General features: G+C 70.4%; 215 protein-coding genes, 1 tRNA gene, 3 pseudogenes and 1 riboswitch (1 of these 220 only partly in view). Of the genes and pseudogenes, 138 read left to right on the forward strand and 81 right to left on the reverse strand.

The annotated features are described in order from the left end of the window. Positions 1–174: 174 nt before the first annotated feature. Positions 175–423, reverse strand: a complete 249-nt coding sequence (locus ACFVSU_RS18190) for a WhiB family transcriptional regulator (RefSeq protein WP_018171995.1) — start codon at positions 421–423, stop codon at positions 175–177. Positions 424–670: 247 nt separating this feature from the next. On the opposite strand from ACFVSU_RS18190, the gene ACFVSU_RS18195 reads away from it, so the two are divergent. Then, positions 671–1096, forward strand: a complete 426-nt coding sequence (locus ACFVSU_RS18195) for a histidine kinase (protein WP_387146192.1) — start codon at positions 671–673, stop codon at positions 1094–1096. On the opposite strand, the gene bcp is transcribed toward ACFVSU_RS18195, so the two are convergent. The 3 genes from bcp to aroA are packed head-to-tail and all read right to left on the reverse strand — an operon-like array spanning position 1093 to position 4067. Then, positions 1093–1563: a thioredoxin-dependent thiol peroxidase gene (gene bcp / locus ACFVSU_RS18200; RefSeq protein WP_310289439.1), complete on the reverse strand. Its 471-nt coding sequence runs from the start codon at positions 1561–1563 to the stop codon at positions 1093–1095. The two genes, ACFVSU_RS18195 and bcp, sit on opposite strands and share 4 nt — an antisense overlap. A 9-nt stretch (positions 1564–1572) precedes the next feature. Continuing rightward, on the reverse strand, positions 1573–2634 hold the full coding sequence (gene rsgA, locus ACFVSU_RS18205) for a ribosome small subunit-dependent GTPase A (RefSeq protein ID WP_387146196.1): 1062 nt from the start codon (positions 2632–2634) through the stop codon (positions 1573–1575). Between the two features lie 59 nt (positions 2635–2693). Then, on the reverse strand, positions 2694–4067 hold the full coding sequence (aroA, locus tag ACFVSU_RS18210) for a 3-phosphoshikimate 1-carboxyvinyltransferase (protein ID WP_387146199.1): 1374 nt from the start codon (positions 4065–4067) through the stop codon (positions 2694–2696). A gap of 167 nt (positions 4068–4234) precedes the next feature. Here aroA and ACFVSU_RS18215 point away from each other — a divergent pair, with 167 nt between their 5' ends. Further along, on the forward strand, positions 4235–4852 hold the full coding sequence (locus ACFVSU_RS18215) for a sigma-70 family RNA polymerase sigma factor (protein WP_387146202.1): 618 nt from the start codon (positions 4235–4237) through the stop codon (positions 4850–4852). Further along, positions 4849–5091 carry a zf-HC2 domain-containing protein gene (locus ACFVSU_RS18220; RefSeq protein ID WP_045297433.1) on the forward strand — a complete coding sequence of 81 codons (243 nt, stop codon included), beginning with the start codon at positions 4849–4851 and terminating at the stop codon, positions 5089–5091. The genes ACFVSU_RS18215 and ACFVSU_RS18220 overlap by 4 nt, the downstream gene beginning before the upstream one ends. Before the next feature lie 17 nt (positions 5092–5108). Here ACFVSU_RS18220 and ACFVSU_RS18225 read toward each other — a convergent pair whose 3' ends face one another. Together ACFVSU_RS18225 and ACFVSU_RS18230 are read right to left on the reverse strand one after the other, a co-directional pair. Continuing rightward, positions 5109–6014, reverse strand: coding sequence for a diacylglycerol kinase (locus ACFVSU_RS18225; RefSeq protein WP_387146206.1), 906 nt, complete (start codon positions 6012–6014; stop codon positions 5109–5111). Further along, positions 6011–7675 (reverse strand): FAD-binding oxidoreductase, encoded by a 1665-nt coding sequence (locus ACFVSU_RS18230; protein ID WP_387146209.1) that lies wholly within the window; start codon positions 7673–7675, stop codon positions 6011–6013. Before ACFVSU_RS18230 ends, ACFVSU_RS18225 begins: the two co-directional genes overlap by 4 nt. 34 nt (positions 7676–7709) lie before the next feature. On the opposite strand from ACFVSU_RS18230, the gene ACFVSU_RS18235 reads away from it, so the two are divergent. The 3 genes from ACFVSU_RS18235 (at position 7710) to ACFVSU_RS18245 (ending at position 11432) form a co-directional block, all read left to right on the forward strand. Further along, positions 7710–8297 carry a TetR/AcrR family transcriptional regulator gene (locus ACFVSU_RS18235; RefSeq protein WP_387146212.1) on the forward strand — a complete coding sequence of 196 codons (588 nt, stop codon included), beginning with the start codon at positions 7710–7712 and terminating at the stop codon, positions 8295–8297. After that, positions 8294–9853, forward strand: coding sequence for a glycerol-3-phosphate dehydrogenase/oxidase (locus ACFVSU_RS18240; RefSeq protein WP_387146215.1), 1560 nt, complete (start codon positions 8294–8296; stop codon positions 9851–9853). The genes ACFVSU_RS18235 and ACFVSU_RS18240 overlap by 4 nt, the downstream gene beginning before the upstream one ends. A gap of 187 nt (positions 9854–10040) precedes the next feature. After that, positions 10041–11432 carry an APC family permease gene (locus tag ACFVSU_RS18245; RefSeq protein WP_387146219.1) on the forward strand — a complete coding sequence of 464 codons (1392 nt, stop codon included), beginning with the start codon at positions 10041–10043 and terminating at the stop codon, positions 11430–11432. 33 nt (positions 11433–11465) lie between these two features. On the opposite strand, the gene ACFVSU_RS18250 is transcribed toward ACFVSU_RS18245, so the two are convergent. Further along, positions 11466–15203: a multifunctional oxoglutarate decarboxylase/oxoglutarate dehydrogenase thiamine pyrophosphate-binding subunit/dihydrolipoyllysine-residue succinyltransferase subunit gene (locus ACFVSU_RS18250; RefSeq protein ID WP_387146222.1), complete on the reverse strand. Its 3738-nt coding sequence runs from the start codon at positions 15201–15203 to the stop codon at positions 11466–11468. A gap of 178 nt (positions 15204–15381) precedes the next feature. On the opposite strand from ACFVSU_RS18250, the gene ACFVSU_RS18255 reads away from it, so the two are divergent. Next, positions 15382–16839 (forward strand): GuaB1 family IMP dehydrogenase-related protein, encoded by a 1458-nt coding sequence (locus tag ACFVSU_RS18255; RefSeq protein WP_387146225.1) that lies wholly within the window; start codon positions 15382–15384, stop codon positions 16837–16839. Between the two features lie 50 nt (positions 16840–16889). Here the strand turns inward: ACFVSU_RS18255 and ACFVSU_RS18260 are convergent, their stop codons facing one another. After that, positions 16890–17765 (reverse strand): LLM class flavin-dependent oxidoreductase, encoded by an 876-nt coding sequence (locus ACFVSU_RS18260; protein ID WP_387146228.1) that lies wholly within the window; start codon positions 17763–17765, stop codon positions 16890–16892. Positions 17766–17900: 135 nt separating this feature from the next. Here ACFVSU_RS18260 and ACFVSU_RS18265 point away from each other — a divergent pair, with 135 nt between their 5' ends. Beyond that, positions 17901–19229, forward strand: a complete 1329-nt coding sequence (locus ACFVSU_RS18265; RefSeq protein ID WP_387146229.1) for a hemolysin family protein — start codon at positions 17901–17903, stop codon at positions 19227–19229. Beyond that, on the forward strand, positions 19226–20284 hold the full coding sequence (locus ACFVSU_RS18270; RefSeq protein WP_387146232.1) for a hemolysin family protein: 1059 nt from the start codon (positions 19226–19228) through the stop codon (positions 20282–20284). Before ACFVSU_RS18265 ends, ACFVSU_RS18270 begins: the two co-directional genes overlap by 4 nt. 60 nt (positions 20285–20344) lie before the next feature. Here ACFVSU_RS18270 and ACFVSU_RS18275 read toward each other — a convergent pair whose 3' ends face one another. Beyond that, complete coding sequence (locus ACFVSU_RS18275; protein WP_387146235.1) at positions 20345–21409, reverse strand: NADH:flavin oxidoreductase/NADH oxidase; 1065 nt, start codon at positions 21407–21409, stop codon at positions 20345–20347. A 41-nt stretch (positions 21410–21450) separates the two neighbouring features. Here ACFVSU_RS18275 and ACFVSU_RS18280 point away from each other — a divergent pair, with 41 nt between their 5' ends. From ACFVSU_RS18280 to ACFVSU_RS18300, 5 genes are all read left to right on the forward strand, one after another. After that, positions 21451–22314, forward strand: coding sequence for an NAD(P)H-hydrate dehydratase (locus ACFVSU_RS18280; RefSeq protein WP_387146238.1), 864 nt, complete (start codon positions 21451–21453; stop codon positions 22312–22314). 35 nt (positions 22315–22349) lie between these two features. Further along, positions 22350–23561, forward strand: a complete 1212-nt coding sequence (locus ACFVSU_RS18285; RefSeq protein WP_387146241.1) for a glycosyltransferase 87 family protein — start codon at positions 22350–22352, stop codon at positions 23559–23561. 31 nt (positions 23562–23592) lie between these two features. Next, complete coding sequence (locus ACFVSU_RS18290) at positions 23593–23919, forward strand: MTH1187 family thiamine-binding protein (RefSeq protein ID WP_387146244.1); 327 nt, start codon at positions 23593–23595, stop codon at positions 23917–23919. Between the two features lie 124 nt (positions 23920–24043). Next, positions 24044–25228 carry an MFS transporter gene (locus ACFVSU_RS18295; protein ID WP_387146966.1) on the forward strand — a complete coding sequence of 395 codons (1185 nt, stop codon included), beginning with the start codon at positions 24044–24046 and terminating at the stop codon, positions 25226–25228. A 40-nt stretch (positions 25229–25268) separates the two neighbouring features. Continuing rightward, positions 25269–26027: an NUDIX domain-containing protein gene (locus ACFVSU_RS18300; protein WP_387146247.1), complete on the forward strand. Its 759-nt coding sequence runs from the start codon at positions 25269–25271 to the stop codon at positions 26025–26027. Between the two features lie 11 nt (positions 26028–26038). Here the strand turns inward: ACFVSU_RS18300 and ACFVSU_RS18305 are convergent, their stop codons facing one another. Further along, a complete protein-coding gene (locus ACFVSU_RS18305; protein WP_387146250.1) occupies positions 26039–27244 on the reverse strand; it encodes a homoserine O-acetyltransferase in 1206 nt (401 codons plus the stop codon). A gap of 101 nt (positions 27245–27345) precedes the next feature. On the opposite strand from ACFVSU_RS18305, the gene ACFVSU_RS18310 reads away from it, so the two are divergent. Beyond that, positions 27346–27591 carry a hypothetical protein gene (locus ACFVSU_RS18310; RefSeq protein ID WP_387146253.1) on the forward strand — a complete coding sequence of 82 codons (246 nt, stop codon included), beginning with the start codon at positions 27346–27348 and terminating at the stop codon, positions 27589–27591. A 60-nt stretch (positions 27592–27651) separates the two neighbouring features. Here the strand turns inward: ACFVSU_RS18310 and ACFVSU_RS18315 are convergent, their stop codons facing one another. After that, the gene (locus tag ACFVSU_RS18315) at positions 27652–28974 is read right to left on the reverse strand and encodes a bifunctional o-acetylhomoserine/o-acetylserine sulfhydrylase (RefSeq protein WP_387146256.1); all 1323 of its coding nucleotides are present in this window, start codon (positions 28972–28974) and stop codon (positions 27652–27654) included. Positions 28975–29143: 169 nt separating this feature from the next. On the opposite strand from ACFVSU_RS18315, the gene ACFVSU_RS18320 reads away from it, so the two are divergent. From ACFVSU_RS18320 to ACFVSU_RS18335, 4 genes are read left to right on the forward strand one after another with little or no spacing between them, the layout of a single operon-like run. Further along, entirely contained in the window at positions 29144–29932 is a 789-nt protein-coding gene (locus ACFVSU_RS18320; protein WP_387146259.1) for an SDR family oxidoreductase, read from the forward strand. Next, the gene (locus ACFVSU_RS18325) at positions 29929–30798 is read left to right on the forward strand and encodes a metal-dependent hydrolase (RefSeq protein WP_387146262.1); all 870 of its coding nucleotides are present in this window, start codon (positions 29929–29931) and stop codon (positions 30796–30798) included. The genes ACFVSU_RS18320 and ACFVSU_RS18325 overlap by 4 nt, the downstream gene beginning before the upstream one ends. 1 nt (position 30799) lies before the next feature. Then, entirely contained in the window at positions 30800–31492 is a 693-nt protein-coding gene (locus ACFVSU_RS18330) for a uracil-DNA glycosylase (RefSeq protein ID WP_387146265.1), read from the forward strand. 34 nt (positions 31493–31526) lie between these two features. Further along, complete coding sequence (locus ACFVSU_RS18335; RefSeq protein ID WP_387146268.1) at positions 31527–32138, forward strand: GNAT family N-acetyltransferase; 612 nt, start codon at positions 31527–31529, stop codon at positions 32136–32138. 3 nt (positions 32139–32141) lie between these two features. Here ACFVSU_RS18335 and ACFVSU_RS18340 read toward each other — a convergent pair whose 3' ends face one another. The 8 genes from ACFVSU_RS18340 to ACFVSU_RS18375 form a co-directional block, all read right to left on the reverse strand. Then, positions 32142–32564 carry a hypothetical protein gene (locus tag ACFVSU_RS18340; protein ID WP_387146271.1) on the reverse strand — a complete coding sequence of 141 codons (423 nt, stop codon included), beginning with the start codon at positions 32562–32564 and terminating at the stop codon, positions 32142–32144. Continuing rightward, complete coding sequence (locus ACFVSU_RS18345; protein ID WP_387146275.1) at positions 32542–33618, reverse strand: M4 family metallopeptidase; 1077 nt, start codon at positions 33616–33618, stop codon at positions 32542–32544. Before ACFVSU_RS18345 ends, ACFVSU_RS18340 begins: the two co-directional genes overlap by 23 nt. 602 nt (positions 33619–34220) lie before the next feature. Continuing rightward, positions 34221–35015 (reverse strand): ABC transporter ATP-binding protein, encoded by a 795-nt coding sequence (locus tag ACFVSU_RS18350; RefSeq protein WP_387146278.1) that lies wholly within the window; start codon positions 35013–35015, stop codon positions 34221–34223. Next, the gene (locus ACFVSU_RS18355; RefSeq protein ID WP_387146280.1) at positions 35012–35800 is read right to left on the reverse strand and encodes an ATP-binding cassette domain-containing protein; all 789 of its coding nucleotides are present in this window, start codon (positions 35798–35800) and stop codon (positions 35012–35014) included. Before ACFVSU_RS18355 ends, ACFVSU_RS18350 begins: the two co-directional genes overlap by 4 nt. Then, positions 35797–36657, reverse strand: coding sequence for an ABC transporter permease (locus ACFVSU_RS18360; RefSeq protein WP_387146969.1), 861 nt, complete (start codon positions 36655–36657; stop codon positions 35797–35799). The genes ACFVSU_RS18355 and ACFVSU_RS18360 overlap by 4 nt, the downstream gene beginning before the upstream one ends. A 116-nt stretch (positions 36658–36773) precedes the next feature. Then, entirely contained in the window at positions 36774–37724 is a 951-nt protein-coding gene (locus ACFVSU_RS18365) for an ABC transporter permease (RefSeq protein WP_387146283.1), read from the reverse strand. Then, positions 37721–39235, reverse strand: coding sequence for an ABC transporter substrate-binding protein (locus tag ACFVSU_RS18370; RefSeq protein ID WP_387146285.1), 1515 nt, complete (start codon positions 39233–39235; stop codon positions 37721–37723). Before ACFVSU_RS18370 ends, ACFVSU_RS18365 begins: the two co-directional genes overlap by 4 nt. A gap of 169 nt (positions 39236–39404) precedes the next feature. Further along, positions 39405–40355 carry an alpha/beta fold hydrolase gene (locus ACFVSU_RS18375; protein ID WP_387146288.1) on the reverse strand — a complete coding sequence of 317 codons (951 nt, stop codon included), beginning with the start codon at positions 40353–40355 and terminating at the stop codon, positions 39405–39407. A gap of 67 nt (positions 40356–40422) precedes the next feature. On the opposite strand from ACFVSU_RS18375, the gene ACFVSU_RS18380 reads away from it, so the two are divergent. From ACFVSU_RS18380 to ACFVSU_RS18395, 4 genes are all read left to right on the forward strand, one after another. Next, a complete protein-coding gene (locus ACFVSU_RS18380; RefSeq protein WP_045297469.1) occupies positions 40423–40932 on the forward strand; it encodes a carboxymuconolactone decarboxylase family protein in 510 nt (169 codons plus the stop codon). After that, positions 40929–41720, forward strand: a complete 792-nt coding sequence (locus ACFVSU_RS18385; protein WP_387146293.1) for a tyrosine-protein phosphatase — start codon at positions 40929–40931, stop codon at positions 41718–41720. Before ACFVSU_RS18380 ends, ACFVSU_RS18385 begins: the two co-directional genes overlap by 4 nt. Before the next feature lie 74 nt (positions 41721–41794). After that, a complete protein-coding gene (locus tag ACFVSU_RS18390; RefSeq protein WP_387146296.1) occupies positions 41795–42271 on the forward strand; it encodes an SIP domain-containing protein in 477 nt (158 codons plus the stop codon). A 142-nt stretch (positions 42272–42413) separates the two neighbouring features. After that, positions 42414–42737 carry a hypothetical protein gene (locus ACFVSU_RS18395; RefSeq protein ID WP_387146299.1) on the forward strand — a complete coding sequence of 108 codons (324 nt, stop codon included), beginning with the start codon at positions 42414–42416 and terminating at the stop codon, positions 42735–42737. A gap of 60 nt (positions 42738–42797) precedes the next feature. On the opposite strand, the gene ACFVSU_RS18400 is transcribed toward ACFVSU_RS18395, so the two are convergent. From ACFVSU_RS18400 to ACFVSU_RS18415, 4 genes are all read right to left on the reverse strand, one after another. Beyond that, positions 42798–43256: a Fe-S oxidoreductase gene (locus ACFVSU_RS18400; RefSeq protein WP_387146302.1), complete on the reverse strand. Its 459-nt coding sequence runs from the start codon at positions 43254–43256 to the stop codon at positions 42798–42800. Then, positions 43253–44089, reverse strand: a complete 837-nt coding sequence (locus ACFVSU_RS18405) for an arginase family protein (RefSeq protein WP_387146304.1) — start codon at positions 44087–44089, stop codon at positions 43253–43255. Before ACFVSU_RS18405 ends, ACFVSU_RS18400 begins: the two co-directional genes overlap by 4 nt. A gap of 121 nt (positions 44090–44210) precedes the next feature. Next, positions 44211–44948 carry a PspA/IM30 family protein gene (locus tag ACFVSU_RS18410; RefSeq protein ID WP_056370369.1) on the reverse strand — a complete coding sequence of 246 codons (738 nt, stop codon included), beginning with the start codon at positions 44946–44948 and terminating at the stop codon, positions 44211–44213. 99 nt (positions 44949–45047) lie between these two features. Next, positions 45048–47087: a TPM domain-containing protein gene (locus ACFVSU_RS18415; RefSeq protein ID WP_387146307.1), complete on the reverse strand. Its 2040-nt coding sequence runs from the start codon at positions 47085–47087 to the stop codon at positions 45048–45050. A gap of 186 nt (positions 47088–47273) precedes the next feature. On the opposite strand from ACFVSU_RS18415, the gene ACFVSU_RS18420 reads away from it, so the two are divergent. The 11 genes from ACFVSU_RS18420 to ACFVSU_RS18470 all read left to right on the forward strand — a co-directional run bounded on the left by ACFVSU_RS18420 (position 47274) and on the right by ACFVSU_RS18470 (position 59730). After that, entirely contained in the window at positions 47274–48116 is an 843-nt protein-coding gene (locus tag ACFVSU_RS18420) for a DUF3097 family protein (protein ID WP_387146310.1), read from the forward strand. A 117-nt stretch (positions 48117–48233) separates the two neighbouring features. Continuing rightward, entirely contained in the window at positions 48234–48899 is a 666-nt protein-coding gene (gene trmB / locus ACFVSU_RS18425) for a tRNA (guanosine(46)-N7)-methyltransferase TrmB (RefSeq protein WP_387146971.1), read from the forward strand. Then, complete coding sequence (locus ACFVSU_RS18430; protein WP_387146313.1) at positions 48896–50269, forward strand: MFS transporter; 1374 nt, start codon at positions 48896–48898, stop codon at positions 50267–50269. Before trmB ends, ACFVSU_RS18430 begins: the two co-directional genes overlap by 4 nt. Before the next feature lie 35 nt (positions 50270–50304). Beyond that, entirely contained in the window at positions 50305–51186 is an 882-nt protein-coding gene (locus ACFVSU_RS18435; protein WP_387146316.1) for a type II CAAX prenyl endopeptidase Rce1 family protein, read from the forward strand. A 57-nt stretch (positions 51187–51243) separates the two neighbouring features. Then, positions 51244–51308, forward strand: a riboswitch (guanidine-III (ykkC-III) riboswitch). Positions 51309–51317: 9 nt separating this feature from the next. Then, the gene (locus ACFVSU_RS18440) at positions 51318–51638 is read left to right on the forward strand and encodes a multidrug efflux SMR transporter (protein WP_056370360.1); all 321 of its coding nucleotides are present in this window, start codon (positions 51318–51320) and stop codon (positions 51636–51638) included. Positions 51639–51926: 288 nt separating this feature from the next. Beyond that, positions 51927–53363, forward strand: coding sequence for a M20/M25/M40 family metallo-hydrolase (locus tag ACFVSU_RS18445; RefSeq protein ID WP_387146320.1), 1437 nt, complete (start codon positions 51927–51929; stop codon positions 53361–53363). 320 nt (positions 53364–53683) lie between these two features. Continuing rightward, positions 53684–54517, forward strand: a complete 834-nt coding sequence (locus ACFVSU_RS18450) for a mechanosensitive ion channel domain-containing protein (RefSeq protein WP_387146323.1) — start codon at positions 53684–53686, stop codon at positions 54515–54517. 58 nt (positions 54518–54575) lie between these two features. Then, entirely contained in the window at positions 54576–56228 is a 1653-nt protein-coding gene (locus tag ACFVSU_RS18455; RefSeq protein WP_387146326.1) for a SulP family inorganic anion transporter, read from the forward strand. A 39-nt stretch (positions 56229–56267) separates the two neighbouring features. Beyond that, the gene (locus tag ACFVSU_RS18460; RefSeq protein WP_387146329.1) at positions 56268–58139 is read left to right on the forward strand and encodes an alkyl/aryl-sulfatase; all 1872 of its coding nucleotides are present in this window, start codon (positions 56268–56270) and stop codon (positions 58137–58139) included. Positions 58140–58273: 134 nt separating this feature from the next. Further along, on the forward strand, positions 58274–58744 hold the full coding sequence (locus tag ACFVSU_RS18465; RefSeq protein ID WP_387146332.1) for a hypothetical protein: 471 nt from the start codon (positions 58274–58276) through the stop codon (positions 58742–58744). Next, positions 58741–59730, forward strand: coding sequence for a cation diffusion facilitator family transporter (locus tag ACFVSU_RS18470; RefSeq protein ID WP_387146335.1), 990 nt, complete (start codon positions 58741–58743; stop codon positions 59728–59730). Before ACFVSU_RS18465 ends, ACFVSU_RS18470 begins: the two co-directional genes overlap by 4 nt. Before the next feature lie 21 nt (positions 59731–59751). On the opposite strand, the gene ACFVSU_RS18475 is transcribed toward ACFVSU_RS18470, so the two are convergent. Together ACFVSU_RS18475 and ACFVSU_RS18480 are read right to left on the reverse strand one after the other, a co-directional pair. Further along, the gene (locus tag ACFVSU_RS18475) at positions 59752–60012 is read right to left on the reverse strand and encodes a hypothetical protein (RefSeq protein ID WP_387146338.1); all 261 of its coding nucleotides are present in this window, start codon (positions 60010–60012) and stop codon (positions 59752–59754) included. Between the two features lie 123 nt (positions 60013–60135). Next, positions 60136–60474 carry an ATP-dependent DNA ligase gene (locus ACFVSU_RS18480; RefSeq protein ID WP_387146974.1) on the reverse strand — a complete coding sequence of 113 codons (339 nt, stop codon included), beginning with the start codon at positions 60472–60474 and terminating at the stop codon, positions 60136–60138. Between the two features lie 372 nt (positions 60475–60846). Here ACFVSU_RS18480 and ACFVSU_RS18485 point away from each other — a divergent pair, with 372 nt between their 5' ends. Beyond that, the gene (locus ACFVSU_RS18485) at positions 60847–61152 is read left to right on the forward strand and encodes an NIPSNAP family protein (protein ID WP_387146341.1); all 306 of its coding nucleotides are present in this window, start codon (positions 60847–60849) and stop codon (positions 61150–61152) included. 118 nt (positions 61153–61270) lie between these two features. Beyond that, positions 61271–62188, forward strand: a complete 918-nt coding sequence (locus ACFVSU_RS18490; protein WP_387146344.1) for an NADP-dependent oxidoreductase — start codon at positions 61271–61273, stop codon at positions 62186–62188. Positions 62189–62244: 56 nt separating this feature from the next. Here the strand turns inward: ACFVSU_RS18490 and ACFVSU_RS18495 are convergent, their stop codons facing one another. Together ACFVSU_RS18495 and ACFVSU_RS18500 are read right to left on the reverse strand one after the other, a co-directional pair. Then, on the reverse strand, positions 62245–62826 hold the full coding sequence (locus ACFVSU_RS18495; RefSeq protein WP_387146347.1) for a VanZ family protein: 582 nt from the start codon (positions 62824–62826) through the stop codon (positions 62245–62247). A 371-nt stretch (positions 62827–63197) separates the two neighbouring features. Next, positions 63198–63404 carry a hypothetical protein gene (locus ACFVSU_RS18500; protein ID WP_387146350.1) on the reverse strand — a complete coding sequence of 69 codons (207 nt, stop codon included), beginning with the start codon at positions 63402–63404 and terminating at the stop codon, positions 63198–63200. Positions 63405–63552: 148 nt separating this feature from the next. On the opposite strand from ACFVSU_RS18500, the gene ACFVSU_RS18505 reads away from it, so the two are divergent. Continuing rightward, complete coding sequence (locus ACFVSU_RS18505) at positions 63553–63741, forward strand: hypothetical protein (RefSeq protein WP_387146353.1); 189 nt, start codon at positions 63553–63555, stop codon at positions 63739–63741. 46 nt (positions 63742–63787) lie between these two features. Here ACFVSU_RS18505 and ACFVSU_RS18510 read toward each other — a convergent pair whose 3' ends face one another. Together ACFVSU_RS18510 and ACFVSU_RS18515 are read right to left on the reverse strand one after the other, a co-directional pair. Then, the gene (locus ACFVSU_RS18510; RefSeq protein WP_310289544.1) at positions 63788–64243 is read right to left on the reverse strand and encodes an SRPBCC family protein; all 456 of its coding nucleotides are present in this window, start codon (positions 64241–64243) and stop codon (positions 63788–63790) included. 37 nt (positions 64244–64280) lie between these two features. Beyond that, complete coding sequence (locus ACFVSU_RS18515; protein WP_387146977.1) at positions 64281–64661, reverse strand: DUF6766 family protein; 381 nt, start codon at positions 64659–64661, stop codon at positions 64281–64283. A gap of 71 nt (positions 64662–64732) precedes the next feature. Here ACFVSU_RS18515 and ACFVSU_RS18520 point away from each other — a divergent pair, with 71 nt between their 5' ends. The 5 genes from ACFVSU_RS18520 to ACFVSU_RS18540 all read left to right on the forward strand — a co-directional run bounded on the left by ACFVSU_RS18520 (position 64733) and on the right by ACFVSU_RS18540 (position 68712). After that, a complete protein-coding gene (locus tag ACFVSU_RS18520; protein WP_387146356.1) occupies positions 64733–65512 on the forward strand; it encodes a hypothetical protein in 780 nt (259 codons plus the stop codon). Continuing rightward, positions 65509–65925 carry a phage holin family protein gene (locus ACFVSU_RS18525; protein WP_387146359.1) on the forward strand — a complete coding sequence of 139 codons (417 nt, stop codon included), beginning with the start codon at positions 65509–65511 and terminating at the stop codon, positions 65923–65925. The genes ACFVSU_RS18520 and ACFVSU_RS18525 overlap by 4 nt, the downstream gene beginning before the upstream one ends. Then, the gene (locus ACFVSU_RS18530) at positions 65925–66572 is read left to right on the forward strand and encodes a DUF3618 domain-containing protein (protein WP_387146362.1); all 648 of its coding nucleotides are present in this window, start codon (positions 65925–65927) and stop codon (positions 66570–66572) included. The genes ACFVSU_RS18525 and ACFVSU_RS18530 overlap by 1 nt, the downstream gene beginning before the upstream one ends. A 227-nt stretch (positions 66573–66799) precedes the next feature. Then, the gene (locus ACFVSU_RS18535) at positions 66800–67747 is read left to right on the forward strand and encodes a manganese catalase family protein (protein ID WP_387146365.1); all 948 of its coding nucleotides are present in this window, start codon (positions 66800–66802) and stop codon (positions 67745–67747) included. Positions 67748–67764: 17 nt separating this feature from the next. Then, positions 67765–68712, forward strand: coding sequence for a glycosyltransferase family A protein (locus ACFVSU_RS18540; RefSeq protein ID WP_387146368.1), 948 nt, complete (start codon positions 67765–67767; stop codon positions 68710–68712). 7 nt (positions 68713–68719) lie between these two features. On the opposite strand, the gene ACFVSU_RS18545 is transcribed toward ACFVSU_RS18540, so the two are convergent. Next, entirely contained in the window at positions 68720–69895 is a 1176-nt protein-coding gene (locus tag ACFVSU_RS18545; RefSeq protein WP_387146371.1) for a zinc-dependent alcohol dehydrogenase, read from the reverse strand. Positions 69896–70161: 266 nt separating this feature from the next. Here ACFVSU_RS18545 and ACFVSU_RS18550 point away from each other — a divergent pair, with 266 nt between their 5' ends. Both ACFVSU_RS18550 and ACFVSU_RS18555 read left to right on the forward strand, forming a co-directional pair. After that, entirely contained in the window at positions 70162–72507 is a 2346-nt protein-coding gene (locus tag ACFVSU_RS18550; RefSeq protein WP_387146374.1) for a molybdopterin oxidoreductase family protein, read from the forward strand. Beyond that, on the forward strand, positions 72504–72965 hold the full coding sequence (locus tag ACFVSU_RS18555) for a hypothetical protein (protein ID WP_387146377.1): 462 nt from the start codon (positions 72504–72506) through the stop codon (positions 72963–72965). Before ACFVSU_RS18550 ends, ACFVSU_RS18555 begins: the two co-directional genes overlap by 4 nt. A 4-nt stretch (positions 72966–72969) precedes the next feature. Here the strand turns inward: ACFVSU_RS18555 and ACFVSU_RS18560 are convergent, their stop codons facing one another. Then, positions 72970–73452: a GNAT family N-acetyltransferase gene (locus ACFVSU_RS18560; protein ID WP_387146380.1), complete on the reverse strand. Its 483-nt coding sequence runs from the start codon at positions 73450–73452 to the stop codon at positions 72970–72972. A gap of 199 nt (positions 73453–73651) precedes the next feature. Here ACFVSU_RS18560 and ACFVSU_RS18565 point away from each other — a divergent pair, with 199 nt between their 5' ends. Next, entirely contained in the window at positions 73652–75013 is a 1362-nt protein-coding gene (locus ACFVSU_RS18565) for a cytochrome P450 (protein WP_387146383.1), read from the forward strand. A 64-nt stretch (positions 75014–75077) separates the two neighbouring features. Here ACFVSU_RS18565 and ACFVSU_RS18570 read toward each other — a convergent pair. The 3 genes and pseudogenes from ACFVSU_RS18570 to ACFVSU_RS18580 form a co-directional block, all read right to left on the reverse strand. Then, positions 75078–75230 (reverse strand): annotated as a pseudogene (locus ACFVSU_RS18570) (SDR family oxidoreductase); the annotation flags it as partial. A gap of 178 nt (positions 75231–75408) precedes the next feature. Then, positions 75409–76131, reverse strand: coding sequence for a nucleotidyl transferase AbiEii/AbiGii toxin family protein (locus tag ACFVSU_RS18575; RefSeq protein WP_387146385.1), 723 nt, complete (start codon positions 76129–76131; stop codon positions 75409–75411). A 40-nt stretch (positions 76132–76171) separates the two neighbouring features. Then, positions 76172–76822, reverse strand: a complete 651-nt coding sequence (locus ACFVSU_RS18580; RefSeq protein WP_387146388.1) for a type IV toxin-antitoxin system AbiEi family antitoxin domain-containing protein — start codon at positions 76820–76822, stop codon at positions 76172–76174. Positions 76823–77332: 510 nt separating this feature from the next. On the opposite strand from ACFVSU_RS18580, the gene ACFVSU_RS18585 reads away from it, so the two are divergent. Genes ACFVSU_RS18585 through ACFVSU_RS18595 form a run of 3 tightly spaced genes read left to right on the forward strand, consistent with a single transcriptional unit; the run spans position 77333 to position 80657 of the window. Then, positions 77333–78712 carry an ABC transporter substrate-binding protein gene (locus ACFVSU_RS18585; RefSeq protein ID WP_387146391.1) on the forward strand — a complete coding sequence of 460 codons (1380 nt, stop codon included), beginning with the start codon at positions 77333–77335 and terminating at the stop codon, positions 78710–78712. Further along, positions 78712–79677, forward strand: a complete 966-nt coding sequence (locus ACFVSU_RS18590) for a carbohydrate ABC transporter permease (protein WP_387146394.1) — start codon at positions 78712–78714, stop codon at positions 79675–79677. Before ACFVSU_RS18585 ends, ACFVSU_RS18590 begins: the two co-directional genes overlap by 1 nt. Beyond that, positions 79674–80657, forward strand: coding sequence for a carbohydrate ABC transporter permease (locus ACFVSU_RS18595; RefSeq protein WP_387146398.1), 984 nt, complete (start codon positions 79674–79676; stop codon positions 80655–80657). The genes ACFVSU_RS18590 and ACFVSU_RS18595 overlap by 4 nt, the downstream gene beginning before the upstream one ends. Positions 80658–80663: 6 nt before the next feature. Here the strand turns inward: ACFVSU_RS18595 and ACFVSU_RS18600 are convergent, their stop codons facing one another. From ACFVSU_RS18600 to ACFVSU_RS18620, 5 genes and pseudogenes are all read right to left on the reverse strand, one after another. Beyond that, a complete protein-coding gene (locus tag ACFVSU_RS18600) occupies positions 80664–81341 on the reverse strand; it encodes a DUF6766 family protein (RefSeq protein WP_387146402.1) in 678 nt (225 codons plus the stop codon). A 274-nt stretch (positions 81342–81615) separates the two neighbouring features. Further along, positions 81616–82978 (reverse strand): annotated as a pseudogene (locus ACFVSU_RS18605) (ATP-dependent RecD-like DNA helicase); the annotation flags it as partial. A 494-nt stretch (positions 82979–83472) separates the two neighbouring features. Next, positions 83473–84357, reverse strand: a pseudogene (locus ACFVSU_RS18610) (relaxase domain-containing protein); the annotation flags it as partial. Between the two features lie 33 nt (positions 84358–84390). Next, positions 84391–84645, reverse strand: a complete 255-nt coding sequence (locus ACFVSU_RS18615) for a hypothetical protein (protein WP_387146405.1) — start codon at positions 84643–84645, stop codon at positions 84391–84393. A gap of 150 nt (positions 84646–84795) precedes the next feature. Further along, on the reverse strand, positions 84796–85056 hold the full coding sequence (locus ACFVSU_RS18620) for a hypothetical protein (protein ID WP_387146408.1): 261 nt from the start codon (positions 85054–85056) through the stop codon (positions 84796–84798). Between the two features lie 620 nt (positions 85057–85676). Between ACFVSU_RS18620 and ACFVSU_RS18625 the strand changes: the two genes are divergently transcribed. Further along, positions 85677–86222, forward strand: coding sequence for an LURP-one-related/scramblase family protein (locus ACFVSU_RS18625; RefSeq protein WP_387146411.1), 546 nt, complete (start codon positions 85677–85679; stop codon positions 86220–86222). Positions 86223–86784: 562 nt separating this feature from the next. On the opposite strand, the gene ACFVSU_RS18630 is transcribed toward ACFVSU_RS18625, so the two are convergent. Both ACFVSU_RS18630 and ACFVSU_RS18635 read right to left on the reverse strand, forming a co-directional pair. After that, positions 86785–87687, reverse strand: a complete 903-nt coding sequence (locus ACFVSU_RS18630) for a helix-turn-helix domain-containing protein (protein ID WP_387146415.1) — start codon at positions 87685–87687, stop codon at positions 86785–86787. A gap of 69 nt (positions 87688–87756) precedes the next feature. Continuing rightward, positions 87757–88101, reverse strand: coding sequence for an ATP-dependent DNA ligase (locus tag ACFVSU_RS18635; RefSeq protein WP_387146418.1), 345 nt, complete (start codon positions 88099–88101; stop codon positions 87757–87759). Positions 88102–88267: 166 nt separating this feature from the next. Here ACFVSU_RS18635 and ACFVSU_RS18640 point away from each other — a divergent pair, with 166 nt between their 5' ends. From ACFVSU_RS18640 to ACFVSU_RS18655, 4 genes are all read left to right on the forward strand, one after another. Then, a complete protein-coding gene (locus tag ACFVSU_RS18640) occupies positions 88268–88474 on the forward strand; it encodes a hypothetical protein (protein ID WP_387146421.1) in 207 nt (68 codons plus the stop codon). A 295-nt stretch (positions 88475–88769) separates the two neighbouring features. After that, on the forward strand, positions 88770–89747 hold the full coding sequence (locus tag ACFVSU_RS18645; RefSeq protein WP_387146980.1) for a glycosyltransferase family 4 protein: 978 nt from the start codon (positions 88770–88772) through the stop codon (positions 89745–89747). A gap of 14 nt (positions 89748–89761) precedes the next feature. Then, the gene (locus tag ACFVSU_RS18650; RefSeq protein ID WP_387146983.1) at positions 89762–90880 is read left to right on the forward strand and encodes a glycosyltransferase; all 1119 of its coding nucleotides are present in this window, start codon (positions 89762–89764) and stop codon (positions 90878–90880) included. After that, positions 90877–91917, forward strand: a complete 1041-nt coding sequence (locus tag ACFVSU_RS18655) for a glycosyltransferase (RefSeq protein WP_387146424.1) — start codon at positions 90877–90879, stop codon at positions 91915–91917. Before ACFVSU_RS18650 ends, ACFVSU_RS18655 begins: the two co-directional genes overlap by 4 nt. Before the next feature lie 311 nt (positions 91918–92228). Here the strand turns inward: ACFVSU_RS18655 and ACFVSU_RS18660 are convergent, their stop codons facing one another. The 3 genes from ACFVSU_RS18660 to ACFVSU_RS18670 form a co-directional block, all read right to left on the reverse strand. Beyond that, on the reverse strand, positions 92229–92627 hold the full coding sequence (locus tag ACFVSU_RS18660) for a hypothetical protein (protein ID WP_387146427.1): 399 nt from the start codon (positions 92625–92627) through the stop codon (positions 92229–92231). A 35-nt stretch (positions 92628–92662) separates the two neighbouring features. Beyond that, the gene (locus ACFVSU_RS18665; RefSeq protein WP_387146430.1) at positions 92663–92956 is read right to left on the reverse strand and encodes a hypothetical protein; all 294 of its coding nucleotides are present in this window, start codon (positions 92954–92956) and stop codon (positions 92663–92665) included. 332 nt (positions 92957–93288) lie between these two features. Then, entirely contained in the window at positions 93289–93711 is a 423-nt protein-coding gene (locus ACFVSU_RS18670) for an Hsp20/alpha crystallin family protein (RefSeq protein ID WP_387146433.1), read from the reverse strand. Positions 93712–93806: 95 nt separating this feature from the next. Here ACFVSU_RS18670 and ACFVSU_RS18675 point away from each other — a divergent pair, with 95 nt between their 5' ends. Both ACFVSU_RS18675 and ACFVSU_RS18680 read left to right on the forward strand, forming a co-directional pair. Next, positions 93807–94163: a MerR family transcriptional regulator gene (locus ACFVSU_RS18675; RefSeq protein WP_387146436.1), complete on the forward strand. Its 357-nt coding sequence runs from the start codon at positions 93807–93809 to the stop codon at positions 94161–94163. Positions 94164–94455: 292 nt separating this feature from the next. Next, entirely contained in the window at positions 94456–95799 is a 1344-nt protein-coding gene (locus tag ACFVSU_RS18680) for a serine/threonine-protein kinase (RefSeq protein WP_387146439.1), read from the forward strand. Between the two features lie 403 nt (positions 95800–96202). On the opposite strand, the gene ACFVSU_RS18685 is transcribed toward ACFVSU_RS18680, so the two are convergent. Beyond that, the gene (locus ACFVSU_RS18685) at positions 96203–96661 is read right to left on the reverse strand and encodes a MarR family winged helix-turn-helix transcriptional regulator (protein WP_376010362.1); all 459 of its coding nucleotides are present in this window, start codon (positions 96659–96661) and stop codon (positions 96203–96205) included. Positions 96662–96822: 161 nt separating this feature from the next. Between ACFVSU_RS18685 and ACFVSU_RS18690 the strand changes: the two genes are divergently transcribed. Continuing rightward, positions 96823–97260, forward strand: a complete 438-nt coding sequence (locus ACFVSU_RS18690; protein WP_376010365.1) for a hypothetical protein — start codon at positions 96823–96825, stop codon at positions 97258–97260. A gap of 611 nt (positions 97261–97871) precedes the next feature. Here ACFVSU_RS18690 and ACFVSU_RS18695 read toward each other — a convergent pair. Next, complete coding sequence (locus ACFVSU_RS18695) at positions 97872–98096, reverse strand: helix-turn-helix transcriptional regulator (protein ID WP_376010367.1); 225 nt, start codon at positions 98094–98096, stop codon at positions 97872–97874. 148 nt (positions 98097–98244) lie between these two features. Here ACFVSU_RS18695 and ACFVSU_RS18700 point away from each other — a divergent pair, with 148 nt between their 5' ends. Next, positions 98245–98793: a hypothetical protein gene (locus ACFVSU_RS18700; protein WP_376010370.1), complete on the forward strand. Its 549-nt coding sequence runs from the start codon at positions 98245–98247 to the stop codon at positions 98791–98793. Between the two features lie 231 nt (positions 98794–99024). Next, positions 99025–100149, forward strand: a complete 1125-nt coding sequence (locus tag ACFVSU_RS18705) for a tyrosine-type recombinase/integrase (RefSeq protein ID WP_376010373.1) — start codon at positions 99025–99027, stop codon at positions 100147–100149. Positions 100150–100175: 26 nt separating this feature from the next. Here the strand turns inward: ACFVSU_RS18705 and ACFVSU_RS18710 are convergent. Beyond that, a tRNA-Arg gene (locus ACFVSU_RS18710) sits at positions 100176–100248 on the reverse strand. A 44-nt stretch (positions 100249–100292) separates the two neighbouring features. Next, positions 100293–101117, reverse strand: coding sequence for an SGNH/GDSL hydrolase family protein (locus tag ACFVSU_RS18715; RefSeq protein WP_387146445.1), 825 nt, complete (start codon positions 101115–101117; stop codon positions 100293–100295). A gap of 161 nt (positions 101118–101278) precedes the next feature. Here ACFVSU_RS18715 and ACFVSU_RS18720 point away from each other — a divergent pair, with 161 nt between their 5' ends. The 11 genes from ACFVSU_RS18720 to ACFVSU_RS18770 all read left to right on the forward strand — a co-directional run bounded on the left by ACFVSU_RS18720 (position 101279) and on the right by ACFVSU_RS18770 (position 116533). Beyond that, positions 101279–102133, forward strand: coding sequence for a transglutaminase family protein (locus tag ACFVSU_RS18720; protein WP_387146448.1), 855 nt, complete (start codon positions 101279–101281; stop codon positions 102131–102133). 46 nt (positions 102134–102179) lie between these two features. Beyond that, on the forward strand, positions 102180–103847 hold the full coding sequence (locus tag ACFVSU_RS18725) for an arginine--tRNA ligase (protein ID WP_387146451.1): 1668 nt from the start codon (positions 102180–102182) through the stop codon (positions 103845–103847). A gap of 2 nt (positions 103848–103849) precedes the next feature. Continuing rightward, positions 103850–104668, forward strand: a complete 819-nt coding sequence (locus tag ACFVSU_RS18730) for a DUF2993 domain-containing protein (RefSeq protein ID WP_387146454.1) — start codon at positions 103850–103852, stop codon at positions 104666–104668. A gap of 149 nt (positions 104669–104817) precedes the next feature. Next, positions 104818–106302 carry a diaminopimelate decarboxylase gene (lysA, locus tag ACFVSU_RS18735; protein WP_387146986.1) on the forward strand — a complete coding sequence of 495 codons (1485 nt, stop codon included), beginning with the start codon at positions 104818–104820 and terminating at the stop codon, positions 106300–106302. Beyond that, positions 106299–107612, forward strand: a complete 1314-nt coding sequence (locus ACFVSU_RS18740; protein ID WP_375872893.1) for a homoserine dehydrogenase — start codon at positions 106299–106301, stop codon at positions 107610–107612. Before lysA ends, ACFVSU_RS18740 begins: the two co-directional genes overlap by 4 nt. Positions 107613–107636: 24 nt before the next feature. Further along, positions 107637–108725: a threonine synthase gene (gene thrC, locus ACFVSU_RS18745; RefSeq protein ID WP_310289618.1), complete on the forward strand. Its 1089-nt coding sequence runs from the start codon at positions 107637–107639 to the stop codon at positions 108723–108725. Then, the gene (gene thrB, locus ACFVSU_RS18750) at positions 108722–109669 is read left to right on the forward strand and encodes a homoserine kinase (protein WP_310289620.1); all 948 of its coding nucleotides are present in this window, start codon (positions 108722–108724) and stop codon (positions 109667–109669) included. Before thrC ends, thrB begins: the two co-directional genes overlap by 4 nt. A 203-nt stretch (positions 109670–109872) precedes the next feature. Continuing rightward, positions 109873–112101: a transcription termination factor Rho gene (gene rho, locus ACFVSU_RS18755; RefSeq protein WP_387146459.1), complete on the forward strand. Its 2229-nt coding sequence runs from the start codon at positions 109873–109875 to the stop codon at positions 112099–112101. 6 nt (positions 112102–112107) lie between these two features. Continuing rightward, on the forward strand, positions 112108–113187 hold the full coding sequence (gene prfA, locus ACFVSU_RS18760; protein ID WP_387146462.1) for a peptide chain release factor 1: 1080 nt from the start codon (positions 112108–112110) through the stop codon (positions 113185–113187). A gap of 85 nt (positions 113188–113272) precedes the next feature. Then, positions 113273–113671: a phage holin family protein gene (locus ACFVSU_RS18765; protein WP_310289626.1), complete on the forward strand. Its 399-nt coding sequence runs from the start codon at positions 113273–113275 to the stop codon at positions 113669–113671. Between the two features lie 72 nt (positions 113672–113743). Beyond that, positions 113744–116533, forward strand: coding sequence for an AAA family ATPase (locus tag ACFVSU_RS18770; RefSeq protein ID WP_387146465.1), 2790 nt, complete (start codon positions 113744–113746; stop codon positions 116531–116533). Positions 116534–116595: 62 nt separating this feature from the next. Here ACFVSU_RS18770 and epsC read toward each other — a convergent pair whose 3' ends face one another. From epsC to cysK (ACFVSU_RS18785), 3 genes are all read right to left on the reverse strand, one after another. Continuing rightward, positions 116596–117180 carry a serine O-acetyltransferase EpsC gene (epsC, locus tag ACFVSU_RS18775; protein ID WP_387146468.1) on the reverse strand — a complete coding sequence of 195 codons (585 nt, stop codon included), beginning with the start codon at positions 117178–117180 and terminating at the stop codon, positions 116596–116598. After that, positions 117177–118130, reverse strand: coding sequence for a cysteine synthase A (gene cysK, locus ACFVSU_RS18780; RefSeq protein WP_387146471.1), 954 nt, complete (start codon positions 118128–118130; stop codon positions 117177–117179). Before cysK (ACFVSU_RS18780) ends, epsC begins: the two co-directional genes overlap by 4 nt. A 91-nt stretch (positions 118131–118221) precedes the next feature. Further along, positions 118222–119160: a cysteine synthase A gene (gene cysK, locus ACFVSU_RS18785; protein WP_387146474.1), complete on the reverse strand. Its 939-nt coding sequence runs from the start codon at positions 119158–119160 to the stop codon at positions 118222–118224. Positions 119161–119299: 139 nt separating this feature from the next. On the opposite strand from cysK (ACFVSU_RS18785), the gene prmC reads away from it, so the two are divergent. From prmC to ACFVSU_RS18850, 13 genes are all read left to right on the forward strand, one after another. Next, on the forward strand, positions 119300–120178 hold the full coding sequence (gene prmC / locus ACFVSU_RS18790) for a peptide chain release factor N(5)-glutamine methyltransferase (RefSeq protein ID WP_387146477.1): 879 nt from the start codon (positions 119300–119302) through the stop codon (positions 120176–120178). Positions 120179–120235: 57 nt separating this feature from the next. Continuing rightward, positions 120236–120991 (forward strand): L-threonylcarbamoyladenylate synthase, encoded by a 756-nt coding sequence (locus ACFVSU_RS18795; RefSeq protein WP_387146480.1) that lies wholly within the window; start codon positions 120236–120238, stop codon positions 120989–120991. Beyond that, a complete protein-coding gene (locus ACFVSU_RS18800) occupies positions 120988–122196 on the forward strand; it encodes an MraY family glycosyltransferase (RefSeq protein ID WP_387146483.1) in 1209 nt (402 codons plus the stop codon). The genes ACFVSU_RS18795 and ACFVSU_RS18800 overlap by 4 nt, the downstream gene beginning before the upstream one ends. After that, positions 122193–122696, forward strand: coding sequence for a hypothetical protein (locus tag ACFVSU_RS18805; protein WP_387146486.1), 504 nt, complete (start codon positions 122193–122195; stop codon positions 122694–122696). The genes ACFVSU_RS18800 and ACFVSU_RS18805 overlap by 4 nt, the downstream gene beginning before the upstream one ends. Positions 122697–122863: 167 nt before the next feature. After that, entirely contained in the window at positions 122864–123655 is a 792-nt protein-coding gene (atpB, locus tag ACFVSU_RS18810) for a F0F1 ATP synthase subunit A (protein ID WP_235560275.1), read from the forward strand. 62 nt (positions 123656–123717) lie between these two features. Then, positions 123718–123954: an ATP synthase F0 subunit C gene (atpE, locus tag ACFVSU_RS18815; protein WP_159845304.1), complete on the forward strand. Its 237-nt coding sequence runs from the start codon at positions 123718–123720 to the stop codon at positions 123952–123954. A 29-nt stretch (positions 123955–123983) separates the two neighbouring features. After that, positions 123984–124541 (forward strand): F0F1 ATP synthase subunit B, encoded by a 558-nt coding sequence (locus ACFVSU_RS18820; RefSeq protein ID WP_375872884.1) that lies wholly within the window; start codon positions 123984–123986, stop codon positions 124539–124541. Continuing rightward, a complete protein-coding gene (locus ACFVSU_RS18825) occupies positions 124541–125332 on the forward strand; it encodes a F0F1 ATP synthase subunit delta (protein ID WP_387146490.1) in 792 nt (263 codons plus the stop codon). Before ACFVSU_RS18820 ends, ACFVSU_RS18825 begins: the two co-directional genes overlap by 1 nt. A gap of 60 nt (positions 125333–125392) precedes the next feature. Continuing rightward, positions 125393–127030, forward strand: a complete 1638-nt coding sequence (gene atpA, locus ACFVSU_RS18830) for a F0F1 ATP synthase subunit alpha (protein ID WP_387146493.1) — start codon at positions 125393–125395, stop codon at positions 127028–127030. Positions 127031–127051: 21 nt separating this feature from the next. After that, positions 127052–127948 (forward strand): F0F1 ATP synthase subunit gamma, encoded by an 897-nt coding sequence (locus ACFVSU_RS18835; RefSeq protein ID WP_375872882.1) that lies wholly within the window; start codon positions 127052–127054, stop codon positions 127946–127948. A gap of 39 nt (positions 127949–127987) precedes the next feature. Continuing rightward, on the forward strand, positions 127988–129436 hold the full coding sequence (gene atpD, locus ACFVSU_RS18840; RefSeq protein WP_376010439.1) for a F0F1 ATP synthase subunit beta: 1449 nt from the start codon (positions 127988–127990) through the stop codon (positions 129434–129436). 2 nt (positions 129437–129438) lie between these two features. Further along, complete coding sequence (locus tag ACFVSU_RS18845; protein WP_045297537.1) at positions 129439–129699, forward strand: F0F1 ATP synthase subunit epsilon; 261 nt, start codon at positions 129439–129441, stop codon at positions 129697–129699. Positions 129700–129790: 91 nt separating this feature from the next. Further along, positions 129791–130540 (forward strand): YaaA family protein, encoded by a 750-nt coding sequence (locus ACFVSU_RS18850; protein WP_387146498.1) that lies wholly within the window; start codon positions 129791–129793, stop codon positions 130538–130540. A 4-nt stretch (positions 130541–130544) separates the two neighbouring features. On the opposite strand, the gene ACFVSU_RS18855 is transcribed toward ACFVSU_RS18850, so the two are convergent. Both ACFVSU_RS18855 and ACFVSU_RS18860 read right to left on the reverse strand, forming a co-directional pair. Then, the gene (locus ACFVSU_RS18855; protein ID WP_387146501.1) at positions 130545–131273 is read right to left on the reverse strand and encodes a GNAT family N-acetyltransferase; all 729 of its coding nucleotides are present in this window, start codon (positions 131271–131273) and stop codon (positions 130545–130547) included. An 80-nt stretch (positions 131274–131353) separates the two neighbouring features. Next, positions 131354–131806: a DUF4282 domain-containing protein gene (locus ACFVSU_RS18860; protein WP_387146504.1), complete on the reverse strand. Its 453-nt coding sequence runs from the start codon at positions 131804–131806 to the stop codon at positions 131354–131356. A 185-nt stretch (positions 131807–131991) separates the two neighbouring features. Between ACFVSU_RS18860 and ACFVSU_RS18865 the strand changes: the two genes are divergently transcribed. From ACFVSU_RS18865 to ACFVSU_RS18895, 7 genes are all read left to right on the forward strand, one after another. Continuing rightward, complete coding sequence (locus ACFVSU_RS18865) at positions 131992–132840, forward strand: large exoprotein (protein WP_387146507.1); 849 nt, start codon at positions 131992–131994, stop codon at positions 132838–132840. A gap of 88 nt (positions 132841–132928) precedes the next feature. After that, positions 132929–133912 (forward strand): aldo/keto reductase, encoded by a 984-nt coding sequence (locus ACFVSU_RS18870; RefSeq protein ID WP_387146510.1) that lies wholly within the window; start codon positions 132929–132931, stop codon positions 133910–133912. A gap of 137 nt (positions 133913–134049) precedes the next feature. Next, on the forward strand, positions 134050–135783 hold the full coding sequence (locus ACFVSU_RS18875) for an ABC transporter ATP-binding protein (protein ID WP_387146513.1): 1734 nt from the start codon (positions 134050–134052) through the stop codon (positions 135781–135783). Beyond that, positions 135780–137828 (forward strand): ABC transporter ATP-binding protein, encoded by a 2049-nt coding sequence (locus tag ACFVSU_RS18880; protein WP_387146516.1) that lies wholly within the window; start codon positions 135780–135782, stop codon positions 137826–137828. The genes ACFVSU_RS18875 and ACFVSU_RS18880 overlap by 4 nt, the downstream gene beginning before the upstream one ends. 64 nt (positions 137829–137892) lie before the next feature. Continuing rightward, positions 137893–138690: a PP2C family protein-serine/threonine phosphatase gene (locus tag ACFVSU_RS18885; protein WP_387146519.1), complete on the forward strand. Its 798-nt coding sequence runs from the start codon at positions 137893–137895 to the stop codon at positions 138688–138690. A gap of 66 nt (positions 138691–138756) precedes the next feature. Beyond that, positions 138757–141573 carry an FtsK/SpoIIIE domain-containing protein gene (locus ACFVSU_RS18890; protein WP_387146522.1) on the forward strand — a complete coding sequence of 939 codons (2817 nt, stop codon included), beginning with the start codon at positions 138757–138759 and terminating at the stop codon, positions 141571–141573. Positions 141574–141639: 66 nt separating this feature from the next. Beyond that, entirely contained in the window at positions 141640–143205 is a 1566-nt protein-coding gene (locus ACFVSU_RS18895) for an APC family permease (RefSeq protein ID WP_310242120.1), read from the forward strand. Between the two features lie 31 nt (positions 143206–143236). On the opposite strand, the gene ACFVSU_RS18900 is transcribed toward ACFVSU_RS18895, so the two are convergent. From ACFVSU_RS18900 to ACFVSU_RS18910, 3 genes are all read right to left on the reverse strand, one after another. Further along, the gene (locus ACFVSU_RS18900; RefSeq protein ID WP_387146526.1) at positions 143237–143617 is read right to left on the reverse strand and encodes a DUF5655 domain-containing protein; all 381 of its coding nucleotides are present in this window, start codon (positions 143615–143617) and stop codon (positions 143237–143239) included. Between the two features lie 100 nt (positions 143618–143717). Beyond that, positions 143718–144833, reverse strand: coding sequence for an alanine dehydrogenase (gene ald, locus ACFVSU_RS18905; protein WP_387146529.1), 1116 nt, complete (start codon positions 144831–144833; stop codon positions 143718–143720). A gap of 56 nt (positions 144834–144889) precedes the next feature. Continuing rightward, positions 144890–145879, reverse strand: a complete 990-nt coding sequence (locus tag ACFVSU_RS18910; protein ID WP_387146532.1) for an asparaginase — start codon at positions 145877–145879, stop codon at positions 144890–144892. 52 nt (positions 145880–145931) lie between these two features. On the opposite strand from ACFVSU_RS18910, the gene ACFVSU_RS18915 reads away from it, so the two are divergent. Beyond that, a complete protein-coding gene (locus ACFVSU_RS18915; protein ID WP_387146534.1) occupies positions 145932–146414 on the forward strand; it encodes an OsmC family protein in 483 nt (160 codons plus the stop codon). A gap of 25 nt (positions 146415–146439) precedes the next feature. Here ACFVSU_RS18915 and ACFVSU_RS18920 read toward each other — a convergent pair whose 3' ends face one another. Beyond that, complete coding sequence (locus ACFVSU_RS18920; protein WP_387146990.1) at positions 146440–147141, reverse strand: lysophospholipid acyltransferase family protein; 702 nt, start codon at positions 147139–147141, stop codon at positions 146440–146442. Positions 147142–147341: 200 nt separating this feature from the next. Between ACFVSU_RS18920 and ACFVSU_RS18925 the strand changes: the two genes are divergently transcribed. After that, positions 147342–148307 (forward strand): FKBP-type peptidyl-prolyl cis-trans isomerase, encoded by a 966-nt coding sequence (locus tag ACFVSU_RS18925; protein ID WP_387146537.1) that lies wholly within the window; start codon positions 147342–147344, stop codon positions 148305–148307. Positions 148308–148347: 40 nt separating this feature from the next. Continuing rightward, positions 148348–149433: a 1-deoxy-D-xylulose-5-phosphate reductoisomerase gene (gene dxr, locus ACFVSU_RS18930; protein WP_387146540.1), complete on the forward strand. Its 1086-nt coding sequence runs from the start codon at positions 148348–148350 to the stop codon at positions 149431–149433. A 235-nt stretch (positions 149434–149668) separates the two neighbouring features. Here the strand turns inward: dxr and ACFVSU_RS18935 are convergent, their stop codons facing one another. From ACFVSU_RS18935 to ACFVSU_RS18945, 3 genes are all read right to left on the reverse strand, one after another. After that, the gene (locus ACFVSU_RS18935) at positions 149669–151333 is read right to left on the reverse strand and encodes a Mur ligase family protein (protein WP_387146543.1); all 1665 of its coding nucleotides are present in this window, start codon (positions 151331–151333) and stop codon (positions 149669–149671) included. Positions 151334–151409: 76 nt separating this feature from the next. Continuing rightward, on the reverse strand, positions 151410–152126 hold the full coding sequence (locus tag ACFVSU_RS18940) for a YcnI family protein (protein ID WP_387146546.1): 717 nt from the start codon (positions 152124–152126) through the stop codon (positions 151410–151412). A gap of 134 nt (positions 152127–152260) precedes the next feature. Next, positions 152261–152824: a hypothetical protein gene (locus ACFVSU_RS18945; protein ID WP_387146549.1), complete on the reverse strand. Its 564-nt coding sequence runs from the start codon at positions 152822–152824 to the stop codon at positions 152261–152263. Positions 152825–152931: 107 nt separating this feature from the next. Between ACFVSU_RS18945 and ACFVSU_RS18950 the strand changes: the two genes are divergently transcribed. The 3 genes from ACFVSU_RS18950 (at position 152932) to ACFVSU_RS18960 (ending at position 155962) form a co-directional block, all read left to right on the forward strand. Beyond that, positions 152932–154227 (forward strand): M50 family metallopeptidase, encoded by a 1296-nt coding sequence (locus ACFVSU_RS18950; RefSeq protein ID WP_387146552.1) that lies wholly within the window; start codon positions 152932–152934, stop codon positions 154225–154227. Between the two features lie 104 nt (positions 154228–154331). Then, positions 154332–154697, forward strand: coding sequence for a YciI family protein (locus tag ACFVSU_RS18955; RefSeq protein WP_310289688.1), 366 nt, complete (start codon positions 154332–154334; stop codon positions 154695–154697). Beyond that, complete coding sequence (locus ACFVSU_RS18960; protein WP_387146993.1) at positions 154697–155962, forward strand: RNA polymerase sigma factor; 1266 nt, start codon at positions 154697–154699, stop codon at positions 155960–155962. The genes ACFVSU_RS18955 and ACFVSU_RS18960 overlap by 1 nt, the downstream gene beginning before the upstream one ends. A gap of 103 nt (positions 155963–156065) precedes the next feature. Here the strand turns inward: ACFVSU_RS18960 and ACFVSU_RS18965 are convergent, their stop codons facing one another. Beyond that, on the reverse strand, positions 156066–158000 hold the full coding sequence (locus ACFVSU_RS18965) for an anthranilate synthase family protein (protein WP_387146556.1): 1935 nt from the start codon (positions 157998–158000) through the stop codon (positions 156066–156068). A gap of 234 nt (positions 158001–158234) precedes the next feature. Between ACFVSU_RS18965 and nhaA the strand changes: the two genes are divergently transcribed. Further along, on the forward strand, positions 158235–160136 hold the full coding sequence (gene nhaA, locus ACFVSU_RS18970) for a Na+/H+ antiporter NhaA (RefSeq protein WP_387146559.1): 1902 nt from the start codon (positions 158235–158237) through the stop codon (positions 160134–160136). A 10-nt stretch (positions 160137–160146) separates the two neighbouring features. Further along, entirely contained in the window at positions 160147–161298 is a 1152-nt protein-coding gene (gene ispG, locus ACFVSU_RS18975; RefSeq protein WP_375872863.1) for a flavodoxin-dependent (E)-4-hydroxy-3-methylbut-2-enyl-diphosphate synthase, read from the forward strand. 12 nt (positions 161299–161310) lie between these two features. On the opposite strand, the gene ACFVSU_RS18980 is transcribed toward ispG, so the two are convergent. Next, positions 161311–161913, reverse strand: a complete 603-nt coding sequence (locus ACFVSU_RS18980; RefSeq protein ID WP_387146563.1) for a YdcF family protein — start codon at positions 161911–161913, stop codon at positions 161311–161313. A 48-nt stretch (positions 161914–161961) separates the two neighbouring features. On the opposite strand from ACFVSU_RS18980, the gene ACFVSU_RS18985 reads away from it, so the two are divergent. Genes ACFVSU_RS18985 through ACFVSU_RS18995 form a run of 3 tightly spaced genes read left to right on the forward strand, consistent with a single transcriptional unit; the run spans position 161962 to position 164834 of the window. Beyond that, positions 161962–162903 carry a phosphotransferase gene (locus ACFVSU_RS18985; RefSeq protein WP_387146566.1) on the forward strand — a complete coding sequence of 314 codons (942 nt, stop codon included), beginning with the start codon at positions 161962–161964 and terminating at the stop codon, positions 162901–162903. A 46-nt stretch (positions 162904–162949) separates the two neighbouring features. Continuing rightward, a complete protein-coding gene (locus tag ACFVSU_RS18990) occupies positions 162950–163573 on the forward strand; it encodes a hypothetical protein (RefSeq protein WP_387146570.1) in 624 nt (207 codons plus the stop codon). 31 nt (positions 163574–163604) lie between these two features. Next, positions 163605–164834, forward strand: coding sequence for a benzoate/H(+) symporter BenE family transporter (locus tag ACFVSU_RS18995; protein WP_387146573.1), 1230 nt, complete (start codon positions 163605–163607; stop codon positions 164832–164834). 25 nt (positions 164835–164859) lie between these two features. Here ACFVSU_RS18995 and ACFVSU_RS19000 read toward each other — a convergent pair whose 3' ends face one another. Continuing rightward, positions 164860–165135 carry a hypothetical protein gene (locus tag ACFVSU_RS19000; RefSeq protein ID WP_387146576.1) on the reverse strand — a complete coding sequence of 92 codons (276 nt, stop codon included), beginning with the start codon at positions 165133–165135 and terminating at the stop codon, positions 164860–164862. 115 nt (positions 165136–165250) lie between these two features. On the opposite strand from ACFVSU_RS19000, the gene ACFVSU_RS19005 reads away from it, so the two are divergent. Then, positions 165251–165868, forward strand: coding sequence for a TetR/AcrR family transcriptional regulator (locus ACFVSU_RS19005; RefSeq protein WP_387146579.1), 618 nt, complete (start codon positions 165251–165253; stop codon positions 165866–165868). 13 nt (positions 165869–165881) lie between these two features. Here ACFVSU_RS19005 and pcp read toward each other — a convergent pair whose 3' ends face one another. Both pcp and ACFVSU_RS19015 read right to left on the reverse strand, forming a co-directional pair. Beyond that, complete coding sequence (gene pcp, locus ACFVSU_RS19010) at positions 165882–166517, reverse strand: pyroglutamyl-peptidase I (protein WP_387146582.1); 636 nt, start codon at positions 166515–166517, stop codon at positions 165882–165884. 9 nt (positions 166518–166526) lie between these two features. Continuing rightward, a complete protein-coding gene (locus ACFVSU_RS19015) occupies positions 166527–167969 on the reverse strand; it encodes an RNB domain-containing ribonuclease (RefSeq protein WP_387146585.1) in 1443 nt (480 codons plus the stop codon). A gap of 90 nt (positions 167970–168059) precedes the next feature. Here ACFVSU_RS19015 and ACFVSU_RS19020 point away from each other — a divergent pair, with 90 nt between their 5' ends. After that, the gene (locus ACFVSU_RS19020) at positions 168060–169859 is read left to right on the forward strand and encodes a proline--tRNA ligase (RefSeq protein WP_387146588.1); all 1800 of its coding nucleotides are present in this window, start codon (positions 168060–168062) and stop codon (positions 169857–169859) included. Here the strand turns inward: ACFVSU_RS19020 and ACFVSU_RS19025 are convergent. Both ACFVSU_RS19025 and ACFVSU_RS19030 read right to left on the reverse strand, forming a co-directional pair. Continuing rightward, entirely contained in the window at positions 169846–170475 is a 630-nt protein-coding gene (locus ACFVSU_RS19025; RefSeq protein WP_387146591.1) for a hypothetical protein, read from the reverse strand. The two genes, ACFVSU_RS19020 and ACFVSU_RS19025, sit on opposite strands and share 14 nt — an antisense overlap. Continuing rightward, positions 170475–171479: a hypothetical protein gene (locus ACFVSU_RS19030; protein WP_387146594.1), complete on the reverse strand. Its 1005-nt coding sequence runs from the start codon at positions 171477–171479 to the stop codon at positions 170475–170477. The genes ACFVSU_RS19025 and ACFVSU_RS19030 overlap by 1 nt, the downstream gene beginning before the upstream one ends. 184 nt (positions 171480–171663) lie before the next feature. On the opposite strand from ACFVSU_RS19030, the gene ACFVSU_RS19035 reads away from it, so the two are divergent. After that, the gene (locus ACFVSU_RS19035) at positions 171664–172713 is read left to right on the forward strand and encodes a TIGR00730 family Rossman fold protein (protein ID WP_387146597.1); all 1050 of its coding nucleotides are present in this window, start codon (positions 171664–171666) and stop codon (positions 172711–172713) included. 205 nt (positions 172714–172918) lie between these two features. Continuing rightward, the gene (locus tag ACFVSU_RS19040) at positions 172919–174946 is read left to right on the forward strand and encodes a PhoX family protein (RefSeq protein WP_387146996.1); all 2028 of its coding nucleotides are present in this window, start codon (positions 172919–172921) and stop codon (positions 174944–174946) included. Between the two features lie 65 nt (positions 174947–175011). Here the strand turns inward: ACFVSU_RS19040 and ACFVSU_RS19045 are convergent, their stop codons facing one another. The 3 genes from ACFVSU_RS19045 to ACFVSU_RS19055 all read right to left on the reverse strand — a co-directional run bounded on the left by ACFVSU_RS19045 (position 175012) and on the right by ACFVSU_RS19055 (position 177218). Continuing rightward, the gene (locus ACFVSU_RS19045) at positions 175012–175653 is read right to left on the reverse strand and encodes an acetate uptake transporter family protein (protein WP_387146600.1); all 642 of its coding nucleotides are present in this window, start codon (positions 175651–175653) and stop codon (positions 175012–175014) included. 122 nt (positions 175654–175775) lie between these two features. Next, positions 175776–176297: a pyridoxamine 5'-phosphate oxidase family protein gene (locus ACFVSU_RS19050; protein ID WP_387146603.1), complete on the reverse strand. Its 522-nt coding sequence runs from the start codon at positions 176295–176297 to the stop codon at positions 175776–175778. An 84-nt stretch (positions 176298–176381) separates the two neighbouring features. Beyond that, positions 176382–177218, reverse strand: a complete 837-nt coding sequence (locus ACFVSU_RS19055) for a DUF1206 domain-containing protein (protein WP_387146606.1) — start codon at positions 177216–177218, stop codon at positions 176382–176384. Between the two features lie 116 nt (positions 177219–177334). Between ACFVSU_RS19055 and ACFVSU_RS19060 the strand changes: the two genes are divergently transcribed. The 5 genes from ACFVSU_RS19060 to rbfA all read left to right on the forward strand — a co-directional run bounded on the left by ACFVSU_RS19060 (position 177335) and on the right by rbfA (position 184034). Then, a complete protein-coding gene (locus ACFVSU_RS19060; protein ID WP_387146609.1) occupies positions 177335–179194 on the forward strand; it encodes a lipase family protein in 1860 nt (619 codons plus the stop codon). A 131-nt stretch (positions 179195–179325) separates the two neighbouring features. Then, positions 179326–180315, forward strand: a complete 990-nt coding sequence (gene nusA, locus ACFVSU_RS19065) for a transcription termination factor NusA (protein ID WP_116193892.1) — start codon at positions 179326–179328, stop codon at positions 180313–180315. A 34-nt stretch (positions 180316–180349) separates the two neighbouring features. Next, entirely contained in the window at positions 180350–180601 is a 252-nt protein-coding gene (locus ACFVSU_RS19070) for a YlxR family protein (RefSeq protein WP_310289727.1), read from the forward strand. A 91-nt stretch (positions 180602–180692) separates the two neighbouring features. Then, on the forward strand, positions 180693–183533 hold the full coding sequence (gene infB, locus ACFVSU_RS19075) for a translation initiation factor IF-2 (protein ID WP_387146613.1): 2841 nt from the start codon (positions 180693–180695) through the stop codon (positions 183531–183533). A gap of 66 nt (positions 183534–183599) precedes the next feature. Next, positions 183600–184034, forward strand: coding sequence for a 30S ribosome-binding factor RbfA (gene rbfA, locus ACFVSU_RS19080; RefSeq protein WP_056370212.1), 435 nt, complete (start codon positions 183600–183602; stop codon positions 184032–184034). Positions 184035–184109: 75 nt separating this feature from the next. Here the strand turns inward: rbfA and ACFVSU_RS19085 are convergent, their stop codons facing one another. Next, entirely contained in the window at positions 184110–184976 is an 867-nt protein-coding gene (locus ACFVSU_RS19085) for an A/G-specific adenine glycosylase (RefSeq protein WP_387146616.1), read from the reverse strand. Positions 184977–185034: 58 nt separating this feature from the next. On the opposite strand from ACFVSU_RS19085, the gene ACFVSU_RS19090 reads away from it, so the two are divergent. From ACFVSU_RS19090 to ACFVSU_RS19135, 10 genes are all read left to right on the forward strand, one after another. Then, positions 185035–185715 carry a uridine kinase gene (locus tag ACFVSU_RS19090; RefSeq protein ID WP_387146619.1) on the forward strand — a complete coding sequence of 227 codons (681 nt, stop codon included), beginning with the start codon at positions 185035–185037 and terminating at the stop codon, positions 185713–185715. Then, positions 185715–186602, forward strand: coding sequence for a tRNA pseudouridine(55) synthase TruB (gene truB, locus ACFVSU_RS19095; protein ID WP_387146622.1), 888 nt, complete (start codon positions 185715–185717; stop codon positions 186600–186602). The genes ACFVSU_RS19090 and truB overlap by 1 nt, the downstream gene beginning before the upstream one ends. Then, a complete protein-coding gene (locus ACFVSU_RS19100; protein ID WP_045296346.1) occupies positions 186599–186967 on the forward strand; it encodes a hypothetical protein in 369 nt (122 codons plus the stop codon). Before truB ends, ACFVSU_RS19100 begins: the two co-directional genes overlap by 4 nt. 41 nt (positions 186968–187008) lie before the next feature. Beyond that, positions 187009–187455, forward strand: a complete 447-nt coding sequence (locus ACFVSU_RS19105) for a hypothetical protein (RefSeq protein ID WP_387146625.1) — start codon at positions 187009–187011, stop codon at positions 187453–187455. Next, positions 187452–188423: a bifunctional riboflavin kinase/FAD synthetase gene (locus ACFVSU_RS19110; protein WP_387146628.1), complete on the forward strand. Its 972-nt coding sequence runs from the start codon at positions 187452–187454 to the stop codon at positions 188421–188423. The genes ACFVSU_RS19105 and ACFVSU_RS19110 overlap by 4 nt, the downstream gene beginning before the upstream one ends. A gap of 85 nt (positions 188424–188508) precedes the next feature. Beyond that, on the forward strand, positions 188509–188901 hold the full coding sequence (locus ACFVSU_RS19115) for a hypothetical protein (protein WP_310289739.1): 393 nt from the start codon (positions 188509–188511) through the stop codon (positions 188899–188901). A 95-nt stretch (positions 188902–188996) separates the two neighbouring features. Next, positions 188997–189941, forward strand: a complete 945-nt coding sequence (locus ACFVSU_RS19120; RefSeq protein WP_387146631.1) for a sugar-binding transcriptional regulator — start codon at positions 188997–188999, stop codon at positions 189939–189941. A gap of 53 nt (positions 189942–189994) precedes the next feature. Next, the gene (gene deoC / locus ACFVSU_RS19125; RefSeq protein ID WP_387146634.1) at positions 189995–191002 is read left to right on the forward strand and encodes a deoxyribose-phosphate aldolase; all 1008 of its coding nucleotides are present in this window, start codon (positions 189995–189997) and stop codon (positions 191000–191002) included. 32 nt (positions 191003–191034) lie between these two features. Further along, positions 191035–192534: an aldehyde dehydrogenase family protein gene (locus tag ACFVSU_RS19130; protein WP_387146637.1), complete on the forward strand. Its 1500-nt coding sequence runs from the start codon at positions 191035–191037 to the stop codon at positions 192532–192534. Beyond that, positions 192531–193394: an aldehyde dehydrogenase family protein gene (locus tag ACFVSU_RS19135; protein ID WP_387146640.1), complete on the forward strand. Its 864-nt coding sequence runs from the start codon at positions 192531–192533 to the stop codon at positions 193392–193394. Before ACFVSU_RS19130 ends, ACFVSU_RS19135 begins: the two co-directional genes overlap by 4 nt. 73 nt (positions 193395–193467) lie before the next feature. On the opposite strand, the gene ACFVSU_RS19140 is transcribed toward ACFVSU_RS19135, so the two are convergent. Beyond that, on the reverse strand, positions 193468–194229 hold the full coding sequence (locus ACFVSU_RS19140) for a hypothetical protein (protein WP_387146643.1): 762 nt from the start codon (positions 194227–194229) through the stop codon (positions 193468–193470). 50 nt (positions 194230–194279) lie between these two features. After that, entirely contained in the window at positions 194280–194996 is a 717-nt protein-coding gene (locus tag ACFVSU_RS19145; RefSeq protein ID WP_387146646.1) for an NRDE family protein, read from the reverse strand. Between the two features lie 70 nt (positions 194997–195066). On the opposite strand from ACFVSU_RS19145, the gene coaBC reads away from it, so the two are divergent. The 7 genes from coaBC (at position 195067) to ACFVSU_RS19180 (ending at position 205740) form a co-directional block, all read left to right on the forward strand. After that, positions 195067–196302 carry a bifunctional phosphopantothenoylcysteine decarboxylase/phosphopantothenate--cysteine ligase CoaBC gene (coaBC, locus tag ACFVSU_RS19150; RefSeq protein WP_387146649.1) on the forward strand — a complete coding sequence of 412 codons (1236 nt, stop codon included), beginning with the start codon at positions 195067–195069 and terminating at the stop codon, positions 196300–196302. Positions 196303–196381: 79 nt separating this feature from the next. After that, positions 196382–197278 (forward strand): glycerophosphodiester phosphodiesterase, encoded by an 897-nt coding sequence (locus ACFVSU_RS19155; protein WP_387146652.1) that lies wholly within the window; start codon positions 196382–196384, stop codon positions 197276–197278. Positions 197279–197389: 111 nt separating this feature from the next. Continuing rightward, positions 197390–198028 carry a hypothetical protein gene (locus ACFVSU_RS19160; protein WP_387146655.1) on the forward strand — a complete coding sequence of 213 codons (639 nt, stop codon included), beginning with the start codon at positions 197390–197392 and terminating at the stop codon, positions 198026–198028. 237 nt (positions 198029–198265) lie between these two features. After that, a complete protein-coding gene (locus tag ACFVSU_RS19165) occupies positions 198266–200419 on the forward strand; it encodes a DEAD/DEAH box helicase (RefSeq protein WP_387146658.1) in 2154 nt (717 codons plus the stop codon). An 85-nt stretch (positions 200420–200504) separates the two neighbouring features. Next, entirely contained in the window at positions 200505–201590 is a 1086-nt protein-coding gene (locus ACFVSU_RS19170; protein ID WP_387146661.1) for a hypothetical protein, read from the forward strand. Between the two features lie 111 nt (positions 201591–201701). Next, positions 201702–202730 (forward strand): ATP-dependent 6-phosphofructokinase, encoded by a 1029-nt coding sequence (locus tag ACFVSU_RS19175; protein ID WP_387146664.1) that lies wholly within the window; start codon positions 201702–201704, stop codon positions 202728–202730. A gap of 88 nt (positions 202731–202818) precedes the next feature. Beyond that, a complete protein-coding gene (locus tag ACFVSU_RS19180) occupies positions 202819–205740 on the forward strand; it encodes a LuxR C-terminal-related transcriptional regulator (protein WP_387146667.1) in 2922 nt (973 codons plus the stop codon). A 107-nt stretch (positions 205741–205847) separates the two neighbouring features. Here ACFVSU_RS19180 and ACFVSU_RS19185 read toward each other — a convergent pair whose 3' ends face one another. Then, positions 205848–207971: a S9 family peptidase gene (locus ACFVSU_RS19185; RefSeq protein ID WP_387146670.1), complete on the reverse strand. Its 2124-nt coding sequence runs from the start codon at positions 207969–207971 to the stop codon at positions 205848–205850. Positions 207972–208128: 157 nt separating this feature from the next. Here ACFVSU_RS19185 and ACFVSU_RS19190 point away from each other — a divergent pair, with 157 nt between their 5' ends. The 5 genes from ACFVSU_RS19190 to ACFVSU_RS19210 all read left to right on the forward strand — a co-directional run bounded on the left by ACFVSU_RS19190 (position 208129) and on the right by ACFVSU_RS19210 (position 213011). Next, positions 208129–209424, forward strand: a complete 1296-nt coding sequence (locus ACFVSU_RS19190; protein WP_387146673.1) for an anion permease — start codon at positions 208129–208131, stop codon at positions 209422–209424. Next, positions 209421–209750 carry a peptidase gene (locus ACFVSU_RS19195; RefSeq protein ID WP_310289762.1) on the forward strand — a complete coding sequence of 110 codons (330 nt, stop codon included), beginning with the start codon at positions 209421–209423 and terminating at the stop codon, positions 209748–209750. Before ACFVSU_RS19190 ends, ACFVSU_RS19195 begins: the two co-directional genes overlap by 4 nt. 57 nt (positions 209751–209807) lie before the next feature. Beyond that, on the forward strand, positions 209808–210719 hold the full coding sequence (locus ACFVSU_RS19200) for a phosphodiesterase (RefSeq protein ID WP_387146676.1): 912 nt from the start codon (positions 209808–209810) through the stop codon (positions 210717–210719). Positions 210720–210867: 148 nt separating this feature from the next. Continuing rightward, positions 210868–212349 (forward strand): aspartate ammonia-lyase, encoded by a 1482-nt coding sequence (locus tag ACFVSU_RS19205; protein ID WP_387146679.1) that lies wholly within the window; start codon positions 210868–210870, stop codon positions 212347–212349. 62 nt (positions 212350–212411) lie between these two features. Beyond that, positions 212412–213011, forward strand: coding sequence for a hypothetical protein (locus tag ACFVSU_RS19210; protein WP_387146682.1), 600 nt, complete (start codon positions 212412–212414; stop codon positions 213009–213011). Positions 213012–213078: 67 nt separating this feature from the next. Here the strand turns inward: ACFVSU_RS19210 and ACFVSU_RS19215 are convergent, their stop codons facing one another. After that, positions 213079–213942, reverse strand: a complete 864-nt coding sequence (locus ACFVSU_RS19215) for a fumarylacetoacetate hydrolase family protein (RefSeq protein ID WP_387146685.1) — start codon at positions 213940–213942, stop codon at positions 213079–213081. Between the two features lie 86 nt (positions 213943–214028). Here ACFVSU_RS19215 and ACFVSU_RS19220 point away from each other — a divergent pair, with 86 nt between their 5' ends. The 3 genes from ACFVSU_RS19220 to ACFVSU_RS19230 all read left to right on the forward strand — a co-directional run bounded on the left by ACFVSU_RS19220 (position 214029) and on the right by ACFVSU_RS19230 (position 216560). Next, the gene (locus ACFVSU_RS19220) at positions 214029–215255 is read left to right on the forward strand and encodes a PrsW family intramembrane metalloprotease (RefSeq protein ID WP_387146688.1); all 1227 of its coding nucleotides are present in this window, start codon (positions 214029–214031) and stop codon (positions 215253–215255) included. Positions 215256–215454: 199 nt separating this feature from the next. Further along, a complete protein-coding gene (locus ACFVSU_RS19225; RefSeq protein ID WP_056370156.1) occupies positions 215455–215823 on the forward strand; it encodes an FKBP-type peptidyl-prolyl cis-trans isomerase in 369 nt (122 codons plus the stop codon). A gap of 173 nt (positions 215824–215996) precedes the next feature. Further along, the gene (locus tag ACFVSU_RS19230; RefSeq protein WP_387146693.1) at positions 215997–216560 is read left to right on the forward strand and encodes a YceI family protein; all 564 of its coding nucleotides are present in this window, start codon (positions 215997–215999) and stop codon (positions 216558–216560) included. A 71-nt stretch (positions 216561–216631) separates the two neighbouring features. Here ACFVSU_RS19230 and ACFVSU_RS19235 read toward each other — a convergent pair whose 3' ends face one another. After that, positions 216632–217279, reverse strand: a complete 648-nt coding sequence (locus ACFVSU_RS19235) for an NAD(P)-dependent oxidoreductase (protein WP_387146696.1) — start codon at positions 217277–217279, stop codon at positions 216632–216634. A 98-nt stretch (positions 217280–217377) separates the two neighbouring features. Between ACFVSU_RS19235 and ACFVSU_RS19240 the strand changes: the two genes are divergently transcribed. Further along, positions 217378–218325 (forward strand): AraC family transcriptional regulator, encoded by a 948-nt coding sequence (locus tag ACFVSU_RS19240; RefSeq protein WP_387146699.1) that lies wholly within the window; start codon positions 217378–217380, stop codon positions 218323–218325. A 21-nt stretch (positions 218326–218346) separates the two neighbouring features. On the opposite strand, the gene ACFVSU_RS19245 is transcribed toward ACFVSU_RS19240, so the two are convergent. Both ACFVSU_RS19245 and ACFVSU_RS19250 read right to left on the reverse strand, forming a co-directional pair. After that, positions 218347–219288 carry a DMT family transporter gene (locus tag ACFVSU_RS19245; RefSeq protein ID WP_387146702.1) on the reverse strand — a complete coding sequence of 314 codons (942 nt, stop codon included), beginning with the start codon at positions 219286–219288 and terminating at the stop codon, positions 218347–218349. Positions 219289–219384: 96 nt separating this feature from the next. Next, entirely contained in the window at positions 219385–220695 is a 1311-nt protein-coding gene (locus ACFVSU_RS19250; protein ID WP_387146705.1) for an MFS transporter, read from the reverse strand. A gap of 195 nt (positions 220696–220890) precedes the next feature. On the opposite strand from ACFVSU_RS19250, the gene rpsO reads away from it, so the two are divergent. Next, entirely contained in the window at positions 220891–221160 is a 270-nt protein-coding gene (gene rpsO, locus ACFVSU_RS19255; protein WP_005048780.1) for a 30S ribosomal protein S15, read from the forward strand. 84 nt (positions 221161–221244) lie between these two features. Here rpsO and surE read toward each other — a convergent pair whose 3' ends face one another. The 3 genes from surE to ACFVSU_RS19270 form a co-directional block, all read right to left on the reverse strand. Further along, positions 221245–222015: a 5'/3'-nucleotidase SurE gene (gene surE, locus ACFVSU_RS19260; protein WP_387146708.1), complete on the reverse strand. Its 771-nt coding sequence runs from the start codon at positions 222013–222015 to the stop codon at positions 221245–221247. Beyond that, positions 222012–223034, reverse strand: coding sequence for a 1-phosphofructokinase family hexose kinase (locus ACFVSU_RS19265; protein ID WP_387146711.1), 1023 nt, complete (start codon positions 223032–223034; stop codon positions 222012–222014). Before ACFVSU_RS19265 ends, surE begins: the two co-directional genes overlap by 4 nt. A gap of 71 nt (positions 223035–223105) precedes the next feature. Then, positions 223106–224128, reverse strand: coding sequence for an isopenicillin N synthase family dioxygenase (locus ACFVSU_RS19270; protein ID WP_387146714.1), 1023 nt, complete (start codon positions 224126–224128; stop codon positions 223106–223108). 211 nt (positions 224129–224339) lie between these two features. Here ACFVSU_RS19270 and efeU point away from each other — a divergent pair, with 211 nt between their 5' ends. Then, a complete protein-coding gene (efeU, locus tag ACFVSU_RS19275) occupies positions 224340–225314 on the forward strand; it encodes an iron uptake transporter permease EfeU (protein WP_387146717.1) in 975 nt (324 codons plus the stop codon). Then, on the forward strand, positions 225311–225585 hold the 5' end (the start) of the coding sequence (efeO, locus tag ACFVSU_RS19280) for an iron uptake system protein EfeO (RefSeq protein ID WP_387146720.1). 955 nt of this gene lie beyond the right edge of the window; 275 of the gene's 1230 nt are visible here — the first part of the coding sequence; its start codon is at positions 225311–225313; its stop codon lies off the right edge, out of view. The genes efeU and efeO overlap by 4 nt, the downstream gene beginning before the upstream one ends.

Genomic DNA, 225585 nt, shown 5'->3' on the forward strand with positions numbered 1-225585 from the left:
TGTCGGCATCCCAAGGCCACTCCTCGGGATGATCCACGAATCTGCACCGTGAGGCCCTGGGCCTACAAGAGCACCAGCACCCCACCCTCATAGGGGCTGAGCCCGAGGCGTTCGGCCCGCGAACGTGCAGAACGGATGCCGCGGGATGCGGCATCCGTTCTCTGCAGGTCTTCGCTAAGAGGCGCGGCGCGCGCGGGCGGCGCGGCGCTTGAGCGCGCGGCGCTCGTCCTCGGAGAGGCCGCCCCACACGCCCGAGTCCTGGCCGGTCTCGAGGGCGTACTGCAGGCAGATCTCGGTGACGGTGCAGCGTGCGCACACCGACTTGGCCTTCTCGATCTGATCGACGGCCGGACCGGTGTTCCCGACGGGGAAGAACAGTTCGGGGTCGACGGTCAGGCAGGCGGCCTTGTCGCGCCAGTCCATGGTGGTGCTCCTTGTGACAGAGGGGTGGGGAAAAAGGGCCCGGTTCGGGTCCGGTACCCTGTGGGATGTGCGAGAAGAATCTCGCCCCACGTCGCTGTGGGAGCACACGGCTTCACCAATCGTCCCATAGCGGTTTACCTGAATCAAGGGTTCATCGGCGGGTTTGTGTAGGACTTGCTGAGTGTTCCCCACGGCGTATGGAGGGTTCGCACAAACCGCTGTCGGTGGAAGAAGGAGTCGACGGAGAATGCGGACAAACCTGTCCGGAAGGATCGCCGCCGTGCTGGTGGGGCTCGAGGGGCTCGGCCTCGCCGCGCTCACGGTGCGCGAGATCGTCGCGATCGCCTCGGGCGACACCGGCTCGATCGAGAGCGCGATCGCGCTCGCGGTGCTGACGCTCGTCGGCGCGGCCGCGGTCATCGCCTTCGCGTTCGCGATCTGGCGCGGCCAGTCGTGGGGGCGTTCGGGCGGCATCGTCACGCAGCTGCTGATCCTCGCGGTCGCCCTCGGCGCGGCGACGGGCGCGTTCGCCGATCCGGCGGCGGCCCTGGCACTCGCCGCCCCGGCGGTGGTCGTCCTCGTGCTCCTCGTGCTCGCCGTACGCGACGCCGGACGGGCGGCGCGCCGGCAGCGCGACGAGGAGGCCGACGGACAGGCTCCGGGCGGGGCTTAGACGCCCAGGAGCGTCCGTACGCGCGCGACGTGGCCGGTGGCGCGCACGTTGTACAGCGCGTGCGTGAGGCGGCCCTTCTCGTCGATGACGAACGTGGAGCGGATGACGCCCATGAAGGTCTTGCCGTAGTTCATCTTCTCGCCCCACGCGGCGTACTTCTCGAGCACCTTGTGGCCGGGGTCGCTCAGCAGGTCGTACGTGAGGCCGTCGCGCTCCCGGAACCGGCGGAGCTTCTCGGGCTCGTCGGGGGAGATGCCGAGCACCGTGTAGCCGGCTGCCTGCAGCGGAGCGAGGCTGTCGCGGAAGTCGCACGCCTCCTTGGTGCAGCCGGGCGTCATCGCCGCCGGATAGAAGAACAGGATCACGCGTCCGCCCCGCAGGTCCTTCAGCGTCACCGCCTGCTCGTCCTGGTCGACGAGCGTGAAGGCGGGGGCGAGGGAGCCGGGTTCGAGGCGTGTCGTGGTCACCGTCCCACTCTAGGCGCCGGGCTCCTGGCTCTTCTTGGCGAACGTCTCCAGCAGTCGCTGCAGCGAGTCGAGTCGGGCGGCGCCGCCGGGGCCCAGCCGGCCGTCCTCGACCGCCTCGACGATGGCGCAATCGGGCGCGTCGGGGAGGTGGGTGCACCCGCGGGGGCACTCCTCGGCGATCGCGTCGAGGTCGGTGAAGGCCCGCAGGATGTTCGCGGGGTCGACATGGCCGAGGCCGAACGAGCGCACACCGGGGGTGTCGATGACCCAGCCGTTGCCTCCTTCGCCGCGGTAGCGCAGCGACACGGTCGAACTCGAGGTGTGTCGCCCGCGCCCGGTCACGACGTTGACGTGCCCGGTCGCGCGCTTCGCATCGGGCACGAGCGCGTTGACGAGCGTCGACTTGCCGACGCCCGAGTGCCCGACGAACACCGTCGAGTGGCCGACGAGCGCCGCGCCGATGCGCTCGAGCGGCATCTCCTCCCGCCCGCTCGTGAACACCTCGAGGTCGAGGCCGTCGAAATGGGCGAGGAACTCCGCCGGGTCGGCGAGGTCGGTCTTGGTCACGACGAGGAGAGGACGGACGCCGGCATCCAGCGCCGCCACGAGATACCGGTCGACGAGCCGCGGGCGCGGCTCGGGGTCCGCGGCGGCGACCACAACGAGCATCTGGTCGGCGTTGGCGACGATGACGCGCTCGACCTGGTCGGTGTCGTCGGCGCTGCGCCTGAGCAGCGAGGTGCGGTCCTCGATGCCGACGATGCGCGCGAGCGTGCCGTCGTCTCCGGACGCGTCGCCGACGACGCGAGCGCGGTCGCCGGTCACGATCGGCGTCTTGCGGAGCTCGCGCGCGCGGGCGGCGAGCACGGTGCGCTCGGTCGGCGTGTCTTCGTCGACGAGCACCGTGTACCGGCCGCGGTCGACGCCGAGCACGCGTGCGATCTCGGCGTCGCTGTGCGCCGGACGGCGTTTCGTCCGGGGGCGGTTGGCCTTCGGATTCGGCCGCACGCGCACGTCGGCCTCGTCGAACTCCGGTTCGTCGTCGTCGTCGACGTCGTCGAGCCAGCTCACGGTGTCGTCCCGGTCATCGAGTCATGCCGATCGCTCCGCGAGCGTGTCCACGCGCCCTCTCACGAGGCGCGCATCGTCTCCTCGGGGAGCCCGCCGTCGGCGTGCTCGCCGTCGAGCATCCGCTGCCAGATCTGCGGGAACTCGGGCATCGTCTTGGCGGTCGTGCCGATGTCGTCGACCTCGACGCCGGGCACGACGAGACCGATGAGAGCGCCCGTGGTCGCCATGCGGTGGTCGTGGTACGCGTGCCAGGTCCCGCCATGCAGCGGGCGGGGGACGATGCGGATGCCGTCGGGCAGCTCTTCGGCCTCGCCGCCGAGGCCGCGCAGCTCCGCGACGAGCGCCGCGATGCGGTCGGTCTCGTGGCCGCGGATGTGACCGATGCCGTGCAGCGTCGAGGGCGAGTCCGCGAAGGCGGCGAGCGCGAAGATCGTGGGGGTCAGCTCACCGGCGGCCGACAGGTCGAGATCGACGCCCTGGATGCCGGCTCCGGCGGTCACGGTGAGCGCGCCGCCGCGGCGCACCACGCGGGCGCCCATGAGCGACAGGATCTCGGTGAGCATCGCACCGGGCTGGGTGGAGTGCGCGGGCCAGCCGGTGACCGACACCGCACCGCCGGCCACCATGGCCGCAGCCAGGAACGGCGCGGCGTTCGACAGGTCGGGCTCGATCGCCACGTCCTTGCCGCGGATCGGGCCTGCCGGCACGATCCACTCGCCGACGCCCGGGCGCTCGACGTGCACGCCGCGGTGGCCGAGGGCTTCGACGGTCATGTCGATGTGCGGGATGCTCGGCAGTCGCTCGCCGGAGTGGCGCAGCTGCAGCCCGACGTCGAAGCGCGGCGCCGCGAGCAGGAGACCGGAGACGAACTGGCTCGACGCGCTGGCGTCGATCGTCACCTCCCCGCCGCGCACGTGGCCGTGGCCGCGGATGGCGAAGGGGAGCGCCCAGTGGCCGCCGTCGTCGATGTCGACGCCGACGTCGCGCAGCGCTGTGATCATGGCGCCCATGGGGCGGTGCAGCGCGCTCTCGTGCGCCGTGAGTGTGACGTCGCCGCGGGCGAAGCCGCCGAGACCGGCCACGAACCGCATGACGGTGCCCGCCTGCCCGCAGTCCACGACGGTGTCGCCGTGAAGCGGCCACACCGGGGTCACCTCGATGTCGTCGCCGTACAGTCCGCTGCCTTCGACGAACTCGATGCCGACGCCGAGCGAGCGCAGCGCGTCGATCATGCGGGCGGAGTCGTCGGAGTGCAGCGGCGCGATCAGGCGGCTCGGGGCGTCCGCGAGGGCGGCCAGGATCAGCTCCCGGTTCGTCAGCGATTTCGACCCGGGGACGGTCACCGTGGCGTGCAGAACGCCGTCCGCGACGGGCGCGGGCCAGTGGCCGCGCTCGATCGGCGCGGAGGACGGGGAATACGCGTCGGCTGTCATCGGGTTCTACCCTACTGAACCCGGTGGGCACGAGCCGGGAGCAACCTACTGAGCGGAGCCGGATGTTCGCCACTCTCGAGCGCCTCGATCGCGAGGCGCCCCTCCTCGCCGAGCGTGACGCGCGCGTCCCAGGCAGCCTGGAACAGGCCGCCGTAGACTGGCGCGTGATGAGCGACTCGACCGACCATGCTGCCGAGGTGGACCACGATCAGGATCCCCGCGCGCAGTTCGAAGAGCAGGCGCTGCCCTTCATGGACCAGCTGTACGCCGCGGCCATGCGCATGACCCGCAACCCCGCAGATGCGGCGGATCTCGTGCAGGAGACCTTCGTCAAGGCGTTCGCCTCGTGGAAGACCTTCACGCAGGGCACCAACCTCAAGGCGTGGCTGTACCGCATCCTGACCAACACGTATATCAACACCTACCGCAAGAAGCAGCGCGAGCCGTACCAGGGCACGATCGACGACCTCGAGGACTGGCAGCTCGGCGGAGCCGAGTCGACCACCGCGACGAGCACCCGCTCAGCGGAGGCCGAGGCGATCGACCACATGCCCGCGTCGGTCGTGAAGGACGCGCTGCAGTCCATCCCGGAGGACTTCCGGCTGGCGGTGTACCTCGCCGACGTCGAGGGCTTCGCCTACCAGGAGATCGCCGACATCATGAAGACCCCCATCGGCACGGTCATGAGCCGTCTGCATCGTGGCAGGCGGATGCTGCGTGAACTGCTGGCCGACTACGCGAAAGAGCGCGGCATCACCCCCGCCGCCACAAGGAGCACGAAATGACCGACTGCGGCTGTGAGAAGGCGCGGCGCGACCTGGAGGAGTACCTGCGCCACGAGGTCTGCAAGACCGAGCAGAGCGACATCGCCGAGCACCTGGCGAACTGCGAGGGCTGCCGCGACGAGGCGCTCGTCGCGACCACGCTGACCGAGGTGCTCGCCCGGGCATGCAAGGAGAGCGCACCCGAAGAGCTGCGCGATCAGGTGCTGGCCAAGCTCCGGGCGGTCCAGGCGGCGCACTGACGCCGCCGCCCGCGGGGTCAGCCGGCGGGCGTGAAGATCGTGAGCGCGCCGGGCGCCACGTCGACGGTCAAGGGCAGCGCGCCGATCGGGTCTCCGTCGGCGTACGCCGTGACCCCCGGTGACGACAGCCGCACCGAGCGCACACGTCGCATCGCGACCTCCGACACGCCGCGGTGCGTGCCCTTGTACACCCGGGGGAGGAGCCGCAGCAGGCGCAGCCTCCCGGCGGGACGCACGAGCACGACATCGAGCAGGCCGTCGGCCGGGTCGGCATCGGGACAGATCGGGATGCCGCCGCCATACGTGCGCCCGTTGCCGACGGTCGCCATCACGAGGTCGCCGCCCACGTGTTCGCGCGAGCCGTCGGCGAGCTCCAGCTCGACCTCGTACGGGATGCCGGCGAGCGTCAGGAACTCCACCAGGATCGCGATGTTGTACCGCGAGCCGCCGCGCGGCCAGCGCATCGCGTTCGCGCGGTCGTTGACCTTCGAGTCGAACCCGCTCGCGAGCACCGACCCGAAGTACCGGGTCGATCCGTCCTCGCGGGTGACGCGGGCGAGGTCGATCGCCCGGGTGACGCCCGCGGCGATGGCGTCGGCCGCCGCGGTGACATCGAGCTCGCGCAGCCCCAGCGTCGCCGCGAAGTCGTTGCCGGTGCCCGAGGGCACGATCCCGAGCGGGATGCCGGTGCCCGCGACCTCCTGGAGCGCGAGGTTCACCGTGCCGTCGCCGCCGGCGACGACGACCGCGTCCACGCCGACCTCGATCGCGGTCCGCAGCAGCGTGGACGACTCCGCCGCGCTGCCACCGCTCAGGATCGACGTCTGCACTCCGTGTGCGCGCAGGCGCTCGGCGGCGTTGGGCGCGGCGCCGGTGTGGGCGCCGGCGCGCGCCGCGGGGTTGACGAGCAGCGCGACCTTCATGCCCGCTCCGGCGCCTCGGCGGCCGGCTCGACCAGAGCACCGGGGTTCATGATCCCGTGCGGGTCGAGCACGCTCTTCACCGCGCGCAGCACCTCTACGCCGAGCGGTCCGATCTCGGCCTCGAGATACGGCCGATGATCGCGCCCCACGGCGTGATGGTGGGTGATCGTGCCGTGTGCGCCGCCGATCGCGCGGGACGCGGCATCCTTCGCCCTCGTCCACTGGGCCTCGGGATCGTCGGTGAGCGCGGCGACCACCGTGAAGTAGAGCGACGCGCCCGCCGGGTAGACGTGCGAGATGTGGCACAGCACGATGGGCTTCGTTCCCTCGGCGGCGAGGCTCTCGGTGAGCGCGGCGGTGACGGCGGCCTTGAGGGCGGGCAGGTGCGCCCACGTCGTCGCAGTCTCGAGGGTCTCGGCGAGGACGCCGATGTCCATGAGGGTGTCGCGCAGCGCGGGCGAGGCGAAGCGGCCGCGCTCCCACGACCGCGCCGGATCCTCACCGCGCGACGTCGCGCCGTGAGCGCGGAAGACCGCGTCGATCTCATCGCGCGTCGCCTCGGCCTCGGCGGACGCCGCGCCCTCGAAGGTGGCGACGGCGAGGCATCCGCGCATCCGCGTGAGGTGTCCGCCCATCGCCGCGTTCACCCGCGTCTCGGTCTCGTCGCTCAGCCGCAGGACGGTGGGACGGATGCCGCGCTGCGTGGCTTCGCGGAACGCCGACGCCCCCGCGGCGAAATCGGGGAACGACCAGGCGCGGTACGCGGTCGCCGCGGGGACCGGGCGGATGCGCACGGTCACCTCGGTGAGGACGCCGAAGGCGCCCTCCGAGCCGAGGAACAGCTCGCGCAGGTCGGGGCCGGCGGCGCTCGCGGGGGAGCGCCCGAGGTCGAGGTCTCCGGCCGGAGTCGCGACGCGCAGCGCATGGACGAGGTCGTCGAATCGGCCGTAGCCGCGCGAGGCCTGACCGCTCGACCGCGTCGCCGCGTACCCGCCGAGGGAGGCGTACAGGAAGCTCTGCGGGAAGTGCCCGAGCGTGTAGCCGCGGGCGCCGAGCAGCTCTTCAGCCTGCGGACCGGTCGTGCCGGCGCCGAACGTCGCGAGAAGCGAGACCTCGTCGAGTGCGAGGAGCGCCGCGGTGCGGTGGAGGTCGAGGGCGATCACGGCACGCTGGGCGCCGCGCACGGGGTCCACGCCGCCCACGACGGAGGTGCCCCCGCCGAATGGCACGACGGCGATGCCGCGCTCGCCGCACACGCGGAGCACGGCGGCGACCTCGGAGTGATCCGCGGGGGAGGCCACCGCGTCCGGCGCGGCCTGCAGGTCCTCGAGCCGCCGGCGCAGAAGATCGGGCGTGCTCTTGCCGCCGAGATGCAGCATGCGCACCGCATCGTCCCGCGTCGCAGCGTCGGCGCCGACCACGCCGGCCAGCGCCGCGAGGTCGCCGTCGGGCAGCAGCGAGGGCGTGAGGACGGGCGCGGCGCGGTGCGGGACGGGATGCGCCTTGCCCGGCAGCAGCGTCGCGACGATCGCCTTCGCGGCCGCCGGCAGACGGGCCGGCTCGGACCCCCAGGCGTCCCAGTCGCCGCGGGGGCGGGGTGTCGGGACGGCGAGCGGACGCACCGGGTCGCTCGAGGAGTCGGTGGGCACCGTCGCAGCCATGGCGACAGTATGACACATTCTGTATGGTTGTCACATGGCCGATGGAGTGCCCGATACCGAGACCGCGATCCTCGACGCCGCGCTCGCCGAGGTGCTGGCGCACGGCATCCGCCGGACGACGGCCTCCGACATCGCCCGACGCTGCGGGATCGCCCGCCAGACGCTCTATCGCTACTGGCCCGACGCGCAGGCGGTGTTCGCCGCCCTCGTGACGCGCGAGCTCGTCGCGGCGCTTCCCGCCGCGGCCGGGGAGTCCTCGGACCTCGACGAACTGGTCGCGCTTCTCGTCGAGACCGCCGACCGCGTGCGACGTCTTCCCCTCGTCGACCGGCTCCGCGACACCGATCCCGAGCTGTTCGCCCGGTACATCCTCGATCGGCTCGGGACGAGCCAGCGGGCGATCCACGCCGAGACCGCCCGGCGCATCGCCGCGGGGCAGCGCGCCGGCTTCGTCCGAGCGGGAGAACCGCCGCAGCTGGCGGCCATGGTGCTGCTCGTCGCGCAGTCGGCGGTGCAGTCGGCGCCGCTCGTCGCGGAGTGGCTGCCCGAGAGCGCGTGGCGCGCCGAACTCGCGCACGCGCTGCGCGGCTATCTCGCACCGACCGTGGAGGGGCAGCGATGACGACGCGCATCGTGGGGCGCACGCCCGGATCGTCCGCGCTCTCGGCGGGACGGCGCGCGCGCGAGCTCGACGCGCTCGCCGACCGCGGCGAGATCGACCTGCTCGTCATCGGCGGCGGCATCACCGGCGCCGGGATCGCATTGGATGCCGCGAGCCGGGGCCTCAGCACCGTCCTGGTCGAACGGCACGACCTCGCGCACGGCACCAGCCGCTTCAGCTCCAAGCTCGTGCACGGCGGCCTGCGGTACCTCGCGTCGGGCCAGATCGGGATCGCGCACGAGAGTGCGACGGAGCGCAACATCCTCCTCACCCGGACGGCGCCTCACCTCACGCGTGCGCTGGCGCAGGTCGTGCCGCTGCACGAGCCCGGCCACCTCGCGCGCGGTGCGTACATCGGCATGGGCTACGAGCTCGGTGACGGCCTGCGCCGCGCGGTCGGGACCCCCGGGTCGCTGCTGCGGCCGCCCGGCCCGATCGGCCGCGACGCCACCCTCGCCCTCGCGCCGGCCGTTCGCGCCGAGGGTCTCCGCGGCGGGGTGCGGGGCTGGGACGGGCAGCTCATCGACGATGCCCGGCTCGTCGTCGCCGTCGCGCGGACGGCCGCCGGGTACGGGGCATCCGTCCTCACTCGTGTCGAGGCCGTCTCGGTCACCGGCCGCGAGGCGACCCTGCGCGACCTCGTGACGGGCGAGACGGTCCACGTGCACGCGCGCGCGGTCGTGAGCGCGACGGGCGTGTGGGCGGGAGAGCTCGATCACGACGTCCGCCTGCGGCCGAGCCGCGGCACGCACCTCGTGGTCTCGACGGCCCGCCTGGGCGGTTCGGATGTGTCGCTCACCGTGCCGGTCCCCGGGTCGTCGAGCCGGTTCGTGTTCACGCTGCCGGCGCAGCACGGGCGCACCTACATCGGCCTCACGGACGTGCCCGCCGACGGGCCGATCCCCGACGTCGCGCACGCGACCGAGGCCGAGATCGACATGCTCCTCGGCACGGTCAACACCGTGCTGGAGGAGCCCCTCGTCCGCACCGACGTCCTCTCGACCTTCGCCGGCCTGCGGCCGCTGCTCGCCGGCGCCGACGACCACGACACCAGCGACCTGTCGCGCCGTCACGCGATCATCGAGTCCGAGAGCGGCGTGCTCAGCATCGTCGGGGGCAAGCTCACGACGTACCGGCGGATGGCGGAGGACGCCGTCGACGCCGTGATCCGGCGCGACCCGGGGTTCGCCTCCCGTCCGTCGGGCACGCGTTCGATCCCGCTCGTCGGCGCGTGGCCGCGGCACCGCCTCGGCGAGATCGCCGCGGCGCCGCGGCTGGTGCGCCGGTACGGCGCCGAGGCGCCGTACGCGGCTGCCCTCCCGACGGGTGCGAGTGCCGCGTGCGGCGTGACGGCCCAGGAGCTCCAGTGGGGGGTCGCGGTCGAGGGCGCCCTGAGCATCGCCGACCTCCTCGACCGGCGCACCCGCCTCGGCCTCGTCGAGACCGATCGTGAGCAGTCGACGGATGCCGCCACCGCCGCCTTCGCCCGCGCCGGCGTCGACCCGATCGAGGTCTGAGCCGCGGCCCGCAACCGATCCTCAGCTGAGGAGCATTGCCGGTGTGAGGGGCGACATGCCTGATCCGGTCCGCATCTCGGCGCAGAACCTCGCGTGAGGAACGTCCGCTCGCGGGTTGGCAGGAATCCGCTCCAGGACGGCGGCGCAGACGGGCCGGGGTGTCGCACGTCCCCGTCACACTGGAACGGTGACTCACAGCGGAACCCACGGCGGACTCGGCGTCGTCCAGGGCACGGCGCTCTACATCGCGTCGGTGCTCGGCACCGGGCTCCTCGTGCTCCCCGGCCTCGCGGCCGACGTGGCGGGTCCGGCGTCCATCGTCTCGGTGCTGGCCGTCATCGTGCTCGCCGTGCCGCTGGCGGGCACCTTCGCCGCCCTGGCCGCGCGCTATCCCGATCCGGGAGGCGTCGCCAGCTACGTGCGTCGCGCGCTCGGCCGCACGGCAGCCCGCGCGACCGGCTACTGGTTCTACTTCGGCGTGGCCGCCGGGTTCCCTGTGCTCGCGGTCCTCGGCGCCGAGTACCTGACCGCGATCCTGCACATCGACCGCGTCGCCGTGCCCATCCTGGTGTTCGCGATCCTCATCCCGCCGTTCGCCGTCAACATGCTGGGCGTGCGGGTCGCCGGCTGGGTGCAGTTCGTCCTCACCGGCCTCCTCGTCGGCATCGTGGTCTTCGTCGTGGCCACGGCCTTCCCCGCCGTCGAGGCGTCGAGCTTCACGCCGTTCCTGCCCCACGGCTGGGCCGGCGTCGGCACAGCGATCAGCCTCTTCGTGTGGGCCTTCGCGGGGTGGGAGGTCGGCACGCACATCTCGGGGGAGTTCCGCGACCCGCGCCGCAGCATCCCGATCGCCACCGCCATCGCGCTCGTCGTGACCGGCCTCGCGTATCTGCTGCTGCAGGTCGTGACCGTGGGAGTGCTCGGCGAGGACGCGGGCGCCGGCGCTGTTCCGCTGCTCTCGCTCGCCGAGGCGGTGGCGCCCGGCTTCGGTCCGACCGCGGTCGGCGCCGTCGCCGCGATCGTGGTGCTGGGCGTGATGAACGCCTACCTCGCCGCGTTCGGCAAGCTCGGCGCGTCGCTCGCGTCGTCGGGCGATCTGCCCCGGGTGCTCGCGCCCGGTGCCGAGTCGGGCGGAGTGCCTCGCCGCGCCCTGCTGCTGACCTTCGTGATCGCGATGGTCTACTGCACGATCGCGCTCGCGACCGGCGGCGACCTGCAGACGTTCATCCTCATCCACACCAGCAACATGGTGTCGATCTACGCCGCCGGCATGATCGCGGCGACACTGATCCTGCCGCGCTTCACGGCGGGCTGGTTCATGGCGGTCGTCGCGGCGGTGCTGTCGGTCGGCCTGCTGCTCCTGGCCGGAGCGAACCTGCTTCCCGCCGCCGCGCTCGCGCTCGCCGCGGTCCTCGTGACGGTCTGGAAGCGGCTGCGGCGCTCGTCGCGGCACGCGGATGCGCCCGGCGACGAGATCGCGGCGGCGGAGGCCGCAGACCCCGGGTCCATCGTCGAGGTGAAGACGACGGCGGTCCCGGCAGAACGCAGTTCGGCCCTGGACTCCTCAGCGCAGAGCTGAGTCCTCCAGGGCCGAACCGGCGGAGATCTCCGCCTACAGCGTGAGCGCCTGCTGCATGATCGCGGCCTGCTCGGCCGCGTGCACCTTCGGCGAACCGGTCGCGGTCGACGCCGCCGACGCGCGCGAGACGCGGCTGATGGTGCGACCGTTCAGGTTCTTCACGACCTCGAGGGCGATGAAGGGCCATGCACCCTGGTTCTCGGGCTCGTCCTGCACCCACACCAGCTCGGCGTTCGGGTACGCGTCGATGACGGCGTTGAGCTCGTCGATCGGGGCCGGGTAGTACTGCTCCAGGCGCACCAGGGCGATCTCGGGGTTCGGGTTCTTGTCGAGCTCGGCGCGCAGATCCCAGTGGATCTTGCCGGCGTGCAGCAGCACGCGCTTGACCGCCGACTTGTCGAGACCGCGGTTGTCGTCGATCACCGGCTCGAAGCGGCCGGTGAGGAAGTCCTCGACCGGGCTCGTCGCGCCGCGCAGGCGCAGCATCGCCTTCGGGGTGAAGACGATCAGCGGGCGGCGCGGACGCGCGTACGCCTGGCGGCGCAGCAGGTGGAAGTACGACGCCGGGGTCGACGGACGCGCGACGGTCATGTTGTCCTGCGCGCACATCTGCAGGTACCGCTCGATGCGTGCCGACGAGTGGTCGGGTCCCTGGCCCTCGTAGCCGTGGGGGAGCAGCAGCACGACGCTCGACTGCTGGCCCCACTTCTGGTCGGCCGCCGAGATGTACTCGTCGATGACCGACTGAGCGCCGTTGGCGAAGTCGCCGAACTGGGCCTCCCACAGCACGAGCGAGTCGGCGCGCTCGACCGAGTAGCCGTACTCGAACGCCATGGCCGCGTACTCGCTCAGCAGCGAGTCGTAGACGTAGAAGCGTCCCTGGTCCTCGCTCAGGTTCGTGAGCGGGATCCACTCCTGGCCGTTCGCGCGATCGTGCAGCACGGCGTGGCGCTGCACGAAGGTGCCGCGACGCGAGTCCTGGCCCGCGAGACGCACGTTGGTCTTCTCGAGCAGCAGCGAGCCGAACGCCAGCAGCTCGCCGAAGCCCCAGTCGATCGAGCCGTTGCGGCTCATGTCGAGGCGCTTGTCGAGCAGCTGCTGCAGCTTGGCGTGGACGGTGAAGCCGTTGGGCTTGTTCACGAACGTATCGCCGATGAGGGAGACGACTTCGCGCGAGACGCCGGTCGTCGCGGGCTCGCCGGCGGCCGGCTGGGCCCCCGCGTCGGGAACGAGGATGGGCGACGAGCCGGTCTCGGCCGCGTGCGTCTCGGCGAACGCGATCTCGAGGCGGTTCTGGAAGTCCTGCTTCGCCTTCTCGTACTCTTCCTCGGTGATGTCGCCGCGACCGACGAGAGCCTCGGTGTAGAGGCGGCGCACGGAGCGCTTCGCCTCGATGAGGTTCGTCATGAGGGGCTGCGTCATCGACGGGTCGTCGCCCTCGTTGTGACCGCGGCGGCGGTAGCAGACGACATCGACCACGACGTCACGGTGGAACCGCTCGCGGTAGGCGAAGGCCAGTTGGGCTACGCGCGTGACGGCCTCGGGGTCGTCGCCGTTCACATGGAAGATCGGCGCCTGGATCGTCTTGGCGACGTCGGTCGCGTACACCGACGTGCGCGCATCGGTCGGCGTCGTGGTGAAGCCGACCTGGTTGTTGACGACCACGTGGACGGTGCCGCCGGTGCGGTAGCCGCGCAGCTGCGACATCTGCAGCGTCTCGACCACGACACCCTGGCCGGAGAAGGCCGCGTCGCCGTGGACGAGGATCGGCAGCCACGTGAACGTCCCGATGGGCTTGCGGTCCTGCTTCGCGCGGACGATGCCTTCGAGCACGCCGTCGACGGTCTCGAGGTGCGACGGGTTCGCGGCGAGGTATACGGGCAGCTCGGACTGGTTGTCGGCGACGAACGTGCCCTCGGTGCCGAGGTGGTACTTGACGTCGCCCGAGCCGCTCTTCGAGCCGATCGCGACGGAGCCCTCGAACTCGCGGAACACCTGGCCGTACGTCTTGCCGGCGATGTTCGTCAGCACGTTGAGGCGACCGCGGTGCGCCATGCCGATCGCGGCGCCGTCGAGGCCCGCCTGGGCCGCGCCCTGCAGGATCTCGTCGAGGAGCGGGATCAGCGACTCGCCGCCCTCGAGGCTGAAGCGCTTCTGGCCGACGTACTTCGTCTGAAGGAACGTCTCGAACGCCTCGGCCTGGTTCAGCTTGTCGAGGATGCGCAGCTGCTCGTCGTGGCCGGGCTTCTGGTACTTGACCTCGACGTTCTCCTGGAACCACGCGCGCTGCGTCGGGTCCTGGATGTGCATGTACTCGATGCCGATGGTGCGGCAGTACGAGTCGCGGAGCACGCCGAGGATGTCGCGGAGCTTCATCTGGCGCTTGCCGCCGAAGCCGCCGGTGACGAACTCGCGGTCGAGGTCCCAGAACGTGAGTCCGTGCTGCTCGATCTCGAGGTCGGGGTGCGTGCGCTGCATGTACTGGAGCGGGTCGATGTCGGCCATGAGGTGGCCGCGCACCCGGAACGAGTTGATGAGCTCCTGCACACGCGCGGTCTTGTCGACGCGCTCGGCGAGGTCGACGTTGATGTCGGACGCCCAGTGGATCGGCGCGTACGGGATGCGCAGCGCGGCGAAGATGTCCTCGTAGAAGCTGCGCTGCCCGATGAGCAGCTCGTGCACCTTCTTGAGGAACTCGCCCGACCCGGCACCCTGGATGACGCGGTGGTCGTAGGTGCTCGTCAGCGTGATCGTCTTGCCGATCGCGAGCTCGTTGAGCGTCTTGTCGCTCGCGCCCTGGAACTCGGCCGGGTACTCGAGGGCGCCCGCGCCGACGATGCAGCCCTGGCCCTTCATGAGACGCGGCACCGAGTGCACCGTGCCGATGCCGCCGGGGTTGGTCAGCGAGATCGTGGTGCCCTGGAAGTCGGCCGCGGTGAGCTTGTTGCCGCGTGCACGCGTGACCAGGTCTTCGTAGGTCGTGAGGTACTCGTTGAACGTCAGCTGCTCGGCGCGCTTGATGCTCGGAACGAGAAGAGCGCGGGTGCCGTCGGGCTTCGGGAGGTCGATCGCGATGCCGAGGTTGATGTGCGCGGGCGCCACGAGAGACGGCTTGCCGTCGATCTCGGCGTAGAACACGTTCTGGCTCGGGAACTCCTTGAGCGCCTGGATGATCGCCCACCCGATGAGGTGCGTGAAGCTCACCTTGCCGCCGCGCGTGCGCGACATGTGGTTGTTGATGACGATGCGGTTGTCGATCATCAGCTTCGCCGGCACCGTGCGGACGCTCGTCGCCGTCGGGACGGTCAGCGACTCGTCCATGTTGGCGGCGAGGGTCTTCGGCATGCCGCGCAGCGTCGTGACGACATCGGCGTCGGCCTCGCCGTCGGCTGCCGACGGCTGTGCCTTCGGCGCCTGCGCCGGGATCGGCTGCGGCGCGGCCGGGCGCGCGGTGGTGCGCGCCACGGGCTGAGCGCCGATCACCGGGATCGGCGCCGTCACCGGACGCGGCTCGGATGCCGTCGCCGGGGTTGCGGTCGCCGGGGGCGCGGCCGCCGGGGGCGCAGCCTCCGCGGGTGCGGCCGCCGCGGCGGCGGCCTGGGTCGGTGCTGCCCCGTCGACGGGGTGGTAGGCCTCGAGAACGGGCCACCACGCCTTGTCGACGGAGTTCCGGTCGATCTTGAACTGTTCGTACAGCTCCTCGACGAGCCACTCGTTGGCTCCGAACTCTCCCTCGTTCGAAACCCCGACGCCCGTCACCTGGCTCGACACGCTGAATCGCCTGCTTTCATCGGTGAAGTTCTGGGATGCGCGGGGGGCGCGAAACGCCCTCACACACGACGGTTAAGCCTAGCCCAGTCTGCGCGGGAGGTTCCGGCCCTCTGGGGTCGCGAACCTGAAAGAACCCGCATGATTATCCGCACAGGAACTGTCACTAACCTTGGCGGTCATGGAGTTCTACGGCGAAACACCCGACGTCGACCTGACCTACTCTGACGTCTTCCTCGTCCCGCGGCGCTCGGCGATCACGAGCCGCCTCGATGTCGACCTCGCTCCGGGCGACGGCACGACGGCCACCCTCCCGCTCGTCTCGGCGAACATGAACTCGGTCACGGGTGCGCGCCTCGCGGCCACGCTGGCGCGTCGCGGCGGCCTCGGAGTCCTCCCGCAGGACATGCCGCTGCAGGAGCTCGACGCCGCGATCCGCTGGGTCAAGGCGCAGCCGGTCGCGTGGGACACCCCGCTCGTGCTGCCGCCCGATGCGACCGTCGCCGACGCGGCGCGGCTGCTCCCCGCCACCGAAGGGCACGGCATCGTCGTCGCCGACGCCTCGTCCGGTCACGTCGATGCCGATGAGATCCTCGGCATCGTCCCGGCGACCCGGCTCGGCACCGCCCTGCCCGACGCACGCCTGGGCGACCTCGCGCGTGGGCGCGCAGCATCCGTCGACGCCGATGACATCGAAAGCGCGCGCCACGCGTTCGACGTGATCGTCGCCGCCGAAGCCGAGACCGTGTGCGTGCTGCACCACGGGCACCTCGTCGGCACGCTCTCTCGCCGCAGCGCACTGCGCTCGACGCTGTACCGGCCGGCCGTCGACGCATCGGGCCGCCTCATCGTCGCCGCGGCGGTCGGCATCAACGGCGACGTCGCGTCGAAGGCGAAGGCCCTCGCCGGCGCAGGTGTCGACGTCCTCGTCGTCGACACCGCCCACGGGCATCAGGAGGGCATGCTCCGGGCCCTGCGGACCGTCGCCGACCTCGACCTCGGCATCCCCATCGCCGCGGGCAACATCGTCAGCGCCGAGGGCGTGCACGACCTCGTCACCGCCGGCGCCACCATCCTCAAGGTCGGCGTGGGCCCCGGCGCCATGTGCACGACGCGCATGATGACCGCCGTCGGCCGTCCGCAGTTCTCCGCCGTCCTCGAGACGGCCGAGGCCGCCCGCATCATGGGTGCGCACGTGTGGGCGGACGGCGGCGTGCGCTACCCGCGCGACGTCGCGCTGGCGCTGGCTGCGGGTGCGGCATCCGTCATGATCGGCTCGTGGTTCGCGGGGACCATCGAGGCGCCCGGCGAGCTGCAGATCGACGACGCCGGCCGGGCCTACAAGGAATCGTGGGGCATGGCCTCGACGAAGGCCGTGCACGAGCGCTTCGGGCGCCTCGATCCGTACGAGCTGGCGCGCAAGGAGCTCTTCGCCGAGGGCATCTCGTCGTCGAAGATCTACCTCGACCCCCTCCGCCCCGGCCTCGAGGACCTGCTCGACATGATCACCTCGGGTGTGCGGTCCTCCTTCACGTACGCGGGCGCCTCGACGGTCGCCGAGTTCCACGACCGCGCGCGCGTCGGCCTCCAGTCGGCGGCCGGCTACGAAGAGGGCAAGGCTCTGCCGGTCAGCTGGTGAGGATGTTCCGGATGCCGCGGCCCGCAGCATCCCTGGTCCCGAAGGCGCTGTCAGCGCAGGCGGGCGAGCGCCCGCTCGTGGACGGCCGGGTCGGAGTCCATGCCGGCCGGTGACTCGGGTGCGTACACGACGAGCTCGGTGAAGCCGAGTGCGGCGGCGTGCTCGGCGGCCGCGAGGTACGCGTCGACGCTGGTCGTGGGGCGCACGCGGCCGAATCCCAGCAGCAGCGAGCGGCGCACGGCCGACGGATCCCGGTCAGCGGTCCGGCAGGCCTCGTCGAACCCCTGCGCCTGCCGGGCGAGCAGCGCCCAGTACTCGTCGGCGTCGAGCTGCGTCGACCCGGGGCCGCCGTACGAGTTCCAGGTGTCGGCGTAGGCGGCTGCGAGCGCGAGCGCGCGGGGTCCGTGCGCGGCGAGGAGCAGCTCCGGGCGGGCGACTCCCTCGGGTGCCGCCAGCGTCTCGAGTCCGTGGAACGACGTCGTGCGGCCCTCCCAGTCCGTCGCCCCGCCGAGCACCGCGCGGTAGCCGCGGACGACGTCCGCGAACCGCGCCGACATGTCCGCCGGCCGCTCCCGCACCCCGTGGTCGGCCAGCGCGCACGTCGGCGCACCCATGCCGAGCCCGAGGACGAGACGACCGCCCGAGATGTCCTGCACGGTCATCGCGACGCGGGCGAGCGTGACCGGCGTGCGGAACACGGCCGAGGCCACGAGCGTGCCGAGGCGGATGCGCTCGGTGACGGCCGCCGCCGCCGTGAGCGTGGTGAAGGCCTCGCTCAGCCACATCCCCGGCGCCGTCGCGTGGGTGAGGTGGTCGTAGGTGTAGACGACGTCGTAGCCGACCTGCTCGGCCCAGCGGTACCACCGCTCCTGCTCGCGCCACGCTCCGACCGGGGGAATCACGAGGCTGATCCTGTCCAGTGCCATAGCGCCATGCTGGCACCGATCCCCAGGATCGTGCGGGGACGCCTGCCGTAGACTTGTCCGCACGATGGACGACCCTCCTCCTTGTAGACCCTCGCCCCACCGACCCTCCACCCCGATGAACGGGGGTGATGCGTGATGGATTACGTCATGTTGGGCGTGGGGCTTCTTCTCACAATCGGCACCGGCCTGTTCGTCGCGAGTGAGTTCGCGCTCGTGAACCTCGACCGGGCGGACCTCGAGTCCCGCCAGGCGGCCGGTGAAACCCGGCTCTCGCTGACGATCAGCGCGCTGCGCATCACCTCGACCCACCTGTCCAGCGCGCAGCTCGGCATCACCCTGACCACCCTGCTCACCGGTTACACGATGGAGCCGGCGATCTCGAACCTGCTCGCGCCGGTGTTCGACGCGTGGGGCATCCCGAGCGGCGTGTCACGCCCGCTCGCCGCCATCATCGGCGTCTCGATCGCGACCGTCTTCTCGATGATCATCGGCGAGCTCGTGCCCAAGAACTTCGCGCTGGCGGTCCCACGTCAGACCGCCAAGCTCGTCATGCCGTTCCAGGTGGCGTTCACGACGGTGTTCCGCCCCGCGATCGTCGTGCTCAACGGCAGCGCCAACGGCGTGCTCCGCTCCGTCGGCATCGAGCCGAAGGAGGAGCTCTCCGGCGCCCGCACCGCCGAGGAGCTCTCGAGCCTCGTCCGCCGCTCGGCCAGCGCCGGCGTTCTCGAGGAGGACACCGCGTCGCTCCTCGACCGTAGCCTCACCTTCGCGCGGCTCTCGGCGGCCGACGTCATGACGCCGCGCCCGAGCATCCACGCCCTCGCGGCCGACGACTCCGCCGAGGACGTCATCCAGCTCGCCCGGCGCACCGGCCACAGCCGGTTCCCCGTGTACGGCGAGGACATGGACGACATCACAGGCATCGTGCACCTGAAGGCCGCGGTCGGCGTTCCCCGCGAGCGCCGGGCCGACGTTCCCGCCGCCGCGCTCGCGACCGAGCCGCTGCGCTTCCCCGAGGCGGTCCACCTCGACGTGCTGGTCGCCGAGCTGCGTGCCCGCGGGTATCAGATGGCCGTCGTCGTCGACGAGTACGGCGGCACCGCGGGTGTCGTCACGCTCGAGGACCTCGTCGAGGAGATCGTGGGCGAGGTGCTCGACGAGCACGACCGTCGACGTGCGGGCATCGTGCGGCTTGAGGACAGCGTCATCTTCCCCGGTGAGCTCCGCCCCGACGAGGTCCGCGACCGCACCGGCATCCGCATCCCCGAAGGCGACGTCTACGACACCGTCGGCGGGTACATCATGAGCGTGCTCGAGCGCATCCCGGCCGTCGGCGACAGCCTCGAGATCGAGGACGGAACCATCGAGGTGCAGCGCATGGACGGCCGCCGCGTCGACCGCGTGAAGTTCACGCCGACGCCGATGCCCCATGAGGACGCGACCGAGGGGGGTGATCGCCGATGAGCGACTGGGCAGGAATCGCCTGGCTGGTGGTGCTCCTCATCGCCAACGCCTTCTTCGTCGGCGCCGAGTTCGCCGTCATCTCGGCACGCCGCTCGCAGATCGAGCCGCTCGCCGAGAAGGGATCGCGCGCGGCCAAGACCGCGCTGTACGCGATGGAGCACGCGACGCTCATGCTGGCGACGAGCCAGCTCGGCATCACGATCTGCTCGCTGCTGATCCTGAACGTGTCGGAGCCCGCCATCCACCACCTGCTGGCCGAGCCCCTGGGGCTCACCGGCTGGTCGGAAGCCGTCGTCGACGGCGTCGCCTTCGCGGTAGCGCTGATCCTCGTGTCGTACCTGCACGTCGTGTTCGGCGAGATGGTGCCGAAGAACCTCGCGTTCTCGGTCCCCGATCGCGCGGTGCTGATGCTCGCGCCGCCGCTCGTGTGGGTCTCGAAGGTCTTCCACCCGGTGATCGTCAGCCTCAACTGGATCGCGAACCACATCGTGCGCCTGTTCCGCGTCGAGCCGAAGGACGAGGCATCCTCGACCTTCACGCTCGAAGAGGTCGCCACGATCGTCAACCAGTCCCGCATCGAGGGCGTGCTCGACGATGCGTCGGGCACGGTGGCCGCGGCCGTCGAGTTCACCGACAAGAAGGCGGCCGATGTCGCGGTGCCGCTGTCGCAGCTGGTGACGCTCCCCGTGGTCACGACGCCCGACGAGATCGAGCGCGCGGTCGCCAAGCACGGCTTCTCGCGTTACGTGATCGTCGACGAGACGGGCCTGCCGCTCGGCTACGTCCACCTGAAGGACATCCTCCGGGCGGCGGAGGGACCGGATGCCGCGACCGACGTGGCGCTCCCGATCGCGACGAAGCGCATCCACCACATGGTGCCGGTGCTCGAGTCGACCGACCTGGAGGATGCGCTCGCCGTGATGCGCCGCGCCGGACGCCACCTCGCGCAGGTGCGCAACGAGGTCGGTGAGATCACCGCGGTGCTGTTCCTCGAGGACATCATCGAGGAGCTCATCGGCGAGGTGCAGGACGCCACGCGCCGTCGCGGCTTCTGACGGACGAGATGAGCGGATGCTGCGGCCCGGGGCCGCAGCATCCGCTCATCGCATTTCGTGTCAGAGGCGGGCGCGGAGGTACTGCGCCGGCCAGTAGTCGATGTCGGCGCCCAGCTCGGCGGCGGCGCGCAGGCCGTAGTGCGGGTCGCGCAGCCACTCGCGGCCGGCCATGACTGCGTCGGCCAGGTCCTCGGCGAGCACGCGCTCCGCGTGGGCGGCGTCGTCGATCATGCCGACGGCGTTGACGGGAACGCCCGCCTCGCGCCGCACGCGCGCCGCGAGCTCGACCTGGTAGCCCGGACCCGTCGTGAGCCTCTGGTGGGCGACGAGTCCGCCGCTGGAGATGTCGAAGAAGTCCGCGCCGCGCTCCGCCGCCCAGCGGGCGACCGTCGCGGTCTCGTCGGGGTTCCAGCCGCCGTCGGCCCAGTCGGTGGCGGAGAACCGCACGATGACCGGAACGCCGGGGGCGGCCTTGGTCACCGCGTCGAGCACGCGCAGCAGCAGGCGCGCGCGATTCTCGAGCGAACCGCCGTACTCGTCGTCGCGCAGGTTCGACAGCGGCGACAGGAACTGGTGCAGCAGGTACCCGTGGGCGCCGTGCAGCTCGAGCACCTGGAAGCCGGCCTCGACGGCGCGGCGCGTGGCTGCCGCGAAGTCCGCCACGATGCGGTCGATGCCCGCGAGATCGAGGGCGACGGGCTCGGCGTAGCCGTCGAACGCGACCGCCGACGGGGCGACGGTGGTCCACCCGCCGTCGTCCGCGGCGACGGAGCCGCGGCGGCCGGAGAACGGCGACCAGGTCGACGCCTTCCGCCCGGCATGGGCGAGCTGTATGCCCGGGACCGCGCCGCGGCTGCGGATCGCGGCGACGATCGGCGTCCATGCGGCCTGCTGCGCGTCGTTCCACAGCCCGGTGTCTTCGGGGGAGATCCGGCCCTCGGGCGACACCGCCGTGGCCTCCGCCATGACGAGCCCCGCGCCGCCCGACGCGAACTGCGCGAGGTGCGTGTGGTGCCACTCCTGCGGCACCCCGTCGACCGCGCTGTACTGGCACATCGGCGAGACCCAGAGGCGGTTGCGCACCGTGACGTCGCGCAGGGTGAGGGGGCTGAAGAGGCGGCTCATCGGGTCTCCGGATCGGATCGGGTGGGCGGTACTGTGGCCGCATGGTGAGGACGTGGACGCGCGCTGATGCCGCTCGCGCCCTGCGGAGGCCAACCGCCGACGACGACAAGTATTCCCGAGGCGTGCTCGGCATGCGGACGGGCTCCGAGGCCTATCCGGGGGCGGCGGTCCTGGGCGTCGAGGCCGCGTGGCGCACCGGCCTCGGCATGGTGCGCTACCTCGGACCCGACCGTCCGACCGGCCTGGTGCTGGCACGCCGGCCCGAGACGGTGACCGCCGACGGGCGCGTGCAGGCGTGGGTGATCGGATCGGGAACGGATGCCTCGGCCCGCACGCCGTCCGATACCGCCGCGCTGCGCGCGCTGCTCGCAGACACCGACCCGGTCGTCGTCGACGCCGGGGCGCTGGACCTCGCCGCCGAGGCCACGGCGCCCCGTATCCTCACGCCGCACGACCGCGAGCACGCACGCCTGCGCTCGGCGCTCGGACTCGGGCACATGCCGTCCGACCGCGTCGCCGCCGCCCGAGAGACCGCCGAGGCCACCGGCGCCGTCGTCCTGCTCAAGGGTGGCGTGACCGTCGTCGTGGCGCCCGACGGCTGGGCGGCGACGGTCGAGTCCGACACGCCCTGGCTCGCCACCGCGGGGACGGGCGATGTGCTCGCCGGCGTGATCGGAGCGCTGGTCGCGGGAGCGATGGCGCACGAAGGAAGAACGGATGCCGCGACGCTGGCTGCGCTCGCCGCATCGGGCGCGTGGCTGCACGGGCGGGCAGGGGCGATCGCCGCGCAGGGCGCCAGCATCGCGGGGGCGTCGAGCTCCCCGCCGTTCGGCGACGGGCCGATCACGGCGCTGGATGTCGCGGACACCCTTCCCCGCGCCGTCGCCGAGGCGCTGAGCCGCTGACGGAAGGCCGCGCATCTCGTCCCTAGGATGAAGGGGTGTTGCGGCGGACGTGGGTGTGGATCGCGTTCGTTCTCGTCCACGCGCTGGTCATCTGGCTCGGCTTCTTCGACGACCACGCCGCCTCGTGGGATGTCGACCAGCTGTACCGCTGGTGGGCCGGGCACACGCTCGGCGGCGATGTCATGCCGGGCATCACCGAGGACTGGATCTATCCGCCGCTGGCGCACCTGCCGATCCTTCTCGTCGGGGCGTTCCGCGGGGTCGTGGACTACACCTTGGGCTGGGGACTGCTCGTGACGGCGCTCGACGCCGCGGCCTTCGCGGTGGTCGTCGGCCGGGGACGCTCGCGCGGCCGCATGATCGCCGCGTGGTTCTGGCTGGCGGCGATCCTCGCGCTCGGCGGCGTGGGCATGTTCCGGCTCGACGGCGTGACGGTGCCGATCGCGGTCGCCGGCTCGCTCTGGCTCGTCGGCCGACCGTGGCTCGGCTCGGTGCTCCTCGCCGTGGCCACCTGGATCAAAGTGTGGCCGGCGGCCCTGCTCGCCGCCGCGGTGATCGCGGTGCGCCGCAGGCTCGCGGTCGTCGGGGGAGCGGCCGCGGTCTCGGCGGTGGTCGTGGGGGTCGTCCTGCTCGCCGGCGGCGGCCCGCACCTGCTCGGCTTCGTGGGCGATCAGACCTCGCGGGGCCTGCAGATCGAAGCGCCGGTGAGCAGCGCGTACCTGCTGCTCGCCCTGGCGGATGTGCCCGGTGCGCGGATCTTCTACGACCCCGACCTGATCACGTTCCAGATCACCGGCCCGTCGGTCGACACCGTCATCATGCTGATGACCCCACTCCTCATGCTCGGGATGCTCGCCATCGCGGTCATCGGTGCCGTCAAGGCCTGGCGCGGGGCATCCTTCGTCGCGCTCTTCCCGCCGCTGGCGCTCGCGCTGGTGCTCGGCTTCATCGTCCTCAACAAAGTGGGGTCGCCGCAGTACATGACCTGGCTGATCGCGCCGGTCGTCGTGGGTCTCGCGATCGATCGGCACCGGTGGCTGCGCCCCGCCGTGCTCACTGTGGTGATCCTGGCCCTCACCCAGTGGCTCTTCCCGTTCGCCTACGACTGGCTTCTCGTGCTGTGGCCCGCGGCCGTCCTGCTCGTCGTGCTGCGCAACATCATGCTCCTCGCGCTGTTCGCGTGGGTCGTGGTGCGTCTGGTGCGACTCCCGGCGCGCCAGCCGGTGCGGCTGCGCGTGTCAGAGTAGACCTCGTCCCCCTCGAGACCCGGAGGTCCCCATGCTCGTCGCCTTCTCTGTCGCCCCCAGCGGAACCGGCCGCGTGGACGGTTCGGTGCACGACGCCGTGGCCGCCGCGGTGCGGGTCGTGCGCGACAGCGGCCTGCCGCACCGCACGACCTCGATGTTCACCGAGATCGAGGGGGAGTGGGACGAGGTCTTCGACGTCGTCAAGCGCGCGACCGACGCCGTCGCACCGTACGGCTCCCGGGTCTCGCTCGTGCTCAAGGCCGACATCCGCCCGGGCTACGCGGGCGAGCTGGACGGCAAGATCGAGCGTCTCGAGGCCGCGATCGACCGTCAGGAGGGCGACGCCGAAGCGGGGTGAGCTCTGCCTCCCGACGCGTTCATGACGCCGCGCGTCGACGGCATCCCGAATCGATTCGACAGGATGCCGCGGCCGCCGCTAGCATGACGCCGTGACCTCCTCGAATCTGACGAGGGGGGCGGCGATGTGGGCGCTCCTTTCCCTCGCCGTCGGCAGCTTCGGCATCGGCATGACGGAGTTCGTCGTCATGGGCCTGCTGCCGAACATCGGCTCCGACCTGCTCCCGTCGCTCTGGCAGCTCCGCCAGGAGGACGCGATCTACCAGGCCGGCTGGCTCATCTCGCTCTACGCCCTCGGTGTCGTCGTCGGTGCTCCGACGATCGCCGGTGCGGTCGCGAAGTATCCGCGCCACCGCGTGATGATCGGGCTCGCGCTCGCCCTCACGGTCTTCAACGCGCTCACGTTCCTGGCGCCGACGTTCGAGTGGGTCGCGGCATCCCGGTTCCTTGCGGGGCTCCCGCACGGCGCGTACTTCGGCATCGGGGCGCTCGTCGCCGCGGACGTCCTCGGGCCGGGCAAGCGGGCGAAGGGCGTCGCGTTCGTGCTCACCGGCCTCACGGTCGCGAACGTCGTCGGCGTGCCGCTGGGCACCTACCTCGGCCAGCAGCTGGGGTGGCGCGCGGCCTTCATGGTCGTGGCGGGCATCTTCGCGGCGGCCACGGTGCTCATCGCGTTCTTCGTGCCCGAGCATCCGGGCGATCCGTCCCGCACGCTGCGCGCCGAGCTCAAGGTGTTCCGCATCGGTCAGGTCTGGCTGGCGCTCGGCGTGGGCGCGATCGGCTTCGGCGGGTTCTTCGCCGTGTACAGCTACGTCGCGCCGCTGGTGACAGAGGTCGCGGGCTCGCCGGAGTGGGCCGTGCCGATCGTGCTCGTGCTCATCGGGCTCGGCATGACCGTCGGCAACCTCGTCGGCGGCCACCTCGCCGACGTCGACCTGAAGCGGACGCTCATCGGGGGTCTCGTGGGGCTCGCGGCGGTGCTCGCGCTGCTCGCCCTGACCGCGCAGTGGATCTGGGCGCTCGCGTTCTTCGTGTTCGCGGTGGGGTTCGTGGCGTCGGCGCTGAGTCCCACGATCCAGACGCGGCTGATGGATGTCGCCGAGGACAACCAGTCGATCGCCGCGGCGCTGAACCACTCTGCGCTCAACATCGGCAACAGCCTGGGCGCCTTCCTCGGCGGTGTCGTCATCGCGGCCGGATGGGGCTTCGGCGCACCCGCGTGGGTGGGCGTGGGCCTTGCTCTCGCCGGGCTGGTGCTGGCGTCGGCGAGCCTGATGCTCGAGCGGCGCCGGGTGCCCGTCGCGGTCTGAGCTCCGCGCCGCGGGCTCCGGCGATGGATAGAGTGTGCGGATGCCGGAACCGACGCCGTCCGCCGACCGCGCCCTGCAGGCGCTGAGCGACTCGATCGGCGGCGCTCGTACGCGCCGCCCCGAGGACGCCACCGACCCGGCCATCCCCGTCGCCGCGACCGTCGTGCTGCTGCGCGACGGCGACGACGGGCTCGAAGTGCTGATGATCGAGCGGCCGGACCGCGGGTCTTTCGCCGGTGCGTGGGTGTTCCCCGGGGGCAAGCTCGAAGACGCCGACCGTGGCGAGGACGGCGAACCGGAGGAGGCCGTCGCCCGGCGCACGGGCGTGCGCGAGACGCATGAGGAGACCGGACTCACGCTCGACGCGGATGCGCTCGTGACGCTGTCGTGCTGGGACCCGCCACCGGGCCTCGCGCTGCGCATCCGCACGTGGTTCTTCGTCGCGCCGGCCGCGGCGGGCGCCCTCAGGCTGTCGGCCGACGAGGCGGTCGCCGCCGAGTGGCTGCGCCCCGCCGACGCGCTCGCGCGACACGGGCACGGCGGGTTGACGCTGTATCCGCCGACGTGGGTGACCCTTCACGGCCTGGCGGCGCATGCCGACGTCGAGTCCGTGGCCGGGGCCGCGCGCCTCGGCGGCGTCGAGCGTTTCGAGACGGTCGCGCGCCGCGGCGGCGAGGGCCCCCTCCTCATGTGGCAGGGGGACGAGGAATGGGAGGCGGACGCCGGAGGCGCAGCATCCGGGTCCCGTCATCGCCTCGAGATCGGCGCCCTGCCGTGGCGCTACCAGCGCACGAACTGAGATCGGAGACGTCAGGCTTCGAGCAGCCGCCGCAGGTGCGCCCCGACGGCGTTCGTCTCGATGAGGAATCCGTCGTGGCCGAAGTCGCTCGACAGCACCACGGCGCGATCGCCGTCGAGCGTGCTGCGGATGCCGCGTGCGATGCGGTGCTGACCGTCGATGGGAAAGAGCCGGTCGCTGTCGATGCCGAGCACCAGGGCCTTGGCGGTGATGAGGGCGAGGGCGTCCTCGACGCCGCCGCGGTCGCGGCCGACGTCGTGCGAGTTCATCGCCTCGACGAGCGTGATGTACGAGTTCGCGTCGAAGCGGCGCGTGAACTTGTTGCCGTGGAAGTCGAGGTAGGACTCGACGGCGAAGCGCCCGCCATGCCCGAGCGGGCTCACCCCGGACTGCCACGTGCGCTGGAAGCGCTGGTTGAGTTCGGTGGGGGAGCGGTAGTTGAGGAGCGCCATGCGCCGGGCGAGCGCGAGCCCGCGATTCGGACCGTCGCCGTCGCCTGCGTCGTAGTACTCGCCGCCCTGGAACCGCGGATCGATGCGGATCGCCTCGAGCTGCACCGAGTTGAGCGCGACCTGGTCGGCGGTGTTCACGGGCGGCGCCGAGAGGACGGCGACCCGCTCCACGCGCTCGGGGCGCGAGATCGCCCACTCGAGGGCGTGCATGCCGCCCATCGATCCGCCCACGACGGCCGCCCACACGTCGATGCCGAGGGCGTCGGCCAGGCGCACCTGGGCGGCCACCTGGTCGCGGATCGTCAGATACGGGAAGCGCGACGCCCACTCGTAGCCGTCGGGACCGATGGATGCCGGCCCCGTCGAGCCCTGGCATCCGCCGAGCATGTTCGGGGCGACGACGAACCAGCGATCGGTGTCGATGGGAGCCCCGGGGCCGACGATGTCGTCCCACCAGCCGGATGTGGGATGCCCGGCCCCGGCCGGGCCGCGAACGTGGCTGTCGCCGGTGAGGGCGTGCAGCACGAGCACCGCATTGTCGCGCGCGGCGTTGAGCTCGCCCCAGGTCTCGTACGCGAGGCGGTACGCGGGAAGCTCGCGGCCGCCCTCGGTGCGGAACGCCCCGAACGCCGCGAAGTGGCGCTCGCCCACGGGATCGCCGTCGCGCCACGCGCCGGTCGCCGGAGGGCGGCCCAGCAGCAGGCGCGCGTCGGCCTCCGTCACGGGCGCGCTGGGCACCGTGTCTTCGGAGGTCTGCCAGTCCATCCGTCCATTCTCGCCTGAGCATGCGTGGTGGTGCCGTCTGTTACACCGGGACCGGTGCCGCGCGTCATCGGGCGTGCACGCCCGCATGGCAGAATGCGCGCATGTCCACCGCTGAGCCCTTCATGCCCGCCCACGAGCCCCGCCCGGCGGTGCCGCCGCAGGAGCACGACCTCGATCACGACACCGACGTCATCTTCGACGAGGCCGATGATTCCGCAGCCGCGGGGGAGCCGTGGCACACCGAGGGCGCACCCACGCTGCCGCGTCCGGTTCCGGGCACGCACCTCACCTCGGAGGAGCTGGCGGCCGACTTCGCGGCGGACGAGCCCGACATCGATCAGGAATGAATGATGCCCCGGCCCGGCGCAGTGCGCCGGGCCGGGGCATCCGAATCCCGAGGAGGGGGATCAGGCGCGAGCGGCCTCCGACACGCGGCGCGCCGCGGCGAGTGCCTGCTCGAGGTCGGCCTTGAGGTCGTCGATGTTCTCGAGACCCACTGAGAGGCGCACGAGGCCCGGCGTGACACCGGTCGTGAGCTGCTGCTCGGGCGTGAGCTGCGAGTGCGTCGTCGACGCGGGGTGGATGACGAGCGAGCGCACGTCGCCGATGTTGGCGAGGTGGCTGAAGAGCGTCAGCGAGTTGACGAACTCGCGGCCTGCCTCGACGCCGCCCTTGAGCTCGAACGACAGCACGGCGCCGACGCCCTTCGGAGCGTACGTGTTGGCGGCGGCGTACCACGGCGACGTCGGGAGGCCCGAGTAGTTGACCGAGGCGACATCGGAGTGGTTCTCGAGCCACTCGGCGATCTCCTGCGCGTTCTGCACGTGGCGCTCGACGCGCAGCGAGAGCGTCTCGATGCCCTGGATCAGCAGCCACGCGCTGTTCGGCGAGATGGCCGAGCCGAGGTCGCGGAGCAGCTGCACGCGGGCCTTGATGATGTAGGCGAGGCCGTCGCCGACCGCGGCCGTGTAGGACGCGCCGTGGTACGACGGGTCCGGAACGGTGAGGCCCGGGAACTTGTCGACGTTCTTGGACCACTCGAACGTGCCGCCGTCGACGATCACGCCGCCGATGGTGGTGCCGTGGCCGCCGAGGAATTTCGTGGCCGAGTGGACGATGATGTCGGCGCCGTGCTCGAACGGCTTGATGAGGTACGGGGTCGCGATCGTGTTGTCGACGATGAGCGGCACGCCGCTCTCGTGGGCGGCGTCGGCGACGCCGCGGATGTCGAGCACGTTGATCTTCGGGTTGCCGATGGTCTCGGCGAAGAACAGCTTCGTGTTCGGGCGGACCGCGCGGCGCCACTCCTCGAGGTCGTCCTGGTTCTCGACGAACGTGACCTCGATGCCGAGCTTGGCGAGCGTGTACTTGAAGAGGTTGTACGTGCCGCCGTAGATCGAGCTCGACGACACGATGTGGTCGCCCGCCTCGGCGATGTTGAGCACCGCGAACGTCGCCGCAGCCTGGCCGCTCGCGAGCAGCAGGGCGCCGGTGCCCCCCTCGAGCGCGGCGAGGCGCTCCTCGACGACGGCCTGCGTCGGGTTCTGGATGCGCGTGTAGATGTTGCCGAACTCGGCGAGCGCGAAGAGGTTGGCGGCGTGGTCCGCGTTGTCGAAGACGTACGACGTGGTCTGGTAGATCGGCGTCGCGCGAGCCTTGGTCACCGGGTCGGGCTGAGCCCCCGAGTGGATCTGCTTGGTCTCGAAACGCCAGTTCTCGGGTGCGGACATGGCCTGCTCCTGCGGGATCGGATGCCGGGAGCGTGCCCCCCAGCCGGGTTCGAGAGTACGGAGAACCCGGGGTTGTCAACAACGTGGGGGAAATGTGACGTAACGCGGTCGGGCCCCGGAATCCCGGTCGGGGAGTGCCGCCGGGCGCGACGTGGGTAGCGTTGTGGTCATGGCGAACAGACGTGCAGTGGTGACCGGGGCGAGCTCGGGGATCGGCGAAGCGGCGGTGCGGGCGCTGCGCGAGACCGGATGGGACGTGGTCGGCGTCGCCCGACGGGCCGATCGGCTCGCCGCCCTGGAGACCGAGACGGGCGCCGTCGCGTTCGCGGCGGACCTCACGGCCGACGCCGACGTCGAGGCGCTCGCCGCCTTCCTGGCGGACTCCGGCCCCGTGCACGCCCTCGTCCACGTCGCCGGCGGCGCACGCGGCACCGACCGCGTCGAGGACGGCCGCGTCGAGGACTGGCAGTGGATGTTCGACGTCAACGTGCTCTCGGCACAGCGGCTGGTCGCAGCGCTGCTGCCGCAGCTGCGCCGGGCCGCGGCATCCGATGGTCACGCCGACACGCTCTTCGTCACCTCCACCGCCGCGCAGACCGCGTACGCCGGCGGCGCCGGCTACAACGCCGCCAAGGCCGGCGAGGCGATGATCGCGCACGCGCTGCGGCTCGAGCTGAACGGCGAGCCGATCCGCGTGATCGAGGTGGCTCCGGGCATGGTGCACACGCCGGAGTTCACCCTCAACCGCCTCGGCGGCGACAGCGCGGCGGCCGAGCGCGTGTACGACGGCGTCGAGAACCCGCTGACCGCCGACGACGTGGCCGACGTCATCGCATACGCGCTCAATGCGCCCGGCCACGTCAACCTCGACCTCATCACCATGCGACCGGTCGCGCAGTCCGCCCAGTTCCTGCTCGCGCGCGGCCCCCTGCGCGCACGCGGCACGGAGGAGCTGTGACCCTCGCCGACGGCACCGTCGTCACCTATCCGGCCGGCGCCACCTCCTCCCGCGGCACGGTCGTCCACGTCGCCGACGCCGGCGACGGGCGAACGGCCGTCGTCCTCGACGAGACCGCGTTCCACCCGGTCGACACCGCGTGGCCCGATCAGCCCGCCGACCGCGGCACGCTGGGCGTGGGCGGCGCCGCGCTCGTCGTGGTCGACGCCGTCGTCGGCGCGACCCAGGGTGACGGGCTGCTGCTCGGCCCCGACGTTCCCGTGCGCACGGGAACGTCGGGCTGGACGTTCGTCGTCGCCCACCTCATCGAGAACGGCGCCGCGATTGCGCCGGGCGACACGGTGGACGTGACAGTGGATGCCGCTTACCGCGCCGCGCTCTCGGCGGGTCACACCGCCTGTCACCTGGCTTCTCTCGCGCTCGACGCGGCACTCGCCGGCGCGTGGCGCAAGGAGGCGCCGACCGACGCGCTCGGCGCTCCGGCCTTCGACGCCCTTGCGATCCAGGAGTCGCGCATCCTGCCGGACGGCTCGCGCGACGTCTACCGCATCGGCAAGTCGCTCCGGCGCAAGGGGTTCGATCCCGATGTGCTCGCCGACCTCGACACCCTTGCGGCACGGGTGGACGCGCAGCTTGCGGACTGGATCACCGCGGGCGGCGCGGTGCGCATCGAACGCGACGGCGACACGCTCGCCGACCGCCGCACGTGGGTGTGCGAGCTGCCGGGCGCCGAGGCGAGGATCCCCTGCGGCGGTACGCACGTCGCCTCGCTCCACGAGCTGTCGGCGGCGACCGTGGCATTCACGTCCGCGCCCGTCGAAGGTGGCCTCGAGCTCGTCATGATCACCACGGCGGAACGTGCCTGAGATGGCGATGACGCTGCCCGAGCTCGCCGACGCCGGACTCATCGACCCGGAATGGTCGGCGGCGCTCGCACCCGTCGCTCCCGACATCGCCGCGCTCGGCGAGCGGCTCCGCGCCGAGGTCGCCGCCGGACGCCACTATCTGCCCGCCGGCGACCGCGTGCTGCGCGCGTTCCAGCGCCCGCTCCCCGACGTCAAGGTGCTCATCGTGGGGCAGGACCCGTACCCCACGCCGGGGCATCCGATCGGGCTGTCCTTCGCCGTCGACGCGCACGTCCGGCCGCTGCCGCGCAGCCTCGGCAACATCTACCAGGAGCTCGAGTCCGACCTGGGCATCCCGCGAGCCCCGCACGGCGACCTGTCGGCGTGGAGCGATCAGGGCGTCATGCTGCTGAACCGGGTGCTCACGGTCGCGCCCGGAGCGCCGGCATCCCATCGCGGCTGGGGCTGGGAGAAGGTGACCGAGCACGCCATCCGCACGCTCGTCGCGCGCGACAGGCCTCTCGTGGCGATTCTGTGGGGACGGGATGCCGCGAACCTCCGACCGCTCCTCGGCACCACGCCGATCATCGAATCGCCGCACCCGTCGCCGCTGTCGGCGAGCCGCGGGTTCTTCGGCTCCCGACCGTTCTCGCGTGCCAATGAGCTGCTCGCCCAGCAGGGCGCCGACCCCGTCGACTGGCGGCTGCCCGCATAGGGCGCCGGCCGACCGCAGACATCCAGGAGAAGCCATGCTCGAAGAGGAATACGAGAAGGATCGCCGCAAGCTGCCGCGCCACCTGCAGCGGCAGCCCGAGCCCGAGCGCGGGTTCTCGTTCACGATCCGGCCCGTCGAGGATCGCGACATCCCCGACATCCGCGAGATCTACAACTACTACGTCACCAATTCGGTCGTGACCTTCGACGAGGACGTGTGGTCGGTGGCGCAGTGGCGCAAGAAGCGCGACGGCCTCGAGAAGCAGGGCCTCCCGTTCCTCGTGGCAGAGTCGCCGTCGGGCCAGATCCTCGGGTACGCGCTCGTGCAGCCGATGTCGAGCAAGTCCGCGTACCGGTTCTCGGTCGAGAACTCGATCTACCTCGGCCAGGCCGCGACCGGCAAGGGGCTCGGTCGCGCGTTGCTCGAAGCCCTCATCGAGGCGTGCGAGGCGGCCGGGATCCGGCAGATGGTCGCGGTGATCAGCGACAAGGGCGCCGAGGGGTCCGTCGCCCTGCACGAGAAGCTGGGCTTCGTCGAGGTCGGCCGCATGGGCCGCGTCGGCTTCAAGTTCGGCCGGTGGCTCGGGACGATCTACATGCAGAAGGCGCTCAAGCCGGCGAAGAAGAAGGGTCTCTTCACGCGCTGAGCGTCAGCCGCTCGGCCGACCAGGGTCGGCGCTCTGCCGGCTCCAGTCGCGCACGGCGTCGACGAGTTCGCGCCAGGCGCCCACGACCTCGTCGTCGGGCAGTTCCGCCTCGAGGGGGCCGGTCCCCGACCACGTCGCGCGGATGAACCACACGAAACCGTCGGGCATCGGTTCGCGGCGCCGCGCCGCCGGGCGGGGGGGAGCAGCGGCTACCTCGTCGCCGAGTTCTTCGTCTACGGCGCTGCCCGCCTCGCTCCACGGGCAGCGATCGATGAGGGTGATCCACTCGGATGCCTCCGCCTCGGGCGGCTGCGCGGACCACCGTCGCGTCATGCCGGCGATGCCGCCGGTGCGCGCGACGTCGACCTCGACCGCGGGCGGCGCCGCGGAAGGTGCGGTCGGGTCAGGACTCGGCTTGTCTGTCATCCGGGATCACGCCGACGCCTGTCCACCCGGCGCGGACGGCGGCGACCTCCTCCGACTCCTCACCGTACTCCGCTGCCGCCGCGGCGAGGGTGGCGCGTGCGAAGGCGGTGAAGTCGGCCGTGGACGGGAGGGTCCCGGACGTCAGCGTGCGATACCAGATGAGCCCGGCGCGCTCCCACGCATGGCCGCCGAGCGCCTTCGCCGTGAGGTAGAACGCGTGATTGGGGATGCCCGAGTTGATGTGCACTCCGCCGTTGTCGTCGCGGGTCTCGACGTAGTCGCGCATGTGCGCGGGCTGCGGGTCCTTGCCGAGCACATCGTCGTCGTACGCCGTGCCCGGGGCCTTGAGCGATCGCAGCGCGACGCCCTGCACGGCGTCGGTGAAGATCCCCTCGCCGATGAGCCACGTCGCCTCGTCGACCGTCTGCCCATCGCGGTGCTGCTCGGCCAGGGCGCCGAAGACGTCGGCGATCGACTCGTTGAGCGCGCCGGACTGGCCGCGGTACAGCAGGCCGCCCTCGTCCTCGATCACGCCGTGCGCGAGCTCGTGCGCGATCACGCTGAGCGACCGGGTGAACCCGCGGAACACCTCGTCGTCGCCGTCGCCGAACACCATGCGCTCGCCGTTCCAGAACGCGTTGTCGTAGTCGCGGCCGTAGTGGACGGTCGCCAGGAGCGAGCTGCCCGAGCCGTCGATGCTGTCGCGGGCGTAGGAGTCCCACCAGAAGTCGTACGTGGCGCCGAGCCCGTCGAACGCCTCGTCGACGGAGACGTCGCCCGTCGCCGGGTCGTCCTCGCCGCGGACCCGGGTGCCCGGCAGCACTTCTCGGTGCTTCGCGTCGGAGATCTCGCGGTCGGGTGCGGGCGTCGCCTCGGCGACCAGCGTTCCCGGCTCCTGGATCGACAGGCGCAGGCGCGAGCGCACCGGACGGTACTCGCGCGGCGCCGCGAGGGTGCGGTGCGCCGCGTCAGCCGCACGAGCCCAATTCTCCTCCTGCACGGCGGCGATGCGGGCGAGCAGGTACGGGGGGACGATTCCGGGGCTCGTGCTCATTCTCCGAACCTATCCGCGGCCGCCGACCTCCCCGCTCCTCACCACGGCGAGTCAGCCCCCAGCTCGACCCCGCGCCTCACCGCGTCACCCTTTTGGCGAGTCGCCACGGATGACCGCTCGGCTCGCCTCTCTTGGCGGGTCGCTAGAAGGTGCCCGCCCTCCGGTCTTGGCGAGTCGCCAAAACCGGGGGCGATAGACGCCGGTTTTTGGCGAGTCGCCACGGATGACCGCTCGGCTCGCCTCTCTTGGCGGGTCGCCAGAAGGTGCCCGCCCTCCGGTCTTGGCGAGTCGCCAAAACCGGGGGCGATAGACGCCGGTGTTTGGCGAGTCGCCACGGATGACCGCTCGGCTCGCCTCTCTTGGCGGGTCGCCAGAAGGTGCCCGCCCTCCGGTCTTGGCGAGTCGCCAAGACCGGGGCCGATAGACGCCGGTTTTTGGCGAGTCGCCACGGATGACCGCTCGGCTCGCCTTCCTTGGGGGGTCGCCAGAAGGTGCCCGCCCTCCGCTCTTGGCGAGTCGCCAAAACCGGGGGCGATAGACGCTGGCTTTTGGCGAGTCGCCAAGACCGCCGGAAGGACCAGGGCAGAAGGCAGACCTTGCGACTACCTGCCGTTCTCGATGACGGGGATCGAGGCCAGCAGCCGCCGCGTGTACGAGACCTGGGGCTGCAGGAGCACCTTCTCGGTCGGGCCCTCCTCGACGATGCGGCCGTCCTTCATGACGACGACCTCGTCGCACAGGTTCTGCACGACGCCGATGTCGTGCGACACCATCAGGAGCGTCAGGCCGTCGCGCACGCGCAGCTCGCCGAGCAGCTCGAGGATCTGCGCGCGGACCGTGACGTCGAGCGCCGACAGCGGCTCGTCGCCCACCAGCAGCCGGGGGCGATGCACGATCGCGCGTGCGAGCGCGATTCGCTGCCGCTGGCCTCCCGAGAATTCGTGCGGGAAGCGGTCGGCCATGTCCGCCTCGAGTCCGACGTCCTCGAGCACCTCGCGCACGCGGGCGCGGCGGTCGCCCTCGATCCCGAGCGCCCACAGCGGCTCGCCCACGATGCGCCCGATGTTCATGCGCGGGTCGAGCGAGGCGTAGGGGTCCTGGAAGACGATCCCGGTCTGCCTCCGCAGCCAGTGCAGCGACCGTGCGGAGGCGCTCGCGTCGACCGGTCGCCCGTCGAACTCGAGGGTGCCCGGGGAAGGCGTGTCGAGGGCCAGCAGCAGGCGGACGAGCGTCGACTTGCCGGAGCCCGACTCGCCGATGAGTCCGACCGCAGAGCCCTCTCGCACGTCGATGTCGGCGTCCTCGAGTCCCGTCGTGAAGGCCTGCTTCTCGAACAGGTGCGTCTTCGGCGTGGGGTAGCGGCGGGTGAGCCCGCGGCCGCGGATCAGCACGCTCATTCCGCGCCCCCTGGCCGCCACAGCGTCGCCGTGGCGTCGCGCAGCAGATCTTGAGTGACGACGGATGCCGGAGCCGAGAGCAGCTGGGACACCGGAGCCTCCTCGACCACGCGCCCCTGCTCGAGCACCACACCGTGCGTCGCGATCTGCGACAGCACGGCGAGGTCGTGGGTGATGAAGACGAGGGACATGCCGTCGTCGCGCACGAGCGACAGCAGCAGCTCGAGGATCTCGGCCTGGATCGTCACGTCCAGAGCCGTCGTCGGCTCGTCGGCGATCAGCAGACGCGGGCGGCAGGCGAGCGCCATCGCGATCGCGACGCGCTGGCGCTGGCCGCCCGACAGCTGGTGGGGGTAGCGCGCCACGATGCGGTCCGGGTCGGGGAGCGCGACACGGGATGCCTCCGCGACCGCGCGGGCGGCGGCATCCCGTTTCGAGAGCCCCTCGTGGATGCGGATCGACTCGGCGATCTGGCGGCCGACGGTGCGGATCGGGTTCAGCGCGGTGCGCGGCTCCTGGAAGACGATGCCGATCTCGTCGCCGCGGAGCTCGGCGAGCTCGCGGTCGGGCAGGCCCAGGATCTCGCGGCCGTTCCACCGGACGCTGCCCGACGCCGTCGCACCGTCGGGCAGCAGGCCCAGGATCGCGAGGGCGGTGAGCGACTTGCCCGACCCCGACTCGCCGATGAGGCCCACGCGAGCCCCGTCGGGCACGGCGAAGGACACGCCGTCCACCACGCGGCGGTCGCCGATGTCGATCGTCAGGCCCTGCACTTCGAGGCTCACGAGACCACCTCCGGGATGTGCAGCCGTGCGCGCCGGGTCGCGAAGGGGCTGCGCGAGAGTGTCGGGTCGGTCGCCTCACGGAGCGCGTCGCCGAGGAGGTTCAGCCCCAGCACGGTGATCGTGATGGCGAGGCCCGGCCACACCACCGACAGCGGGTGCACCCCGATGAACTGCTGCAGCTGCGCGAGGAGCAGACCCCAGGACGGCTCGGTCACCGGCGCACCGAATCCGAGGTACGACAGTCCGGCCTCCGCGAGCACGGCGACCGCCATGCCCCACGAGAGCTGCACGATGAACACCGGTGCGACGTTGGGGAGCAGGTGCCGCCAGAGGTTCTGGGCGGGCGTGAGGCCGGAGGCGCGTCCGGCCAGCACGACGTCGCTCTGCAGAACGCGGCGCAGCTCGGGCCGCGTGACACGGGCGATGTTCACGCCGAAGCCGATGCCGACCGCCCAGATCACGACCCACAGCGACCCGCCCCACACCGCCGAGATCATCATCGCGATGATGAGCACCGGGAAGGCGATCAGGATGTCGACGAACACCGCCACCGATTCGCGCACCCAGCGCGCGGTGAGGGCGCCGAGGGCCGCGAGCGAGATGCCGATCACGGTTGCGACGAGGCCGGCGCCGATCGCGACGAACACGGTGGTGCGGGCGCCCGCCATCAGGAGGCTCAGGATGTCGCGCCCCGATCCGTCGGTGCCGAGCAGGTGCGGCCAGCCTGGAAGGGCCCAGCGGTTGGCGATGTCGACCTTCTGCGGGTCGAACGGCGTCCAGAATCGCGCGACGATCGCGGTGATCCCGACGACGGCGACCACGATGAGCCCGAAACGCCCCGTCGACAGCGCCCACAGCCGGCCGAGCCACGCCCAGCGCGAACGACGTCGCGGGGTGGTCGGCGCCGGGGTCGCAGCATCCGTCCCGCCCTCAGTCCTCGGTGCGTCGCCGGTCCCTGAGCGTGTCGAAGGGCTCACGATGCCTCCCGCTGCCGGGGGTCGATGACGCGGTGCACGAGGTCGACGACGAAGCCGACGATGAGCACGAACCCGGTGAGGGCGAGGAGTGAGCCCTGCACCTTCGGCAGGTCGCGCGCGGCGACGTCGGCCACGAGCATGCGCCCGATGCCGGGGAGGGAGAAGAGCTGCTCGATGACGACGGCGCCGACGATGATGCCGGCGACCTGCAGGCCCAGCACCGTGATGACCGACAGTCCGACGACGGGCAGGCCATGGCGGAGGAGCGCCTGGTCGCGCGTGAGGCCCTTCGCGGCGGCGGTGCGCACGAAGTCCTGCCCGACGGCCTGCAGCGTCGCGCTGCGCACGAAACGCAGCAGCATGGCACCCTCGACGATGCCGATCGTGAGGGCGGGAAGGATCAGCGCGCGCAGCGCCGCCCACGGGTCGCTCCACCCCGACCGCGGGAAGCCCTGCGCGGGCAGCCACCCGAGCCACACCGCGAAGACGACGACGAGCATCATTCCCGCCCACACCACGGGCACCGCGGCGAGGGTCTGCGCGCCCACGCTGAGTCCCGTGCCCGAGGCGCGCCCGCGCCGCATGGCCGAGAGCACGCCGAGCGGCACGCTGATCACCACGGCGATGAGGAGGGACAGGATGCCGAGCGGCACGGTCACCTCCGCCTTCTGGGCGAGCTCGTCCACGACGCTCGTGCCCGTGAGGAGGGAGGTGCCGAGGTCGCCGCGGAACAGTCCGCCGATCCAGGTCAGGTACTGCTCCGGGAGCGGGCGGTCCAGGCCCAGCCGCTCCCGGATGGCGTCCTGCTGCTCGGGGGTGGACCCGACGCCGGCGATGAGGTGCGCGATGTCACCGGGGAGCACCCGGAGCGTGAGGAAGATCAGCACGCTGGCGACGAGAAGCCCGAGCAGGAGCAGGGCGAATCGGGTCAGCGTGTACCGGATCACCCGTTGCTCTTGGCGATCTCGGCGACGTTCAGGCGCTCGTTCACGTTGATCGAGGGCATACCGGCGATGTTAGTGCCGACGGCGACGACGGAGGCCCCGTTGTACAGCCAGTCGGCGGCGGCGTCCTCCGACACGATGCGGGCCGCCTGCTTCAGCAGGTCGGCGGCCTCGGACTCATCGGTGGCGGCCAGCGACTGGGCGTACAGGTCCTGCACCTCGGGGTTGTCGTAGGTGAAGTAGTAGTCCGGGTTCGCCCAGTTCTCGAAGTCGCGGGCCTCGGTGTGGAGCACGAAGCTCAGGTCGTAGTCGTGGTTCGTGTAGACATCCGTGAGCCACGTGGTGAAGTCGACCGAGTCCACGTCGAGGGTGATGCCGACCTCGTCGAGGTCCGACACGAGGATCTGCGGGATCGTCGTCGAGTAGAAGCTCGGGATGGTCAGCGTGAGCTCGAGGTCGTCCTCGTAGCCGGCCTCCTTGAGGAGCTTCTTCGCGGCCTCCGGGTCGTACGGCGCGACGTCCGACAGGTCCTCGTAGCCGGGGTCGAGCTCGGGGATCGGACCGTACTGGGTCTGCCCGGACGCGAGGGCCTCGATGATGGCGTCGTGGTCGATCGCCTGACGGATCGCCTGGCGCACGCGCTTGTCGGCGAGCGGACCGGTGGTCTGGTTGAACGCGAGCGTGCCCTTGTCGGTGGACTTGCCGAGCACGAGCGCGAAGTCGCCGTTCTGCTCGACCTGCTCCTTCAGGTTCGCGTCGAAGCCCGTCAGTACGTCGACCTCGCCCGCGAGCGCCGCGTTGAGGGCGGCCTGATTGTCGGGGATGTACTCGAACACGACCTCGGCTGCGCTCGACGCGTCGCCCCAGTAGGCGTCGTTGCGCTCGAAGGTGATGCTGTCGCCCTGGCGCCACTCGGTGAGCACGAATGGACCCGTGCCGTTCGCCTTCGTCTTGTAGTCGACGGTGTCGCCCTCCTTGAGGACGATGCCGGCGCGGCCGGTGAGATTCCACAGCAGGCTCGAGTCGGGCTCGCTGAGGGTGAGCGTGATGTCCTGCCCCTCCGCGGTGATCGACGTGACGTTCGCCAGACGCGCCGCGTCCCGCCACGCCGGCGTGTCGCGTCGCGTGGTGAGCGACCACACGACGTCCTGCGGCGTCAGCGCCTGGCCGTCGTGGAACGTCACGCCCTCGCGCAGCGTGAACGTGTACGTGAGGCCGTCGGGCGAGACGGTCCAGTCGCTCGCGAGCGCGGGGACGATGTCCTGCTCGGGTGTGCGGGCGACGAGGCCCTGGTAGATGTTGTCGACGAGGATCTGGTCCAGCGCCGACCCCGCGGTCTCGCGGATGTCGAGGTTGCCGGGCTCGAGCACCAGCCGGACCGCGACCGACGCGTCGGGGTCGGGCTCCCCGGGCGACGTGGGCGCGGCGTCGCCGCCACCACCGCTGCAGGCGGTGAGGACGAGCAGACCGGCGGCCAGCAGCGAGGCTGCGGCGAGAGCGGTGCGACGGAGCATGAAGGTCCTTTCGGGGAGGGTCCCGTGTGTGCTGTGCGGGGCCCCGGGCTGCCCAGGGGGTCGGGGCTGCCGGATGGGTATCAGCCTAGGGATATCGCCGAGGCGGGCGGCAACTCGGTACCCGGAACGCAACAGAAGTGTTAATGCTTCCCGACCGGCGCCGCATCGGTCACGCGCCCGCGGCCATCGCGCGCAGGCGCGCGCCCAGCTCCCGCGGGATCTCCTCCTGCACGTTGTGCCCCGAGGGGACGACCGCGACGGATGCTGCGGGCACCCGTCGTGCGAACTCCGCGGCGTCGTCGTCCGTGACGTAGCCGCGCTCGCCGCGGAGCAGCGTCGTCGGGGCCGCGACGGCGGCGAGATCCTCCCAGCCGGACTCGCCGAGCACCGAGGCGACGGCGTCCTGCCCGTCGACGGGCTCAGGGGCCGTCGCGCCGGCGGCCGCGTTCGCGAGGCGGGCGAAGTGGTGCTTCCACTCGACTCTGCCGTCGGCGCGGATGCGGGAGTTGAAGTACACGCCGCGCTCGGCCTTGCGGCGGGTGCCGCCGCCGAGCCCGAACGACAGGGCGCGGTCGACGAGCTCGTCGCGCGACGCCCAGTCGGCGGGGCCGGCGAAGAAGTCGCGGATCTGCTGCGCCCCGGCGTTCGGGTCAAGGCCCGGAGTGATGTCGATGACCACCAGCTCGCGCACGAGATCGGGTCGGGATGCCGCCACCGCGGCCGCGGTCAGCCCGCCGAGCGACTGCCCCACGAGGAGCTGCGGGGCGTCCGTCCAGGCGTCGATGCCCGCCGCGACGTCCGGCGCGAGCACCCGTGCGACGTACGCCATGTCGTCGCGCCACGAGGAGTCCCCGTGGCCCGGCAGATCGATCGCGAGAGCGGGGAGCCCGAGCGCGAGGATCGTGGTGTCCCACGTGTGCGCGTTGAGACCCGCGCCGTGGAGGAACGTCACCACGGGGGCCGCGTCGGGGGAGTCCGCCGGGGTGTACCGCAGCGCGCTCAGGGTGCGTCCGTCGGCCAGCGCCAGCGACAGCCGCTCGCCCTGGGGGACGAGGGCCTGAATGCCGGCCTCCGCGGCCTGCTCGGGAAGGAACGAGAACTCGTCGATGGGGTCGCTCACCCGCTCATCATGCCGCACCCCGGCGACGCCCGGCCCGGCGCGAGCCGGCCCTGGGTAGTCTGGCGTCATGACGGCAGAACACCGCGTGCACCTCTCGCGAGCGGCGCGACCCGCCTATCAGGCGCTCTCGGCCTTCTCGAAGACCGTGGGCGGCATCGCCGCCGAGAACGGCATCGACGACCGGCTCAAGGAACTCGTGCAGATCCACGCGTCGCAGCGCAACGGCTGCGCCTACTGCGTGCGGGTGCACGTCGAGCGAGCGCTCGCCGCCGGCGTCACGGCAGACGACATCGCCCAGCTGCCGGTGTGGCGCGAGTCCGGCGTCTTCTCCGATCGCGAGCGCGCGGGCCTCGAGCTCGCCGAGGCCTATGTCTACATCCACGAGGACGGCATCCCCGACGACGTGTACAACCGCATCGGCGGTGTGCTCAGCGAGAAGGAGTACGTCGCCCTCAGCTGGATCCTCGTCTCGATCAACGCGTTCAACCGGATCGCCATCGCGGGCCGGTACAGCACGCCGCCCCGCGACGATCTGGTCGGCGAAGACAAGGACGCCGCCGCGGGCGCCGCGTGGTGACGGGCGATCCGCCGTCGACCGATCCGGTTGAGCCGGAGGACCCGGCGGCACCCGGTCGCCTGGCCTTCTCCGACCCCGTCGTCCCGGGCGCCGTGAACCTCCGCGACATCGGGGGGCTGCGCGCGGGCGCGACGAGGACCCGCTACGGCGTCGTCTTCCGCTCGGGCAACCTGGCGCGGCTCGGGGCGAAGGGCGGGCCCGCTCTCGCGGGGCTTGGTCTGCGCCGCATCATCGATCTGCGTGCCGACGACGAGGTCGCCCGTGATCCCAGTCGGACCGAGGGCCTGGACGTCGTGACCCAGCGCGTGCCGCTGTTCCTCGGCTCGGTCGACTCGTTCTTCCGCGACGACCTCAGCCTCGACGAGATGTACCGCCTCATCATCGAGGAGTCGTCGGAAGGCGTCGTGGCGGTGGTCCGGGGCATCCTCGCCGACCAGCCGGTGCTCGTGCACTGCACCGCGGGCAAGGATCGCACCGGCGTCACCGTCGCGCTGACGCTGGCCGCAGCGGGCGTGGATGCCGACGAGGTCGTCGCGGACTACTCACGCACGGAGGCGCTGCTCCCGGCGCGACGCAATCGCTACGTCGTGGCCCTGATCCGATCCATGCATCCGCGCGCGGTGAACGTCGAGGACCTCGTCGCGCGCTCGCCGGCGCCGGTGATGCGGGCGCTCCTCGCCGACATCGACCAGCGCTACGGCTCGGCCGCGGAGTATCTGCGCACCCACGGCTTGGCCCACGACGAGATCGTCGAGCTGCGCCGCGTGCTGCTGCAGCGCGGCGCGTAGGGACGAGGCATCCGTTCTTCACGATCGGTAATGAGGTAAGGCAACCCTTCATCAGCGGTTATAGTGGAGGGGTCATGGTCCAGAACATCCAGCCTCAGAGTGCCGCGCACAACGCGTCCGCGTGCCGTGCATCGCGTCACACGCGCGTGCAGCACCTGATCGCGGCTGACGAATCGTCGCTGGCCGAGCTCGAGGCCGCGCTCGCGACCCTGCCGATCTGCTCGACGGGCCGGGTGTTCATCGAGATCCCGGATGCCTCGTGGCTGGCCGAGATCACCGCACCGAGCCGCATGGTCGTCACGTGGCTGGACCGCTCGCAGCGGTCGGGTGCGCCTGGCACCGGCCGCGGCTGCGCGTCGGGCGAGGCGCTGACGCGTGCGGTCACCGCGTGGGCCGACGAGATGCTGTGCGCCGACGACGACGAGACCCGCATCCACCTGCTGGGCGGCTACCTCGGCACGGCCGACATCGTCGACCACCTGGTCGAGCTGGGCATCAGCGCGGACGCGATCCACACTCCCGCGCAGTACGGCCTCGCCACCGCGCGCTGAGTCGCCGCGCGGCGTCTGCGCCGCGAAGCGCGCTCCCTAGGTACTGCTCCGGTATTCACCTCATTGACGGGGTCCCGAGCCTCGGAGTTCGATGGGCGCGGGCGAGCTCGCTGCCCGCCCTTTCAACTGGAGGGGGCGCATCATGCGCAGGAAGATCATGCTGGGCATCGCGGTGGGAGCGGTGCTGGTGTTCGGCTCCGCGGGCGGAGCGTTCGCGGGAGAGTACAACGCCAACGGTCAGGCGACCGGAGCGCGGAGCAACGCGAACTCGCCGTGTGCGTTCTCCGGACTGGAGGATCACGAAACCGACGGCTCGGGTGTGACACCCGGGACCACCCAGAACTGGGGACAGTTCGATCAGGCGGCTCGCAAGGCGTTCAGCCTGCACGGCGGCGGCGCCTCCGAGGTCAACATCCCGGGCCTGGGGGAGTGGGGCTGCAACGGCCACACCCAAGGGCAGAAGTGATCTGCGGACGCGGCCGGGGCACCCGGGCCGCGTCCTTCCTTCTGTCGTCGTCTCGTGCGTTCAGGCCGCGCCGCGCGGCACGTAGTTGCCGTCGGCGAGGCCTGCCTCGATCTCGAACCGGTTGCGCAGCGGGTTGCGGCCGGCCAGCAGGTAGAGCAGGGGCATGAGCAGCCCGTAGCGCTGCCACTGCCGTTTGTGCACCGCTTCGTGCCGCAGCAGTGCGTCGGTGATGCGCCCGTCGCCGGTGAGGAAGCACGCGCCGACGCACGAGCCGCCGCGCGGGAACGTCCAGCGCGGCATCCCGCGGAACACCCACAGACCCTCGCGCTTCTCGACGCGCCCGGTGCTCCAGAGCGTGCCCCAGACCCATCCCACGGCGCAGCCGTACCAGTAGCCGAGGCGGCTGACAGGCGAGTCCAGGAGGATCGACGGGATGGCGTCGTCGATGCGGCGCCCCCTGATGACGGCGCGCTCCGCAGCGGCGCGCCACCCGGCGGGCGGCGTGGGGATGGGACTCACGCCAGCGCCCCGATCACGCGCAGGATCGCGCCCAGGTCGTCGGTCGCCGCCGCGAGCGAGGCGGGAGAGTAGCCGGCGAGGGACGCGCCCACCAGCGGCACCCGCTCGCGCAGGCGCGCGACCGCGACGGTCAGCTCCGCCACGGTGACACCGAACGGTTCGGGGTGCGCGTTGCCGGCGATCTCGGCGGGGTCGAGTGCGTCGATGTCGATGTGGATGTACACGGCGTCGGCCCCGGTCGCGAGCACCGCGTCGGCGAGGGCGTCGGCGTCGCGCAGCGCGTCGACCGTGAGCGCCGCGATGCCGAGCTCCGCGACGACCTCGAGCTCGGGCTCGTCGAACGACCGCGCCCCGCCGACGATCACGCGCTCGGCGGCGATCGTGCCCGAGGGCAGCGCCAGGCCGGGGTCCCCGTCGCCGATCACGGCGCGCAGCGCCATGCCCGCGAAAGCGCCCGACGGCGACGAGTCCGGCGAATTGAGGTCGGGGTGCGCGTCGATCCAGACCACCGCGAGCCCGGGGGAGCGGCGGGCGGCGTGAGCGATCGGCGCCAGCGCGATGCCGCAGTCGCCGCCGATCGTGAGCACCGGCTCGTCCGGCGCCGCGGCGTCGTGCGCGTCGAGCGCCTGCGCGACCATCCCCTGCACCCGCTGCAGGGCGCTCAGGCGATGGATGCCGGTGCCCAGCGATTCGCCCGCCTCCATGGGAACGTCGAGCACGGTGGTCGACGCCCGGGGGAGGTCTCCCGCGATCGCCTGGGCGCCGTCGATGAGCTGCATCGCGCGGGAGGACGGGCTTCCCTGCCACTGCGGGACCACGAGGTAACGCGTCATCCCCTCATCTTCGCGCAGACCGGGGGCCGAGGCATCCGTCCTGCCGTCCGTTCGCTGGAGGCAGACGCGAGGGGCGCCGGATCCGTGCGGATCCGACGCCCCTCGACGACGAGCGGTGGGCTCAGTTCTCGATCGCGGCCTGCACCGGAGCGCCGGACTTGAGCGCGGCGAGGCGGGCCTCGACCTCGGTCAGCTCGCCGACGTCCTCGAGGGCGTTGAACTGCGCGTCGAGGGTCGACGCGGCCAGCTCCTGCTTGCCGGCGGCGAGGGCCTCCTGGCGGCGCACCTTGTCCTCGAAGCGGCCGAGCTCGCTGGTCGGGTCGAGCACGTCGATCGACTTGACCGCGTCGTGCACCTTGTTCTGGGCCTCGGCGGTCTTGGCGCGGGCGAGAAGCTCGGAGCGCTTGGCCTTCAGCTGCTCCAGCTTCTGCTTCATGCCATTGAGGCCCTCCTTCAGCTTGTCGACGACCTCGTTCTGCGTCGCGATGGTGGGCGCGATCGCCTTGGCCTCGTTCTCCTCGCTGATCTGACGCTGCAGCGCGATCTTGGCGAGGTTGTCGAACTTGTCGGCGTCGGTGGTGTTGCCGGTCTTGCGCAGCTCGTCGGCCTTGCGGCTGGCGGCGAGGGCCTTGTTGCCCCACTCGGCGGCCGCCTGCACGTCCTCCTGGTGGTCGCGCTCGAGCAGGCGCAGGTTGCCGATGGTCTCGGCGATGGCCGACTCGGCGTCGGCGATCGAGTTGGTGTAGTCGCGCACGAGCTGGTCGAGCATCTTCTGCGGGTCCTCAGCGGAGTCGAGGAGTGCGTTGATGTTCGCCTTCATGAGGGTCGAGATGCGACCGAAGATGGACTGCTTCGCCATCGGATTTCCTTCCTATCGGACTTCAGTTCTGGGTCGGTGAGTCTGGTCTGGAGACGGATGCCGGGGCCTCCGGCCCGCGGGCTGCCCGGCGGATTCGGGTCAGAAGCGGCCACCTCCTCGGCGCGCGCGTGTGCCGCCGCCTCCGAAGCTACCGGGTCGCATGCCGCCCGACGAGCGGCTCGGGCCGCCGCCGCCCAGCATGCCGCCGAGGCCGCCGCCCATGCCGCCCGAGGAGCGGCCGCCGCTCAGCACGGAGTTCAGCACGATGCCGCCGAGGACGGCGCCGAGCATGCCGCCGCCGGACTGGCCGCCGCTTTGCTGGCCCCCGCCGAACATGCCGCCCATGCCGCCGTCGAACGCGCCGACGTCGTTCTGTGCGAGCTGGATCGCCTGCCCGGCGAGCTGGTCGGCACGCTGCGCCTGCTGCATCGCCTGCTGCGGATCGCTCGCCTGCAGCGCCTGGGCGCGAGCGAGCGAGGCGCCGGCCTCGGCGAGGCGGGTGCGTGCCTGGGCGCCGACCGCGCCGCGCCGGGCCGTGATGTAATCCTCGGCCGCCGACACCTGCGCCTGCGCCTGCATCATCACCTGGCCGACCATCTGCCGTGCCCGCTGCGCCTGGGCCTCGGCATCGCGGACGCCCTGCACGAGCGTGTCGATCTGCGTGTTGGCCGCTTCGAGGCTCTGGAGTGCCGCGAGCGGGCGCTTGGCGGTGCCGCTGAGCTGTGCGCGCGCGGCATCGAGCTGCTGCCGCGTCGACGCGATGACGCCGGCGATCCGGCCGTCGGTGTCGGGGAGGGCAGACGCGGCGGCGATGTCGGATTCGAGCTCGGCGACGAGGGCGGTGGCGTTGCGCTCGCCCTCGGCGAGGTCGGTGGCGAGCTTGTCGATCGCGTTCTCGAGCAGCGTCGCCTGGCCGACGGCCTCTTCCGCGGCGCGGATCCCGACCGCGGCCTCGCCGCCGTCGCCGGCCCCGATGGCGGCCTGCGCGGCGGTGAGCTGCTCGTCGGCGAACGCGAGGCGCTGCTTCGCCTGCTCGGGGTTGTCGACGACGGTCGCGAGCGCCTCCGGCGCGTACGCCGTCTGCAGGCTCTGCAGCCGGGAGGTCGCCTGGTCGAGGGATGCCTCGGCTTTCTCCTTCGCGTCGTGCACGCGCGCGAGCGCCTCGGGGGCGTTCTGCTCGAGTTTGCGCAGCTCGTCGAAGGCGGCCGCCTTCTCGTCGAGGAGCGTGTTGGAGGCCTCGCAGAGCGCGATGATCCGCTCGTTCCAGGCGCGCGTGTCCTGCTCGGAGTCAGGGATGTGATCGTCGAGTTTCTGCTTGAGCTCGAACGCTTCGGCGAGGCTCTGCTGCGCGGTCGCGAGGGCGGCCTCGAACTCGGTCGTCGCGGCGTCTCCGAACTGCGCCTTCGCGAAGCCGAGCTCCTGCGTGCTCGTCTTGATGGCGTCGTCGGTCTCGACGAGCAGCGACGACGCGCGCCGCTCGAGCTCCTCGATGCTGGGCTGCGGCGGACCTGCCGGTCCGGCGGTCACCGCGCCCTTCTTGCGCCGGCGGAGGAGCATCACCAGCAGCACGATGCCGACGCCGACGACGACGATGACGAGCAGCCACGTGAGCCACCCGCTCCCGCCGGAGTCCGTTGCGGGAGTTTCACTGCCACCACCGACCGCGTCGGTCAGGCCATCGGCGGCCGCATCGATGGCGCCGAGCCAGTCGTCCCGTGCGAGCGCCGGCTGGATCTGCTGCTGCTCGATCGCGCCGAGCTGGTCGTCGCTGACGGGGCCCGCGGGATCGCCCCAGAGGTAATAGGCGCGCCCTTCGGTGGCGACGGCGAGCAGGTATTGGCTGACACCGAGGGTGTTGTCCTGCGCCGTCTGGACGGCCCACTCCGTGGCGTTCGACGGGTCCGTGAACTCGCCGACGTAGGCCACCCAGAGATCGAGGCCGGTGTCGGACTTCAGCTGTTCGAGTCGCGACTGCGCCTCGGAACGCTGGCCGGACGAGAGCACCCCCGACTCGTCGAGCACGTACTCCGCACTCGAGCCGAGCGTGACCGGGGGAGTCGCGAGCGCCGCCCCACCGCCGATCGCCGTGACCGCGACCACCGCAGCGGACGCCAGCGCTGCAGCCCAACGCAGTCGCATCGATCCCCCCTCTGGGACTCGGGTTTCCCCCTCCGCGAGTCTATTCAGCCGCGGGGATACGACGATAGCCCACGGCCCCGACGCCACTTGAGTGTTCGCCGAGAACGTACGCAGGCGCCGCCGATGCGGGTCGCTCCCGCCCTGGGTGCGCGGCGGCGGGTAGCCTTGCCGATCCGGAGGAGGACCATGGACGATCGCTACGGCGCCGATGTGCTGGCCACGGGCTGGAAGGGCCACGGGGTGCGGGAGCTGCCGCGGGTGGCGGCATCCCGGGACCTCGTCGTCGAGGTCGCGGACGACGGATTCTGCGGCGCCGTCGTGGGTGCGTCCGGCGGCATGGTCGAGCTCGAGGACCGCCTCGGGCGCCGCCGCCTGTTCCCGCTCGGCGCGGGCTTCCTCATCGACGGCAGGGACGTCGTGCTCGGTCCGCCCGCACCCGCAGCAGCGCCCGCCGGGCCGAAGCGTACGGCGTCCGGCTCGTTCGCGACCGCCGACTCGCGAGCTCGCGTCGCGCGCGCCAGCCGCATCCTCGTCGAGGGCCGGCACGATGCCGAGCTCGTCGAGAAGGTGTGGGGCGACGACCTGCGCGAGGAGGGCGTCGTCGTCGAGTACCTGCAGGGCATCGATCTGCTGGACGCCATGCTCGACGAGGAGCCGCCCTCGGCCGAGCGCCGCTACGGTGTGCTCGTCGACCACCTCGTGCCCGGCTCGAAGGAGACGCGCATCGCCGACGCGGTGGCGCGGGGCCGCCACGGAAAGCATGTGCTCATCGTCGGGCACCCGTGGATCGACGTCTGGCAGTGCGTCACGCCCCGCGCGGTCGGCATCGAACGCTGGCCCGAGGTGCCTCGCGGCATCGAGTTCAAGGTGGGCGTGTGCCGCGCTCTCGGCTGGCCCGCCCGCGACCAAGCCGACATCGCCCGGGCCTGGCAGCGCATCCTCGCGTCGGTGAAGACCTATCGCGACCTCGAGCCCGCGTTCCTCGGCCGCGTCGAGGAGCTCATCGACTTCGTCACCGTTCCGCAGTAGCCCGTCGGCGCCTCTCGCCCTGGGTAGCCTGGAGGAGTGACGAACCCTGCCACGCCTGCGCCCGAGCCCCGCACCTTCCGTGAGAAGCCGGTGTCGTTCGTGCGGCGCAGCGGCCGGATGTCGGACGCCCAGGAGCGCGCCTGGAGCGAGCTCGCCCCGCAGTACGTCATCGAGGTGCCCCGCGACCGTGCGGTCACGAGCATCCTGCCGGACTCGGAGATCGATCCCGCCATGGTGTGGGGGCGCGACGCGCCGCTCGTCGTCGAGATCGGGTCGGGCCAGGGGCACGCCATCGTGCACGCCGCGACGTCGCGCCCCGACACCGACTTCCTCGCGATCGAGGTGTTCCGTGCCGGGCTCGCCCGCACCATGCTCGACGCCGACCGCGCCGGGGCGCGCAACCTGCGTCTCGTCGAGGCGAATGCGCCCGAGGTGCTGCAGCACCTGCTGCCCGAGGCATCCGTCGACGAGCTCTGGATCTTCTTCCCCGATCCGTGGCACAAGAAGAAGCACACCAAGCGGCGCCTCGTCGCCGAGGGCTTCGGCGTTATCGCGGCGCGGGCGTTGAAGGACGGCGGGATGCTGCGTCTCGCGACCGACTGGGAGGACTACGCGCTGCAGATGCGCGAGGTCATGTCGGTCGCGCCCGACTTCGAGGCGACCTTCGAGGGGGAGTGGGCACCGCGCTTCGACGGCCGCGTGCTCACGGCGTTCGAGCGCAAGGGCGCTCGCGTGGGACGCGACATCCGGGATCTGTCGTACCGCCGCGTCGCGAGGTCATGAGCGGACCCACCGGACCCCTCACCGGCCCGGTCCCGGTGCCGGGACCGGGACCCGACCCCGCGCGAGAGCTCCCGTCCGCGCCCGGCTCGGCCGCGCCCGCGCGGCAGCGCGACCCGTGGCGCTTCCTCAGACCGCTCGGGCATCGTGACTTCCGGATGCTGTTCGGCGCCGTGGTGCTGTCGATCTTCGGCGCGGGCATGTGGGCCGTCGTCATGGTCTACACGGTCATCGGCGCGGGCGGCGGGCCGGTCGAGCTCTCTCTGGTCGCGGCGGCGAACGCCATCGGCCTGCTGGCGTGCGCGATCCCCGGCGGCATCGCGGCCGACCGCGTGCCGCGCCGGCTCCTGCTGCGCATCGTCGAGCTGGTGAACCTTCTCGCCATCACCTCGGTCGCGGTCGCGGGCTCGTTCGGCGTCGTGACGATCCCGCATCTCGCGCTCGTGGCCTTCGTGATGGGCGCGGGTGCGGGCTTCTTCTTCCCGGCGTACAGCGCGATCCTGCCCCGCATCCTGCCGCCCGCGCAGCTTCTCGCCGCGAACGGTCTCGAGGGCGCCATCCGCCCCGCGCTGCAGCAGGCGGCGGGCCCGGCGGCGGCCGGTGTCATCGTCGCGGCGGTGCTCGCACCTGCGCACGCGGCGTGGGGCGTCGTCGCCGCCCACGCGCTGGCGTTCGTGCTGCTGCTGTTCGTGCGCCCCGAGCCGCCCGCCGCTCCCGGGGAGCAGCACGAGGCGCCCGAGGGCGTGCGCGGCGTGCTCCACGACCTGCGCGAGGCGGTGGGCTTCACGATCCGCACGCCGTGGCTGCTGTGGACGCTCCTGTTCGCCACCGGATGGGTGCTCGTGTTCGTCGGTCCCGAAGAGGTGCTGCTGCCCTTCGTCACCCGAGACCGGGTCGGGGAGGACCCGCGGCTGTTCGGCTTCCTCCTCGCGATCTACGGGATCGGCGGCGTGCTCGGCTCGATCGTGGTGTCGTCGATGAAGCTGCCGCGCCGGTACCTCACGGTGATGATGGGCGTGTGGGGGGTCAGCACGCTGCCCTTCGCGATCGTCGGCATCACCCACCAGTACTGGCTCATGGCGCTGTGCCTGTTCCTCGTGGGCTTCGGCTTCAGCTACGGCAACGTCATCTGGGGCACGCTCCTGCAGCGCCGCGTGCCGCGCCACATGCTCGGGCGCATCTCGAGCCTCGACTTCTTCGTGTCGCTCGCGCTCATGCCGCTGTCGATGGCGCTCGCCGGCCCCCTCGCCGAGGTGGTGCCGATCGAGGCGATCTTCATCGCGGCCGGTGTGATCCCGCTGATCCTCGGCGCGCTGGCGTACGTCGTCGCGCGCATGTCGAAGGATGAGATCGAGCACCCCCTCGACCACTGACCCGTCCCGACCCCGACCGACCGGAGCCGCCGAGCATGCCCGCACATCCCGACGCCCCGCCCGCGCCGGCCGTCCGCACGTGGTCCTGGGGGCTCGCGCCCGCCCTCCTCGTCTGCCTCGCCGCCCCGGCGTTCTTCGTCGTGCGCGTGCCGTGGCTCGGGTGGGTGCTGCTGGCCGCAGGCCTCGCGAGCGCACTTCTGACGGAGCGAGCGGATGCTGCCGCCCGGCCGCCTGCGCCGGAGTCCGGTCTGCGCCCGCCGTCGCTGCTGCGCGATCTCTCGCTCATCGCCGTCGGCCTGCTCATCGTGAGCGCGATCCCGCTCAAGGCGGAGCTCGACAACCTCGCGATCCTGCGGTTCGCGATCGCCCTCGGCGGCGCGGTCGCCGTGCCCTACGTGATCTCGCGATGGGTGTACCGGGACCGCGCCATCCGGTTCCCGTGGCGCGGCGGCGGCCGGTGGACGCGGTTCCAGTGGACGTGGCTCATCGCCGTGCTGCTGCTCGGCTGGCTGATCCTGCCCTTCTACTTCATCACCTCGGGCGTCTACCTCAACTGGCCGGTCGTCGACACCCCGGAGCTCATCGCGCGCCTGTTCGTCGGCGTCGGCGCGGTGGGCATCTGGGACGAGCTGTTCTTCATCTGCACGTGCTTCGCCCTGCTGCGGCGGCACTTCCCGTTCTGGCAGGCGAACGTCCTGCAGTCGGTGGTGTTCGTCTCGTTCCTCTGGGAGCTCGGGTATCAGGCGTGGGGTCCGGTGCTCACGATCCCCTTCGCGCTGCTGCAGGGCTTCATCTTCATGAAGACGCGATCGCTCGCCTACGTCGTCACGGTGCACCTGCTGTTCGACGCTGTCGTCTTCCTCGTGCTCGTGCACGCGCACAACCCGGGCATGCTCGACTGGCTCTTCTTCGTCTGAGCCGGGCGGCCCGGATCCCTGCCCAGGCCCTGCCCAGGGGGAGCGGCTAAGGTGGTCAGCGGATCCCCGACCGGATCCCCGGACGACGGATCAGTACCCGGTACGCGACAAGACTGGCCAGGAGCACAGTCATGGCGTGGGTCATCCTCATCGTTTCCGGCATCCTCGAGGCCGTGTGGGCCACCGCCCTCGGCAAGACCGAGGGCTTCACGAAGCTCTGGCCGTCGGTGATCTTCGGCGTCGCGCTCGTCGCCAGCATGGGCGGACTCGCCTGGGCGATGCGCGACATCTCCACCGGCACCGCGTACGCCGTCTGGGTCGGCATCGGCGCATCGCTGACCGTCGCCTACGCGATGATCACCGGCGACGAGGCGTTCTCGTTCGTCAAGATGCTCCTCATCCTCGGCCTGGTCGGCTGCGTCGTCGGCCTGAAGCTCGTCGGCCACGAGTGACCTTCGGGCGATGGATGCTGCGACCCGGCGACCGCGCCGGGTCGCAGCATCCATCCTGGTCAGGCCGGATTATGAGAGCTCGATGAGAGTGCCCGCCGTGGGGCTGGCCGTGCCGATGCGGAGTGTGTGAGCATCCCCGCAGGAAGCCGGTGACAGAGGGGTCGCCGGCGGAGAGGCACGACCATGCCCATGAGAACCAGGCGCGCCTGGGTTGTCGCTACCGCGACAGCCCTCGTCGCCACCGTCGCTCTCGCAAGTCCCGCGTACGCGGCACCGAACAACAATTCGGTGAAGAAGATCACGAAAGCCGTGACGCTGGACGGCGTCATGAACCATCTCGAGGCGTTCCAGGCGATCGCCGATCAGTACGGCGACCGTGCCGCCGGACGCCCGGGGTACAGGGCATCCGTCGACTACGTCGTGAGCCAGCTCACCGCCGCCGGGTACACGCCCGAGGTGCAGCCGTTCGAGTTCGACTACTTCGAGGAGAACAGCGAGCTCATCCGCGTTTCGCCGAACCCCACCTCGTTCGTCGACGAGTCGGATTTCCTCCGCAACACCTTCGACAGCGGCAGCCCCAAGGGCACCGCGACCGGGCCGCTCGTGCCCGTCGGTGTCGTCTACCCGTCCGAGGCGCTCCCGCCGAACAGCAACACCAGCGGATGCGAGTCGACGGACTTCGCCGGCTTCCCGATGGGCGGCATCGCCCTGGTCCAGCGCGGGACGTGCGGATTCGCGGTCAAGGTCCTCAACGCGCAGGCGGCGGGTGCCGCCGGCGTGATCGTCATGAACGAGGGGCAGGCGGGCCGCACCGGACTCGTCGGCATGATCGGCGACGCCACCGGGCTGACCATCCCGGCGGTGTTCGCGACCTCCGCCACAGGCGCGAACCTGTTGTCGGTGCCGAACTCGATCGTCACCGTGACGGTCGACTACGAGGCCGACACGCGCACCGCGTGGAACGTGCTCGCCGAGACCAAGGCCGGCAACGACGCCAACACCGTCATGGCGGGCGCTCACCTGGACAGCGTCCAGGACGGTCCGGGCATCAACGACAACGGCTCGGGCAGCGCCGCGCTGCTGGAGACCGCCATCCAGATGCAGAAGACCAAGCCCAACAACACGGTGCGGTTCGCCTGGTGGGGCGCCGAGGAGAGCGGGCTGCTCGGTTCGGAGCACTACGTCGGGGCACTGTCGGAGGAGCAGGCGGGCGACATCGCGCTCTACCTCAACTTCGACATGATCGGCTCGCCGAACTACTTCATGGGCGTCTACGACGGCGACAACTCCAGTGGGACAGCCGCACCCGGCTTCATCCCGGAGGGGTCCGCCCAGATCGAGGACGTCTTCGAGCAGTACTACACGAGCGTCGGAGAGCCCTTCCAGGACACCGAGTTCTCGGGCCGCAGCGACTACGGACCCTTCATCGCCGTGGGCATCCCCGCGGGCGGTCTGTTCACCGGTGCCGAGGGGGTCAAGACCGCCCAGCAGGCGGCGATCTTCGGCGGCACGGCCGGCGTCGCGTTCGACCCGTGCTACCACGCTCCCTGCGATGACATCGACAACCTCAACGCGCACGCGCTCGACGTGAACTCCGACGCGGTCGCCGCGTCGATCATGACGTTCGCGTTCGACACGTCGACGGTCAACGGCGTCCGCACGCCGGGCAAGTCGCACGGTGCGGGCAAGAGCATGGACGCGTTCACGGACGACGCCACGCAGTGATCGACGGGATGCTGCGCCCCCGGCGACTGCGTCCGGGGGCGCAGCATCCCTCACCCTCAACCTCATGTCGAGATGACTTCTTCGTGAACTCTTGACGACGGGGGTCCCGAGGAGGACATTCGATCTTGCGAAGAGAAAACAGAGACGTAAGGCCCGAAAGGACCCGGAACACAGAAACCCCTTCGCATTGACGATCCCCCCGGCGCTTCGGCACCGAGGGGATCATCGTTTTGCGCCCGGCGTCGTCGGGGCCTCACGTTCGAAGCCGGGGCCCCGGCGAGGCTCGCGCGACGCCGGCACCCCACTCGTATCCTGACGACGTGGATTTCAGCCAGTTCCTGAGCACGCCGATCACGTGGTGGCAGGTGCTGTGGGCGATCCTCGCCCTGCTCGCCGGGTGGATCGCCTCGCGCATCGCGAAGCGGGCGGTCACCGACCTCATGGGCCACGTGCCCACGGCGACGCCGGCCGCGACGCGGTTCGCCGCGCGATTCGCCCAGTACACGCTGCTGCTGGTCGGCTTCGGGATCGCGCTGGCGTTCCTCGGGGCGAACGTGCAGCCGGTGCTCGCTGTCGTGATCGTGCTGGTCGTCGTCGCCGCACTGGTGCTGCGCGGCGTCGCCGACAACTTCGCCGCGAGCGTGCTGATCGCCACTCGCAAGCCCGTCATGCTCGGCGAGGAGATCACCGTCGAAGGACCCGACGGCAAGCCCATCACCGGCACCGTCGTCGAGCTCAACTCCCGCGCCGTGGTCTTCACCACACCCGACGGGCGCACGGCGCACGTGCCGAACTCCAAGCTCCTCGCCGAGACCCTCGTCAACAACTCGCGCCACGGCGGGCGGCGCAGCGAAGTGCAGGTGCGCGTCGAGCGGGCCGGCGCAGGGGTCGAGGAGGTCGTCGAGGCGCTCGCCGAGTCCGCCGGCGCCGCTGAGGGCGTCCACGCCGATCCCTCCGTCGGTGTGCTGGTCACCGCCGTGTCCGAGACCCGGATCACCGGGCGCGTGCAGTTCTGGCACGATCCCGCGCGAGGACTTTCGGTCACGTCGGGGGTGGTCGCCGCGCTGACGGCGGGACTCGCGCGCCGCGGGTGGTCGGCGACAGTGACGAGCGAGGCGGTCGTGCCGCCCCTCGTGCCCGGCGATCCCGTCTGACACCGCTCGATCATGCCAAGGTGGACACGACTGTGTCCCCACGTATCCAGGAGCAGGAATGCAGCGTCCCCTCGCCGGCCTGACCAGGCGGAACCTCGTGACCGAGCTCACCGCGGGCGTCACCCTCCTCGCGATCGCGATCCCGCTCAACATCGGGTACGCGCAGATCGCCGGCCTGCCCGCGACCGCAGGGCTGTACGCCCTCATCGTGCCGACGATCGTCTACGCGCTCGTGGTGTCGTCGCGTCAGCTCGTGGCGTCGCCCGATGCCGCGGCAGCCGCCCTCGTCGCCTCGTCGATCGGCGGGCTCGCGACCGCCGGCAGCGCCGACTACGCCACCCTGGCGCTCGCCCAGGCGATCATCTGCGGCGTGATGTTCGTGTTGATGGCGGTGTTCAAGCTCGGCTTCCTCGCGAACTTCCTCTCCAAGCCGATCCTCATCGGGTTCGTCGGCGGTCTGGCGCTCGACATCCTCGTCAGCCAGATCGCCAAGATGCTGGGCGTCAAGATCGACTCGGGCGGCGAGTTCGTCGACAAGGTCTTCGGGCTGGTGTCGAACCTCGAGACGATCAACGCGTGGTCGCTCGCGATCTCTGCGGTGTCGGTGGCGGTCCTGCTCCTCGGCGCGAGGTTCCTGAAGGCCGTGCCGTGGGCGCTCGTCGTACTCGTCCTTTCGACGCTGCTCGTCGTGCTGACGGGGCTCGACAAGCAGGGCGTCGACGTCCTGGGGGAGGTTCCCGCGGGGCCGCCCACGCTCACGTGGCCCGTCATCGACTGGCAGATGTGGATGGCGCTGATCCCGTCGGCGATCGCGCTGACGCTCGTCACCACGGCCGAGGGACTCCTCGTCTCGCGCTCGTACGGCGAGAAGCACGGCTACCCGTTCCACGCCAACCGCGACCTCCTCGCCTTCGGCCTGGGCAACATCGCCGCCGGCGCACAGGGGAGCTTCTCGATGGGCTCGTCCACGTCGCGCACCGCCGCGATGGACCAGGCGGGTTCGCGCACCCAGCTTCCGTCGCTCGTGCTCGCCGTCGGCACGCTGCTGCTGCTGCTCTTCGGCACCGCGCTGCTCGCCGACATCCCGTCGCCCGCGATCGGCGCCGTCGTCGGCGTCGCGATCCTGCCCCTCCTCGGCATCCGCGAGTTCCGGCAGCTGTGGCGTCAGGATCGCTTCGAGTTCGCCATCGGCGCGGTGTGCTTCCTCGTGACGCTCTTCGTGGGCGCGATCCCCGGGATCGTCGTGGCGTTCGTGCTCGCGCTCATCAACCTCGCCAAGCGCGCGGCGAACCCCGCGATCGACGTCCTCGCCGCCGACGACGACGCGAAGCAGTCACTCCTCGAAGACGCGGCGGCCGGTGCGACGACCGCGCCCGGCGTCGTCGTGGTGCGGATGGCGGCGCCGCTGTTCTTCGCGAACGGCAGCGTGTTCTCGGCCGCCGTGAAGCGCGCCGTGACCGAGGCGGACGAGCCGGTCAAGCACGTCGTCATCGACATGGAAGCGGTGACGGACATCGACGTGACCGGCGCCGAGGCGTTCGCGTCGCTCGAGGAGTGGCTGCACGAGCAGCGGGTGAGCCTGGCGTTCAGCCGGGTCCGGGTCCCCACGAAGGCGCGCCTCGACGAGCTCGGGCTGCTGTCGGGGCAGACCGTCTTCTCGACCAATCGCGAGGCCGTGGCGGCGCTGGAAGCCTCCCTCTCGCAGAACTGACGATCTCGGCCGCCGGGGCCGGACGAAGGGAACACAACCATGCAACAGCGGGAACCGGAAGCATCCATCCGCGAGGCTCAGGCGGCGGCGCTCGCCGCGCTGCCGTTCGACGACGTGGATGACTTCGCCGCGGCGGATCGTGGATTCATCGGGACGCTCGACGATCCGAAGATCCGCAACGACAAGGGCGAGGTGGTGTGGGATGCCTCGACCTACGACTTCGTCGAGGGCGATGCGCCGGACTCGGTGAACCCGAGCCTGTGGCGGCAGTCGAAGCTCGTGGCCAAGCACGGGCTGTTCGAGGTGGTGCCCGGGCTGTACCAGGTGCGCGGGCTGGATCTGTCGGTCATGTCGATCATCGAGGGCGACACCGGCGTGATCGTCGTCGACCCGTTGATCTCGGTCGAGACGGCGGCGGCCGCGATGGCGCTCTATCGCGCGCACCGGGGTGACCGCCCCATCCACGCGGTGGTCCACTCGCACAGCCACATCGACCACTTCGGCGGCGTCCTCGGAATCATCAGCCAGGCCGACGTCGCGGCCGGAAAGGTGCAGATCGTCGTGCCCGAGGGATTCCTCGAGCACTCGGTCGACGAGAACGTGTACGCGGGAACAGCCATGGCGCGCCGTGCCGGCTACATGTACGGCGCGGCGCTCGAGCGCGGACCGAAGGGGCAGGTGGGCGCCGGACTCGGGCAGACCACCTCGACCGGCAACCCGACGATCCTCCCCCCGACGCTCGAGGTGACGACGACCGGCGAGACGCACACGATCGACGGCGTCGAGTTCGAGTTCCAGATGGCTCCCGGCACCGAAGCGCCCTCCGAGATGCACTTCTACCTGCCGCGGTACCGCGCGCTGTGCATGGCCGAGAACGCCACCCACACGCTGCACAACCTGCTGACGCTGCGCGGCGCGGTCGTGCGCGACCCGCACGTGTGGTCGCAGTACCTGACGGAGGCCATCGAGCGGTACGGCGACGAGGTCGAGGTCGTGTTCGCGTCGCACCACTGGCCGACGTGGGGCAACGATGAGATCCGGGCGTTCCTCGCGATCCAGCGCGACCTGTACGGCTACCTCCACGATCAGACGCTGCGCCTGCTCAACCAGGGCTACAACGGCGCCGAGATCGCCGAGATGATCGAGCTGCCGCCGGCGCTCGAGGCGTCATGGAGCACGCACGGCTACTACGGGTCGGTCAGCCACAACGTGAAGGCCATCTACCAGCGCTACATGGGCTGGTTCGACGGCAACCCGGCACGTCTGTGGCCCCACCCGCCGCAGGCGCTCGCGGAACGGTACGTCGCGGCGATCGGCGGCGTCGACCGTGTGGTCGAGCTGGCCCAGGAGGCGTTCGACGCGGGCGACTACCGCTGGGCGGCGACGCTGCTCGATCACGCGGTGTTCGCCGACGCCGGTCACGAAGCGGCCCGTGTCCTGTACGCCGACACCCTCGAGCAGCTGGCTTACGGCGCCGAGAACGGCACGTGGCGCAACTTCTTCCTGTCGGGCGCCACAGAGCTCCGCGAAGGCAACTTCGGCACTCCGACGCAGACGGCCGCGCCGCTCATCATCGCCCAGCTCACGCCGGAGCAGCTCTTCGACGCGGTCGCCATCCGTGTGAACGGCCCGAAGGCGTGGGATCTGGACCTGTCGCTCGACGTGGTGCTGACCGACCTCGCTCGCAGCTTCCACCTGACGCTGCGCAACGGGGTGCTGGTCTACGTCGAGCGCGACGCCGACCCCGCGACGCCGCTTCAGCTGACGTTGTCGAAGCCGCGTCTGATCCAGCTCGCCGGGGGCGACACGGACTCGGACGGCATCGAGGTGCGAGGCGACGTCGACGTGCTGAAGCAGATCCTGGCCGTGCTCGACCAGGGCGACCCCGACTTCGAGATCGTCCTTCCCTGACGCCATCCACCGATCGCCGGCGCCGTCCATCGCGGGGCCGGCGATCGGCGTTTTCGCCGGCCTGGGCGCTAGCAGGCGACGTGCAGAGGGTCAAGGCGGTCCCCGGCGCCGGGCGCGGGGATGAGACTCGGGGCATGGGCCGGTGGCGACGCGTGTGGAGCGTGCCCCTGCTGGTGCTGACGCTGTGCGTCGCGGGATGCGGCCTCACAGTGCCGAGCGATCCGCAGGGAACGCTGGACCGCGTGCGCGGGGGCGAGCTGCGAGCCGGTGCTTCCGCCTCGGGCGACCTCGTGACCGTCGACGGCCGGGATGTCGGCGGTACCCTCGCCGAGCTCGTGGAGGGCTTCGCCGAGTCGGTGCACGCGAAGGTGATATGGACCGTCGGCAGCGAGGAGGACCTCGTCGACGGGCTCGAAGCAGGGAAGCTCGACCTGGCCATCGGGGGGATGTCCGATGCGACCCCGTGGTCGACTCGGGTCGCGGTCACCCGCGGCTACGACTCGATCCCCGGGGCGAAGGCCCCCGTGGTGCTCCTGGTGCCGCTCGGCGAGAACGCGTGGCAGGCGGCCATCGAGGGCTATCTCGACCAGGAGCTGGCGCGATGAAGACGATGGGGCGCACCGACCTGCCTCCGGAGCAGCAGCAGGCGCTCCGCAGCGCGATCCGGTGGGAGTGGTTCACGATCGGGTACACGGCGGTGACGATCGTGCTCATCGCGTTCGTCGTCGGCGGCTCGCAGGCCATGAAGACCGCGTGGATCGAGGACATGCTCTCGCTGATCCCGCAGATCTCGTTCCTGATCGCGCTGCTGTTCATCCGGCGCCCGCCCACTCGCGCGTTCCCGTTCGGGCATCACCGCGTGATGGGAGTCGGCCATCTGGTGGCCGGCGTCGCGCTGCTCGCGGTCGGCGGCGACCTCGCCTACGAGGCGATCAGCGGTCTGATCCGTGCCGATCATCCGTCGATCGGCACCGTGTACGTGTTCGGACGGACGATCTGGCTCGGATGGTTCATGGTGGTCGCGATGAGCGTCATCGTCATCGGCCCTTTCTTCTACGGGCACGCGAAGGCGAAGCTGGCGCCGAGGCTGCACAACAAAGTGCTGTACGCCGACGCCGACATGGCCAAGGCCGACTGGACGTCCACGGTGGCGTCGATCGTCGGTGTGCTCGGCGTCGGTGTCGGGCTGTGGTGGCTCGACGGGGCCGCGGCACTGTTCATCTCGGCCGGGATCGTGTGGGACGGGTGGCGCAACAGCCGTGCCGCGATCCGCGACCTCATCGACCAGCGCGCCCGCACCGAGGACGACGCGCGCCCGCAGCCCCTCATCTTCCGCATCGCCGATCGCGTCGAGGAGTTCGCCTGGGTGCGCGAGACCGCCGTGCGCATGCGCGACATGGGCCAGGTGTTCCACGTGGAGGTCTTCGTCGTGCCGCGCACCGACGACGTGCGGCTCGAACAGATCGAGGAGGCCCGCAAGGCCGTGATGCAGCTGGACTGGAAGGTGCAGGACGTCGTCGTCATCCCCACCGCGACACTTCCCGACGAGGCCGAGCCGGCGAAGCGGCAGCCGTCGTCGAGCGGTGCCTGAGGCGCAGCATCCGATTCCTCGTCAGGCGACGGGCGGTCCGCCGTCCGACCAGATCTCGTCGGCCGCGGCAGGAGAGGACTCGTCGGGGATCGGCACGATCGCCAGAGGCACGCCCGGCGTCACGAGCAGATGCGCCGTGCGCATCATGCCTTCACCGTCGTTGACCTCGAGCCAGTGCACGCCGCCCGCCAGGCCCGCCTCGACCTCCTGGCGCAGGTCTTCGAGACGACGCCCGCCCACGCTGTAGTGCTCGCCCGCGTAATAGATGTCGATCCTCTTCATCGCCGCTCCCGTCGTCGTCAGCCCCATCCCAGCGCCGTCGAAGGGGTCTCACCTATCGGCTTGACACGCGCGCGCGACAGGTCTACGGCCGGAGTCGCGCCGCCGGCAGATGCGGCCGCGCTCCTATTCGGCGACTTCGTGCGCCTCGTGATCATGCGAGGCCGGCATCGCCGGTTCAGGCACCAGGTACAACCCGGTCGGCGAGTTCGCGGTGTAGGCGAGTGCGTCGATCCAGGCAGGGTTCAGCTGCGGTTTGCGACTGCCGTAGAACTTGTAGACGAGTGCGCACCGCGGGTGCACCCAGATCGTGGTGCGGCCGTCGCCGATGCTCGCGTCGTCGCGCCAGGTGAAGTGGAAGGGCTCACCCCGGCGCAGCTTCGTGCCGATCACGAGTTGCAGGTGCGCGAGTGTGCGGTCGTCGAAATCGACCTTCACTGTCCCTTCGTAGATCAGCTTGCCCATGGCGGGCCTCCGAGCGGAGGTGCCGGCGAAACGTAGCGCTGGGGGCGCAAGAGGGGGGACGTCGATCAACTCCACCTTCGATGATCCTCCGCGGCCGTCCGGTGTCCTAGCCCTTGACAGGATCCGACGCGGATGCGAGGCCGCCCCGCGATGAAGCCGGTCAGTCGCTTCCCACGGACGACTCGAGATGGGGCGCGCCGACCCGACGCCCGAGCGACAGGAACGGGCCTGAGTACCGTGCCGCGGAGCACGCGCACTCTGCCAACTTCTCGAGCTTTCTCCGCCAGCTTTGCGCGGGGGCCCCTCGATCGTCGTCCGTCCCGCTTCTCGTCCGTGAGACTCATGGGTACGGCTGAGCGCAAAGGAACTTCGATGATCACTGTTCATCTTCGCTACGAGATCGATCCCGACAAGCTCGACGAGTTCACCGACTACGGCCGCATGTGGATCCGACTCGTCAACAAGCTCGGCGGCACCCACCATGGCTACTTCATGCCCAGCGAGGGCGACAGCGACGAGGCGTTCGCGCTGTTCACCTTCCCGTCGCTCGCCGAGTACGAGGTCTACCGGAACGCCTCGAAATCGGACCCGGAGTGCCAGGAGGCGTTCGAGCTCGCGCGAGCCACCGGGTGCATCCGTCGCTACGAGCGCCGCTTCCTCTCTCCCGTCTTCTCTTGACCGCCGGCGGCCTCCTCGTTGCGCGTGGACCCGCAGCCGTGCAGGGTGGCAGAGGATCACGGAAGGTGCGGGGGATCAGCCCGGGCGCACTCCCGGCCCGCGGACAGGGAGGTAGCGAGTGAAAGCGATCGTCGCGACGGATCGGTCCGCGGAGGCGGCCGGCATCACGCTCACAGACGTGCCGGAGCCGGCCCCGGCGATCAATGATGTACTCGTCGAGGTGCACGCGTCCGGATTCGTGCCGGCGGAGTGGGAGTGGTCCTCGACGTGGGTTGATCGATCGGGCAACGACCGGGTCCAGCCGATCATCGGTCACGAGTTCGCCGGGGTGGTCACGGCGCTCGGCTACGGCACGACGGGCCTCTCGGTCGGACAGCGGGTGTTCGGCATCACGGACTGGCATCGCGACGGCACCCTGGCCGAGTACGCGGCTGTGGAGTCCCGCAACCTCGCTCCGCTACCGGGAGACGTCGCCTTCACCGTCGGCGCCGGCCTCCCGATCTCCGGGCTGACGGCGTGGCAGGGCCTCTTCCCGCACGGACGACTCCAACCCGGCCAGACGGTCCTCGCCCACGGCGCCGCCGGCGCCGTCGGAGCATTCGTCACACAGCTCGCGCGCGAGTTCGGCGCCTACGTCATCGGTACCGGGCGCGGAAAGGACCGACAGGCGGCGCTCGACCTCGGCGCCCACGAGTTCCTCGATCTGGACACCGAGGACCTCGCCGACATCGGTGGGGTCGACGTCGTCTTCGACGTCATCGGCGGAGAGGTCCAGGAGAGGTCCGCCCGCCTCATCCGCCCCGGCGGGGCGCTGGTGTCCGTCGTAGGCCCCGTGGAGGCTCGTCCGGTCGACGGGCGCGCCATCGACTTCGTCGTGGAATCCGTCCCCGAGCAGCTGACCCAGATCGCCCGACGGGTGCGCAACGGTCGCCTGCGCCCGCACATCGGCACGATCGCCTCCCTCGACGACGCGGTCACCGCACTCCACCCCGCCACCCGCCGACACGGCAAGACGGTCATCCGCCTGCGCGCGTGAAGCCTGCAGGGGCGGGCCGGGCGGACTGCGTCAGCCCGCACGCCGACGAGCCGGGTTCACCGCCCCGGGTTCGGGCGTTCCACGACGACGTCACGCTGGGGTCCGTAGTGGAGCGGCGACACGACGAACGCGACCACGGCAGTGAGCGCGAGCGCACAGACGATCACGCAGATGCGAGTCATGACGTCGGCCGTGCGCTCGCCGGCGCTCCGGCGCACGGCGACGAAGACCGCCCACCCGACGAGGGCGCCTGCCGTGTTGACGACGAGGTCGGTGGTATCGAAGCTGCCCGTCGAGATGAGGTGCTGAACCGTCTCGAGCAAGAGGCTCGCGCCCAGCGCGGCGACGCCCGCCTTCCACCACGACCAGGTCGGGGCGAGCGCCCCGATGAAGAGCCCGAACGGCACGAAGAGCACGAGGTTGATCAGCAGTTCGACCGGCGCGCTAGCTCCGGCATCGCCGCTGGGCGCGAACGGAACGAGCTTGATCGGCCGGGCCAGCCCCGCGGCCTCACCGATCCACGGCACCTCGAGCTTCCACAGCACCACCCAGGTCAGGAGCGCCAGGTACACCGCGAACGCGACGATCACCGTGACGCGCGCGCGGCCCGACGGGCGCCCCTGGGGTGAAGTGGTCACAGGGCATCCTCTCGCGAGAAAGCAGAAGGACCGCGAGTCGTGATGACCCACGGTCCTTCTCACTACTTGTTGTGGTGGTGGTGCCCCCGACAGGAATCGAACCTGCGACCTTTGGTACCGGAAACCTCATTCGGGCCGCGTGGACCGCGTCGCCATCGTCAAAAACCGCCAAATTACGCGGAAGTTGGACCGTTCTCGATCAGGCGAATCCACCCCGGTCTTCGCGAACTGTTGTCAAAATGTTGTCACGCTGGCGGCGCGCTGTTGCCGCACTCGATGCAGGGCTGGCTCGAGGTGAAGCGACAGCTTCGATTCTGCGTCGCGCTGGCGAACCGAGCTGCCTGCTGCCGGGCGGACTCCGGCATTAGCGTTCAGCCCTGGTCGCTCTCCATCGCGGGGTCATCGTCGACGAGCACTTCGTCCAGGATCAGGTCCTGGTTGCCCATGGCAGGTCCGACGTCGGGGATGACATCAGGGTCGTCGTTCGGTGAGCCTTCGGTGGGCCGAGCAGAGCCATCCTCGGTGGACGGTTCGGCAGGCTGGCCGGTGTCGGGGTCGATCGGTGCGTTCGTGGACATCATTGCTCCTCACGTGGTCGGTAGCAGAGGATGCCGCGCAGCCGATCGGAGGCACCAGTGCCTTGACTCGCATCTGGCACCGAGGTAGCTTCCGCGCCGGTTGTCAACGGGGGCGGGAGTTGTCGCCTTGCTTGGCTAGTGTCTCCGCATGACCAAGACTGGCGACTCGCCCGGCACCAAATCCGGGCACGGACTCCGCATTTCGCGCAACCGAGCGTCGGGGCGCGAGATCGTCATCGTCGCGTGGAAGTACCCCCACGAACGGGGACAGACGGTGTGGCTGCGACCGACCACAGGGCTCGCGATCGCCCGCACGACGGCTGCGCGCACACGGTAGTCACCCACCCGTGAGTCGTCCCCTTCTGAGCGGCGGCTAGGTGCAGCTAGGCGTCGACGTCGCCGCGCCAGGCGCCGGTCTCGCCGCCCTGCGTCTCGATGAACTCCTTGAAGTTCTTGAGATCCTTCTTCACGGCGTGGCCACCCGCGCCCACCAATGCGCCCAGCCTCTCCGCCAAGCCCTCGGGCGCCCAATCCAGTTGCACTGCGACCCGGCTCGTCGTGTCGGAGAGTTTGTGGAACGTGACGACTCCGGCGTGCTCGGTGTCTCCGCCGGTGCTGGTCCATGCGACGCGCTCATCCGGATGCTGCTCGGTGATCTCCGCGTCGAACTCGCGTCGGAAGCCGCCGACCTTCACCACCCAGTGAGTGAGTGTGTCGCTCGTCTGGGTGATCGATTCCACTTCGTCGAGGAACCGCGGGAAGCTCTCGAACTGGGTCCACTGGTTGTAGGCGGTGCGGACGGGGACGTCCACGTCGATCGTCTCGAAGAGCTGCACCATGGGATGTTCCTCTCACTGCGCGGATGCGTCCGACCCATTAGGCCGGACTTGGTCCGGTGGTGGTCGGGGGTTGACAAATGAGCGTGCGCGGTCGATGCGACTCCGCACGCACGCGTCGTGTCATCGCGCGGTCTTGCCGGGTAGCACGGTGCGGGCGCGGCACAGTCCTGGGGCGCTCGGCGCTGACGTGGTGGGGCACCCCCACCGGCTTGGATTCGGACGAGCCGCGCTGGCGGAGGTAGATCGCGCAGGCCACCGTCGCTCGGGCCGCAAGGGACACGGACTGCCAGATCTGCAGGGAAAGCTCCAGAACTCCGGGAGACGGCGTAGGCGGCCCACATGAGCGCGCGGGGACGGCACCATACTCCGCCGCGCTCGCGATCTCGACCCCCTCTTCGGATCGGAGCTCCAGGCGCATGGTTTTCGCCACGGCGGATTCCCGACCGGCACGTCGCCGGCCAGACGCCGCCGATGAGATGGAGGAGGAGCATGTCGAGTTACGAGACCGGATCCGCTGCGGATCGCGGCGCGACCGGGTCGCCCGCAGGGGAGAACCCGGATACGGCGGACGTGAAGGAGCGCGCCGTCGACTCGGTCGCCGAGGTCGATGCCGGAGCGATGTACGTCGCCGGCGTCGCGGGCGACGAGATCCAGAGCGTGGCGCACGACGTGAAGGACGCCGCTGGCGGATTCTTCGACGAGACGCGCGTCCAGCTGGCGGACCAGGCGTCCACCCAGCAGCGCCGAGCGGCCGACGCTCTGCGTGCAACCGGCGACGAGCTGGAGGGGATGGCATCCGGCACCGGCGCGGGCTCTCGGGGCATGGCCACGAGCGCCGTGCGCGCACTCGGGCAGCAGAGCCGTCGCGCCGCGGATTGGCTGGAACAGCGCGAACCCGCCGACGTCGTCCGTGAGGTACGCGGGTACGCCCGTCGGCACACGGGCGCCTTCCTGCTGATCGCCCTCGGCGTAGGTATCGTCGCGGGTCGCCTGACGCGTGCGCTCATGAACGATGCCCACAGCAATGCGGCGCTCCCGAGCGGCGGCTCGACGCGAGCTCGGCCGGCGGTGGCGCGCGGGGCTGACGGCCAGGGCGCAACGACGGCGGCCGGGGCGCAGCGCACGACCGCGCGAGACGACGTCGCGGGCGACACGCCCATCGGCGACGCGCTCGCGACCGACCAGGGCGTGCCCTCGCTCCCGACGGGGATGGGCGCAGCCGCCGCTGCACCCGGCGAGTGGTCGCCCAGTGGCGGGGAGCGACCATGACCGACATGCCCACGCCATCGCAGCAGAAGGCGGCCGAGACGTCCCTCGGCGATCTCGTGGGCGAGGTCTCGCGGGACCTGTCCACGCTTATGCGCAAGGAGCTGGAGCTGGCGAAGGCGGAGCTCACCGACTCCGCCAAGCGTGCCGGCATCGGTGCCGGACTGCTGGGAGGTGCCGGCTATGCCGCGATGATGGCGGTGCTCTTCCTGAGCCTCGCGCTCTGGTGGGCACTGGGCCTGCTGATCGGCCTCGGCTGGTCGGGCGTGGTCGTCGCCGTCATCTGGGCGATCATCGCCGGCATCCTCTACGCCGTCGGGCGCAGCCGGCTGAACACCGTGCGAGGCGCACCGCAGACGGTCGAGACCGTCAAAGAGATCCCGGACGCGCTCAAGAGAAACCAGGAGAACCGATGATGAGCAATCCAGACCAGATCCGTGCCGACATCGAGGTCACGCGCGACGAGCTCGGACGGGACGTGGACGCGCTCGCCGACAAGGTGTCGCCGCCGAAGATCATGGAGCGGCAGAAGACACGCGCCCGCCAGATGATGGGCGGCGTCAGAGACCACGTGATGGGCGTGGCCGACGACATGGGCGACAGCGCGTCCTCCGCCGGCCACTCGGTCGCGGGCGCGGTGGATGCTGCCGGCGACGCGGTGAAGGAGCTGCCGCACAAGGCGAAGCAGAAGGCGCAGGGTGCGCCCATCGTCGTGGGACTCCTCGCCGCAGGCGTCGGGTTCCTCGTGGCCAGCCTGATCCCGACCACCGACTCCGAGACGCGTTTCGCCACCTCGCTGCGCGACCGCGCGCAGCCCCTGGTCGACAAGGCGGTGAGCGAGGCGAAGGATGCCGCGCAGGAGGTCGCCGAGAACCTCAAGGGTCCGGCGCAGGACGCCGTCGAACAGGTGAAGGAATCCGCCGTCGACTCGGCCGAGACGGTCAAACAGGAGGCGCAGGACACCGCGGAGCGGGTGAAGGACAACGTCGCGGGCAACATGTCGCCCGAGGACCGCGCCACGTCGCGTCCCGACGACGCGGAGGGCTGGCACCGGCTGGGCTGAGGCATCCCTCCCCGATACGAGAAGGGGCCCCGCCGATGCCGGGGCCCCTTCGTCGGCCGCCGCCTGCCCGCTTCAGGCGAAGTGAACAGATCCAGGAGGCCTGCTGCGCCCTGGGTCGGCAGGCGCCGCGCAGGGTAGCGGGTGAGAGGGATCGCGTCGACCCCCGCGACGCGCGCTCGGGTCTCTGGGGATGGTGGGAGTTTCACCGCCACCATCGAAGGAGCATCATGTACTTCCACCTGCAGCAGCTCATCAATCCGATCGAGCAGGACGAGCCCGATCCCGCGGCGGCCAACGCACTGCAGGAGGGGCTCGGCGGGCAGTTCGGCGAGATGCGCACGATGATGCAGTACCTGTTTCAGAGCATCAACTTCCGCGGGCCTGAGGCCAAGCCCTACAAGGATCTGATCCAGGGCATCGGGACCGAGGAGATCAGTCATGTCGAGCTCATCGGCACGACCATCGCCCGCCTCGTGGACGGATCCCCTCGGTACCAGGGCAAGCCCGACGACCCGATCGATCAGCCCGGTGTCGGCGGTGCCGTGCCGCTGAACATCGCACTGTCGGAAGGCAACATCCACCACTATCTCGTTGGTGCGCAGGGCGCGCTTCCGGTGGATGCGGTCGGCAACCCGTGGAGCGGCAGCTACGTGTACAACTCGGGGAATCTGGTGCTCGACCTTCTGTACAACCTGATGCTCGAGTCGACCGGGCGTCTGCAGAAGTGCCGGCTCTACGAGATGACCGCGAACAAGACCGCCCGATCGACGATCTCTTACCTCATCGTCCGCGATCAGGCGCACGAGAACGCGTACGCAAAGGCTCTGGAGACCCTCGGCGTGAACTGGAAGGGCACGCTTCCGATCCCGAAGACGAACGCCGAGCATTTCCCCGAGGTCAAGCGGCTGCTGGATCTCGGGCTGCAGAGCAAGCAGTACTCGTTCGACCTCGACGATCAGTCCGAGGCCGGCAGGATCTTCCAGGGCCTGTCGCCCTCGGGCGACGGAACGCAGCTCGATGCCTCGCAGCAGGCGCCCGAGGGAGCGCCGATCACCATCGCCCCCGAGCGTCGCGAGGAGTTCTCTCCGGGAGCGGACGCGGAGTTGATGGCGCTGATCCAGGCCACCGCCGAGATGGAGATGGCCGACATCGACGCCACGTTCGGTCGCATGTGAACGGATCGCGACCGTCGGTGACGGTCGTCATCCCCGTGCGTGACGACGCGTCGCTGCTGCGCAGATGTCTCGAAGCACTGGGCCGTCAGACGTGGCCACCGGACGAGGTCATCGTCGTCGACGACGGTTCTCAGGACGACGCGTCGGGCGACGTCGCCGCCGATCACGGGGCGAGGCTGGTGACGCAACCGCCGCAGGGGATCGCCAGCGCCAGCGCCACGGGCTACGAGGTGGCACGGGGTGCTCTCATCGCTCGGCTGGATGCGGACTCGCTCCCTCCGGACGACTGGCTCGAGCGACTCCTCCAGGCGCTGATCGACGATGCCTCCATAGACGCCGTCACCGGCGATGCGTGGTTTCTTCATGCGTCACCGCGTGTACGGCGTCATGCCGCGTCGGTGTACCTGGGCGCTTACCGGGCGATGCTCCTGCCTGCCCTGGGCCACACGCCGCTCTTCGGGTCGAACATGGCGTTCCGCCGGGACGTCTGGTCGCAGGTCGCGGCCGAGGTGCATCGGGAGGACCAGCTTCTGCACGACGACCTCGATCTCTCCTTCCATATCGGCAGGACGAGACGGATCCGACACGTCCGCGGGGCAGCGGTGGGCATCTCGGCGAGACCTCTGAAGATGGACCGGGCCCTTCTGCAACGCGTTCACCGGGGTTCCACACCGTGGTCATTCATTGGCCGCGCGACTTTCCACCCTTGCGGTGGTGGGTGCGAGTGCGTTCTTTGCGCGCGCGGGCCACAGCGAGCGTGCAGCTGTCAACCCCCGGAGAATGAGCGCCCTCTTCAGCGAGGGTTGTTCCACCGTGAACTTGGAGGTCATGAGATGGGCAGATCGGTCGTTTCACCGGGGCGGACGTTTGATGACCACGATGAGTCCCTGCGCGATCAGGCCGATGACTTCGAAGATGCGCTCCGGGCCGACATGATCCGCGCGGGAGTCATCGCTGATTGGTGACGGACGCTCACGGCTTGAGGACGACCTTGATGCATCCGTCGTCCTTCTTCTGGAACGTCTCGTAAAGGGTCGGCGCCTCGTCGAGTGACACGGTGTGGGTCACCAGATCCATCACGCCGAGGGGGTCGGCGTCGTCTTCGACGAGGGGGAGGAGCGTGTCTGTCCACCGCTTCACGTTGCACTGTCCCATCCGCAGCGAGATCTGCTTGTCGAACAGCGTCTTCATCGGCATCAGGTCGGCGTCTCCTGCATAGACGCCGCTGATCGACACCGTTCCACCGCGACGGGCGAGGTCGATGGCGCTGTGGAGTGCGGCGAGCCGATCCATGCCGGCGGTGTCCATCACCTTCTGCGCGATCGCGTCCGGCAGAAGTCCGACGGCCTGCTGGGCGAACTTGGTGCCTGGGTTGCCGTGAGCCTCGAGTCCGACCGCTTCCACGACGGCGTCGGCGCCTCGCCCGTCAGTGAGGTCGCGGAGTCGGTCGATCACGTCGTCGGCGAGGTCGAAGGTGTCGACGCCGTGCCGCTCGGCCATCGCGCGGCGCTCGGGGACGGGATCGATGGCGAGCACCCGATATCCCCGGTGGACGCCGATACGGGCCGCGAACTGCCCTACCGGGCCGAGACCCATCACGGCGAGCGTGCCGCCCTCGGGGACCTGTGCGAATTCCACCCCCTGCCACGCGGTGGGCAGGATGTCGCTGAGGAACAGGTACCGCTCGTCGGGCAGGTCGGTGCCGACCCGGACCGTGTTGTACTCGGCGAGCGGCACTCGCAACAGCTCGGCCTGACCGCCCGGGACCTGGCCGTAGAGCTTGGTGTAGCCGAAGAGCGCAGCTCCGCTGTCGTACTCGCGGACCTGCGTCGTCTCGCACTGGGACTGCAGTCCGGACCGGCACATGAAACAGTGCCCGCACGCGATGTTGAAGGGCACCACGACACGGTCGCCGACGGCGAGCCCCGTCACGTCCGCACCCACCTCGACCACCACGCCCATTGGCTCATGACCGAGGATGTCGCCGGCGTCCAGGAACGGGCCGAACAGCTCGTACAGATGCAGGTCGGAGCCGCAGATAGCCGTCGACGTGATCCGCACGATCGCGTCGGTGGGCTCCTCGATCTTGGGGTCGGGCACGGTCTCGACGCTGATCTTGCGCTTGCCCTGCCACGTGACAGCCTTCATCGGTCTCCCTCTCAGTTCCTGTCGGTCTCGATGCGCGCGAGGCCTGATTCGCTCACCCGCCGAACGTATGCGGGTGTATCGCCGACCGCGCGTGGGTTGACGGAAGCTGACCCGGATGCGAGCATGCTCCGCTCGTGGCCACGACGCCTCCGCCGCCCGACTGACTAGCGCTGCGCGGGACGGCTGTAAAGGGCCTCCGATTCGCGCCGACTGCCGGCGTACCTTCGCATCGGGTTCAGGGGCCCGATGGTGGGAGGTAGGGACCGATGACGCGGGAACAGTCTGACCGGGTGAATGATGTCTGGGGTTCGCGAAGCCCCTTCGACCGGGGTGGGCAATGGGACGTGCGGGTCGACGTCGCGCTCGCCGAGGGACTCAGTGAGGCGGACGTGGACGGGTGGGTCCGCTCCGCCTGTGTGCTGTGCAGCAACGGCTGCGGGTGCGACATCGCTGTGAAAGACGGCCGGATGGTCGGCATCCGGGGACGCGCCGACGACGCCGTCAACCGTGGGCGTCTGGGCCCCAAAGGGCTCTACGCGAGCTGGCAGGGGATGAGCGCACCGGATCGGCTGACGACGCCGCTGATCCGAGCAGGGGATGATCTGGTACCCGCCAGCTGGGACGACGCCATGGATCGGATCGTGCAGAGGAGCCGGGCGCTCCTCGAGGAGACCGGTCCGTTGAGCCACGCCTTCTACACCAGCGGCCAGTTGTTCATCGAGGAGTACTACGCGCTCGCCGTCGTCGGAAAGGCGGGTGTCGGCACCCCGCACATGGACGGCAACACACGGCTGTGCACGGCGACGGCGGCATCGTCGCTGAAGGAGAGTTTCGGCGCGGATGGTCAGCCGGCCTGCTACGACGACATAGACGAGTGTGACGCGCTCTTCCTGTACGGGCACAACATGGCGGCGACGCAGACGGTGCTGTGGTCGCGCGTGCTGGATCGCCTGGAGGGGCCGAGGCCGCCGCGGCTGGTGGTCGTGGACCCTCGGGAGACGCCGGTGGCGCGCCGCGCCGACGTCCACCTGCCGGTCCGGCCGGGCACCAACCTCGCTCTCATGCTCGCCCTGGTCCGTGAGGTCCTCGAGAACGGCTGGACCGACGAGGACTTCATCGCCACTCACACGATCGGTGTGGACGAACTGCGGGCTCACGCATCGGAGTGGACACCCGAGCGCGCCGCCGACGTCTGCGGTCTGGATGCCCGCGACATCCGGGAGACCGCCCGTCTCTTCGGGACCGCAGAACGGCCGCTGTCGACGGTGCTGCAGGGCTTCTACCAGTCGTCGCAGGCGACGGCGTCCGCCTCTCAGGTGAACAACCTGCATCTGCTTCGCGGAAAGATCGGGCATCCGGGCGCCGGTCTCCTGCAGATGAACGGGCAGCCCACGGCACAGAACAACCGTGAATGCGGCGCCGACGGCGATCTGCCCGGTTTCCGCAATTGGGAGAACGGGGAGCACATCTCCGAGCTCGCGGAGCTGTGGGGTGTCGATCCGCTGAAGATTCCGCACTGGGCGGACCCCACGCATGCCATGCAGCTGTTCCGTTTCGTGGAGCAGGGCTCCATCCGCTTCCTGTGGATCTCGGCGACCAATCCCGCCGTCTCCCTGCCGCAGCTCGCCCGCATCCGCGACATCCTCGCCTCCGACGGCCTCTTCCTCGTCGTGCAGGACCTGTATCTCACCGAGACCGCCGAGCTCGCCGACGTCGTGCTGCCGGCCGCCGGGTGGGGCGAGAAGACCGGGACGTTCACGAACGCCGAGCGAACCGTGCACCTTTCCGAGAAGGCGGTCGACCCACCCGGTGAGGCCCGCGCGGATCTCGACATCTTTCTCGACTATGCCCGGCGGATGGACTTCCGTCGCGACGACGGCTCTCCGCTGCTGGAGTGGACGGGGCCGGAGGACGCGTACCGCGCCTGGCAGGAGTGCTCGCGTGGTCGGCCCTGCGACTACACGGGCATCTCGTACGACGACCTCCGGCGGGAGAGTGGCATCCGCTGGCCCCGCCGGGCCGGAGAAACGCGCAGCACGGATCGCCTGTATGCCGATGGCGTTTTCTCGTCGCGGGCCGACTACTGCGAGACGTTCGGCCACGACCTCCTCACCGGCGCGGCCGTGGGCGCCGAGGCATTCAAGGCGCTCCGGCCCGACGGGCGGGCGCTGCTCAAATCGGCTCCCTACGCAGGCCCCCAGGAGCCGCCCGACGACGAGTACCCGCTGCGGTTCACCACCGGTCGCTCAGTGTTCCAGTTCCACACCCGCACGAAGACCGGCCGCACCCCCGAGCTCGTCGAGGCGGCGCCTTCGGTGTGGGTCGAGCTCTCGCCGTCGGACGCTGCCGCACGCGACCTGGCGAACGGCGACGTCGTCGAGGTCCGCTCCCGGCGCGGCCGGATCGTTGCGCCGCTGAGGCTCACCGACATCGCGCCGGGCACCGTCTTCGCACCGTTCCACTACGGCTACTGGGATGCGCCGGAGGGCGCCGAGCAGAGGCATCCCACCGCCGCGAACGAGCTCACCATCACCGAATGGGATGCCGTGTCGAAGCAGCCCGTCTTCAAGACCGCAGCCGTGCAGGTCGCGCGCGCCGGGGGTGTGTCGTGAAGCTGCCTGTCTATCTCTCGCTCCTCGTCGAGTCGGAGCGGACGCTCGCCCGCGGATACCGCCAGGTCGCACAGGCGCACGGTGACGAACCGGATGTGCACTTCCTCTGCCTGACGCTCGCCGGCCAGTGCGACACGCATGTGCGGATGCTGCAGCCCTCACTGGATCGCTACGGCACAGGCGACGCGGGTGACGAACCGGAACGGCTCCACGCCGACGGCCTCGACGAGGCGCGCGAGGGCCCGCTCGGACTGCTCCGTGACCTCCAGGATCTGTATCTCCTCGCGAGCCTCGTGGATGTCACCTGGAACATGATCAAGCAGGTCGCACAGGCACTTCCGGACCGAGAGTTGCTGAAGGTCGTCACCGACTGCGACAAGGAGACGGGGGTGCACTTGCGGTGGTTGCTCGGCAGAATGAAGCAAGCCGCGCCGCAGGTGCTGATCGCAGTGAAGTGAGCGCCTACAGCGGCTTGCGGAGGAAGACCTGCTGGGTGCCGTCATCGCCGTCGACGCGCTGCGTCTCGCGGTACCCGAGGCTCTCGTAGAGGCGCAGGTTCGCCTCGCTGAGGGATCCCGTGAAGAGCTCCGCTTCCCGGCATCCCGCACGTCGTCCGCGGTCCTCGACGGCGGCCAGCAGCCGGGAGCCGATGCCGAGTCCTTGGAGGTCGGGGGCGATCGCGAGCCGGCCGATGAGCAGCAGATCCGATTCGCGTCGAGCGCGCACAGCGCCGACCAGCCGCGAGCCCTGCAACGCGACCTGCCCGAGATTGACGGCAAGCTCCGCTCTGAGCTCGTCGAGGCTCTGCGTGAGGGGTGGCATGCGGACGGTGTCGTAGATCAGCGCCTCCTGCACGAACGCGGCGCGCTGCAGCGTGAGCACCTCGCCGGCATCCGGTTCACGGATGTCGCGGATGGTCAGGTCTTGGGGGTCACGACTGTTCATCGCGAACAGTCAACCGGCTGTCGCCGATTCCGAGCACCGGGTTGACGTGGGCGCCGCCGGGTGCGGCGACACCTGCAGAGACCTGCTCTCGGCTGCCCGGTATCAGTCGCCGCTTCAGCGCTGCGCCCGGGCCGGTAGCACATTCGCGGCGACGCCGCTTCCCCCTGCACGCCGCGCCCGTTCACTGGGACTGTGAGGTATGGCCAGCCCGCATGCCGATCCGCCGAAGACAGACACCTCCTCGGGCGGGGCACCACCGTCGGCGGGCGCCCGCCGCGCATACCCAGACGACTCGGTCGCACTGCTCACCCGGGGGTACGACTTCGGCGCCGGAGTCTGGCGTCGCGTCGCCGCCGGAGCCCGTGCCGCGCCGATGCGTCTGCTGGGCGAAGACGCGCTCCTCGTCCGTGGGGCGGACGGGGTGAGGTTGTTCTACGACCAGACGCGGATCGCGCGACACGGAGCCATGCCGACGATCGTGCAGGAAACCCTGTTCGGCCACGGCTCCGTCCACAGCCTGGACGGAGAGGAGCATCGGCACCGGAAGGCGGCATTCGCCGATGCCGCGTACGACGACGCGCAGGTGGCACGTCTCCTGCCGCTGCTCGAGCACGAATGGCGCAGCGAATTCGACGATTGGATCAGCGGCGGACGCCGGAGTGCGTATGACGCGGCAGTCGGCGCTTTCGGTCGATCCGTCATGCGGTGGGCGGGCCTCCCCGGCACCCTTGATGCGCAGACCCGCTGGGCTCGCCGGCTCGCCCAGATCGTCGACGGATTCGGTGCACCGTACTCCCCGGCTTTTCCGCACGCGATGGTGAATCGTTGGTGGTCCGACCGACACGCGAAGAACTTGATCGACGCCACGCGATCAGGACAGCTCGCTCCCGCGGCGGACACGGCGCTCGCAGTATGGGCGTCGCATCGAGATGCGAGCGGGGAACTCTTGCCGTCGCGCGTGGCCGGTGTCGAGCTGCAGAACACCATCCGTCCGATGATCGCCGTCGCGCGGTTCGTGGCGTTCGCGGCGAAGGAACTCCACGAGCGCCCGGCGTGGCGCGATCGGATCGCCGCGGAGTCGGCTGAGCGCGGAAGCTGGGTGCAAGGGCCGGCCGCGACGATGTTCGCGCAGGAGATCCGGCGCACCGCGCCCTTCGTGCCGATGCTGCCCGGATGGGCGATTCAGGATGTCGCCCTGGACGGTATGACGCTGCCGCGCGGCCGCCGAGTGGTGCTCGACATTCTCGGCACGAATCTGGACGATCGATCGTGGACGAACGCAGCGGCGTTCGACCCAGACCGCTTCCGCGGGGTCGACGATTACGAGACCCTGACGGCGTTCATCCCGCACGGTGGAGGAGACGTGCGCACCGGCCACCGATGCCCCGGTGAAAAGCTCGCGATCGCCGGCCTTGCGACAGCCGTCGCTGCCCTCAGCGATCACCGTCTGTCGATCGAGAACTCAGGGCTCGGCGTGAATCGGCGACGTCTGCCCACGATGCCGCGGTCGGGTGGACGCATCCGCGGCGTCGATTCGCGATCACGCTGTCCCTTCCACTGATGGGCGGACCGGTGAACCCGGACGGGACGGTCGATGTCGACCGGGCATCGACCGTCTCCCGCAGTCAGGGCGCCGGCATCCCACCGATCACGTTCAGCGTCTCGCCGATGACGTAGCTGGACTCGGGAGATGCCAGGAAGACGAATGCGGGAGCGAGTTCGGCGGGCTGACCCATTCGGCCGAGCGGAGTGTTCTCGCCGAAGTGGGCGATTTTGTCCTGCAGCTCGCATCGAGCCCGGGCTCGGGCTGCGCTGCTTGCGGGGTTCGATGTCGGCGTACAGCTGCGCCGGCGGCAGTGTCCGCGCACACGGCCTGGTGTGCGCACGCCGTCGTCGACGAGGGGCCGCGTGGCGAAGGTTGCGCCATGATCGTCGACCTCGACTAGACCGCCTTCGTCATGACGAGAGCGCTGTGATCGCTTCCTTCACGATGTTCGCTGCGTGCTCTGGTGTCGTCGCGATGACGCCCTGATGTGCGAGCGACCCCTCCCAGTCACGCTCGCTCGGCACTTCGGCGAAGGAGATTCTCGACGGAGTCGTGTGTTGGCCGTAGCGGCAATAGAGCGCCGCGGCAGCCTCGTTGATCCAGCCCTTCTCCGCCAGAGCCCATAGGTCGTACAGATCGCGTGGTGCGTGCCGGTCCTCCCAGGCGGTGAGCTTGGACGCGACGAACGCTGGTGGGGTGAGCACGTGGAGCCTCGCGGGTGGGGCGTCGCTGTACCGCTGCTCGAGGTCGACGAGCTGCCGCGGCCACGGTGGGTAACCCTCCGAGTTCATTAACTGCACCTGGATGCGAGTGCCCTTCACATCAAGAATCGATGGCTGCGGGTGCGGCGCTTCACCGAGCGGCGGGGTGAGCGACACGGCGCCCAGGGTGCGCCGGAACCGGCGCTGGACCTCCGCCTGGATCCGCGCGCCAACCTCACGCCGATTGCTGAGTGCGATCAGGTCGATGTCCTCAGACAGCCGCAGCTCCGGCAGCAGCGTTCGAGAGAGCGCCGTTCCGCCGAAGAAGACGACATCGCCCTGCGCGGCCGCCGCGATCGCGGCCAGCCCATGCGAGATGACGTGGTCGCGGACGACCTGTTGGGCGGCGACACCGAACTGCTCCTCGACCACGCGGCGCTCCTGCGGGTCGAGAACGCCGGGGACCGTCCGGTCAGGCAACGAAGAGTCCATTCCTGAGGTCGCGGACCATGTCTCGCACGGCGTCGTTAGCCCGGCCGTGCCACTCGCAGATCTCTGCAAGTTCATCGCCGCTCACCTGCCCCCGGAAATTCCGCGCGGCATCACGAGCCGCATCCGGCAGCTTGCCCTGGTTCGGCCTCATGAGTAGGTCGTACATCGTCTGACGCGGCGTGGTGACCAGGCCCTCGCCGAGCTCGGTGTCCTCGAGCTGCGCCTCCACCCGGTCTAGGTGGCGAGGGATCATGTACACGGTGCCTCCGCCGTCGAGCCTCACCGGCTGTCGGAGTTCGGGCACCGCAACCGTTGTGACCGCGACCGCGCGTGGGATCGCCGTCCAGTGGCGCGCGGCGCCAAGGCCCATGAGGATGGCGTTGCGCTCTCCGAAGCGAGCGGTTGCTACCGCCAGGCCAGCCGCCTCGATCGTCGGCTTCCAGGTGCGACCGTCCTCGCCGGCAGGCGGCACCGTGTACACGCCCTTGGTGATCCGGGCGACCGCCCCCTGCTCGGCGAGCCGGTCGAGGGCGCGCCAGACGTTGCTGCCGAGTTCCTCGAGGTCCGCATAGCGCGCCGTCCGCAGCGGAGCTCGCTCCATTCTGCGGAGCAGTTCGACGTCGGTCAGCATTCCACCACCTACTTTGTTTATCCCAGTATACGCATTCGGTATACCTGGATAAAGTAAGTCACCGAATGAGCAGTGCAGCCTGAAGCGGGGGCCAATCAATGGGCTGTGTTGCTGATAGGCCACGAGTGGGCAACGCGTCGATAAGTGGCCGACCACGGCCGGAGTGCCGGGGATGTCAATGTGGAGCACGCGCAGCGCAGCGAGCATGAACGACATTGATACCTCCAAGCGCAGGCTGAGGATAAGCCGTCGAGGCGATGGCAGACGACGCGCCACCCCGTCGCCGATGGCGGTCCTCGTTGAGACAGTCGACCATGCGCGGCGGCTCTTGGTGGAAATCGCAGCGCGCGTAGGGGATGGGATCGCGGGGATCGAGACTCCTCGGCGGTGCGTCGATAGGGGCGCGTGCGGTACGCCCCTATCGGCGGTTCGTCAATCCCCTCGGTGGTCTGGCCGTCCCGTCTTTACCGTCCCTCCACCGCCCACTTCTCACGGGCGGAGGAGGCGATCATGCGTTCTACACGATGGACGGCCGCCGGAGTCATCGCTCTGCTGGCGGTCGGGACTACGGGTTGCGCCGTCGGAACGGGCGGCGCCGGGGACGACGAGGCGAAGTACGATTCCGGCGCGGAGCTGAGCGGCACGCTGTCGGTCATGGGCTTCTCGGGCGTCGACGAGGTGGCGACGAGCCGCGTCGACTACGCGAAACAGCAGCTGGGCGATGTCGAGGTCAAGCTGGCCGAAGGAGACCTCGATCTGCAGCAGTTCCTCTCCGCGGTCGCGTCCGGCAAACCGCCTGACATCGTCTACGCGAGCCGGGATCAGATCGGTTCGCTTGCGGCGCGCGGCGCGGTCGTTGCGCTCGATCGCTGCATCGACGGCGAGAGCATCCCGACCGACGACTTCGTGAAGTCGGCGCTGGATCAGGTGACCCTCGACGGCACCGTCTACGGCATCCCCGAGTTCAACACCGTCCAGCTCACGATGGCGAATGCCGATCTTCTCTCGGCGGCCGGGCTGACGATCGACGACGTCAACGGCTCGGACTGGGATGCCGTGAGAGCGGCGAACAAGGCCCTCACGGTCAGCGACGGAAGCAACCTCAAAGTCATCGGCTACGACAGCAAGCTTCCCGAGTTCCTGCCGCTGTGGGCGAAGGCCAACGGCGCGGACGTCATCACGGCGGACGGGAAGAAGGCTCAGCTCGACGATCCGCACGTGGTCGAAGCGCTCGAGTGGGCAGCATCCATCTACGAAGATCAAGGCGGGTTCAGCGCGGTCAAGGCGTACCGCGATTCGGCGGACTTCTTCGGTGAGGGCAATCAGTTCGCGACGGGGGTGCTGGGCGCGATGCCGATGGAGCAGTGGTACGTGAACGTGCTCAACGACGTCTCGCCGGACGCGACGATGGCTTTCGACACGGTGCATGATCGCAAGGGCGCCGCGATCGCGTACTCCACCGGCTCGGCGTGGGCGATTCCCAGTGGCAGTGCCAACCCCGAAGCCGCCTGCCGGTTCGCGCGCGCCATGACGTCGGTCGATGCCTGGCAGGCCGCCGCCGAGGCGCGCATCGACGCGCGCAAGGCGGACGGCAAGCCGTTCACGGGCATCCTCACCGCCAACGCGAAGGCCGATCAGATGATCCGCGACATGACGACCTCGGGCGGCGAGCCGTGGGACACGGCCGTGTCGAAGATGTACGAGGCGAATGACAGCACCTTCTCGATGCCGGCGAATCCGGCCGACGCGGAGTTCAAGGCGGCGATGTTCGACGCCGTGAACGCGGTGCTGGACGGCAAGGCGTCCGCCGCCGACGCCCTCGCCCACGCGCAGAAGGAGGCGCAGTCCGCCCTCGACGACGCGTGGTCCAAGCTCGGGAACGGTGACTGATGACCGCGCCGTCCGCGGTGGCCGCCCCGATGGTGCCGCCTGTCGACCGCGAGCGCGGTCGGCGGCGGGCGCGGCGGCGCAATCTGGGCTCCGCTCTGCTGTTCCTCAGCCCCTGGCTGGTGGGGTTCGCCGTGTTCACGGCGTGGCCGCTGATCTACAGCGTGTACCTGTCGCTCACCGACTACGACGTCATCAACGACCCGAATTTCGTCGGTGCCGACAACTACGTCGAACTGTTCAGCGATCCGAAGATCGCGCTGGCGCTCGGCAACACGCTGTTCTTCACGGTCGTGCAGGTGCCGCTGTACGTGCTCGTCTCCCTGATGCTCGCGTTGCTGCTCAACCGCGCCGGACGCAGCGCCGGGTTCTTCCGCACGGTGTTCTTCCTGCCGAAGATGACGCCACCGGTCGCCGTCGGCATCCTGTTCCTGCTGCTCTTCAACGGGCAGAACGGGCTCTTCAACACGGTGCTGGGATGGCTCGGAATCGACGGGCCCTCGTGGACGACGGATGCCGCGTGGGTGAAGCCGGGGCTCATCATCATGAGCCTCTGGACGGTCGGCGCCTCCGTGATCATCTTGCTGGCCGCGCTGCAGGCGGTGCCCGACGAACTCTACGACTCGGCAAAGCTCGACGGCGCGGGGTTCTGGCGCCAGTCGCTCTCCATCACGGTGCCGATGATCAGCCCCGCGCTGTTCTTCATCGTCGTGGTCAACACGATCGCGGCACTTCAGACCTTCGATGAGGCGTACACCGCGTTCTTCGGCGCGGGCAACACCACCTACAGCAACGACGCTGCGCTGTTCTACGTGATCTACCTGTTCCAGCAGGCATTCGAGTTCCTGCACATGGGCTACGCCTCGGCCATGGCCTGGGTGCTGTTCGCGCTCATCATGGCCGTCACCGCCATCCAGATCGTGGTGTCGCGTCGCGTCGTGTACTACGAGGGGGATGATCGGCCATGAGCAGGGTGCTCCCTCCCGGCTTGCCGCACGACGAGGACATCGATGCGCAGCATCCCACCGCTTCTCTCGCGCCGTACCCGCACGCCGAGCAGGATCGCCCGGCCTCTCAGCGGAAGCCGACGCGGACCGAGGCCGCCGGGCGCGCACGTCGGCGACACCTGGTCCGCCGGTCGCTCGTCATCGCGGCGCTGTGCGTGCTCGCGATCGTCTTCGCCTACCCATTCGTGTGGCTCGTCAGCGCGTCGTTCAAGCCCCGCGGGGAGGTGTTCGACAACCGGCTGATCCCGGAGACCTTCACGTGGGACAACTACGTCCAGGTGTGGCAGGCCGCGCCGCTGGCGCTGTGGCTGTGGAACACCCTGCTGGTCACCGTGCTCGCGGCCACCACGGTGACCCTCTCGAGCGCCATGGTCGCGTGGGGGTTCGCGTACTTCCGGTTCCGGGGGAGGGGCGCGCTGTTCGGCGTCGTGCTCGCAAGCATGATGCTGCCCGGCGCGGTCACGATGATCCCGACGTTCCTCATCTGGAACGCCCTCGGGTTCGTCGGCACACTGGTGCCGCTGTGGGCGCAGAACCTCTTCGGCAGCGCGTTCTACGTGTTCCTGCTCCGGCAGTTCATGCTCGGCCTGCCCCGGGACTTCTTCGAGGCCGCCCGCGTCGACGGCGCCTCGAACTGGGATCTGTTCTGGCGGATCGCTCTCCCCCTCAGCAAGCCCGCGCTGGCTGTCACGTTCGTCTTCGAGGTGCAGGCCGTGTGGACCGACCTCATGCGCGCGCTGATCTACTTGCGGGACTCCTCCGACTACACGCTGCCGCGGGGACTGAAGTCCCTCGTCGACGCGTTCGGCTTCGGAGGTGAGTGGCACTGGGAGCTCATCGTGACGGCGAGCGTCATCGCCACAGTGCCGATGATCATCGTGTTCTTCGTTGCCCAGCGGCAGATCATCCACGGCATCAGCGCGGGCGGCGTGAAGGGCTGAGACGCGCTACTCGGATTCCTCGGCGCTGACGTGGTGTGGCATCCCGACCGGTTTGGATTCGCTGGAGCCGCGCTGGCGGAGGTAGATCGCGAAGGCGACCATTGCGCCGACCGCGAGGAACTCGGACTGCCAGTTCTGCAGTGTCCGGTTCCAGAACTCCGGGGAGACGACGTACTCGGCCCACGTGATCGCCGGGAGCCCGTGCTCGGCATTCTCGTCGTTGGCCACAACCACCCCGCCCAGTGACTGGGCGAGCCATGACAGCAAGAAGATCGTCGTCATCACGAGCAGGAGCGAGTTCGAGTAGATCCATCGTCGTGCGCCGCCCACGCGTGCCCAGAGCGGGGAGTCCCGGCGTGCGTGTTCACCGACGTACTGGTCCTCGTCGGTGCCCACGCCCTCGTCGCCGGGGATCTTCGACTCGGGTGATCCGCGCTGGATGAGCCAGATGGTGCCGAAGATGAACAGCGAGAACTGCAAGAACTCGGACTGCCAGTTCTCGGCCACGTCGACGAGGAACGCCGAGGACGACACGAACGCGAGGTAGCCGATCGTCGTCTGCCCGTGCTGCTGCAGCTCTTCGTTGTTGAAGGACCATCCCGCGAGCGACTGGCCCACTAGGGCGAGCACGAAGATCGCGAAGAACGCCAGGCTCAGCCCGTTGTCTCGCAAGGCGCGGCGCATCGGTCACCGTCCCGTCAGCGGAATGACGATCATCACCGTCAGCCCGACCACGATGGTGACCATCCACAGCCAGAAGACCACCCGCATGCCTACGGTCTCGCCGTCGTCTCGTCCCGTCATGCGGTGAAGCCTAGTTACGCGATGCGGACCCTCCGCAAGGCCCTTGTCTGCTCCCGATCGCGCGTGCTGACATCGCTGGAGCTGCCCGCTGCGCGAGACCACGTCGGCAGAACCGGAGTTGCTGGGCCCTGTCGTCGAACGGCGGATCGGGCACTCACATCGAGATGCCCGGACGCTGCGCCTCGGTCCCTGCTCCAAGTTGCGGCAGCGACGCTTGGTGGCGTGCTGCCCGGCGCAGTTCAGCTTCAGCGGCGCGAAGCGACTCGTTGATGGTTACTTCCGTGGTTCCGCGGAGCATGGTGGCCGCCAACCTGTCCCTGGCCGTCTCGTCGGTGCGCCCGATCACGACCGCCTCGTTGTGATGGCGTCCTCGAGTCAACCCGACGTAGAGGCCGGCAGCATCAACGTCCGGACCGACGATGGCCGTGTCGGCGGTCTCGCCCTGGATGCCGTGGACCGTGGACGCATACGCCAGCACGACGTGGTCGAGCGCGTAATCCCGACTGATGCGCCGGCGTTCGCCGGCGTCGGCGGGGGAGACGAGGTCGATCTTGTCTTGGTCGATCCGGCTCACGATCCACTGAGCCCGGTTCTCGACACCCGTCCGGGGATCGTTTCTGCGCGTTTGCACCATGTCGCCGACGAGGAGGCGTTGCTCGTCGCGTCCCCACGCGAGGGTGGTCGGATCGAGTTCGCCGGCCTCGACCCGAATCTGCTGAATGTCGGAGTTGATCGCGTCCGCCTCACTGTTGGAGCCGCACACAAGGGCAACCCGCGATCCGCGGGCAGCGCCATCGAGGTAGCACTCGACCATTGCCGCTCGCGCCAGTTCGATGTTGTCGACTCGTCGAAGGTGGCCTCGCATCGCGAGCTCCTCGGCGATCTGCAGCGCGTCATCTCGATCGCGCGGATGCCGCAGGCGCAGGGTGAGCGCTGCATATTCAGCGTCGCGGAATCGGTGCACCGTGTCCAACTCGACGGACGCCGAGGCGTGGCGGATGGCGGTCTCCATGGCTCCGGTGTGCCCGACCGGGAGCGCCTGATGCGTGTCGCCGACCATGGCGACGCCGGCCCCGGTCTGCAGAGCAAGTTCGGTGAGGGCGTCTGCGGTCTGCAGATCGACCATCCCCGCCTCATCGACCACGATCCGATCTCCTGGGCGAAGCCCGAATCGCTGCGGACCGCCATAGGTCGAACCGCTCATCGGATCGGCGTCGCCGACAGCGAGGCGCTGCCACACCTGGGCGCCGTTCGCGTCCCGGGACCATCGGTACCCGTAGTCATACAGCAAGGCATGCAGGCTGGATGCGTCCGCTCCGGTCTCTCGAGCTGCGACGGACGCCGCCTTGCGGGTGGGTGCGACCACCAGCATCCGTCGTCGTTGCCGATTGAGCCCGGCATAGGCTGCGCGCAGCATCGTGGTCTTACCTGCGCCGGCTGGCCCGGTCACCGCGACGAGCCCATGGGTGCCGGCGATCGCGCACGCGGCTGTCGACTGCGATGCGTCCAGCAGGTCGAGTCCTTCGACGGATGCCGCGACACGGCGTAATTCGTCCGGTAGCAGCGCTCGCCCGCCGATGGCGATGGCGTCGAAGCGACCCGCGATGCGCACCTTGAGTCGCATCGTGTCGGTCGCCATGAGCGCCTTGATGTGGCCCGGAATGTCGGGTTCGGCGATGAGGCGGACGATGTGCCGGCCGGCGCGGCTCACGATGTCCTCGAGCAGGTCGTCGACCGCAGCGCGTTCGGCAACCATCCCCGTGGCTGCCAACGCCCGGAGGGCGCCGGCGCGGAGGTCGAACTGGCTGAAGCGGCCGTTCGAGGCGCGCGAGCGCTCGTCGGCGTCGACCACGGCTGCGCGCGCCACCTGATCGAGATCGACGCTTTCGGGCGGAGTCGGTCGCACCTGGCGCTCCCCGCGTGCATGGGCGAGGAGGGGGTCGATGGCGATGAGTTCATCGCGCACCGCTGCTTCCCACGAGTCTTCGTCGATCAGTGTCGGCTTGTTCGGCCGGGAGATCGCCCACGCTCGCCGATCGATCTGCTGCAGGACTTCGATGCTCGGCTGCAGGCCGCCATGCGCTCGCGTCCACTCCGCGATCAGCCGCGCCCGATTCGCTTCGATCTGGGCGGAGCGACGGGAGAACGGGGCAACCGCGGCGGCGAGTTCGGCGATCTCGCCGTCTTCGCCGATCGTGTACCCATGACGCGCGAGCGCCGTCACCCATCGAGGGTCGGTGCGTGCGGCCAGTTCGCCTTCCGCGTTGACGACGGTGTGGAACTTCATTGCGACGCGCGAGTCGACGTTCGACCACTTGCCGTCCTCGCCGAGCACCTTGATGTTCAGCCAGAGATGCCGGTGGATGTGCGGGTCGAGCGCGCGGGAGCGACGGTGCTGCAACTCGACGACTTCGACGCGGCTGATCGACTCGCGGATGCTGCCGCCGTGCCCGCGACGCGCGTTCAACTCTTTCTGCCACAGGAGGATCACGCGGTCTCGAATGCGGTCCTGCAGTGCCTCGAACTCGGCGGCCAGTTCGGGATGCAGCAGTGCCGCGATGCTGTACGACTTTGGGTGATTCAGTGTCCCGTCGAGGAGAAGGTCAGCCTCCGGACGAAGCAGGGTCTTGCCGCGCTCCTCGCCGCTGACCGGGTCGTGTCCACTCAGCCACACCCTTAAGGCGCTCGCCGACAGCTCGTCCGATCGCAGAGTTCCTGTCTGCACGACGAACCTCGTCACCGACGCGTCGCCGCCGCCGCTGTACGCCTCGAGCGCGGCGACGCCGGGGGAGTGGACCAAGTGCGCGTCGCATACTCCCTCGAGCGCGTAGGCGATCGCGTGGCGAACTCCGCGGGACTCAGCACCCCGTTTCCATCGCTCGAGACCTCCGCGCATGGCGACCACGGTAGCGAGCTTTTTGCATAATCGCTACAGGTTTACACATCTGGTGCCTGCGTGCATTGCGGTCTTCTTCTTCTTCTTCTTCTTCTTCTTCTTCTTCTTGGTCTTGGTCTTGGTCTTGGTCTTGGTCTTGGTCTTGGTCTTGGTCTTGGTCTTGGTCTTGGTCTTGGTCTTGGTACGAGTCTTGGGCCCCTGCTGGTCGCTTGGACCTCGTCCGCGTCTCGGTTGAGTCGATGCGTGCTTCTCTAGGATCGGGAGCGTGCCCGGCCACGGTGCCGCCATCGTGCAAATCATCGGCCTGACTACTCGGACGAGCGGCCACCATGTCACCTCGACAGGCTCGCGCGCCACCTGTGCGACCGCTCAGGGACCGGCTCTCGAGCGTTCAGAACGACGTCGGGCCGCGGCCTCCGCACATTCGGGCCTGGTAGATCAGGACGCACCTCCCACGTTCCATCGCACGAGGTTCATGAGCAGCGCAAGCAGCGTGGTTACCATGGCGAGGGAGAAGAGAACCCAGCGTTCGGCGATGAATCCGAGCACGCAGCACCCGATCGAAGCCACGAGGAGTACCCGCGCCGTCGTCACCCACGTAGCGACTTCGCTCGACTCGAGCCCTCCTCCGAAGGCACCGTGCGCAAGGAATCCGAGAGCGTTCACGACCTGCCACCCGGTTGCCAGCAGCAGTATCACGCATAGGATCCAACCGACCCGCCCGGTGACTATCTGGGCGCGAGAGCGGCGAGGCACTGCGGCACCGTCCCGCGGAGCGCCAGCGTCATCGGTCATTCGGAAATCTCCACGTCGGTGCGGTCTTGAGCAGGCGTCGCAGACGTCAACTCCTTCCGAATCGGACCGATCACTCAACCACAAGTAGCACACGCCATCCTTGCGATCCAGCAATGCGCGACTCCACGCAGGGTGTCGCTCAAGGAGCACAATTCGGTCATGCGCCGGCCGCGCGGCTGATGAGCGTGAGCACGGCGGCCGCGATGATAAGCGCGAGCCCCGAGCACCAGAGGCCAGCGGGCGAAGGCGGGCGTCGCGCCCGACAAGACGATGCTTGCACTTGCGCCAAGGACCATGACGACCAAAGCACGAGCTCGGAAGGGTCGTGGCGCCAGGCGTCTAACGCTGAAGCGGACCTCCGGGTATTCGGAGGGTTCGGAATGTTCTCGATCTCGATTTCTGACGGAAGCACGATTCGGGCCGCGCGATGCCATGATGGCCAAGGGTGCCGTGATCGGGGCTCCAAACGTGACGCTCCAGTCCACTTGGTCGAGTCGTTTGAATCATCCTGGGGAGGGTGGACTATGGCACCTCTGGGTCGTCGAGATGATCGTCAGGAACGGCGCGAGGAACGCCGCGGCGGGGCATCCGACAACGAGGTCTTCCAGATGCGGGAAAAGTTGGTGTCGGTCGGTGACGATTACTGGATCGAAACGATTGGCGGACGACGCGCGTTCAAGGTCGACGGGAAGGTCGCCCGGATTCGCGACACGCTTGTAATCCGTGACGTCGCAGGTAACGAGGTCGCGAAGGTGCAGGAGCGCAAGATCGCGATCCGGGACACCATGGCCATCGAGCGTCCGGGGCGACCCGACGCGACGATCAAGAAGGCGCTCATCAATCCCCTGCGGGATCGATTCACGCTGAGCGCCGACGATGCCGGCGAGATCGATATCCAGGGCAACATCGTCGACCACGAGTATGACTTTGAACGCGACGGCGCGAAGATCGCCGAAGTGTCCAAGCGATGGCTGCGCGTTCGCGATTCCTATGGTGTCGAGATCGTTCCGGGTGAGGACATCGCTTTAATCCTTGCCGCCACGGTGGCTCTCGACCAGTTGTCGCACTGATCGCAGGAATGGCCAGTATGTGAGCGGCCCGGCGGGCGAGCGCCGGGCCTCACCGCCGGGACCTCGCGGGATGACGGCAGTGGCTCTTCAGCCTAGGTCGCCGAGGACCGACGGGGAACACCCGCGCCCACAGGCTAAGTGGTGAAGAAGTTGACCGCCGTCCGAGCCCCGATCTCGCAGGCCGAGTTCGACGCCCTCAGGCCAAGACACTGGCGGCTTTAGCCCAGGCTGTGCGGACAACAGAGAAGGCGGCATCCCTCCACGGGGATGCCGCCTTCATCGGATGTACGGTCCTAGGAGTTGATCCGCTCGATCACGTCGTCCGCCCCAGGCTCGCCGACGCACACGAGGACCGCCAGCGCTCAGATCCCACACGCGGGGACACCGTCCGGGAGCTCGCGCACCGCTGGAGCTTCGCCTCTCCGTCCCGCTTCGCAGCTCTCTACGGCAATGCTTGCGGCGTCAGCCCCAAGTGGGTTCTGGACCGCTTAACCGCGCGGGCGCTTCCCGGCTGGATCGGGTTCATCCCCACCGTCGGACTGAAGGCCACGAACGTATGCGGTCAGCGGCGGAGGGTAGCGGCGGGGTATTCGTCGTAGGCGGCATGGTATTCGGCCGCGAATCGGGAGGGGTGCGCGAAGCCCCATCGTCGCCCGATGACCGCGACGACGCCCGGTTCGGCAGCGGCAAGCAGATCTGCGCGGGCGGCGGCGAGTCGCTGCTGGCGCAGGTATCGGAGGGGGCTCACTCCCAGTTCCCGTTGGAACAACACCTGCAGACCGCGCACCGACATCCGGGCTGCGCCCGCGATCGCCGCGACGCTGACCGGTTGATCCAGGTGCTCGTCGATGTACGCGACCGCTCGCCGCAGTGCGGTCGGTCGTGCGCGATCCGTCGCCTCGCGGACGATGGGGTAGGTCGATGCGATCACGGCGATCAGCGCCTCCACTGCGCTGGCACGGAACAGCGGATCGTCGAGGATCTCGGGCGCTGACAGCATCGTGGCGTTCAGCATCCTTACCAGCGCCTCCACCGCGTGAGTGTCGACGCCGTCGCTGTTCAATGCGGCCATGCTGGGGATCGAACCGCCCGTGTAGGGGGCGAGTCGATCGGAGGGGAACCCGACGTTGAGGGTCCTCGTCGCCGACCAGCGGAGGCGGGTGGCGGTACCGGGGGGGACGATGAAGGGGGCGGTGATCCGCCTGACCGTGTCCTTCTCGTGCCAGCGGATGTCGCCCTCCATCACCGACACCGTGTAATCGGGCAATTCGCCAGAGTCCAGGGCTGCGGCGGTGGGGAATGACATGGTCGCTACCGTCAGGCCGGCGTCCAAGACCACGCCGTCTACCTGGAAGGCGAAGCCACGACCCGGGTCGGACGCGAACCGGATGGCGTTGCCGAACATCTCCTTCACCGTCGCCGCGGAGACGTCCGGATCGCGGGTGCTGACCGTGAAGCGCTGCACGGCGATCACGCTCCGCGGTCACGGGGGCTGAACCGTCTGCGCGCGGTGGCCACAGGCAGGAGGTGCATGTCACACGTCCACCGCACTCGCATTGGTGGTGGAGAGGTCCGCGGAAGGCGGCGACGGTTCCGGAACCACATACAGCCCGCTCGGGGAGTTGGCGGTGTAGGCCAACGCGTCAATCCACGCGGGATTCAGGGAGGGGCGTCGGGAGCCGTAGTACTTGAAGACGAGGGACGAGGCGGCATTGATCCACACCGTGGTGCGGCCATCGCCGATACTGGCATCGTCTTTCCAGCTGAAATGGAACGGCTCGCCCCGGCGCAACTTAGTCGTGATCACCAATTGCAGGTGCGCCAGCAGCCGGTCCTCGAAGTCGACTCTGATACTCGACTCGTAAGTGAGCTTTCCCATCGGGAACCTCGCCTCTGCGGCCTGGTCTGCTCGCACCGCCTTTCGGGCCACGCTACCCCGCCAGCCGGATCGCGCAAGGCCCCACCCGGATTGCGCACTCGGGTCCGCCCGAGCCTGCCACGGGGTTACAGTGACGCCTGAAAGAGACACGACTGGAGGACGGACCGTGGGACCCGTTCAGGTCAGCTACGGCGGCCAGCTGTACACCATCGTCGGACGCGACATCGAGGACGTGGAGAACGAAGTCCTCGGCATCCTCGCCTCCGGCCAGCCGGGATGGCTGGAAGCTGTAGACGGCGATCCCCGCGCGCCCCACCGGCTCCTGATCACCCACGGCGTCCCGCTCACCCTCGCCGCGCTGCCCACGGGGTAGACACGTCGCGAACTCCGCCGTCGTCTCCTTCGCTCAGCGACCGGGACGACCCTAATCTCGTCCTCTGACGTAAGACGTGGCGGTGCGGCTGTCAAGCCCCCCGTGGAATCGGGGAGAGCCGCCTTACGTTCTCATCACCCTCGCAACCCGAAGCGAGGAGACCATGAGCGGACGTTCGACGTGGGCACCGGGCCCCGCTCCAGGCGACCTGTCGGGTCTGCGGATCGGAATGCTGGCTCCCATCGCATGGCGCACGCCCCCGTTGCACTACGGGCCCTGGGAACTGGTCGCGTCGATGCTCACGGAGCGCCTGAGTCACCGAGGCGTCGACGTCACGCTGTTCGCGACGGCGGACTCGATCACGTCGGCGCACCTCGAGGCAGTCGTGCCGCACGGGTACTCCGAGGACCCGTCGATGGATGGCCGGGTGTGGGAAGCGCTGCATGTGGCCCACGCCCTCGCCCGCTCAGCCGATTTCGATGTTGTGCACAACCACCTCGACTGGCTGCCGCTCGCATTCGACGCGCAATGGCGCGCGCCGCTGGTGACGACGGTGCACGGGTTCTCCGGCGCCGGCATCCTCCCGGCGTACAAGCGCTCCCGCTCCGCATTCGTATCGATCTCGGACGCCGACCGTGCGCCCGGCCTGCGCTACGCCGCGACCATCCCGCACGGCATCGACATCGACGCCTTCGCGTTTGGGGCGGGCGGCGAAGACCTCGTCGTCTTCAGCCGCATGCATCGCGACAAGGGCATCGTTGACTCCATCGAGATCGCTGCTCAGGCCAATCGACGGCTCGTCTTGTGTGGCATCGTGCAGGACGAAGATCACTTCCGCGAGCTCGTTCTGCCCCGGATAGACGATGATCGGGTCGTCTACCTGGGCTCGGTGTCGGCGCACGACCGCCCTCGCGTCTTGGGCTCCGCGGCGGCGTTGCTGCACCCGGTCCACTTCGATGAGCCGTTCGGCCTGTCCGTCGTGGAGGCGATGGCCTGCGGGACGCCGGTGGTCGCCTACGCCCGCGGCTCGATGCCGGAGCTCATCGACCCCGGCGTGACCGGGATCCTGGTGGATCCGCATGCCGATGATCGCATCCGCCGAGCGGCGGCCGCGGTCGACCGGGCGGTCGCGCTGGATCGCGGGCGCGTGCGCACGCGGGCCCGAGAACGTTTCGACGCCGACCGGATGGTCGACGCCTATCTCGACGTCTACCGCGACGTGGTCGCGCACCGTGGGAACCCTCGCCACCCGACGCGCGCCCGCGCATGGTGAAGGAGATGAATGCAATGCGATATGGATTCCTGTCGACGTACCCGCCCACGAGATGCGGTCTCGCCACCTTCACACGCTCACTCGCCGTGGCGATGGCGGAGCCGCCGGCTCGGCGATCGGAGGTGGTACGGGTGCTGGACACCGGCGAGGAGCCCGCGGCGCCGAACGAACACGGGGTGCGGGTAACTGGCGTGTTGCGGGCCGCGCATCCGCAACGTCACGCCGATGCGGCCCGGGCGTTGAATCGCTGCGACGCCGTGGTGGTGCAGCACGAGTACGGGATATACGGCGGCAACGACGGCGACCAGGTGCTCGCCGTCCTCGCGTCGCTGCGTGTCCCCGTGATCACGGTGCTGCACACCGTGCTGCAACAACCCAGCCCGGGCCAGCGGCGGGTGCTCGAACGGGTCGTCGGCCTGTCCACGGCCGCGGTCGTCATGACCGAGCGCGCACGCGCGACGCTCCTGTCGCATTTCCGCGTCGAGAGCTCCAAGGTGCACGTCATCCCGCACGGCGCGGCCGTCTTGCCGCGCCACTCCGTCCATCGGCGCGGCGCCACGCCCGCCATCCTGACCTGGGGTCTCATCGCTCCCGGCAAGGGCCTGGAGCGCGGCCTGCGCGCCTTCGCCGGCCTACGCCGGCGCGGTGTCGACGCCACCTACGTCATCGCCGGCCAGACCCACCCCAAGGTGCTCGCGCAGAGCGGCGAGGCGTACCGCGATACGCTTCTCCAGCTTGCGCGAGACCTCGAGGTCGAGACAGCCGTCCGGTTCGTGAACGAATACCTCTCCCCGGAAGATCTCGCGGCGCACCTCGGCGCCGCGGACGCCGTGCTGCTGCCGTACGACTCGAAGGAGCAGGCCACGTCCGGCGTGCTCGCCGAAGCGCTCGCGGCCGGCGTGCCGGTGGTGGCGACCGCCTTCCCTCACGCGGTCGAGGCACTCACCGACTCGGCGGGAGTCGCCGTGCCGCACGACGATCTCGACGCGATGACGGCGGGGCTCGAACGGGTGCTGCAACTCGGCGACGACCGCCTGGCATCACGGCGCGACGGCTCCGGGCCGACCTGGTCCGAGGTCGCCGAACGGTTTCTCGACCTCGCCGAGCGGCTGCGCGCGGAGCGCGCCGCGTGATCCCGGCATCGCTGCCCCTCGCGCACCTGCAGGCCATGACCGACGAGCACGGCCTGTTCGAGCACGCCCGTGGCGATGTGCCGCGGCGGGCGCTGGGCTACTGCACCGACGACGTGGCCCGGGCGCTGGCGGTCACGGCGCGGGAGGACGGACGATCGGATGCCGCCGCCCTGACCGACCGCTATCTGGGTTTCGTCGAGTCGGCTGTCGCTGAAGACGGACGGGTCCACAACCGCATGAGCGAGGACGGCCGATGGACGGACGAGCCTGGCACCGGTGACTGGTGGGGGCGAGCGCTGTGGGGCCTCGGAGTCGCCGCGCGGTGGTCGACCCGCGATCGGGTCCGAGAGCGTGCCCTGACGGCTTTCGTGCGGGCCGCGAGAGTCCGGTCGGCGTGGCTGCGAGCCACGTGCTTCGCCGCCCTCGGCGCCGCCGAAGTGGCAAGCCACACGGGCGCGGACGACGCCGCCCGGTGCTTGCTTCGCGACGCGGCCGCCGCCTTCGGTAGGCACCGCCCGGTATCGGTCGGCTGGTGGTGGGTCGAGCCTCGGTTGCGTTACGCCAACGCCGCGATACCGGCGGCGTTTATCGCCACCGGGTGCGCGCTGGAAGAGGCGCGGCTCGTAGACCAGGGAATGGGGCTGCTCCGGTTCCTCGTGTCGGTGGAGAGCGTTCCAGATGGACACCTGTCGCTGACTCCAGTCGGCGGGCGGGGACCGGGCGACGCACGGCGCGCGTTCGACCAGCAGCCGATCGAAGCGGCAGCCCTCGCGGAAGCGGCCACCAGGGCCTTCGAGGCGACCGGCGACGACCGCTGGCCGATGCTGTTACGGGCGACATGGAATTGGTTCGAGGGCGCGAACGACGTCCGCATTGCTTTGTTCGATCCGAAGACGGGAGCGGGCTACGACGGCCTCACACCGACGGGCCGCAACAACAATCGCGGCGCGGAGTCGACGCTCGCTGCGCTCGCAACCCTGCAATGCCTCCAACGCGTCACCGTTGCTGTCCGCTCCGGCGCCATCGACGGGGATTAGTCATCGCCTCCGGGCAGGTTGGAGGAGCAGGGCAACGTTCGCGCCGGGCCAGATGAAGAGATGCGCGGGTCCGCCGCCATCGATGACGCGCAGCCATCCGCCACCTCCACTCGTCGCCATCTCTACCGCGAGTTTGAGCTCATCTAAGGTCTGACCGTTGGTGTGGTGGGTGTTCCCCCTCGTAATGGAGCAGGATCGCCTGGGACCTGGATCGTCGCCATCGCACATGCCTCCATCGGCACCGAAGACGTTGAGGAGCGCCTCAGCGGTGGAGGGCGGCCGCAGGGACCCGATCACAGATCGGTGCGGAGTTACTGGCCGTGGATGAATTTCTCGGCGTGCTCGACGGCTTTGTGGAACGAGTCGTTGCGTAGGGAGATCGCGGGATCGTCGGTCACGGTCTTGCCGGCGATCTCGGTGTATCCGGTGAGCCCGGGCGGCCGCAGTACCCAGATGCCTCCGTATGGGGGCAGGTAGAACACGGCGAAGGAGCGTTCCGATTGGTCGTCTTCCCAGACCGGGACGACGGCGACGGCGGCGCCTGTGTCGACGTTGATCCATTGGGCCCGGGGTCGGGGTTGGTCGGCGTCGTACACCGCCGGGTCGAGGAATGGGGCGGTGCCTTCCCCGAAGCGCTGTTCGAACCGTTCGTGGAACACGGGGAAGAACGTGTAGTCATAGCGACGCCAGGCACTCGGATTCTCTGCCACTTCGCACCTCTTCCTTGTCGTTTCTGCGCGAGGGCTCAGATGTTGGCCAGGTGCCTGTTGTGGGCCCGGTGTGGAGCGAGGTGGGGGATAGGTACCGGCTTGGTGCGCTGCGGGGTGATGTCGAGGTCTGCGAGTGCGTCGTGCGCGGTTGCGTACCGGGTGGGCCGGGCGAGGTCTCGCATCCAGGCCACTTCGCACTGGCTGGTGTCGACTTCCCAGATCCGGGCCACGGTGCGATCCGCGTGCCGCGGCTGGTACCGGGTGTCGATGATCACCCATTCGCCGGGGGCGACGGTTCGGAGTTCGAATTGGCTGCTGTTGCCGGTCATGATCGTTCGTCCAATGACTTTCGGTGGTGGGGCGGAGCGTCACCGGGTTTCGGTTCCATCGATCACTGTCAGCGTGCCCACCGGTCTCGGAGGAGGGCGGCGGCCCGGCCCACCTGAACACGGGCACCGTCGGGGTGCGGGCGTCGCGCACGAGGCTGCGACGGCTCGACAGGGAACGACGCGGGCGGGGCGCGCCGCCACCTCACGAGATCGGCGTGCTAACGCAAGGCAGTTGGAGAGCGTCGCGACGGCGGGGGAGAGCGTTCCCGGGTCGCCGGTTCCCCAGCCGCGCGGACGATTGCGGGCGAGTGGAGCATGATGACCCCGTGCTGTCAGGCGTTGATGGCCTGCAGGTTCTCGCCGGTGCTGATGGTGATCTTGCGCGGTTTCGCGTGCTCGGCGACCGGGATCTGCAGGGCCAGCACCCCGCCCTCGTATCCGGCGGTGATGTGGTCGGTGTCGAGACTGTCGCCCAGGAACAGCTGCCGGCTGAAGAGGCCACGGGGTCGCTCGGCGGCGATCAGGGCCGCGTCGCTGGCGCGGGGTGGTCGCAATGCCTTGACGGTGACGATGTTGTGTTCGACGTCCAGGTCGATCGAGTCCGGGTCGACGCCGGGGAGGTCGAACTCCACGTGGAAGGTGTCGCCGTCTCGCCAGGCGTCCATCGGCATGACGGATGGGTGGGCGAGGGTGCCGTCGAACATCTGTTGGGTGAGCCGGTCCAGTTCACGGAACGGGTCTGTGCGCATCAGCATCGTGTCCTCCTCTACGTTCTGTTGGATGCTTCGAACCGGCACAGCTCCAGGAGGATCTGTGCCCTGCGCTATAGATTTGTTGTAGCACGCGTGACATGCTGTGGCAAGAGGAGATTCTCGGATATTCGATTCGGTCAGGGGAGTGTGAGGCGATGACGGAGGGCGGCGTGGATCGGGCGCGGGGGGTGTACGGCATTTCCGTCGCCGCCGAGCTCGTGGGCATGGGTGTGCAGAACCTCCGTGCGTATGAGGCGCGTGGCCTGCTCGAACCGGGACGCACAGATGGTGGCACGCGCCGATACAGTGCCAACGACCTGGCCCGACTCCGCCGGATCAGCGAACTGCTCACAGCTGGGCTGAACATCGCCGGAATCGCCATGGTGCTGCACCTGGAAGACGAGAACACCCAACTCCGCGAACGGCACGCCCTGCTCACCGCCGAGCACTCCTGACATCTCGCAGCGGGCGGAGATAGGGGTGGCTGAGACGAGTCGAGCGCGCCTCGCGACACCGCTCCCACCTCACAGCTCCGCTTCGGGTGATCGCGCCACCGTTGCACGCGATCCGCGTGATCAGCCGGATGGGACGGTGCCGTCCCGCGGACGCGTGAACCGGCCGACCACCGAGCGCGCTCAGCACCGGTGGCACCGAGCTGTCAACCCTGTACGTCCCTGTGCGCCTCCGAGTTAGCGTGAGCCAAGTCGAACGCAATGCTGCCGTGGATGCGGCGGGGAGGACATCAGCGTGACGTACCCGATCGAGCAGTCTCCGACCGTTGCCTTGTTGGATTGCCGGTACCAGCTTCACGAGCGGGTCGGTGAAGGCGGCATGTCCACGGTGTACCGGGCCGAGGACACGATCCTCGGTCGCACGGTGGCCGTCAAGCTGCTCAAGGACGGCGCCGAGGTGCTCGCTGCGCCCGTGCGTGCGCATCGAGAGGCAGGGGCGCTGGCCCGACTGAACCATCCTTCCTTGGTGACTCTGCTCGACGCGAAGCTGGCACTGGAGGGTCCCCGCTACCTGGTGATGGAGTACGTCGCTGGCCCCACCCTGTCTCGGCTGCTCCGTGATGGTCCGTTGTCCACGCTTCAGGTGGCGCAGCTCGCTGACGAGCTGGCATCGGGACTGGGCGCCGTCCACGCCGCAGGATTGGTGCACCGTGACGTGAAGCCTTCGAACATCCTCCTCACCCCGTCGCCCGTCGCCGGGCTGGGTTTTCGCGTCAAACTCGCCGACTTCGGCCTCGCGCAGCTGACGGACGCGACCTCGGTCACCACCCCCGGGATGGTGCTGGGCACCGCGGCGTACTTGGCACCCGAGCAGGTCCGCGGCCAGGGCAGCTGTCCGGCGTCCGATATCTACGCCCTCGGGCTCGTGCTCCTGGAAGCCCTCATCGGCAAACGCGCGTTCAGCCACACCTCCGGGATCGGCGAGGTGATGGCCCGCCTCGTTGAATCGCCGGCGATCCCGGAGCTCATCGAACCCCGATGGGCAGACCTGCTCACGCGCATGACTCAGGCTGATCCGGCCGCCCGCCCGAGCGCGCTGGAGGTCGCCGAGATCGCGCGTCAGCTGCCGACCGGTGACGTCCGGCCCGCGAGGACCGCGATGCTGCCGCAACCGACCATTTCGGACACGGCACCTGTACGCATCCGTGCGCGTGCGCCCCATCGCGCCCCGACGGCGCATCGGCGGCGCGCCCGCCGCCCAGGGATACGAGCCTGGGTCGCTGCGGGCGCGGTCGCGTCGGCGATGACCGTCGCCCTCGTGTGCCTTCCCTGGCTGTCCGCCAAAACGGGGCCGGCACCCGTCACCGTCGACCGCGTGTCCGAGCAAGGTGGCGAACAAATGCCGGTCGACATGCCCGCGACCGATGACGCGCCGCCCCAGAACGTGAGCGATGTGGAAGCGCCCGCTCCGGTGAGCGACGTCCAGCCCGCCACCGACGTGACCTCGAAGGCCGACCGAGAAGCACAGAAGCAAGCCCACGCCGAACAGCGCGAGGCCGAGAAGGAGCAGGCTGCCGCGCAACGCGGGACGGAAAAAGCCGCACGCGACCAGGCTCGTCAGGAGAAGAAAGGCAAATAGCCGGCTGAGCGCGCTGGGGCTCGTCGGGGAGCTGCTGATCCAGCTCGTCCCTATCAACTGGGGAGCAACCACTGGTGGTCCCTCCGACGAGCGCGACGGTCGCAGCTGCGCTCCGACAGACGACGTCGTCGAAGCGCGATTACCGGGACGGGCGTCACCTCGATGGAGGCGACGTCGGCTTCCTCGTCCACTGGGCGGCAGCGTCGCACAGGCAACCTCGATCTCCGCAGTGCTGGGCGGGGCTGGGTGCCGATGCGTGCGGTGATCGCCGATTGGCTCGCGCCGGGCGGTAAATCCACGAGTGCTTTCGCTGATCGAATCGCTGCGTGTCAAGGATCAGCACTCGGAACGAGGGACGGTGCTCTCGCCAGACACCCGAGATCCTGGCTGTTGGCGATCGCTATCAATCCGAAGACGGCGCGGGTCTGTCCACGTCGCCGGCCGTGCGGATCTTTCCCAGCAGTCGGGCCAGAGCAGCCAGCTCCGTGTCGTCGAGGGCGGCGAACCACGGGCCGACTCTCGTGACGATTGCGGACTCGTAGACGGCGATCATCTGCTCCGCACCGGGGGCGAGCTCAAGGATGCGGGCGCGGCCGTCGTGCGGAGCGCGGTGGCGGCGCACCATCCCGCTGACCACGAGACCGTCGACCGCCTGGGTGACCGCGCCCGCAGTCAGCTGCAGCGCCTGAGCGGCGGCCGTCACGGTCACGGGCTCGGATGCGTGCGTGATGAGCGAGAGGATCTCCAACTGGGTGCGCGTGAACGAATCGTCCCCCGACAGCTGCAGATCGGTCGGGGGCACCAGGCGGCGGGTCAGGTCGACCAGCACCTGCAGCACTGCCTCGATATCGCGACCTCGCACCTCCACAATGTAACGCGCACCCGCCGCAGGCTCGCCGGAGATATGCTTTAGCTGTTGAAGTAATCAGGGTGCTCGCCCCACCCGCGTCGATTCCGTGCAGTCATGCCTGACGGACATCCTGCACCGTTCGCAAGGCGGCGCCCGGCGAGTGAGGGATTGACATGGGGTCGATCTACTACGGCGATGCGATGGCTCCGATCAACATCGAAGACCGGGCGCTGGCGCACCTGAAGGTCGTGATCGCGACGAGACTGCGGCGTGGCGAGAGTTTCACCGTTTCCTGGCAGCATGCGCAGGGCGAGCTGCCCGGCAGATCCACGATCTGGGTGCACCCTGCCATCCCGCTGCGGTTCGTGTTCGACGACCCTGAGCCCCCCGAGCTCAACCGCAGATGGATCGACGAGCTCGCAACCGCCTCCTACTCGACAGCCGGAATAACCCTCACCGCCGAGTACCTCGAGCCCGACCCTGCCTCCAGCGTCGACCCGCCGTCGGATGTCGAGCTGGGCAACGTCAAGGTCGCCGAGCTCGACGTCGACAAGCTCACCTTGGGTGGGAAGCACGTGACAGCCGCGGATATTCGGCCCGCATCGGAATAAGCCTCCGGTTCAGCCCAGCTGGTCTGGTGTCAAGACGACAGCCCTCCCCGATCCTCACCCTGAAAAGTGTTTGTCCCCCAAACGGGGGACAGCATAAGGTGAGTTCGGGTGTGCGAGGCGCGGGGCGTGGAGATCCGCCCGCCGCCGCCACTCGACTGGGGAATTCTGGGGCCTGGGCTGCCGACTTCCCTCGCGCAACCCCCCCCGTGCGCGAACAGTCGCTCGGACGCCGCAGATAAGGGCTGTGGCGTCCGAGCGACCTGAGCTTCGCCCGGTACGCGCCACGCGCCTGCTGGGGACAGGCTTGGTCTGGGGACACCTTTGTGACACGATTCCCCCCCGGAATCGCAGGCTCCACTCGCACACCACCCTACGGGCGCCACCGCAAACCACCAAAGCATTCGGCATTTGAATCGATCTCACTCCGAGGAAGTTCACTTTCTCAACACTGGCCACAGCAGTAAGTGCCAATCTCCACGTGGCCTAAAGCCCGATGGCCGCGCGTGTCGGCAGTGGTGCATGCCCGAACAGGGAAGCTCAAGCCCTCCATTGCCTTGCCGGCAGTCTCCAGTGCCGATCACTCCCTGGGGATGGGCCGTCGAGGCGTTGGTCTAGTCCGACGCTGCTCCCGCGACCGATGCGGCGATCCACGCCTCCAGGTCGTCGAGCGCGTAGACGACCTTGCGGCCGAGCTTGTAGTACCTCGGACCCTTGTGTTCGTAGCGCCACATCGCGAGCGTGTTCTTGTTCACGCCCGGGAGCAAGTCGGCGACCTGCTCGGGGCTCAAGAACTCGTGGCTGAGCTTGGTGGCGCGGTCGCCGGCATGAGTCGTCATGATTCACCTCGTTTGCGTAATCGCTGACTGAATTGACACAAGTACACGCCTAAGTGATACTCGTCGTCAAGAGGTTCTGTGAATCAGTCGAGCGAACAGGCAAACTAGCGGGGTGACGGTTGACGTGACGACCCTTGAGGGCGACCCGATGACGGTGGCGGCTGCGACCGAGCCGCTCGGCGACAGGCTTCGCATAGCTCCCGCCTTCGTCGCCACCGCGACCAACGACGTCGCAGGCATCGAGACCGGGATCGAGGCACACTACGTGCGGTCGGAGGGACGGTATGTCGTGCGTACGATCGTCAACCGAGCGACCCGCGATGACTTCGACCAGGACGCGCTGCGACGGATCTCGATCGCCCCCATCATGCAAGCGGCGGTCCCGCATTGCATCGCTTTCGAGGCCGTCGACGTGGACCTCTGGACGACCGTCGCTGACACGACGGCGGAGGAGGGGCGGCTGGTGTCGCCGTTCATCGCGGTTGAAGTGGTGAAGCGTGGGATGAAGGAAGAACGGATGGCCGTGGTCTCGCTGATCTACGGTGCGACCGCTCTTGCCGGACTCCCGCCGGTTCAGGCGGTGGCGCGCGAACTCGACGTGCCCCACCGCACCGCGTCGGACTGGATCATGAAGGCGCGCAAGGCCGGCTATCTCGAAGGCATGGCCTACATCGTGGGCCGACAGCCAGAGCGGTAACTGAACCATGGGCAGCGTTGGGACCCACGAAACCCAACCGCCGCCGATGTCGCGGGCGCTCTCGAAAGCCCCATCACACCCCGACCGACAAGGATTGGCTCGCGCGGGTGGTCGGGAGAACGCCAAACCGGTCGTCCTGCCGCGAGCACGACTCGAGGCGGCGGTCGCGTCGTGCGTTCCCACGGCCGACGTCAAGGGAGACGATCTTGAAGCGACGGCCGAAGGACTCCAATGGGTAGCGTTCACCCGTACACGACGGCGGCCGGCGCGAAGCGCTACCGCATCAGCTACCGACGCCCAGACCACAAGCAGACGACAGAGCGCGGCTTCAAGACGAAGCGTGACGCCGAATTGCGGCTGGCAGAGGTCGAGCTTTCCAAGAGCCGCGGCGAGTATGTCGACCCTGCCAGTGCACGCGCGACTGTCGCGGACCTCGGCCGCGAGTGGCTCGCGCACCGTGAAGGCATCCTCAAGCCGTCGTCGTATCGGCCGCTGCAGTCCGCGTGGGGCAAGCACGTCGAGCCGAAATGGGGCAGCCGCTCGGTCGGCAGCATCCGCCATTCCGAGGTGCAGGCTTGGGTATCGGGTATGCAAGGTGGCTCGACGACGGTCCGACGTGCGCACGGGATCTTGGCGGGCATCCTGGACATCGCCGTGAACGATCGCCGGCTTGCGCGCAACGTCGCCCGCAACGTCGACCTGCCGAAGAAGACGAAGAACGCGCCCAGGCACTACCTCACGCACGCGCAGGTGCAGCTCCTCGCCGACCACGCGCGCGAACCCACGCTGGTGCTGTTCCTGGCCTACACCGGCCTTCGGTGGGGCGAAGCGACGGCGCTGCGGGTCCGGCACGTCGACGCGCTCCGACGCCGTGTGAACGTCGAAGAGAACGCCGTGCTCGTGTCGTTCGAAGTCCATGTCGGCACCCCGAAGACCCACCGCACCCGCAGCGTCCCGTACCCGGAGTTCCTCGCCCTGCCGCTCGCGCGGCTCGCCGAGGGGAAGGGCCGCGACGCGCTCCTCTTCGGAGGCGGAACCCAGCACGTTCGGCTGCCAGCGTCGAGGAACGGATGGTTCACCGCGGCCGTTCTCGCCGCGCAGGCGGACGATCCCACCTTCCCGCGGGTCACGCCTCATGATCTGCGCCACACGGCCGCGAGCCTCGCAGTGCAGGCCGGCGCGCACGTGAAGGCCGTGCAGCGGATGCTCGGACACGCGTCGGCTGCGATGACGCTCGACGTCTACGCGGACCTCTTCGACGACGATCTGGACGCCGTTGCGGCCGCTCTCGATCGCGCCAAGCGCGCCACGGATGTTGTCAAAGTGTTGTCACGAGAAAGGGATCGAGAGTCCTGATGACTCTCGATCCCTTGTCCCGACTGTGCCCCCGACAGGAATCGAACCTGCGACCTTTGGTACCGGAAACCAACGCTCTATCCCCTGAGCTACGGAGGCGTGCCGATCGAGACTACCATCCAGTCGCCCGTCGCCCCGCCACGTCAGGGCGCCGGGGGAGGGTCGTCGAGCGGTGCGTCGGCGACGATCGCAGGCTGCTGCTCCATGCGCTCGATGGCCGTCGCGACACGGTCGGCGAGGTAGGCGTGCCCGCCGGTCGAGGGGTGGTCGCGCCCGAGGGGTCCGGTGTCGATGACGTCGAGGTAGTTCGCGTCGGTGATCCAGTCCTCCGTGATGGGGGAGATGTACCACCAGCCGCGTGCGCCCGCGAGCTCGGCCAGGTCGGCGTCGATCTTCCGCGTCGCGTCCTGAACGGGCAGCACCTGCGGCGACGGACCGAGGATCACGATCTCGGCGTCGGGGTAGACGGCCTCGAGGGCGTCCCACGCGGCGGTGACGGCATCCCGGTATCCGGCCGGATAGAGCTTGCGGTCGTTGATCGACCCCTCGACGATGATCACGTCGGGATCGAGCGCCGGATCCAGGGCGGCGATGCGCTCGCCGTAGGCGGGGCCGTCGAGGCCGGGCTTGAGGTAGCCGCTGCCGCGGACGCCGTCCACGACGGTCTCGACGCCGAGCTCGTCGGCGAGGAGGTACGCGAAGCCGAGCGTCGGCACGGTCGCGGCCGAGCCGTAGACCCACGAGTCCCCGAAGACGAGAACACGTGCGTCCTCTTCCAGCACCAGGGGAGCGGGAGGGACGGATGCTGCGACCGCCGGCTCGCCCTCGGCGACTGCCGCCGGTGCCACCGGTTCGGGCGCGCCCCACGGACGCAGAACGGCCACCGCGCACACCGCAGCGACGGCCAGCGTGGCGCCCACCAGGGGCAGCCACAGCTTCCGGGCTCGGGTACCGCCGGGCGCGTGCATAGAGAGAGGGTAAGTCATGCATCGACGGGGTCTTCCCACGGGCCGTGAACTGGGGAAAAGAGGGGCCTGATCCTGAGGGTTGGAACCGCTTCCAGAACACTCGCAGCAAGAGGTTGTCAACCCCGCACGATCAAGCCCTCGCGGCGTGCGAGGATACTTCGGTGCAACGCGTCGTGACCGCTGAGATGGACCTCGAATTGGGGGCATCCGTCGACCTCATCTTCCAGATCGCAGCCGCTCAGGCGGTGCCGATCTCGAGTGAGCATCTGACGTTCACCCAGGGCGATCGCGTGTACACCCCGACCGAGATCGTCGACCAGTCGGGAAGCAGGCTGCACCGCCTCACGGGCGAGCCCGGGCACCTCGAGATCCGCTACGAGGCGACCGTCGACGGCCAGGCCGCGAGCAACCGCACGAGCGATCTCGAAGCCATCACCTACCTGCGCCCGAGCCGGTACGCGCAGTCCGACGAGGTGTTCCAGCAGGCCCGTCGCCAGTTCAAGGGGCTCTCGGGCCACGACCTCATCGCGGCGGTGTCCGAGTTCGTCTCGACGAGCACCACGTACACGCCGGGTCTCAGTCAGGGCACGGACAGCGCGGTCACGACCCTCATGACGGGCCAGGGCGTCTGCCGCGACTACGCGCACGTCGTCATCGCCCTCCTGCGTGCGATGGACATGCCGGCCCGCTATGCCGCGTGCTTCGCGCCGGGGCTTCGCCCGATGGACTTCCACGCCGTGGCCGAGGCCTACCTCGACGGCGCCTGGTACGTCATCGACGCGACGCGCCTCTCGAACCGCAACTCGCTGGTGCGCATCGCGACGGGTCGCGATGCCGCCGACTGCGCGTTCCTCAGCTACCACGGCGGCTACGTCGGTCTGAAGCGCCTGCGCGTCGACGCGTGGGTGGTCCCCGAGGCCGCGACCCTCGACGGACTCGACACCCTGCCCGAAGTGCTGCCCGAGGCATCCGATCCCGCCGCCGACGACTTCGGCGCGCTGGTGCAGATCTCCTGACCCCGCGCAGGGGCGGAGCGGGCCGCGCCCGTAGACTTGACGGGCTATGAATCCCGAAGCCCTCTCCGCCGCCCTGCTCGCCGTCGTCGCCCCGCTCGCGGAGGCGCGACGACCCGGTGCGGCCGAAGGACTCACGGTCGCCGATCTGCCGCTCGAGCGGCCGAAGAACCGCGACCACGGCGACTGGGCCTCGAACGCGGCGCTCAAGCTCGCGAAGGCCGTCGGCGCCAACCCCCGCGAGTTCGCCGCCGACATCGCGGCCGGTCTCGCGCAGGTGGACGGCATCGCGGATGTCGAGATCGCCGGACCCGGCTTCATCAACATCCGATTGGATGCCGCCGCCGCAGGTGCGCTCGCGAAGACCATCGTCGATGCGGGCGCGGCGTTCGGAACGAACGAGTCGCAGCGGGGCAACACGATCAACCTCGAGTTCGTCAGCGCGAACCCGACGGGTCCGATGCACATCGGCCACACCCGCTGGGCCGCGCTCGGCGACTCGATGGCGCGCCTGCTCCTCGCGAGCGGTGCGACGCTCGTCCGCGAGTTCTACGTCAACGACGCCGGCGCGCAGATGGATCGGTTCGGCCGCTCCGTGCTCGCCGCCGCCAAGGGCGAGCCGACCCCCGAGGACGGCTACCCGGGTTCGTACATCGACGACCTGGCGCAGCGGGTGCTCTCGGCGGTGCCCGAGCTGCCGACGCTGCCGGAGGACGAGCAGCTGCGGATCGCGCGCGACCGCGCCTACGAGCTGCAGCTCGGCGACCTGCAGTCGTCGCTCGAGAAGTTCAACGTGCACTTCGACGTCTTCTTCAGCGAGCGCACGCTCCACGGGAAGGGGTCGGACGGCGAGCCGAGCCTCGTGGACGAGGCCGTCGACCGCCTGCGCGAGCAGGGCCACGTGTTCGACGACGAGGGCGCCGTGTGGGTGCGCACCACGGACTTCGGCGACGACAAGGATCGCGTCATCCGTCGCTCGAACGGCGAGTACACCTACTTCGCGGCCGACGCGGCGTACTACCTCAACAAGGGCGACCGCGGCTTCGCGCACAAGATCTACCTGCTCGGCGCCGACCACCACGGCTACGTGCACCGCCTCAAGGCGCTCGCCGGTGCGGCCGGCGACGACCCCGAGAAGGACATCGAGGTGCTCATCGGGCAGCTCGTGTCGGTCAACGGCGCACGGCTCTCGAAGCGCGCGGGCAACATCATCGAGCTCGACGACCTGCGGGACTGGATCGGCACCGACGCCCTGCGCTATTCGCTCGCGCGCTACCCCGCGGACTCGCCGCTGACGCTCGACCCCGAGATCCTGCGCAAGCGCACCAACGACAACCCCGTCTTCTACGTGCAGTACGCCCACGCGCGCACGCACAACGTCGCGCGGAACGCGCACGGCTCGGGCGTCGACCGCTCCGAGTTCGCCCCCGAGCTGCTGACCCACGAGACCGAGTCGGCACTTCTCGGCGCGCTGCAGGAGTTCCCGCGCATCGTCGCGTTCGCCGCCGAGGTGCGCGAGCCGCATCGCGTCGCGCGGTACCTCGAGGAGCTCGCGGGGCTCTACCACCGCTGGTACGACAACTGCCGCGTGATCCCGCTGGGCGACGAGCCCGTCGAGTCGGTGCACCGCACCCGTCTGTGGCTCAACGACGCCACCGGCCAGGTGCTGCGCAACGGGCTCGATCTCCTGGGTGTCACCGCACCGGAACGGATGTAGCAATGGCCAGAGGCGACACGCAGGCGACCGAACCGATCCCCGACGGGACGCTGTCCACGGCTCCGGCGCAGCCGCGTCGCGTCTGGCCGTGGATCGTGGCGTTCGCGATCGTCGCCGTGCTCGCCGTGGCCGCGTGGTTCGCCGCCGAGGCGATCGCCCGGCAGATCGTGACCGGCGTGGTCCGCGACCAGGTGCGCACCCAGCTGTCGCTGCCCGCCGACCACCCGGTCGACGTCGACGTCACCGGCGCCGTCATCCCGCAGCTCATCTCCGGCTCCATCGACGACCTCACGATCGCCTCCGACGATGTCACGCTCGGCGGTGGCACCGGCGATGTGACCGTGACGGCGCACGATGTCGCCGTGCGCGGCACCGGAGAGATGAGCGGCGCCACGGCGACCGTCTCGCTCGACGAGTCGCAGTTGCGCACGCTGCTCGCGACGGTCGAGGGCTTCCCCGCCGACACCGTGGGGCTCGCCGCGCCGAACCTGACGATGTCGATCGACCTGCAGCTGTTCGGTGTGTCCATCCCGGTCGGCGTCGCGCTGGCGCCGGCCGCGGCGGACGGCGCCATCGTCCTGTCGCCCGCGGCGTTCCGCCTCGGCGAGTCGGAGGTGACCGCCGACGCCCTGCGCAGCCAGTTCGGGGGTCTCGCCGACATCGTCCTGCGCGAGTGGAACGTGTGCATCGCGCAGTACCTGCCATCCGGGGTGACCCTCACCTCCGTCGAGGTGACCGGCGACGTGCTCGTCGCCGACTTCGACGTCGACGGGGCCATCGCCACCGATCCGGCGCTGCAGGAGAACGGCACCTGCGCCTGAACCGCCGCAGGGCGTCACACGGCGCGGGGCCCCGGAGCCGTGTGCCCTAGACTGCTACCACCGCCAGGCGCGTGACCCCCTCCGGCCTGGCAGAGCCGCACCCGGACTCCCGGACGGCCAGCGTCGAAGCTCCCACCGATTGGTCCACCGTGTCCGCCGACCCGCACCACCGTTCCGTCGCTCCCGCGTGGCTCGAGCGCCCCGCCGACGCGAACGGGCTCGCCCCGGCCGTCTGGCCGGCGGCCGCGGCGCGTGGTGCCGACGGCGTGCTGGAGCTCGGCGGCATCCCTGCCACCGCCCTGCGTGAGCGGTTCGGCACGCCTCTGTATGTCGTGGACGAGGACGAGGTGCGTGCGACCGCCCGCCGCACGCTCGACGCCTTCCGCGCGGCTGCGGCCCTGCACGGCGTGCAGGCGCGCGTCTACTACGCCGGCAAGGCGTTCCTCAGCACAGAGGTCGTGCGCTGGGTCACCGAAGAGGGGCTCGCGGTCGACGTGTGCAGCGGCGGAGAACTCGCCGTCGCCCTCGCGGCGGGCGCTGATCCCGCGCGACTGGGCTTCCACGGCAACAACAAGTCGGTGGCCGAGCTCGAGCGGGCCGTCGAGGTCGGCATCGGCTCGATCGTCATCGACAGCCTCATCGAGATCGAGCGTCTCGCGGCGATCGTCGAGCGCCGCGGAGCGACGCAGGCGGTGCTGCTGCGGGTCAACAGCGGCGTGCACGCCGAGACGCACGACTTCCTCGCGACGGCTCACGAAGACCAGAAGTTCGGCTTCACGCTGACGGATGCCCCGGCCGCCGTCGCCCGCATCCGCGAGCTCGCCGGGCTCGAGTTCGTGGGCCTGCACTGCCACATCGGCTCGCAGATCTTCGGCACCGCCGGGTTCGAGGAGTCCGCCGCCCGCCTGGTCGAACTGCACGCCGAGCTCCGCGAAGGCGGCGAGCTGCCGGTCCTGAACCTCGGTGGCGGGTTCGGCATCGCCTACACGTCGGTCGACGACCCCACTCCGATCGAGCAGCTCGCGCTGGGCATCGCCGAGTCGGTCGCCCGGCAGTGCGAGGTGCGCGGCATCCCCATGCCGAACCTGGCGTTCGAGCCGGGCCGTGCCATCGTCGGCCGCGCGGGCGTGACCCTGTACGAAGTGGGCACGACCAAGCCCGTCGCGCTCGAGGGCGGCGACACCCGCCTGTACGTGAGCGTCGACGGCGGCATGAGCGACAACGCCCGCCCGGCCCTGTACGGCGCGCAGTTCTCGGCCCGCATCGCGTCGCGCACCAGCGACGCCGAGCCGGCGCTCTCGCGCGTCGTGGGCAAGCACTGCGAGTCGGGCGACATCGTGGTCGACGCGGAGTACCTGCCCGGCGACGTCTCGCCCGGCGACCTGCTCGCCGTGCCGGCGACCGGCGCGTACTGCTTCTCGCTCTCGAGCAACTACAACTACGTCCCCCGCCCGCCCGTCGTGGCGCTGCGCGGGGGAGAGGCCCGCGTCATCGTGCGCGGCGAGACGATCGACGATCTCCTCGCCCGCGACGCCGGCCTCAGCACCGTGCGCGACGGGCGTGAGCTCGCCGGCGCACCGACGGAAGGAAAACAACGCATGCCTGTACTGAGCGAGCGAAGCGAGTCGAAGTGACCGACTACCGCCGACTCCGCGTCGCACTGCTGGGAGCCGGAGCCGTCGGCTCGCAGGTCGCCGCGCTGCTGCGTCAGCACGCCGACGAGCTCGCCGACCGCGCGGGTGCACGACTGGAGCTGGTGGGCATCGCGGTGCGCGACGTCGACGCCAAGCGCGAGACCGACCTGCCGCGCGAGCTCTTCACCACCGACGCGGACTCGCTCATCGTGGGCTCCGACATCGTCATCGAGCTCATGGGCGGCATCGAGCCGGCGCGCGAGTACCTGCTCCACGCGATCAATTCGGGCGCCGACATCGTGACGGCGAACAAGGCGCTCCTCGCGACGCACGGCCCCGAGATCTTCGACGCCGCCGACCAGGTGGGTGCAGAGGTCTACTACGAGGCCGCCGCCGCCGGCGCGATCCCGATCATCCGCCCGCTGCGCGACTCGCTCGCCGGCGACCGCGTCCAGCGCATCATGGGCATCGTCAACGGCACCACGAACTACATCCTCGACCGGATGGACACCGAGGGTGCCGAGTTCGCCGACGTGCTCGCCGACGCGCAGCGCCTCGGCTACGCCGAGGCCGACCCGACGGCCGACGTCGAGGGCTATGACGCCGCGCAGAAGGCCGCGATCCTCGCCAGCCTCGCGTTCCACACCACGGTGCCGCTCGATGCGGTGCACCGCGAGGGCATCACGGCGATCGACAAGTCGATGATGGATGCCGCGCGCCACGCCGGCTACGTCATCAAGCTGCTCGCCGTCTGCGAGCGCCTGACCGAGGCATCCGGTGAATCCATCTCGGTGCGCGTCTACCCGGCGCTCATCGACCGCGCGCACCCGCTCGCGAGCGTGCACGGCGCCAACAACGCGGTGTTCGTGCAGGCCGAGGCCGCCGGAAACCTCATGTTCTACGGTGCGGGCGCCGGTGGCGTGCAGACCGCATCGGCGGTGCTCGGCGACGTCGTGTCGGCGGCACGCCGCCACATCGCCGGTGGCGTCGGCGTCGGCGAGTCGACGCTCGCGAACCTGCCGATCGTCCCCGTCGGACGCGTCACCACGCGCTACCAGATCACGCTCGAGGTCGACGACCAGCCGGGCGTGCTGGCCACGGTCGCGGGCATCCTGAGCGAGGGCCGCGTGTCGATCGCGACCGTCGAGCAGACCGTCGTCGAGTCGGCCGAGGGTGAGAGCGGCGTGGCGCGACTGGTGATCGGCACGCACAAGGCTCTGGAGCAGGACCTGAGCGAGACGGTCGACCGTCTCGCCGCGAGCGGCGTCGTCGAGCGCGTCGTGTCGGTCTTGCGCGTCGAAGGCAATTGAAGACTTTTCTGAAGGAGAACTGACATGGCACACGTTTGGCGCGGAGTCCTCCGCGAGTACGCAGATCGTCTGGGCGTCACGGATGCCTCGACCGTGGTCACCCTCGGTGAGGGCGGCACGCCGCTCCTGCCCGCCCCCGCGCTGTCGCGCCGCACCGGCACCGACGTATGGGTGAAGTTCGAGGGCATGAACCCCACGGGCTCGTTCAAGGACCGCGGCATGACCGTCGCCGTCTCGCGCGCGATCGAGCACGGCGCGAAGGCCGTCATCTGCGCCTCCACCGGCAACACGTCCGCCTCGGCGGCCGCGTACGCCGCCCACGCCGGCATCACCGCCGCGGTGCTCGTGCCCGAGGGCAAGATCGCCATGGGCAAGCTCAGCCAGGCCGTGGCGCACAACGGCCGTCTCATCCAGATCCGCGGCAACTTCGACGACTGCCTCGAGATCGCTCGCGAGCTCGCCGACAATTACCCGGTGCACCTCGTCAACTCGGTCAACCCCGACCGCATCGACGGTCAGAAGACCGCCGCGTACGAGGTCGTCGAGCAGCTGGGCGATGCCCCCGACTTCCACTTCATCCCGGTCGGCAACGCGGGCAACTACACCGCGTACACGCGGGGGTACCGCGAAGAGGCCGAGGCCGGAGTCTCGACCCGCGTGCCTCGCATGTTCGGCTTCCAGGCCGCCGGCTCGGCGCCGCTCGTCACCGGCGAGGTCGTGAAGAACCCGGAGACGGTGGCCAGCGCCATCCGCATCGGCAACCCGGCGTCGTGGGACCTCGCGCTCGAGGCCCGCGCGGCGACCGACGGGTACTTCGGCGCCATCGACGACGACCGCATCCTCGCGGCGCAGAAGCTCCTCGCGGGCGAGGTCGGCATCTTCGTCGAGCCTGCGTCGGCCATCAGCGTCGCCGGTCTCCTCGATCGCGTCGAGGCCGGCATCGTGCCCCAGGGCGCGCGCGTCGTGCTCACGGTCACCGGCCACGGCCTCAAGGACCCGCACTGGGCGCTGCGCAACGCCGACGGCTCGGAGGTCGAGCCCACCGTGGTCGACGCCACGACGTCGGAGGTGGCATCCGTCCTGGAGCTCGCTCCCGCGGCGGCGACCGCGTGAACGCAGCCGTCGCTCCGGCTCCCGGCCGCCGCGTGGTGGTGCGGGTTCCGGCGACGAGCGCCAACCTCGGCCCCGGGTTCGACACGCTCGGCCTCGCGCTGAGCGTGTACGACGAGCTCGACGTCACGGCGCTGCCGGAGGGCGAGCTCGAGATCGAGGTCGAGGGAGCCGGTGCGGACGACGTGCCGCGCGACGCCTCGCACCTCGTGGTGCGGGCGATCGCGTACGCGTACGAATCGGTCGGGCGACGGATGCCGGGACTCCGCCTGGTCGCCAAGAACGTGATCCCGCATGGACGCGGCCTCGGCTCGTCCGGCGCGGCGGTCGTCTCGGGCCTCTTGGCCGCCAAGGGGCTGCTCGAGGGCGACGTCGAGCTCGGACCCGATGCGCTGCTCCGTCTCGCGACCGAGCTCGAGGGCCACCCCGACAACGTCGCGCCGGCGCTGTTCGGCGGCCTCACCATCGCGTGGGTGGACGAGGACGGCCCGCAGCACAAGAAGCTTCTCGTGCACCGCGGCGTATCGCCGCTCGTCTTCGTGCCGACCTTCACGATGTCGACCGAGCTCGCGCGCAGCCTTCAGCCGATGCATGTGCCGCGAGAGGACGCCGTCTTCAACGTCTCGCGCTCCGCGCTCCTGATCGCGGCGCTCACGCAGAGCCCCGAGCTGCTGCAGGCGGCGACGGAGGACAAACTCCACCAGAACTACCGCGCGAGCGCCATGCCCGAGACCGACGGTCTTGTGCGGGCGCTGCGCGCGGCAGGCTTCGCGGCGGTCGTGTCGGGGGCGGGACCGAGCGTGCTCGTGCTCGCCGACGGCCCGGGACGACGCCTCGAGGCGGCGGCGCTCGCAGGCGCCGCGACCGACACCCCGTGGGAGGCGCTCATGCTCGCCGTCGACTTCAAGGGTGGTACAGTGAGGGAGTACGCGGAGGGTTCCACGTAAGACGTGAATCTGGCCTCCGTCGCAAATCTGCGAAACCACCGCACGGCATTCTGACCTGCCGACGTCCGCTGAGCACCCTCGCGGTCCCTCACCCCGTCGGCGGGTGTTTCGACAGGCGTGACAACTGATCGAGACAGGCAGACGCCACCTGGCAGCGCCGTGCGATCGTGCACAATCGTTCCGTTTTTCACAAGGGAGAACTCGTGGAGTCCATCTCCGAGATCCACGCCGACGTTCCGGCCGACGAGCGCGCGGAAGCGCCCGAGGCCCAGGCCGAGGCCGTGGCTGAGGAAGCCGTCATCGAGGCCGTCGCGGCCGAGGTCGTCGCCGAAGAGGCCGTCGAGGTCGCCGAGGCGGCCGACGCCGTCGCCGACGAGGCCGTCGTCGAGGCGCTTGCCGCCGAAGAGGTCGCCGAGGAGGCTGTCGCCGAGGCGATCGTCGCCGAGGAGTCCGGTGACGCCGCCGCCGCTGAGGTCGCTGAGGAAGCGGCCGAGGAGGCCGTCGCCGAGGCGATCATCGCCGACGCCGTCGCCGAAGAGGCCGTCGCCGAGGCCGCTGTCGCGGACGCGGTCGCCGAAGAAGCGGTCGCCGAGGCCGTCGTCGCCGAGGTCGTGGCCGAAGAGGTCGTCGCCGAGGTCGTGGCCGTGGAAGCGGCTGCCGAGGCACCGGCCGAGGCGCCTGCTGCGCCCGCCAAGGCCCCGCGCAAGCGCGCTCCTCGCCGTGCGAAGAGCACTGACGTCGCGCCCGCCGAGCCCGCCGCGGAAGCACCGGCCGAGGCACCCGCCGAGGCCGCACCGGCTGAGGCCGCACCGGCTGAGGCCGCACCGGCTGAGGCCGGCGAGCAGGCCGCGGAGGAGGCACCCGCCCCCGCTGAGGCGCCCGCCGCCGATGCAGACGCGCCCGCCGAGGGTGCCGAGGCGCCCGCCGAGTCCGCCGAGGGTGGCGAGCAGGCCGCTGAGGGCGAGGGCGCCGAGACGCCGTCGCGCAGCCGGAGCCGCAGCCGCAGCCGCAGCCGCAACCGCAACGCGCAGAACCAGAACGCACAGGGCGGCCAGGCCGCACAGGGCCAGAACGCGCAGGGCGGCCAGAACCAGAACGCGCAGCCCGTCGCGGAGCCGGCGAAGGCCGACACGCAGGACGACGACCAGCAGGCCCAGGGCAACGGCCGCGGCCGCCAGCGCAACAAGCGCCGCGGCACGCAGGCCGCCGCGGGCGGCGACGAGTTCGAGACCGAGATCGGCGAGGACGACGTCCTCATCCCGATCGCGGGCATCCTCGACGTGCTCGACAACTACGCGTTCGTCCGCACCTCCGGCTACCTGCCCGGCCCGAGCGACGTCTACGTCTCGCTCGGTCAGGTGAAGAAGTACAACCTGCGCAAGGGCGATGCGGTCGTCGGCTCGATCAAGCAGCCGCGCGAGGGCGAGCAGTCCAGCCGTCAGAAGTACAACGCGCTGGTCAAGGTCGACGCGATCAACGGCCTGTCGGTCGACGACGCCGCCGCCCGTGTCGAGTTCGGCAAGCTGACGCCGCTCTACCCGCAGGAGCGCCTGCGCCTCGAGACCGCGCCCGAGAAGCTGACGCAGCGCATCATCGATCTCGTCGCGCCGATCGGCAAGGGCCAGCGCGGCCTCATCGTCGCGCCCCCGAAGGCGGGCAAGACGATCGTGCTGCAGCAGATCGCCAACGCGATCGCGATCAACAACCCCGAGGTCCACCTCATGGTCGTGCTCGTCGACGAGCGCCCCGAAGAGGTCACCGACATGCAGCGCACGGTGAAGGGCGAGGTCATCGCCTCGACCTTCGACCGCCCCGCCGAGGATCACACCACCGTCGCCGAGCTCGCCATCGAGCGCGCCAAGCGCCTCGTGGAGCTCGGCCGCGACGTCGTCGTGCTGCTCGACTCGATCACGCGCCTCGGCCGCGCCTACAACATCTCGGCGCCGACCTCGGGCCGCGTGCTCACCGGTGGCGTGGACGCGTCGGCGCTGTACCCGCCCAAGCGCTTCTTCGGCGCCGCGCGCAACATCGAGAACGGCGGATCGCTCACGATCCTCGCGACGGCCCTCGTCGAGACCGGCTCCAAGATGGACGACGTGATCTTCGAGGAGTTCAAGGGCACCGGCAACAGCGAGCTGCGCCTGAACCGCCAGCTCGCCGACAAGCGCATCTTCCCGGCCGTCGACGTCAACGCGTCGTCCACGCGCCGCGAAGAGATGCTGCTGTCGCCCGACGAGGTCAAGATCACCTGGAAGCTCCGCCGCGCGCTGGCCGGCCTCGAGCCCCAGCAGGCCCTCGAGGTCGTGCTCGGCAAGCTCAAGGAGACGCAGTCCAACGTCGAGTTCCTGGTGCAGATGCAGAAGTCGATCCCGGCGCCCGCCAACGGGCACGGCGGCGGCCGCAGCCACGATCACGACAACAGCATCCGCTGATCCTCGATGTTCGAGTCCGTCAAGGGACTGATCGACGAGCACCGCGCGGTCCAGGAGGAGCTCTCGGACCCCGCGGTGCACGCCGATGCGGCGCGCGCCAAGCGGGTGAACCGGCGCTACGCCGAGCTGTCGCGCATCGTGAAGGCCCACGAGGACTGGGTGGCGGCATCCGATGATCTGGATGCCGCCCGCGAACTCGCCCGTGAGGACGACGCGTTCGCGGCGGAGGTGCCCGCCCTCGAGGCCGGGCTGGCCGAGGCGCAGGAGCGCCTGCGTCGCCTGCTGATCCCGCGTGACCCCGACGACGCGCGCGACGTGATCATGGAGATCAAGCAGGGCGAGGGCGGCGCCGAGTCGGCGCTGTTCGCGGCCGATCTGCTGCGGATGTACATCCAGTACGCGGCCTCCAAGGGCTGGAAGACCGAGCTCCTCGAGCGCAACGAGTCCGACCTCGGCGGCTACAAGGACGTCCAGGTCGCGATCAAGGGGTCATCGTCCGACCCGGCGCAGGGCGTGTGGGCGCACCTCAAGTACGAGGGCGGCGTGCACCGCGTGCAGCGCGTGCCGGCGACCGAGTCGCAGGGGCGGATCCACACGTCGACCACCGGCGTGCTGGTGTTCCCGGAGGTCGACGAGCCCGAAGAGATGCACATCGACCCGAACGACCTGAAGATCGACGTCTTCCGGTCGTCGGGTCCGGGCGGCCAGTCGGTCAACACGACCGACTCCGCGGTGCGCATCACCCACATGCCCACGGGGATCGTGGTGTCGATGCAGAACGAGAAGTCGCAGCTGCAGAACCGCGAGGCCGGTATGCGCGTGCTGCGGGCACGTCTCCTCGCCAAGCAGCAGGAGGAGCTGGATGCCGCGGCATCCGACGCCCGAAAGTCGCAGATCCGCGGCATGGACCGCTCCGAGCGCATCCGCACGTACAACTTCCCCGAGAACCGCATCGCCGACCACCGCACCGGCTACAAGGCCTACAACCTCGACCAGGTGATGGACGGCGCGCTCGAGCCCCTCATCGAGTCGGCGATCACCGCCGACGAGGAGGCCCGTCTCGCGGCCCTCGGCTCCGACGACTGATCGCCTCGGCTGAGGGCGCGATTCCCCGGTCTCGGCATCCGTGGCGCTCGGCGGACTCCGGATGCTGCGCCGCTAGGCTTCGAGCGTGCTCACGCTGCTCATCCGCGCTCTCATCTTCCTGGTGTCGGCGGCGCTCGGCCTCATCGTGGCCGACCTGATCCTGGACGGGTTCTATCTGCACTGGAACGACTGGTGGGGGATCCTCCTCGCCGTCGTGATCTTCGCCGTGCTGCAGAGCATCCTCGCGCCGTGGCTGCTCAAGATCACGCGGCGGCACGCCAACGCGCTGATCGGGGGCATCGGACTGCTCTCGACGTTCGTGGCGCTGCTCATCGCGGTGCTCATCCCCGCGGCGGGCATCGGCATCGACGGCCCGGTCGCCTGGATCATCGGAACGCTCATCGTGTGGCTCGTGACCGCGCTCGCGACGTGGCTGCTGCCGCCGCTGTTCATCAAGAACAAGGTGCAGGACCGCCGCGGCTGACGCCCCAAGATAGGGATTCCTCCCGATCCGCCGGGCCGCCTCAGCCGCGAGGCTGGTGGGATGATGGGCGGTATGCAGATCGGCCGGGTGCCCCTCGTCGGCCGCCAGGCGGACCTCGACGCGCTGCGCGACGAGGTCGACGCCGTGGGCGCGGAAGGTCGCGCCGTCGTCGTGTCGGGTGACGCGGGGATGGGCAAGACCCGTCTGCTCCGGGATTTCAGTGAGAGCCTCACCGATGTGGTCGTCGTCCGGGGAGCCTCGGTCGACTCGGGTTCGGGCCCGGCACCGCTGACGGCGATCACCGACCTCCTGCGCGACCTCGTCGACGCGCTGGGCGTGGACGCGGTGCGCACGGCAGCCGGTCCCGGCGCGGACGCGCTCGGGGTGCTCGTGCCGGCGCTCGCCGACAGCGCCGGCGACGCCGAGCGGCTCGCCGACGTCGTCGTCGAGCTGTTCTCGCAGCTGGCGCGCACGCACCGGCTGGTCGTCATCATCGAGGACCTCCACTGGGCCGACAGCACGACGTGCGACATCGCGGCGCGGCTGGTCCGCCGCGCGGCCGCGCTGCCGCTGTTCGTGCTGCTGTCGTACCGCACCGACGACGTCGGGCGCGCACATCCGCTGCGCCCGGTGCTCGCCGAGCTCGACCGCGCGCGCCTGCTGACCCACCGGCCCCTCGCTCGCCTCAGCCCCGCCGAAGTCGGCGCGCTCGCCAACGCGGTGCACGGCGACACGCTGGCGGCCGGCGTGCTGAACGACATCGCCGCCCGCAGCGACGGCATCCCGTTCTACGTTGAGGAGCTCGCGAGCTTCTCGGGCACGCGACTGCCGGTCTCACTGCGCGACGTCCTCCTGCTGCGCTACGAGCGATTGGATGCCGAGGCCCGCCGTTTCACGCGCGTGCTGGCGACCGGCGGGGTCGAGGTGGCGCACCCCGTCCTGCGCGACGTGTTCGACGGTGACGAGGCCGCCCTCGAGGACGCCGTGCGCAGCGCCGTCGACGCGCAGGTCGTCGTGATCCGCGACGACGCCTACGCGTTCCGTCACGCGCTCATGCAGGAGGCGGTCTACGCGGAGCTCCTTCCGACCGAGCGGACGCGCCTGCACACCGCCTACGCCGTGGCACTCGAGAACTCGGCGCCCACGGCCCGTGTCCTCGCGGACATCGCCCACCACTGGCGCGCGGCGCGCGTGCCCGACCGCGCGCTGGCCGCCGGAGTGGCGGCGCAGCGCGCCGCGAGCGTCGCGTCGGCGTGGTCGACGGCGGCCGAGGCGGGGGAGCGGGTGCTCGAGCTCTGGGACTCGGTCCCCGACCCCGAGGGGATCTGCGGGATGCCGCGGGCCGAGGTGCTGCGCCGCACCTCCGCCGCCCTCGTGTCGGCGAATCGGAACGATCGCGCCCTCGCGTTCGCGCGCGAGGCGGTGGCTCTCTGGCCCGAGGACGACGTCGTCGGGCGCGCCGCGATGCTCGGCGACCTCGCGACGATCGAGTTCCAGGCCGGGGTGTCGGACGGGGTCGAGAGCATCGAGCAGGCGCTGGCGATCCTGGGCGACGACCCGCGGCACGACGTGCAGCGCGCCGGCCTCCTGCTCAGCTCCGCGCGCGTGCACATGCTCAACGGGCGCCAGGAACTCGGCGCGGAGGTCGCCGCGCAGACACGAGCGACCGCTGAGGCTGCGGCCGCCGCAGGAGACCCCGCCGCGCGCGAGATCCTCGCGCAGGCGCTGCTCATCGCCGCGACGTGTCGCGCCAGCGTCGGCGATCCGGACGGCGTGAGCCTCTTCGAGGAGGCGCGTGCGCACGCGGACGGGTTCGTCCGCGCGATGATGCGGTTCTACATCAACTACTCGAACACCCTCATGCTGATCGGCCGCTACGAGGACGCCGTCGCCCTGGCGCGGGAGGGGCAGGAGTACGGCCGCACCCATGTGGCCGATCTCGGCCCGCTCGTGATGATCGAGGCCAACATGATCGAGGCGCACATCTACGCCGGCCGGCTGCGGGAGGCCGAGGAGCTCGGCGGCCTGCTCCCGATGGTCGAACCGGGCCTCTACTCCGCCTTCCTGCGTGAGCGGCTGGTGTGCCTGGCCATCTGGCGCGGGCGCATCGACGGGGCCGAGGCGGCTCTCGACGCCGCGCGCCTGGAACTCGACATGTTCGGCGCGTACGAGTTCCAGACCCGCTTCGGCATGGCGTACGACCTCGGCGAGCTGGCGCTCGCCCGCGGAGACGCGCACGAGGCGCTCGCGCACGCGCGGCTGGCGTGGGAGACGCCCGCCGGCGGCGTGCTCGCGCTGCCGCTGACCGCGATCGCGGCCAGGGCGGTCGCGATGCTCCGCGAACGCGGCGAGGATGCCGACATCGAGCCCTACCGAGCCGTGCTCGCCGGGTTCGACGTCTGGCCGGTGACCCCGCTGTGGGCGGCCGTCTTCGCCGCCGAGCTCGGCGAAGGACCGTGGACCGCTGCGATCGACGCGATGGGACCCGCGTACATCCGCGCGTACGCGCGCGTCCGGCACGGCGAGGCGCTGCTGGCGGAGGGCGACCGCGCGGGCGCTCGCGAGGCGCTCGCGGCGGCGGTGTCGTACGCCGAGGAACTCGGTGCCGACGGCCTCGCCGCGCGTGCGAGCGCCCTGCTGACGGATGCCGGACTCACGGGCGACGCGTCGCGCTCACTGCTGACCGCCCGCGAGGAGCAGGTGCTCGAGCTGGTCGCCGAGGGGCTCAGCAACGGGCAGATCGCGGAGCGGCTCTACATCAGCGTCAAGACGGTCTCCGTGCACGTATCCGCGATCCTGCGCAAGCTCGAGGCGCCGTCGCGCACCGCCGCGGCCGCGATCTACCGCCGCAGCGCCGCGTAGGCAGGGACGACCCGCGGCGCCGAGCGATGCCGCGGGGCGCAGCATCCGTCATCCGAGCCGCGTCAGATGTAGTACTCGGGCGTCGTCAGCAGGGCGCGGGTGTCGTCGCCGACGCGGCGGGCGCGCGGCTTGGCGGGCACGCCGACCAGCACGCTGTCGGCGGGCGCGTCCTTGGTGACGACCGCGTTCGCACCGATGACGGATCCGGCGCCGATCGTGATCGGGCCGAGGATCTTGGCGCCGGCGCCGACGGCGACGCCGTCCTCGATCGTGGGGTGGCGCTTGCCCCCCTCGCGCTGGCGGCCGCCGAGGGTGACGCCGTGGTAGAGCATGACGTCGTCGCCGACCTCGGCGGTCTCGCCGACCACGACGCCCATGCCGTGGTCGATGAAGAAGCGACGGCCGATCGTGGCACCGGGGTGGATCTCGATGCCGGTGAGCCATCGGGTGATCTGCGACCCGGCGCGCGCGACGAATCGGAAGTCCCGCGTCCACAGGGCGTGCCACACGCGGTGCGCCCAGATCGCGTGCAGTCCCGGGTACAGCACGGCGATCTCGAGGCCGCCGCGCGCCGCGGGGTCGCGCAGCTTCGCCGCGGCGATGTCCTCACGGGCCCGGGCGAAGAATCCGATGCGTTCGTCGGTCATTTGGTCTGGGCCTCCGGCTCGCGCAGGTGCTCGTACAGAGCGGTCGACAGGTAGCGTTCGCCCGAGTCGGGCACGATGACGACGATGCGCTGCCCGGCGGCCTCGGGGCGTGCGGCGATCTGCAGCGCCGCCCACACGGCGGCACCGGCCGACATCCCAGCGAGGATGCCCTCGCGCGTGGCGAGCTCGCGCGCGACGTTGATCGCGTCATCGAACTCGACGTCGAAGATCTCGTCGACGACCGAGCGGTCGAGCACCTCGGGGACGAAGTTCGGTCCGATGCCCTGGATGCGGTGGCCGCCGGCACGGCCCTCCGTCAGGACGGGGGAGTCCTTCGGCTCGACGAGGACGATCTTGACGTCCGGGTTGCGCTGCTTGAGCACCTGACCGACGCCGGTGATCGTGCCGCCCGTGCCCGAACCGGCGACGAACCAATCCACGCGGCCCTCGGTGTCGCGCCAGATCTCCTCGGCGGTGGTCTTGCGGTGGATCGCGGCGTTCGCCTCGTGCTCGAACTGACGAGCGAGGATGGCGCCCGGCGTCTCGGCGACGATGCGCTGGGCCGTCTCGACCGCCTCGGTCATGCCCTTGTAGGGGTCGGTGAGCACGAGTTCGGCGCCGAAGGCCTTCAAGAGGGTGCGGCGCTCCTTCGACATCGAGGCGGGCATCGTCAGGATGACGCGGTACCCGCGCGCGGCGCCGATCAGCGCGAGCGAGATGCCGGTGTTGCCGCTCGTGGACTCGACGATCGTGCCGCCCGGGAGCAGCTCTCCCGCGGCCTCGGCGGCCTCGACGAGCGCGTAGCCCAGGCGGTCCTTGACCGAGGAGCCCGGGTTGTAGAACTCGAGCTTCGCGAGCACCTCCGCGCCGAGGCCCTGGGTGAGCGCGTTGAGCCGCACGAGCGGCGTCTCGCCGAAGGCGGTGGTGATGTCGGAATGGATGCCGGGCACGTGGAACTCCCTCGGATCAGCGGTGCGCGAAGACGGCGACGGCGCGCCGGCGCCCGAACGGGTCGGGGTGCCGGCGCGCCGTCGTGACGACTCAATCTTCGCGCAGATCCTCGAAGAGCGCGGTCGAGAGGTAGCGCTCGCCGGTGTCGGGGGTGATCACGACGATCTTCTTGCCGGCGTTCTCGGGGCGGGCTGCGATCTGCAGGGCGGCCCACACGGCGGCGCCGCTCGAGATGCCGACGAGGATGCCTTCCTGGGCGGCCAGGTCGCGCGAGGTCGAGATGGCGTCCTCGAACTCGACCGTGACGACCTCGTCGAACACGTCCGTGTCGAGGATCGGCGGCACGAAGTTCGGGCCGATGCCCTGGATCTTCGCCGGACCGGGGGTGCCGGTCGACAGCAGGGGCGACGCGGTCGGCTCGACGGCGACGACCTGCACCTCGGGCTTGCGCTCCTTGAGCACCTGGCCGACACCGGTGATGGTGCCGCCCGTGCCGACGCCGGCGACGAAGATGTCGACTTCGCCGTCGGTGTCGCGCCAGATCTCCTCGGCGGTGGTCTTGCGGTGGATCTGGCGGTTCGCCTCGTTCTCGAACTGCTTCGCGAGGACGGCGCCCGGCGTCTCGGCGACGATGCGCTCGGCCTCGGCGACGGCGAGCTTCATGCCGCCCGCGGGGTCGGTGAGCACGAGCTCCGCGCCGAAGCGCTTGAGCAGCTGGCGGCGCTCGACGGACATGGACGAGGGCATGGTCAGGATGACCTTGTAGCCGCGCGCGGCGCCGACCAGGGCGAGCGCGATGCCGGTGTTGCCACTGGTGCCCTCGACGATGGTGCCGCCCGGCTTCAGCGCACCGGCGGCCTCAGCGGCATCGACGATCGCGATGCCCAGACGGTCCTTGACGCTGGAGCCCGGGTTGTAGAACTCGAGCTTGGCGAGCACCTCGGCGCCGGAGCCGTTGGTCACGCGGTTGAGGCGGACCAGCGGGGTGTTGCCGAAAGCAGCGGTGATGTCGGAGTGGATGCCGGGCATGTCGGGCCTTTCACGGGGTTCACGGCGGATCGTGCCCAGCCTAGGGTGACCCTTTCGCTGTGAGTCCTTCTGTGACGAAGGCCTGGCCGCGCCCCGGTACCCTGCCCGCCGCCGTGCCGGGCCTAAAGTGGATGCGGTCATGGCTTCTCCCGACGATTCCCCCCTGCTCTCCGATGCCCTCCGCCGCGCCGCCGCGCGTCTGGCCGAGGTCGGCGTCACCGATCCGTCCGTCGACACCGAGCTGCTCGCCGCCTTCGTGCTCGGCTCCGGGCGCGGGGGAGTGCAGGCGGCGGCGATCCGCGGGGATCGCCTGACCGTCGCCGACGCCTCCCGCCTCGACGAGCTGGTCACCCGCCGCGCCACCCGCGAGCCGCTGCAGCACATCATCGGGACAGCGCCCTTCCGCCACCTGGAGCTGCGGGTCGGCCCCGGCGTGTTCGTGCCGCGACCCGAGACCGAGGTGGTCGCGCAGCTGGCGATCGACGCGCTGCGGGCCGCAGCATCCGCCTCTCCCATCGCGGTGGATCTCGGCACCGGCAGCGGCGCGATCGCCCTCGCCATGGCGACCGAGGTGCCGCACGCGCGCGTCTACGCCGCCGAGAACTCCGTCGACGCCTTCGTGTGGACCAAGGAGAACTTCGCGCACGTCGGCGCCGGCAACGCGACGCTCGCCTTCATCGACCTCGCCCACGCCTTCCCGGAGCTCGACGGCACGGTCTCGGTGGTGGCATCCAATCCTCCGTATGTTCCGGATGCTGCGATCCCGCGCGATCCGGAAGTCCGCTTCTTCGACCCGCCCGCGGCGCTGTACGGGGGAGAGGACGGCCTCGACGTCGTCCGCGTGCTGAGCGGCGTGGGACTGCGCCTCGCGCACCCGGGCGGCCTGATCGTGATCGAGCACGGCGAGTGGCAGGGCGAGGCGATCCGCGGGATCCTCGAGGCCGACGGCTGGCGTGCCGCGGCGACCCACCCCGACCTCACGATGCGCGACCGCGCGACCACCGCGCTGCGCCCCTGAGCGCGCCGCCGGCTCGGAGCGTTCGTCCGGGGCTTCACAACTAGACTGACGGGCGATATGTCCCCCATCTACGACTGCCGTGACGAGGCGCAGCTGCTCACCGGCATGCGCCAGGCGCGCCAGGCCATCGGCCGCGGCGAGCTCGTCGTCATCCCCACCGACACCGTCTACGGCGTCGCCGCCGACGCCTTCGACCACGCCGCCGTCGCGCGCCTGCTCGCGGCCAAGGGGCGCGGACGCCAGTCGCCGCCGCCCGTTCTCGTCGCAGGACTCACGACGCTGCGCGCGCTCGTGGCCGAGGTGCCCGAGCCGGTCGAACGCCTCGTGGAGGCGTACTGGCCGGGTGGCCTCACCATCGTGCTGCCGTCGCAGCCCTCGCTGTCGTGGGACCTCGGCGAGACCCGCGGCACCGTCGCTGTGCGCATGCCGGCGCACCGCATCGCCCTCGAGCTCCTCGAAGAGACCGGTCCGCTGGCGGTCTCGAGCGCCAACCTCACCGGCATGGCGGCGGGCATCAGCGCCGAGGACGCGGAAGGGATGCTGAAGGACAGCGTCGCCGTCTATCTCGGCGACGGGCCGTCCAAGACCGGCATCCCTTCGACGATCATCGACGCGACGAGCCTCGTCGTCGGCGACGAGCCCCTGGTGCGCGTGCTGCGCGAGGGCGCGGTCAGCCGCGAACAGCTGCGCGACGTGCTCGGCGACCTCCTCGAGCCCGACCCGGGCTCCGAGCCCGAAGCCGACGCCCCGGTCACAGATACTCCGGCCGACGCGGCTGCGACGCCCGAGGCGCCGGAACCCGACCGCTCGTGAAGCAGTACGTCTTCACGATCCTCCTCACGGCGGCCGTCACCTTCGTCCTGTCGTGGGCGGTGTGGCGACTCAGCCTCAAGTACAAGCTGTATCCGGGCATCCGCGAACGCGACGTCCACAAGACGCCCACGCCGCGCCTCGGCGGCATCGCCATGTTCATCGGCGTGCTGGCGGCGTTCGCGGTGTCGTCGCAGCATCCGTACTTCTCCATCGTCTGGGCTCAGCCCCAGCAGATGTACGCCCTCCTCGGCGCGACCGCGCTCATCGTCGTCGTCGGCGTGCTCGACGACCTGTGGGATCTCGACTGGATGATCAAGCTGGGCGCGCAGTTCCTCGCGGCCGGCGTGATCGCGTGGTTCGGGCAGCTCCAGATCTACACGCTGCCGCTGGGCGGCATGACGATCTTCTCGAGCTGGGCGAGCTTCACCCTCACCGTCTTCTCGATCGTCGTCGTCATGAACGCGGTGAACTTCATCGACGGGCTCGACGGCCTCGTCGCCGGGGTGTGCCTGATCGCGAACGCGGTCTTCTTCGCGTACTCCTACATGGTGTTCCGCGACATCGGCTCGAGCACCTACTTCACGCTGTCCTCGCTCATCGCCGCCGTGCTCATCGGCGCGTGCATCGGGTTCCTCCCTCTCAACTGGAGCCCCGCGCGCCTGTTCATGGGCGATGCCGGCGCGCTGATGCTCGGCCTCCTGATGGCGTGCTCGGCGATCTCGATCACCGGCAACTTCGACCCCGCGATGATCGCCGACAACGACGCGTTCGGCCGCTCGCAGCTTCTCGGTGCGTTCATCCCGATCCTCCTGCCAGTCGTCGTGGTCCTGCTGCCGCTGCTCGACTTCGGCCTCGCCGTCGTGCGGCGCATGAGCAGGGGCAAGTCGCCGTTCTCGCCCGACCGCAAGCACCTCCACCACCGCATGCTCGACATGGGCCACACGGATCGCGACGCCGTGCTCATCTTCTACGCGTGGACGGCCCTCGTGAGCCTGTCGGTGCTGCTCATGTACATCGGCACGACCCTGCAGTGGCCGGGGGACTACCTCTTCGGCGTCTTCTACGGGATCGTCGGCATCGCCGCATGCCTCGTCGTCACCCTCCTTCCCTCGCGCCGCCGGCCCGTCACCGCGTCGACGGCCCCCTCCGTACCCGAACCCGAACCGCAGCCCGATCCCGCGCCCGCACAGGAGGACGCCCGATGAGCACCAGCCCGAACCCCCGCACCCCGATCTCCAGCACCCCGATCCTGCGCACCGTCCTGGTGTGGTCGGGCTCGGTCACCGCGATCCTCGCCGTCATCGGCGCGATCGTCGGCTTCCTCGTCGCCGGCACCACGGGCCTCTGGAGCGCCCTGGCCGGCGTCCTGGTCGCCGCGGTCTTCCTCGGCATCACCGGGGCGAGCATCCTCATCGCGAACCGCTGGTTCGGCGACCCGCTCTACGTGCCGATCTTCTTCGGCATCGTGATGGGCGGGTGGATCCTCAAGTTCGTCGTGTTCATCGTGATCCTCCTCGTCCTGCGCGGTCAGCCCTGGATCGAGCCCCAGGTGTTCTTCGTCGCGGCGGTCGTGAGCGTGCTCGCCTCGCTGGCGGTCGACGTCGTCGTGATGGTGCGCATGCGGGTGCCGCACGTGAGCGATGTGACGCTTCCGACCGACCCCGACGAGGGAGACAAGCGCGACGGGGAGCCCGGCGCGTCGTGAACCACCCCTGCGCGGATTCAGCGAGCTCACAAGTTTGATAGGCTGAACGAGCGCCCGCCCACTCGCTCAGCGAGTACTTGCGGAGTGACGCTCACCGACCATCGTCGCAACGGTTCTTGACCGGTGCCCCGAAGCTGGAGCCAGCGCTGTCTATTCATGCTGCGACCCTGATCGCCCCCTTTGCCACGGATGAACCGCCCGTCTTCCACGGGCCCTCGATCGATGAGTTCTTCCCCGAGGTTCTCTTCAATCTGGCCGGTGTTCCGATCACCCGGATCCACCTCATCCAGTTCCTCGCCACGATCGCCGTCGTCGTGATCTTCTGGCTCGGCACGCGCCGTATGCGTGTCGTGCCGGGACGCTTCCAGAGCCTCGTCGAGATGGGACTGGACTTCGTCCGCGTCAACATCGGCGAAGACCTGCTCGGCAAGAAGGACGCCCAGCGCTTCCTGCCGATCCTCACGACGCTGTTCTTCATGATCCTGTTCATGAACATCACGGGCATCATCCCGTTCCTGAACATCGCCGGCACGAGCATCATCGCGGTGCCGCTGACGCTCGCCGTCGTGAGCTACGTCACGTTCATCTACGCCGGCATCAAGAAGAGCCCGAAGAACTTCTTCAAGAACTCGCTCTTCCCGTCGGGCGTGCCGTGGCCGATCTACATCATCGTCACGCCGATCGAGCTCATCTCGACGTTCATCATCCGGCCGGTCACGCTGACCCTCCGACTCCTGATGAACATGATGGTCGGCCACCTGCTGCTGGTGCTGTTCTTCGCGGCCACGCAGTTCTTCATCTTCGACATGGGCGGCTGGTGGTCGATCCTCGGCGCCGGCAGCCTCGCGTTCGGCTTCGTCTTCACCCTGTTCGAAATCCTGGTGGCAGTCCTCCAGGCCTACGTCTTCGCCCTTCTCACCGCGGTCTACATCCAGCTCGCGGTCGCCGAAGAGCACTGAAAGCGGGACGGCCCTGCCCTGAAACGACGCAGGGCCGCCCACAACCGAAAGGAAACACCCCCGTGGACGCAACTACGGTTCTCGCAGAGGTCTCCGGCTCCATCGCGACCGTCGGATACGGTCTCGCCGCCATCGGCCCGGCCATCGGCGTGGGCATCGTCGTCGGCAAGACGATCGAGGGCGTCGCCCGTCAGCCCGAGCTGGCCGGCCGCCTGCAGGTCCTCATGTGGATCGGTATCGCCTTCACCGAGGCGCTCGCCTTCATCGGCATCGCGACCGGCTTCATCTTCGGCTTCTGATCGCCCACACCCAGTCGTAAGGAGACAGGATGCTGCACGCTCTTGTCACGTACGCCGCGGAAGAGGGTGCGGAGGCGCACAACCCCCTCCTCCCCGCGTGGTACGACATCATCTGGTCGTCGGTGTGCTTCATCGTCATCCTCATCATCTTCTGGAAGGTCGCCCTTCCGCGGATGAAGAAGCTGCTCGACGAGCGCTCCGCTGCGATCGAAGGCAACATCGCCAAGGCCGACGAGGCCCAGCGCAAGGCCGAGGCCGCCCTCGAGGAGTACACGGCGCAGCTCGCCGATGCTCGCAAGGAGGCCGGTGAGATCCGCGACGCCGCCCGCGAGGACGGCAAGAAGATCGTCGCCGAGGCCAAGGAGACCGCTTCGGCGGAGGCTTCGCGCCTGACCACGACCGCGCACGCCCAGATCGAGGCGGAGCGCCAGACGGCACTCGTGTCGCTGCGCAGCGAGGTGGGCACGCTCGCCCTCGACCTCGCCGGCGGCGTGATCGGTGAGACGCTGTCCGACGACAAGAAGGCTCAGGCCGTCGTCGACCGCTTCCTCGCCGAGCTCGAAGAGTCCGAAGGGGCCAAGGCGTAATGGGCAGCGCGACCACTCAGGCCCTGGCGGCGACGACGGCGGCGCTCCGCGCCGCGTCGGGCGTCGACCTCGACGTGGCCGGCGAACTCTTCGCCGTCGCGCGCGCCGTGGGCGACTCGTCGCAGCTGAGCGGCGCGCTCGCCGACTCCGCCGCGTCGACCGAGGCCCGCCGCAAGGTCGTCGCCGACGTGTTCGGCAAGGCCGTCAAGCCCACGACGGCGTCGCTGCTGACGACCGCCGTCGCCCAGCGGTGGTCCTCGGCCGGCGATCTCATCGACGGCATCGAGGAGCTCGCCGTGCGCGCGGCCGCTGTCGCGGACGCGAAGGCCGACGTCGAAGCCGAGCTGTTCGCGTTCTCGCGGACGGTGGCCGACAACCCCGAGCTCGAGCTCGCGCTGGGAAGCCGCCTGGGCGACTCCGCTGCGAAGGGCGCGCTTGTCGAGAAGCTGCTCGCGGGCCGCGCGAGCGCAGGGGCGACGCTGATCGCGTCCTCCCTCATCCGCCAGCCGCGCGAGCGGCGCGTGCGTCAGCTGCTGTCGCGCGCGACGCGTCTCGTGGCCGACCAGCGCAACCGCGCGGTCGCGACGGTCGTCGCGGCCGCACCGCTCAGCGCAGCGCAGAGCGAGCGCCTCACGGCCGCGCTGACCAAGCGCTACGGCACGCCGGTGTCGCTGAACACCATCGTCGACCCGACCGTCGTCGGCGGCGTGCGCGTGCAGATCGCGGACGACGTGATCGACGCGAGCGTGTCGTCGCGTCTGGCCGACCTCCGTCAGCGGCTCGCCGGCTGACACAGACTTCCCGCGCAAGCGGAGACTTCGGGGCCGCGGCCCCTTGAACGAAGGAAAACAATGGCAGATCTCTCTATCAGCCCTGATGTCATCCGTGACGCGCTGAAGGACTTCGTCGCCGCCTACGAGCCCACCGGGGCTGCGGCCACCGAGGTCGGCACGGTCGTCGACGCCGCTGACGGCATCGCCCACGTCGAGGGCCTTCCCGGTGTCATGGCGAACGAGCTCGTCACGTTCGCGGACGGCACGCAGGGCCTCGCGCTGAACCTGGACGAGCACGAGATCGGTGTGGTCGTCCTCGGCGACTTCGCCGGCATCGAAGCCGGCCAGCAGGTCACCCGCACCGGTGAGGTGCTCTCGGTGCCCGTCGGCGACGGCTACCTCGGCCGCGTGGTCGACCCGCTCGGCAACCCGATCGACGGCCTCGGCGAGATCGCCACCGTCGGCCGTCGTGCCCTCGAGCTGCAGGCGCCGGGCGTCATGCAGCGCAAGTCGGTGCACGAGCCGCTGCAGACCGGCATCAAGGCCATCGACGCGATGATCCCGGTCGGCCGCGGCCAGCGCCAGCTCATCATCGGCGACCGCCAGACCGGCAAGACCGCGATCGCGATCGACACGATCATCAACCAGCGCTCCAACTGGGAGTCGGGCGATGTCAACAAGCAGGTGCGCTGCATCTACGTCGCGATCGGCCAGAAGGGCTCCACGATCGCGGCCGTGAAGGGCGCCCTCGAGGACGCCGGCGCGCTGGAGTACACGACGATCGTCGCGGCTCCCGCCTCCGACCCCGCCGGCTTCAAGTACCTCGCGCCGTACACCGGCTCGGCCATCGGCCAGCACTGGATGTACGAGGGCAAGCACGTCCTGGTCATCTTCGACGACCTGTCGAAGCAGGCCGAGGCCTACCGCGCCGTGTCGCTGCTCCTCCGCCGCCCGCCGGGCCGTGAGGCCTACCCGGGTGACGTCTTCTACCTGCACTCGCGTCTGCTCGAGCGCTGCGCGAAGCTGTCCGACGAGCTCGGCGCCGGCTCGATGACGGGTCTCCCGATCATCGAGACCAAGGCCAACGACGTCTCGGCGTACATCCCGACCAACGTGATCTCGATCACGGACGGCCAGATCTTCCTGCAGTCCGACCTGTTCAACGCCAACCAGCGCCCCGCGGTCGACGTCGGCATCTCGGTCTCGCGAGTCGGCGGTGACGCACAGGTCAAGTCGATCAAGAAGGTCTCGGGCACGCTCAAGCTCGAGCTCGCCCAGTACCGCTCGCTCGAGGCGTTCGCCATGTTCGCCTCGGACCTGGACGCCGCATCGCGTCGCCAGCTCGCCCGTGGCGCCCGTCTGACCGAACTGCTCAAGCAGCCGCAGTACTCGCCGTACCCGGTCGAGGAGCAGGTCGTCTCGGTCTGGGCCGGCACCAACGGCAAGCTCGACACCATCGAGGTCGAGGACGTGCTCTCGTTCGAGCGCGAGCTTCTCGACTACCTGCGTCGCAACACCACGATCCTCGACACGCTGCGCGACACGAACGTCCTCGACGACGACACCGTGGCGGAGCTGACGAAGAAGACCGACGAGTTCATCCTCGAGTTCCAGGCCGGCAAGGGCCAGTCGATCACGAAGCCCGGCCACGAAGAGGTCGCGGCGGCTCAGGCCGACGACGTGAACCAGGAGAAGATCGTCAAGGGCCGCCGCTAAGGCGGGCCTGGGCTAGCAGACATGGGCGCACAACTCCGGGTCTACAAGCAGAAGATCTCTTCTGCTCAGACGACCAAGAAGATCACGAAGGCGATGGAACTCATCGCGGCTTCGCGCATCCAGAAGGCGATGGCGCGTGTGCGCGCGTCGTCGCCCTTCGCGCGGGCCGTCAGCAGTGCCGTCTCCGCCGTGGCGACGCACTCCAACGTCGATCACCCGCTGACCGTCGAACGAGAGACGATCCGCCGCTCCGCGGTCGTGATCTTCTCGTCCGACCGCGGTCTCGCGGGCGCGTTCAACTCGCAGATCCTCCGTGAGGGGCTCGAGCTCGCGCAGCTGCTGCGCGAGGAGGGCCGGGAGCCGGTGTTCTACCTCGTCGGGCGCAAGGCCGTCGGGTACTTCCAGTTCCGTCGCATGGAGGCGGCCGCCGAGTGGACGGGCGACACCGACACGCCGCACTTCACGACCGCCGAGGAGATCGCGGCGACCCTGCTCGACGCGTACGACCGCGGCGGCGAGGAGAACGGCGTCGACGAGATCCACCTCGTCTACAACCGCTTCGTCAGCATGATGACGCAGACGCCCGAGACGGTGCGCCTGCTCCCGCTCGAGGTCGTCGAGGCCGAGGAGTCGTCCTCGGCAGCGGTGTACCCGCTGTACGAGTTCGAGCCGGACGCCGAGACCGTGCTCGACGCGCTTCTGCCGGTGTACATCCAGAGCCGCGTCTTCAACGCCCTCCTGCAGTCGTCGGCCGCGAAGCACGCCGCCACGCAGAAGGCGATGAAGTCCGCCAGCGACAACGCCGACAAGCTCATCACCGACTACACGCGCCTGCGCAACAACGCGCGCCAGGCCGAGATCACGCAGCAGATCGCCGAGATCGTCGGCGGCGCCGACGCTCTGTCCTCGGGCAAGTAACGCTCCTGCGCAGACAGACCACACGAAAGAGAAGAAGCCATGAGCCTCACCGCTGACAAGACCGAGACGGCGGTCGTCGGGCGCGTCGCCCGCGTCACCGGCCCCGTCGTCGACATCGAGTTCCCGCACGACTCGATCCCCGACATCTACAACGCGCTCAAGACGACGATCACCATCGACGGCGAGTCGGCCGAGATCACGCTCGAGGTCGCTCAGCACCTCGGTGACGACCTCGTCCGCGCCATCTCGCTGAAGCCGACCGACGGCATGGTCCGCGGCCAGGAGGTGCGCGACACCGGCGGGCCCATCACGGTCCCCGTCGGCGACGTCACCAAGGGCAAGGTGTTCAACGTCACGGGTGACGTCCTGAACGCCGCTCCGGGCGAGACCGTCGAGGTCACCGAGCGCTGGGGCATCCACCGCCAGGCGCCCTCGTTCGACCAGCTCGAGTCGAAGACCGAGATGTTCGAGACCGGCATCAAGTCGATCGACCTTCTCACCCCGTACGTGCAGGGTGGAAAGATCGGCCTCTTCGGCGGCGCCGGCGTCGGCAAGACGGTCCTCATCCAGGAGATGATCCAGCGCGTCGCGCAGGACCACGGTGGTGTGTCGGTGTTCGCCGGTGTCGGCGAGCGCACCCGTGAGGGTAACGACCTCATCGGCGAGATGGAGGAGGCGGGCGTCTTCGACAAGACCGCCCTCGTCTTCGGCCAGATGGACGAGCCGCCGGGGACGCGTCTGCGCGTGGCCCTCTCGGCCCTCACGATGGCGGAGTACTTCCGCGACGTGCAGAAGCAGGACGTGCTGCTCTTCATCGACAACATCTTCCGCTTCACGCAGGCCGGTTCCGAGGTCTCGACGCTGCTCGGCCGCATGCCCTCCGCGGTGGGCTACCAGCCGAACCTCGCCGACGAGATGGGCATCCTCCAGGAGCGCATCACCTCGACGCGCGGTCACTCGATCACGTCGCTCCAGGCGATCTACGTCCCCGCCGACGACTACACCGACCCGGCTCCGGCGACCACGTTCGCGCACCTCGACGCCACCACCGAGCTCTCGCGTGAGATCGCGTCGAAGGGTCTGTACCCGGCCATCGACCCGCTGACGTCGACGAGCCGCATCCTCGACCCGCGCTACATCGGTGAGGACCACTACCGCGTGGCCACCGCCGTGAAGCAGATCCTGCAGAAGAACAAGGAACTGCAGGAGATCATCGCGATCCTCGGTGTCGACGAGCTCTCGGAAGAGGACAAGATCGTCGTCGCCCGCGCGCGCCGCATCCAGCAGTTCCTCTCGCAGAACACCTACATGGCGAAGAAGTTCACCGGTGTCGAGGGTTCGACGGTCCCGATCAAGGAGACCATCGAGTCGTTCGACGCGATCGTCAAGGGCGAGTTCGACCACGTGGCCGAGCAGGCCTTCTTCAACGTCGGCGGCATCTCCGACGTCGAAGAGCAGTGGGCGCGTATCCAGAAGGAGAACGGCTGATCATGCCGCTCAAAGTGAGCCTCGTCTCCGCGGACGCGGAGGTCTGGTCGGGGGAGGCGTCGCTCGTCGTCGCCAAGACCGTCGAGGGCGAGATCGGCTTCATGACCGGTCACGAGCCGGTGCTCGCGATCCTCGCCGAGGGTCAGGTGCGCATCACCGAGACCTCCGGCACGAAGATCATCGCCAACGCGCAGGACGGGTTCCTGTCGATGGAAGGCGATGACCTCACGATCGTGGCCGGAAACGCCGCACTGATCTCCTGATCACCCATCATTCGCACTCGGCCGGTCCCCTCGGGGATCGGCCGAGTCGTTTCATCCGGCGACGCCGCCCCGAGCCCCGCCACGGAGAGCCATGTTGATCCTGCTGCCCCCGTCCGAGACGAAGCGCACCGGTGGCAAGCGCGCACCTCTGGATGCCGCAGGACTGGCACTGCCGGAGCTGGCACCGCAGCGCGACGCCGTCGTGGCGGCCCTGGTCGCCCTCTCGGCCGATGAGGACCACGCCGCACGCGTCCTCAAGCTCGGCCCCCAGCAGCGCGGCGAGGTCGCGGTCAACGCTGCACTGCGCGAAGCCCCGACCATGGCCGCGATCGATCGCTACACCGGTGTCCTCTTCGACGCGCTGGATGCCGCATCCGTCTCCGCCGCCGGCCGGCGCTGGCTGGGAGCCCATGTCCTCGTGCACTCGGCGCCGTTCGGGCCGGTGGGCGCGCTGGATCCGATCCCGGCGTATCGTCTCGGCGCGGCCACGTCGCTTCCCGGTGTGCCACCGCTGCGGCGCCACTGGGGCGCCGACGTGACCGCCGCCCTCGCTGCCCTCGCCCCGCGGTTCGTGCTCGACCTCCGCTCCGAGGCCTACGTCGGCCTCGGCCCGGTGCCGGCCGGCGTCGCCTCCCGGTACGTGCGCGTCGTGAGCGAGGGGGCCGACGGCGCCGCGCGCGCCCTCAACCACTTCAACAAGCACGCGAAGGGCGCGCTCGTCCGCCGGCTCGCCGAGGACCGCCCGCGAATCGGGTCTGCCGCGGGGTTCCTGACATGGGCGGATGCCGCGGGCCTCCGCGTACGCGAGACCGGAGCCGGCGAACTCGAGCTCTTCGCCTGAGCTGCTACGCGGTCGGCGTGCGCACCGCCGAGAAGCGATTGCGGCGGCGCAGCGCGAAGCCGAGACGCTCGTACGCCGCAATGGCCCCGACGTTCGACGCCGCCGCGTGCAGAAGTGCGCGATCGCCGCGCTCCTGGATGTGGAACGCGACGTCGAGCACGAGGCGCGACGCGAGCCCCTGACGACGGTGGTCGGCGTCGACGGCGACGGCGCTGATCTCGGTCCAGCCCTCGGGGTGCAGGCGCTCGCCCGCCATCGCGACCAGGCGGCCGTCGCGGCGGATGCCGATGTACCGTCCGAGTTCGTAGGTGCGCGGCCGGAACGGACCGGGCTGGTTGCGCTCGACGATCGCGAGCATCTCGGGAACGTCGGCGGCGCCCAGCAGGACCGCTTCGGGGTACGGCTGCGGTCGCAGTGCGTCGGTCTCGACGAGCTGCACCCCCTCGCCCTGGCCGACGAACTCCCAGCCCTCCGGCACGTCCCCCTCGTAGCCCGACAGCCCGATCTCGGCACCGGGGCCGACGAGGTCGACGAGCGCCTCCCACACCTCGGGCTCGTCCCACGACCGCACCGCGACGAACGGCGCGACGTCTTCCGGGTAGCGGCGCACGAGGTCGTCGCCGATCGCGAAGGAGGCGTGCGGACCGGTGAGCGAGTGCCACGGGGCGTTGTCGAGCACAGTGGCGTCGGCGTGCGGGGCATCGAGGAGGGGAGCGAGGGAGGCATCGGGCACCCGCCCACTCTGCGCCTGCGTCCCCGTCGCCGCAAATGCCCGGCGTCACCGCACGCAATACGTGCGAGGACGCCGCCCGGTCAGTGCTTGGTGTGCTCGGCCGTGCGCTCGGTGTTCTCGGCGATCGCGATGAGGGCGACGACCGCCTCGATGATGAACCTGAGCAGGATGATCGCGAGGAACGTCACCACCGGCACCACGATGATGGTCGCGACGAGCCCGGTGATCCCCGCGCCGACGTTCAGCCACATCAGCGAGATCGCGTTCATGATGCCGCCGACGAAGTACACGATGAAGCCGATGGCGATCGCGATCAGGCCGACGAAGTAGAACACGCTCGCCAGTCGCCGCGTGATGAAGGTGCGGAACGACAGGTCGAACAGCGCCGAGAAGAACCCTCGACCGACCTCGTTGACCTCGCCGCGGACCGTCGGGACGCCGGTGTCGTCAGGATCGGCCGCGCGCGCGGCGTCGGCTGCGGACTGCGGGGGAAGCGGCGGGGGAGTCGAAGCGGACGGAGTCTGGTCGGTCATGGCAGCCCTTCGGTCGGGAGTTCTGCTCAGGGTATCCACCGCCGCCTCAGCGGGCCATCCCCTTGATATGGGCCGCCAATGCTGACAGGCAGCTGAGAGCGTCGCTAGCATGTGTCGAGCGGAGCAGGGGCTCCGTGGGCGCGCTGGGACGCGCCCCGAACCGACTCTCTCGGAGGTCGCTCCACATGGATTACAACGACGGCAGCGGGGCCGGGGCGCTCATCGCCTGGCTCGTGCTCGCTCCTTTCTTCTTCCTGCTCGCGATCGCCGGCTACGTCATCGGCTCGTGGTTCCTCATGAAGGTCTTCGACAAGGCCGGCGTGCAGGGCCGTTGGCGTGCGTGGGTGCCGGTCTACAACACCCTGATCTTCGTCAAGCTCGGCGACCTCAACCCGTGGTGGCTGCTGATCCTCTGGGGCGGCACCGCCGTGCTCGGGTGGGTTCCGGTGCTCGGCACCCTCATCGGTCTCGCCACCTTCATCTACACGCTCCTCGCCGCCTGGCGCGTCGGCCTGAAGCTGCAGAAGGAGGCCGTCTGGCTCATCCTCTACTTCTTCCTCGCGATCGTGTGGCTCGGCATCAACGCGTTCGACCGCTCGCGCTGGAACACCGCGATCCCCGCCGCACCGTGGGCGGGCAACTTCCTCGCCGACAACACCGTGTGGTCGGGCATCCCCGCGCAGGCGCCGGCCGGGGGCTACCCCGTCAACCCGGCGACCGCTCCCGGCTACGGCGCCCCCTCGGGCTACCAGCCGCCGGCGGGGTACACCCCGCCGCCCGCGCCTCCCGCCGGCTACACGCCGCCGCCCGCGCCCTCGGCCGCGCCCGCCGCTCCGGTGCCGCCGCCTGCCGCCCAGCCCCCGGCCGCCCAGCCGCCGGTCACGCCGCCTCCCGCGAGCGAGCCTCCGGCAGCGCCTCCGGCCGCGCAGCCTCCGGTGACGCCGCCGCCCGCCGCCGCGCCTCCGGCTGCCGAGCCGCCGGCGACCGAGCCGCCCACCACCGAGCCGCCGGCGCCCGACGCGCCCAGGCCGTAACCGAAACGACAGCCCCTCGCCCGACGGCGAGGGGCTGTCGCGTTGTGCGGGGGCCGAAGCATCCGTCGCCGGAGATAGCGTGGAGGGCATGACCTCGACTGTTCCCCTGCGCCGGGTCGGCGCGTCCGGCCTGCTCGTCTCCGCCGTCGGCCTCGGCTGCAACAACTTCGGTCGCCCCGGCACCCGCACCGAGACGCTCGACGGCACGCGCGAGGTGCTCGACGCCGCGATCGACGCCGGCGTGACGTTCCTCGACACCGCCGACATGTACGGCGGCGATCCGGGGCAGTCAGAGACGCTGATGGGGGAGGCGCTCGAGGGGCGGCGCGACCAGGTCATCCTGGCGACCAAGTTCGGCCATCCCGGTCGCGACATGGGCTACCCGGCCCAGGGTGCGAAGGGCTCGCGGTCGTACATCCGGCGCGCGGTCGAGGCATCCCTCACCCGTCTCAAGACCGACTGGATCGACCTGTACCAGCTGCACGTGCCCGACAACGACACGCCGATGGAGGAGACGCTCGACGCGCTCGGCGACCTCGTCCGCGAAGGCAAGGTGCGCTACATCGGGCACACCAACTTCTCGGGCTGGCAGGTGGCGGAGGGTCATTTCACCGCGCTGATGCGCCACGGCGTGCCCTTCGTGTCGGCGCAGAACGAGTACAGCCTGCTGGCGCGCGGTGCCGAGCGGAACGTGCTGCGGGCCGTCGAGCGCTACGGTCTCGGCTTCTTCCCCTACTTCCCGCTCCACAACGGGCTGCTGACCGGGAAGTTCACGCGGGATGCCGCGCCCGCCGACACGCGCATCATCCGGCAGCGTCGCCACATCTACGACGATGCGCCGTGGGAGGCGCTCGAGGGGTATCAGGCGTTCTGCGACGAGCGGGGCATCACGATGCTCGAGGCGACCTTCGGGTGGCTGCTGTCGCGTCCGGCGCTCTCGAGCGTCATCGCCGGTGCGACCACTCCCGAGCAGGTCCGGGCGAATGCCGCGGCGGCCTCGGCGTGGACTCCGACGGCCGCGGACCTCGCCGCGATCGACGCGCTGTTCCCGCCGCCGGAGGCCGCCGCCTGACGACGCGACGCACCGCGTCGGGTGAGTTCGCCGACGGCGTAGGCGCCGGACTGTCGGCGGCGCGCACGCAGGCGTAGCGTCGCTATCCGTGCGCGGTCCGTGTGAGCGGACGACTCCGCGCGCCGGAAAGGACCGTCGTGCTCGGCAAGCTCCTGGTGCGGTATCTGAGCCCCGCGTGGCCGCTCATCGTGGCGGTGGTCGTCTTCCAGCTGGCGCAGTCGATCGCGTCGCTGTGGCTGCCGACCCTGAACGCCGACATCATCGACAACGGCGTCGTCACCGGCGACATCCCGTACATCTGGTCGACCGGCGGCGTGATGCTGATCGTGAGCCTCGTGCAGGTGGTGTGCGCGATCGTCGCGGTGTACTTCGGGTCGCGCCTCGCGATGGGCATGGGCCGGGACCTCCGTGGCGACCTGTTCCATCGCGTTGTCGCGTTCTCGCAGCGGGAGGTCGGTCAGTTCGGCGCCCCGTCGCTCATCACGCGCAACACCAACGACGTGCAGCAGGTGCAGATGCTGGTGCAGGTGTCGGCGACGCTCATGATCTCGGCGCCGATGCTCGCGATCGGCGGCGTCATCATGGCCATCAGCCAGGACGTCGGCCTGTCGTGGCTGATGGCGGTGGCGATCCCGGTGCTGCTCATCATCGTCGGGCTCATCGTGTGGCGCATGGTGCCGGCGTTCACCCAGATGCAGAAGCGCATCGACCGCGTCAACCAGATCATGCGCGAGCAGCTGAGCGGCATTCGCGTCGTGCGGGCGTTCGTGCGCGAGCGCGAGGAGCGGGCACGCTTCGAGTCGGCGAGCGACGATGTGAAGGCGACCGGCCTGCGCGCCGGCAACCTCATGGCGCTGATGTTCCCCGCGGTGATGCTCGTCATGAACGTCTCGAGCGTCGCGGTCATCTGGTTCGGCGCCTTCCAGGTGCAGAACAGCGGCGTGCAGATCGGCACGCTGTTCGCGTTCCTCACCTACCTCATGCAGATCCTCATGGGCGTCATGATGGCGACCTTCATGTTCGTGATGATCCCGCGCGCCGCGGTGTGCGCGAACCGCATCGGCGAGGTGCTCGAGACCGCACCGTCGGTGTCGGCGCCGGAGGCCGCAGCATCCGCTCCCGCTCCTTACGGCCGGATCGAGTTCGACCATGTCGACTTCGCGTACCCCGGCGCCGAGGAGGCCGTGCTGCACGACGTGACCTTCACGGTCGAGCCCGGCACGACGACGGCGGTCATCGGCTCGACCGGCTCGGGCAAGACGACGCTCGTCAGCCTCGTGCCGCGCCTGTTCGACGTGACCGCGGGCAGCGTCCGCGTCGACGGCGTCGACGTGCGGGACTACGACCCCGATGAGCTCTGGACGCGCGTCGGACTCGTCCCGCAGCGCGCCTTCCTGTTCTCGGGCACGATCGCGTCGAACCTGCGCTACGGCGACCACGACGCGACCGACGAGCAGCTGTGGACCGCGCTCGAGCTCGCGCAGGCGGCCGACTTCGTCCGCGCGCTGCCGGAAGGGCTCGAGGCGCCGATCGCCCAGGGCGGCACGAACGTGTCGGGTGGGCAGCGCCAACGCCTCGCGATCGCGCGGGCGCTCGTGAAACGTCCCGAGTCGTACATCTTCGACGACTCGTTCTCGGCGCTGGATCTGAGGACGGATGCTGCGCTCCGCCGCGCGCTCGACACCCACCTGCCCGACGCGACCCGGCTCGTCGTCGCGCAGCGCGTCTCGACGATCCAGCACGCGGACCAGATCCTCGTGCTCGATCACGGCCGCATCATCGGGATGGGCACGCACGACGACCTCGTCGAGACCAACGAGACGTACCGCGAGATCGTGGAATCCCAGCTCGCGGCGGAGGCGGCGGCATGAGCGGGCCGGGGCGGGCGGCGCCGCAGCGCATGCCGATCGGCCGCGGCCCGATGGGGCAGGCGACGGGTGGCGAGAAGGCGCAGAACTTCGGTCCGAGCGCGAAGCGCCTGCTCGCGACCCTGCGCCCCGACAGGCTGCTGCTGGTCGTGGTGCTCGTGTTCAGCATCCTGTCGGTCACGCTCTCGGTGATCGGCCCGAAGCTGCTCGGCGAGGGCACGAACGTGGTGTTCGCGGGCTTCATCTCGCTGCAGGTGCCGGCGGGCGTGACCAAGCAGCAGGTCGTCGACCAGCTCGTCGCCTCGGGCAACCAGGACCAGGCGAACATGGTCGCCGCGATGGACTTCGTGCCGGGAGCGGGCATCGACTTCGACCAGCTCGCGCGGATCCTGACACTGGTGCTGCTCGTGTACGTGTTCTCGAGCCTCTTCGGCTGGCTGCAGGCGCGCATCCTCAATGGCGTGGTGCAGCGCGCGATGCACCGGCTGCGTCTGCAGGTGGAGGACAAGGTGCACCGCCTGCCGTTGTCGTACTTCGACCGCGTGCAGCGCGGCGAGCTGCTCAGCCGCGTCACGAACGACGTCGACAACATCGGGCAGACGATGCAGCAGACCCTGTCGCAGGTCGTCATCTCGCTGCTCACCGTGATCGGCGTGCTCACGATGATGTTCATCATCTCGCCGCTGCTGGCGGTCATCGCCCTCGTCACCATCCCGCTGACGATCCTCATCACCGTGCTCGTGGCCAAGCGCTCGCAGAAGCTCTTCGTGCAGCAGTGGAAGACGACCGGCGTGCTCAACGCCCGGGTCGAGGAGACGTTCTCCGGCCACTCGGTCGTGAAGGTGTTCGGCCACCAGAAGGAGGTCGAGGCGGACTTCCGCGCCGAGAACGACGAGCTGTACCGGTCGAGCTTCGGGGCGCAGTTCCTCTCGGGCGTGATCATGCCCTCGATGATGTTCATCGGCAACCTCGTGTACGTCGCGATCGCGGTCGTCGGCGGACTCCAGGTCGCCGCGGGGCTCATGTCCATCGGCGACGTGCAGGCGTTCATCCAGTACTCCCGGCAGTTCACCCAGCCGCTCAGCCAGCTCGGGTCGATGGCGAACCTGCTGCAGTCCGGCGTCGCCAGCGCCGAGCGCGTGTTCGAACTGCTCGACGAAGAGGAGCAGACGCCCGACGACGACCCGGCCGAGACGGCGCCGGAGTCGGCGAGCAGGCTGGAGTTCGAGGACGTCGCCTTCCGGTACACGCCGGACAAGCCGCTGATCGACTCGCTGACGCTCGCCGCGCGGCCCGGCAGCACCGTCGCGATCGTCGGCCCCACCGGCGCCGGCAAGACGACGCTCGTGAACCTCATCATGCGCTTCTACGACGTCGACGCGGGCCGCATCGTGCTGGACGGCGTCGACACCCGCCGCATGACGCGCGACGACCTCCGCGCGCGCACCGGGATGGTGCTGCAGGACACCTGGCTGTTCGCGGGCACCATCCGCGAGAACATCGCGTACGGGCGACCGGAGGCGTCCGAGGAGGAGATCGTCGCGGCGGCGACGGCGGCCTACGTCGACCGCTTCGTGCACGCGCTGCCCGACGGCTACGACACGATGCTCGACGACGAGGCCACCAACCTCAGTGTGGGCGAGCGTCAGCTCGTGACGATCGCCCGGGCGTTCCTCGCCGATCCGCGCATCCTCATCCTGGACGAGGCGACGTCGTCGGTGGACACGCGCACCGAGCTTCTCATCCAGCGCGCGATGTCGCGGCTGCGTGAGGACCGGACGGCGTTCGTGATCGCCCACCGGCTGTCGACGATCCGGGACGCCGACCTCATCCTCGTGATGGAGAACGGCGCGATCGTCGAGCAGGGGTCGCACAACGAGCTGCTCGCGCAGAAGGGCGCGTACTGGCGCCTCTACAACGCGCAGTTCGAGGGCGCGGCCGAGGAGGAGGAAGTGGTCGAGGTGCCGACCGTGCCGCTGTCGCCACCGCCCACGACGGCGCAGATCGTCGTCGAAGCGCTCGCCGAGTCCGAAGACGCCGTCGAGTAACCCACTAGTATGTGAGGACGCGGGGGCGAAGGGTTCCGGCGTATTCCGACGGGGAGGACAGGGCGTGCCCGAAGTTTCCACCCAGTCTCTCGCCGTCCCGGTTCCCGGTGGCGTGCTCGAGCTCTCCTGGGCCGCGGTGACCGACACCGGACGCCGCCGCGAGGTGAACCAGGATGCGATGTTCGCGGCGTATCCGCTGTTCGTCGTCGCCGACGGCATGGGTGGGCATGTCGGGGGTGAGATCGCCAGCGCGAGCGCGATCGAGCGACTCCACGCCGTCGCCGAGAGCGGAACGGTGACGCCGAAGACCATCGAGAAGGCGCTCGCGCGCGCCGTCAAGGACATCGCGTCGCACCCGGAGGCCACGGACGACGGCACGGGCACCACGGTGACCGGCGTGTTCCTCGACACCTCGGGGGACGCCGCCCACTGGGTCACGCTGAACATCGGCGACTCACGGGTGTATCTCGTGCGCGATGGCGCGATCGTGCAGATCACCACCGACCACTCGGTCGTGCAGGAACTCGTCGCCGCAGGACGACTGAGTCCGGAAGAGGCCGAGAACCACCCCTACGGCAACGTCATCACCCGCGCGGTCGGGCCGAGCGAGGGCGTCACGCCCGACTACGTGCGGCTGGACGCGCTCGACGGCGACCGCTTCGTCATCTGCTCCGACGGGCTGACGAAGGAGCTCACCGACTACGGGATCCGCCACTTCCTCGAGGAGAACGCCGACGCGGGCGACGCGGCATCCGCCATGCTCGAGGCGGCGCTCGAGAACGGCGGCCGCGACAACATCACCATCATCGTCCTCGATGTGGGTCGCCCGGCCGACGACGACTCCTCCACAGACGAGGACTGACCGCCGCGATCCACAGATCCGGCTCGCCGGGCTCCTGGTCGATCCGGCTCGCGCTGGACTGGGCGCATGCGCTCGACCGTTCCTTCGACCTTCGCGACCGGTGGCGTTCTCGACGATGAGCCGCTCGCCCTCCCCGCGGCGTGGAGCCCTCCGCCGCGCCCCCCGCTGCCCCTCGTGGCCGCGATCGTGCCGGTGGTCGGTGCCGTCGCGCTCTGGCTCGTCACCGGCTCCCTCTTCTCCCTCTGGTTCGCGCTCCTCGGCCCGCTGATCGCGGCGGCGACCATGCTCGACGCACGCCGCGCGGCCCGCCGAGACGGGCGGCGCGCCGCAGCCGACGCGATGCGCGCCCGCGACGAGGCCGCCTCTGTCGTGACGGCGCGCCACGAGAGCGAGCGGGCGCAGCTGTGGGCGCGGCATCCCGATGTCGCGCGCCTCGTCACCCGCGACGGCGAGATCTGGCGCGGCGGCCGCGATGCGTGCCTCGTGGTCGGCGAGGGTGAGCGCGCGAGCGTCGTCCGCGTGACCGGAGGCGACGGAGATCCGGATGCTGCGGAGCTGCGTCGCCGCGCGGCCCGCGTGGCGGGGGCGCCGGTGACGCTCCCTCTCGCCGCCGGCGTGGTGGTGGTGGGCGGTGAGACGCTGGCGGCCGCCGTTCAGCGGGCGCTCGTCCTGCAGGCGTGCCTCGCGTTCGCGCCGGACGAGCTGCATGTCGTCCCGCCGCTGGGGCGCGGTCTCGACTGGATGGAGGCGCTGCCGCACCGCGACGGCCGGGGCGGATCACAGCTGGCGGTCGTCGGCCCCGGTGAACTGGTCCCCGCGGACGCCGACCTCGTCATCGCGCGCGGTCGACCCGGCGAGCCGCTGCCGCCGAGGTGCCAGGCGGTGCTCACGATCTCCTCGCCCGGCGTCGCGCGTCTCGAGCACGCCGGCGAGGTCGTGCCGGTGCGCGTCGAGGCGGTGTCCCGGGGACAGGCGGAGGAGATCGCCGCCGAGCTCGCCACCCGCGCCGCGCACAGCCTGGGACTGCGGCGCGGGGCGCCGGAGCCGATCGCGCTGTCGCCGCTGCTGGCCGCCGTGCCGGCCGTGTCGGGTGGGCTCGCTGCGGTCATCGGGGCGAGTCGCGGCGAGCCGGTGCTCGTCGACCTCGTCGCCGACGGACCTCACGCGGTGGTCGCGGGAGTCACCGGGGCCGGCAAGAGCGAGCTGCTGATCACCTGGATCCTCGCGCTCTGCGCCACCCGCTCTGCAGACGAGGTGACCTTCCTGCTCGCGGACTTCAAGGGCGGCACGGCGTTCGACGGCCTCGCCGGGGTTCCCCATGTCACCGGGGTCATCACCGACCTCGACGGTTCGGGCGCCCGCCGCGCCATCGAGAGCCTGCGGGCCGAGCTTCGCCGGCGCGAAGCTGCGATCGCCGCGGCGGGCGCCCGTGACATCGGCGACCCGCGGGTGCGGCTGCCGCGGCTCGTCGTGGTGGTCGACGAGTTCGCGGCTCTCCTGGGCGACCACCCCGAGCTGCACGGCCTGTTCGCCGATCTCGCGGCGCGCGGCAGGGCCCTCGGGATCCATCTCATCCTCGGCACACAGCGAGCGGCGGGGGTGATCCGCGACAACCTGCTGGCGAACTGCCCGCTGCGGATCAGCCTGCGCGTGACCGACGCGGCGGACAGTCGCGCACTGCTCGGCACGGAGGATGCCGCGCGCCTGCCCGGCGGGGTCTCGGGTCGCGGGACGGCGTTCGTCCGCCGCGCCGGCGATGCGAGCCCGCAGCAGCTGCGCATCGCGTTGTCCGGCCCCGACGACATCGCGGCGGCCGCGCTCAAGATCGGGCACCGTGCGCCCCGTCGGCCATGGCTGCCCGAGTTGCCGGGACTGCTTACCCTCGACGATCTCGTGGATCGCTCGATGGCGGAGCGGGATGCCCCTCCCGCGGGCGCCGTGCTGATCGGTCTGGCCGACGAGCCCGAGCGCCAGCGGCAGCCGGTCGCGTTCCTGGGCCCGTCCGACCGCGGGCTGCTGGTGCTCGGAGGCCCGGCGTCCGGGGTGTCGAATGCGCTCGACCTCGTCGAAGCCCAGCTGCGCGGGGCGGCGGTGCGCCTGCCGGCCCACCCCGAGCGGCTCTGGGATGCCGTCGCCGCGCTGCACGAGGAGCTGCCGCGCCCCGGTTCTGCAGTGCTCGTCGATGATCTCGACGGGGTCGCACTGCGGCTGCCGCCCGAGTACGCGCAGATCGTCACGGAGCGCATCGAAGGGCTCGTGCGCCGGGCCGCCGATGCCGGCGTGCTCATGGTAGTGGGTGCGCACCGGCTGACCGGTCCCATGTCGCGCATCGCCGAGCTCTTTCCGCGTCGGCTCATGCTGCCGTACGCCACGCGCGTCGATCACGCATCGGCCGGCGGCGATCCCTCGACGTTCGATCCGGCCGCGCCTGCCGGGCGGGGGCGACTCGACGGACGCACGCTCCAGCTCGCGATGGCGCTGTCCGCGTCCCGAGAGCCGTTCGAGCCCGACGCTCCGTGGATCCCCTCCGCCGCGCTCACCGGAGTCGTCGCTCGGCGCTCGCCTGCCGGCCGACGCGCTCTCGCCGCCTGGGAGGAACGCGGCGTGCGGGTGCTCGGCGTGGAGGCTTATGTAGCGGAGCCCGGTGCCGCGGCCACGGGACGCGTGGTCGTCGTGGGGGAGCCCGACGACTGGCAGCGGCAGTGGCGCCTCCTCGCCGATGTGCGCGGCGACCACGACCTCGTGATCGACGCGTCGTGCGCGTCCGAGCTCCGCGTCCTCACGGGATTCCGCGGGGCACCGCCGTACTGCGAGCCCGGTTCCGCGCGCGCGTGGCTCACCTCGGCCGGAGCGGATCCCGTGCGCATTGTCCTCCCGTCGTGAGATGTCCGGCCTGACCGTCGGGCAGGTGTCTTGACCCGTGCTTCTCGCACGCCATAGCGTCACCATGTGGCTACATCCCCGATCGATCTGCACCGCCCCGAAGGCAAGGGACTCGCCGCGGGCACGCTGGGCCTGTGGGGTTCCACCGTCATCGGCCTCGCGTCGACCGCGCCCGTCTACTCCCTGGTGGCGACCCTCGGGTTCGTCGTGCTGGCGGTCGGAGCGCAGGCGCCCATCGCGTTCGTCATCGCGTTCATCCCGATGCTCTTCATCGCCTTCGCCTATCGCGAGCTCAACAACGACGTCCCCGACTGCGGCACCACCTTCACGTGGGGCACCAAGGCCTTCGGGCCCTGGGTCGGCTGGATGGGCGGATGGGGCGTCGCCGTCGCCGGCATGGTCGTGCTGGCGAACCTCGCGCAGATCGCCGGCATCTACTTCTGGGCGCTCGTGGACGGCATCGTGGGCAATCCCGAGGATGCACTCCTCGCCGACAACGTCCCGCTCGTCACGGCGACCGGGGTGGTGTTCATCGCCGCGATGACGTGGGTGAGCTGGCGGGGCGTCGAGATCGGCGAGCGCATCCAGAACGTGCTGCTGGCGATCCAGTACCTCGCCCTCGCGATCTTCGTGGTGGCCGCCCTCTGGCAGTTCTTCGCCGGCACGGCGCCGGACCCGACGCCGTTCGACTGGTCGTGGTTCAACCCGTTCGCGTTCACCGAGTGGAGCGGATTCGTCGAGGCGGTGCTGCTCGCGCTCTTCATCTACTGGGGCTGGGACACGTGCCTCGCCCTCAACGAGGAGACCAAGGACCCCAAGCGCATCCCCGGTCGTGCGGCTCTGCTGACGACGGTCATCCTGCTCTTCACCTACGTCGGCGTGACGGTGGCCGCGATGATGTACGCCGGTCTCGGCGAGACGGGGACGGGCCTCGGCAACGAGGCGAACGCCGACGACTTCTTCCTCGCGATCAAGGACGGCCTGCTCGGGCCGCTGGGCTGGGTGCTGGTCGTCGCGGTGATGATCTCGGCGATCTCCTCGACACAGACCACGATCCTGCCGACGGCCCGCGGCACGCTCTCGATGGCCGCCTACAAGGCGCTGCCCCGCCGGTTCGCCACGGTGCACCCGCGGTACAAGACGCCGTCGTTCTCGACGCTCGTCATGGGCGTCGTCGCGATCGTCTACTACGTCGGCATGACCTTGATCAGCGACAACATCCTGCAGGACTCCATCCTGTCCCTCGGGCTCGCGATCGCCTTCTACTACGCCATCACCGGCTACGCCTGCGTGTGGTACTTCCGGCGGGAGCTGTTCAACAGCGCGAGGAACTTCTTCTACCGGTTCCTCTTCCCGCTGCTGGGGTCGCTGATGCTGACGTACGCGTTCGTGCAGTCGGCCATCGACATGTACGACGTGGACTACGGCTACACCGTCCTGCTGGGCATCGGCGGGACGTTCGTCCTGGGCATCGGCTCGCTCGCGTTCGGCGTGCTGCTCATGGTCCTGTGGTTCCTGTTCCCCCGGGCGAAGGCGTTCTTCCGGGGCGAGAGCCTCAACCGCGACACGCCGGTGCTCGTCCCCGAGGACCCGGCAGACTTCGCCCGGTCGATCGACGGCGGGCTCGTCTGAGCCCGAGCGCCGCCGTTCGGCGCCCCCGCCGTCACGGACCGAGGTGCGCTCCGCACCCGACGTCGTACGCCTCGCGCAGCCAGGCCGCGACGTCCTCGTCGAAGTCGCCCTCGTCGGCGAGGCGGAACTGGTGCACGAAGAGACGTCGTCCGTACGGCGACGCGCTGAGGATGCGGGGGTCGGGCGGCAGCTCGCGCATGATGTCGAAGTAGCCGCGCACCCCCGCGCGCCACGGCCTGACGCCCGCGAAGCCGCGGCGCGGTCCCTTGAACGTGATCGTCGTCTTCGCGACCGAGTGCGTCACCGGGCCGAACGACCGGATCACCTCGTCGATGCGGTGCCACAGCTTCACCGCGGCGGGGTCCGCATCCTTCAGGTGATCCTCCACCGTCCACACGTGCGCGTCCGTCATCCCCCCAGTCTCGGCCAGGGCGCCGACACGCGCACCCCTGCAGGCAGGCACAAGCCCCGGACCCCCGAAGGAGTCCGGGGCTTCTGAAGCCGGGACCGCGTCAGACCAGGGCGGCGTCCAGCGGGGCGAGCTCGAGTTCGTGAGCCGTCGCCACGCCCGCGTTGACCACGCGACCGCCGACGGTGTTGAGACCGCCCGCGAGCGCAGCATCCGCTCGAAGTGCTTCCTTCCACCCGCGCCGCGCGATCTGGCGGATGTAGGGGAGGGTGGCGTTGGTCAGCGCCGAAGTGGAGGTGTTCGGCACCGCGCCCGGCATGTTCGCGACGCAGTAGAAGATGCTGCCGTGCACCGGGAAGGTCGGATCGGCGTGCGTGGTCGGGTGCGTGTCCTCGAAGCAGCCGCCCTGGTCGACGGCGATGTCGACGAGCACGGAGCCCGGCCGCATGCGCGAGACCATGTCGTTGGTCACGAGCTTCGGCGCCTTCGCGCCCGGGATCAGCACCGAGCCGATCACGAGATCCGAGGCGGTGACCGCCCGATCGAGATCGAGCGGGTTCGACGCCGCCGTCTTGACCCGGCCCTGGAAATGGTCGTCGAGGTAGCGCAGACGCTGAACATTGGTGTCGAACACCGTGACATCGGCTCCCATGCCCACCGCGATCACGGCGGCGTTGGCGCCGGCGACACCGCCGCCGATGACGGTGACCGTGGCCGGGCGCGTGCCCGGCACCCCGGACATGAGCAGGCCGAGGCCTCCGGCCGAGCGCATCAGCGTCGCGGCGCCGACCGTCGGGGCGAGACGCCCGGCGACCTCGCTCATGGGCGCGAGCAGCGGGAGCCCGCCGCCGGCCAGCTGGACGGTCTCGTAGGCGATCGCGGTCACGCCGTCGGCGACGAGGCGCTCGGTGAGCGGACGGTCTGCCGCGAGGTGGAGGTAGGTGAACAGCACGAGGTCGTCGCGGAAGTAGCCGTACTCGCTCGCGATCGGCTCCTTGACCTTGAGGAGCAGCTCGGCGCGCGCCCACACCTCGGCGGCGTCGTCGAGGAGCACCGCCCCCGCGTCCGCGTACTCGGCATCCGGCATCGACGAGCCCTCGCCCGCGCCGCGCTGCACGAACACTTCATGGCCGGAGGCGACCAGGTCGTGCACGCCCGCAGGTGTGAGGGCAACCCGATACTCGTTGTTCTTCACCTCGGTGGGGACGCTGATCCGCATCGTGTGATCCTTTCCGCTCCGCCGTTGGAGCGCTCGGGCTCCTCGTGGGAGCGCCTCTAGAAAGCGGGGCGGATGGCCCCGACATCCTGTCCGCCGCCGGTGACGGCCAGCGGAAGCCTCGACATCGTGTCGGCGACATCCGCCGACGCCAGCGCGCCGTGCCGCTCGAGCAGGCGCAGAGCGACGGCGGTCGCCGCGCGGCCGCTGCCGTCGAGCATCTTGAGCGCCACCGTCGTGCCGTTCGGGGCGACCATCACCATGACGCCCTCGGCGCCGCCCTTGGCGAAGACGCCGAGCCGTTCGATGACCACCGTGTCGGCGCGGCCGGGGCCGTCGATCGTCCACGGGTCGGCGCGCACCGCCTCGACGAGTGCTCCGGCGCTGCGGTGCAGCGCGAAGGGGGACGTCGTCGACGAGTTGCCGATCCGGTGGATCGCGCGCGCGAGACCGAACACCGTCATCGCGTAGACGGGAGCGCCGCAGCCGTCGACGGCGGTCGCGGCGACCTTCTCGCCGATGAGGCGTTCGACGGTCTCGCGGACGAGGATCTGCACCGGATGATCCGGCGCGAGGTAGCTCTCGGGATCCCACCCGTTCAGGACGCTGGTGAGGAGCATCGTGGCGTGCTTGCCGGAGCAGTTCATCCGGATGCGCGACGGCTGTCCGAGTTCGCGCACCAGCTCGTCGCGCGTCGCCGTGTCGCCGGGCCAGGCGGCGGGGCATCCCAGTGCGTCCTCGCCGAGTTCGGCGAGCGACAGGATGTCGCGGACCACCGCGACGTGACGGTCGGTGCCGGAATGGCTCGCGGTGGCGAGGCCCAATCGCTCGCCCTCGAGGGGCGCGCCGGCCGAGAGGCACGCGAGCGCCTGCAGCGGCTTGAGGCTGGAGCGGGGGAGGATCAGCGCCGAAGGATCGCCGAGCTTCTCGGCGATGGTGCCGTCGGCGGCGAGCACGATGGCGATGCCGGCGTGGCGCGACTCGACGAAACCGCTGCGTTCGACGACGGCGAGCTCGACGGCGTCGGTCGCGGCGAAGGTCTGCGGCACCCCGACAGCCTACCGCCGGAGGGGCCCTCCGCCCGCATGACAGACTGTGCTCATGTGGGGCGAGCATCGATACTCCGTCCGGACGACGTGGACCGGTGACCGCGGCACCGGCACGTCGGGCTACCGGGACTACGACCGGGCGACGACCATCGAGATCGACGGCAAGCCGGCGCTGCTCGCCTCCTCCGACAAGCCGTTCCGCGGCGACCCGTCGCGGTGGAACCCCGAGGACATGCTGCTGGCGTCGCTCAGCGAGTGCCACCTGCTGTCGTACCTCCACGCGTGCGTGCAGGCAGGAGTGGTGGTCGTGGGATACGAGGACGAGGCATCCGGTCTCATGGTCGAGGACGGCCGGGGCGGAGGCGCCTTCCGCGAGGTCGTGCTGCGGCCGCGCGTGACCGTCGCGGACGCGTCGATGACGGATGCCGCGGCCGCCGCGCATGCGCAGGCGAACGAGTGGTGCTTCATCGCGAACTCGGTGAACTTCCCGGTGCGCCACGAGCCCACGATCCTGGTCGCTGCCGCCGGTCGTTGAGCAAACTCAGCGAGCCCGGACGGCGTCAGCGGCGCTCGTGGGGGAGGACCTGCTTGATGCGGTCGATCGTGTTGTGCGCGGGGACCTCGTTGTAGGCGTTCGCGAGCTCTTGGCCCGACAGCGCGTGGATCGCGGCCATGATCTCGTCCGTCGCGAGACGGCGTGCCTTGCCTGAGGACGCGGGGCCGTGGTGGGCGAGGTCGAGCGGCTCGCCGAACCTGACCGTGATGCGGTGCCGGAACGACGGCTTCTTCGCCCCCACCGGCATGACCTTGTCGGTGCCGATGAGGCCTACCGGCACCACGCGGGCGCTCGACTGCAGCGCCAGGAACGCGACGCCGGTGCGGCCCTTGTAGAGGCGGCCGTCGAGCGAGCGGGTGCCCTCCGGGTAGAGCGCGACGGCCTTGCCGTCATCGAGCAGGGCGCGCTGCTGGTCGAGCGCGTCGAGCGCGGCCTGCCCGGCACCGCGCTGCACCGGGATCGCGCCGATCGACGTGAAGAACCACCGCGAGGCCGGCTTGTCGAAGTAGCTCGACTTCGCCAGGAAGTGCACGGGGCGGGGTGCCGCGACCGGGATGGCGATCGAGTCGATGAACGACAGGTGGTTGCTCGCGAAGATTACCGGGCCGGACTTGGGGACGTTGGCCTTGCCCTCGATCCGAGGGCGGTACACGATTCTGGCCAGCGGAGTCAGGATGCTGCGCCCCAGCGCGTACGTGAAGCCCATGCGGCGCGCCGGAACGGCGGAGGATTCGGGTTCTTCCGCCGTCTCGTCGGCGGTGTCTTCGGCGCCGGGCACGAGGTCGGAAGTCACCCGTAGAGGGTACTCCCGATTGCATTCCGGTATCGGCATGCCGTTTCCCAGCGCGAACAGAGGAAAGATGCGAAAGGATGGAGGCTTCCCTTCCCCTGACTCGAGGTTGTTCCGTGCGCATTCGCCCGTTCGCCGCCCTGTCCGTCGTCGCCGTGTCGACTCTGCTGCTCGCCGGGTGCACCGGGTCGGCCGATCCGAACGCCACTCCGACGCCGACGTCGACCGCTTCCTCCGAGTGCGGCCTCGACCCCAAGCCGGGTGACGATTCGAATGCCGTGACGGTGTCGGGTGCGGCCCCGGAGCTCACCGCCGAGGTGCCCGCTGATCTGGCGTTCGCCGACCTGCAGCGCACGATCGCGTCGGAGGGCGACGGTGATGACCTCGCCATCGGGCAGCTGGTCTCGGGGCAGTATCAGATCATCGATCCGTCCACCGGCGAGGTCCAGCTCGACTCCACCGACACCTCCCCCGACGACACCGGACTGGTGCCACTGATCGTCAACGACAGCAGCATCATCGGCAGCGCAGTCCTGTGCACCCCGCTCGGATCCGCCGCCGCGTTGACCATCCCCGGCTCGATGCTCGGAGACGGCGCCTCGAACGTCGTGGTGGTCGCTCAGTCCGTCGAGGAGCTCCCGACCGCCGCGACCGGCGATGACCAGGAACCCGTCGCGGGCATGCCGACCGTCGAACTCGCTGACGACGGAGAGCCGACGATCACGGTTGCAGACGATTTCCAGGCACCCGAAACCACCGAGGTCGCGACGCTCAAGAAGGGCGATGGTGCGACCGTGGAATCGGGTGACACCGTGTTCGTCCAGTACACCGGCGTTCTCCCCGATGGGACCGTCTTCGACTCCAGCTGGCAGCGCGGTGCGCCTACGCAGTTCCAGACCACCGGCGTGGTACAGGGCTTCCAGAAGGCGCTGGAGGGCCAGACCGTCGGCTCGCAGGTCATCGCCGTCATTCCCGCAGCTGAAGGCTACGGCGAAGCCGGCCAGGGCTCGATCCCGGCGAACTCGCCCCTCATCTTCGTCGTCGACATCCTCGGCGTGCAGCGCGCCGCCGCCCAGCAGTAACCCGAGGCGGCCGCATCCGGCCCGGCGATAGGCTGGCCGGATGCGGCGCGTCCTCATCCTCGGCTCGACCGGTTCCATCGGCACGCAGGCGCTCGACGTCGTGCGGGCCAACCCCCGGCGGTTCGAGGTGGTGGGTCTCGCTGCGGGATCCGACCGCGAGACGCTCGAGGCGCAGGCGACCGAGTTCGGCGTCGAGAGCACTGCACTCGGGGCTGTCGAGGCCGAGCAGCTCGTGCGTGATGTCGACGCCGACGTCGTGCTCAACGGCATCACCGGTTCCGTCGGCCTCGGTCCGACCCTCGCCGCACTCGAGACAGGTCGCACGCTCGCCCTCGCGAACAAGGAATCCCTCATCGTGGGCGGCGACCTCGTCACGGCGGTCGCGCGCCCCGGGCAGATCGTCCCGGTCGACTCCGAGCACTCCGCCATCGCACAGGCGCTGCGGTCGGGGGAGCGCAGCGAAGTGCGCCGGCTTGTGCTGACGGCATCGGGGGGTCCCTTCCGGGGCCGCACCCGCGCCTCGCTCGAGGGCGTGACCCCGGCCGAGGCCCTCGCGCACCCGACATGGGACATGGGCCGCGTCGTCACGACCAACTCGGCCACCCTCGTCAACAAGGGCCTCGAGGTCATCGAAGCCCACCTGCTCTTCTCCGTGCCCTACTCCGAGATCGATGTCGTCGTGCATCCGCAGTCGATCGTGCACTCGATGGTCGAGTTCGTCGACGGCTCGACGATCGCGCAGGCCTCGCCTCCCGACATGCGCCTGCCGATCTCGCTCGGGCTCGACTGGCCCAACCGCGTCGCCGGCGTCGGCCGGCCGCTCGACTGGACCACCGCGACCTCGTGGACCTTCGAGCCGCTCGACGACGCCGCCTTCCCGGCCGTGCGCCTGGCGAAGCAGGTCGGGCGCGCCGGCGGCACGTACCCTGCCGTGTTCAACGCCGCCAACGAACAGGCGGTCGACGCGTTCCACGAAGGCCGCCTGAGCTTCCTCGGCATCATCGATGTGATCGAGCGCGTGGTCGACAAGCACGACGCCCCTGACGCCCTCACCCGGGACGCTCTCGCCGACGCCGAGGGCTGGGCACGCCGCAAAGCCGACGAGGTCATCGCCGCAGCATCCTGATCCGCCCGGCGTCTCCTTCGTCCCGGGTCGATGCTCGTCCTCAATTGAGGAGCGTTGCCGGAATGCTGACCGCGATCGGCGACCGTCTCCGCATCTCGGCAACCGCCCTCAGTTGAGGAGCGGGGGAGTCAGCGCGGCGCAGGACGTGATGAGCGGCGACCGTCCTCAATCGACGAGCGGGGGAGTCAGCGCGGCGCAGGACGTGAAGCGCCGGGCCCACCGGCGCGCCGCGGGCTCAGGCCTCCGGGTAGACCGGACGCAGGGGGTCGGATGCCGGGGTCTCGTGCTCCGGGTACGGCACCGGCCAGTGCGGCTCGGGCACGGGCCAGCCGGCCCCGCGCAGCGCGCGCCGGGCGAGCTCGCGCGCCGAGTAGGGCGTGCGCACGCCGCGGATGTCACGGTAATCCTGGTGACCGGGGCCGGCCCACAGGATCGCGTCGCCGTCGCCGACGAGCGCGACGGCCTCGATGATCGCGCGCTCGGGCGGCGAGAACTCGTGGATCTCGGCATCCGGCTGCGCGCGACGCGCACCTTCGACCAGGGTCGCGCGGATCGAGTCCGGGTCCTCGTGGCGAGGGTGGTGGTCGGTGATCACGAGGATGTCGCTGCCCTCGACGCCGGTGCGGCCCATGTCGTGGCGCTTCGTGGCGTCGCGGTCGCCGTCGGCGCCGAACAGCATGACGACCTTGCCCGGGGTCACGCGGCGCACCGCCGAGAGCGTCTTCTCGAAGGCGTCGGGGGAGTGGCCGAAGTCGACGTACACCGCGGGGCCGGTCTCGCCCGAGACGAGCTCGGTGCGACCGGGCAGGTAGGCCTCGATCCGGCCGCCGTCGAGAGCCTCCACCAGGCGCTCCCAGGTGTAGCCGCCCTCGTGGATCATCACGATCGCAAGCCCGGCGTTGGCCGCCATGTGCCGGCCGATCACGGGGACGAGCGTGGTCAGCGTGCGCCCGTCGCGGGCCGTGAGGCGGAACTCGGTGCCGACCTGGCGCTCGTCGAGGATCTCGACCACCCAGTCGGCGGCGGCTGCGGCATCCGGATCCGACGCGAGGGCAGGCGTGCCGACGGTGACCGTCGGCACCTCGCTGCGCGCGACGACCTCGGCCCCGGGCTCGGAGTCGACGCAGACGACGGCACGACGCGCGCGGTCGGTCCGGAACAGCGGGAGCTTCGCCTCGAAGTACTCGCGCATGTCGGCGTAGTCGTCGAGGTGGTCGTGGGTGAGGTTCGTGAAGCCGGCGACGTCGAACACGATGCCGTCGACACGGCGGCGGCTGAGCGCCTGCGCGCTCACCTCGACGGCGACCGCTTCCACGCCGCGCTCGCGCATGAGCGCGAGGAGCGCGTGCATCTCGTACGCCTCGGGGGTCGTGAGGCGCGACACGACGACCTGCCCGGCGATGTGGCGCTCGGCGGTCGACGACAGTCCGGTCGTCACGCCGAGCTGCCCGAGGATGCCCTCGAGCAGGTGCGAGACGCTCGTCTTGCCGTTGGTGCCGGTCGTGCCGAACAGTGTGGGGAGGTCGTCGTCGCGTCCCGTGCTGTACACCCAGGCCGACAGCTCGCCCAGGACCGCGCGAGGGTTGTCGACGAGCACCACGGGCAGCCCGCTCGCGGCCGCGGCGTCGGCTCCGGCGGCATCCGTCACCACCGCGACGGCACCCTTCTCGGCGGCCGTGGCGGAGAACTCGGCGCCGTGGCGGTTGACGCCCTGCACCGCGACGAACACGTCGCCGGGGCGGAGATCGGCGGTTGCGAGGGTGAGGCCCGTCAGCGTGGCGTCGGCGACGTCACCGCGGACGTCGACGGCGAAGCGTGCCGCGAGGTCTGCGAGCGAGTGTGTCGGCGGCGCGTCGGGACGGAGTACCGGGGGCAGGTTCGAAGGCGCGTCGGTCGGCATGGCGCATCCATCTTCGCATGGGGGCCGGTCATCGAGCGGCGGGGTGCGCTCGCCCGATGACCGGCGTGGCCTCGTGTCAGGCCTTGCGGCGTCCGCGCACGAGTACGACCACGAGCGCCGCGATCCCGGCGGCGAGTCCGCCGGCCGCCAGCCAGCGCGCGACCGGGTCGGCGGAGGGGACGGATGCCGCGTCTTCGGCATCTGCGGCGGCCGTGACCGCGTCGTCCGATGCGTGGCCGGAGCCGTCGGCGTCACCGTGTCCGGCGTCCGCATCCGCCACGTCGCCCACCGCGACCAGTGGCGCGGGGGCGTCGAGGTCGTGGGGGTCCTCGCCGTCCTCGGCGATCTGGGTCCAGGCGGTCTCGCCCTCCGCACACGTCTGCGTCACAGGGAACGCGAGGGTCGTGTCGGCCGTGCCCTCGGTGAAGAGTACGTCCATCGAGACGGCTGCTTTGAACCCATCCTCGACCGGGGTGTCGGCGGTGTACACGACACGGGTCGGCACGCCGTCGGTGCCGAGTTCGCGCGTGATGGTCCAGCCGCCCTGCACGACCGGCGTCGCGTTGCCGACGCCTTCGGGGATGTCGACGGCGACGGCTGTCGTCGGCGAGCCGTCGCAGCCGTGCGAGAACGAGAAGGTGAGCGTTTCGGTGCCGCCCGCCGACGCCGTCTCGGGGGTGACGTGGACGTGGGCGGATGCGGCGAGCGGCGCGCCGATCGCGAGTGCGAGGCCGGCGGTGACGCCGATCACGACGCGGCGGGTGCGGGCGGAACGGGAGGTGGAATCGGTCATGGCTGTGCTGTCGTCTTTCGTCTGAGTCGTCGGCGGGATCGCCGATCGGGGCGCACCGGCGGGAGCCGGAGGCGCGAGAGGTTCCGGCGCGCGCATCGGGCGCGGGCCGGCGACGGTGCGGCGCGCGGCGCCGCTCAGACGAGTGCGGGAGGACCGCGCCGCGAGACGTCGGACAGGACGACGCGCGCCGCGACGAGCGCAGTGCCGGCAGGTGCCTGCACGAACCGCGGCATCGTCGGCCGCGGCGCGATCGCGCGGGCGCGCGAGAACAGCGAACGGATGCCGCGGCCCAGGGCGCGCAGCATCCGCTCCCCGCCGTACAGCGCGGCGATGGTCGCGATCGCCGCGAGCACGTGCGCGGCGAGCATGGGGGCATCGGGGAGGACGACGGCGCTGAGGTCGCCGCCGAGGTGCGTCACGTGGTGGCCGTGGAGCGCCGCGGGATCGGCGTCGGCGGTCACGGCGAACGCGACGTGGAACAGGCCCTGGCTCGCGAGAACGGTGGCGCCGACGCGCCACGCGGTGAGCCGCCGGCCGATGAGGGCGACCGCGACAGGAGCGGCGAGGATGCCGACCGCCGCGACGAATGCGGGTGACGGTGCGCCGCCCCCGCCGAGGGTGTGCGCCGTGGCGGCGACGACGGTCGCGACCCACGCGGCAGCGGTGCCGCGCAGCGCGCGCACGTGGCGTGGGGTCACGGCTCCTCCTCGCGTCGAGCCTACGGGAGGAGCGAGGCGCCGCCGGCGCGCCCACGGTGGTCCGTCGTCACACCCAACTCAAAGGCTGGCGCGGGTACCGTGAGCGTGTGGAGATCCTCGCGTTCGTCATCGGTGTCGCCCTCATGGTCGTGGGCCTCGCGGTGTCGATCGCGCTGCACGAGCTCGGCCACCTGTGGCCGGCCAAGAAGTTCGGCGTGCGCGTCGGCCAGTACATGATCGGGTTCGGCCCGACGCTGTGGTCGAAGCGGTGGCGCGGCACCGAGTACGGATTCAAGGCGATCCCGCTCGGCGGCTACATCTCGATGGCCGGAATGTACCCGCCGTCGCCGCAGGCGGCGAGACGCGACGGGCGGGCCGCCGGGGGCTTCTTCGCGACCATGGTCCAGGACGCCCGGGACGCGAACGACGAGACGCTGCAGGGCGATGACGACACGCACGTCTTCTACCGCCTCCCGATCTGGAAGCGCATCGTCGTGATGCTCGGCGGTCCGCTGATGAACTTCTTCTTCGCGATCGTGCTGTTCTCGATCCTGCTCACCGGCATCGGCGTGCAGACCGCGACGACCGAGGTCGCGCGGCTGTCGGAGTGCGTCCCGACGACGAGCTCGACCGAGTGCACCGATGCGTCTGCCCCTGCTCCGGCCGAGGCCGCCGGCATCCAGCCCGGCGACGTCATCGTCTCGATCGACGGGGAGCCGGTCGCGGACTTCGCCGAGGCATCCGCCATCATCCGCTCGTCGCCCGGCGAGCAGCTGACCTTCGTCGTCGAACGCGACGGCAGCGAGCAGACCCTGCAGATCACCCCGGCCACGATCCAGACCGAGGTGACGGCCGCCGACGGCACGACCGCCACCCAGGAGGTCGGCTTCGTGGGCATCGGCCCCACCGTCGAATACGTGCAGCAGCCGATCTGGGCAGGACCGCAGATGGCCGTCCAGAACGTCGGCGCGGTCGCGGGCATCATCTGGCAGCTGCCGGCGAAGGTGTGGCAGACCGGCGTCGACCTCGTCACGGGGCAGCCGCGCGATCCGAACGGGCCGCTGAGCATCGTCGGCGCTGGCCGGCTCTCCGGTGAGGTCGCCGCGGCGGACTCTCCCGTGCTCAACCGCGTCGCGGGGTTCCTGTCACTGCTCGCGTCGCTGAACATCGCCCTGTTCGTGTTCAACCTCATCCCGCTGCTGCCGCTGGACGGCGGCCACATCGCGGTGGCCCTCTGGGAGGGCATCAAGCGGGTGTGGGCGAAGCTGTTCCGGCGCCCGCCGCCGAAGCCGGTGGATGCGACCAAGCTCGTGCCGCTCACGTTCGCCGTCTTCGTCGCGCTGCTCGTGATGGGCGGGATCCTCATCCTCGCCGACCTCTTCAACCCCGTCACGCTCTTCTGACGCCCCGCGCACCGGCCGCGGACGATCTTGGTCGGTCGTGTCGAAATCGGTCTTGTCCGTTCGCTGTAGGGATGCAACGGTTCCACTGACGAAAGGACACGACCGTGAAGTACGTGATCATGTTCACCTCGACCCCCGAGCTCGACGCCGCCGTCCCGGATGAGCGCCGCCAGGAGGTCTACGGGCGGATCTACGAGTGGTTCCAGACCAACTCGGAGCAGATCTCCGATGGGGGCGCCGAGCTGATGCCCCTCTCCACCGCGACCACGGTGAAGTACGGACCCGACGGCCCCGTCGTGGTCGACGGGCCGTTCTCCGAGGCCAAGGAGGTCGTCGGCGGGTTCAGCGTGCTCGACGTCCCCGACCTCGACGCCGCGATCGGTCTCGTCAAGACGTGGCCGTCGATGGAGTTCCCCGGCATCGCCATCGAGATCCGCCCGATGGTGACGGACTACAGCCAGTTCGAGTGATGTCCGGAACGGATGCCGCGACCCCGCGCGACCCGGAACACCCGGGCGACGCCGGGGCCGCGGCATCCGATCGGCTCCTCGCTGGAGTGGTGCGCGAGGAGTCCGCGCGCATCACGGCGGCGCTGACCGTCTCGTTCGGAAGCTTCGACGTGGCCGAGGAGGCGGTCGCCGAAGCGGTGGAGGAGGCTCTGCGCGAGTGGCGCGGCCGGGGGATCCCGCCGAAGCCCGGCGCCTGGCTCATGCAGGCCGCGCGGCACAACGCCCTCGACCGGGTGCGGCGCGAGCGCGTGCTCCGCGACAAGGTCGCGCTGCTCCAGCCGGAGCCGTCGGCCGACGGCGCGCCGGCGGACGAGCGGCTCCCGCTCCTCTTCGGATGCTGCCACCCCGCGCTCGCGCCCGACGCCCAGCTCGCCCTCACGCTGCGGGCGGTGTGCGGCCTCACGACCGCGCAGATCGCCCGGGCCACGTTCTCGACCGAGTCCACCACCGGACAGCGGATCTCGCGGGCCAAACGCAAGATCGCCGACAGCGGCATTCCCCTGCGCGTTCCCGAGGGCGCGGACGCCGCCGCGCGCCTCGACCTGGTGCTCACGATCGTGTCGGTGATGTACAGCGAGGCCCACTTCGTGGCGGGGGCGGATGCCGCGGCAGACCGCGACCTCGCCGACGATGCGCTGTGGCTCGCCCGCGTGGTCGCCGAGGCGCTTCCTCGCGCCGCGGAGGCGTGGGGACTGCTGTCGCTGCTGCGGTTCCACCGGGCCCGCGAGTCGGCACGGTCCGTCGACGGCGAGCTCGTGCTGCTCGCGGAACAGGACCGCACACGGTGGGACGCGACGCTGCTCGCCGGCGCGCGCGACGCTCTCGGGCGTGCGGCGCGCCTGCGGCGGCCCGGACGCTGGCAGCTGCACGCGGCGATCGCGGCATGCCACGCGGATGCCGCCGATGCGGCGTCTACCGACTGGCTGCAGGTGCTGACGCTCTACGACATGCTGCTCGGGTACGACCGGTCGCCGGTGGTGCGACTGAACCGCGCGGTGGCGCTCGCGAGGGTCGACGGCGCCGCGGCCGCGCTCGCCGAGGTGGACGCGCTCGAAGATCCGCTCGCACGATCGCATCTGTGGCACGCCGTGCGGGCGTCGCTGCTGCGGGACCTCGGACGCGACGACGAGGCGCTCGCCGCAGACCTCCGCGCGCTCGAGCTCACGGCCAACGAGGCCGAGCGTCGCCTGCTCGCCGCCCGCGCGGCCTCGGCCCCCGGTCGTTGAGCGAGCGTGCGAGTCGAAACGCGCTGAACCCGGCGCAGACCGGATTCCCGAGGCGTCTCGTCTTCGCGCGTCAGAGCGCGCCCCGCTCAACGAACGATCGGTGTCAGGCGGGGACGGGCGCCAGAGCCTGTTCGACCAGGCGCTGGAGCGTCGTCATGCCGTCGCGCGACAGGATCGACTCGAGGTGACCCTGCACGGACGCGAATCCGGGGCCACGCAGCGCGTACACGTCGCCCGAGGCATCGGCTGCGACCTCCGCTTCGCCCACGCGCGTCGTTCCGGCGGGGACGCGTGCGGTGAAGGTGTTGTAGAAGCCGATCGATGCCGGCACGCCGAACACGTCGACCGACTTCTGCAGTCCCTGGTGCGGCGCGTCGAGCGGAGCGAGGTCGATGCCGAACGTGTCGGCGAGGATCTGGTGGCTCAGACACACCGCGAGGAGCGGCCGGCCGGCGGCGCGGCGACGTGCGACGACCTCGCGCATGCGACGGATGCGCGGGCTCGACGCGTCGCGGGGGTCACCCGGCCCCGGGCCGGTCACGAGGAGCTCCGCCGCATCGATCTGCGCGTCGGTGACCTCGCTCCACGGCGAGATCTCGACCTCGAGCCCGAGGTGGCGCAGCTGGTGGGCGAGCATCGTCGTGAAGCGGTCCTCGGCGTCGACGACGAGCGCCGACCGCCCCTCGAAGGATCCGGGTTCGCCCGAGCCCTGCGGGTTCAGCCAGAACTCGGCGAGGCGACCGTTGCGCGACGCCAGCAGCTCGGCGATCGCGGGGTCGTCGGCGAGGCGTCGGGGGGCCGCCGCGGGGGCGTCCTCGTCGATGACCTCGCTGCGCGCGGCCGCGGACTCGGCCGCGGTGTCGCGGGGAACGGCGCCGATCGCGCCGAGCACGCCGGCGGCCTTGCCGTGGGTCTCGCCGACCTCGCCGTACGGGTCGGAGTGGCGCACGAGCGTCGCACCGACCGGCACGCGCAGCCGACCGTCCTGCAGGTAGGCGGTGCGGATGAGGATCGGCGCGTCGAGGTCGTGCGTCGCCTCGCCCGCCGCGAGCGTCTCACGGGGAGTGAAGAGCGCCGCGACGCCCGAGTAGTAGCCGCGGGGAGTCGTCTCGTGACGGGTGATGACCGTGCACGCGTTCTGCATGGGCGAGCCGGTCACCGTGGGCGCGAACATCGTCTCGCGCAGGATGTCGCGCGGGTCGAGCTTGCTGCGGCCCCGCAGCACGTACTCGGTGTGGGTGAGCCGCGACATCTCCTTGAGGTGGGGCCCCGTGATGCGGCCGCCGTCCGAGCAGACGGCGCTCATCATCTTGAGCTCCTCGTCGACGACCATGAAGAGCTCCTCGGTCTCCTTCGTCGAGCGGAGGAACTCGCTGAGCGTCTCGGGGGTCGCCCCTCCCGCCGGGTGGCGGAACGTGCCGGAGATCGGGTTCATCGTCACGACGCCGTCGCGTGCGCTCACGTGCGCCTCGGGGCTTGCGCCCACCGCGACATGGCCGGGGGTGACGACCGCGAAGGTCCAGTACGCGCCCCGCTCGTGCTCGAGGAGGGCCCGGAACCACGTCAGGGCGGCGGTGGCGGCATCCGTCGACACTCCCGCGGTGAAATCGCGACGGATGACGAAGTTGGCGCCCTCGCCGCGACCGATCTCGTCGGCGATCACGCGCCGCACGATGTCGGCATACTCCTCGTCGGCGATGTCGAAGCCGGGGCCGTCGAGGGGGACAGCGGAGGCCGGCAGCTGCGAGAGGGCCTCGTCGCGGGGGAGCGACGCGCGATTCTCGACGATGAGGCACCGCAGCGGCGCACCGTCGTCGTGACACTCGAAGCCGCGCTCGCGCACCTGTCGGAACGGGACCAGGGCGAGCACCTCGTTCGGCGCCCCGGACGCTCCCGTCAGCGGGATGTCGGCGAGGAGGTCGACGTCGACGACGTCGCCGGTCAGCACCTCGACGGTGCGGTCGTCACGCGCGATGAGCGCGAACGGGAGACCGCTCGCAGCGAGGTCGGGAAGGGACGGGGAAGCGGGCCCGGACATGTGCGTCGTCTTTCGTCGTGGGGCGGAGTCCCGTACGAAAAAGAAGACCGCCCCGTGGGCGGTCTGTGGTCACGCGAAACCCACCGCCTATGCGGTGAGCCACCAGGAGAGGTGCGCGGACATGCGCCGAACCTACCACACGCCCGATCCGGCCATCGGCCCACCGGCCCCGCGTTACGCACCATACTGAGGCGAGCCCCGTCTCCTCCCATCCCCGCGCCGCGGAGGTACGCCATGACCCAGCTGACCATCACCGAGCGCTCGCCCGAACCCGAGCGGCCGGCGCGTCCGCGCCGCCGCGGTCCGTCGATCGCCGACCGCATCCGCAACATGGGGGAGCAGCGCACCGGCGCGCTGCTGCTGGTGCTCGCGACACTCGTCGCGATCGTGTGGGCGAACATCTCCGCGACGTCCTACCACGACTTCTGGGAGACGGAGCTGACCGTCGGGTTCGGCGACATCCACCTCGAGTTCACGCTGCATGCGCTCGTCAACGACGCGCTCATGGCGATCTTCTTCTTCACCGTCGGGCTCGAGGTGCGCCGGGAGTTCGCGATCGGCGAGCTCACGAGCTGGTCGCGCGCGATGATCCCCGTCATGGCCGCCATCGCGGGGCTGCTCGTGCCGGCCGGGCTCTTCCTCGCGATCGCCGCCGGATCCGGCAGCGAGCACGCGTGGGGCGTCGTGATCTCGACCGACACCGCGTTCCTCGTCGGCGCGCTCGCCCTCATCGGGCCTCGCGCCTCCGGCCGATTGCGCGTCTTCCTGCTCGCGCTCGCGGTCGTGGACGACATCGGGGCGCTGAGCATCATCGCGCTCTTCTACACCGAGAACTTCACGCCGTTGCCGCTCGTCGTCGCCGCGGTCGGGCTCGCGGGCATCTACTTCACCCGCTACGTGCGCCGCGGCCGCGGCCCCATCTACGCGACCCTGTCGATCATCGTGTGGCTGGCGTTCCTCGCGTCCGGCGTGCACCCGACGCTGGCCGGTGTCGCCATCGCGCTGCTGATCCCGGTCTACCGGCCGAATCGCCGCGACGTGGAGCAGGCGCTCGAGCTCGCCCGGGTGTTCCGCCAGTCGCCCAACACCGAGTACGCCCGGCAGGCGGCGAACAGCCTGCGCGAATCGATCTCCATCAACGAGCGGCTGCAGTCGGCGTACTCCCCGTACGTGGCCTACGTCATCCTCCCGCTGTTCGCGCTCGCCAACGCGGGCGTCGAGATCTCGGGGCCGATCCTCGCGGCGGCCGTGCAGTCGCCGGTCACGTGGGCCATCATCGTCGGGCTCGTGGTCGGCAAGTTCGTCGGTGTCTTCGGCGCGGCCGCGATCATGAAGGTGTTCAAGCTCGGCGAGTTCGGACTCGGGCTCACCCTCGACCGCATCGCCGGCGGCGCGATGCTGTGCGGCATCGGGTTCACGATCTCGCTCTTCATCATCGATCTCGCGATCGACGACCCCGGCGTGCAGAACGAGGCGCGCGTCGGCGTGCTCGCAGCATCCGTCCTCGCGTTCATCCTCGCGGCGATCATGTTCCGCATCTCGGATGCGCGACGGCCCGACGACGACGGCGGACGCACCCTGGTGCGTGCGGTCGACCCCAAGCGCGACCACATCTACGGCGACGTGAACGCCCCGCTCACGATCGTCGAGTACGGCGACTTCCAGTGCCCGTTCTGCCTCAAGGCGTCCGGATCGATCGAGGAGGTGCGCCGCGAGCTCGGCGACCGGCTGCGCTACGTCTGGCGGCACGCCCCGCTCGAGCGGCAGCATCCCAACGCGCTCGCCGCGGCGGAGGCCGCCGAAGCGGCGAACCTGCAGGGCAGGCTGCCGGAGTTCTCACGCAGCCTGTTCGCCGATCAGGACCACCAGCTGCCGTCCGACATCATCCGGCGCGCCCGCGAGCTCGGTCTCGACGTCGAGCGCTTCGAGGAGGATCTCAGCTCGCCCAAGGTGACCGAGCGGGTGCGGGACGACATGTTGGATGCCGAGGCGATGGACATCACGTCGGTGCCGACGTTCTTCATCAATGGCGTGCGGCACGTGGGGCCGTACGACGCGCGCACGCTCGTGCGCGCCCTCACGGGCTCGGAGGCGGAAGGGACCGGCAGCCCGCCCGCGCCCCGCGCCGACGCGTAGGCTGTCAGACGTGCCAGCCGTCAACATCGGGATGCCCAAGGTCCCCGAAACGCTCGCCCCCCGTCGCAAGACCCGCCAGATCAAGGTGGGAAAAGTGCTGGTCGGCGGTGATGCCCCCGTGAGCGTCCAGTCGATGACGACGACTCCGACGACCAACATCAACGCCACCCTCCAGCAGATCGCCGAGCTCACCGCCTCGGGCTGCGAGATCGTCCGGGTCGCCGTCCCCTCGCAGGACGACGCCGACGTGCTGCACATCATCGCGGCGAAGAGCCAGATCCCGGTGATCGCCGACATCCACTTCCAGCCGAAGTACGTCTTCCAGGCGATCGACGCCGGGTGCGGCGCGGTGCGCGTGAACCCCGGCAACATCCGCAAGTTCGACGACCAGGTGGGCGCGATCGCCGCCGCCGCGAAGGCCGCGGGCGTGTCCCTGCGCATCGGCGTGAACGCCGGCTCGCTCGACAAGCGTCTGCTCGAGAAGTACGGCAAGGCGACGCCCGAAGCGCTCGTCGAGAGCGCCGTGTGGGAGGCATCCCTCTTCGAGGAGCACGACTTCCACGACTTCAAGATCTCGGTCAAGCACAACGACCCGATCGTCATGGTGAAGGCGTACCGGCTCCTCTCCGAGCGGGGCGACTGGCCCCTCCACCTCGGCGTGACCGAGGCGGGCCCGGCGTTCCAGGGGACGATCAAGAGCGCCACGGCGTTCGGCATCCTCCTCGCCGAGGGCATCGGCGACACGATCCGCGTGTCGCTGTCGGCTCCGCCGGCCGAAGAGGTCAAGGTCGGCCACCAGATCCTGCAGTCGCTCAACCTGCGCGAGCGCAAGCTCGAGATCGTCTCGTGCCCGTCGTGCGGCCGCGCCCAGGTCGACGTCTACACGCTGGCCGACAACGTGACCGAGGGCCTCAAGGACATGACCGTCCCGCTGCGCGTCGCGGTCATGGGCTGCGTCGTGAACGGCCCGGGCGAGGCCCGCGAGGCCGACCTCGGCGTCGCGTCGGGCAACGGCAAGGGGCAGATCTTCGTGAAGGGCCAGGTCATCAAGACGGTGCCCGAGGCCGACATCGTCGCGACCCTCATCGAAGAGGCGAACCGCATCGCCGATGAGATGGGCCCCGACGCGCCGATCGGCACCGCGCAGGTCGTCACGTCCTAGCGCGCGCGCCCGTCATCGCGGTTCGGCCCGCCGTCGCGCGTGGTACCGGCCTGCGATGACCGCCGCCGCGACCTTGAGCAGCGGCGCCTCGCCGAACCGGTAGTCGGCGCCGCGCGCGAGACGGTCGGCGAGGTCGGGCCTCAGGCTGCGGAGGTGCTCACGTCCGACCGCGGCGTGGGGCGAGTTCGACACGACCTTGATGGCATCCGCGTCCTCGACGAGCGCGATCGCGTTCTCGATGTTCTCCTGCGTGGTCGTGCTCGTCGAGTCGAGCACGATCCGCCCGGCGTACCCGCGACTCCGGGCGTAGCGCGCCATCAGCTCGGCTTCAGGGATGTCGCCGCCGACGCTGCCGCCGCACAGCACCAGCACGCTCTCGCGTGCCCGAGGACTCTGCGAACGCAGCCCGACGCGAACGCGGTACCGGTTGACGAAGTTCGCCTTCGGCCCTCGATCGCGGTACCCGAGGACCACCACCGCCTCGATGCCGTCCGCGGCGGCGCTGACGCCGAGCGCGCGGTGCGAGGCGCGCCAGTTCACGTACTCCGCCCACGCGAGCAGGCTCAGGCCCGCTGCGGTCGCGGCGACCGCGAGCCGGGGGATGAGTCGACGCACACCCCGACCCTACGGGCACGGTCACGGCGTGCATGGCAGGATCCGAGGGTGCACCACGCCTCGACGCCGCCTGACGACGCCGGCCTCGGACGTCTGTCGTCGCGGCAGCGGGCCCTGATCGCCGCGTGGCTCCCCGGCGTCGAGGTCATCGCCGACCTCAGCTGGAACCAGGTCGAGACCGTCGTGCTGCAGGTGCGCCACGGTGATCGCACGCTGATCGTCAAGGCGGGAGGCGACACCGACCACCACCTCGGCCGCGAGCTCGACGCGCACGAGGGCGGTTACGTCTCTCCGTGGGCGGAGCGCGGTCACGCGGCGAGGCTGCGATGGGCCGATCGTGAGGCCCGAATCCTGGTGCTCGACTGGCTTCCCGGCGAGCTGGCATACCGCACGGCCGCGGGCGTCGACCCCGAGGTCCATCGCCGCGCGGGCACGCTGCTGCGGCGGTTCCACGCGCAGGCGACGCGGCCGTCGGAGGGGATGGATGCTGCCGCCACCCGCCGCGCGATCGCCTGGCTGGACGCGTCCCACGCGATCGCGCCGGACGTGGAGCGCCGCCTGCGAGCCATGCTCGCCGCGCTGCCCCCGATCGAGGACGACCTCGTTCCGACCCACGGAGACTGGCAGCCGCGCAACTGGCTGGTCGACGGCGACGAGGTACGCGTCATCGACTTCGGGCGGTTCGCATTCCGCCCTGCCGCCACGGACTTCGTGCGCCTCGCCGCGCAGGAGTGGCGTGAGAACCCCGCGTGCGAGGCGGCGTTCCTCGATGGCTACGGCCGGGACCCCCGGCTGGGCCCACGCGCCCGAGGCTCCGCGCAGCGCGAAGCGATGCGCGGAGAGGCGTGGGGACCGTCCCACTGGATCCTCATGCGAGCGCGCGAGGCCATCGGAACGGCCTGCTGGGCGCATCAGGTCGGCGACGCCGAGTTCGAGGCGCAGGGGCATCGCATGGTCTCCGATGTGCTCGCGGAGTACGAGACGCGCTGAGGCCCGGCCGCGCGGAGCCGCGCGAGGGCTCCGTTACTGTGAGCGCATGGTGCACTTGCGCAGGGTCGGCGATGTCGAGGTGTACGAGCGCCTGCGTTTCGTGCCGTTCACCGTCGGGGCGGTGGTCGCGGGCGTCGTCCTCGCGCTGCTGCCGGTGTTCGACCCGCGTTACCTCGCGTTCTCGGCCGGGCTGGGGCTCGTGCTGTGGCTGCTCTGGGCGTTCGCGGTGTGGCCTCGCGTGACCGTCGAGACCGACGCCGTGCTCGTGCGGAACACGTTCACGACCACGCGGTTCGCGTTCTCCGCGCTCGACGGCGTGGCATCGGGCTTCACGCTCGACTTCCTCCTGCGCGGGGGGCGGCGCGTGCGCGCATGGGCGGTGCCCGGCCAGCAGAACCTCGCCATGGAGGCGATGCGTTCCGCGGACGCGCATGCGAGCGGGTTCCAGCCCGTCAGGCGGGTCTCAGAGCTGACGGTCGGCACGGCGACCACCCCCGCGGGCCAGGTCGCGGCGTCGATCGCGCGCAGACTGGCTGCGGCCGGTGCGGGGCAGGTCGGCGTCGCCGATCCTCCGTCCGATGCCGTTCGTCGCGTCAACGTGGTCATGATCGCGGTGACCTGCCTGGTCGTGCTCCTCGCGGTCGTAGGCATCGCGGGAGGCGCTTCATGAGCCCTTCTGGCCGATCGCGACGGCACGAGGGATGACCGAGGACTCCTCGACCGGCGCCACGGCGCCGGATCCTTCGCCCGCCCAGCCCGAGACCGCACCGCTGTCGCGGCCGATCGTCGCGGGCATCGTGACCTCGCTCGTCGGCGTCACGAGCTCTTTCGCCGTGGTGCTCACGGGCCTCGACGCCGTCGGGGCATCACGCGCGCAGGCGGCGAGCGGCCTCCTCGTGCTCTGCCTCACGATGGGGGCGTCGGCGATCCTGCTGGCATGGCGCTACCGCACGCCGATCACCGTCGCGTGGTCCACGCCCGGCGCCGCGGTGCTCGCCGCCACCGGAGCCGTCGAGGGCGGTTGGCCCGCGGCGGTCGGCGCGTTCCTCGTGACCGCCGGCCTCATCCTGCTGACGGCGCTCTGGCCGCAGCTCGGCCGGCTCATCGCTCGGATCCCGCCGTCGATCGCGCAGGCGATGCTCGCCGGAGTGCTGCTCCCGCTGTGTCTCGCCCCGATCTCCGGGCTGGTGCTGAACCCGTGGGGGGTCGTGCCGGTCCTCGTCACGTGGCTCGTGTTCGTGCGGTTCGCGCCGCGGTGGGCGGTGCCGCTCGCGTTCGTCGCGGCATCCGTCGTCGTGGCGGTGGATGTCGCGGTCACGGGCGCGACGATCGACCCCGCGCTGCTGGTTCCCCGACTGGAGTTCACCGCGCCGACGCTCACCTTCGGCGCCGTCGTCGGACTCGCGCTGCCGCTGTTCCTGGTGACGATGGCGTCGCAGAACGTGCCCGGCATCGCGATCATGCGCAGCTTCGGCTACCAGGTGCCGTGGCGGCCGGCGATGCTCGTGACCGGCGTCGGCACCGCCCTCGGCGCGACGGCCGGCGGACACGCGATCAACCTCGCCGCGATCAGCGCGGCGCTCGCCGCTGCACCTGACGCCGATCCCGACCCGAAGCGGCGCTGGGTCGCGGGTGTGTCGACGGGCGCGAGCGGCATCGTGCTCGGCGGGCTGTCGGCGGCGCTCGTCGCACTGGTCGTGGTGGCGCCGGAGGCTGTCATTCCGGCGGTCGCCGGCATCGCGCTGTTCGGCGCCTTCGGCTCCGCCGTGCAGCAGGCGATCGACGACCCGGGCGAGCGGTTGCCGGCGGTGGTGACGTTCCTGGTGGCCGCGTCGGGTGTGGCGATCGCGGGCGTGAGCGCCGCGTTCTGGGCGCTGGTCGCAGGTCTCGTCGTGCGTGAGGTGCTCCACTTCGGCCGCCGCTCGCGCTGACCCCTCCGCTCAGGACGGCGCGACGTCAGTCCTCGCGGGGCGCGCGGCGCCGGCGAAGCGACGTGTAGGCGCCGAGGAGGCGCGGCACGACGACGTAGACCGCGAGCGGCACGACGACGGCGGTGAGCACCAGCGCGCGGAGGATGGGATGCCACGACTCGGACACGGGGCCGAGCAGCAACATCCCCACCGACACGAGAGGGAAGATCGCCAGCCACGTGATCGCGGCGCGGACATGGACGGACGGCGCGGGAGCGGGGGCGGCCACGCGAACGGGCTCGGTGCTCGAAGAAACGGACATGTGCGGCATCCTTCCGAAAAGCCAACTGAATGGTTGCAACTGGCTGGTTGTAAGTGAACCACCGCGCCGAGTATTCCGCAACCACTTAGTTGGAGTTGTTCGTTACCATGGGCGCATGGCGTGGGATACCGAGCGCACGAGGCGGCTGCTGCTCGAAGCGGCGACGGTGGAGTTCAGCGAGCACGGGCTCGCCGGAGCACGCGTGGACCGCATCGCCGCCGCCGCCGGCGTGAACAAAGAGCGCATCTACCAGTACTTCGGCAAGAAGGACGAGTTCTTCGCCACCGTGCTCGCCGAAGCGCTCCAGGTCGCGTTGCAGGCGGTGCAGGTCGAGGGCACCGGGCCTCAGGCGGTGGGCGACTACGCCGCGCGGCTGTTCGATCACCACATGGCGAACGGCCACATCCCGCGCCTCGTCTACTGGGAAGGACTCGAACGCGGCATCGCGGCGGCCGACAGTCCGGTGCGCGCCGAGTTCCACGCCGAGAAGGTCACGCGCATCCAGCGCATGCTGCCGGGTGTCGGCCGTGTCGAGGCGGGGGAGCTGCTGCTCACCCTCGTGAGCCTCGTCAACGCCTGGCCGGTGCTGCCGCAGCTCGACGCGCTCATCGTGCCCGACGCCGGCGACGGCGCCGCGCGCATGGCGGCACGACGCGCCGCGATCGTCGCCACGGTGACGGCTGCCGCGACGGCGGTGGCGGCGTCCGCCTCGGCCGAGCCCGCCGCGCGCTGACCCCCGAGCCCGATCAGTGCAGCGTCCCGCCGGGCACGGCGGTGTCCGCGGTCACCTCAAGGCTCGTCCGGACTGCGATCTCGAGCGCGCGAGCGATGTCCGAGAGCGGCAGGGCGGCAGACTCCGTCGTCGGCGCGTGCTCGGCAGGCCAGGGCACGTGCACGAATCCGGCACGGGTTCCGGATGCCGCCGCCTCGAGCGCCGTGAAGAACACGTGGTTGCACACGAACGTGCCGGCCGAGTACGACACCTGGGCGGGGATCCCGGCGCCGGCGATGCGCCGTGCGATCTCCTTCACGGGGAGCGTCGCGAAGTGGGCGGTCGCGGCACCGGGAACGCTCGGCACGTCGACGGGCTGGTCGCCGTCGTTGTCGGGGATGCGCGCATCGACGAGGTTCACGGCCACGCGCTCGACGCCGATCGCGGCACGACCGCCCGCGAGCCCGGCGGCGATCACGATGTCGGGCCGGTGCTCTGCCAGCAGTGCACGCATCCGCTCCGCTGCGCCCGCGAACGTCACCGGCAGCACAGCCGTGACGAGTGCTTCCGGCCCTTCCCAACGTGAGGCCACGAGATTCACGGCGGCTCCCGACGGGTTGGAGGAGTCGCCGCCGAACGGCTCGAACCCGGTGAGCAGCAATGTCGTCATGCGACCACGCTATTCGCTGTGCTCGAGCACGACGGTGCCCGAGTCGATGTCGACGGACTCGAGGCGCAGTCGCACGGTCGCCCCCGCCGCCGCGTCGAGCCCCGCGACCTTCGCCGTGACCGGCGGATCCGTGAGCTGCACGCGGGCGCCGTCACCGCGCAGGCCCAGCACCACGGCTTCGAAGACCTGGCCCTCGTGGCCGGACAGGAGCGCCGCCTCGACCCGATCGACGGTCGCCGCCCCGAGACGATTCGCCACGCCGTCGCTGCGCGCCATGATCTTCGGCAGCGACGCAAGGCTCTCCCGCGCCCACGCGGGCACCTCCCGCCCGTTCGCGAGCGCCTCGCAGATAACGAGCGACCAGCGATCGACGAGCCGCCGCAGCGGCGCCGTGGTGTGAGCATAAGGCGCGCCGATCGCCGCCTGCAGCGGGTCGGCGGGCGGTGCGCCGTCGAACGCCGCGTACCCCGCACCGCGGAAGAGACCCGCGGCGGCATCGAGGATCGCGAGCGCGGCGGGCGAATCGCGCGCGAGACCGCGCAGGTAGTCGCCGTACGAGACGTCGGTCAGCCACGGGATGCCGAGCGCCACCGTCTGCGCTCGGAACGCGGCGACGTCGTCCGCCTCGGCAGCGGGCATCGTCCGCAGGATGCCCACGCGGCCCTTCAGCATGATGTCGGCGGCGGCCATTCCGGTGAGGAGCGAGACCTGGGCGTTCCAGTCCTCGAGGACGAGCGGAGCGTCGCGTTCGAGGCGGTAGCCGCCGTCCTCGGCGACGATGCGGGTCTCGGGCACGTTCAGGCTCGCACCGCCGCGCTCGGCCTCGCGAGCGAGCCGCTCCTGGCCGAACCAGGGGAGCGCCGCGAGGCTCGGCGGAGCGCTGCCCGCGTCGATCGCGGCTTGGGCGTCGACGTAGGTCCACTGCGCCCGCGACCGGATCACGGCGCGTCGCAGGGTCGTCTCGACGGGGCGAGCCCCGTCGTCGAGGACGAACCTCCAGACGAACGCCCGACGGTCCTGATCCGGCAGCAGTGACGCCGCGCCCTCGCTGATGACGACGGGATGCAGCGGGATCCGACCATCCGCCGCGTACAGCGTCTGCCCGCGCAGCCGCGCCTCCGCGTCCATCGCACCGCCTGGGGCCACGAAGGCGGGGAGGTCGGCGATCGCATAGTGCAGCACCGCCCCCGTCGCCGTGCGCTCGAGGTGGAGGGCCTGGTCGAGGTCGGTGGAGCCCGCGGGATCGATCGTCAGGAACTCGATGTCGCGCAGGTCATCGAGCTCCGCCGTCGCCGGATCGACAGAGACCGCGCCTGCGGCGCGCTGCGCCTCGGCCTCCACGTCGGCGGGGAAGCCCGCCGGAAGCTCGAGCTCCTCGCGCAGGTGCGCGAGCGACTCGACGAGCTCGTCGTGGGCCTGTGCGGGAGCGAGTCGAGGTCGGCGTGCGGGCACCCGATCAGTGTAGGCACCGGGGCGCGTGCGACGCCCAGGATTGACATCGGCGCGGGGGCGCAGCATCCATTCGCCCTAAACTTGACCCTCGTGGTCACCCGTCTGTCGCACTTCTTCCTCCGCACGCTCCGTGAAGACCCCGCTGACGCCGAGGTCACGAGCCACAAGCTGCTCGTGCGCGCCGGCTACATCCGGCGCCAGGCGCCAGGCATCTTCGCGTGGCTCCCGCTGGGTCTGCGCGTGAAGGCGAAGGTCGAGCAGGTCGTCCGCGAGGAGATGACGAACGCGGGAGCGTACGAGGTGCACTTCCCGGCGCTGCTTCCCCGCGAGCCCTACGAGATCACCAATCGGTGGGAGGAGTACGGCGACGGCATCTTCCGCCTCAAGGACCGCAAGGACGCCGACTATCTGCTGGCCCCCACGCACGAGGAGGTCTTCACGCTCCTCGTGAAGGACCTGTACTCGTCGTACAAGGACCTGCCGCTCACGATCTACCAGATCCAGGACAAGTACCGCGATGAGGCGCGCCCCCGCGCAGGCCTCCTGCGCGGCCGCGAGTTCACCATGAAGGACGCGTACTCGTTCGACTCGTCGGACGCCGGCCTCGACGCGAGCTACATGCTGCAGCGCGACGCATACGAGCGCATCTTCCAGCGCCTCGGTCTCGAATACGTCATCGTGCAGGCGGATGCGGGAGCGATGGGCGGTTCGCGCTCCGAAGAGTTCCTGCACCCGACCGCCGTCGGCGAAGACACGTTCGTGCGCTCGGCCGGCGGGTACGCGGCCAACGTCGAGGCGTTCACGACCGTCGCGCCGGAGCCGATCGCCCTCGACGGGCTCGGTGGTCCGGTGATCTTCGACTCGCCGAACACGCCGACCATCCAGACGCTCGTCGACCACTCGAACGCGCATCTGGACGCACCCGCTTCAGGGATCGCCGGCCCCGCCACCGACGGCGTCACCGAGTGGACCGCCGCGCACACCCTCAAGAACGTCGTCCTGGCGCTTACCCACCTCGACGGCACGCGCGAGCTCGTGATCGTCGGCGTGCCCGGCGACCGCGACGTCGACGACAAGCGCGTCGAGGTCGCGTTCGCGCCGGCCGAGGTCGAGCCCGCGACGCCCGAGGACTTCGAGAAGCACCCGCTCCTCGTGAAGGGCTACATCGGCCCCTGGTCGGAGACCGGCGCCGTGCTCGGCGAGGAGTCCGCGACCGGCATCCGGTTCCTCCTCGACCCCCGCGTCGTCGACGGCACCGCGTGGGTCACCGGCGCCAACATCGACCAGAAGCACGTGCACACCCTGGTCGCGGGCCGCGACTTCACCGGCGACGGATTCGTCGAGGTCGCCAGCGTCCGTGCGGGCGACCCCGCGCCCGACGGCTCGGGTCCGGTCGAGCTCGCCCGTGGCATGGAGATCGGCCACGTCTTCCAGCTCGGCCGCAAGTACGCCGACGCGCTGGGCCTCAAGGTCCTCGACGAGAACGGCAAGCTCGTCACCGTCACGATGGGCTCGTACGGCATCGGCGTGACCCGCATCCTCGCGATCATCGCCGAGCTCAACAACGACGACAAGGGTCTCATCTGGCCCGCCTCGGTCGCGCCGTTCGATGTCCACGTCGTCGCGGCCGGCCGCGAGCCGGTGATGTTCGATGTGGCCGCGCAGCTGTCGGCCGACCTCGAGGCCGCGGGCCTCGACGTGCTCTACGACGACCGGCCCAAGGTCTCGCCCGGCGTGAAGTTCGGCGACGCCGAGCTCGTCGGCGTGCCGAAGATCGTCATCGTGGGCCGTGGCGCCGCCGAGGGCCAGGTCGAGCTCTGGGACCGTCGCACCGGCGACCGCGAGGTCGTCTCGGTCGCCGACGCCGTCGCCCGCCTCAGCGCTCGCTGAAGGGCGGCGGGTCCTCCGCCGGGAGAGGGTCGAGCTCGGGCACGGTCCAGGGTGCGGCCGGAGCGGCGCCGAACTCGGGCACCGCGGGCGGTGGATCCGTGCCGGGCGTCTTCCGAAAGTACCGGCCGACCGGCGGCAGGAAGGGCAGGATCGCGGCGGCGATCGCCGCGACGATCAAGATGCCGATGGCCACCCAGAACATCACGTCGCCCGCAACGTTCGGGCCGACGAACGAGACCGAGGATGCGGCGGCCTGAGCCGCCCACCACGTCTCCGAAACGATGTTGAGCGCCGTCAGCGCCGCGGGGAGCGCGAGAATCGCCAGCACCACCCGCGCGACCCGGCCTGCGCGCCGGAGCCGCAGCACCAGGATCACCTCGATGACCACGAGCGCGAGGGTCGGCAGGCCGATCGGCACGTACACGAAGAGGATGTCCCAGGCAGGACCGCCGACCTCGGCGGCCTGACCGAAGACGAGCCCCATCCACGCAAGTCCGACGGACTGCACGAAGATCAGCACCCACCAGAGGTAGAACGCCGCGACCACCGGCCACGGCGCGCGTGGCCGCGGAAGCTCGGCTCCGGCAGACGGTTTCAGGGTGATCGGTGTGCTCATCACGGTGTCTCCGCCCAGAAGACCGGCTTGACCGTCCCGTCGGGCTCGAGCAGATCGAACTCGTAGCCGCCGTTCGACACGTCCTCTTGCGAGACGTCGAAGATGTCGTAGTACGTGAGGGTGCCGTCGCCGTTGTCGCGCCCGCCGTCCTCGATGGTCGGATACCCGGGGATCGACACCGTCGTGTAGTCCGTGTAGTCGCCGTCGTAGACGAACCAGTAGCTCGGAGGCGCCGTCCACGAGAAGCAGTCCAGCCCGCCGTCGGGCGTCGCCTCGATCGTGACGGGCACGGCGACATACACCCCGTTCTGCGGAGGCGCCGCGGCCTTGTCGGTGACGTCCACCGGGGCGTCCACCGTGAAGGTCGCGATGTCGCGCGGTTCGGCCGCTGCGGTCGGCGCGACCGTGATCGTCCTGCCGTACGGGAACGAGGGCTCGGAGATGGTGTCGACCCCCACCAGATCCGGTGCGAAGACGGCTGAGGAGTAGGCGTCGGCGTCGACGTCGTCCGGCGGGGTTCCCGAAAGCAGCTGGCAGTCCGCGTAGCCGTACACGTGGACGCCGAGATCGGGTTGCGGGATGGCGCTCGCGGTGCCGAACACTCCTGCGACCAGTGCCATCACCACCCCCGCGACCGCGGCCGCGGAGCGACGCGCGCGGCCTTCCAGCGCGACGATGCCGGCCGCGATCGCGGCGACGGCGAGAGCGACGGTGACCGACGGCCCTGCGGTCCGGCCCCACCCTGCGAAGAGCAGGAGCAGGCACGAGACCAACGCCGCGGCGCCGAGCGCGAGCGCGAGGACGGCGGGCAGCCGCGATCGAGCGGGCGCCGCCGACCCTCTGTCGAGGGCCGGCGGCGGACCGACCGGGGGGATGACGTATGCAGTCGGGGCAGCTTCCTGCTGCACCACCACCCCCTCGGCGGCCGCTCGTGGTGCGGGGCTGTAGCCGACGTCGCCGCCACCGGCGTCTCTGCCTTGGCTCCACGGCTCATCAGCGCTCATGTCGCACCCCCCAGTGGCATCCGCTCCCTCGCGCATGCCATGTGTCCCCACGCAGAATGATGCACCCGACAAGCGTTTTGATACAACGGTGTATCCGAATCGATCGGTCGCACCCCACGCCGCGTGCCGAGAACGTTCACGCGTCGTCCACCGAACGGCGGCTCCGCGTGGCACGCTGGGCGTCATGGGCCCCAGCGACACCGGAACCATCCCGCACCCCGTGACCGAGGAGCTGCGCGCGACCATCGCCGCAGCGGGCATCACCGAGAGCACCGACCTGGTGGCACGCATCCTCGCGACGGGCATCGGGATGGGGATCGACGACACCGACCGCCTCGACCTCAAGATCACCTCGGCTGCGCTCAGCGAGATGCGGGCCGCATTCCGGCTGTTCGCGCCGTACCGGGGGGTCCCGAAGGTCACGATCTTCGGCTCGGCGCGCACGCTGCCCGAGGACGCCCACTACGGTCAGGCGTCGGACGTGGCCACGGCGCTCGCCGATCACGGCTGGCTGGTGGTGACCGGTGCGGGGCCGGGCATCATGCAGGCCGCCGCCGAGGGTGCCGGGCCTCACAACTCGCTCGGCGTGTCGATCCGCCTCCCCTTCGAGGAGAAGCCGAACGCGATCGTGGGCGCGAACGCGCGCAATGTGGCGATGAAGTACTTCTTCACGCGCAAGCTCATGCTCGTGAAGGAGTCGAGCGGCTTCGTCTGCGTTCCCGGCGGGTTCGGAACGCTGGACGAGATGTTCGAGCTGCTGACGCTGCAGCAGACCGGCAAGGCCGATCCGACGCCGATCGTCCTGCTCGACGCGCCCGGCGGAACGTTCTGGACGGGGCTGCGCCGATTCGTCGACGATCACCTGATTCCGTCGGGCGTGATCTCGAAGGGCGACTTCGATCGGGTGCTCATCACCGACTCGGTGCCGGCCGCGGTCGACGAGCTGACCGGGTTCTACCGCAACTACGACTCGCTGCGCTGGGTCGGCAAGCGGCTCGTGCTGCGCGTGAAGGCGGAGCCGACGGATGCTGAGGTCGAGGCGCTCAACGCCCAGTTCGGCGACCTCGTCACCGAGGGCGGCATCGAACTGCGCGGACCGCTCACCGTCGAGATCGAGGACGACGACGAGCTGCAGTGGCCGCGGCTGGTCCTGCGGCTGAACCAATTCCGCGTGGGCGAGCTGTACCGCCTCATCCGGGCGATCAACTCGCTCGAATCCGCACCGGCCGGCTGACGCCTCGAGGTCGCCGCGCACCCGGGGGACGCGGCATCCGTCTCGATGAAGCCGTTCTCATGTCCTCGTCGCCGGGCGTTCACCTCCGGTTCCGGCGAGCTTCGCCGCACGCGGCGAGGCTGGCGCCACCCCACGCCAGCCCGTTGCCATGCATGCCGAGAGGACGCTCGTGAGCATCATCGAAGGATTCCGCCGTTCCCTGCCCATGGCAGACCACGCACGAGGCAAGCGCCTCGCCGTGACCTGCCAGTACAAGTGCGCCAACGCGTGCCTGGGCCCCGAGTGCAACTCGTCGCACAACGAGACCTTCCAGGAGGTCGCCGCAGCCGCGCTGTCGCGTCGCGCGCTGCTCGGCCTCGGTGCCGCGGGTGCCGTCGCCGTCGCCGTCGGCGGCCTCCGCGGGCAGACGCCGCTGTCGGGCCCGGGCTCGTCGGGTGTCGGGGGAGCGGGCGCCGCATTCGCGCGACCCGCGGGCGGCAGCCTCCCGTTCGACCCGATCGCGCCGGTGAACCGTCTGGTCGACGAGTTCACCGTGCCGGCCGGGTACACCTGGCGTCCGATCATCCGATGGGGCGACCCGCTCTTCTCGAACGCCCCGGTCTTCGACATCATCGCGCAGACGCCCTCCGCGCAGGCCGTGCAGTTCGGCTACAACAGCGACTATCTCGACATCGTCGCCGACCCGAGCGGCAAGACCGGTGTGCTGGTGAACAACCACGAGTATGTCAATCCCGAGATCATGTTCCCGCCGACCGCCGACGCCGCCGAACTGCAGCGTCGAGGCGACATCTACAAGGCCGCGCAGGGCATGTCGGTCGTCGAGATCACCCGCAAGCGCACCGGCGAGCCGTGGTCGTACGTCGTCGACGGCAAGCGCAACCGCCGCATCACGGTCGAGACGGTGTTCGAGCTGACCGGACCCGCCGCGGGCAGCGACCTCGTGAAGACGGCCGCCGACCCCGAGGGCCGCTGGGTGCACGGCACCCTCGGCAACTGTGCCGGGGGCACCACGCCGTGGGGCACGATCCTGTCGGGCGAGGAGAACTTCAACGGCTACTTCGCGTGGGCCGCCGACACCGCCGCGCAGAAGCGCTACCAGTCCTCGTCGTCGACCTCGACGTCGACCGGCTGGGACAAGTACGACCCCCGCTTCGACGCGCACAACGCCGACTATGTCAACGAGCCCAACCGCTTCGGCTACATCGTCGAGATCGACCCGCAGGACCCCACCTCGACCCCGCGCAAGCACACCGCGATGGGCCGCTTCAAGCACGAGGGCGCCAACGTCATCGTCGCGGAGGACGGCCGCGTGGTCGCGTACATGGGCGACGACGAGCGCAACGACTACCTCTACAAGTTCGTCTCGAAGAACAAGATCTCGGGATCGCGCAAGAAGAACCTCCAGCTGCTGAGCGAGGGCGACCTGTACGTCGCCAAGTTCTCGGGCAACTCGCCGGCGAACCAGATCACCGGCACCGGCGCCTTGCCCGCCGACGGCAAGTTCGACGGCTCGGGCACCTGGATCCCGCTCACGCAGAACGGCGAGAGCGTCGTCCCGGGATTCACGACGGAGCAGGTGCTCGTCTACACGCGTCTGGCGGCCGATGCCGTGGGCGCGACCAAGATGGACCGTCCGGAGGACGTCGAGCCCAGCCCCAAGACCGGCAAGGTGTACCTGGCGCTCACGAACAACTCGGCGCGATCGGTGGCGACGCTCGATGAGGCGAACCCCGTCACCGGGAACCGCTACGGTCACGTGGTGGAGCTGACCGAGACGGCCGGGCAGTCGGGAACCTCGTTCGGCTGGAGCATCCTGCTCCTCTGCGGCGACCCCGCCGTCTTCGGCAACTCCTACTTCGCCGGCTTCCCCAAGGAGCTCGTGTCGCCGATCTCGTGCCCCGACAACGTCGCCTTCGACTCGGCCGGCAACCTCTGGATCTCGACCGACGGCGCGCCGAGCACGATCGGCTACAACGACGGCCTGTTCCTCGTGCCGCTCGAGGGCGCCGAGCGGGGCCACGTTCAGCAGTTCCTGTCGGTGCCGCGCGAGGCCGAGACCTGCGGTCCCGTCATCCACGACAAGGACGGCCTCGTATTCGTCGCCGTGCAGCACCCGGGTGAGGGCGGTACGTTCGCCGCGCCGACGTCGCTCTTCCCGGACTACGGCTCGTCGGCGTCGGGCGCCGTCGCCACCGCGCCTCGCCCGTCGGTGGTGCAGGTCTACCGCGCCTGAGCTCGGACGCCGGATCGAGACGCCGCCCCGCCTTCGTCAGGCGGGGCGGCGTCCTCGTCGTGGCGTCACGACTCCGGGTTGGGATCGCCCAGGATCCAAGGCGGTCCCAGCGGGACGACGCGGCGCCCCATGGTCCGCCAGGAGAACTTCTCGACGAGCATGTAGGCCGCGAGCGCAGAGGCCACCATCAGCAGGATCGAGCCGGTGATCGCGAGACCCTCCGTCGCGGTGAACGCCGCGACCGACTGGAGTCCCAGCCCGAGCGAGACGCTCAGCAGCGTGATCGGCAGCACGGAGTTGTGCACCGCGCCCGCGGGCGTGAAGAGCAGCGCCAGGATCGCGAACACGAGCGAGAAGAGCCCACGCGCCTGGGCGGTCACCTCGAAGAAGCCGAGCTCCTCACCGAGGAGGAATCCCGGGACCACGATCCAGTACCAGCCGAAGGCGTTGTACACGATGAAGTGGAAGTTGTCGCCCGCGAAGTACGACAGCATGCCCGCTGTCACCTGCACGACGCCGCCGAACACGGCGCCCACCCAGAACACGGGCGCGTCGTCCTGAAGGCCGAGATGCGCGAGCTGCGCCGTGACGGTGGCGATCACGAAGCCCAGCAGACCGATGAGCCCGGGGTCTGCGACGCGCAGACCGCCGCCGCGAGGAACGCGGATGGCGTCGGTGATCGCGATGTTCGTCGTGCCGTCGGTCATGCCCGTGCCCCCTGTGGATCGCCACTGCCGCCTGAGTCGTGCACGGCCAGTATGGCGGAGCGGAGGTGACGGGGAGAGCGTCCGCGCCGGTCAGCGGCGTGACGGCCGACGCCTGGCGGGCGTCAGCAGCTGACCCTGCCGTGCGACATCGTGTCGTCGGGCGTGTCCCGCGTCACGAGCGCCTTCAGCATGCCTGCCGCGGTGACGAGCTTGCCGTGCCGGGGCTCCCAGAACTCGCACTCGACGGGTGTCACGCGCAGCAGCACGATGCCGGGCGTCTCGAGTCCGTTCTCGAACCAGATGTCGAGGCTGGGGGAGTACAGCTCCTTCATCTTCGCCGCATCGCGAACGACCTGGGCCCGGCCGGCGACGGAGACGTAGCGGTGTCCTTTGGAATCGAGGTACGACAGGCCCACGTCATGCTGCGGATCCGCCTGGCTCTCCGACACCTTCGCCGTGTCGGCGAGCGTGAAGAACCAGATGTCGCCCTTGCCATCCATCTGGCGTGTGCTCATCGGCCGGCTGACGAGGTTCCCCGCGGAGTCGCGAGTGGTCAGCATGGTGAAGTCGATGTCCTCGACGAGTTCCTTGACCCGCGCGATCGCTTCGGGGCCGGTGACGAGATCTTCCTCTGTGTGCGTCATGGGCTCAGACTCCGCCGCGTCGCGGTGCTCTGCCAGACCATTGACAGAACGGATGCTGCGGCTACCCTCGTGCGCCGGCCCCTGTCACATCCACGCGAAGCGGGCGCGGGCGATCGTGAAGATGCCGTAGGCGAGGAATCCCAGGCCCACCACCCACGCGAGCGCGGGACCGAGCGGCAGCTCGAGCAGCGCGTCGACGGCGCCGTCGAGCCCGCCTGCGGTCTTCGCATCGGCGCGTACGGCCGCCACGACGAGGAGCACCCCCACGATCAGGAGCGCGACGCCCTTCGCGATGAAGCCGACGACGCCCAGCGTCGTGAAGCCCCAGCCGAGTCCACCGTCCGGGATGCGCATCCGGTTGCGGAAGCTTCTCCGGACGCCCATGACGACGAACGCCACGCCGCCGATGCCGATCCCCGCGCCCACGAGGCCGAGCACGATGGGTCCACCCGGGATCTGCAGGAGACTCCGGCTGGCTCCCTCGGCTGTCTTCTCGGCGTCGGGGCGCGCCCCCATCGCCACCGCGACGGAGATCGCGCCGAGAGCGGCGAACACGGCCGCCTGACCGAACTCCGCCAGCCGCCGGCTCCACTTGCGGGCCGCGCCTTCGACGTCGCCCGACAGGTCATGGGCGAGGATGCCCTCGCTCACATGCCACAGCGCGAGAGCCCACAGGACGATCCCGATGAGCCACAGCACCAGGAACCCGACCGGCGCCCCGGCGACAGCCTTCATGGCGCCCGCCTGATCGCCCTCGCCGCGTCCGCCGGAGGCGATCACGATGACGATGACGCCGATGAGTGCGTGGATGAGGCCGTTCGCCACATACCCGGCGCGTGCGAGCGTCTCGAAGACGGAGCTCGACTCCGCCTCGCGGGCGAGGTGCTTCGCGTTCGCCCTCACGCCGCCGCGGGTCTCCACATCCTCACGCTAGCCCCCGCCTTGCGGGCGGCCGGGGGGTTGACTCGGCCCCACCGCGGTGACATCCACCCGCGGGCAGCAGGTGGCTCATATGCAGCCGATCTATCATGGGGCGGATGATCCGCGAGGGCCGTCGACCGCCGGCGACCGGCTGGAGCGTCGTACCTCGCCTGGTGCGTGGAGCTCCTCCCGTCGTGCTCGTCGTCGTGGGCGCGCTCTCGCTCCTGGTCGGGCTGCTCATCGTGACGCGACCGCTCACGTCCCTCGTGCTGCTGACCGTGTATGTAGGCCTCAGCGCCGTCTTCTCCGGGCTTGCGCGCATCTTCGCCGCGCCCGAGACGCCGCTCTGGTCCCGACTGGTGTTCGGCGGCCTGTGGATCGCGCTCGGCCTGGCGGTGCTCTTCGGTCTCGGCCGCACGCTCGAGCTGCTGCCCGAGATCATCGCGGTGCTCCTCGTGCTGGGTGGCCTCGCGTCCCTCTACGACGCGGTGTCCCGCGGCAGCGTGAGCCAGCGCGTGCTCGCCGGGGTGTGGGGCGGTACCCAGATCGCATTCGGCGTGCTGTCGTACGCATGGCCCGACGTAACGGTCCTCCTCGTCGCGGTGATCTTCGGTGTCCGCACGATCGTGTTCGGCGCCACCCTCCTGGTGCGCGCGGTGCGCGCCTTCGTGGAGGGACGCCGTTCCGTTCCGGCGACAGGGCTGCCCGCAGCATCCGTTCCGGAATCCACGACGCGTCGCCGCCGTGCCCGCGCGGCGTGGCTGGCCGTGGGGCGCTACGCGCTCTCGGCGCTGCTGGTGGTGCTCGCGGTCGGCGGGTGGTGGGCGAACTCGTGGTTCGAGGACGGCGCCCAGGTGGTCGACGCGTTCTACGACCCGCCCGTCATCGTGCCGTACGACCACGGGCGCCTGATCCGCAGCGACGACTTCTCGGGGCAGAAGCCCGCCGGCGCCGACGTCCGCCGCGTCCTCTACACGACCCGCGACGCCAACGGCCAGCCGGCGGTGGCCAGCGCACTGGTCATCGTGCCGCAGGACCCGCCTCCCGGCCCACGACCGGTCGTCGTGTGGAACCACGGCACCACCGGCGTCGCCCGCGGGTGCGCGCCGAGCCTGCGCGATGCGTCGGCGACGAAGTGGGCGATCCCCGGACTGGACCAGGCGATCGCGAACGGCTGGGTTGTCGTGGCGTCCGACTACTCGGGACAGGGAGCGCCCGGCGTGTTCCCGTACCTCATCGGCCGCGGCGAGGCGCGTTCGTCGCTCGACGCCGTCATCGCCGCGCGCGAGCTCGACGGTGTCACGCTGTCGAGCCGCACCGTGGTCTGGGGGCACTCCCAAGGCGGACACGCCGCCCTCTGGACCTCGCAGATCGCCGACGACTACGCGCCCGATCTGGATGTGCGGGGCACAGCCCTGCTCGCACCGGCCGCAGAGCCGGTCGCGCTCGCCGAGGAACTCACCAGCGGCGACGCGAACGCCCTGCTGTCGATCCTCATCTCGTGGGTGCTCGTGCCCTACGCCGACACCTATGACGACGTCGACCTCACCCACTACATCGCACCGGGCTCTGAGGCGATCGTCCGCGAGATGACGCAGCGGTGCCCGTCCGAGCCCGGCGTGATCGTGTCCGTCGCGACAGCGCTCGGCGTCTCGGAGGACCGCCCACTCTACGTCGGCGACCTCACCGCGGGCGCGCTCGGCCGCCGCCTCGAGGACAACACGCCGACAGGTCCCTGGACGCAGCCGATCCTCGTCGCGTGGGGGGACCAGGACGAGGTCATCCCGCCCCACCTGCAGCGCGAGTTCGTCGACCGGCTGTGTGCGGACGGGAACCAGGTGCGCAGCCTCGAGTACCGCGGCTACGACCATCTGCGCACGCTGCTGCCCGGATCGCACTTCGTGCCCGTGCTCATCGAGTGGACGGACGCGCGGTTCCGCCACTCCGGCACCCACGTCGACGACTGCGCCAGGTGAGGCGACGAGGGTGCCGGCAGCTGCGCAGGGCGTGGAGCCGACTCGCAGAACCGTGGGACGCGGCATCCGGTAATGTTGGAGGGTTCCGGCGCGCGTCGACGTGCTGGTGAGAGCTGAATACGGAGGCCACTGTGGACATCGATCTCGGACTGCTGCGGACTGTCGAGCGCGAGAAGGAGATCCCCTTCGACGAGCTCGTGCGCATCATCGAACAGGCGATCCTGACCGCGTACGCGAAGCACACCTCGCCCACGGGCGAGCTGCCGGAGGGCGCGCGCGCAGAACTCGACCGCAAGACCGGTCACGTGGCCGTGTTCATCCCGCTGCTCGACGAGGAGGGCGCGGTCGTCGGCGAGGAGGAGTCGACTCCCGAGGACTTCGGCCGCATCGCCGCGTTCGCCGCGAAGCAGGTCATCAGCCAGCGTCTCCGCGACATCGCCGACGACGCCGTGCTGGGTGAGTTCCGCGGCAAGGAGGGCGACATCGTCGCCGGCATCGTGCAGCAGGGCCCGAACCCGCGCATGGTGCACGTCGACCTCGGCACCGTCGAGGCGATCCTGCCTCCCGAAGAGCAGGTGCCCGGCGAGGACTACGCGCACGGCGCGCGTCTGCGCGTGTACGTGACGTCGGTCGCCAAGGGCACGAAGGGCCCGCAGATCACCGTCTCGCGCACGCACCCGGGCCTCGTCCGCAAGCTGTTCGCGCTCGAGGTTCCCGAGATCCCCGCGGGGCTCGTCGAGATCGTCTCACTCGCGCGCGAGGCCGGCCACCGCACCAAGATCGCGGTCAAGGCGAACGACCCGTCGATCAACGCCAAGGGCGCCTGCATCGGCGAGCTCGGCCGCCGCGTGCGCGCCGTCACCGAGGAGCTCGGCGGCGAGAAGATCGACATCGTCGACTACGACCCCGAACTCGCGAAGTTCGTCGCGAACGCGCTGTCGCCCGCGAAGGTGACCTCGAGCTTCATCCTGGATGCCTCGAACAAGGCGGTGCGCGCGCTCGTGCCCGACTACCAGCTGTCGCTCGCGATCGGCAAGGAGGGCCAGAACGCCCGTCTGGCCGCGAAGCTCACCGGCGCGAAGATCGACATCCAGCCGGACTCGATCCTCGAGGAAGGCTGACCCGCGGCGCTGGCTCCCAGCCCCGGGGTGTACCATGGATCCTGTACGAACGTGCGTCGGATGCCGCACGCGTGCTCTCCGGACCACCCTCCTCAGGGTGGTCTCCATCGAATCCCACCTCGTCGTCGACGAGCGTGCTTCGATGCCCGGAAGAGGCGCGTGGGTGCACGAGACGCCGGAGTGCGTGGATGCCGCCATTCGGCGCCGCGCCTTCGTGCGGGCATTGCGTGTGTCAGGCCCGCTTGACACGCAGACCATCGAAGAGCACATCCAGCGAAAAGGCTGAACGGCTATGGAAACAAAGTGAACGGCTCGAAATGAGACCCGTCCGCCAATAACGGTCTGCCCTGTCTGGGTAGGCCCTAGACAGGAGAATTGTGGCTGGCAAACCACGCGTGCACGAGATCGCTTCCGAGCTCGGCGTCGACAGCAAGGTCGCCCTCGAGAAGCTGAAGGCGCTCGGCGAATACGTCAAGAGCCCCTCGTCCACCATCGAACCCCCCGTCGCGCGCAAGCTGCGCGCGGCACTCGAAGCCGACGGCGCGGCCAAGTCCGCTGACGCGGCGCCCGCTGCGGCGAAGCCCGCGGCTGCGGCTCCCGGCGCGCCGGCGGCGAAGCCCGGCGCACCCGCCGGTCGTCCCGGCCCGGCTGCGAAGCCCGGTCCGGCGCGCCCGGCCGCTCCGGCTGCCCCCGCGGCTCCGGCCGCGAAGGCCGCTCCGGCGGAGACCGCCCCGGCGGCCCCCGCTGCGAAGGCCCCCGCGGCACCGGCTCCCGCCGCGCCGGCCGCCAAGGCTGCTCCCGCCGCCAAGGCGCCTGAGGCCCCGGCCGCGCCCGGTGCGCCCAAGCCCGGCCCCGCCGCCGCGACCCCGCAGCCGCCGCGTCCGGGTGGCACCCCGCGTCCCGGCAACAACCCCTTCGCGTCCTCGCAGGGCATGGGCCAGCGTCCCGCCGGCCCGCGTCCGGGCAACAACCCCTTCGCGTCGGCGCAGGGCATGGGCCAGCGCCCGAGCCCCGGCAACATCCCGCGTCCCCAGGCTCCGCGCCCGGGTGCTCCCCGTCCCGGCGCTCCGCGTCCGGGTGGTGCGGGTCGCCCCGGTGGCGGCGGTCGTCCCGGCGCTCCGTTCCAGCAGCGTCCCGGCGGTCCCGGTCGTCCCGGCGGTGCCGGCGGCGGCTTCCAGCGTCCCGGCGGCGCGCCCGGTGCGGGAGCACCCGGCGGCTTCGCCGGTCGTCCCGGCGGCGGCGGCGGTCGTGGCCGTGGTCCCGGCGGTGGTACCGCAGGTGCCTTCGGCAAGGGCGGCGGCAAGTCGAAGCAGCGCAAGTCGCGTCGGGCGAAGCGTCAAGAGTTCGAGATGCGGTCGGCGCCGATCGTCGGCGGCGTCAACGTCTCCAAGGGCAACGGCGAGATCATCCGCCTGCGCCGCGGCGCATCGATCGCCGACTTCGCCGACAAGCTCGAGGCCCTGCGCGGCTACACCGTGCAGCCCGGCACGCTCGTGACGATCCTCTTCAACCTCGGCGAGATGGCCACGGCCACCGAGTCGCTGGACGAGGCGACGTTCGAGGTGCTCGGCGCCGAGCTCGGCTACAAGATCCAGATGGTCTCGCCCGAGGACGAGGACAAGGAGCTCCTCGAGGGCTTCGGTCTCGACCTCGAGGCCGAGCTGGAGGCGGAGAACGAGGAAGACCTCGAGATCCGGCCTCCGGTCGTGACCGTCATGGGTCACGTCGACCACGGTAAGACGCGACTGCTCGACGCCATCCGCCAGACCAACGTGGTCGCGGGCGAGGCCGGCGGCATCACGCAGCACATCGGTGCGTACCAGGTCTGGACCGAGCACGAGGGCATCGAGCGCGCGATCACCTTCATCGACACCCCGGGTCACGAGGCGTTCACCGCCATGCGTGCCCGTGGTGCGCAGGTGACCGACCTCGCGATCCTCGTGGTCGCGGCCGACGACGGCATCATGCCGCAGACGGTCGAGGCCCTGAACCACGCGCAGGCGGCGAACGTCCCGATCGTGGTCGCGGTGAACAAGGTCGACAAGCCCGACGCCAACCCGGCCAAGGTGCGTCAGCAGCTCACCGAGTACGGCCTGGTCGCAGAGGAGTACGGCGGCGACGTCATGTTCGTGGATGTGTCGGCTCGTCAGGGCACGGGCATCCAGGAGCTCCTCGACGCGGTGCTGCTCACGGCTGACGCGGGCCTGGACCTCACGGCCAACCCGAACAAGGACGCGCGCGGTGTCGCCATCGAGGCGAAGCTCGACAAGGGCCGCGGCTCGGTCGCCACGGTGCTGATCCAGTCCGGAACGCTCCGCGTCGGCGACGCGATCGTCGCGGGCACGGCTTACGGCCGCGTCCGTGCCATGGCGGACGAGAACGGCGACCCGGTCCTCGAGGCCTACCCGTCGCGTCCGGTGCAGGTGCAGGGTCTGAACTCGGTGCCGCGAGCCGGCGACACGTTCATCGTGACCGAGGAGGACCGCACGGCCCGCCAGATCGCCGAGAAGCGTGAAGCGGCCGAGCGCAACGCCCAGCTGGCCAAGGCCCGCAAGCGCATCTCGCTCGAGGACTTCACCCGCGCTCTCGAAGAGGGCAAGGTCGAGTCGCTCAACCTCATCATCAAGGGTGACGTGTCGGGTGCCGTCGAGGCGCTCGAGGAGTCGCTGCTCAAGATCGAGGTCGACGACTCCGTCCAGCTGCGGATCATCCACCGCGGTGTCGGTGCGATCACCGAGTCCGACATCAACCTCGCGACGATCGACAACGCGATCGTCATCGGCTTCAACGTCCGTCCCGACACGAAGGCGCGCGAGCGCGCCGCCCGTGAGGGTGTGGATGTCCGGTTCTACTCGGTCATCTACAACGCGATCGACGACGTCGAGCAGTCGCTCAAGGGCCTGCTCAAGCCGGAGTACGAAGAGGTCCAGTCGGGTGTCGCCGAGATCCGCGAGGTGTTCCGCTCCTCGAAGTTCGGCAACATCGCCGGTGTCATCGTCCGCTCGGGCACGATCACGCGCAACGCCAAGGCGCGCGTCATCCGCGACGGCGTGGTCCTCGCCGATGGCCTGGCCATCGAGTCGCTGCGTCGCTTCAAGGACGACGTCACCGAGGTCCGCACGGACTTCGAGTGCGGTATCGGCCTCGGCAAGTACAACGACATCCAGGTGGGCGACGAGATCGAGACCACCGAGATGGTCGAGAAGCCCCGCGCGTAAGTCGCGCAACGTGAGGGGCGTCCTGATCCGTCAGGGCGTCCCTCACGCTTCGGAAGGAGCATCATCATGTCTTCGGAACGTCAGGCCCGTCTGGGCGACCGCATCCGCGTGATCCTGGCCGAGAGGCTCGAGAAGGGTCTGCGCGACCCGCGCCTGGGCTTCGTCACCATCACCGACGTGCGCGTCACGGGCGACCTGCAGCACGCGTCGGTGTTCTACACCGTGCTCGGCTCCGCCGAGGAGCGCGAGGATTCCGCCAAGGCCCTCAAGGCGGCGACCGGGATGCTGCGCTCCGAGGTGGGCAAGCACCTCAATGTGCGCCTCACCCCGTCGCTCGAGTTCATCCCCGACGCGATCCCCGAGAACGCCGGCCACATCGCCGACCTCCTCCGTGAGGCGCAGGAGCGGGATGCCGCGGTCGCGGGTCTCGCGGCCTCGGCCACGTACGCCGGCGACGCCGACCCGTACCTCAAGCCGCGCGAACTCGACGACGACGAGTAAGCGCACCACACCGCACGCGGAACGCCGCGACCGACTTCCTCGGTCACGGCGTTCCGCGTACCCGGGCAGGTTCGGTCAGCGGGGGAGGCGCAGCATCCCGTCGGATGCCTCGGCGAGCCCGTCCCCGATGAGCGAGTCGATGGCGCGGTCGCGCTGCAGCGCGTCAGGCCAGTCCGGCACGACGTCGGCGAGCGGCACCGCGTGGGTCGCAGCATCCCTCAGCGTCTTCAGCACCGCGCCCCGCGCCTGCCGGTCGCTGCCCTCGTACCGCGCCTGCTTGCGTCGCTCGTCGCCCGTGTCGGGCCGGCCGGCGGCGAGCCAGGCGCAGCGGTCGCTGAGGGGACACGCCTCGCAGCGCGGGATGCGCGCGGTGCAGACCGTCGCGCCGAGCTCCATCGCCGCCGCGTTCACGACGGCCGCCGTCGTGCGGTCCGCGGGCAGGATCGCCTCCATCGCCGCGAGGTCGCGGCGCGACGGCGGCCCGGGCTGCGACCTGCCGTCGATGGCACGCGCGAGCACCCTTCGCGTGTTCGTGTCCACGACGGGATGCCGGTCGCCGTACGCGAAGACCGCCACGGCCCGAGCGGTGTAGTCGCCGATGCCGGTCAGCGCGAGCAGCGCGTCCACGTCGCGCGGGACGACGCCGTCGTGCCGGTCGCGGATCTCGACCGCCGCCCGGTGCAGCCACAGCGCCCGCCGCGGGTACCCCAGGTTCGCCCACTGTCGCACCGCGTCGGCGGGGGCGGCCGCCGCGAGGTCGCTCGGCGTCGGCCATCGCGTGAGCCACGCCTCGAGATGCGGGATGACGCGGTTCACGGGTGTCTGCTGCAGCATGAACTCGCTCACCAGCACGCCCCACGCCACGAATCCGGGCCGCCGCCACGGCAGGTCGCGCGCGTTCTGGCGGTACCACTCGACCAGGGGAGCAGCGAGGTCGGGCATGCCTTCCAGCGTAGGCGTCCGGGCGAGGCACGCTGCCCGCGCGCCGTAGGCTGGAAGCATGCGCCTGCCCGTCACTCCGACAACGACGCTGTGGCGCGACCTGCGCGACCGTGTGCGTCGGCGGTACCCCGCCGGCCGCGTGATCGTGGCGATCGACGGGCTCGACGGTGCGGGCAAGACGGTGTTCGCCGACGGTCTCGCCGAGGTGTTCGCCGAGACCGGCGACGCCGTGTTCCGCGCGGGGATCGACGGCTTCCACCGCCCTCGCACCGAGCGGTATCTGCGCGGGCGGCGCAGTCCGGAGGGCTTCTACCGGGACTCGTACGACTACGCCACGTTCCGCCGCGTGCTCATCGACCCGTTCCGCGACGGCGCGCAGACCGCAGGCACGACCGGCTTCCAGCTCACCGCGTTCGACGTCGCACGCGACGCTCCTGTCGAGTCGCAATGGGTCACCGCCCCGCTCGACGCGGTGCTCGTGGTCGACGGCATCTTCCTCAACCGTCCCGAACTGCAGGACCTGTGGGATTGGTCGCTGTGGCTCGATGTCCCCGTCGACGTCGCCTACGCCCGGATGGCGCTGCGTGACGACTCCGATCCCGACCCCGATGCCCCCTCGAACGCGCGCTACCGACAGGGACAGGAGATCTACCTGAACGAGGCGCACCCGCGGGACGCAGCATCCGTCATCGTCGACAACGCCGACCTCGCACACCCCCGGATCGTCGGGCGCAGCTGATGGCGGCACCCGGAATCCTGCTGGTCGACAAGCCCGGCGGCATCACCTCGCACGACGTCGTCGCTCGCGCGCGACGCGCACTCGGCACCCGCAAGATCGGCCATGCCGGCACGCTCGACCCCATGGCGACGGGCCTGCTCGTCCTCGGTGTCGAGGGCGCGACGAGGCTGCTGACCTTCGTGGTCGGGCTCGACAAGACGTACGAAGCGACCATCCGGCTCGGTGTCGCGACCGACACCGACGACGCCGAAGGCCAGACGGTGTCGACGACGGATGCCTCGTCCCTCGACTCCGCCGAGATCGCCGCCGGCATCGCCGCACTGACCGGGCGCATCTCGCAGGTGCCCAGCACCTACTCGGCCATCAAGGTCGACGGGCGCCGCGCCTACGACCTCGCCCGCGCGGGGGAGGAGGTGCAGCTCAAGGCCCGCGAGGTGACGGTGTCGCGCTTCGACGTCCTCGCCGAGCGCCGGTCGGGCGGCACCGTCGACCTCGACGTGGTCGTCGACTGCTCGAGCGGCACGTACATCCGCTCGCTCGCGCGCGACCTCGGCGCCGCACTCGGCGTCGGCGGTCACCTCACTGCGCTGCGGCGCACGCGGATCGGCCCGTTCGAGGTCCCGGAGGCTGCCGCCGTCGACGCGTTGGCCGACGCGCCGCTGCTCGGCCCCGCGGCCGCGGCGACCGCCGTTCTCGGCAGGTTCGACGTCACCGCGGATGAGGCGCGCGACCTCCGCCACGGCAAGCGACTGCTGGGCGCCGCAGAGCGCCTACCCGCCGATCCGACCGCCGCGATCGATCCGGACGGCGTGCTGGTCGGCATCGTCGAGCGCCGCGGCGCCGACGTGAAGAGTGCGATGAACATGCCCGAGGAGGCCGCCCGATGATCCTGTGGTTCACGATCGCGCAGGTCGCCGTCGCCGTCGCGGCCGGGCTGTTCTGCGTGATTGCCGGCCTCGCGGGTCGTCGCCCGAGCGACTGGACGGTCGGCTCGCTGGCGCTCGTCGAACTGCTGCTTCTGGTGCAGGTCGTGATCGCGATCGTCGCGCCGCTCACAGGCAACCCGCCGTCGGGGAGCCTGCTCGAGTTCTGGGTCTACCTCGTGTCGGCGGTGCTGCTGCCGTTCGCCGCGGTCGCGTGGGCGCTCCTCGAACGCAGCCGCTGGAGCACGGTGATCATGGGCATCGCGGCCTTGTCCATCGCGGTCATGGTGTGGCGCATGTACGTCATCTGGACCGTCCAGGTGGCCTGAGAAGCCGCGGCCTCGGCGACAAGAACTAAACTCGTCTGGTTATGTCGACCACTCCCGCTCGCCCCCGCATGACCGGCATCGGCCGCGTGCTCGTGATCCTCTACGCGATCATGGCCCTCGGCGCTACCGGTCGGTCCTTCGTGCAGATCGTCGAGCGCTTCGACGAGGCACCGGTCGCCTACACGCTGTCGGCGCTCTCCGCCGTCGTCTACATCGTCGCGACGCTCGCGCTCATCTTCGCCGGCCGTCGCGGCTGGTACGTCGTGGCGTGGGTGGCGATCGTGTTCGAGCTCGTCGGAGTGCTGGTCATCGGAACGCTGAGCCTCGTCATGCCGGAGCTCTTCGCCCACCCGACGGTGTGGTCGTGGTTCGGCATGGGCTACCTGTTCGTCCCGCTCGTGCTGCCGTTCCTCGGCATCTGGTGGCTCGCGACGCACCACCCCGCGGCCGAGGCGAAGACCCCCGCACCTGCGGCGGTCGCATCGTGATCGTCTTCCGCGATCCGAGCGAGGTGCCCGCGGGCTTCGGCCCCTCCGTCGTCGCGATCGGCAAGTTCGACGGCGTGCACTCGGGGCATCGCGCCGTTATCGACCGGGCGCGGGTGGATGCTGCGGCCTCCGGTGCGCGCGTCGTCGCGGTGACGTTCGACCGCAACCCGCTGGCGCTCCTGCGCCCCGAGATCTGCCCCGACAGTCTGGTGGGTGTGGAGCAGAAGCTCCGTCTGCTGGCAGACGCGGGCGTCGACGCGACGCTCATGCTCACGTTCGATCGGGCACTCGCCGACCTCGGCGCGCGGGAGTTCGTCGAGCACGTGCTCGTCGGCGCGCTCGGCGTGCGGATCGTGATGGTCGGCGCGGACTTCCGATTCGGCCGCGGCGGCGCCGGAAACCCCGAGCTGCTGCGCGAACTCGGCCCTGAGTTCGGCTTCGAGGTGGACGTCGTCGACGACGTGCGCGCCATCGACGCCGGCCGCCGCGTCTCGTCGACGTGGGTGCGGGAGCTGCTCGACGCCGGCGACGTCGGCGGCGCGACGCGTCTGCTCGGCCGCCCTCACTCCGTGCGCGGCGAAGTCGTCCACGGACTCAAACGCGGACGTGAGCTGGGCTTCCCGACCGCGAACCTCTCGGCCGACCTGGAGGGCTTCGTGCCCGCCGAGGGCGTCTACGCCGGATGGCTGGTGGACGAGGGGATGCCTCGGGACGGAGCATCCGAACCGCGCAGCAGCGTGCGATACCCCGCGGCGATCAGCATCGGAACGAACCCCACCTTCGACGATGTGACGGTCCGCCAGGTCGAGGCGTACGTGCTCGACGAGACCGACCTCGACCTCTACGGACACGTCGTCGAGATCGAGTTCGTGTCGCGGATCCGCGGTATGGTCGCGTTCGAGGGGATCGAGCCGCTCATCGCGCAGATGAGCGACGACATCGTGCGCGTGCGGCGCCAACTGACCTGACGCACCGGGCCGCGGCATCCGTCTGTTCGTCGGCACCATCCTCGACCCGTAGACCGGCGCACCCGCTCGCCCCTACGATCGAGGCGTGCACGCGCTGGACCTGCTGGCGGCCGCCGATGCCGCCGATTCCGTCAACCTGTGGGGTGCGCTGGGGTGCGCGGTCGCGTACTCCGCCTCGCTGCTCGCGACCCTCGACGCGTTCGCGGATCTCATCCTCGCGCGCGGCGACTCGCCGGCAGGGCGGCTGACACCGGGCATCGGCATGAAGTTCGCGTCGAAGCTCATCGCGGCCGCGATCGCGGTCGTGTCGGCGGCCATCGTGCTGGCGCTCGATGACAACTGGTTCGCGTTCACGACGCTGTCGATCGCGTTCATCGTGGTCGTGGGCATCGGCGTCTTCGTGCTGCTGCGGCACGCGAAGGTCACCGCATCGCCGCCGGCGGCGACGGGCGGTGGAGGCATCCGTCCAGCCTCCTGAGCCTGAACGCGATGCTCATGTGAGCAAAGTCTGTTCAGATGTTGGCGCCCGTCCGCGGTCTGTGTCAGCCTGGAGGAGACGACGGAAGGAGGATCGTGGACGCCGTCGACGAACTTCTCTCGATCCGCGCTGCCGAGCTCTACTACGAGGAGAACCTCACGCAGGAGGAGATCGGCCGCAATCTCCAGATCACGCGCTGGAAGGTCGGGCGCCTTCTCACCCAGGCGAAGGAAGAGGGTTTCGTCCGTATCGAGATCCTCCACTCCCGCGCGCGCCGGCCACAGCTGGAGCGACGCCTGCGCGACGAGCGCGGCCTGGCCGATGCCGTCGTGGTCTCGCGCGCGGGCGTCCGCAGCGAGGATGAGCTCCAGCAGCGTGTCGCGCAGGCGGCCGCCGACCACCTCGCAGGTCTCCGCCCGAGCCCGCGCGTGCTCGGTGTCAGCTGGGGGCGCACCCTCTCCGACATCGCACACCACCTGCGCGACGGCTGGTCGCGGGCCACCGACGTCGTGCAGATCAACGGCGGCGTCAGCATGAGTCAGCGTCCCGGCACCGCGGCGGCCACCGCGGTCAGCATCGCTCAGAAGGGCGGGGGCACGGCAGCGCTGCTGCCGAGTCCTGCGATCCTCGAGCAGCGCGCGACGAAGGAGGCCATCGAGGCCGACCGCGTCGTCGCCAGAGTGCTCGACGCCGCGGGCTCGGCGAACGCGTACCTGTTCAGCGCGGGCGCCGCCGACCACAGCTCCGTCCACGTCGACAGCGGCTACCTCACGACGGGCGACATCGATCGACTCGTCGCGGCGGGTGCCGTCGGCGACGTCGTCGGGCGGTACATCGACGCCGACGGACGCATCGTCGACGCCGATCTCGATGCCCGCACGGTCGGCCTGTCCCTCGATGATCTGCGGCGTGCCGACATCGCGATCGCCGCGATCGCCGGAACGCCCAAACGCGCGATCGCGGCCGCTGTCGTCGCCTCGCGCCTGTGCACCGTGCTCGTCACCGACGAATCGACCGCGCAGCACCTGCTCGACGGGTGACTCGCGGCGTCAGCATCCGATTTCTCGAACCCCAACGAAAGCCAGGTCAGGACATGTCAGGCACCTCCATCGTGACGCTGCCCGAGCGGGCCGTCGAGCTGCTCGGCGGGCAGCCCGACGACACGACGCTGCGCCGCTACCTCCACGGGCTCCCCGGGGTCGACGCGGTCGGCCTCGAGCAGCGCGCCGCCGCGCTCGGCACCCGCTCCATCAAGACGACGTCGAAGGCGTGGGCGCTCGACAAGATCATCGAGCTCATCGACCTCACCACCCTCGAAGGCGCCGACACCCCGGGCAAGGTGCGGTCGCTCGTCGCGAAGGCGCTCAACCCCGACGCCTCCGACCCCACGACCCCGCGCGTGGCCGCCGTCTGCGTCTACGGCGACATGGTGCCGTACGCCGTCGAGGCGCTGGGCGCCGCGCACGGCGACCCCGATGACGGGGGAGTGAGCGTCGCCGCCGTCGCCACCGCGTTCCCGAGCGGCCGTGCGTCGCTCGACATCAAGCTCGCCGACACCGCTGAGGCGGTCGCCCACGGCGCGGACGAGATCGACATGGTCATCGACCGTGGGGCTTTCCTCGCCGGGCGCTACGGGCTCGTCTTCGACCAGATCGCCCGAGTGAAGCAGGCCTGCCGTCGCGAGGACGGCTCGTACGCGTCGCTGAAGGTCATCCTCGAGACCGGCGAGCTCAACACCTACGACAACATCAAGCGCGCGTCGTGGCTCGCGATCCTGGCGGGCGGCGACTTCATCAAGACCTCGACCGGCAAGGTGCAGCCGGCGGCGACGCTGCCGGTCACGCTCCTCATGCTCGAGGTCGTGCGCGACTGGCACCGTGCGACCGGCGAGAAGGTCGGCGTGAAGCCGGCCGGCGGCATCCGCACGTCGAAGGACGCCATCAAGTACCTCGTGACCGTCGCCGAGACCGTGGGCGAAGAGTGGCTGCAGCCGCACCTGTTCCGCTACGGCGCATCCAGCCTCCTCAACGACGTGCTCCTGCAGCGTCAGAAGCTGAAGACCGGCCACTACTCCGGCGCCGACTACGTGACCATCGACTGAGCTTCGACGAGCACAGCTACCGAAGGACTGACATGAGTTTCCTCGAATACGCACCCGCCCCCGAATCCCGCGCCATCCTCAACCTGCGCGACGAGTACGGGCTGTTCATCGACGGCGAGTTCCGCCCCGGATCGGGCGAGTCGTTCGCCACGATCTCGCCGGCCGACGAGAAGCACATCGCGGCCATCGCCTCGGCGAGCGAGGCGGATGTCGACGCCGCCGTCGCCGCCGCGCGCCGCGCCTACGACAAGACGTGGTCGAAGATGAGCGGCCGCGACCGCGGGAAGTATCTCTTCCGCATCGCGCGTCTCGTCCAGGAGCGCGCCCGCGAGCTCGCCGTGGCGGAGAGCCTCGACAACGGCAAGCCCATCAAGGAGAGCCGCGACGTCGATGTTCCGCTGGTCGCCGCATGGTTCTTCTACTACGCCGGCTGGGCCGACAAGCTCGATTACGCCGGCCTCGGTGCCGACCCGCGCTCGTTGGGCGTCGCGGGGCAGGTGATCCCGTGGAACTTCCCGCTGCTCATGCTCGCGTGGAAGATCGCCCCGGCGCTCGCGGCGGGCAACACCGTCGTGCTGAAGCCAGCCGAGACCACGCCGCTGTCGGCGCTCATCTTCGCCGAGATCCTGCAGCAGGCCGATCTGCCCCCGGGCGTCGTCAACATCGTGACCGGCGCCGGCGCCACCGGCGCGGCCCTCGTGCGGCATCCCGATGTGAACAAGGTCGCCTTCACCGGCTCCACCGCCGTCGGGCGTGAGATCGCGAAAGCCGTCGCCGGCACCGACAAGAAGCTCACGCTCGAGCTCGGCGGCAAGGCCGCGAACATCGTGTTCGAGGACGCTCCCATCGATCAGGCGATCGAGGGCATCGTCAACGGCATCTTCTTCAACCAGGGGCACGTCTGCTGCGCCGGCAGCCGCCTGCTCGTGCAGGAGTCGATCCACGACGAGGTCGTCGACCGGCTGAAGGACCGCCTGTCCACGCTGCGCCTCGGCGACCCGCTCGACAAGAACACCGACATCGGAGCCATCAACTCGCGCGAGCAGCTCGACCGCATCAAGGAGCTGAGCAAGGTCGGCGAGGAAGAAGGCGCCGAGCGCTGGAGCGCGCCGTGCGTCATCCCCGACAACGGCTTCTGGTTCGCGCCGACGATCTTCACGAACGTGCAGGCGTCGCACCGCATCGCGCGCGACGAGATCTTCGGTCCGGTGCTCTCCGTGCTGACGTTCCGCACGCCCGCCGAGGCGATCGAGAAGGCCAACAACACGCCCTACGGCCTGTCGGCCGGCATCTGGACCGACAAGGGCTCGCGCATCCTGGCCGTCGCCGACCGCCTTCGCGCGGGCGTGGTGTGGGCGAACACGTTCAACCGGTTCGACCCGTCGTCGCCGTTCGGCGGCTACAAGGAGTCCGGCTACGGCCGCGAGGGCGGCCGCCACGGACTCGCCGCTTACCTCAAGGGCGCGCCCGCCGTCGGAACCGGCGCCGCCCGCGTCGAAGCGGGCCGTTCGAAGAAGGAGGTCTCGGCATGAGCAAGCGACTGACCGTTCCCAAGACGTACAAGCTCTACATCGGCGGCGCCTTCCCGCGCAGCGAGTCGGGTCGCACCTACGAGGTGGCGACGCCGAAGGGCGACTTCCTCGCGAACGCCGCGCTCGCCTCCCGCAAGGACGCCCGCGATGCCGTCGTGTCAGCCCGCGGCGCCGTCAAGGGCTGGTCGGGTGCCACCGCGTACAACCGCGGTCAGGTGCTCTACCGCGTCGCCGAGATCCTCGAGGGTCGTCGGGCGCAGTTCGTGGACGAGATCGTGCAGCAGACGGGCGTCTCCGCCGCGGTCGCCGGCGCCGAGGTCGACGAGTCGATCGACCGCTGGGTCTGGTACGCCGGCTGGTGCGACAAGTTCGGGCAGGTCGCCGGTAACGGCAACCCCGTCGCCGGTCCGTACTTCAACATCTCGGTGCCCGAGCCGACCGGGGTCGTGGGCGTCATCGCCCCGCAGGACACCGCGCTCGTCGGCCTGGTCTCGGCCATCGCGCCTGCGCTCGTCACCGGCAACTCGGTCGTCGTCGTCGCGTCGCAGCGGTACCCCCTCTCGGCCATCTCGCTCGCCGAGGTGCTCGCGACCAGCGACGTGCCCGGCGGAGTCGTCAATGTGCTCACCGGGTCGCCGGCCGAGATCGCCCCGTGGCTCGCGTCGCACCCCGACGTGCACGCGCTCGACCTCGTCGGCGCCGGCGAGCTCGACTGGATCGACCTCCAGATCGCCGCGGCCGAGACGCTGACGCGCGTGCTTCCTCCCGAGAACGGAACGGATGCTGCGGCCCCGAGCCTCGCTCGCATCAGCGCGTTCACCGAGACCAAGACCGTCTGGCACCCGAAGAGCCTCGTCTGACGATCAGGCGACGCCTGCGAAAGGCCCCGCTTCCCTCCCCGGCGGAGGGGGCGGGGCCTCGGCGTTTCGTGGGCTACGCGAACATCTGGCGCAGCACCTCGATGTCGCCGACGTCGAGCGCCTGCTTGATGAGGTCGGCGTGGGCGGGATTGGGGAACAGGCCGGACAGGCGGTCCGTGAAGATCGCGCGCATGGCCTGGAGGTCGCCCGCCTGGGCCGCACTGCTCATCGCTTCGATCGCGAGCTGGTACGGGATCTGCTGGTAGCCGGCAGGGGCCCCGGCGGGGTTGAAGTACGGAATCCACGGGATGGAGCCGTCCGGGTGGAGCAGCAGCATCTCGCCGGGCTGGATGGTGCGGGTGTGGTTGAGGGTCGCGATGGTGAGCGCGTTCGCGATGCAGAATCGATCGCCGATCGCGTACAGCGCGTCACCGGGCTCGACGGTGTAGGTCACCACCCGGCCGTCGTCGTCCAGGCCGGCGGTGCCTGCGGCGAGGTCGCGTGCGCCCCGGTCCACCAGGTCTCCGCTCAGGCTGGCGCTCATTCCGCCGAGGTGGATCCACGCCGGGTTCTCGCACCCGGCAGGACTGTCCTTGGGGATCGCGGTGCCGTTGCCGACGTACACGTAGCCGTCGCCCAGCTCCTCGATCATCTTCTGGCCGATCGGGTCGTCCTCGTCCGACGGAGGCTCGACGCTCGGCTCCTCGGTCGGCTGGAAGATCGCCCAGGATGACACCTCTGCGTACGCGGCCGAGACGGTCGGGACGGCGAGGGCGACGAGGCCGCCGACGGCGAGCACGGCGACGCCCGTGGTGATCTTGGCGGCGAGGTTCATGTGAACCCCAACGTACTGGGACTGGGTGTCCCAAAGCCAGGGTTCGGGCTTCAGCGCAGCTCGAGGCCGCCCCACTGGCCGGGCTCGCGGAGTTCGCCGTAGTGCACGTCGACGTCGTCCGTCGACACCGAGGCGACGCACGCCAGAAGTGACAGGGTCGGGTAGCCGAGCGGGCGGTTGTCGCGGATGATCGCACCGTCGTCCGTGGGTGCGAGCTCGGCCGAGCGCTCAAGCACTTCGACCCACGGCATCCACCATCGTCCGTCCACGGCAGGCGCCGTCGACTGGAACTCGCCCAGCCACCGGGCGATCCGGGGTGTGCCGCTGTCGTCGACGTCGTCGTGCGCGATCATGTGCGTGCCGGGTTCCAGCTCCGTCGTGCGGAGGGCGACGCCGTCCCACGTGAGCACACGCGCGTGCGCGCCGTCGACCTCGACGAGATTGAAACCGTGCGTCGCGGGCTCGCCGGCGGGGGAGCGGCCCGCGACCGCGTCGAGCACGATGCCGCCGCGCGACACGAGCTCGGATTCGGGGCGCGTCGACTCGTCTGCGCGGTTGAGGAGCACCGCGAGGCGGCCGGCCGCCGGATCGGCCGCGAGCCAGGCGCCGCCCGCGCGCACATCGCGCACGCCGACGACGCCGTCGTGCGCCTCGGGCCACCAGCGGCCGAGCGGGTTCCACGGCCGTTCGGGATCCTCGTCGCGGATCGCGAGCACGCGCGTGGGCTCTTCCGGCGACTCGGGGACGCGGATCACGACGGTGCACATTGCGGCGCTCCTCGGGTGGGTCGTACGGCGCGTGGGCCGGGTGTTCGGGCAGTCGTGCCAAGATCGGAGGGTGTTCGTCGTGGTCGGGGTCACCGGTGGCATCGCCGCCTACAAGACGGTTCAGCTCGTGCGCCTGCTCGTCAAGGACGGGCACGAGGTCCACGTCGTCCCCACGGAGGACGCGCTGCGCTTCGTGGGGATGCCGACCTGGGAGGCGATCAGCCGTCACCCCGTGACGACCTCCGTCCACGACGACGTCGCACGGGTTCGTCACGTCGCGCTCGGCCAGGCGGCCGACCTCGTGATCGTGGCGCCCGCGACGGCGAACACCTTGGCGAAGATGACCGCGGGGCTCGCGGACGACCTCCTCGGAACGACCCTACTCGCCACCACGGCACCGGTCGTCGTGGCGCCCGCGATGCACACCGAGATGTGGCGACACCCCTCGACGGTCCACAACATGGCGGTCCTGCGCGAGCGCGGCGTCATCGTGGTCGGCCCGGCGGACGGCGAGCTCACCGGCGGCGACAGCGGACCGGGACGGATGTCGGAGCCCGAGGTCATCGTCGAAGCCGCGCTCGCCGCGGCTGAAGGCGGCGCCGGCGACCTGCGCGGACTGCGCGTCGTCGTGAGCGCCGGCGGCACCCGCGAACCGATCGATCCCGTCCGCTACATCGGCAACCGCTCCAGCGGACGGCAGGGCGTCGCCGTCGCCCTCTCCGCCGCGGAGCGCGGAGCCGACGTCGTGCTCGTCGCCGCCCACGTGGACGACGGCGTGCTGGCCGCGGCATCCGCTCGTCCCGGTCTGCGGGTCGTGCGCGCGGGCACCGCGGCGGAGCTCGGCGAGGCCGTCGCGGCGGAAGCGGGAGCGGCCGATGTCATCGTGATGGCGGCCGCCGTCGCCGACTACCGCGTGGCCGAGGTGTCGCCGCTCAAGCGCTCCAAGGAGTCGGCTCCGGTCGGCGGCATCACGCTCGACCTGATCGAGAACGACGACATCCTCGCGGGACTCGTCCGGCGTCGGCACGAGGGGCAGACGATCGTCGGATTCGCGGCCGAGACGCCCGGTGACGGCGAGACCCTCCTCGACCGAGGGCGCCGCAAGGCAGCGCGCAAGAGGGCCGATCTGCTCGCGGTGAACGAGGTGGGCTGGTCGAAGGGATTCGAGGCCGCCGACAACGCCGTCACGATCATCGGCGCCGACGGCGAGGTCATCGGTGCCCGGCGAGGGAGCAAGGAAGACGTCGCCGAAGCCCTCTGGGACGCGGTCCGCATGGTGCGCGAAAGCCAAGCCAAAACAAAGTAACGAATAAGTAACGGCGCATGTAGAGTGGTCCGCACCACGTCGACGATGACGTGGGTACGACCCCCGGAGGACATGCCCGATGCCCTACTCCGCGGCATCCGATCGCGCCCGCGACCGGATCCACGCCCTGTCCGTCATGTGCGTCCTCGCGATCGCGAGCCTGGTGATCGCCTTCCTCGGCGCCACTCCTGCGCGCGTGAGTTCGCGCGAGCTGATGGGGGACGAGCGGACGCCGGGAGAAGCCGCGTTCATCGCCAGCCATCGCGGGGGAGCGGCGACCGCGCCCGAGAACACGCTGCCCGCCATCACCGCCGCGCTCGCGGCCGGGTTCGACTACGTCGAAGTCGACGTCGCGCTCACCGCCGACCGGCAGCCCGTGCTCATGCACGACAAGACGGTCGATCGCACCACCGACGGTCACGGGCGGCTCGCCTCCCTCAGCCTGGCCGAGGTGAAGGCCCTCGACGCCGGCGCCTGGTTCGACCGCGGCTTCGCCGGCACTCCGGTCCCCACCTTCGTGGAGTTCCTCGACGCGCTCGTCGCCGCCGACGGGCGCGCGATCGTGGAGCTGAAGGGCGAATGGGATGCCGTGGCCGTCGACGCGGCGGTCGCCGAGGTCGTCGCGCGCGGCCTCGAGCGCCGCATCGTCTTCGCGAGCTTCGATGCGCGGACGCTCGCGCTCGCCGCGGCCGGATCGGACGTGCTGTCGCGGCTGCTCATCCTGAAGCAGCTCCCGTCGGACGTCGTGAGCGCGGTCGCCGAGGCCGGAGCGCGCGGTGTCGTCGTGAACCGCAAGGCGGTGCTCGCGCGGCCGGGCATCGTCGATGAGCTCCACGCCGCAGGTGCACGCGTGGTCGTCTACACGCTCAACGACGACTCCCAGTGGGACGAGGTCACCGCGCTCGGCGTCGACGGCATCGTCACCGACGACCCGCACACGCTGTCCGAGTGGCAGAGCGCCTACGCCGGCCCGTGACGCCTGTGCTCGTGCGCGCGGCGTGGCCCCCGGCATCCGTCCGCCCGTCTCGTTAGGGTCGAAGGCGCGTCGCCCCTCAGTCTTCCGCGGCGCGCGAGAGGTGGCGTGGGAATGGTCGTGCAGAGCCGGTTGACGCGGATCGTGATCGGGTGCGTCGCGCTCACGGCCCTGGCGGCTGTCGTCACCGGATGCCGGCCCGAGTCCGAGGCGACGCCCTCGAGCAGTCCCTCGATCACGATGAAGGACCAGACGCCGGATCCGTCTCCGACCCCGGTCGAGACCGAGAAGCCCCAGGCCGATTTCGAGGTGCCCGGCGCGTGCGAGGAGATCTACTCCGCTGCGATGCTCGCGCAGCTGCAGTCGGCGAACCCGCCCCTCAACGACCCGGGCGTGACGATGCTCTCGACGGAGAACGCCGACCTGCTCGAGATCATCCACGGCGGTGCGCCGACGCTGCGCTGCTCGTGGGGGCAGCCGAGTGAGTTCGGGCTCGCGACCAACGTGACCGCGGTCGACGCCGATCAGGAGAAGGCCGTGCTCGCGGCGCTGCCTGTGGCGGGCTTCGGCTGCGAAGCGCTCGGCGACGGCACCGTGTGCCGCATCGAGCAGAAGGGCGTGACGCTCGACGACAAGGAGTACACCCGCGGCGAGACCCACTACGTCGGCGGCGGCGGACTCGTGACGACGGCGTGGATCAACTTCGCCCCCGAGGGGTACACCGAAGACATCGTGGCGACGGTCTGGGGCTGAGTCCCGCGTTTTCCCGCGCGGGTTTGCCCCGTTCCGGGGTCCGTTCCCCTAGAATGGTGCGCGGGGAACCGCTGACGATGTCGCAGCTCGCAGAAGCGAGTGCCCGCGACCGCCGGTGGCCAATCCCTGATCCCGCGTTCGCGACGGCGTTCGCGCCGCCCGCGGGAGCACGCAGAACCATCGGTGTCATCCGATTCCCGCCGGACCCCCTATCCGGCATTCACGCTCAGGAGGAGCATGCCGACCACGGCACCCGCCCAGACGGCGCAGCGTCGCCGCAAGTCCTCGTCCGCGCGCCGCGACGACGAGGCCCCCATCATCCCGATCCTCGCCCGCAAGGTGCGCGAGGTCGAGGCGAAGGCCCAGCGCGGCAAGCTGGGGCCGACGAACCGCGTCAAGTTCCAGGTCATCGCCTTCCTCGTCCGCGAGGAGCGGGCGCGTGTGAAGGGCGACACGGAGCTGACGGATGCTGCGCGCGCCGAGTTGCTGAAGCGGCTCGACGGCGTCGCCACCATCCTCGCGAAGACCGCTGCGCGCGACACCTCGCTCATCCAGCTGCTCGAGGTCGACCAGGCCACCTCTCCTGTCGCCCGGCGCATGCGCCGTGACTGGCTGCTGGAGTCGGGTGCCGAGCTGGCGCCGGACGAGCTCATCATCACCGACGTCGCCCCGGTCGTCGCGACCGTCGTGCCGGCCGCGCTCGCGGAGCGTCAGGTCGTGCCGCAGCAGGTCGAGGCGCGACGCGAGTCCAACCCGTTCCTCGCGCCCGACCTCACGGCCCGCGCTCCGAAGCAGACGCCGCGCCGGCGCCTGGACAGCTGGGAGCTCATGGGCCCGTTGTACAAGGCGTTCGAGACGGGTGCCGGCGGCGCCGCCGCCTCGATGGACCTCCCGCCGGTCCCCGAGTTCGACCGCCTGTCGCCGAAGGGCCTCGAGGTCATGCCGCACCAGTCGCGGTTCCTCGAGTCGGTGCGCGCCGGCCACCGGACGTTCCTCCTCGCGGACGAGCCGGGCCTCGGCAAGACGGCGGAGTCGGTGCTCGCAGCATCCGTCGCGGGTGCGTATCCGCTCCTCGCGGTCGTCCCGAATGTCGTGAAGATGAACTGGGCGCGCGAGGTGGAGCGCTGGACGCCCCACCGCCGTGCCACGGTGATCCACGGCGACGGTGAGGGCATCGACGCGTTCGCCGACGTGTTCATCGTCAACTACGAGATCCTCGACCGCCACCTGTCGTGGCTCAGCTCGATCGGGCTGAAGGGCATGGTCGTCGACGAGGCGCACTTCATCAAGAACCTCACCTCGCAGCGCTCGCAGAACGTGCTGGCGCTCGCGACGCGCATCCGCGAGCAGACGCCCAACCCGCTGCTGCTCGCCCTCACCGGTACGCCGCTGATCAACGACGTCGAGGACTTCGACGCGATCTGGCGCTTCCTCGGCTGGACCACCGGCGAGAAGCCCGGCCCGGTGCTGATGGAGAAGCTCGACGAGACCGGGCTCACGCCAGCCGACAAGGCGTTCTATCCCGAGGCGCGCGACGCGGTCATCTCGATGGGCATCGTGCGGCGCAAGAAGAAAGATGTCGCGGCCGACCTGCCCGACAAGCTCATCGCCGACCTCCCCGTGGAGCTCGACGACGAGTTCGGTCGCTCGATCCGCCAGGCCGAGCGCGAGCTCGGTGAGCGTCTCGCCGCGAAGTACCGTCGCATCATCGAAGCGCGCGGCGACCGTGGCCACGGCCCCGGCCACATCGACGAGGACATCGTCCGCTTGGTGGCGCACAACGAGCTCGAAGAGTCGAAGGCCGCCGGCACCGGCTCGGAGAACGTCTTCACCATGGTGCGCAAGATCGGCCAGGCCAAGGCTCAGCTCGCCGCCGATTACGCCGTGCAGCTGCAGCGTTCGGTCGGCAAGGTCGTGTTCTTCGCCAAGCACATCGACGTCATGGACACCGCCGAGGCGCACTTCGCGGCCGCCGGACTCAAGACGGTGTCGCTGCGCGGCGACCAGGCCACCACGGCCCGCCAGCAGGCGATCGACGCGTTCAACAACGATCCCGACGTGGGCATCGCGGTCTGCTCGCTCACCGCGGCGGGCGTCGGCGTGAACATGCAGGCGTCGTCGAACGTCGTGCTGGCGGAGCTGTCGTGGACGGCTGCCGAGCAGACGCAGGCGATCGACCGCGTGCACCGCATCGGCCAGGACGAGCCCGTGACCGCGTGGCGCATCATCGCCGCCCACACGATCGACACCAAGATCGCCGAGCTCATCGACTCGAAGCAGGGACTCGCGGCCCGCGCGCTCGACGGCGAGGCCGTCGACCCGCAGTCGAGCGACTCGGTGCAGCTGTCGGCGCTCATGCACCTGCTGCGTCAGGCGCTCGGCGCCGCGTAACACGCGATTCGACAGGGGCGGTGCGATTTCGCACCGCCCCTTCGTCGTCTGCAGGAGCGTGATCCCGGCCCGCTAGGGTGGCGGGATGTCTGTCGACGCCGACGTCCTGCTGGCGGGCCCGCGCGGCCGTCGCCTGTGCCTGGAGTATGCGCTGGCGTGCGCGTCCCGGGCCGAGACGACCGAGAGCCGTGCGGCTGCGAACACGATCTGGTGGGCGGCCGGCGCCTTCGAGACGAACGGCACCACGATCGTGCTCCGCTCCCGCGGCGACAGGACCCGGTACGACCCGCCGACGGCATCACCCGCGGACGCGGCCGCGGCGCTCGACGTGATCGAGCTCGACGCCCCGACTCCCGCGACGCTGCGCGATGCGCTCGCGGCATCGGTGCAGGCGGCGATGTACTGGCAGGAGCCGGACGGGCGTGATCTGCTGTGTGCGACCGACGACGTTCGTGCGGCCCTTCGCCGCGTCGCGGCGTTCCTCTCCGGCTCGCCCCTCGCCGGGTGGTGGAGTGACGGTGTCGCGGAGGGCGACCAGTGGGCCGTGCCGTGGGACGGTGCCGGTCGGGCCTCCCCGGATGTCGCGATGGACCTGCGCGGGTGGCACGAGCGGACGCTCGCCGACAACGCCCTCGCCGTTCGCGAGCGCCCCGACGATCCTGCCGCGCCGTGGAGTGGTCCGTGGTGGTCGATCCCGCCGACCTCTCTCGTGCGGACGACCCGAGGGCTCGCCGGCGACGGGCCGGCGGGACTCTGGTTCGTCGAGGACTCCTTCGGCGAGGACGCCGCCTCGGCGACGCCCGTCGACGTGTACCCGGCGCGCGTGGTCGAGATCGACGGTCCGGAGGACTGGGCGCGGCTGTGCGCGCAGCATCCACTCGATGTCACCGCCTCGCGACGGCAGGACTGGTACCGCGTCACCGGGCTAGACCGCCGGTGGATCATCCCCGACTGGGTCGCCGTCGCCGCTGAGGCGGACGCCGTCCATCTCAGCGTCGCGGGATACCTGTCGACCGCCACACGGCTCGTCGAGGTCGACGGGGGAGGGGCGTCGGTGCTCGCCGGATGGAACCCCGACGAGACGTTCTGGTTCCGCGGGACCTCGGCACGCCCGGCGGGCGCGCAGCGCTGGCGGCGCGAAAACGATGTCTGGGAACGCGTCGCGGACTGACCCCGCCTGGACCCGCGGGCCCCGTGTGGCAGGCCAGGCCATCCGGCACTAGTGTCAGGGGAGGCAGCGACGCCGACCCTCTTCACCGACCCGACAGCGAGGAACACAGCAATGAAGATCGGCATCCTGACGAGCGGCGGCGACTGCCCCGGGCTCAACGCAGTGATCCGTGGCGTGGTGCTCAAGGGCACGACGAACTACGACCTCGAGTTCGTCGGCATCCGCGACGGCTGGCGCGGTGTGGTCGACGGCGACTTCTTCCCGCTGACCCGGCACGAGGTGAAGGGCCTGTCGAAGGTCGGCGGCACGATCCTCGGCACTTCGCGCACGAATCCGTACGAAGGACCGCGCGGCGGCGCCGAGAACATCGCCAAGACGATGTACGGCCACCGCCTCGACGGCATCATCGCGATCGGCGGCGAGGGAACCCTCGCGGCCGCGAACCGCCTCTCGAACGACGGCATCAACGTGCTCGGCGTCCCGAAGACGATCGACAACGACCTGCGCGCCACCGACTACTCGTTCGGCTTCGACACCGCCGTCAACATCGCGACGGACGCGATGGATCGCCTCCGCACCACCGGCGACTCGCACCAGCGGTGCATGGTCGCCGAGGTGATGGGCCGCCACGTGGGCTGGATCGCCCTGCACGCCGGCATGGCCGCGGGCGCCCACGCCATCTGCATCCCCGAGGTGCCGATGTCGATCGATGAGATCACCGCGCTCGTCTCGAAGGCGCACGATCGCGGCCGCGCTCCGCTCGTGGTCGTGTCGGAGGGCTTCACCCTGACCGGTATGGACGAGGCTTACAGCGACAAGGGGCTCGACGCGTTCAACCGCCCGCGCCTCGGCGGCATCAGCGAGATCCTCGCGCCCGAGATCGAGCGCATCACGGGCATCGAGACCCGCGCGACGGTGCTCGGCCACATCCAGCGCGGCGGCTCGCCGTCGGGCTTCGACCGCGTGCTCGCGACACGCCTGGGCCTCCACGCCGCCGACGCGGTCGTCGACGGCGCGTGGGGTCAGATGGTCGCGATGCGCGGCACCGACATCGTGCGCGTCCCGTTCGCCGACGCGCTCGGCGAGCTCAACACCGTTCCGCTCTACCGCTACGAAGAGGCCGCCGCGCTCTTCGGCTGACACTGCGCGAGGGGATGACGGATGCCTCGGCCCGAGGCATCCGTCCGCACCCCTGACGTGACGCTCGCACGCGTGCCACGATGGCGTCGTGGCTGGGGTGGCCGTGAGTCCCGTGCTGATCGGACGCCAGGGGGAGTTCGAGGCGCTCCGCCGCGCGCTCGCGGACGGCCGAGCCGGACTTCCCCGCGCGATCGTGATCCGCGGCGAGGCGGGGATCGGCAAGACCCGGCTCGTCCAGGAGGCGATCCTGTCGTTGCGGGCCGACGCAGCGGCAGACGATCCGCCGGTGGTGGTGGCGACGGCTCAGTGCGTCGACGGTGGTGACGGTGCTCCGCCGTTCCACGCGCTGCGGGGACTGGTCCGTGATCTGCGGGCAGGTGTGGGCGACGTGCTGCTCGACAGCGCGGCGGCATCGCCGGGTGTGCGGCGCACTCTGGGCGTGCTGGTCCCGGAACTCGCGGAATCCGCGGCGACGGTCGCGCCCGAATCGATCGAACCTTCCTCCGACCTCGTCTCGGACACGATCGAGACCGTCGTGGAGCGCCTCAGCGAGCGGTTCCACGTCGTGGTCGTCGTCGAGGACCTGCACTGGGCGGACGCCCTCACGGCATCCTTCGCCTCGCTGCTCGCGATCACCCTCCGTGGTCGGCACCTCAGCGTCGTCCTGACCTATCGGTCCGACGAGATCGCGGGCCGGCCCGCGCTGTCGGGCGTCGTGGCGCTCGAGGCCCGGCGGGACATCGAGCACGTGGAGCTCGCGCGGCTCTCCGGCGCGGAGGTCGGCAGCCAGGTCGAGGCGATCGCGCCAGGCCGGTTCTCCGGTGCGGACGCCGACGCGATCGCCGCACGCAGCGGCGGGGTGCCGTTCTTCGTCGAGGAGCTCGTCTCGCTCGAGGGGGAGGAGCTGCCCGGGGCGCTTCGCGACCTGCTGCTTCTCCGATACCGCAGCGCATCGCCGGGGGCACGGCAGATCGTCGCGCTGCTCTCCGTCGGCGGCGACGACGTCGACCACGACATCCTCCTGCGGGTGTCGGGAAGAGATCGTGCGGTCCTCGACGACGGTGTCCGGGAGGCGCTCGAGCGAGGGCTCATCGCGGTGACGGCGACCGGCTACGGGTTCCGCCACGCCCTGCTGCGGGAGGCCGTTTACGGTGACGTTCTGCCCGGCGAGCGTCGCGATGCCCACCGCGTCTACGCCGACGCGCTCGAGGGCGCCGGCGCATCGTTCTCGACGCTGGCCGCGGTCGCCGAGCATCGGGCGAGGGCCGGAGACGTTCCGGCTGCGTTCGACGCCACGGTGCGGTGTCTCGCTCAACCCGGTTCCGAACTCGCGCCGTCTACGACAGCGGCGCTCTGGCGCCGCCTCGCCGACTGGTGGGACGTCGTCCCCGATGCGCAAGACCGGGTCGGCGGTGCATCCCGGATGGAGATGCTGCGACGGGCCGCGGAATACCTCTGGCACGCCGGCGACTACCTCGAGGCGCGTGCGCTCGTGACGACCGCGCTCGCGCTTCCGGGCCCGAGCGATCCGGTCGAACGTGCCGCCGCGCTGTGGTGGCTCGTGATGTGCGAAGGATGGATCACGAACCGGGCCGACGAAGTGGCACTCGTGGAGGCCGAAGGGCTCCTCACCGGGCGCGAGGAGCCCGCCGCCCGGGCGCTGCTCGCGCTCGTCAGAAGCCTGCTCGGCCGCCACGACATCGACGCTCTGCAGTCGGCGGTCGTGATCGCTCGTGACGCGGGGGATCCCGCGACGCTCGCGATATGCCTGACGAACCTGGCCGGGAGGTTCGCGTTCGAGGGCAAACTGGATCTCGCCGCCGCCGCGGGGCGCGAGGCATTCGCGGTGGCGAATGGTGCGGCGGAACGCCACCGCGCTCGGATGGTGCTCGCCGATGTCGCGTTCTTCGAAGGGCGTTATGAGGAGGCGCTCCAGCTCTACGCCGTGATGCTCCGCGAGGCGCTCGACGCCGGACGCGAGCGCGGCCACGGCGCCGTCGCGATGCTTCTGATGGGCCAGGTGCTCCTTCCGCTCGGCCGCGTCGACGAGAGCGCGGCGCAGGCGCGCCGTGCCCTGCAGCTCGTCGTGGTGCCACTCGACCGATCAGCAGCGCTGCGCATCCTCGCGGAGGTCGACCTGTGGGCCGACCGGCCGGATGCCTACGCCGAGAAGCGTCGCCTGACCCGCGACGAGATGCCCGAGGTGTTCGACGTGCCCGACGAGGACGCCGGATGGCGCCGGCTGGACCTGCTCGAGCGGCTCGTCCGGATCTCGGACGAGCACGACGGGCGCCGCAAGCTCGATCTGCTCCCGGGTGCCCTCGAGCTCGAGACGGTCCTGCGCACCTCCGAGACGCAGTCGTGGGTGCGCCCGTGGGGACTTCCGCTGCGGGCCTGGCTGGTCGCGGAGGCCGACAGCGTGCAGGGCATGGACGCCTCCATCGACCGCGGCGTCGACGGCGTACGTGAAGAGGCCGAGGCGGTCGCCTCCGAGCTCGAGGATGGTGGCGCGCTCACTCCGCTCGTCGCCTGTGCCGCTGCCGAGCTTGCGACGGATGCCACGCCCCCGGCCCGCGTGACCGCGTGGCGGGCAGCGCTCGCCGCGGCGCGCGACGGCCACGGCCTCCCCATCCAGTTCGCGCATCGCGCCAGGCTGCGACTCGCCGAAGCGCTGGTCGCGTCCGGTGACCGAGCGGGCGCGGATGCGGCGCTCGCGGAGCTCCGGGATCAGATTCCGGCGACGGGTGACACGCTGTTCGCCCGATGGGCCGACGAACTCTCGGCCCGTGCCGGTCTGGGCGGCGACCCGGGCACGAGGATCGCCTCGCTCACCGAACGCGAGTCACAGGTTCTCGAGCTCGTCGCGCGCGGCATGACCAATCCGCAGATCGGCCGCGAGCTCTTCATCAGCCCGAAGACGGCGTCGATCCACGTGTCGTCGATCCTCACGAAGCTCGGCGTGGCCAACCGCACGGAGGCCGCCGCGTTCGCCCGCGAGGCTCGCCCCTGACGGGAGCCGGCCCGCCGCTGTCGTCGAACCCGAGGGATCCTGCCGAGACCGAGGACGTCGCCCCCGGTCTCGGCCGAGATCCCCGGTCTCGAGATCGTCGCGCCGGATCAGGCGTCGGCGACGCCGAGCACGTCCAGCAGCCACGCCAGCTCGAACGCGCGCTCGCGCCACGCGTTGTAGCGGCCCGAGACGCCGCCGTGACCGGCGACCATCTCGCACTTGAGCAGGGCGTCGGCGCCGACCTCGCGCAGGCGTGCGACCCACTTCGCCGGCTCGACGTACAGGACCCGGGTGTCGTTGAGCGACGTGACGGCGAGGATGCGCGGGTAGGCAGCATCCGTCCGCACGTTCTCGTACGGCGAGTACGACTTCATGTAGGCGTAGACGTCGGCGTTGTGCAGCGGGTCGCCCCACTCGTCCCACTCGATCACCGTCAGCGGCAGTGACGGATCGAGGATCGTGGTCAGCGCGTCGACGAACGGCACGTCGGCGAGCACACCCGCGAAGAGCTCGGGCGCGATGTTCGCGACCGCGCCCATCAGCAGGCCACCGGCCGAGCCGCCCTCGGCGACGAGCTGCGAGGCCGTCGTGTACCCGTTGTCGATGAGGTGCAGCGCGCTGTCGACGAAGTCCGTGAACGTGTTGCGCTTGTTGAGGAGCTTGCCGTCCTCGTACCACTGGCGGCCCATCTCGCCGCCGCCGCGCACGTGGGCGACGGCGAAGACGACGCCTCGGTCGAGCTCCGACAGGCGCGGCACCGAGAAGCCGGGCTCGATCGAGTGCTCGTACGAGCCGTAGCCGTAGAGGTGGACGGGGCGCGGTGCCACGCCGGCGTCGCCGAACGAGCGCTTGTAGACGAGCGAGATCGGGATCTGCGTGCCGTCCTGGGCGGTCGCCCACACGCGGGCCTGCGCGTAGTCGTCGGGCTCGTAGCCGCCGAGCACCGGCTGGCGCTTGCGCAGGTACAGCTCGCGCGTGGCGACGTCGAGGTCGTACACGGTGCCGGGGGTGACGAACGAGCCGTAGCCGAGGCGCAGCAGGGGAGGAGCCCACTCGGGGTTGCCCCCGGTGCCCACCGAGTACAGCGGCTCGTCGAAGGTGATCTCGTCGACGCCGCCCGTCGCGTAGTCGAGCATGCCGAGACGCGCGAGCCCGCCGCGGCGGTAGCCCACGACGCCCCAGTCGCGGAACGTCGACACGCCCAGCAGGCGCTCGCCGGGACGGTGAGGGATGACGACGGAGCGGTCGCCGGACGGATCGGATGCTGCCACCCGCACGAGCTCGAAGTCCAGGGCTCCGTCGTTGTGGAGGATGAACAGCACGTCCTCGCCGTCGACGACCGCGTGCTCGGAGTCGTATTCGACGCCCTCGGTCCGCGGCCACACCACGCGCGGCTCGCCACGGAGGTCGTCGGCATCCAGCAGCCATTCCTCGCTCGTGATCGAAGAGCCGAGGCCGATCACGAGGAAGCGGTCGCTGCGCGTGAACCCGGCGCCCACCCAGTACTTCTCGTCGGGCTCGTGGAAGAGCTTCGCGTCGTCGGCGACGGCCGTGCCGAGCTCGTGCAGCCAGACGGTGTCGGGGCGCCACGCGTCGTCGACGGTCGTGTAGACGATGAAGCGGCCGTCGGGGGAGAAGGTCGCGCCCGCGAAGGTGTCGGGGATCTCGTCGGGGAGCTGCTCGCCCGTCACGAGGTTGCGCACGCGCACCGTGTAGCGCTCGTCGCCCGCGACGTCGACGCCGTAGAGCATGAGCGTGCCGTCGTTGGAGACCTCGAAGCTTCCGAGCGAGAAGAACTCGTGGCCCTCGGCCTCGACGTTGCCGTCGAGGAGGATCTGCTCGCCCGCGACCTCGACGTCGGGGGAGAGCTCAGGGGGCGTCCAGTCGTCGGCGGATGCGAGCGGGGCGCGGCACTGGATGCCGTACTGCTTGCCTTCGAGCGTGCGGCCGTAGTACCACCACTCGCCGCGGCGGGTCGGCACCGACAGGTCGGTCTCGAGCGTGCGGCCCTTGATCTCTCCGAAGATGCGCTCGCGCAGGCCCTCGAGGTGCGCCGTGCGCTGCTGCGTGTACGCGTTCTCGGCCTCGAGGTGCGCGATGACGGCCGAATCCTCCTTCTCGCGGAACCACTCGTACCGGTCTTCGACGTCGTCGCCGTGATGGGATCGGACGATCGGACGGATGCCGGCGACAGGGGCGGACGGGGCGGGTGCGGAGTCGCTGAGAGTCACCGTTCCACGCTAGTCGTCTCCGAGTTGACCGTCAGGGTCGCCGATGTAGGATTCTTCCTGGCCGGTTGCCGGTTCCTGAACTCTTGGTGAACTGTTCGTTCGTCGCGCCGATCTCGTCGGCACACTTCTCTCCACTCCTCCTCCCCGAAAGCGAACGGTGGAAACCGCAACCCTCATCATCGTTCTGGTGATCGCGCTGGCGCTGTTCTTCGACTTCACGAACGGCTTCCACGACACTGCGAATGCGATGGCGACGCCCATCGCCACCGGCGCCCTCAAGCCCAAGACCGCCGTCCTGCTCGCCGCCCTCCTCAACCTGGTCGGCGCGTTCCTGTCGACGGAAGTCGCGCAGACGATCTCGGGCGGCATCATCAACGAGGATCAGATCTCGCACGACATCTTCCCCGAGATCATCCTCGCCGGCCTCATCGGCGCCATCACGTGGAACATGCTGACCTGGCTCCTCGGGCTTCCCTCGTCGTCGTCCCATGCCCTGTTCGGCGGGCTCATCGGCGCCACGATCGTGGGCGTCGGTGTCTCGGCGGTCAACTTCGGCGTGGTCATGTCGAAGGTGATCCTGCCGGCGTTCATCGCGCCGGTCACGGCAGGCGTGATCGCGTTCACCGCGACGAAGCTCGCATACGCGCTCACGCGGCGCTACGACAGCAAACCCGACGGGCGGGACGGCTTCCGCGTCGGTCAGATCTTCACGTCGTCACTGGTGGCGCTCGCCCACGGCACGAACGACGCGCAGAAGACCATGGGCATCATCACGCTCCTGCTCATCACGTCCGGCCTGCAGTCCGCGTCGAACCCCGAGCCCCAGACCTGGGTGATCTTCGCGTGCGCGATCACGATCGCCCTCGGCACGTACATGGGCGGCTGGCGCATCATCCGCACGCTCGGCAAGGGCCTCACCGAGGTCAAGCCGGCGCAGGGCTTCTCAGCCGAGGCGTCGACGGCGTCCACGATCCTCGCCTCGAGCGCCCTCGGCTTCGCGCTGTCGACCACGCAGGTCGCGTCGGGATCGGTCATCGGCTCGGGCCTGGGCCGTCGCGGCTCGCAGGTGCGGTGGCGCACCGCGGGCCGGATCATGGTCGGCTGGATCCTCACGCTTCCCGCGGCCGGTGCGGTCGGCGCGGTGGCGGCGCTCATCGTCGTTTGGCTGCCCGTGTGGGGCGTCATCATCGACGCGGTCCTGGCCGTCATCATCATCCTGGCGCTCTTCATGCGTTCGCGCCGCGACGAGGTCACCGCGGCGAACGCGATGAGCGAGGTCGCAGACTCCGGCCGCGCCGTCAAGGTCAAGCGCAACCCGCCGCCCACGCGCCGTCAGCGCGCGATCGCGCGCGACGAGGCGCGACGCGTGGCCGCGGCGGAAGCGGCAGCGAAGAAGGCCGCCAAGGCCGCCGGGCGATCTGAGAACCGGCCCAAGGACGGAGGCCCGCGATGATCATCAACTGGCTCGCCTTCGTACAGGTGTTCGTCGCGGCGTTCATCTCGGCCGTCGTGGTCGTCTCGTTCTACGCGCTCGGCCTGCGACTGCTCGTCCGCGCCGGCCGCGCTCCCGTGGTGGCCCCCGCGGAGTTCACCGACGCCATCACCGTCATCTCCGAGAAGGAGGCGCGGCGTGCCGAGAAGGCCGCAGCCAAGGCCGCCAAGCGCAGCCCGCTGACCGACGGCCAGAAGCGGTTCGCCCTCGTGGGCGCCTACGCGTGCTTCGCGGTCTGCGCCGCGGCCGTGCTCGGCGGACTGCTGCTCATCGTCTTCAACCACTGAGCGACGAGACCGCGCCGGGACCTGATGCTGTCGGCACGACGGCCTAGGCTGAGGCCCATGGCCACCGCCGCACCCGTCCAGTTCGGTCAGTACCCGCCTGCGCGGCGCACGCTGCTGCACGTGAGCGACACGCACCTGCTCGCGGGCAACGCGCCGCTGGGCGGCCGTTTCGACACCGCGGCGAACCTCGCCCGGACGCTCGAGGCGGCCGAGGCCACCGGCATCCGTCCCGACGCGATCGTGTTCACGGGCGACCTCACGGATCTCGGCGAGCCCGAGGCGTACACCGCGCTGCGCGCCGCAGTGGAGCCGGTGGCGGAGCGACTCGGTGCGCCCGTGGTGTGGGTCGCCGGAAACCACGACGAGCGCCCGGCGCTGCGACGTGACCTGCTCGGGCTGGAGCCGACGGAAGAGCCCGTGACCGGCGTATGGGATCTCGGCGGGCTGCGGCTCATCGGTCTCGACTCGACGGTGCCCGGCTGGCATCACGGCGATCTCGACCACGGGCAGCTCGAGTGGCTGCGCCACGAGCTCGCGACGCCCGCGCCGCTCGGCACGATCCTCGCGCTCCACCACCCGCCGCTGCCGTCGCACGTGCCGCTGTTCGACATCCTCGAGCTCCGGGAGCAGGGGCGGCTCGCCGACGTGATCGCCGGCACCGATGTGCGCGCGATCCTCGCGGGCCACCTGCATTACTCGACGAGCGGCACGTTCGCAGGCGTCCCGGTGAGCGTCGCCGCAGCCACCTGCTACACCATGAACCTCGCGCGCCCGGCGGCGGACGTCAACGGCATGGACGCCGGCCAGTCGTTCCACCTCGTGCACGTGTACGACGACACGATCACCCACGCCGTCGTGCCCGTCGTCGACGCGCCGACCGGCGATGTCTTCTCCGCCGAATGGGTCGAGCGGATGTCGCGACTCACGCCCGAGGAGCGACTCGAGGCGTTCTCACGCAAGCGTCGCTGACGCCGTTCTCCTCACCGCGTGCTGACCGCCGTCATGTACGTGGAGGCGTAGCCGGGTGTACGCCGTGTACAGCCCGGTGGGCAGGCCCCGCGGGTAGGCTCGAAGCATCCCGCACACCGCTGTGAACGACCCACGAGGACTGCAACACATGGCTCTGGACGCAATGACGCGAACCCGCATCGAGACCGACTCCCTGGGATCCCTGGAGATCCCCGCCGACGCGTATTGGGGCATCCACACCGCCCGCGCGCTCGAGAACTTCCCGATCTCGAAGAGGCCGATCTCGGTCTACCCCGACCTGGTGCGGGCGCTCGCGATGGTGAAGCAGGCTTCGGCCCGCGCGAACCGCGAGATCGGGGTGCTCGACCCCGCCAAGGCGGATCTCATCGACCGTGCCGCGCAGCTCGTCATCGACGGCGACTACCACGACCAGTTCGTCGTGGGCGTCATCCAGGGCGGCGCCGGCACGTCGACCAACATGAACGCGAACGAGGTCATCACCAACATCGCGCTCGAGCTCGCCGGACGCGAGAAGGGCGACTACGCGTTCCTGTCGCCGATCGATGACACGAACCGCAGCCAGTCGACCAACGACGTCTACCCGACCGCCATCAAGGTCGGCCTCGGTCTCGACCTGAAGACGCTGCTCGAGGAGCTCGACCTGCTGCGCCGCGCGTTCCTCGCGAAGGCCGTCGAGTTCCACGACGTGCTGAAGGTCGGCCGTACCCAGCTGCAGGACGCCGTGCCGATGACGCTCGGGCAGGAGTTCCACGGGTTCGCGACGACCCTCGGCTACGACCACCAGCGCCTCACCGAGAACGCCTACCTCCTGTACGAGGTCAACATGGGCGCGACCGCGATCGGCACCGGCATCACGACCCACCCGGCGTACGCGCCCGCCGTGCTCCGTCACCTGCGCGAGATCTCGGGCCTCGACCTCGACACCGCCTCCGACCTCGTCGAGGCGACCAGCGACACCGGCTCCTTCATGTCGTTCTCGGCCTCGCTCAAGCGCAACGCGATCAAGCTGTCGAAGATCTGCAACGACCTGCGTCTGCTGTCGTCCGGCCCGCAGGCCGGGTTCGGCGAGATCAACCTGCCCGCACGGCAGGCGGGGTCCAGCATCATGCCCGGCAAGGTGAACCCGGTCATCCCCGAGGTCGTCAACCAGGTCGCGTTCTCGGTCGCGGGCGCCGACCTCACCGTCACGATGGCGGTCGAGGGCGGGCAGCTGCAGCTCAACGCGTTCGAGCCCGTCATCGCGCACTCGATCTTCCAGTCGATCACCTGGCTGCGTCAGGCGATGTTCACGCTGCGCGTCAACTGCGTCGACGGCATCACTGCGAACCGCGAGCGGCTCGGCGCCATGGTGGGATCGTCGGTCGGCGTCATCACGGCGCTCACGCCGTTCATCGGCTACGCGGCCGCCGCGGCGCTGGCGAAGACGGCTCTGCTCACGGGCCGCGGCGTCGCCGACCTCGTGGTGGAGGCCGGCCTCATGTCGCGAGACGAGGTCGCCAAGCAGCTCTCGCCCGCCCGCCTGTCGGGACTCGAGACCATCACCGCAGCGATCCCGATCGTGGCGGTTCCCGAGGACGCCGTCGAGGAGGCGGCGGCAGACACGCGCTGAGCCGGTTGCCGCGGGCGGCTCCCGATCGATAACGTCAGGGAGACTCGAACGAAAGGCGAGAAATGACCGATCCGCAGAACCCGGCCGCACCCGAGCCGCCGCAGCAGCCCGCGTCGCAGCCCACTGCGCCTCAGCCGCCCGCCGACGCGCCGGTTCCGCCCGCGGCGGAGCCCACCGCTCCCGCGCCCGACTACGCTGCGCCGTCGGCGCCCGCCGCTCCGGCGCCGGACTACTCCGCTCCGTCGGCGCCCGCCGCCCAGCCCGAGTACGCGGCGGCTCCGCCGGCGTACCCCGCGGGCGCGCCCGCCTACAACGCCGCGCCGCCGGCGTACAGCGCGGCGCCACCCGCCGCGTACGGCGCACCGGTCGACGCGCCCGTCCCGGGCAAGACGCTCGGCATCGTCGCGTTCATCCTGTCGTTCTTCGTCCAGCTGGTCGCGCTGATCCTCGGCATCGTCGCGCTCGTGCAGAGCCGCAAGGCCGGGGTCAAGAACGGCTTCGCCCTCGCCGCGATCATCATCTCGGCAGTGCTGATCGTCGTCGGCATCATCGTGACGATCATCATCCTGACCGTGGTGTTCGGTGGTCTCGCCGCCGCCTGCGCCGAACTCGGCCCGGGTGTGTGGGAACTCCAGGGTGGCGGCACCATCACCTGCAACTGACGCAGGCATCGACATCGGAAGGCGGGTCCGCGACGCGGGCCCGCCTTCCGCGTCGTGAGGCGCGGCCTCAGCCGAGGATGCGGCAGTGCGTCGTGAGCGCGCCGATGCCGTCGATGCCGACGGTGACCGTCGAGCGGTCGCGCAGGAACACCTGCGGGTCCCGCGAGTACCCGGCGCCGCCCGGGCTGCCCGTCGAGATGAGCGTCCCGGGCAGCAGCGTCGCCGACTTCGACAGGTGCGAGATGAGCGTGGCCACCGGGCGCACCATCTGGCCCGTGGTCGCATCCTGCAGCGTGGTGCCGTCGAGGACGGTCCAGATGTGGAGGTCCTGCGGATCGGGCACCTCGTCGACGGTGACCACGAACGGACCCGTCGGCGTGAAGCCGTCGAACGACTTGCACCGCGACCACTGCGCCTCGGAGTACTGGATGTCGCGCGCGGTGATGTCGTTGACCACCGTGTAGCCCCAGACATGGTCGAGCGCGTCCTCGGGGGAGACGTCCTTCGCGGGCGTGCCGATGATGACGCCCAGCTCGGCCTCGTAGTCGACGGACTCGCTGAGCGACCGCGGCCAGATCGTGGTGTGGTCGTGCCCGGCGAGCGAGTTCGGCCAGAGCACGAACACCGTCGGCGTCGAGTCGGTCTTCAGCCCGAGCTCGCTGGAGTGCGCGGCGTAGTTGAGGCCGATCGCGAGGATCACCGGGGGCGCGAGGACCGCGGACGCGAAGCCCATTCCCTCGATCGGATGCCGCGTGCCACGGTCCGCGGCATCCCGCACGCGTGCGAGCAGCTCGTCGCCACCGGCGATGAGCTCTTCGAGCACGCGGGGCGCTCCGTCGAACAGCTCCTCGACGATCGCCACCTCGTCGCCATCGACGAGTGCGAGCCTCGGCTCGCCCGACTCCGGTGGCACGACATGGGCGAAGCGCATGCCCCCAACCTAGCCGCCGGGGTGCGCGCGCGGGCGGTCCACACCCCGTATGACGGGTGAGCGTTCTGCACCCATAGGCTGTGCGCATGACGCTCGACCCCGGTGCCTCCCGCCCCCGGCCCTCGCTCACGCCGCCGGAGTTCGCCTCTGCGCTCGCGCAGCCCCGCGTCGCGGCCCCCGCGGCGATCACGCCCCCGTCGTCCTCGCCCGCACCCGTGCAGATCCCGACCGCGGCCGCGTCGCGGCGCGGACGGAGCGCCTCGGTCTGGATCATCGGCATCCTCGTGCTCGTGCTGATCGTGCTGGTGGCGTACTTCCTCACCGCGCTCGGCCCGGCGGCGTCGCTCATCGGGATGGTGCTGGCTGTGGTGCCGCTCGTCGGTGTTCTCTTCGCGGTGCGCATCGTCGACCGCTGGGAACCCGAGCCCCGCGGACTGCTCATCCTCGCGATCGCGTGGGGTGCGATCGCCGCCGTCGGCATCGCGCTCGGCGTCGACCTGCTGCTGTCGATGGTGTTCGGCCCGGCAACGGGCGCGCGCGAGGTGTTGCAGACCGTCGTCCAGGCACCGGTCGTCGAGGAGTTCGCGAAGGGGCTCGGCGTCTTCCTCATCTTCGCGACCGCCCGGCGCGCGTTCGACGGCCCGATCGACGGCATCGTCTACGGCGCGCTGGTCGGTGCGGGCTTCGCGTTCACCGAGAACATCCAGTACTTCGCGGTGAGCTTCATCGAGGGCGGCGCGACCGAGACCACCACGACGTTCTTCCTGCGCGGCATCCTGTCGCCGTTCGCGCACGTCATGTTCACCAGCGTCACGGGCTTCGCGCTCGGCCTCGCCGCGCGCCGCGGGCTGTCGGCCGGCCAGGCGATCGGCCCCGGCTTGCTGGGGCTCGCGGGCGCGATCGCGCTGCACGCGTTCTGGAACGGGTCCGCCATGTTCGGGGACTTCTTCTTCCTCTACCTGACGCTGCAGGTGCCGCTCTTCATCGGGTTCATCCTCGGTGTCGTCGCGCTGAGGCGAGAGGAGTCGCGGCTCACGCGACGCCGGCTCGGCGAGTACGCGTCCGCCGGCTGGTTCACTCCGCAGGAGGTCGACATGCTCGCGACGTCAGCGGGGCGCAAGGCAGCCCTCGCGTGGGCGCGGACGCTGCGAGGAGACCGCACCGCGCTCATGAAGACGTTCATCATGGACGCCACGGCGCTCGCCGCGACGCGCCAGCGGGCGATCACCGGGCGCGATCCGCAGGCCTCGGCTGAGGAACGCGATCTGCTCGCGAAGACCGCGGCGACCCGCGCCGCGATGTTCGCGCCGTAACCCCGCGAAGCGCCGGGGGAACCCCGGGAGCAAAGACTCAGCGCTCGGTGCCGCGGCGATGCCTGCGTGTCAACCGAGCGCTGAGTTGGTCTGCCCCCAGCATGCCGGGAGGCCTGCGCGGGTGTCAAGAGAACCCCGGCGGTTCCCCTGACGGCGAACTCGCTCGGCGCCGGCGGGCTTCCAATGGTTGGATGGACGCATGACTGACGACCGCACCAAGCCCGAGATCGACGCACCCGCCGGCCCGGCGCCGGCCGACCTCGTCGTCCGCGACATCGTTGTGGGCGAGGGCGCCGAGGCGAAGCCCGGCGACACCGTGACCGTCCACTACGTGGGCGTCGAGTACGAGACCGGCGAAGAGTTCGACTCGTCGTGGAACCGCGGCGAGAGCATCCAGTTCCCGCTCCGGGGCCTCATCCAGGGCTGGCAGGACGGCATCCCGGGCATGAAGGAGGGCGGCCGCCGCGAGCTCGTCATCCCGCCGCACCTCGCTTACGGTCCGGCCGGCGGCCACTTCCTCGGCGGCAAGACGCTCATCTTCGTCATCGACCTCATCAAGGTCGGCTGAGCCCGACATCGATCGTCCGGAGGGACGGATGCCGCGGCATCCGTCCCTTCATCGTCCCCAGGAGTTCTCACGTAATTTGCATTCACGGGAATAGAACTTCTGCAAGGCTGTGTTGGACCCCGTATGCCCGTCCCCTCGGGCGCCCCACACGGACCTGAACACGAAGGACGACCATGACCGACTCCACCACGATCGACGTTCCCGGCTACAAGGCGGGCACCTGGGTGCTCGACCCCGCGCACAGCGAGGTCACCTTCAGCGTGCGCCACATGATGATCTCGAAGGTGCGCGGCACGTTCGGCATGAAGAGCGCGACCCTCGTCGCCCCCGAGAACCCGCTCGACGCCAAGGTGGAGGCATCCGTCGACGTCACCTCCGTCGACACCAAGGACGAGGGCCGCGACAACCACCTGCGCTCCGCCGACTTCTTCGACGTCGAGAACCACCCCACGATGGAGTTCGTCTCGACCGGCGCCCACGTGAAGGACGGCGAGTTCTTCGTGGACGGCGACCTCACCATCCGCGGCATCACCAAGCCCGTGTCGTTCGAGTTCGAGTTCGGCGGCTTCGGCACCGACCCGTGGGGCAACTACAAGGCGGGCGCGACGGCCAAGACGGTCGTGAACCGCGAGGACTTCGGCCTGACCTGGAACGCCGCCCTCGAGACCGGCGGCGTGCTGGTCGGCAAGGACGTCACCATCACGCTCGACCTGCAGGGCGCGCTCCAGCAGGACTGAACCGCGATACCGCGACGAAGAGCGGATGCCTCGACCCCGAGGCATCCGCTCTTCTCGTCCGCAGACGGGGCTCAGCCCGACACCGACACCGTCTCGCGGACGCTGCCGGCGCCCTCGACGAGGTCGGCGTGGACGCGGGCCACACCGCGGCGGGCGACTTTGTTCCGCCGGATCGTGCCGTCGATCGACGTGAAGTGCTCGGTCGAGTCGTCGTCGGTGAGATAGACGGGCTGCACGATGGTCCAGTCGAGCTCGGAGCCGCGCAGGACGCCCTCCTGGATCTCGGAGTCGATGATCTGCGGGCGGATGAGCAGCGCGAAGAGGATGCGGTCTGTCGGGCGCAGGAGCGCCCGCGTGTCGCCGACCCCGTAGGACGACTGCACCACGAGCCGGTGCACGCCGGCGCGTCGCGCCGCCGCCACGATCTCGACCGTGCCCTTCGAGCGCACGTCGTCGCGCGTGCCCTGAGCACCCCGGAGCCGGACGCGCAGCGTCGGCTCCGAGATGCCGAGCGTGACGACGATCGCGTCGTGGCCGGGGATCACGGCATCGAGGACGGATGCCCGGGTGGCGTCGCCGTCGACGCGCTCCAGTCCCGCTCGGGCGGGGAGCGCGGAGGCGTGGCGGGCGAGGGCGGTCACCCGGTGGCCGCGCTCGAGGAGGGCGTCGCAGACGGCGCGGCCGGAGCCGCCGGTGGCGCCGATGACGAGGATGTTCATGAGGGTCTCCCTTCGGTGGTGTTCCCACTCTCGCCGTCGGCGCTCGGATGATCTATCGTCAGCAGTACGCATTTCTTGATCGATCGTCCGGAGGCGAGATGAGCGTCGCGATGCCGTGGGACAGCGAGGACGCCCTGACGGCGGCCCTCTATCGGGTGCGCATGCGCGGGGCGTTCTATTCGTGGACCGAGGCGTCGACGGAGTGCGCCGTCGAGATGCCGCAGTTCCCCGGCACCCTCAGCTTCCACATCGTCGCGCACGGCACGGCGTACCTCGAGGTCGATGGTGCCGACCCGGTGCGGCTGGAGGCCGGCGAGCTCGCCCTCGTGCCGCGGGGGATCGGGCACCGCGTCGCGACGTCTCCCGGGGCGGAGGTCGTCGGCCGCGCCGACCTGCTGCCCCAGGCGATGCTCGGCGACGCGTTCTCGGTGCTGCGCATCGGACCGGAGGTCGCGGAGCCGCCGCTCGCGCTCCTGTGCGGCGTCGTCGCGTTCGACTCGCCCGCCGTCGACGACATGCTCGCCGTGCTCCCGCCGATCGTCACCGTCGACTCCGCCCGTCATCCCGTGATGGCGGCGCTGCTGCCGCTGCTCGCACGGGAGCTGCGAGAACCGAAGCCGGGCGGGGATGCCGTGGCAACGCGTCTGGCCGACGTCCTCGTCGTCGAGACCGTCCGCGCCTGGCTGGCCGATGAGCGCGCGGACTCGAACGGGTGGCTCGCGGCCCTGCGCGATCCGCAGCTGGGTGCGGTTCTCGCCGCGGTGCACCGCGATCCGGGGCACCCGTGGACCCTCGAGGTGCTCGCCCGCCGCGCGACGATGTCGCGGTCGGTGTTCGCGGCGCGGTTCGCGTCGGTCGTGGGGATGCCGCCCATGGCCTATGTGTCGGCGGCGCGGATGCGCGGTGCGCGCGCGATGCTCGCCGAAGGCAGCAGTGTCGCCGCGGTGGCCGCCGCGAATGGTTACGGCTCGGAGGCGGCCTTCAGCCGTGCGTTCGCACGCGTGACGGGGGAGACGCCCGGGAAGGTGCGCCGCAGCGCGGCCTGATGCCCGCGGTGCGGCGCAGGGTCAGGCGCGTGGGCGGCGACGCAGCCGATCCTGCGCGAGCAGGATGCCGAGGAACACGACGAGCGCGCCGATCGGCTCGTTCCACGTGATCGTCTCGCCGAGGATCAGGATGCCGAGGATCACACCGACGACCGGGGTGATGTAGGTCACGGTCGAGGCGCGCGTGGGTCCCCAGGCGCGCACGGTGTTCTGGTTCCACACGTACGCGATGCCGGTGCCGAGGCACCCGAGCAGCAGCAGGCTCACCACGATCGGGAGGTCCAGGCGCACGGGCGTCAGCACGAGGAACGGCGTCAGCAGCGCCATGACGACGCCGGCCATCGCGATGTACCCGAACGTGAACGCGAGCGCCGACATCCCGGTGTTCGAGACGAAGCGCCGCATGTAGGCGAAGCTGAAGCCGTAGCTCGCGGTCGCACCGAGGATGGCGAGCTCGGCGACGAGGCTTCCGTCCAGGGCGATGCCCTGCCACGGGGCGATGATCACAACGACCCCGAGGATGCCGACGCCGATCCCGAGGACCTGCAGGGCCTTGAGCCGCTCGACGCGGAAGACCAGCCACGCCATGATCGCGGTCATGATCGGCGTGGTCGCGTTGAAGATGCTGGCGACGCCTGAGCTGACGTGCTGCTGCGCCCACGAGAACAGCAGGAACGGGATGACGCAGAACGTGAGCCCGAGCACGGTCAGGTGCGCCCACACCTTGAGGCTGCGGGTCAGGTGCTCGCGCCGCAGGAGGACGAGTGCGCCGAGGGTCAGCGCGCCGAGGAGGATGCGGGTCCACGCGACCTGCGCGGGGGAGATGCCGGTGAGCGACACCTTCATGAAGAGGAAGCTCGCGCCCCACACGATCCCGGCGAGCACGAACTGCACCGTGATCCAGCGCGGGGAGGGCAGTCGCTCCGCACGCAGCGCCGGCGGAGCCGTTCTTGTCGAGGTCACGGTGGCCACCGTACGCCCGCCCGCCGACGCCCGGGCCCGGGAGAGGATGCGACGTCCGAAATCCGCCGGTGTGCGGCGGTCAGGCTACGGCGCACCTCAGGGAACGGGATTCTCGGCATCGTACGCGCGGAAGCGCGGTGCGAGCCGCACCAGCGTCGCGACCAAGCCGATGATGATGAAGCCGCCCAGCAGCGGCGGGAACCACAGCGCGGTGAGCGTCGCCAGCGTGCCCGCGTACAGGGCGCCGAGGCGCGGGCCGCCCGTCACCACGACGATGAAGATCCCCTGCAGGCGGCCGCGGATCGCGTCGGGCACAGCCGACTGCACCATCGTGTTGCGGAAGATCGAGCTGATGTTGTCGGCGGCTCCCGAGACCGCGAGCACGAGGCACGCGAGTGCGATGAGCACCAGGTTCGGGGTGTCGGCGTCGACGCCGTCCGGCGCGAACCACCCGAGCGCCGCGGCGCCCAGGACGAGCCCCAGCGCGGCGATCGAGCCGCCGTACGCGAGGATCGCGCGCTCGATCCCGACGCCCTGACGCCGGATCGCGCCGACGCGGCCCGAGAACAGGCTGGAGGCGAAGGCTCCTGCCGCCACCGAGGCGGTCAGCACGCCCGTCGTGATCGGGCCGCCGCCGAGCAGCACCGCGCCGATCGCGGGGAAGAGCGAGAGCGGCTGGCCGAAGGTCATCGCGATGATGTCGAGGATGAACTGCAGCCGGATGTTCGACGCGCGCTTCAGGAACCGCCAGCCGTCGCGGAGCGACTCGAGTCCCGGCCGCACGATCTCGCCCTCGGGGCGGAGATTCGGGAGAGTCCACAGGCCGAGGAAGAGCGAGGTCATCAGCACGACGTCGAGCGTGTAGGTCCACGCGTAGCCGGTCAGCGCCACCAGCACGCCCGCGAGGGCGGGCCCCGCCATCACCATGATCCCGACCGTGATGCCGCCCAGCGCCGACGCCGCCGGCAGCAGCTCGCGAGGAAGCAGGCGCGGAACGATCGCCTGGCGGGAGGCGAACACGATCGAGTTCGCCGACGAGTTGACGATGCTGAGCGCGTAGAGCCACCACACGGTCTCGAGTTGCGCCCAGGTCAGCACGGCGAGCAGCGCGGTCGAGGCGAATGTGACGGTCGCGGCGATCAGGGCAACCGCCCGGCGATCGAAGGCGTCGGCGAGCATGCCGCCGTAGATGCCCGCGAAGATCATCGGCACGAGGCCGGCGACCGCGATCATCGACACCGCGAAGGTGGACCCGGTGAGGTCGTACATCTGCAGCATGATCGCGACGATCGTCAGCTGGCCGCCGAGTCCGGCGAGCGTCGAGCCGATCCACATGCGCGCGAACGGGGGACTGGCGCGGAAGGGCCGCAGGTCGATGAAGTGGCTGCGATGCTCCCCGGCGCTCACTCGCCGGCCTCGGTGTCCTGCACGGATTCGAGCGTACCCGGGCTCATGCGCGGCCGGTTCGCCGAGGCATCCGCGGTCCCGGAGCCTGTCGAAGGGCTGGTAGACTCTTCAGGTTGCCGTTGGATCGGCCGCGGAGAAAGAGAGCTCGCACATCGGGTGACGAGCACCGCGCAACAAGCAGAGAGGGGATCACCTATGGCACTGGAAGCAGACGTCAAGAAGGCGATCATCGAAGAGTACGCGACGCACCCCGGTGACACCGGATCCCCCGAGGTGCAGGTCGCGATGCTGACGCAGCGCATCAAGGACCTCACCGAGCACCTCAAGGAGCACAAGCACGACCACCACTCGCGTCGTGGGCTGTTCCTGCTCGTCGGTCAGCGCCGCCGTCTCCTGGGCTACCTCCAGGACATCGACATCAACCGTTACCGCTCGCTCATCGAGCGCCTCGGTCTCCGTCGATAAGGCATCGACCAGCGTTCAATCGCGCAAAACATTCTTGGAAGGCCTCCCCACGGTGTGGGGAGGCCTTCATCGTTCCCGGGCGTCTCAGCGAGACGGGCGAGCGGATGCCTCGACCCGGGCGAAGCCGAGTGGCACATGCGAGACCGGGTCGAGGCCGGTGAGGGTGACCCACCCGTCGGCGAGGTAGGCGGCATCGCTGCCCGGCTCCGGCGTGTTCGGCAGGTCCTCGACGGCGAGCCGGATGTGGCCCGCATCGCGCTCGGTCAGCGTCGTCTGCACGATGCCGAACGGTGCGAGCGAGGCCTCGACGACGCCGCGGTTGGCGGGAGTGTTCGGCGCATTGAGGTTCACCACCGTGCCTCGCGGGCGCTCGAGCAGGAAGGGCAGGATGTCGAGCGCGGCGGCGGCCGCAGCATCCCAGTGGAACTCGGTCGGATTCATGCCGACGTCGAGGGAGATCGCGACGCCCCACGCGCCGTTCAAGCCGCCGGTGAGTGCGGCGCCCACCGTGCCGGAGTGGAGGATGGCACGGCCGACGTTCGCGCCGTGATTCACCCCCGAGAGCACGAGCTCGGCGGGATCGCCGAACGCGCCGTGCGCGGCGATGAGGGCGACGAGACCGGGGCCGCCGCGCACGGCGAACGCCGGCACGCCGTCGAGTCCCAGGAGTTTGCGCTGCTCGATCGCGATGCGGCCGTCCTCTTCCGCGGCGACGATCGAGGCGCTCGTTCCGCTCGACTGCCGCATCGGCGCGGCGACCGTCACGTCGAGTCCGGCATCCCGCGCGGCCTTCGCGAGGGCGTGGAGCCCGGGGGCGTCGATGCCGTCGTCGTTGGTGATGAGGGTGCGGGTCATCGCGGCACCTCCGCGTCGGGGCGCTCCGGATCAGCCAGCGCGGCGAGTCCGTCGGGGCTGACATGGCCGGTGACGGGCTGGGTGACCCCGGCTGCCGAGTCATCGACGAGCTCGCGGACGGTCACCGACTCGCGCAGCTGGGCGATCGTCTCGGGATCGCCGGTGCCGAGGCCGTGCCGCGTGACGTTGAGGGCGCCTGCGGCGGCGCCGGTGACGACCGCCTCGCGTGCCGACTCACCCCGCGCGATGCCCGCCGCGACGCCCGCCGTCAGCGAGTCGCCCGCACCGCGGGTGTCGGCGACCTCCATCCGCGGGGATTCGACCTCGATGAAGCCGTCGGAGTCGAGCAGCAGGAGCGGCTCGCTCGCGCGCGACACGATGACGGCGGCCGCGCCACGGCGGTGCAGGTCCCTCATGGTCGCGAGCAGCGCCGCGGGGGAGTCGTCGGTGAGGAGCCCATCGGCGACGAGCTCCTCGTCGCTCACCTTGAGGACGTCGACGCCGCCCTCGAGTGCCGCGACCAGCCGCTTGCCGGCGAGGTCGACGACGACCTTGGCTCCGCCCTCCCTGAGGTCCGCGGCCAGGCGGCGATACGTGTCGGCGGGAAGCGTCTCGTCGCCGGCCGGCCCGCTGAGGATCACGAGCCCCGACTCCAGTCCGTCCCGCAGGGCGACCCCGTAGAGCTCGTCGAGATCGTGGCGCGCGAGCGGTTCGCCGGCGGCCTCGGCGATGATGCGGCGCTCGCCGCCCCGGCGGTCGTGCACGTACGCCGAGCCGGTGCCGTCGCGCTCGACCCCCACGACGGTCAGACCCTCGTCTTCGAGCAGGTGGCGCAGCATCCGTCCGATCTCGCCGGTGAGGGCGCAGCACATCGTGACCGATGCGCCCAGACGCCCCAGCATGCGGGCCTGCCACACGCCCTGCCCGCCGGCGTGCAGGTGGATGTCGGGCTCGCCGTCGTGCTCCTCGACGGTGACGGTGAGCGTCGGGGACGGTGCGAAGATCGTGACGTCGCTCATGCTTCGACGCTACGAAGGCGCCGGTCGGACGGCGACCCCCTTGCGTGCGCTGCGGGGGTCGTGCAAGAGGATCAGGCGGATGCCTCGGCCCGGGCCGCGACCAGATCCGCGTGGTGGATCTCGGCGACGTCGGGGTGCGCGCGCAGGCGCGACTTCAGCGCGTTCTCGCCGTAGAGCGCGTGGATCGGATTCGACGGATCCTGCGTGACGCCGCGCGCCTGCGTCGCGAGTTCGGCCGGAAGCTCGATGAGCGGGAGGCGCTTGTCGAGGGCCGGGTTGAAGAAGAACGGCACCGAGATGCGATCGTCGGGGTAGCGGGGAGAGATCACGCGGTGCTTCGTCGCGATGAGGTAGCCCTGTGTCGCGTACTCGAGGAGTTCGCCGATGTTGACGACGAACGCGCCGGGCACCGGGGGAGCGTCGACCCACTCGCCGTCGCGCTCGACCTGGAGGCCGCCCTTGCCCGGTTCGACCCACAGAAGAGTCAGCACGCCGGAATCCTTGTGGGCGCCCACGCCCTGCTGCGGCGTCGGGTCCTCCTTGCCGGGGTACCGCACGATCTTGATGAGCGTCGAGGGTTCGCCGAAGTGCTCGTCGAAGTAGTTCTCCGCGGCGCCGAGTGACAGCGCCCACGCGCGCAGCAGCTTGCGTGCGACGCCCGACAGGTGGTCGTGCCACTCCGAGACGACCTCGCGCAGCTCCGGCTGGGCAGCGGGCCAGAGGTTGGGGCCGATGAGGCGCGCGAAGTCGGGCGCCTCCGGGTCGGCGATCGCCTCGCGCTCGGGTCCGATGTCGATCTGCTCGCGCCAGTCGACCTTGCCTTGCGTCCGCTCGCCGCCGACGCGGGTGTAGCCGCGGAAGTGCGGGCTGTTGACATTCTCGATGGCGAGCTTGTCGGCCTCCGGGAGGGCGAAGAAGTCGCGCGCGGCCCGGTGCAGGCGCGCCTCCAGCTCGGGAGAGACCCCCGTGCCCGTCAGGTAGAAGAAGCCGACGTCGTGGGTCGCGGCGCGCAGGTCGTCGCGGAACCGCGCGGCCGCCTCCGGGCCCGCGTCGAGCCGGGCGAGGTCGAGGATCGGCAGGTTGAGGTCGGTCATGGTGCGAGAGTAGGCGGCTGCGCAGCATCCGTCCCGTTTGTTGCCTTCGGTTTCGGGCGGGCGTGACCGTCACCGAGATGGACAACCTGCCGCGGGGTCGGGTAGTTTCGTAGGTAAGCCTCACCTATCTCGAACCCCGCTCGCGGGGTCGCAGGTGTGCGCCGCGGTGCAACGGAGCGCCGAGTCATCCGCATCACCTTTGGGAACCCCGTTGCTCGCCACTTTCCTCATCGGCCTGCGTGAAGGCCTCGAAGCCGCCCTCGTCGTCGGCATCCTCGTCGCCTACCTCACGAAGCTCGGCCGCCGCGATGTGCTGCCTCGTCTGTGGGTGGGCGTCGGCCTCGCCATCGGGCTCGCGGTCGCCATCGGGGCGATCCTCACGTTCGGGGCGTACACGCTGACGTTCGAGGCGCAGGAGCTCCTCGGCGGCCTGCTGTCGCTCCTCGCGGTCGCGATGGTCACCTGGATGATCTTCTGGATGCAGAAGACCGCCCGCACCCTCAAGCGGACGCTGGAAGGCGACCTCGACCGCGCACTCGCGACGGGGAGCCTGTGGGCTCTGGTCGCGATCGGCTTCGTCTCGGTCGCGCGCGAAGGCGTCGAGACCACCCTGCTGCTGTGGTCGATGGTGCAGTCGTTCGGCGAGGTACCCGCCGCGCTGGCCGGGGCCCTGCTGGGCCTTCTGGCCGCCGTCCTCCTCGGCTGGGCGCTGGCGCGTGGGATGCTGCGCCTCGACCTCCGCATCTTCTTCGGGTGGACCGGTGCCTTCCTCGTCATCGTCGCCGCCGGCGTGCTGGCTTACGCCATCCACGACTTGCAGGAGGCCGGGGTGCTTCCCGGTCCGTTCACCGCGGCCGCCCCGATCGACCCTGTCACCGGCGAGGTCGCGGTCGGCTGGGCGGCGTTCCCGTTCGGCTGGGCCTTCGACGTGACCGCGTCGATCCCTCCGGGGAGCGCGCTCGCGGCCGTCCTGCAGGCGACCGTCGGCTTCATGCCGCGCATGTCGTGGCTGCAGGTCGTCGCGTGGGTGCTCTACGTGGGCATCGTCGGCGGCATCTGGCTGCGCGGCCAGCTGCGCTCCCGTCCGGCCGCGCGCCCGGCTCAGACCGAGGCCGCAGCATCCGTCGCCCCCGCATCCGAATCTTCAGAACCGTCTCCCGTTCCGTCCTCGCAAGGAGAAGCATGACCCCTCGTCGTCTCATTCCGGCCCTCGCCGTCGCCGGCGTCGGAGCCCTCGTCCTGTCCGGCTGCGTCGCGAAGGCCGACCTCGCCGCGTCCGACGCGCTGTCGGTGTCGTCGACGGCTGCCGGGTGCGATGTGTCCGGCTCCTCCGCCACCAGCGGCACGCTCACGTTCGACGTGAGCAACGACGGCGACGAGGTCACCGAGTTCTACCTGCTGGCCGAGGACGGCCTGCGCATCGTCGGCGAGGTCGAGAACATCGCCCCCGGCGCCTC

The organism is Microbacterium sp. NPDC058062 (assembly GCF_042885375.1).
GTDB classification, from domain to species: Bacteria; Actinomycetota; Actinomycetes; order Actinomycetales; family Microbacteriaceae; genus Microbacterium; species Microbacterium trichothecenolyticum_C.

Bases quoted from the DNA above. Each gene is read 5' to 3' on its own strand.
- ACFVSU_RS18190 (WP_018171995.1), bottom strand. From the start codon at position 423: ATGGACTGGCGCGACAAGGCCGCCTGCCTGACCGTCGACCCCGAACTG.
- ACFVSU_RS18195 (WP_387146192.1), top strand. From the start codon at position 671: ATGCGGACAAACCTGTCCGGAAGGATCGCCGCCGTGCTGGTGGGGCTC.
- aroA (WP_387146199.1), bottom strand. From the start codon at position 4,067: ATGACAGCCGACGCGTATTCCCCGTCCTCCGCGCCGATCGAGCGCGGC.
- ACFVSU_RS18215 (WP_387146202.1), top strand. From the start codon at position 4,235: ATGAGCGACTCGACCGACCATGCTGCCGAGGTGGACCACGATCAGGAT.
- ACFVSU_RS18220 (WP_045297433.1), top strand. From the start codon at position 4,849: ATGACCGACTGCGGCTGTGAGAAGGCGCGGCGCGACCTGGAGGAGTAC.
- ACFVSU_RS18225 (WP_387146206.1), bottom strand. From the start codon at position 6,014: ATGAAGGTCGCGCTGCTCGTCAACCCCGCGGCGCGCGCCGGCGCCCAC.
- ACFVSU_RS18230 (WP_387146209.1), bottom strand. From the start codon at position 7,675: ATGGCTGCGACGGTGCCCACCGACTCCTCGAGCGACCCGGTGCGTCCG.
- ACFVSU_RS18235 (WP_387146212.1), top strand. From the start codon at position 7,710: ATGGCCGATGGAGTGCCCGATACCGAGACCGCGATCCTCGACGCCGCG.
- ACFVSU_RS18240 (WP_387146215.1), top strand. From the start codon at position 8,294: ATGACGACGCGCATCGTGGGGCGCACGCCCGGATCGTCCGCGCTCTCG.
- ACFVSU_RS18255 (WP_387146225.1), top strand. From the start codon at position 15,382: ATGGAGTTCTACGGCGAAACACCCGACGTCGACCTGACCTACTCTGAC.
- ACFVSU_RS18260 (WP_387146228.1), bottom strand. From the start codon at position 17,765: ATGGCACTGGACAGGATCAGCCTCGTGATTCCCCCGGTCGGAGCGTGG.
- ACFVSU_RS18265 (WP_387146229.1), top strand. From the start codon at position 17,901: ATGGATTACGTCATGTTGGGCGTGGGGCTTCTTCTCACAATCGGCACC.
- ACFVSU_RS18270 (WP_387146232.1), top strand. From the start codon at position 19,226: ATGAGCGACTGGGCAGGAATCGCCTGGCTGGTGGTGCTCCTCATCGCC.
- ACFVSU_RS18275 (WP_387146235.1), bottom strand. From the start codon at position 21,409: ATGAGCCGCCTCTTCAGCCCCCTCACCCTGCGCGACGTCACGGTGCGC.
- ACFVSU_RS18280 (WP_387146238.1), top strand. From the start codon at position 21,451: ATGGTGAGGACGTGGACGCGCGCTGATGCCGCTCGCGCCCTGCGGAGG.
- ACFVSU_RS18290 (WP_387146244.1), top strand. From the start codon at position 23,593: ATGCTCGTCGCCTTCTCTGTCGCCCCCAGCGGAACCGGCCGCGTGGAC.
- ACFVSU_RS18295 (WP_387146966.1), top strand. From the start codon at position 24,044: ATGTGGGCGCTCCTTTCCCTCGCCGTCGGCAGCTTCGGCATCGGCATG.
- ACFVSU_RS18300 (WP_387146247.1), top strand. From the start codon at position 25,269: ATGCCGGAACCGACGCCGTCCGCCGACCGCGCCCTGCAGGCGCTGAGC.
- ACFVSU_RS18305 (WP_387146250.1), bottom strand. From the start codon at position 27,244: ATGGACTGGCAGACCTCCGAAGACACGGTGCCCAGCGCGCCCGTGACG.
- ACFVSU_RS18310 (WP_387146253.1), top strand. From the start codon at position 27,346: ATGTCCACCGCTGAGCCCTTCATGCCCGCCCACGAGCCCCGCCCGGCG.
- ACFVSU_RS18315 (WP_387146256.1), bottom strand. From the start codon at position 28,974: ATGTCCGCACCCGAGAACTGGCGTTTCGAGACCAAGCAGATCCACTCG.
- ACFVSU_RS18320 (WP_387146259.1), top strand. From the start codon at position 29,144: ATGGCGAACAGACGTGCAGTGGTGACCGGGGCGAGCTCGGGGATCGGC.
- ACFVSU_RS18330 (WP_387146265.1), top strand. From the start codon at position 30,800: ATGGCGATGACGCTGCCCGAGCTCGCCGACGCCGGACTCATCGACCCG.
- ACFVSU_RS18335 (WP_387146268.1), top strand. From the start codon at position 31,527: ATGCTCGAAGAGGAATACGAGAAGGATCGCCGCAAGCTGCCGCGCCAC.
- ACFVSU_RS18340 (WP_387146271.1), bottom strand. From the start codon at position 32,564: ATGACAGACAAGCCGAGTCCTGACCCGACCGCACCTTCCGCGGCGCCG.
- ACFVSU_RS18345 (WP_387146275.1), bottom strand. From the start codon at position 33,618: ATGAGCACGAGCCCCGGAATCGTCCCCCCGTACCTGCTCGCCCGCATC.
- ACFVSU_RS18350 (WP_387146278.1), bottom strand. From the start codon at position 35,015: ATGAGCGTGCTGATCCGCGGCCGCGGGCTCACCCGCCGCTACCCCACG.
- ACFVSU_RS18370 (WP_387146285.1), bottom strand. From the start codon at position 39,235: ATGCTCCGTCGCACCGCTCTCGCCGCAGCCTCGCTGCTGGCCGCCGGT.
- ACFVSU_RS18380 (WP_045297469.1), top strand. From the start codon at position 40,423: ATGACGGCAGAACACCGCGTGCACCTCTCGCGAGCGGCGCGACCCGCC.
- ACFVSU_RS18390 (WP_387146296.1), top strand. From the start codon at position 41,795: ATGGTCCAGAACATCCAGCCTCAGAGTGCCGCGCACAACGCGTCCGCG.
- ACFVSU_RS18395 (WP_387146299.1), top strand. From the start codon at position 42,414: ATGCGCAGGAAGATCATGCTGGGCATCGCGGTGGGAGCGGTGCTGGTG.
- ACFVSU_RS18405 (WP_387146304.1), bottom strand. From the start codon at position 44,089: ATGACGCGTTACCTCGTGGTCCCGCAGTGGCAGGGAAGCCCGTCCTCC.
- ACFVSU_RS18410 (WP_056370369.1), bottom strand. From the start codon at position 44,948: ATGGCGAAGCAGTCCATCTTCGGTCGCATCTCGACCCTCATGAAGGCG.
- ACFVSU_RS18415 (WP_387146307.1), bottom strand. From the start codon at position 47,087: ATGCGACTGCGTTGGGCTGCAGCGCTGGCGTCCGCTGCGGTGGTCGCG.
- ACFVSU_RS18420 (WP_387146310.1), top strand. From the start codon at position 47,274: ATGGACGATCGCTACGGCGCCGATGTGCTGGCCACGGGCTGGAAGGGC.
- trmB (WP_387146971.1), top strand. From the start codon at position 48,234: ATGTCGGACGCCCAGGAGCGCGCCTGGAGCGAGCTCGCCCCGCAGTAC.
- ACFVSU_RS18430 (WP_387146313.1), top strand. From the start codon at position 48,896: ATGAGCGGACCCACCGGACCCCTCACCGGCCCGGTCCCGGTGCCGGGA.
- ACFVSU_RS18435 (WP_387146316.1), top strand. From the start codon at position 50,305: ATGCCCGCACATCCCGACGCCCCGCCCGCGCCGGCCGTCCGCACGTGG.
- ACFVSU_RS18440 (WP_056370360.1), top strand. From the start codon at position 51,318: ATGGCGTGGGTCATCCTCATCGTTTCCGGCATCCTCGAGGCCGTGTGG.
- ACFVSU_RS18455 (WP_387146326.1), top strand. From the start codon at position 54,576: ATGCAGCGTCCCCTCGCCGGCCTGACCAGGCGGAACCTCGTGACCGAG.
- ACFVSU_RS18460 (WP_387146329.1), top strand. From the start codon at position 56,268: ATGCAACAGCGGGAACCGGAAGCATCCATCCGCGAGGCTCAGGCGGCG.
- ACFVSU_RS18465 (WP_387146332.1), top strand. From the start codon at position 58,274: ATGGGCCGGTGGCGACGCGTGTGGAGCGTGCCCCTGCTGGTGCTGACG.
- ACFVSU_RS18470 (WP_387146335.1), top strand. From the start codon at position 58,741: ATGAAGACGATGGGGCGCACCGACCTGCCTCCGGAGCAGCAGCAGGCG.
- ACFVSU_RS18475 (WP_387146338.1), bottom strand. From the start codon at position 60,012: ATGAAGAGGATCGACATCTATTACGCGGGCGAGCACTACAGCGTGGGC.
- ACFVSU_RS18480 (WP_387146974.1), bottom strand. From the start codon at position 60,474: ATGGGCAAGCTGATCTACGAAGGGACAGTGAAGGTCGATTTCGACGAC.
- ACFVSU_RS18485 (WP_387146341.1), top strand. From the start codon at position 60,847: ATGATCACTGTTCATCTTCGCTACGAGATCGATCCCGACAAGCTCGAC.
- ACFVSU_RS18500 (WP_387146350.1), bottom strand. From the start codon at position 63,404: ATGTCCACGAACGCACCGATCGACCCCGACACCGGCCAGCCTGCCGAA.
- ACFVSU_RS18505 (WP_387146353.1), top strand. From the start codon at position 63,553: ATGACCAAGACTGGCGACTCGCCCGGCACCAAATCCGGGCACGGACTC.
- ACFVSU_RS18510 (WP_310289544.1), bottom strand. From the start codon at position 64,243: ATGGTGCAGCTCTTCGAGACGATCGACGTGGACGTCCCCGTCCGCACC.
- ACFVSU_RS18515 (WP_387146977.1), bottom strand. From the start codon at position 64,661: ATGCGCCTGGAGCTCCGATCCGAAGAGGGGGTCGAGATCGCGAGCGCG.
- ACFVSU_RS18520 (WP_387146356.1), top strand. From the start codon at position 64,733: ATGTCGAGTTACGAGACCGGATCCGCTGCGGATCGCGGCGCGACCGGG.
- ACFVSU_RS18525 (WP_387146359.1), top strand. From the start codon at position 65,509: ATGACCGACATGCCCACGCCATCGCAGCAGAAGGCGGCCGAGACGTCC.
- ACFVSU_RS18530 (WP_387146362.1), top strand. From the start codon at position 65,925: ATGAGCAATCCAGACCAGATCCGTGCCGACATCGAGGTCACGCGCGAC.
- ACFVSU_RS18535 (WP_387146365.1), top strand. From the start codon at position 66,800: ATGTACTTCCACCTGCAGCAGCTCATCAATCCGATCGAGCAGGACGAG.
- ACFVSU_RS18545 (WP_387146371.1), bottom strand. From the start codon at position 69,895: ATGAAGGCTGTCACGTGGCAGGGCAAGCGCAAGATCAGCGTCGAGACC.
- ACFVSU_RS18550 (WP_387146374.1), top strand. From the start codon at position 70,162: ATGACGCGGGAACAGTCTGACCGGGTGAATGATGTCTGGGGTTCGCGA.
- ACFVSU_RS18560 (WP_387146380.1), bottom strand. From the start codon at position 73,452: ATGAACAGTCGTGACCCCCAAGACCTGACCATCCGCGACATCCGTGAA.
- ACFVSU_RS18565 (WP_387146383.1), top strand. From the start codon at position 73,652: ATGGCCAGCCCGCATGCCGATCCGCCGAAGACAGACACCTCCTCGGGC.
- ACFVSU_RS18580 (WP_387146388.1), bottom strand. From the start codon at position 76,822: ATGCTGACCGACGTCGAACTGCTCCGCAGAATGGAGCGAGCTCCGCTG.
- ACFVSU_RS18585 (WP_387146391.1), top strand. From the start codon at position 77,333: ATGCGTTCTACACGATGGACGGCCGCCGGAGTCATCGCTCTGCTGGCG.
- ACFVSU_RS18590 (WP_387146394.1), top strand. From the start codon at position 78,712: ATGACCGCGCCGTCCGCGGTGGCCGCCCCGATGGTGCCGCCTGTCGAC.
- ACFVSU_RS18595 (WP_387146398.1), top strand. From the start codon at position 79,674: ATGAGCAGGGTGCTCCCTCCCGGCTTGCCGCACGACGAGGACATCGAT.
- ACFVSU_RS18600 (WP_387146402.1), bottom strand. From the start codon at position 81,341: ATGCGCCGCGCCTTGCGAGACAACGGGCTGAGCCTGGCGTTCTTCGCG.
- ACFVSU_RS18615 (WP_387146405.1), bottom strand. From the start codon at position 84,645: ATGGCGGCACCGTGGCCGGGCACGCTCCCGATCCTAGAGAAGCACGCA.
- ACFVSU_RS18625 (WP_387146411.1), top strand. From the start codon at position 85,677: ATGGCACCTCTGGGTCGTCGAGATGATCGTCAGGAACGGCGCGAGGAA.
- ACFVSU_RS18635 (WP_387146418.1), bottom strand. From the start codon at position 88,101: ATGGGAAAGCTCACTTACGAGTCGAGTATCAGAGTCGACTTCGAGGAC.
- ACFVSU_RS18645 (WP_387146980.1), top strand. From the start codon at position 88,770: ATGCTCACGGAGCGCCTGAGTCACCGAGGCGTCGACGTCACGCTGTTC.
- ACFVSU_RS18650 (WP_387146983.1), top strand. From the start codon at position 89,762: ATGCGATATGGATTCCTGTCGACGTACCCGCCCACGAGATGCGGTCTC.
- ACFVSU_RS18665 (WP_387146430.1), bottom strand. From the start codon at position 92,956: ATGACCGGCAACAGCAGCCAATTCGAACTCCGAACCGTCGCCCCCGGC.
- ACFVSU_RS18670 (WP_387146433.1), bottom strand. From the start codon at position 93,711: ATGCTGATGCGCACAGACCCGTTCCGTGAACTGGACCGGCTCACCCAA.
- ACFVSU_RS18675 (WP_387146436.1), top strand. From the start codon at position 93,807: ATGCTGTGGCAAGAGGAGATTCTCGGATATTCGATTCGGTCAGGGGAG.
- ACFVSU_RS18690 (WP_376010365.1), top strand. From the start codon at position 96,823: ATGGGGTCGATCTACTACGGCGATGCGATGGCTCCGATCAACATCGAA.
- ACFVSU_RS18695 (WP_376010367.1), bottom strand. From the start codon at position 98,096: ATGACGACTCATGCCGGCGACCGCGCCACCAAGCTCAGCCACGAGTTC.
- ACFVSU_RS18700 (WP_376010370.1), top strand. From the start codon at position 98,245: ATGACGGTGGCGGCTGCGACCGAGCCGCTCGGCGACAGGCTTCGCATA.
- ACFVSU_RS18705 (WP_376010373.1), top strand. From the start codon at position 99,025: ATGGGTAGCGTTCACCCGTACACGACGGCGGCCGGCGCGAAGCGCTAC.
- ACFVSU_RS18715 (WP_387146445.1), bottom strand. From the start codon at position 101,117: ATGCACGCGCCCGGCGGTACCCGAGCCCGGAAGCTGTGGCTGCCCCTG.
- ACFVSU_RS18725 (WP_387146451.1), top strand. From the start codon at position 102,180: ATGAATCCCGAAGCCCTCTCCGCCGCCCTGCTCGCCGTCGTCGCCCCG.
- ACFVSU_RS18730 (WP_387146454.1), top strand. From the start codon at position 103,850: ATGGCCAGAGGCGACACGCAGGCGACCGAACCGATCCCCGACGGGACG.
- thrC (WP_310289618.1), top strand. From the start codon at position 107,637: ATGGCACACGTTTGGCGCGGAGTCCTCCGCGAGTACGCAGATCGTCTG.
- prfA (WP_387146462.1), top strand. From the start codon at position 112,108: ATGTTCGAGTCCGTCAAGGGACTGATCGACGAGCACCGCGCGGTCCAG.
- ACFVSU_RS18770 (WP_387146465.1), top strand. From the start codon at position 113,744: ATGCAGATCGGCCGGGTGCCCCTCGTCGGCCGCCAGGCGGACCTCGAC.
- epsC (WP_387146468.1), bottom strand. From the start codon at position 117,180: ATGACCGACGAACGCATCGGATTCTTCGCCCGGGCCCGTGAGGACATC.
- cysK (WP_387146474.1), bottom strand. From the start codon at position 119,160: ATGCCCGGCATCCACTCCGACATCACCGCTGCTTTCGGCAACACCCCG.
- prmC (WP_387146477.1), top strand. From the start codon at position 119,300: ATGGCTTCTCCCGACGATTCCCCCCTGCTCTCCGATGCCCTCCGCCGC.
- ACFVSU_RS18795 (WP_387146480.1), top strand. From the start codon at position 120,236: ATGTCCCCCATCTACGACTGCCGTGACGAGGCGCAGCTGCTCACCGGC.
- ACFVSU_RS18805 (WP_387146486.1), top strand. From the start codon at position 122,193: ATGAGCACCAGCCCGAACCCCCGCACCCCGATCTCCAGCACCCCGATC.
- ACFVSU_RS18820 (WP_375872884.1), top strand. From the start codon at position 123,984: ATGCTGCACGCTCTTGTCACGTACGCCGCGGAAGAGGGTGCGGAGGCG.
- ACFVSU_RS18825 (WP_387146490.1), top strand. From the start codon at position 124,541: ATGGGCAGCGCGACCACTCAGGCCCTGGCGGCGACGACGGCGGCGCTC.
- atpA (WP_387146493.1), top strand. From the start codon at position 125,393: ATGGCAGATCTCTCTATCAGCCCTGATGTCATCCGTGACGCGCTGAAG.
- ACFVSU_RS18835 (WP_375872882.1), top strand. From the start codon at position 127,052: ATGGGCGCACAACTCCGGGTCTACAAGCAGAAGATCTCTTCTGCTCAG.
- atpD (WP_376010439.1), top strand. From the start codon at position 127,988: ATGAGCCTCACCGCTGACAAGACCGAGACGGCGGTCGTCGGGCGCGTC.
- ACFVSU_RS18845 (WP_045297537.1), top strand. From the start codon at position 129,439: ATGCCGCTCAAAGTGAGCCTCGTCTCCGCGGACGCGGAGGTCTGGTCG.
- ACFVSU_RS18850 (WP_387146498.1), top strand. From the start codon at position 129,791: ATGTTGATCCTGCTGCCCCCGTCCGAGACGAAGCGCACCGGTGGCAAG.
- ACFVSU_RS18860 (WP_387146504.1), bottom strand. From the start codon at position 131,806: ATGACCGACCAGACTCCGTCCGCTTCGACTCCCCCGCCGCTTCCCCCG.
- ACFVSU_RS18865 (WP_387146507.1), top strand. From the start codon at position 131,992: ATGGATTACAACGACGGCAGCGGGGCCGGGGCGCTCATCGCCTGGCTC.
- ACFVSU_RS18870 (WP_387146510.1), top strand. From the start codon at position 132,929: ATGACCTCGACTGTTCCCCTGCGCCGGGTCGGCGCGTCCGGCCTGCTC.
- ACFVSU_RS18880 (WP_387146516.1), top strand. From the start codon at position 135,780: ATGAGCGGGCCGGGGCGGGCGGCGCCGCAGCGCATGCCGATCGGCCGC.
- ACFVSU_RS18890 (WP_387146522.1), top strand. From the start codon at position 138,757: ATGCGCTCGACCGTTCCTTCGACCTTCGCGACCGGTGGCGTTCTCGAC.
- ACFVSU_RS18900 (WP_387146526.1), bottom strand. From the start codon at position 143,617: ATGACGGACGCGCACGTGTGGACGGTGGAGGATCACCTGAAGGATGCG.
- ald (WP_387146529.1), bottom strand. From the start codon at position 144,833: ATGCGGATCAGCGTCCCCACCGAGGTGAAGAACAACGAGTATCGGGTT.
- ACFVSU_RS18915 (WP_387146534.1), top strand. From the start codon at position 145,932: ATGTGGGGCGAGCATCGATACTCCGTCCGGACGACGTGGACCGGTGAC.
- ACFVSU_RS18920 (WP_387146990.1), bottom strand. From the start codon at position 147,141: ATGGGCTTCACGTACGCGCTGGGGCGCAGCATCCTGACTCCGCTGGCC.
- dxr (WP_387146540.1), top strand. From the start codon at position 148,348: ATGCGGCGCGTCCTCATCCTCGGCTCGACCGGTTCCATCGGCACGCAG.
- ACFVSU_RS18935 (WP_387146543.1), bottom strand. From the start codon at position 151,333: ATGCCGACCGACGCGCCTTCGAACCTGCCCCCGGTACTCCGTCCCGAC.
- ACFVSU_RS18940 (WP_387146546.1), bottom strand. From the start codon at position 152,126: ATGACCGATTCCACCTCCCGTTCCGCCCGCACCCGCCGCGTCGTGATC.
- ACFVSU_RS18960 (WP_387146993.1), top strand. From the start codon at position 154,697: ATGTCCGGAACGGATGCCGCGACCCCGCGCGACCCGGAACACCCGGGC.
- ACFVSU_RS18965 (WP_387146556.1), bottom strand. From the start codon at position 158,000: ATGTCCGGGCCCGCTTCCCCGTCCCTTCCCGACCTCGCTGCGAGCGGT.
- nhaA (WP_387146559.1), top strand. From the start codon at position 158,235: ATGACCCAGCTGACCATCACCGAGCGCTCGCCCGAACCCGAGCGGCCG.
- ACFVSU_RS18990 (WP_387146570.1), top strand. From the start codon at position 162,950: ATGGTGCACTTGCGCAGGGTCGGCGATGTCGAGGTGTACGAGCGCCTG.
- ACFVSU_RS18995 (WP_387146573.1), top strand. From the start codon at position 163,605: ATGACCGAGGACTCCTCGACCGGCGCCACGGCGCCGGATCCTTCGCCC.
- ACFVSU_RS19000 (WP_387146576.1), bottom strand. From the start codon at position 165,135: ATGTCCGTTTCTTCGAGCACCGAGCCCGTTCGCGTGGCCGCCCCCGCT.
- ACFVSU_RS19005 (WP_387146579.1), top strand. From the start codon at position 165,251: ATGGCGTGGGATACCGAGCGCACGAGGCGGCTGCTGCTCGAAGCGGCG.
- pcp (WP_387146582.1), bottom strand. From the start codon at position 166,517: ATGACGACATTGCTGCTCACCGGGTTCGAGCCGTTCGGCGGCGACTCC.
- ACFVSU_RS19025 (WP_387146591.1), bottom strand. From the start codon at position 170,475: ATGAGCACACCGATCACCCTGAAACCGTCTGCCGGAGCCGAGCTTCCG.
- ACFVSU_RS19030 (WP_387146594.1), bottom strand. From the start codon at position 171,479: ATGAGCGCTGATGAGCCGTGGAGCCAAGGCAGAGACGCCGGTGGCGGC.
- ACFVSU_RS19035 (WP_387146597.1), top strand. From the start codon at position 171,664: ATGGGCCCCAGCGACACCGGAACCATCCCGCACCCCGTGACCGAGGAG.
- ACFVSU_RS19040 (WP_387146996.1), top strand. From the start codon at position 172,919: ATGGCAGACCACGCACGAGGCAAGCGCCTCGCCGTGACCTGCCAGTAC.
- ACFVSU_RS19045 (WP_387146600.1), bottom strand. From the start codon at position 175,653: ATGACCGACGGCACGACGAACATCGCGATCACCGACGCCATCCGCGTT.
- ACFVSU_RS19050 (WP_387146603.1), bottom strand. From the start codon at position 176,297: ATGACGCACACAGAGGAAGATCTCGTCACCGGCCCCGAAGCGATCGCG.
- ACFVSU_RS19060 (WP_387146609.1), top strand. From the start codon at position 177,335: ATGATCCGCGAGGGCCGTCGACCGCCGGCGACCGGCTGGAGCGTCGTA.
- ACFVSU_RS19070 (WP_310289727.1), top strand. From the start codon at position 180,350: ATGGATCCTGTACGAACGTGCGTCGGATGCCGCACGCGTGCTCTCCGG.
- rbfA (WP_056370212.1), top strand. From the start codon at position 183,600: ATGTCTTCGGAACGTCAGGCCCGTCTGGGCGACCGCATCCGCGTGATC.
- ACFVSU_RS19085 (WP_387146616.1), bottom strand. From the start codon at position 184,976: ATGCCCGACCTCGCTGCTCCCCTGGTCGAGTGGTACCGCCAGAACGCG.
- ACFVSU_RS19090 (WP_387146619.1), top strand. From the start codon at position 185,035: ATGCGCCTGCCCGTCACTCCGACAACGACGCTGTGGCGCGACCTGCGC.
- truB (WP_387146622.1), top strand. From the start codon at position 185,715: ATGGCGGCACCCGGAATCCTGCTGGTCGACAAGCCCGGCGGCATCACC.
- ACFVSU_RS19100 (WP_045296346.1), top strand. From the start codon at position 186,599: ATGATCCTGTGGTTCACGATCGCGCAGGTCGCCGTCGCCGTCGCGGCC.
- ACFVSU_RS19105 (WP_387146625.1), top strand. From the start codon at position 187,009: ATGTCGACCACTCCCGCTCGCCCCCGCATGACCGGCATCGGCCGCGTG.
- deoC (WP_387146634.1), top strand. From the start codon at position 189,995: ATGTCAGGCACCTCCATCGTGACGCTGCCCGAGCGGGCCGTCGAGCTG.
- ACFVSU_RS19130 (WP_387146637.1), top strand. From the start codon at position 191,035: ATGAGTTTCCTCGAATACGCACCCGCCCCCGAATCCCGCGCCATCCTC.
- ACFVSU_RS19135 (WP_387146640.1), top strand. From the start codon at position 192,531: ATGAGCAAGCGACTGACCGTTCCCAAGACGTACAAGCTCTACATCGGC.
- ACFVSU_RS19140 (WP_387146643.1), bottom strand. From the start codon at position 194,229: ATGAACCTCGCCGCCAAGATCACCACGGGCGTCGCCGTGCTCGCCGTC.
- ACFVSU_RS19145 (WP_387146646.1), bottom strand. From the start codon at position 194,996: ATGTGCACCGTCGTGATCCGCGTCCCCGAGTCGCCGGAAGAGCCCACG.
- ACFVSU_RS19155 (WP_387146652.1), top strand. From the start codon at position 196,382: ATGCCCTACTCCGCGGCATCCGATCGCGCCCGCGACCGGATCCACGCC.
- ACFVSU_RS19160 (WP_387146655.1), top strand. From the start codon at position 197,390: ATGGTCGTGCAGAGCCGGTTGACGCGGATCGTGATCGGGTGCGTCGCG.
- ACFVSU_RS19165 (WP_387146658.1), top strand. From the start codon at position 198,266: ATGCCGACCACGGCACCCGCCCAGACGGCGCAGCGTCGCCGCAAGTCC.
- ACFVSU_RS19170 (WP_387146661.1), top strand. From the start codon at position 200,505: ATGTCTGTCGACGCCGACGTCCTGCTGGCGGGCCCGCGCGGCCGTCGC.
- ACFVSU_RS19175 (WP_387146664.1), top strand. From the start codon at position 201,702: ATGAAGATCGGCATCCTGACGAGCGGCGGCGACTGCCCCGGGCTCAAC.
- ACFVSU_RS19195 (WP_310289762.1), top strand. From the start codon at position 209,421: ATGATCATCAACTGGCTCGCCTTCGTACAGGTGTTCGTCGCGGCGTTC.
- ACFVSU_RS19200 (WP_387146676.1), top strand. From the start codon at position 209,808: ATGGCCACCGCCGCACCCGTCCAGTTCGGTCAGTACCCGCCTGCGCGG.
- ACFVSU_RS19205 (WP_387146679.1), top strand. From the start codon at position 210,868: ATGGCTCTGGACGCAATGACGCGAACCCGCATCGAGACCGACTCCCTG.
- ACFVSU_RS19210 (WP_387146682.1), top strand. From the start codon at position 212,412: ATGACCGATCCGCAGAACCCGGCCGCACCCGAGCCGCCGCAGCAGCCC.
- ACFVSU_RS19215 (WP_387146685.1), bottom strand. From the start codon at position 213,942: ATGCGCTTCGCCCATGTCGTGCCACCGGAGTCGGGCGAGCCGAGGCTC.
- ACFVSU_RS19220 (WP_387146688.1), top strand. From the start codon at position 214,029: ATGACGCTCGACCCCGGTGCCTCCCGCCCCCGGCCCTCGCTCACGCCG.
- ACFVSU_RS19225 (WP_056370156.1), top strand. From the start codon at position 215,455: ATGACTGACGACCGCACCAAGCCCGAGATCGACGCACCCGCCGGCCCG.
- ACFVSU_RS19230 (WP_387146693.1), top strand. From the start codon at position 215,997: ATGACCGACTCCACCACGATCGACGTTCCCGGCTACAAGGCGGGCACC.
- ACFVSU_RS19235 (WP_387146696.1), bottom strand. From the start codon at position 217,279: ATGAACATCCTCGTCATCGGCGCCACCGGCGGCTCCGGCCGCGCCGTC.
- ACFVSU_RS19240 (WP_387146699.1), top strand. From the start codon at position 217,378: ATGAGCGTCGCGATGCCGTGGGACAGCGAGGACGCCCTGACGGCGGCC.
- rpsO (WP_005048780.1), top strand. From the start codon at position 220,891: ATGGCACTGGAAGCAGACGTCAAGAAGGCGATCATCGAAGAGTACGCG.
- surE (WP_387146708.1), bottom strand. From the start codon at position 222,015: ATGACCCGCACCCTCATCACCAACGACGACGGCATCGACGCCCCCGGG.
- ACFVSU_RS19265 (WP_387146711.1), bottom strand. From the start codon at position 223,034: ATGAGCGACGTCACGATCTTCGCACCGTCCCCGACGCTCACCGTCACC.
- ACFVSU_RS19270 (WP_387146714.1), bottom strand. From the start codon at position 224,128: ATGACCGACCTCAACCTGCCGATCCTCGACCTCGCCCGGCTCGACGCG.